This is a genomic window from Bacillus cereus group sp. N11 (assembly GCF_016483605.1).
GTDB classification, from domain to species: domain Bacteria; phylum Bacillota; class Bacilli; order Bacillales; family Bacillaceae_G; genus Bacillus_A; species Bacillus_A toyonensis.
On record NZ_JAEHBN010000006.1, the window covers coordinates 1 to 230,686 of the forward strand.

The following is a 230,686-nucleotide window of genomic DNA, read 5'->3' on the forward strand; positions in this document are numbered from 1 at the left end:
CGTGTTACTCACCCGTCCGCCGCTAACTTCTTGAGAGCAAGCTCTCAATCCATTCGCTCGACTTGCATGTATTAGGCACGCCGCCAGCGTTCATCCTGAGCCAGGATCAAACTCTCCAATAAAGTTAGTTTGTCTAGCATCTAAAAATAAAAATTGACGTTTCACGTTGTTTGTTTCGTTCAGTTTTCAAAGTTCAATATCGCGTTTCAGCGACTTTTATAATATATCATAGTATATTATTTTCGTCAACAAGTTTTTCAAGATAACTTGTATCCCTCATTTGCTGACTCTGCCTATTATATATAGTTTCTTATTGCTATGCAAGTATTATTATAAAAAAATAAAGAGAAGGGAGAATCCCCTCTCTTATTCTTCAGAAGAAACCTCTTCACTAGTTTCTTCTTCTTCATCCTTTTGCGCTTTTGCTACTGTTGCTACCTCTTGCTCATCCTCTAATCGAATTAGACGAACACCTTGTGTATTACGTCCCATTTGAGAGATTTGATCAACCGGCATACGAATAATAACACCCGCGGCTGTAATTAACATAATGTCTTCTTCACCTGTTACAGATTTAACTGCTACTAATTTACCGTTCTTATCTGTAATGTTACAAGTTTTCAGACCTTTACCACCACGACTTTGTAGTCGATACTCTTCAACTGGAGTACGCTTACCGTACCCGTTTTTCGTTACAATTAAAACATTCGTATCTTCTTCAACAATTTCCATACCTACTACTTGGTCCTCTTCGCCTAGTGTAATAGCTTTTACACCAGCTGCATTACGGCCCATAGAACGCACATCTTGTTCATTGAAGCGAATTAACATACCGTTGCTTGTCCCTACGATAATATCTTTATCGCCAGAGGTTAAACGTACAGAAATCACTTCATCTTCTTCACGAAGCGAAATTGCAATTAAACCGTTCGTACGTATATTTGCAAATGATGAAAGTGGCGTTCTCTTAGAAATACCTTGTTTCGTTGTAAAGAATAGGAACTGGTCATCACCAAACTCACGAATTGGAATAATGGCATTGATCCACTCACCCTTATCTACCCCTAATAGGTTAATAATCGGTAGCCCTTTCGCAGTACGACTATACTCTGGAATTTCATATCCTTTCGTACGGTATACTTTACCCTTGTTTGTAAAGAATAAAATATGATCATGGGTGGACGTTGTTAATAAATGTTCAACAAAGTCATCATCATTCGTACCCATTCCTTGTACACCACGTCCCCCACGGTTCTGTGTTTTGTACGTAGAAGCTGGCAACCTCTTAATATAACCGTTATGAGTTAACGTAATCGCAATGTTTTGCTCAGGAATTAAATCTTCATCTTCAATAAATTCCATACCGCCAATTGTAATTTCTGTTCGTCTCTTATCATTGAAACGTTCTTTTACTTCTGTTAATTCTTCACGAATAATCTCAAGAACTTTCTCTTCATCTGCTAAAATCGCTTTTAATTCAGCAATTAACTGCATTAAGTCTTGATACTCTTGCTCGATTTTTTCACGTTCTAATCCAGTTAAGCGTTGCAGACGCATGTCTAAAATCGCTTGCGCTTGTTTCTCACTTAAACCGAAACGTTCCATTAAGCCCTGCTTTGCAATATCTGCCGTTTTTGAACTACGAATTAACGTAATAACTTCATCAAGATGATCTAAAGCAATTCGTAATCCTTCTAAAATATGAGCACGTGCCTCTGCTTTTTCTAATTCATAAGCAGTACGTCTACGGATTACTACCTTCTGGTGCTCCAAATAATGATATAAGTTTTGTTTTAAATTTAGTACTTGAGGCTCTCCATTTACAAGAGATAACATATTAATACCAAAACTTGTTTGAAGCGCTGTATGTTTATATAAATTATTTAATAGTACATTAGCATTAGCATCACGACGTACTTCCATAACGATACGCATACCATTACGATCTGATTCATCACGTAAATCTGTAATGCCTTCAATTTTCTTATCGCGAACTAATTCTGCAATTTTTTCAATTAATCGTGCCTTATTAACTTGATAAGGTAGTTCCGTTACGATAATAGATTGTTTACCGTTTGACTTCTCTTCAATTTCAACCTTAGCACGAAGCATAATAGAACCGCGACCTGTTTCGTAAGCTCTTCGAATTCCACTTCGCCCTAAAATTAAACCTGCCGTCGGAAAGTCTGGCCCAGGAATATATTCCATCAATTCCGCGATAGTAATATCAGGGTTATGACTTAATGCCAGCACACCATCAATTACTTCGCCAAGCTGATGCGGCGGGATATTTGTTGCCATACCAACAGCAATACCTGTCGTACCGTTTACTAATAAATTAGGGAAACGCGCTGGTAATACAATCGGCTCTCTTTCCGAACCATCGTAGTTATCTTGATAATCAATTGTATTTTTTGAAATATCACGTATTAATTCCATAGAAATCTTAGACATTCTTGCCTCTGTATAACGCATTGCCGCTGCTGAATCTCCATCTACAGAACCGAAGTTACCATGCCCATCAACAAGCATATAACGTTGACTGAAATCTTGCGCCATACGTACCATCGTTTCATAAACAGCTGAATCACCGTGGGGGTGATACTTACCAATTACTTCACCAACAATACGTGCTGATTTCTTATACGCTTTATCAGCTGTAATTCCTAAATCATTCATCGCATATAAAACCCTACGATGCACAGGTTTTAATCCATCACGAACATCTGGTAATGCACGAGATACGATAACACTCATTGCGTAATCTAAAAATGAGGTACGCATTTCATGACTAATATTAATTTCTCGAATTCGTGCTTGTTGTTGATTGTCTGACATCAACGAGCACCTCCTCTTACATTTCCGTTACACATACATTGATTTATATGTAGAAGACAGGAATACTTAGATTCCTGTCATTACTCATTTAAATATCAAGGTTTTTCACGTATTTTGCATTCTCTTGGATAAAGTTACGACGTGGTTCCACTTTATCACCCATTAAAATTTCAAACGTTTCGTCTGCTTCTATTGCATCTTGAAGAGAAACTTGAAGTAACGAACGTACTTCTGGATCCATTGTCGTCTCCCATAGCTGAGTTGGATTCATTTCTCCAAGACCTTTATAACGTTGGATTCCTGGTTTCGGCTGGGCTGGTAGCTCAGCTAATATCTTTTCAAGTTCTTTATCGTTATAAGCATATTGAATTTTTTTACCTTGTTGTACTTTAAACAAAGGTGGCTGCGCAATATATATATAGCCACACTCAATGATTTGACGCATATAACGATAGAAGAACGTTAATAATAGGGTACGAATATGCGCACCATCAACATCGGCATCGGTCATAATAATAACTTTATGATAGCGTGCTTTTTCAATATCGAAGTCTCCACCGATATTTGTACCGATCGCCGTAATAATTGTACGAACTTCATCATTTGATAAAATTTTATCTAAGCGTGCTTTTTCAACATTAATAATTTTACCCTTCAGCGGTAAAATCGCTTGGAAATGACGATCGCGTCCTTGTTTTGCAGATCCACCCGCAGAGTCACCCTCTACGATATAAATTTCACTAATTGCTGGATCTTTAGAAGAACAGTCTGCCAATTTCCCTGGTAAACTTGAAACTTCTAAAGCACTCTTTCGGCGAGTTAGCTCACGAGCCTTTTTAGCTGCTACACGCGCACGCGCTGCCATCGTTCCTTTATCTACAACTTTACGTGCAACATTGGGATTTTCCAGTAAGAACTTTTCAAAAGCCTCTGAGAATACTGACTCCGTAATCGTTCTCGCTTCACTATTTCCAAGTTTCGTCTTCGTTTGCCCTTCGAATTGTGGATTTGGATGTTTAATTGACACGATTGCTGTTAAACCTTCACGAACATCTTCACCAGTTAAATTACTATCCGCATCTTTTAAAATGTTATTTTTACGGCCATAATCGTTAATCACACGTGTTAGGGCAGTTTTAAATCCTACCTCATGTGTACCACCTTCATACGTATGAATATTATTTGTAAATGAGTAAATATGATTTGTATATCCTTCGTTATATTGAAGCGCAACTTCAACTTGAATACCATCTTTTGAACCCTCTACATATACAGGCTCTTCATGAATTGGTTGTTTTGAACGATTTAAATGTTCAACATATGATTTAATTCCACCTTCATAGTGGAACTCTTTCTTTTGTTTATGTTCACGTTTATCTTCAATTGTTAATTTAATATTACGATTTAAAAACGCCAACTCACGCATACGAGTCGCTAGCGTATCAAATTCATATTCTGTCGTCTCTTTAAAAATTTCTGGATCCGGTTTAAAGCGAGTTATTGTTCCAGTTTTATCTGTATCACCGATGACTTTTAAATCTGCAACCGGAATACCTCTTTCGTATTTTTGGTAATGAATTTTACCGTCACGATGTACAAATACTTCTAGTTCTGTTGACAAGGCATTTACAACAGATGCACCAACACCATGCAAACCACCAGAAACCTTATAACCGCCACCGCCAAATTTACCACCAGCGTGGAGGACAGTCATAATAACCTCAACTGCAGGACGTCCCATTTTTTCTTGTATACCAACTGGGATACCACGGCCATTATCCGTTACAAGAATACTATTATCTTCTTCAATACTAACGTTAATTTCATCGCAATATCCTGCTAATGCTTCATCGATACTATTATCAACAATTTCCCATACAAGGTGGTGAAGTCCTTTCCCACTCGTAGATCCAATATACATACCTGGACGTTTCCGAACTGCCTCTAGTCCTTCAAGTACCTGTATCTGACTTTCATCATATGCATTTTCTTGCATTTGTTTTTGTTCCATTGACACAAAGATCACCTACTTTTCCATTTAAACAGGGGTTTATGCCCTATCTATTTCACAATCTACCGTGCCGTTCGTTACATGAATTGTTTTCGCGTCTTTCAATGTTTCGTGTTCAATTCCGTCGACACTCGTCGTTGTAACAAATGTTTGCACCTTTCCTTGAATTGTATTTAACAGATGTGATTGACGATAATCGTCTAATTCTGATAAAACATCATCCAGCAAAAGGATTGGATATTCTTTAACCTCTGAATAAATCAATTCAATTTCAGCTAATTTTAGGGATAGTGCAGTCGTTCGTTGTTGTCCTTGCGAACCAAAGACTTGAACATTTTTACTATTAACGAAGAATTGTAAATCATCACGATGAGGACCAATTAAAGTCGTACCACGGAAAATTTCACGTTGTTTCACAGATTGAAAACTTTCATAGTATACTTCTTTTATTTTCGACAAATCCATTGATTCTGATACATCTACACTCGGTTTATAAATAATTTCTAATTCTTCTAATCCACGGCTTATACCACGATGAATTGGGGCTGCCCATTCTTGCAGTAAATGTAAAAAATCAAAACGTTTTTGCAATATTTTTGCACCGTGTTCAATCAGTTGCAGTGTAAATACATCCAACATCGTTTCCTCATTTTTACTATTCCCTTGCATTTTTTTTAGCAAGTGGTTTCGTTGCGTGAGCACTTTTTGATATTGACTTAATTCATACAAATAAACAGGAGCTATTTGTCCTAATTCCATATCTAAAAAGCGTCTTCTTACTTGAGGGCTTCCTTTTACAAGATTTAAATCTTCTGGGGCAAACATGACAACATTCATTTCGCCAATATATTGACTCAACTTTTGTTGTTCAAGTTGATTTAATTTTGCCTTTTTACCTTTTTTCGAAATATTTAATTCTAAAGACAAAGAATTATTTCTCTTTTGTAATTTCCCTTTAATTTGACCAAAATCTTCATCCCAACGGATAAGCTCGCGGTCATTGGAGGTTCTATGAGATTTCGCCATCGCTAACACATAAATAGCTTCCATCAAATTTGTTTTCCCTTGCGCATTTTCACCGATAATTACATTCACTTTATCTTCAAAGGAAAGCTCTAATTTTTCATAATTGCGATAGTTTTTTAATTGTATTTCTGAAATAAACAAAGGGCTCCCCCTTTATGCCTGAACTTGGAAAGTTCCGCTACCCGGAATTTCAATAATATCGTTCGCATATAACTTGCGACCTCTTCTGTTTTCAAGTTCTTGATTCACGTACACTTCATATTCTTGTAAAAACCATTTTACAGCGCCACCTGTATCGATTACATCAGCTAACTTTAAAAATTGTCCTAGTGTAATATACTCTGTTGAAATTTTAATACGTTTCATAAAATCGCTCACTTTCTCAAAGTGTTCATTCTTTCATTGTACTAAATAAACTAGCATTAGGAAAGTAATACCCCAAAATCAAATAAGGGCTACTAGCATCTTTAAACTAGCAACCCTTATTTTCTATCTAGTAAGTACGAACTGGTAAAATTAATTGAGTAATTGAATCATCATTTACTGTACGAATTAAGAATGGTCTCATTGCCCCAGTAAAGCTAATCTTAATCTCTGTACTATCTAAAGCTTTTAATGCATCCATCATATATTTTGCACTAAAAGATATTTTTAATTCTTCCCCATCTACGTTTTCACATTGAACTTCTTCCACTACTTTTCCGATTTCCGGAGAATTAGAAGAGATTTCTAACATTTTTTGTTCTAACGTTGATAATTTTACAACATTATTTCGGCCGTCTCTTGCTAATAGTGAAGCACGATCAATAGCCTGTAGAAATTCTTTTGTATTCACAAAAATATCCGTCTTACTCTCTGCTGGAATTAGACGTGTTGTATCAGGATAATTTCCTTCTAACAATCTTGAGAAGAATAATAAATGTTTTGTACGGAATAATACTTGATACTCCGTAATAACGATATCTACCATTTCTTCCGACTCATCTAAAATTTTACTTAATTCATTTAGGCTCTTACCTGGAATTACAACATTTGCTTGAAACTCATCTGCAATATTATATCCTTCGATCTTTGCTTTTCGAAGTGCTAGTCTGTGACTATCTGTTGCAATACAAATTAATTCGCTGTTATATACCTTCCAGTTTACACCTGTCAAGATCGGTCTTGTTTCCGAAGTAGAAACTGCAAATACAGTTTGTCTAATCATATGTTTAAGTAAGTCTGTTGGAATCTTAAAAACATGATGTTCTTCAATCTGTGGTAATAATGGATATTCAGCAGAATCTAAACCATTTAAGTTGAACTCTGATTTTCCAGATTTTATTTTTGTCATAAAATGATTTTCTACAGAAATTTCGACAGTGTCTTTAGGTAATTTTTTTACGATCTCACTAAAATATTTTGCTTGTAAAACAATACTTCCTGATTGTCCGATTTCTACAATCTCTTTTCCGTCCTCTTCGACTGGAATAAACGATTCAATAGAGATGTTTGCATCGCTTCCTGTTAATGTAACCCCTTCTTCAGTAGCGACAACTTTAATTCCTGTAAGAATTGGAATTGTTGTACGAGAAGAAACAGCCTTCATTACATCCTGTACACTTCTTACAAGATAGTCTTTTTGTATTGTAAAACGCATAAAGAAAAACCTCCGGTAAGTATAAGATTTTATTTAATTAATAAAGATAAAAAAATAGTAGTAATAGTAATAGGGCTTGTGGATATGTGGATAACTCAGTTGAAAGATGTAAAAACAGTCTATCTACATGTGGATAGACTGTGCGTAAAACAAGGAGAGTTATTCACACTATTCAGCTACTACTTTAAAATATCATTAATTTCTTCGACTTGTTTTTGCAATTGCGTATCCGTTTTTAGTAGCTTAGAAATTTTTTCATGGGCATGGATAACGGTTGTATGGTCACGTCCACCAAATTCTTCACCTATTTTAGGTAAAGAGGAATCTGTAAGTTCGCGTGATAAATACATTGCAATTTGACGAGGAAACGCAACTGATTTTGTACGCTTTTTCGCTTTAAAATCTTCTAATTTTACTTGGTAAACGCCCCCGACAGCTTTTTGGATATCATAAATAGAAATAATTTTTGGTTTAGAATTTGGAATAATATCTTTAAGTGCTTCAGCTGCTAAATCAGCATTAATATCTTTGTTAATTAAAGATGAATAAGCTACAACTCGGATGAGCGCACCTTCTAATTCACGAATGTTTGAATCGATTTGATTTGCGATATACAGCATAACCTCGTTTGGTATATCAAGTCCTTCAGCTTTTGCTTTTTTACGTAAAATCGCAATTCGCGTCTCTAAATCTGGTGGCGTAATGTCCGTAATGAGTCCCCATTCAAAGCGAGAACGAAGACGATCTTCTAAAGTTGGAATTTCTTTTGGTGGCCGATCACTTGAAATTACAATTTGTTTGCTTTCTTCGTGTAATGCATTAAATGTATGGAAAAACTCTTCTTGAGTTTGTTCTTTTCCAGCAAGAAATTGAATATCATCTATCAATAAAACATCTACATTGCGATATTTATTACGAAAATCGACTGCTTTATTATCACGAATAGAGTTAATGAATTCATTTGTAAATTTTTCGGATGATAAATATACAACTTTCGCGTTTGGATTGTGTTCAATTACATAATGACCGATCGCATGCATTAAATGCGTCTTTCCAAGCCCAACGCCCCCGTAAATAAAGAGAGGATTATATGCTTTAGCTGGAGCCTCGGCTACAGCTAATGAAGCAGCATGGGCAAAACGGTTACCAGAGCCAATAACAAATGTATCAAATGTATATTTTGGATTTAGCATGCTCTGTGGTAAATGAGTAGAATCATCTTGTGCTCGATTTTTTTTAATAGGAGGAAGATCGATATCCTCTTCAGCTTGACTTTGGGGAATAATAAAGCGAATAGCCAATTTTGCCCCTGTTAAATCATAAAGTGTTTCCGAAATGAGTTCTGAGTAATGAGATTCTAGCCAATCACGAGCAAATTCATTTGGAGCTGTAATCGTTAATACGTCTTTCTTTAAGTTATGTGCTGTTGTTGACTTCAACCACGTTTCATAACTAGGTTTACTGACCTTTTTTTCAAGTTCTTTTAAGGCACTATTCCATAAATCAGAGATGTTTTCCAAAGGTGTCCCTCCTTTACTAAGATGGTAAAAGAATAAGGTTGCGCAACAAATGTACAACCCAATAAATAGTAAATGTATATTTATACGAAACGTCTTTTAAAACCTAAAAACGTCGTTTGTATATGAAATAGGGTTTTCGACAAAAAAAGCAAATGTGGACAACTATTTACCCACATGTGATTAAAACTGTCCACATGTTATACACAAATTGTGGATAAAATAAACATGTGGGAAACTTATTCAAAGTGAAAACACAACTATAATATCAAAAAAAAGTAGCTATAGCAATGAAATTAAGAAAGTTATCCACAAAATCAATACCTTGTGGAATAAACTTGTCCACAATACGATATACTGTGTAAAAGTAAGAAAAAAGTTTGTGGATATAAAAAACAGAAAAAAACATTTATCCACAAGGAAATATAAGAACTGTGAAAAAGAATGTGAACAGGTTCAAAATGAATATTTGATGAAAATTTCGAGAACCATTGACATTTTCCTAGTTGATTAACTATAATTTATAAGACTGTCTTTAACAGATATTCCTCAGGGAGGTGTCATATAATGAAAAGAACTTACCAACCAAATAAACGTAAGCGCAGCAAAGTACATGGTTTCCGCAGCCGTATGAGCACAGCGAACGGACGTAAAGTGCTAGCAGCTCGTCGTCGTAAAGGAAGAAAAGTATTATCTGCGTAGACCACTGATCGTTCAGTGGTCTTTTTTTCTAATAATAGTGAATTTCCGCTGATGAAATACAGGAGTGTCAATTGATATGAAGAAAAAAAATCGTATAAAGAAGAATGATGAATTCCAGGAGGTTTTTCAAAAAGGAAAATCAAATGCGAACCGTCAGTTTGTTGTATACCAACTAAATAAAGAAGAACAGCCAAATTTTCGCATCGGCCTTTCTGTTAGCAAGAAGATAGGAAACGCAGTAGTTCGTAATCGAATTAAGCGTATGATCCGTCAGTCCATTACAGAATTGAAAGATGAGATAGATTCTGGAAAAGATTTTGTTATAATAGCAAGGAAGCCTTGTGCAGAGATGACATATGAAGAAGTAAAGAAAAGCTTAATTCATGTCTTTAAACGCTCTGGTATGAAAAGAATAAAAAAGTAGCGTAAGGAAATGAATTACACTATATACATACCGAAACAAGGAGGAGCAGGCTTTGAAAAAGAAAATAGGTTTACTGGCCATGGTTATTACATTAATGGCAATTGCTACCGGCTGTAGTGAAACGGGTCAGCCAATTACATCGAAGAGCACTGGGATTTGGAATGAATATTTCGTATACCCGCTTTCTCAGTTAATCACGTATTTTGCGACATGGCTTGGTGATAATTACGGTTTAGCGATCGTTATTACGACCCTTATTATTCGTTTTACATTATTACCATTAATGATTAAGCAAACGAAGAGTACGAAAGCTATGCAGGCGTTACAACCAGAAATGGTAAAGTTAAAAGAGAAATATAGCTCGAAAGACCAAGCAACACAGCAAAAATTACAACAAGAAATGATGCAGTTATATCAAAAAAATGGTGTAAATCCATTAGCCGGTTGTTTACCAATATTTGTTCAGATGCCTATTTTATTCGCATTTTATCATGCGATTATGAGAACATCAGAAATTAGTAAACATACATTTTTATGGTTCGATTTAGGACAGGCAGACCCTTACTATATCTTACCGGTTGTTGCAGCGATTACGACATTTATTCAGCAAAAGCTTGCAATGGCAGGAACTGCTGGTCAAAATCCACAAATGGCAATGATGATTTGGCTTATGCCGATTATGATTTTAATCTTTGCAATTAACTTCCCAGCGGCATTATCACTTTACTGGGTTGTTGGTAATATCTTTGGTATCGCTCAAATGTACTTTATCAAAGGGCCAGAAATTAAGGCTAGTAAGGCTGGAGGATCAGGTAAGTGAGTGTAATTACTGCTAAAGGACAAACAGTCGAGCTGGCAGTAGAAGATGCTTTAAGGCAATTAAACACTTCAAAAGATCAAGTTGATATAAATATTATCGATGAGGGTAAAAGGGGATTCCTAGGCTTATTTGGGAATCGTCCTGCAGTAGTAGAAGTTGTATTGAAGAAAGAGCCCATTCAAGAATGTGAAGAGTATTTAAAAAATGTTATTCGCAACATGGGTGTGGAAGTCGAGATTAGTAAAATTGTAAAGGGACGCGAAGTTGAATTTACAATTTCTGGTGATGATGTAGGTGTTTTAATTGGAAAAAGAGGTAATACGTTGAACTCTTTACAGTATTTGACAAAACTTGTCGCGAATCGCCATACGAAACAGTATATTGGTATCACACTAGATGCTGAAAATTATCGTAGTAAAAGAAAAAGTACGTTAGAATCGCTTTCTTATCGATTAGCAAAACAAGTGTCTAAAACGAAAAAAAGAGTTGTTTTAGAGCCGATGCCATCTTTTGAACGAAAAATTATCCATCAAGCATTATCTAATCATCAAGATATCAATACAACTTCTGAAGGAAATGAACCACATCGGCATGTTGTAATATCTTCCAAATGACCGGTTACTCAAATGAGTGCCGGTTTTTTTGAGGGGAAAACAGATGTGGATAACTAAAAACACTAAACTTATCCACTGTGAATAAGTTTAGTGTTTTTTACATGAGGACATAATAAAATGAGTTATTATTCTTTTGTAGATAGGTTCGTTATGGTATTCTAATAATTTAGTGAAGAAAATAATCGTGTTGAAATAGAGATAAATAAGCAAGTGAGGTGAAAGGACATGGAATTTGATACAATTGCTGCGATTTCCACAGCGCTTGGAGAGGGCGCAATTGCCATTGTTCGAGTAAGTGGGGATGATGCGGTTGAAAAAGTTAATCGTATTTTTAAAGGGAAGGACTTAACAGAGGTTCCTTCTCACACAATTCATTATGGCCATATTGTTGATTTAGATACAAATCAAGTTATTGAAGAAGTTATGGTGTCTATTATGCGTGCGCCAAGAACTTTTACACGCGAAAATATAGTAGAAATTAACTGCCACGGTGGACTTGTTTCGGTAAATAAAGTATTGCAGCTTATTTTAGCGCAAGGAGTACGATTAGCAGAGCCTGGTGAATTTACAAAACGTGCTTTTTTAAATGGTCGTATTGATTTATCACAAGCAGAAGCTGTCATGGACTTAATCCGTGCAAAAACAGATCGTGCAATGAACGTAGCGATTAATCAAATGGAGGGGCGATTATCTAAATTAATTGGCCGCCTGCGTCAGGATATATTAGAAACGCTAGCTCATGTTGAGGTAAACATAGATTACCCAGAATATGATGATGTAGAAGAGATGACACATAATATTTTAATTGAGAAAGCGACACATGTTCGTGCTGAAATTGCAAAAATATTAGAAACATCGAAGCAAGGGAAGATTTTACGTGAAGGTATTGCTACTGCAATCATCGGTAGACCTAACGTTGGGAAGTCATCGCTATTAAATAGTCTCGTTCAAGAGAAAAAGGCAATTGTAACTGATATTGCAGGAACAACTCGTGATGTTATTGAAGAGTACGTTAATGTGCGTGGTGTACCACTTAAACTTATAGACACAGCCGGGATTCGTGAAACGGAAGATGTTGTTGAACGAATTGGTGTAGAGCGTTCGAAAGAAATGATGAGCCAAGCTGATTTAGTGTTAGTTGTCGTTAATTATAGCGAAGCTTTAACGAATGAGGATGAAGAGCTATTCCGTGCCGTACAAGGAAAAGATTTCATTGTTATTGTAAATAAGACAGATTTACCGCAAGTAATTGATATGGAACGTGTTACAGAATTGGCAGCGGGAAATCGTGTTATTACGACGTCGTTAATTGAGGAACAAGGAATAGATGAGCTTGAAAAGGCGATAGCGGACTTATTCTTTGAAGGAGCAATTGATTCTGCTGATGTGACATATGTTTCTAACGCGAGACATATTGGATTATTAACACAAGCAGGAAAAACAATTGGAGATGCAATTGAGGCGATAGAAAATGGTGTTCCAATTGATATGGTGCAAATTGATTTAACAAGAACGTGGGAAATACTTGGTGAAATTACTGGTGATACCGTCCATGAAAGCTTAATTGACCAGTTGTTCTCTCAATTTTGTTTAGGAAAATAATATAGTGATGCTTTAGAAAGATAGAGATTATTAGGAGGAATAAACAATGGGATACAATGCCGGTTCATACGATGTCATAGTAATCGGTGCAGGTCATGCAGGATGCGAAGCTGGTCTTGCGGCAGCACGAATGGGCTCCAAAACATTAATGTTAACAATTAATTTAGATATGGTAGCGTTTATGCCATGTAACCCTTCTGTTGGTGGACCAGCAAAAGGGATTGTTGTTCGTGAAATTGATGCATTAGGCGGAGAAATGGGACGCAATATTGATAAAACGTATATTCAAATGCGTATGTTAAATACAGGTAAAGGACCAGCTGTACGCGCACTTCGAGCACAAGCAGATAAGTTCTCTTACCAACATGAATTAAAGAAAACAATTGAAGAAACACCAAATTTAACGTTGTTCCAAGGAATGGTAGAGCGTTTAATTGTTGAAGATGGCGAATGTAAAGGGGTAATTACGCAAGCTGGTGCTGAATATACAGCGAAAACAGTCGTAATTACGACTGGAACGTTTTTACGCGGTGAGATTATTATGGGAGATTTAAAATATTCGAGCGGTCCGAATAATCAACAACCATCTATTACTTTATCAGAACATTTAGAGGAACTTGGATTTGATCTTGTTAGATTTAAAACAGGTACACCTCCGCGTGTAAATAGTAATACAATCGATTACAGCAAAACAGAAATTCAGCCAGGTGATGATAAACCACGAGCTTTCTCTTTTGAAACGACAAAATTTATTATGGATCAAATTCCATGTTGGTTGACGTATACAAGTACGGAAACACATCGTTTAATAGATGAAAACCTGCATCGCTCAGCTATGTATTCTGGTATGATTAAGGGAACAGGACCTAGATATTGTCCTTCAATTGAAGACAAAGTAGTAAGGTTTAATGATAAACCACGTCATCAAATTTTCTTAGAGCCAGAAGGACGTAATACACAAGAAGTGTATGTACAAGGTTTATCAACAAGCTTACCAGAAGATGTGCAGCGTGATATGCTTAGAACAATCCCTGGTCTAGAAAACGTTGAAATGATGCGTACAGGTTATGCGATTGAATATGATGCGATTGTGCCAACACAACTATGGCCAACACTTGAAACGAAAAAAATTAAAAATTTATATACAGCAGGACAGATTAACGGAACTTCTGGTTACGAAGAGGCGGCAGGACAAGGGCTTATGGCTGGGATTAATGCAGCATGTCGTTCTTTAGGTGAAAAAGAAGTTATTTTAGGTCGCGAGGATGCTTATATTGGTGTCTTAATTGATGATCTTGTAACGAAAGGTACAAATGAACCATATCGTTTATTAACGTCTCGTGCAGAATATCGTCTATTATTACGCCATGATAATGCTGATCTTCGTTTAACTGAAGTTGGTCGTGAAATTGGATTAATTAAAGAAGAGCGCTATGAGCGATTTACAAATAAAAAATTACAAATTGAACAGGAAAAGGAACGTTTAAGCAGCATCATTATTAAGCCACGTCCTGAAGTTCAAGAATTAATTCGTAGCATTGGTGGAAGTGAATTGAAAGATGGAATACGTGCAAGTGACTTATTACGTCGTCCAGAGATGACATATGAGCATATTCATCTTTTAGTACCAAGTGAAGTAGAACTAAGTGATGAAGTGACAGAACAAGTTGAAATCCAGATTAAGTACGAAGGATATATTGAAAAATCTTTACAGCAAGTAGAGCGTATGAAGAAAATGGAAAATAAAAAAATACCTGTGGATATTGATTATGATGCAATTTCTAGCCTTGCTTCAGAAGCTAGACAGAAATTGAAAGATGTTCGTCCACTTTCAATGGGGCAAGCTTCACGTATTTCTGGTGTAAATCCAGCGGATATTTCCATTTTACTTGTGTATATTGAACAAGGAAAAATTGCGCGCGTATCGAACCAATAAATAGTAAGGAGATATTGTTAGATGAACATAGAACAATTTCAATCTATGCTAGAAGAGAAGGGGATCACTCTCTCTTCTAGACAGTTAGAGCAGTTCGAAATCTACTTCGAAACATTAGTAGAGTGGAATGAAAAAATGAATTTAACGGCTATTACGGAGAAAGAAGAAGTATATTTAAAACACTTTTTTGATTCGATTACAGCTGCTTTTTATTATGATTTTTCAAAACCATTCTCAATTTGTGATGTTGGTGCAGGAGCTGGATTCCCAAGTATTCCTTTAAAAATCTGTTTCCCGCATTTAAAAGTGACAATTGTAGACTCATTGCAAAAACGCATTAATTTCTTAAATCATTTAGCACAAAAGTTGGAATTAAGTGACGTTGCGTTTTGTCATGATCGTGCTGAAACATTTGGGAAAAAAGAAGGTGTACGTGAATCGTACGATATTGTAATGGCACGTGCAGTTGCGCGTCTTTCTGTATTAAGCGAGCTATGTTTACCACTTGTAAAAGTTGGAGGAACATTCATTGCTATGAAAGGTGCCGCGGCAAACGAAGAAATTGAAAATGGCAAGTATGCTTTAGAGGTGCTAGGCGGGGATCTAAAAGAAATGTCTACGTTCCAATTACCGTTTGAAGAAAGTGAACGTAATATTTTATTAATCGAGAAAAAGCGCAAGACACCAAAGAAATATCCACGCAAACCGGGAACACCCAATAAATTACCTATTGAAAAATAAATCTTATTAGACGTAAGATTAAATTATATAAATGAAAACGTAAATGTTTCATAGGAAACATTTTATGTAGAATAGTCAATAGGCCTAAAAGGTGGTGGAATATGTATGAAAAATACGTTTTCTCGTTTATTTGGCTTTGGAGATAAAGAGAGCGAATTCGAATTACAAGACGAAAGCCATGAAGAAATAGATAAAAAGGTATATGAAGAAATACAAGAAATTCCGATCGTAAATATTACTCCTAATCGTTATCAACCACGAACGGTTTTTGACGATGCACGTATCGACGAGTTGGCATTAACGATTCGTACACACGGGCTCATTCAGCCGATTGTTGTGAGGCAGTATGAGGATGATAAGTACGAGATTATTGCTGGAGAAAGACGTTTTCGCGCAGCAACGAAGTTAGGCTGGGAAAAGGTCCCTGCGATCATAAAGAACTTAAATGATACAGAGACAGCTTCTGTAGCGTTAATTGAAAATTTGCAACGTGAGGAATTAACAGCAATCGAGGAAGCTGTCGCATATCAAAAGCTGATTGAGTTACATAATTTAACGCAAGAAGCATTGGCACAACGACTTGGAAAAGGACAATCTACAATCGCAAATAAGTTGCGATTGTTAAAGTTGCCTGAAGAAATAAAAAGTGCATTGTTAGAAAAAAGTATTACAGAACGTCATGCTCGTGCTCTCATTCCTTTAAAAAATAAGGAATTACAACTGAAAGTTTTACAAGAAATTGTGGAAAAACAACTCAATGTAAAACAAACAGAGGAACGAATCGCGAAATTACTAGAAGAAGTAAAACCGAAGCGCAAGGCGAAGCAAAAAGCAGTAAGCCGAGACGCGAGAATTGCTATGAATACAATTAGGCAATCATTACAAATGGTGGCTGACAGTGGTTTAAATGTTAATTCTGAGGAAGAAGAATTTGATGAGTACTATCAAATTACGATTAAAGTTCCGAAGAAAAAATAATAATGATGTGTTAGAGACCTTATCCCACTGGAGAGGTCTCTTTTGCTATATTTTCTTGTTAATGAAGAAGGAGTTTAGAAATAAATTTTGAAGTTTAATAAGGACGGAAAAGAAAAACTTTTATTTCATGTTACAATAAACATAATTGTTACTAGAATAAGATAGAAAGGTTGAAAGTAGGTGACATCATGGGAAAAATCATTGCTATTGCTAATCAAAAAGGCGGTGTTGGAAAAACAACAACATCTGTTAATTTAGGGGCTGGATTGGCGCAAGTAGGTAAGAAAGTCCTTCTCGTAGATATTGATGCTCAAGGAAATGCAACGACTGGTGTGGGAATTGAAAAGTCAGAATTAGACCAATGTATTTACAATGTTCTTGTGGAAGATGCAGATGTTCAGGGAGTTATACGGAAAACCGCAACTGAAAACTTAGATGTTCTACCCGCTACAATTCAATTGGCTGGTGCTGAAATTGAATTGGTACCGACTATTTCCCGGGAAGTACGTTTGCAAAGGGCATTACAGCCAGTTCGTGATGAATATGATTACATTATTATCGACTGTCCCCCGTCTTTAGGGTTATTAACGATTAATGCATTAACAGCAGCAGATTCTGTTATTATTCCTGTTCAGTGTGAATATTACGCACTCGAAGGATTAAGTCAGCTATTAAACACAGTTCGACTTGTACAAAAACATTTAAATAAAGATCTAGCAATTCAAGGTGTATTGTTAACAATGCTAGATGCCCGTACAAATTTAGGGATTCAAGTTATAGATGAAGTGAAGAAATACTTTAGGGATAAAGTATACCGTTCCATTATTCCACGTAATGTTCGCTTAAGTGAGGCACCAAGTCATGGGAAACCGATTATGCAGTATGACGCTAAATCAAGAGGGGCAGAAGTATATATAGATTTAGCAGAGGAAGTGATTGCAGGTGGCTAAAGGTTTAGGAAGAGGGATTAATGTGTTTTTTCCTGATTTAGATGTGAAAGAAGAAGAAACGATTCAGGAGATTATCGTAACTGAATTAAGGCCGAATCCATACCAACCGCGTAAGCACTTTAATAAAGCTGCGATTGAGGAATTAGCGGCTTCTATTAAAGAACACGGCATATTACAACCGTTAATTGCTAGAAAGAGTATTAAAGGATATGAAATTGTTGCAGGTGAAAGAAGATATCGTGCTGCCAAAGAGGCTGGACTTGAAAAGGTACCTGCCGTTGTAAGGCAATTAAACGAGCAGCAAATGATGGAATTTGCTTTGTTAGAAAACTTACAACGAGAAGATTTAAATCCGATGGAAGAGGCAATGGCATACCAGATGTTAATGAATGAGCTAAATGTAACGCAAGAACAATTAGCGAAACGTCTTGGTAAAAGTAGACCTTACATTGCAAACTATACTCGGTTATTAAGCCTCCCTTCTTTCGTACAAGATATGATTGCAAATGGTCAACTTTCAATGGCTCATGGGAGAACTTTACTTACAATCAAAGATGAAGAACAATTGAAGTCCTTATTGAAACGCATTGAAAAAGAAGGATTAAATGTTCGTCAATTAGAGAAAATCGTCCAAGAGATTAATCAACACGTTTCACGTGAAACAAAACAAGTGAAAAAAGAGCGAAATATATTTTTCGTAGAACGTGAAACGTTCTTAAGAGAAAAGTTTGGTACAGATGTGAAAATTAAAGAGACGAAAAAAGAAAAAGGTAAAATCGAAATTGAATTTTTTAATAAAGAAGATTTAAATCGTATTTTAGAATTATTATCACATAAAAATTAAAAAGCAAACCATCTTATTATTTATAGATGGTTTGCTTTTTTTAATGCAGATAATTTTTGATCCGTCTCTTTTATACTTTGTGCGATTACATCGGCCATTTTCATCACTAAACTTAATCTCGTATTTTGAAGAACAAAAAACTCCATAAAACCATTTAAATTGACGATGCCGTGTATATGCAAATCACCAACTGCAGGTAATTTCTTATTCATCGCAGCACCAGGTTTACTAGGTCCTTTTCCAGTAGTAATTGAACCGATATTTTGAGACTTTCCTAAACATGCATCAACGGCAATTATAAAGGAAGTAGGATTTTCTTTCTGTATATTTTGAATTTTCTCTTCTAGATTCAGTGCATGCACTGGTTCATCTAGTGTGCCGAACACTTGGAAGTTTTTGATTTCTACTTGTTCTAGCTTAGTGCCAACTAATGGGCCGAGTGCATCACCGGTGGAACGATCTGTTCCGATACAAACGAGAATAAGTGGTATATTAGTTTGAATAGGAATATGGGAAAGCAAGAAGTTACTGATTGTCTCGGAGGCTTCTAAGTCTTGGTGCATAACATTTTGAGTTTCTTTTTCGAAAAAAGGTAAGCGAAAACTTCCAATATTCATGAAGCACCCATCCTTTTAATAAATTTTCAAAATATGTTATATGGCGAATAAAATGGAAAACTATAAGTGCGTACTTTTTGCAAAATGTAAATGAAAACGGAAATAATAGTACTAGTATATATATATTCGTTCCATTTTATACCTGGATAGAAGTTAACAAATGCAATTAAAGTTATAAATTTTTTCAGCAATCAGAGAGACTTCTGATACAATAAGAAGAATAACTAAAAAGAAATTTTGGCTGGAGAGGTAGAGATACATGGATTTATTAACGAAGTGGTTTAATTCTACGAAACAGTATTTATTGGATGCTGATCGTTGGGCTCATATTGGAGTTGCGACATTAAAAATATGTATTATTTTAACAATTGGTGCAGTTGTTGTGCGAGTTGCAAGAGCGGTTGTACGAAATGCGTTTCGCATGGGGAGCCGTTCTCCAATCCAAATTTCAGAACGTCGTACAGTTACGGTAGCGAAATTACTTGAAAATATTGTAGCATACGTTGTTATGTTCATTATGCTAATTGCGATTTTAGGTGTGTTTGATATTAATGCATCAGGTTTATTAGCGGGTGCCGGGGTAATTGGTTTAGCAGTCGGATTTGGTGCTCAAAGTTTAGTGAAAGACGTTATTACAGGTTTATTTATTTTGCTAGAAGATCAGTTTTCAGTTGGCGATTATGTTAAAATCGGTCAATTTGAAGGAGTCGTTTTAGAAATTGGACTTCGTACAACGAAAGTAAAGAGTTGGACAGGTGAAATTCATACTTTACCAAACGGAAGTATTGTTCAAGTTACTAACTACTCAGTTAGTAATAGTGTAGCATTTGTTGATGTATCTATTTCATATGAGGCTGACATTGCGAAAGCAGAGCAAGTTATTGAGGATTTATTAGTAGAGTTACCTGCACAATACGAAAAAATGGTAACGACGCCTCAATTATTAGGTGTGCAAACATTAGCTGCATCAGAAGTTATATTACGCGTTATTGCTGAAGTAGAACCGATGCAACATGCAGTTATTGCAAGAGCACTTCGTAAAGAGATTAAAAATCGTCTAGATTTACATGGAATTGAAATTCCATATCCACGTATGGTTTTATATAATCGTGAAGAACTGGTTAGTGGAAAAGCACTTTAGTATCGAGAGGGGTTTGGAGAGTGGAGCAAAAGGAATATAACTTGTACGACGTTGTGGAAATGAAGAAAGCCCACCCATGTGGTGAGAATCGTTGGAAAATTATTCGTATGGGAATGGATATCCGCATTAAGTGCGAGGGATGTGACCATTCAGTAATGATTCCTCGAAGAGAGTTTGATCGTAAGGTGAAAAAAATACTTGTGAAGCACGAAGAATAGAGAAAAAGTAACAGTTGCAGTAGGTGGCTGTTGCTTTTTTCATTTGGAGGAAACTTGTCATTTTTTTCGTTACTATCTATAATGATGAAAGATTGAGACATAGGAGTGAAAAATATGGGATTAACGGCTGGGATTGTTGGATTACCTAACGTAGGGAAGTCCACTTTATTTAATGCAATTACACAAGCAGGAGCAGAATCTGCGAACTATCCATTCTGTACAATTGATCCAAACGTAGGAATTGTAGAAGTACCAGATGAGCGTTTAAATAAATTAACGGAATTAGTAGAACCGAAAAAGACTGTTCCGACTGTATTTGAGTTTACTGATATTGCAGGTATCGTAAAAGGTGCAAGTAAGGGCGAAGGGTTAGGAAATAAATTCTTATCTCACATTCGCCAAGTAGATGCAATTTGCCAAGTTGTTCGTTGTTTTGAAGACGAAAATATTACGCACGTTTCAGGAAAAGTAGATCCAATTGATGATATTGAAACAATCAACTTAGAGCTAATCTTAGCAGACTTAGAGTCTGTTGATAAACGTATCGAGCGTGTTGCGAAATTAGCAAGACAAAAAGATAAAGAAGCAGTATATGAGCATGAAATTTTAGTGCGTTTAAAAGAAGCTTTCGAAGAGGGGAAACCAGCTCGTACTGTTGAATTTACAGAAGAGCAAATGAAGATTGTTAAAGGCCTTCATTTACTTACAACGAAAGAAATGCTATACGTAGCAAACGTAAGTGAAGATGATATTATGGATCCTTCTGAAAATAAATACGTACAAATGGTAAAAGAATTTGCAGCAAATGAAAATTCACAAGTAATTGTTGTATGTGCAAAAATTGAATCAGAAATCGCTGAGTTAGATGAGGAAGAGAAAAAAGTATTCCTGGAAGAACTAGGCATTGAAGAATCTGGTTTAGATCAGTTAATCCGTGCTGCATATGACTTATTAGGACTTGCTACTTACTTCACAGCTGGTGTGCAAGAAGTGCGTGCATGGACGTTTAAACAAGGTATGAAAGCACCACAATGTGCGGGCGTAATTCATACAGATTTTGAGCGTGGATTTATTCGCGCAGAAACAGTTTCTTATGATGATTTAATGACAAACGGTTCTATGACAGCTGCAAAAGAAGCTGGAAAAGTACGTTTAGAAGGAAAAGAGTATATCGTAAAAGACGGAGATGTTATGCACTTCCGTTTTAACGTTTAATTTAATATTTCCTAGGAAAAATAAAGATATGAACTTGGCAAATATATTATGTGTTTGCCAAGTTTTTTACGTATTGGTGAGTTGATTCATATAACTTACTATGATATAATCTAAACTCGTGAGTAATTACTATAAATTAATTGCTCCTTGCCCATTATGGGCCGTTTAGACCAAAAGGAGGTGAAAGTGTAATGAGAAAGTACGAAATTATGTACATCATTCGTCCTGGCGTTGAAGAAGAAGCTCAAAAAGCTTTAGTTGAACGTTTTGCAGGTGTTTTAACAAACAATGGTGCAGAAATCATTAACACGAAAGAGTGGGGTAAGCGTCGTTTAGCTTACGAAATCAACGACTTACGTGAAGGTTTCTACATGATCTTAAACGTGAACTCTAACGCAGAAGCGATTAACGAATTCGACCGTTTAGCTAAGATCAACGAAGATATCCTTCGTCATATCGTTGTTAAAGAAGAAGAAAAATAATTGATATATAAGGGAGAGTGGTTCGATTGATGAATCGTGTTATCCTCGTTGGTCGTTTAACTAAGGACCCTGACTTACGTTACACGCCCAATGGTGTTGCAGTAGCTACTTTTACGTTAGCTGTGAATCGCGCATTTGCGAATCAACAAGGTGAGCGTGAAGCTGACTTTATTAATTGTGTAATATGGCGTAAACAAGCAGAAAACGTGGCAAATTATTTGAAAAAAGGTAGCTTAGCAGGCGTAGACGGACGTCTTCAAACTCGTAATTACGATGGACAAGATGGTAAACGTGTATATGTAACAGAAGTTCTTGCGGAGAGCGTACAATTTTTAGAGCCGCGTAATGGCGGTGGGGAGCAACGTGGTTCATTCAATCAGCAACCATCAGGAGCTGGTTTCGGTAACCAAAGCTCTAACCCATTTGGTCAATCTAGTAATTCAGGCAACTCAGGTAACACTGGAAACTCTGGATTTACGAAGAATGACGATCCATTTTCGAATGTTGGTCAACCGATTGACATTTCGGACGACGATTTACCATTTTAATGGTATGAATCGGCTATTTTTAACAAAGAATGGAGGGAATAGACATGGCAGGACGCAAAGGTGGACGTGCGAAACGTCGTAAGGTGTGTTTCTTCACATCTAACGGCATCACTCGCATTGACTATAAAGATGTTGATTTATTAAAACGTTTCGTTTCTGAACGTGGTAAAATTTTACCTCGTCGTGTAACAGGAACAAGCGCAAAATACCAACGCAAACTTACAGTTGCAATTAAACGTGCTCGTCAAATGGCACTTTTACCATATGTTGGTGAATAATAGCGTATGAAATGCACAGTAGAGTCGGACTCTACTGTGCATTTTGCTATGCTTTTCTTTTTTGAAAGAGAGGTTAAATCATGAAACAAACAAAATTTATTACTGAAGGCGCAGCGTTATTAGCTATATACGCGATATTATTGCTTGTGTCTTTATACGTTCCGGTTTTAGGTACAGTTGTAACTTTCGCATTACCATTACCGTTTATATTGTTTACGATAAAATATAGGTTATCCAATGCTTTTATAATTTTTACAGCTGCGCTTTTTATTACCGTTATTGTGAGCCAGCCCTTGAATCTAGTGAAGACAATAATGTTTGGATTGATAGGGATTGTTTTAGGATCCATGTATAAAAAAAGAAAAAAGCCAATAGAGATCTTGATGGCAGGAACCCTTGCATATTTAATTGGTTTTGTGCTCATTTATGTTGCAAGTATAAAGTTTTTTAACATAGATTTAATGAAGCAAATACAAAATATGTTTAATGAAGGTATGGCGCAAAGTGAAAAGATGGTAAGCGCTGCAGGTATGCCAATTAGTAAAGAACAAAAAGAGTTATTTGGACAATTCAATGAGATATTACAAACACTATTCCCGAGTTTACTTGTAATGGTTTCTGTTTGTTTTTCTTGGATTACAGTGCTCCTATCGGGTAGTGTCTTGAGGAAGTTAAAGTATGACGTTATATCTTGGCCTAAATTTAAAGATATACAATTGCCAAAGAGCATTGTCTGGTATTACGTTATATTTATTTTGTTAGCAACTTTTATAAAGGTAGAACCAGCATCATATTTATATATGGTATTTTCCAACCTATATGTCATATTTGCACTATTGCTCGTACTGCAAGGTCTGACATTTATCACCTTTTTAGCGCATAGAAAAGGATTTACTAAAGGTGTTCCTATTATTAGTTTTATTGTATGCATGTTTATTCCGATGATGTTTCCTCTTGTAACAATCTTAGGTATAATTGACTTAGGGATTTCATTGCGTTCTAAAATAGGGGGATAAAATAATATTCCTTATACTATTTTAATCTGTAAAACTAACTGGAAAGTGAGTTAGTTTTACTTTATAGGAGTTGTATACATGCCTGAATTTTATAAGAAACAGTGGTTTTTATATCCTGTTTATGTATTGGCATTTTTTGTATTTGTGCTAATTTCACTCCTCTGTTACTTTCATTTAATTATGGGAATATCAGCCTTTTTTATCTTTTGTATTGTACTTTTTGTCGTTATACGATTCGAACTTACTTTCCAAAGAAATTTTGAAAAACATACGACAGATATGATTACAAGGGTAAAGAAAGTGAGTAATGAAGCATTTAACCAAATGCCAATTGGTATTTTGTTATACAATAAGGATTATGGGATTGATTGGGCAAATCCTTATTTATCATCATGTTTGGGACAGCATGCATTAGCCGGTTGGCACCTTTACGATGTATCAGAAACATTACTCCTTTTTATTAAGGGGGAAACTTCTGACGATATAGTTTCTTTAAATAATCGAAAGTTCCGTGTTTTTGTAAGGAAAGAAGAAAAGCTAATTTATTTCTTTGATGTAACGGAACAAACAGAAATTGAAAAGATGTATGAAGATCAACGCACTGTTTTAGCTGTTATTTATTTAGATAACTATGATGAAGTTACACAAGGATTAGATGATCAATTACGTACGAATATAACAAGTCTTGTGACGTCACGTCTAAATGAATGGGCTGTTAAGTATGGCGCTTATTTAAAACGTGCATCTTCAGAGAGGTTCTTCGTTGTACTAAATGAAAGTATTTTAGCACAAATGGAGAAAGGCAAGTTTAACATTTTAGATCAAGTGCGTGAAGAAACATCTAAAAGGAATATACCACTTACGTTAAGTGTGGGTGTCGGATCAGGTGATATGCCTTTATCAGAGCTTGGAGCAATGGCTCAATCTGGTTTAGACCTTGCGCTTGGACGTGGTGGGGATCAAGTAGCTATTAAACAAGCGACAGGTAAAGTTAAATTTTACGGCGGTAAAACAAATCCAGTTGAAAAGCGTACTCGTGTACGTGCTAGAGTTATTTCGCATGCATTGAAGGATTTAGTATTAGAAAGTAGTAATGTCATTATAATGGGACATAGGGCCCCTGATATGGATGCAATTGGTGCTGCGATTGGTATTTTAAAGGTAGCTCAATTAAATGAGCGCAAAGGATATATTGTGTTAGATGAAAATGATTCCGATAAGGGAATTAAACGTCTGATGGATAAAGTGAAACAAAATGAAGAACTATGGTCTCATTTTATTACCCCAGATCAAGCGATGGAATTTGCAAATGATGAGTCCTTACTTGTTGTTGTGGATACACATAAGCCTTCTATGGTGATGGAGGAAAAACTGGTTCGTAAAATTGAAAATGTAGTGGTGATTGACCATCATCGTCGTGGAGAAGATTTTATTGAAGATCCATTACTTGTTTACATGGAACCATATGCTTCTTCGACGGCAGAACTTGTTACAGAATTACTTGAGTATCAACCGAAAAATTTAAAGATGACAATGTTAGAAGCGACGGCATTGTTAGCTGGTATTATTGTTGATACGAAAAGTTTTACGTTCCGGACGGGTGCTCGTACGTTTGATGCAGCTTCTTATTTACGCTCGCATGGTGCAGATACTGTACTTGTACAAGAATTGTTAAAAGAAGATATGAATCAGTATTTACGAGTTGCAAAAGCTATTAAAAATGCGTACATTTATAAAAATGGAATTGCTATTGCAAAAGTTGATAGTGATGACTATTACGATCAAGTGCTTATTGCACAATCAGCGGACACGCTATTAACGATGACGGGTATTATTGCATCATTTGTTATAGCGAAACGTGGGGAGAATTTCATTGGAATTAGCGGCAGGTCTTTAGGTGAAGTGAATGTGCAGCTAATTATGGAGAATCTAGGAGGTGGCGGGCATTTGACGAATGCAGCCACACAAATGAAAAATGTTACAGTAGATGAAGCTGAGGAGAAGCTTCGATTTGTTATTGATGACTATTTACAGGGAGGCACACAATCATGAAAGTAATTTTTCTAAAAGACGTAAAAGGTAAAGGTAAAAAAGGAGAAATAAAAAACGTACCAGATGGTTATGCAAATAACTTTTTACTAAAACAAGGATTAGCTGCTGAAGCGACAAACAGCAGTATGAAAACTTTAGAAGCTCAAAAGCGTAAAGAAGAAAAAGATGCAGCAGCAGAGCTTGAGAATGCAAAAGAGCTGAAAGAAACTTTAGAGAAATTAACTGTGGAACTGAAGGCGAAATCTGGAGAAGGTGGCCGTTTATTTGGTTCTATCACAAGCAAACAAATCGTAGACGCAATGCAAAAATCACATAAAATCAAACTTGATAAACGTAAATTTGAAATGGATGATGCAATTCGTGCATTAGGTTATACAAATGTGACTGTAAAATTGCATCCGCAAGTAACAGCAAAAGTAAAAGTTCATGTTAGTGAACAATAAAAATAAATTAAACAAGGAGGATTGCGTATGAGTGATGTAATGGCTGATCGTACCCCTCCGCATAATATAGAAGCTGAGCAGGCAGTCTTAGGTGCCATATTGATTGATCAAGATGCGTTAACGTCAGCATCAGAACTATTGGTACCTGACTCATTTTATCGAACGAAACATCAAAAGATCTTTGAAGTGATGCTTGGCTTGTCTGATAAGGGAGAGCCAATTGACTTAGTAATGATGACGTCAGCGATGGCTGATCAAGGATTACTAGAAGAAGTTGGTGGGGTTTCTTACTTAGCAGAGTTAGCAGAGATTGTTCCAACTGCTGCTAACGTAGAGTATTATGCACGAATCATCGCTGAAAAGGCGCTTTTACGTCGTTTAATTCGAACGGCGACTCATATCGTGTCTGATGGATATGAGAGAGAAGATGATGTGGACGGCCTTTTAAATGAGGCTGAGAAAAAAATATTAGAAGTATCTCATCAAACGAACGCTAAAGCATTCCAGAATATTAAAGACGTTCTTGTGGATGCTTACGATAAAATCGAACTTTTGCATAATCAAAAAGGTGAAGTTACAGGAATACCAACTGGATTTACTGAATTAGATAAGATGACCGCAGGTTTCCAACGAAATGATTTAATCATAGTAGCGGCGCGTCCGTCAGTAGGGAAAACTGCATTTTCATTAAATATCGCACAAAACGTAGCGACGAAAACGGATGAAAATGTAGCGATCTTTAGTTTGGAGATGGGCTCTGATCAGCTTGTTATGCGTATGCTTTGTGCAGAAGGTAATATTGATGCGCAAAGACTTCGTACTGGGTCATTAACTTCTGATGATTGGGCGAAGTTAACAATGGCGATGGGAAGCCTTTCAAATGCCGGTATATATATTGATGATACACCAGGGATTAAGGTAAATGAGATTCGAGCAAAATGCCGTAGATTAAAGCAGGAACAAGGTCTTGGGATGGTTTTAATTGACTATTTACAGCTTATTCAGGGAAGTGGGAAGTCGGGCGAGAACCGTCAGCAGGAAGTATCTGAGATTTCGCGTACATTAAAAGGGATTGCGCGTGAATTACAAGTACCTGTTATTGCCCTTTCACAGTTATCCCGTGGTGTTGAATCTCGTCAAGATAAACGCCCTATGATGTCTGATATTCGTGAATCGGGGAGTATTGAGCAGGATGCTGATATTGTAGCATTCTTGTATCGTGAAGATTACTATGACCGTGAAACGGAAAATAAAAATACGATTGAAATTATCATCGCAAAACAACGTAATGGTCCGGTAGGTTCAGTAGAGCTTGCGTTTGTTAAAGAATTTAATAAGTTCGTTAACTTAGAACGACGCTTTGAGGATGGGGCATAAAGGCAGTATAAAAAAGAAACACATTTCTTATAATAAGATGTGTTTCTTTTTTTATAGAGTAAAGATAAGGCTTTCATAAGGTGAAAATATAATTCTTACGAACGAAAATGATTTTTAATAAAAAAATGTTCGCTTTTTTGGTTGACTTCTTTTTCGGTTTTGGTACAATTATATTGTTTGAATAGATCGTTTGAAAATTGCGGAGGTGCTTTAATAATGTCTTCAGTAGTAGTTGTAGGAACACAATGGGGCGACGAAGGAAAAGGTAAAATCACTGATTTTCTTTCTGAGCATGCGGAAGTAGTTGCAAGATATCAAGGTGGAAATAACGCGGGACATACAATTGTTTTCGGCGGAGTTAAATATAAGTTACACTTAATTCCATCTGGTATTTTCTATAAAGAGAAAATTTGTGTAATCGGAAATGGCTTAGTAGTAGATCCAAAAGCATTACTTGAAGAGTTAAAATACTTACACGACCGTGGTGTAAGTACTGATAATTTACGTGTAAGTAACCGTGCACACGTTATTTTACCTTATCATTTAAAACAAGATGAGTTAGAAGAGGCTAGTAAAGGTGATAACAAAATCGGTACAACGAAAAAAGGTATCGGTCCTGCATATATGGATAAAGCTGCTCGTATTGGTATCCGTATGGCTGATCTTTTAGACCGTGAAGCATTTAAAGAGAAGCTTGAGCGCAATTTAGTAGAGAAAAATCGTTTATTTGAAAAAATGTACGATACAGAAGGTTTCAGCGTAGAAGAAATCTTTGAAGAGTACTTCGAATATGGACAACAAATCGCACAATATGTATGCGACACATCTGTTGTATTAAATGATGCACTAGATAACAATCACCGTGTATTATTTGAAGGTGCACAAGGTGTTATGCTTGATATTGACCACGGTACGTACCCATTTGTTACATCTTCTAACCCGATTGCTGGTGGTGTAACAGTTGGAACTGGAGTTGGTCCGGCGAAAGTTACTCGCGTTGTAGGTGTATGTAAAGCATATACAAGCCGTGTTGGTGATGGTCCATTCCCTACTGAACTTAATGATGAAATTGGTCATCAAATTCGTGAAGTTGGTCGTGAATACGGAACAACAACTGGTCGCCCACGCCGTGTAGGTTGGTTCGATAGCGTTGTTGTAAGACATGCGCGTCGTGTTAGTGGTTTAACGGATTTATCATTAAACTCTATTGATGTATTAACAGGTATTCCAACTCTTAAAATCTGTGTTGCTTACAAATATAACGGAGAAGTTATAGATGAAGTTCCAGCAAACTTAAACATTTTAGCGAAATGTGAGCCTGTATATGAAGAGCTTCCAGGTTGGGAAGAAGATATTACTGGTGTGAAATCATTAGATGAGCTTCCTGAAAATGCAAGAAAATACGTAGAGCGTGTTTCTGAATTAACAGGAATCCAATTATCTATGTTCTCAGTTGGACCAGATCGTAACCAAACGAATATCGTTCGTAACGTATACGAAGTTTAATTGATATTTTTAAGAAAAACTCATGTCCGCATGAGTTTTTTCTTATCTTTTATAAAAAAACAAAAAAAGTATTGCAAAAGTGAAAGATGATATGTTATGATACATCTTGTCGTCACGAAAATATGACGTTGGTGAGTATGAGCCATTAGCTCAGTTGGTAGAGCATCTGACTTTTAATCAGAGGGTCGAAGGTTCGAATCCTTCATGGCTCACCATTTTATTTTTCGTGGCCCGTTGGTCAAGTGGTTAAGACACCGCCCTTTCACGGCGGTAACACGGGTTCGAATCCCGTACGGGTCATGTTTTTTTATGTTTATTTTTGGTCCCGTGGTGTAGTGGTTAACATGCCTGCCTGTCACGCAGGAGATCGCCGGTTCGACCCCGGTCGGGACCGCCACTTTTGTTTATACCACCATTAGTGGTTTTATATATAGTTTTGGCTCGGTAGCTCAGTCGGTAGAGCAGAGGACTGAAAATCCTCGTGTCGGCGGTTCGATTCCGTCCCGAGCCACTCTCAGGATATTAAGTGGGCCCACTTAATATCCTTTTTATTTTGTGTAGTTTTACAAATGTGGGTAGTTATTTTACAATAGGATGAGGAGCCTCTAGCAGTTGAAGCTAGAGGTTTTTCTGTAGATCGTATAGGATTCCGTGTAAAGGTGGATCATACATGAGTCTATGAGAATAGAGGAGAGAACACTTAAATAAAGGTTGCTGTCATATAGGGATATACTATAGAAACATCAATATATTTAAGAATCATTGACCATATTTTTATGAGGAGGAAATAGACGATGATGGGAAAGAAAATTTTAGTAGTTGATGATGAAAAGCCGATTGCAGACATTTTGAAGTTCAACCTAGAAAAAGAGGGTTTTGAAATTGTAATGGCACATGATGGTGATGAAGCAATTGAGAAAGCTAATGAAGAACAGCCAGATATGGTTTTATTAGATATTATGCTACCAGGAAAAGATGGTTTAGAGGTTTGTCGTGAAATACGTAAAAACTCAGAAATGCCGATTATTATGCTTACAGCGAAGGACTCTGAAATTGATAAGGTATTAGGGCTTGAGCTTGGAGCAGATGATTATGTAACGAAGCCATTTAGTACGAGGGAATTACTTGCTCGTGTGAAGGCGAATTTACGCCGCCATCAACAAGGTGGTGCAGCAGAAAAAGAAGAAAATACTGAAATGGTTATTGGACCAATTATTATTAATCCAAATGCTTATAGTGTAACAAAGCGTGAGGAAAATATTGAGCTTACACATCGTGAATTTGAATTGCTACATTATTTAGCAAAACATTTAGGACAAGTTATGACACGTGAACATTTATTGCAAACAGTTTGGGGTTATGATTATTTTGGAGATGTGCGTACAGTGGATGTAACAGTACGTCGTTTACGTGAAAAAATTGAAGATAATCCAAGTCATCCTACTTTAATTGTAACTAGACGTGGGGTAGGGTATTACTTGCGTGACCCAGAGCAGGAATAATATATGAAAAAGGTTGGTTTTTTTCAATCCATTCATTTAAAGTTTGTGCTCATATATATGCTATTAATATTAATAGCGATGCAAGTAATCGGTGTATATTTTGTAAGAGAATTAGAAAAAAGTCTTGTACAAGGCTTTAAGGATTCTCTGACACAACAAACGAATTTACTATCGTATAATTTAAAGCAAGAATTTACAAAAAGTCGTGAAAAAACAGATCCAGAATCATTAGATGACGCTATAAAAAATTCGATTCAAAAGTTTGCATCGGATCGTAAGAAAGATATTCAAGAAGTAAGTGTATTTGATTCTAATAGAAAATTAATGGCGATTTCAGACACGGCTAAGCAAAATAAGATAGGCAGAACATCGACAGATATAGCTGTTCAACGGGTAATTGTACAAAATAAACTAGAATCAAAAATTGAGAAAGATGGAGGAACTGGCCATCGAGTTCAAGTGATGATTACTCCTATTCAAAGCGATAAAGCTGGGGAGGTACTTGGTGTCATTCGTATTGTTGCATCTATGGAAGATGTATACAAACAAATGAAGGATATAAATCAAATTTTTGCTACCGGAACAGTGATTGCTTTGTTAGTAACGGCTGTACTTGGGATTTTACTAGCTCAAACAATTACAAGACCAATTTCAGATATGCGAAGGCAAGCAATTGAAATGGCAAAAGGAAATTATTCGAGAAAAGTAAAGGTCCATAGTCATGATGAAATTGGCCAATTAGCATTATCTTTCAATAATTTATCAAAAAAGCTACAACAAGCTCGTTCTTCAACAGAAAGCGAAAGACGTAAATTATCATCTGTTTTATCACATATGACAGATGGAGTAATTGCTACTGACCGAAAAGGGGATATTATTTTATTAAATGACCCTGCGGAAAAGATGCTAAATGTTTCGCGTGAAACGGCGCTGGATCAATCGGTTTTAGAAGTATTGGGGATACAGGAAGAATTTACGCTCGATCATTTATACGAAGAGCCTGATTCTGTTTTATTAGATTTTAGTACGAGAAATGAACCATACATTTTACGTGCTAGTTTCTCTGTTATTCAAAAAGAGACGGGGAAGGCAAATGGTTTAATTGCTGTATTATACGATGTAACGGAGCAGGAGCGTATAGAAGGGGAACGCCGCGAGTTTGTGGCGAACGTCTCTCATGAATTAAGAACACCATTAACAACGATGCGTAGTTACTTAGAAGCGCTGACAGATGGTGCATGGCAAGATCCAAATATTGCACCGCAATTTTTAACAGTTACACAAGAGGAAACAGAAAGAATGATAAGGCTTGTAAATGCGCTGTTGCAACTATCTAAGCTTGATAGTACAGAACATCGTTTGATGAAAGAGTGGGTCGACTTTACTGACTTCTTTAATAATGTTATTGATCGCTTTGAAATGTCTAAAGAGCAAAATGTAAGTTTCAAACGATCTTTCTCTAAAAAATCTAGATTTATTGATATGGATACGGACAAAATTACACAAGTGTTGTATAACATTATTTCTAACGCATTAAAGTATTCGCCAGAAGGTGGAACAGTAACATATCGCTTACGTGATCGAGGGGAGTTATTAGAGATTAGTGTAAGTGACCAAGGTATGGGTATTCCGAAAGAAAACGTAGATAAAATCTTCGAACGTTTTTATCGTGTGGATAAAGCCCGTTCAAGACAAATGGGTGGTACAGGTCTTGGATTAGCTATTGCAAAAGAAATGATTGAGGCACATGGTGGTTCTATTTGGGCGAAGAGTGAGGAAGGAAAAGGAACGACGATTTATTTCACACTGCCACTGGCACCAGATGAAGAGGACGATTGGGAATGAGTATGGAAAACTTTAAAACGATAGTTCTAATTAATTTAGTTGTTATTAGTCTATTTTTAACTTTTAATTTATGGACATATGTTCCCGATTCCACTTCTGTGCAAAATACAAAATTTGTTCAAGGTAATGAAGAGATAAATCCGATAAAGATTTCAGGAGTTGTTCGCCCATCCTCTGTTATTGTTCATAAAGAAAAAAATCATTACGTAAGTGAGAATACGAACAACGTGAACTCACTTTATAAAATTCTTGAAAATGGAGAATTACATGATTTTAGGGAAATAACAGGCACAGTTCCTAAAGGGGATTTTCTTTCTTATGTACACGGAGAAGAAAAGATTGAATTTGTTTTTCCTACAAATGTGCCACTTGAGACGATTAAAGACATGTTCAATATTAAAGATAAAAATTTAGAATCTAATAGAAGTTTTAATCGCATTGTAATCGATCCTTCTCGAAGCAAGGACCAAGAAATTAAAGTTAATTTTATTTCTTATGATAATCCTCGTAGAATATATCAAGCGATGTTGAGTGGTGCTTATGTAAAGGATGTTATAAACGACCAAAATCGATTTATTACATTAGCAAAACCATATTTTGAATATCAAGTAAATGATACGAAAAAACTGTTTTTACCAGATGGAATTACGGAATTAAATCAGATAGAGTATTTTGTGTCTGGGTTAGATGTGGATTCATTTAAAAATGTTTTATTTAGTGATCCGCGTTATTTAAGTCCTATTACCGAGAAATCAAAGGAAACATTTACAGATGGTATTCGATCTATGGAAATTGATAAGTTGAATTTAATGTTGAAATATAAAAATTCCGCAGTATATAGTGATAAAGTTACAGATAATGCGATGCTTTTGAAGAAAAGCTTCGACTTTGTAAGTGGGCACAGTGGTAACTTAAATTCTTATCGTCTTGATTATATTAATAAGGGGAAAACCTCATTCCGTTTATACGAGGGCGGTTTACCTGTATTTAATGCAGATGGAATGGCTGAATTAAAACAAGCATGGGGTTCAGGCGAAATCATGCAGTATGAGAGATCTCTTTTTGATTTCAATATTCCTTTACCTAGTACACCCACTTCTCTTGCATCAGGTCGTACAGTGATGACATCATTAGAGAATAATCCGGAAATTGACAAAAATTCAATTCAGGATGTTGGTATTGGTTATAAAATGTCATTGAAATCTTCCGTGAACGGAGGTCCTGTGAACGGAGGAGAGATCAGTATTTTACAGCCGATATGGTATGTAAAATGTGATGAAGAGGGTAAACAAAAAATATATGAGTGGAGTGAGGGAGGACTAAATGGATTGGGATCGAATTAAAACGATATTTATTGTGACCTTTTTTGTTTTAGACCTCTTTCTTATCTTTCAGTTCATTCAAAAGCAAGATAGTAATCAGTTGGAAATTGTGACAGAAACAAAAATTGATCAACAATTAAAAGAATCTAAAATTACTATGGGGAGTTTTCCTAAAGAGCCGAAAAAAGAGTCATTTATTATGGCGAAAAATAAAAACTTTAAAGAAGAAGATGTGCAATCTTTAAAAAATCAAACAGCGCATCTGCAAAATGAATATACAATAGAAGGTAAGTTGAAAGAGCCATTTTTAAATGCAAAATCATTATCTAAGGATAAATATAATGATTTCTTAAAAAACAGTGTCCTTGATGGGCAGAAATACGAATTTGGAGCAATGAAAGACTCTAAAATTTATTTCTTCCAAAAGTATAAGGATAAGCCGATTTTCCACAATAATCATGCAATGATTGTTGTGGATTTAAATGAAAAAAACGAGCTTGTTTCGTATACACAAACAATGTTAACGGATTTGAAGGAAATGGGCGAAAGTGAAAAAACGAAAGAACAAGAAATTATCACTGCTCAAACAGCTTTGGAAAATATATATTTAAAAAATAAAATTGCAGAAAATACGCACGTGAAAGAGGCGCAGATTGGATATGCGGCTCTAGCTGAATCATCTTCTAATATACAAGTGCTAGCTCCAACTTGGAACTTAAAGACAGAGCAGAAAAAGGACTTTTTTGTGAATGCAATTGAAGGACAAGTTATGGAATTAGGGGAAACTCAAGTGCCGGAAGAACATAATGGAGTGAGAAAGAATGAGTATGCATTTTAGTGTGCTTGCAAGTGGAAGTACAGGGAATATGCTATATGTAGGAACGGATGAAAAAAAATTACTCGTCGATGCAGGTTTAAGTGGTAAAGCAACAGAGGCTTTATTTAAACAAGCAGAACTGAATATAAATGATGTATCAGGTATTCTTGTCACACATGAGCATAGTGACCATATTAAAGGATTAGGTGTATTGGCGCGTAAATATGATTTACCAGTTTATGCGAACGAGAAAACATGGAATGCAATGGAACATTTAATAGGAAATATCCCAACTGAGCAAAAGTTCATTTTCTCAGTTGGGGATGTGAAAACATTCGGTGATATTGAGGTCGAGTCATTTGGAGTTTCCCATGATGCGGCAGAGCCGATGTTTTATGCTTTTCATAACAATAATAGAAAATTAGCCCTTATTACAGATACAGGATACGTGAGTGACCGTATGAAAGGTGTTATTAAGGGAGCTAATGCTTTCGTATTTGAAAGTAATCATGATGTGGAAATGCTTCGTATGGGACGTTATCCGTGGAGCATTAAAAGACGTATTTTAAGCGACGTTGGTCACGTTTGTAATGAGGATGCTGCGTTAGCGATGGTAGATGTAATTACAGATGAGACAAAACATATTTATTTAGCACATTTAAGCTTAGATAACAATATGAAAGAACTAGCGCGTATGTCAGTATCGCAAGTGTTAGAGGAAAAAGGATTTGGAGTGGGAGAATCCTTTGAAATTCATGATACAGATCCAAAAATGCCTACGAAAATTCAATACGTATAATTCTTCATTTTAGTAAACAATAAAGGTGAATATAGTTGTTTTCAGGAAGATAGGTGAACAAATATGTCCTTTATTGATGAAGAAAAGTATCGTATAAAACGTGCAGGTAAAAAGAAGCATAAAGGTATTGTCATTTCTAGCATAGCAGGAACAATTGTAGGGGCTTCATTATTTGCATTTGGGGCGCCTTTATTTTCGAATCATGCTGGCGCGCTTCCGCAAGCTGAAGCAAGTGGAAGTAACATGGCTGAAGCTCAAGGGATTAAACAGGTTAGCTTTGTAGACGCTGTTGATCGCGCTTCTGAAGCTGTTGTTGGTATTATTAATATTCAACGAGACAATTTTTCAGAGGCAGATTCAGAAGCCGGTACAGGATCTGGTGTCATTTATAAAAAGACAGATGGACAAGCTTACATTGTAACAAATAACCATGTCGTTGCTGGAGCAAATCGTATTGAAGTAAGTCTAAGTGACGGTAAGAAGGTCCCAGGGAAAGTATTAGGAACCGATGTAGTCACAGATTTAGCTGTACTAGAAATAGATGCGAAGCATGTGAAAAAAATAATTGAGATTGGCGATTCTAATAAAGTTCGTCGAGGAGAACCGGTCATTGCGATTGGAAATCCACTCGGACTGCAATTTTCGGGGACCGTTACACAAGGCATTATTTCAGCTAACGAGCGTATTGTTCCTGTAGACTTAGACCAAGATGGTCATTACGATTGGCAAGTAGAAGTATTACAAACAGATGCAGCGATTAATCCAGGTAATAGTGGTGGTGCACTTGTAAATGCGGCAGGACAATTAGTTGGTATTAACTCAATGAAAATTGCTGCAAAAGAAGTGGAAGGAATCGGATTAGCTATTCCGGTTACTAGAGCCGTTCCGATTATGAATGAACTTGAGAAGTACGGGAAAGTAAGAAGACCTTATGTTGGAATTGAACTTAGATCATTAAATGAGATTCCGAATTATTATTGGTCCAAAACATTACATTTACCAGGCAATGTAGCAGAGGGAGTTTGCATTTTAGATGTGAAAAGTCCTTCACCAGGCGCGGATGCTGGTTTGCGAGAACATGATGTTATTGTAGCGGTAGATGGAAAACCAGTAAACGATATTATTGGGTTCCGTACGGCCTTATATGATAAAAAAATTAATGATAAAATGACTCTTACGTTTTATCGTGGTACAAAAAGAGCAACAACAACGGTGAAATTAGGCATTCAAAAATATTAAAAACAGGAGGGCCTACCTCCTGTTTTCTATTGTAGAAAAGTGAGGTGAAGAATATGAATTTACCTTGTTGTTTAGAACATGTTGAATTAGCGTTAGATATTATTGTTGATGAATGTGAAGTTGCACCGGTTATCAACAATGTGGATAACTCAGAAAAAGAGAAAAAAACATGTGAATTTTGTCAAAATGAGGCGACATATGTTGTATCGAACACAGATTCTCACACAATATGTGGGTAACATTTGTGGATATGTGGATAAGTTATGTGGATAACATGTTTGTAAGGTGGGGAATAAATGTGAATATCTCGATTATTTCAATCGGAAAATTAAAGGAAAAGTATTTAAAACAAGGTATAGCAGAATATTTAAAACGATTATCTGCGTACGCAAAAGTAGAAGTAATTGAATTGCCAGATGAAAAAGCACCAGAAAATTTAAGTGAAGCAGAAATGTTAATTGTAAAAGAAAAAGAAGGTATACGTATACTGGATAAAATTTCTGATGATACGCACGTGATCGCATTAGCGATAGAAGGAAAACAAAAGTCATCAGAAGAATTTGCAGTAAGCCTAGATCGTCTTGCTACATATGGAAAGAGTAAAGTTGCCTTTGTAATTGGTGGATCACTTGGACTAAGTTCAGAAGTAATGAAGCGTTCCAATGAATCTCTTTCTTTTTCAAAAATGACATTACCACACCAATTAATGCGATTAGTATTGCTTGAGCAAGTGTATAGAGCGTTTCGTATTAATCGTGGTGAACCATATCATAAGTAAATTTCCATTTGTATATAAAAAGAGTAAAAAAGACCATTGGATAAAAATCACCGATGGTCTTTTAAACATTAATAGGTGGTATGCAGATTTCCTAAAATAAGTATGTTTCTATTTCTAAAAAAGTATGCTGTAATATGAAGAGGAAAAAATTATAAGTAGTCAGAGAAGTGAGGAATTAAAGGTGAAGAAGTTTAAGAAGTTTTACTTAGAGATTACAAGTGTATGTAATCTTGCGTGCAGCTTTTGTCCGCCGACGGAAAGGCAGAAGCAATTCATTTCTGTGGAGGATTTTGCTAAAAGATTAGACCAAATTAAACCTCACACAGACTACATTTATTTGCACGTGAAGGGTGAGCCGTTGCTCCATCCAAAAATAGATCAACTGCTAGATTTAAGCCATGAAAAAGGATTTAAAGTTAATATTACAACGAACGGAACGTTAATTAATAAGAGAAGGCATAGACTGTTAAATAAGCCTGCTCTAAGACAAATGAACTTTTCCCTGCACAGTTTTGATGGACATCCAGGTTCGCAAGATAAAGAGGGCTATGTAAGAAGTATACTTGCCTTCATTAGGGAAGCAACAAGTCAATCAGATTTAATTGTTTCGCTAAGGTTATGGAATTTAACTCAGGATAATAAGACAAATGCTGAAATCCAGAAAAATAGAGAGCTATTATCCATAATTGAAAATGAGTTTGATCTGCCTTATCAAATTGAAGAGAAGCTTACACCAGGAAAAGGTATAAAAATTGCGGAACGTGTCTTTATTAATCAAGATTATGAATTTCAATGGCCGGCATTGCATGAAGAAGAGGATGATGGAAAAGGATTCTGTCATGGTCTTCGAAATCAAGCGGGTATTTTAGCAAATGGAACGGTTATTCCTTGCTGTTTAGACGGTGAAGGGATTATTAATCTTGGGAATATTAATAATGATTCATTTTCTAACATTATAGAAGGTGAAAGAGCAACAAACATTGTCGATGGATTTTCGAAAAGAGTTGCAGTCGAAGAGTTATGTAGGAAATGTGGATACCGTAAAAGGTTTGGAAAGTAAATATGAAATAAGCCCTCATAAAGAAGCGAGGGCTTATTTTTTTATCCCGCATTAACGGGCAGTAAGATCCCCACCTCAAAATTCAGCGGAAGCAAAGAAGTTAGGTAGGGAATCAACTGCCCGTAAAAGCCCGATTGGTTCAACTAATAATCAGTGGGGGATGGACACCCCCCACTGATTAAAGTTTCACTTTATTCTTGATAAGAACGCTCTAATTCATCAATTAAGGAGCCAACGTAAGAAACAGCTTTACGGATTGCATCTGGTTTTGCCATATCTACTCCGGCATGTTTCATTAATTCAAGTGGTTTCATTGTACCACCAGCGCGAAGTACATCTAACCAGCGATCAACGGAGGGCTGCCCTTCTTCTTTAATCATTTGGGCTACTGCGGTAGATGCAGTTAGACCTGCGGAATACGTGTAAGAATATAAGCCCATGTAATAATGAGGTTGGCGCATCCAAGTTAAGCCGGCACCTTCATCGATTTCTACAGAATCCCCCCAGAATGTAGAAAGGACATTTGTTTTTATTTCGGTTAAACTTTTAGCTGTAAGTGCTTGTCCTTCTTCTGCTAGAGTATATACTCTTCGTTGGTATTCGCCCTCAAGTAAGTGAGTAACAAAGTTATGATAATATGTGCCAAGTAGTTGTAGAATGACCCATCTGCGCATTCTCTTATCGTTAGTTGTTGCAAGTAAATGTTGGGCTAGTAATAATTCATTCATTGTTGATGGTGCTTCAACAAAGTACATAGATGGACGTACATTCATAATGCGCTGGTTTTTATTTGCTAAATAAAAATGCCCAGCATGACCAAATTCATGTGCTAATGTGAAGCATCCGCGCATCGTATTTTGCCATGTAATTAAAATATATGGATGAGAACCATATGGACTTGAACAAAATGCTCCTGTTGATTTGCCTACATTATCTGCAAGATCTACCCATCTTTCTTTGAAGCCTTTTTCGATAATGGAACTATATTCATCTCCTAATACTTTTAAAGAATCTTGAATGAGTTTGCCTGCTTCTTCGTAAGTAATTGCTGGATTAAATTCAGGATCTAAAGGTGCATGTAAGTCGCAGAAAAGCATTTGATCGAGTCCTAATACTTTCTTTTTTAAATCTGCAAAACGGCGCATATGAGGCGCTAATTCTTTATAAATAATATCAAGTTGATTGTTATACATTTCAAGTGGAACTTTTTGCGGCTCTAAAAGCATATGAGTAACGGATTCATATTTGCGTAAACGAGAAAGTGTCACTTGTTTTTTTACTTCAGTAGCATATGTTGTGGCAACTGTATTTTTATATCGCTTCAAAGTGGAAACAAACGATTCATATGCTTTTCTACGTATGTATGCGCTTGGAGAGAATTCATAATTGCTTTCAAATAATGCAAATGACAAAGGGAATTCGTTTCCTTGTTCGTCTTGTATAGGATTGAAACCCATATCGGCCAATTTAGTCATGCCGTAAATTTTGTATGGAGAACTATGAACTTCGCCAAGTGCAGCAAGTGCTTCTTCTGTTTCAGGTGAAAGAGTGTGCTGCCTTTTGCTCAGCACTTCTAGTAATGATTTACGAAAAGGGTTGAGTTTTATCTCCTCAATTAAATATTTTTCAATCGTGCCTTCTTCAAATGAGAGAATTTCATTATGAATAAAGGCTAGTGCTGTATGTACTTTCGTTCCTAGAGCAGAAACTTTGGAAGAGTTCGCTTGAATAACTGGATCTGTCCGATCAGCAGATTCTTTTAGATTTGCATATGAGCTCAGTTTTGTTAATTTCATTAAAAGCTCTTCCTCTATAAGTAAGCAATTTAGTAAAGTAGTGGAGCTAGTATGCAAGCGTCCTTTAAATGCATCAAGTTTCTGTATATCATTTTCTAATACGTTTAATGCAGCGTGCCACTCGGCATCAGATTTATACAAATCAGAAAGATCCCATGTTAGTTCAGTAGGAACTTCTGCGCGAATAAGGCGATTTTCAATTACATTTTTCATTTATTATAGCCCCCTTATTTTAAGTATTTAAAAATATGATACTAGAAAATTCAGTAAAATAAAAATATTTAACGGTTTTATACATAAAAAAGAAGGACAGGCATACACATGCTTGTCCTTCGAGCTGAATATAAGAATTAATATACTTTATCACCGTTGAAAATAGAGTTTTTCACGACAACATAATCTACAGTACGAATAGCATCTAATTTTGTTCCACCAGCGTAAGAGATAGAAGATTGAAGATCTTGTTCCATTTCGATTAAAGTGTCTTCTAAAGAACCTTTATGCTCCACGAACATTTTCTTACCTTCAACGTTTTTCTTCTCACCTTTTTGGAATTCAGAAGCTGAACCGAAGTATTCTTTATAAAGCTTTCCATCTTTTTCGATTGTTTCCCCTGGAGACTCTTCATGACCAGCGAATAGAGAACCGACCATAACCATAGTTGCCCCAAATCGAATAGATTTAGCTACATCACCGTGTGTACGAATACCACCGTCAGCAATAATCGGCTTACTTGCAGCTTTTGCACACCAGCGAAGTGCAGCTAACTGCCAACCACCAGTTCCAAAGCCTGTTTTAATTTTAGTAATACAAACTTTACCGGGTCCAATACCAACTTTTGTTGCGTCAGCGCCAGCGTGTTCTAATTCTCTTACCGCTTCTGGAGTTCCAACGTTTCCAGCGATAACAAAGCTTTCTGGTAAATGTTTTTTAATATGTTGAATCATGTTGATCACAGCATTAGAGTGACCGTGTGCGATATCGATTGTAATGTATTCAGGTGAAAGTTGCTCAGCGGCTAATTGTTGTACGAATTCGTATTCGTCTTCTTTAACACCAACGCTGATTGAAGCAATTAATCCACGTGATTGCATATCTCTAATGAATGAGATTCGTTTCTCTGGCTGGAAACGATGCATGATATAGAAGTAATTATTTTCAGCTAAATAAGTTGCGATTCTTTCATCTATAATCGTTTGCATATTTGCAGGTACGACAGGTAATTTAAATTTATGTTTTCCTAAAGTGACAGTTGTATCACATTCAGATCGACTGTTTACAATACATTTTGCAGGAATTAATTGAATATCTTCATAGTCAAATACGTTTTCCATCGTTTACACCCCTAAAATACGAATATTTTATTTGTTTCGTTCGAAAATGTTCGTCCAAAGGATAATTTACATTATTTTCACTAATAAGTCAAAGGTTTTAATGTTTATATAAAAAAATTAAGTTGATTTAAGTCTACTGTAGGTTTATATCGTCAAAATTTGTTTTAACATAACATGATTTAATGTAAAATTATGTGTGGTATAGGAAAAATCAAATATGTAAATTTAGGAGAGCTATTAATGAAACGATTAGTGTATATGGACTGGTTGCGTGTGTTAGCGACAATCGCAGTAGTTACAATTCATGTCTCCGCTGGTTATGTTTCCACATTGGATGCAAATAACGTTTCGCGTTGGTTGTCTGGGAATCTTTTTGAGTCACTTTCACGCGCTAGCGTTCCAATCTTTGTGATGATTAGTGGAGCTTTATTATTAAAGGGTACGAAAGATATTTCTATTGGAGAATTTATACAGAAACGTGCAAGTAAGGTAATTATACCTTTTGTAGCTTGGAGTGTTTTATTTTATTTATACGGAGCTTATGCAGGATATTTCCCACGTTCTATAAAACAGGGGATAAAATATTTTCTAACAGATAGTATTGGTGGACATTTATGGTTCATGTACATGATTGTAGGGATATACTTAATTACACCTTTACTGAAAATTTTTGTGAAGAATGCTCAAAAGAAAGAGATAGAGTATTTTTTAATTTTATGGTTATATGCATCTGTTGTCGTTAATTTGGCAAAATATTATTATCCTATCAACTTTAATATTGAATTATTTTACGTTACAAATTATGTAGGCTATTTCCTGCTTGGTTATTATTTATCCAATTATGATATTGTGAAAAAGTGGAGGAATTTTGCTTACATTGGAGGAATTGTAGGATTTATTATTACATTCTTTGTTACATATTATTATACAGTTCAGGCAAACGGACAATTGGATCAGTTTTGGTATGGATACTTTTCTCCAGGTGTTGTACTTATGGCAATTAGCTTATTTGTATTTTTTAAATATTCTTTCGGAAATTCAGAAAAAAAATTACCATTTGTATTACGCGGTATAAATCAAGCGAGCCTTGGTATTTATATCCTTCACTTTTTCTTATTAAATAACTATCTGTACAGAGTATTTCCAAAGGTGAATGAACATGCACATGCAATATTGGCAATACCTATTAATGTAACAATCACAATTGTTCTTAGTATGGTAATTACTTTAGTATTGCAAAGAATACCAGTTGTAAAAAAATTAGTTCCATAAAAGATGAATACAATTTAGAGGGGCAGACTTATAATTAAGGCTGTCCTTTATTATTTAAGAATTATACGTAGATAAATTGAAACTTAAATGAATTGAAAACATTAATTTAATATAGTATCTTGGTATAACTTGACGTTAGATATGGAGAGTATAGTTATTTAAATATAAAATTCAAATGAGGTTAGTATATGAGTAAAAAAGAATTTAGTAATTATGCATTAAGTAAAGAAATAATACGAGCACTTACTGGTTTAGGATATGAACATCCAACAGAAGTGCAAGGAGAGGTTATTCCAGTTGCATTGAAAAAGAAGGATCTTGTTGTAAAATCGCAAACTGGAAGTGGAAAAACAGCTTCATTCGGTATTCCACTTTGTGAAATGGTGGAATGGGAAGAGAATAAGCCACAAGCATTAGTTTTGACGCCGACGAGAGAACTTGCTGTTCAAGTGAAAGAAGATATTACGAATATAGGCCGCTTCAAAAGAATTAAGGCTGCGGCCGTTTATGGTAAGTCTCCATTTGCACGTCAAAAATTAGAGTTAAAACAAAAGACACATATCGTAGTGGGGACTCCTGGCCGTGTGTTAGATCATATTGAAAAAGGTACCCTTTCTTTAGAATGTCTGAAGTATTTAGTCATTGATGAAGCAGATGAAATGCTAAATATGGGCTTTATTGATCAAGTAGAGGCAATTATTGATGAATTACCTACACAGCGAATGACAATGCTATTTTCGGCAACACTTCCAGAAGATGTTGAAAAGTTATCCCGTACGTATATGGATTCGCCAACGCATATTGAAATTAAGGCTGCCGGGATTACCACAGAAAAAATTGAACATACACTTTTTGAGACGAGAGAAGAGGAGAAGCTTTCACTTCTTAAAGATGTAACAACAATTGAGAATCCAGATAGTTGTATTATTTTTTGCCGTACACAAGAAAATGTAGATCACGTATTTAGACAGTTAAACCGTGTTAACTATCCTTGTGACAAAATACATGGTGGTATGGTGCAAGAAGATCGTTTTGAAGTTATGGACGATTTTAGAAAAGGAAAGTTCCGTTATTTAGTAGCAACAGACGTAGCTGCTAGAGGAATTGATATTGATAATATTACACATGTTATTAACTATGATATTCCGTTAGAAAAAGAAAGTTATGTACATCGTACGGGAAGAACGGGACGAGCTGGCAATAAAGGAAAAGCTATTACATTCATAACTCCGTATGAAAATAGATTTTTAGAAGAAATTGAGGCGTACATCGGCTTTGAAATTCCAAAGGCATATGCACCTTCAAAAGAAGAGGTTATGAAAGGGAAGGCAGTATTTGAGGAAAAAATACATGCTAAACCAATTATAAAGAAAGATAAAAGTGCAGACTTAAATAAAGGGATTATGAAGCTGTACTTTAATGGTGGGAAGAAAAAGAAAATTAGAGCGGTAGATTTTGTTGGCACAATTGCTAAAATTAAAGGTGTTACAGCAGAAGATATAGGAATTATTACGATACAGGACAATGTTTCTTACGTTGAAATATTAAATGGAAAAGGACCAATTGTTTTAAAGACCATGAAAACTACAACGATTAAAGGGAAACAATTAAAAGTCCATGAAGCAATTAAGTAAATAAAAAAACTATCCACTGTAACAGGTGGATAGTTTTTTTATTTACGATTCTTTTAAATCGTCCACTAACTTCTCTGCCAATCGTCTGTACATATTACTCATCGTCACGAAGGATGTTAGTAATAAAAACTTTTCTAGCTTTTGATCTTCTAAGGAGGAAATCTCATTTACTTCCCTAATACGGTTATTTACGTCCTGGTTAAAGGTTTCCACATTGGTTTCAGTAAGAGCAAGATAATCTTTATAGAGAGTATTTAATTCGAATGTATCATCGTTTAGTAAAGGTACATTTATATTTTCTAAGGAGCTTTTTATGTCATTAATGGAAAGGGCTCCTTTTAATTGGTAAATTAAGCTAATTAAAATCATATGCTCTTTTGAATACTTTTTATTTTTAATAGGGATGAATAGTTTCCCTTTTGCGTAATTGTTAATCATTGTTTTTGTTAATACTTTTTCATCATCAGTTCTTGTTGTATCCGCATAAGTATTCTCAAATAGTTGAACAACTTGGTCTACATATAAGTCGACATTTGGGATATCCTCAAGTTTAATATTTTTTTCTAAATGTAATGATTCAAGTAATTTATTTATATTTTCCACGTAAAACCCCTCACTTTTATAACTTAGTGGAACTGAATGTTTAGTATATCTTTAAATATGGTATTACGAAACAAGTGAATTGTAAATGTTGACTAGTATAAATAATACGTATATAATTACATGTAGTTATTAAAACTACATGTAATTATATGAGGGGTGTTTATATGAATGCTTATGTAAGAGAACCGGTTAATGCATTTACTCACTTAGGAGGAGCTGTATTAGCATTTATTGCATTATTAGCTATGCTTGTGAAAGTTTCTGTTAAGATGCCATCTTTTGCTGCAATTACAGCTGTTATTTTATTCGGTATTGGGATGATGGTCCTTTATATGGCATCAGCTGTGTATCATAGTGTTGTAGCCAGTGAACGTGTTATTTATTTCTTTAGGAAGTTAGATCATTCTATGATTTTTATATTAATTGCAGGTACATATGCACCCTTTTGCTTAATTACATTAAGTTCGGCAAATGGTTTACTACTATTTTGTTTGGTTTATGCAACTGCGATTTGTGGTATTGTTTTTAAAATGTTTTGGTTTAATTGCCCAAGATGGTTATCGACAGGAATTTATCTTCTGATGGGTTGGTTAATTGTTCTATTCTTTGTACCGCTAGCTGAGAATTTAAGTACAGGAGGTATCCTTTTCTTAATACTTGGAGGTATTTTTTATACAATTGGTGGGTTTATTTATGGTGCTAAGCCAAAATGGTTGGAGTTTAAATATATGGGACACCATGAAATTTTTCATGTTTTCGTATTATTAGGAAGCCTGGCACACTTTTTAAGTGTATATTGTTACGTAATTTAACAAATCAGAACGTTTGGATAGCTTTTACTAAAATTTTTGGGTAATAAAAAATGATATAGAAAAATATAGATGTTGAAGAGCTACATAACTTAAAGGTTATGTAGCTTTTTATATAAAAGAAAATTTAAAATATTTAGAATTTATATCTTGGAATATGATAGGATAGATGTGTATTGAGATTATAAAATTTTATAATTGATGATAAGTGGGGGACTATATATATGGCGATACTTATAACGGGTGGAGCAGGATATATTGGTAGTCATACGTGTATAGAATTATTAAATAATAATTATAAAATTATAGTCGTAGATAATCTTTCAAATAGTTCAATAGAGTCTTTAAACCGAGTAAAAGAAATAACAGGGAAACAATTTAAATTTTATAATGAAAGTGTTTTAAATCGTGAAAAAATGAATGAGATTTTTTTGGGAAATAACATTGAAGCAGTTATTCATTTTGCTGGCTTCAAAGCAGTTGGGGAATCTACTACAATTCCGCTTACATATTATTATAATAATATTATAAGTACGATTATATTATGTGATGTAATGCAAAAACATAATGTGAAAAAATTTATTTTTAGTTCGTCTGCAACTGTATATGGAATTCCAAAAACATCACCAATTACGGAAGAATTTCCATTAAGCGTGACAAATCCATATGGGCAAACAAAGTTAATGATAGAGCAAATTATGCGTGATGTTGCAAAAGCTGATGGTGAATGGAGTATCGCGTTACTTCGTTATTTCAACCCATTTGGGGCGCATCAAAGTGGTCGTATTGGAGAAGATCCAAATGGGATTCCTAATAATTTAATGCCATATGTAACACAAGTAGCAGTAGGGAAGTTAAAGGAATTAAATATATTTGGAAATGACTATCCAACAAAAGACGGGACAGGTGTTCGTGATTATATTCACGTTGTTGACCTTGCAAAAGGACATGTAAAGGCACTTGAGAAAGTGCTTGAAACTACAGGAATAGATGCATATAACCTTGGTACAGGGAAAGGGTATAGTGTATTGGAGATGGTTAATGCTTTTGAGAAGGTTTCGGGCAAAAAAATACCTTATAAAATTATCGGGCGTCGTCCTGGGGACGTAGCGATATGTTTTGCTGATGTATCTAAAGCGAAGCGAGAATTAGGATGGGAAGCGGAATATGGATTAGAAGAAATGTGTTTAGATTCTTGGAGATGGCAGGTAAATAATAAAAATGGCTATCAAATGATTTAAGGAGGATACTTTATTTTTATTGTATTTATGTATAATAAAGGAACCAAAGGTCAGTAATAGTTTTCGTTGAGGAAAAGAAAATGAAAGAGAGTATTACTGACCATAGCACTTCAATAGGAATTTAATCTATTGAATGCTTTTATAAATTGGTGATTTGGAAAGAGAACTTAATGAATTCGAACAAGTTGTTTATGATATACGGTATTACCTTCTTGGCTTGCGTATGGCGGTATGCTTCGTCCAAAACAATTTGCGATAATATGGGAGTGGCTAGGATAAGAAATACGAATTTCATACAAGTCAACAGCGTCACCTAAATTAGCATAAAAAACTGCTAAGTTGTTCCCTTGTAAAATATATGGAAATACTACTTCCGCATTTTCACCAATTAGTACAGGTAATTTTACAGGATTAGAATAGTTAGACCAATCCCAAACCTCTATACTTACATAGTGTGCGTAAAATGCATCTAAATTTACAATGTTTACTACTGCTGAAACAGTTGCAGGCTCTCTTGTTAATACACCTGTGGAGTGAAAAACAGGTTGATTTGGATAATGAAGAGGCATAAATATCAAACCTTCCTTAAAATGATATGATTGTACTATATTTTATGCTAGGCATTAGTAGAATGAGATAGGGAAAATGTATCATTCTATTCATTTTTTATAGAAATTAAAAACGTATGATTGAAAAGTATTCCAACACTTGTATCCTTGTTAGAGTCCGTTTATAATCAAGGAATCCTATTGCATATTTTGATAGGTTTATTTATTATTGAAAGCGTTTTAAGTTTGCTCTTTTTTAAGGTAGGAAGTCTGACTTATTCAGATGAAAAACTATGTATGTAGTTTTAAATGGGAAGAAAAATAATATAGGTATCACTTTAAAGTGTGGGGAGGTTAAAAGTGTGAAAAGATAAGATTTTCACACGAATATATATGGGTTATGTAGGATTATTACTTTCAGGTGCAGCTTTATTTTTAAATAGTCTTGTTATATTAGGAAAAGCAGAGATGAAAAGCGCAGGTGTTTTTAATTTATTTGTGGGGGCATTACAAATTATCATTCCGTTCTATTTGATTATGATTTCTGATCAAAGTAATTGGACGGTATATTCATATGCAGCTACCTTTTTATTTGGATTAACTTATTTATATGTAGGTGTTACTTTTATAAAGGGAATGGATAGTAGTGGTCTAGGATGGTTCTGTATTTGGGTAGCGATTATTGCTTTATTCTATATGGTCGTTTCATTTGTTCAATTCAACGATGTTGTTAATGCGTTAACATGGTTTATGTGGGCATTACTTTGGTATTTATTCTTTGTATTAAATACACAAAAAAAGAATATCAATCAATATCTTGGAAGAATTGCTTTCGTACAATCATGGGTAACATTGACACTGCCTTCACTCTTTTATTTTATGGGAGTTTGGGGAGAGGGATTTGTATATGAACTATGGGTTTATGTATCAGTAATTTCTATTTTATATTTCTGTTATTGTATTTTTAAATATCGAGTACGTTAATGCGTCATATGTAGAAAAAACATGGAATCGTTAAACTGATTCCATGTTTTTTTATTTTAGCATTTATAATAAGGGAGGTAGTATTTTACAATTTATGAAAACGGGGATGATGAAGGTGAAAAAAGTATTGGTACTAGGGGGAACAAGATTTTTTGGTAAACATTTAGTAGAAGTACTGTTGCAAGTTGGACATGATGTAACGATTGCGACGAGGGGAGTTACTAAAGATTCCTTTGGAAGTGCAGTAAAAAGAATCATCGTAGATAGAGAAGACGAAAAAGAACTAGCAAAGCGTTTAGAAGGTAAAAGTTATGATATTGTATACGATAATTTATGCTATAGCTCAAATGCAGCGAAGAGAGCATGTGAAGTGTTAAAAGGAAAAACTAAGAAGTATATTATGACATCTTCAATGGCTGTCTATGAGCCTGCGCTAGGTCTGTTAGAAGAGGACTTTAATCCATATGAGTATGCAATCACGTATGGAGATAGGAATGATTTTAATTATAGTGAAGGTAAGAGATTAGCTGAGGCAGTTGTATTTCAACATGCAGCATTCCCAGTTGTTGCAGTGCGTTTTCCAGTTGTTATTGGAGAAAATGATTATACGAAAAGATTACAATTTTACGTTGAACATGTTGTGAAACAAGAGCCTATCGTTGTGGATCATGTAGATGGAGATTTGGCATTTATACATGAGAAAGAAGCAGGAGAGTTTTTAGCTTGGTGTGGGATGAAAAACATAGAAGGGCCGATTAATGCTTGTAGCAACGGGGTAGTTTCTACCAGAGAAGTTATTCGTTTCATAGAAGAAAATACGGGGATAAAAGCTCTCATTCAAGAAGTAGGAGATAATAAAGCGCCTTATAATGAAGTAATTAATTGTACGTTACATAATGAAAAGGCTCGTGAATTGGGATTTCCATTCCGAGAGTTGAAACTAGAAATGAAAAATATTTTACGCCATTACATAAATACAATGAAGTAATCATAAATCCCCCGGTGGCAATCCGGGGGATTCTGGAGGATTTCGACAATACTGATTTTACATTACCAAATTTACCTTATACGCACGACTAATGTTTTTGTGATTGAATTGCTTGTAAATATTTCTCGTTTACCCGGTCCCAGTTCACTGTATGCCACCAGTTGGTAACAAACTCTGGGCGCCGATTTTGATACTTTAAATAATAGGCATGTTCCCATACATCAATGACGAGTAACGGGATCTTCCCTTCTTGCAAAGGTGTATCTTGATTCGGTGTACTCATAACAGAAAGTTCTTCACCGTCAAGAACAAGCCATCCATATCCACTTCCAAAACGACTAATGGCCGCTTTGGACAGTTGGTCTTTTAAGTTGTCAAAGGTATTGAAATAATAATCAATTCCTTTTGCAACGTCTCCATTAGGCTCGCCGCCACCTCGAGGGCTCATCACTTCCCAAAAAAGACTATGACAATAATGACCACCACCGTTATTTCTAACTGCTGTAATAATTTCCATTGGTAAATCATCCAAATTACATAGTAACTCTTCTAAAGATTTATTATGTAATTCAGTATAGTTTTCTAAAGCAGCATTTAAATTGTTTACATATGTCGCATGGTGCTTTCCGTGATGAATAGAAAGTGTATTGCTATCAATATATGGCTCTAATTCATCATAGTCATATGAAAGCTTTGGCAATTGAAATGAAGACATAATATTACCTCCTTTCTAGTTTAAAAGTTGGTCTAGGTAAAAATATTTTACCTGAGTCAAAAATACACTTATTTTTCATAGAAGTCAAGAGAGATTTCTATAATTTTCTGAAAATATTACAATAAAAGTAACACTTTCACTTTCGTTTGTGACTATTATCCTTTTTGCTTATACTGTAAATTAGTAGCGTTTGTTGAAATAGAAGGAGATTGTTTATGAGTAAAACGAAACAATTAATAGAGGAAGCGAGTAATTTTATTACTACTTGCTATAAAGAGCTTAATAAAGAGCAATTCATAGAAGAGCGTATAAAAGAAATTCACATGGAAATAGAGAGAACGGGAACGTATGAGCATACATTTGAAGAACTTGTTCATGGTTCGCGAATGGCATGGCGTAATAGTAATAGATGTATTGGAAGGTTATTCTGGAGTAAGATGCACATATTAGATGCACGTGAAGTGAATGATGAAGAAGGTGTATATAATGCGTTAATTCATCACATTAAATATGCAACGAACGACGGGAAAGTTAAACCGACAATTACAATTTTTAAGCAATATGAAAGTGAAGAAAATAATATACGAATTTATAATCATCAATTAATTCGATATGCAGGATATAAAACAGAAATGGGAGTAATCGGTGATTCTCATTCCGCTACATTTACGGATTTTTGTCAGGAACTTGGCTGGCAAGGAGAAGGTACGAATTTTGATGTATTACCGCTTGTATTTTCTGTTGATGGAAAAGAGCCTATATATAAAGAAATTCCAAAAGAAGAAGTAAAAGAAGTACCAATTGAGCATCCAGATTACCCAATCTCATCTTTAGAAGTGAAATGGTATGGAGTGCCGATGATTTCAGATATGCGTTTAGAGATTGGTGGTATTTCTTATACGGCAGCTCCGTTTAATGGATGGTATATGGGGACGGAAATTGGAGCTCGGAACTTAGCTGATCAGGATCGTTATAATTTACTTCCAGCAGTTGCAGAAATGATGAATTTAGATACATCAAGAAATAGCACGTTATGGAAAGACAAGGCATTAATTGAGTTGAACATTGCTGTATTATATTCATTTAAAAAACAAGGAATTAGTATTGTTGACCACCATACTGCTGCACAACAATTTCAGCAATTTGAGAAGCAAGAAGCTGCCTGTGGTCGCGTTGTAACAGGAAATTGGGTATGGTTAATACCGCCATTATCGCCAGCTGCCACTCATATTTATCATAAACCGTATCCGAATGATATTTTGAAGCCAAATTTCTTTCATAAATAATATTTAGTATAGGGGGATTTCCTGTAAAATATAAAATTTTTTTAATTACTGTTATGTAGCAAATGGAAGCCTTTACTCTCGGTTATTTTTGGCAGGAGCTTTTTGAACCAGGGAGTTCCTTATGTTATAATCAAATTTCTGTTTCGAAGACCTTATAGACATATAAGGTCTTTTGTTTTGCTTTTTTATGTAAGAGGAATAGAATGTTTCTTTTAAATAAGGGATTTAGCATATTTTTAGGGACAACATAAGTATGTGGAAAATTGATGAATTATTATATTTATATAGTAATTGTGTTTTGGATTTAAACAAGAAAACATAATAAAGTTGTTTTTTTAGATTGCTGAGGAAGGAGGATGTGTAAATGAGGATGAAGAATCAAAAAACAGATTGGCCTGTATTTCTTATTAGTGGTGGTTCGCTTTTATTATTTGTAATCGCAGTTTTCTTAAATAAAGGTTATGTAGAGGGAGCTATTAATCGCAGTTTTGCATTTTCAATTAAGTACTTCGGGGCTTTTTGGCAGATTTTATTGTTAGGTACATTTATTGTTGCGATGTGTATGGCATTCTCGAAATATGGGAAGGTCAAACTAGGTAATTTAGAAAAACCTGAGATTAGTACGGCGAAGTGGCTTGCTATTATTATGTCTACACTACTTGCCGGAGGTGGCGTTTTTTGGGCAGCGGCAGAGCCAATGTACCATTTGATGACGGTGCCACCGATACATGAAGGTATATCTGCTGGAACGAAAGAAGCAGTCATGCCTGCTTTAGCACAAAGTTATATGCATTGGGGATTTTTAGCTTGGACGATTTTAGGTACAATTAGTGCGGTAGTTATGATGTATGGACATTATCATAAAGGTATGCCGTTAAAACCTCGTACGCTTTTATATCCTATTTTTGGAGAGAAATTGCGAAAGAGTTTGCTTGGAACGATGATTGATGCATTTGCAATTATTGCAGTAGCTGCAGGAACAATTGGTCCGATCGGATTTTTAGGCTTACAAGCAAGTTATGGCTTACAAGCATTATTCGGAATTTCCGACGTGTTTACTACTCAATTAGCAATTATTATTTGTGTGGTAGCTGTTTCTACTATATCTGCGGTAACGGGTATTGATAAAGGGATTCAAATAATAAGTGATTTAAATGTTAAACTAGCGATTTTATTGATGGTGTTTGTGTTATTCTTTGGACCAGGTGGATTTATTATTGATTCATTTGTTTCTTCGTTTGGGTTTTATATAAATGAGTTTATACCAATGAGCACATACCGTGGGGATACAGGTTGGTTAGGATCTTGGACAATCTTTTTCTGGGGATGGTTTATTGGATATGGACCAATGATGGCAATTTTAGTGAGTCGAATTTCAAGAGGAAGAACGATTCGCGAAATCATCGTTGCAATTGGAATTATTGCACCTATTATTACAACGTTCTGGTTCACTATATTGGGGGGATCGGGTGTATTTTATGAATTAATGAAGCCTGGATCTATATCGAACGCTTTAAGTGAATCTGGTATGCCAGCAGCTATGATTGCAATTACAGAGCAACTGCCACTATCTAATATTATTGGACCGGCATTTCTTTTATTAACAATTTTATTTGTAGTAACAACAGGAGATTCAATGGCTTATTCCATTTCAATGGCAGTGACTGGAGATGGAGATCCTAGAATTAGCTTGCGAATTTTTTGGTCGCTTATTATGGGAGCAGTTGCAGCAATTCTTTTATATATGGGAGAAGGAAGCATTAATGCATTACAATCTTTCATTGTAGTGACAGCTGTTCCGGTATCAATTTTGTTATTCCCGATGCTGTGGCTGGCACCTAAAGTTGCAGGAGAATTAGCATTGAAGCAAGGCATTGTACAAGAAAAAGATAAAACTGCTTTCTTATTCCAGAAAGCTAGTAAATCAAAATAAATGATAAATAAACACTGAAAAGAGGAAGCATTTTAAATGAGATGCTTCCTCTTTTTCGTTTAGTCTAATACTTTTCCCTTTGTTTCTGGCACACATAATAACATTGTAATTAATCCGATTGGATAGATGATGAAAATTAAGGATAATGCTCCAAGTAAATTTCCGCCTGTAGCGAGTAAACCGATAATAACAGGGCCAAATCCAGCTAAACCACGTCCTGTACCGAAAATAAAGTTTTCCGCTGTAGAGCGAGCTTCGGCGGGATAGTTTTCAGCTAAAATGGCTCCGAATCCGCCCATCATTCCATTTGCAAAGAATCCGAGCAATGCACTTCCCCATAATAATAATGTTGAATCTGTGAATAGGAAGAAGTAAATAAGACAGTATATAGTACCACCGATATAATAGATTGCAAAAGTTTTACGACGACCAATTTTATCAGCCAGAATACCAAAGGTTGCAATTCCAATGAGCATGCCAATCGTAGAGATGAACATCCAACCGCTCGCCTTTGCTAATGTATAGTTATATTTATTTGCTAAAATAGTTGGCATCCATGTGAAAATCCCATAATATCCGAAGTTCTGGATAAACGACATAATAATAAGACCAATTGTTGTTATTGTTACTTTTTTATTTGCAAATAACTTTTTAAGTGGGAATTTTTTTATTTGTTTTAGATGTTCTGCTTCAGTAGTTGTTAAAATACCATCAGCTTCTTTTTGTAACAATTCCTTTTTGTATCGTTGTTTTTGCTCCCATATTTTCGGTTCACTTAAACTTTTACGTACATAAACAGCTAGTAAAGCTGGAATTAGTCCGAATAAGAAAACAGCTCTCCATCCAAAATGCGGGACAATAAATGCTGGAAGAAGTGAAGCTACTAAAACACCAAATTGCCATCCAAGTGCAACGACCGATGTTGCCTTAGCACGCATTTCTTTTGACCATGTTTCAGTTACGATGGCCATTCCAATTCCGAATTCACCACCAACTCCCATTCCAACTAAAAAGCGAAGAATTAATAATTGCCAGTAATCTGTTGCGAAATAAATGAGTGCTGTTGCTAGTGAAAATAGTAAGATGGTGAAGGCCATTGTACGGATACGACCAAATAAATCAGCGATAAACCCAAATAAATAAGAACCAATTAGCATACCAATTGTCGTAGCTAATGTTAAGTTCCCACCTTCAACAGGGCTTAAATGAAACTCTTTTAAAATATAGACGAGTACGAAAGATAAGAGCAGCATATCTAAACCTTCTGCGGCGTATCCTAGTGCAGAACCAAACAGTGTTTTATATCTTTTCTCTTTCGTCTCCTCTGTTGTTTGTACATCAGTGGTGATGTTCATTATTATTCCTCCTTATTTTCTTCTACAGTCGCTATGGAAGAATAACAAAAGGCCTTCTCACCTGATATGATGAGAAGGCCCAAAAAGCATACGTATCTCTAAAAAAGAACATACGTATATAGTATTCCGACTTCCTTCTCAACCTCACGGGGTTGGGTTAAAGGACTGTATGATATTACTTTATTTTTAGCACTCTTCTATTACATTGTCAAATAAAGAGGAGATTTCCATGTGTAAAATATTTCAAAAAACATTTCATTCTTCTTGACGCCTACTTCGTTATTTTCCCATAATAAAACTAACTAAATAAAAAGGAATGAATCAAAGATGTTAAATTTAGTACTCATGATGATTGAACGCGTCGGACTTATCGTTATTTTAGGATTTTTACTCTCTCATATTAAAACGTTTAGGCGCCTTCTCCATAGGCAGGACGGATATGTAGATAAGCTTAAGCTTATTTGTATTTTTTCTGTGTTTACAATTGTAAGCAATTACACTGGTATTGAAATAGCAGGAAATACGATTATGAATGAAAATTGGCTACAAGGTGTTTCTTCATCAAGTACCATTGCGAATACACGTATTATGGGTGTGGGTATTAGTGGTTTACTTGGTGGACCAATCGTAGGAGTTGGGGTAGGAGTTATCGCTGGTATTCATCGTTATATGCTCGGTGGTACGACAGCGCTAAGTTGTGCAATTTCTTCTATTTTAGCAGGGATTATAACAGGGTATATCGGATACATTTTCAAAAAATATAACCGTACAATTACACCTAAGTTTTCAGCAATTTTAAGTGTTGTTATCGTTTCTTTAGAAATGATTATGATCCTATTAATTGTAGAGGATGGAATTAGTATTGTGAAAACAATTGCGATACCAATGATCCTTGTAAATAGTTTTGGAAGTTTTATTTTACTTTCTATGATACAAGCTATTTTGCGTCAGGAAGAGAACGCAAAGGCACTTCAGACCCATAAGGTATTACGTATTGCTGATAAAACGTTACCGTATTTTCGCCAAGGCTTAACAGAAGAATCGTGTAAGCATGTGGCACAAATTATTCACCGCTTTACAGGAACAGATGCGGTATCCTTAACAGATACAGAGAAAATATTAGCTCATGTTGGATTAGCATCAGATCACCATATTCCTTCACATAGTTTAATAACTGGTTTATCGAAAGAAGTGTTAAACACAGGGAAAATAATGAAAGCAAAATCACGTGAGGTTATTAATTGTCAACATGAAGGTTGTCCCTTGCAAGCGGCGATCGTTATTCCACTCACTTCACATGGAAATACGATAGGGACATTAAAACTGTATTTCAAAAATCCTAACCAATTAAGTCGTGTGGAAGAGGAATTAGCAGAAGGGTTGGCAAAAATATTCTCTACACAACTTGAATTAGGTGAAGCTGAATTGCAAAGCAAATTATTGCAAGATGCGGAGATAAAAGCATTACAAGCACAAATTAACCCGCACTTTTTATTTAATGCGATTAATACAGTATCAGCTTTATGCCGAACCGATGTAGAAAAAGCAAGGAAGTTATTATTACAGCTTAGTGTGTATTTCCGCTGTAATTTGCAAGGGGCACGTCAGTTATTGATTCCACTAGAACAAGAATTAAACCATGTACAGGCATACTTATCACTAGAACAAGCAAGGTTCCCAAATAAGTATGGAGTAAAGCTGTATATTGAGGAAGAGCTAAAGACAACTCTAGTACCACCATTTGTTCTTCAATTATTGGTTGAAAATGCATTGCGGCACGCTTTTCCAAAGAAACAACCAGTATGCGAAGTAGAAGTGCATGTGTTTGAAAGAGAAGGTATGGTTCACTTTGAAGTGAAGGATAATGGGCAGGGAATTGAGATAGAACGTTTAGAACAATTAGGGAAAATGGTAGTTTCATCAAAGAAAGGGACTGGAACAGCTTTATATAATATTAATGAACGTCTAGTCGGTTTATTTGGGAAAGACACGATGCTTCATATTCAAAGTGAATTAAATAAGGGGACGGAGGTTACCTTTATAATTCCAAAAAAAGTAGGGGAGGAAGAACGGGTTGTTAAAAGTATTAGTAGTTGATGATGAGATGTTAGCACGTGATGAGCTAAAATATTTATTAGAAAGAACGAAAGAAGTTGAGATAATTGGTGAGGCTGATTGTGTGGAAGACGCATTAGAGGAACTAATGAACCATAAACCAGATATTGTATTTCTGGATATTCAATTATCCGATGATAATGGATTTGAAATCGCAAATATATTAAAAAAGATGAAAAATCCTCCTGCGATTGTATTTGCAACGGCCTATGATCAATACGCATTACAAGCATTTGAAGTAGATGCGTTAGATTATATTTTAAAACCATTCGATGAAGAACGCATTGTACAGACATTGAAGAAATATAAAAAGCAAAAACAAGCGAAAATAGAAACGAAGCAAGAAATAAAGGGGACAGATGTAACAGCAGAGATGCATAAATTAGCACTGCCAATTGAGGAATCAATCGTACTTGTAAATATTGAAGATATTATATATGTAGGACTCGTAGATGGAAAAGTAACAGTAAAAACAATGAGAGAAACATATGTAACACACGATACACTTGTAATTTTGGAAAAGAAGTTACCACAAACAAGTTTTATGCGTGTTCATCGTAGTTTTATTGCAAATATTAATCATATTACAGAAGTGCAGCCGTGGTTCAATTCTACTTATAATTTAATTATGAAAGAAGGATCAAAAGTACCTGTTAGCCGTACATATGCAAAAGAACTTAAAAAGCTGCTTCGTATTTAAGAAGCAGCTTTTGTATTTCATCCTCTTATTTTTGTAACTGATTCTGTATATGTGACGCTCTGTTTTGTAAACGCTTACTAAAACGTGTACATCTTATACAATAAAGGTACCAAATCGAAAGAGGTGGCCAAAATGAGTAAGAAAAAAGTATATAGTTTTTTATCACAAGCATTCATATTCTCAGCTATTATGTTAATTTCTAATATTATTGCAACACATTTACCAATTCCGATGCCTTCATCGGTAATCGGGTTAGTCATTTTATTTAGTCTATTATGCTTAAAAGTTATTAAATTAGAGCAGGTTGAATCACTCGGAACAGCTTTAACAGGTATTATCGGATTCCTTTTCGTCCCATCAGGTATTTCAGTTATTAATTCTCTTGGTGTAATGGGACAATATTTTGTACAAATACTAACTGTAATTGTTGTCGCAACAATTATTTTACTCGCTGTAACAGGGTTATTTGCACAATTTATTTTAGGAAAAGATGACAAAGAAACAAAAGATACAAAAGAATTGAAAGTAGTCAATAAAGGACGCAAGCACGGAAAAGTTGCGTAACCATTTTAGTATATATTGTTAGGGGGGAATGAACATGGCAAGTACAATGACTCCATATTTCGGAATCGTCGTTTCATTAATCGCATACGGAATCGGCACATTATTATTTAAGCACTCAAAAGGATTCTTCTTATTTACACCGTTATTCGTGGCAATGGTATTAGGGATTGTCTTTCTAAAGGTAGGTAATTTTACTTTTGAAGAATATAATACTGGCGGAAAAATGATTAGTTTCTTCTTAGAGCCAGCAACAATCGCATTTGCCATTCCATTATATAAACAAGTTGATAAGTTAAAAAAATATTGGTGGCAAATTTTATCGGCTATCGTGGTTGGATCTATTTGTTCAGTAATTGTCGTATTCATTGTAGCAAAGGCAATTGGTTTAGATACAGCAGTAATGAATTCAATGTTACCACAGGCAGCAACAACAGCGATTGCATTACCAATCTCTGAAAGTATTGGTGGTATTCCAGCCATAACATCGTTTGCAGTTATTTTTAACGCAGTTATCGTATACGCATTAGGAGCATTATTTTTAAAAACATTTAGAGTGAAACATCCAATTGCGAAAGGTCTAGCACTTGGAACAGCAGGTCATGCATTAGGTGTTGCGGTAGGAATTGAAATGGGTGAAGTAGAGGCAGCTATGGCAAGTATTGCTGTAACAGTAGTTGGGGTTGTAACAGTTGTCGTCATACCGATGTTCATGCCATTCATTGGATAGTAAAACTTACTTAAAAAATGAGAAAAGCAAGCTATTTGTAGGACACATTCCTACTGATGGCTTGCTTTTTATGTTACAGTAGTGGTAAGACCTATTGTTAGCAAAATGCAAGTTTCCTTAAATCTTCATTAATACTGTGTAGAATACGTTTTGAATTAGGTCATTGTATTGTAAAATAAGAAGTAAGCTACTGTATGGTTTTAGGAATTATATGATAGCTCATCTTCATATGAATGAATAAATTATAGGTAGAAAATAGAGAGAAATCTACTTATTAACGTTTTACTTTATAGGACAGGAGAGAGTACTCGTCGATTATGCAAATAAAAAACCTGTTTCAAAGCAAAGGATTTCAGAGGTTACTCGTATTAGTAATACTTGCTCTCGTGTTATATGGGTTGCAAAGTATGTTGAATTTAATATTAATTACGTTTATTCTTACGTATTTAATGGATCGATTCCAAAAGTTTATTTCTCACAAATTAGATAATTTTATGCCCATTAATCGAAAACTCATTATAGCATTTCTATACGTAATGTTAATTGGTGGAATTGCTATTACACTATTTAAATATTTACCAGTATTAACGATACAAATTTCACAATTGATTTATCAATTTAACGTATTTTTAAGAAATCCACCGGATAGTGAATTGATTAAGTATGCGGTTAATGCTGTCAATCATATGGAACTTTCGAAATATGTAGGACAAGGCGTAGACATTTTGTATAAATCTATTACGAATGTTGGGAAGTTCGGTCTTCAAGTTTTACTTTCTTTAATTTTAAGTTTATTTTTCTTGTTGGAAAAGGCCCGTATCGTTGCTTTTACTGCAAAGTTTAAAGAAAGCAGGCTTGCAATTTTCTATCATGAAATTGAGTACTTCGGAAAGAAATTTGCACGTTCATTTGGAAAAGTAATTGAAGCACAATTTTTAATTGCGGTTGTTAACTGTGTTTTATCTGTTATTGCATTATGGATATTAGGATTTCCACAATTATTAGGTTTAGCGTTAATGATCTTCTTACTTGGTTTAATTCCAGTAGCTGGGGTTATTATTTCGTTATTCCCGCTTTGTATGATTGCTTACAATATCGGCGGTATTATGTACGTTGTTTATATTTTAGTTATCGTAACAGTTATTCATGCACTTGAAAGTTACGTATTGAATCCGAAGTTTATGTCCCAAAAAACAAATTTACCGATTTTTTATACGTTTATGGTATTAATTTTCTCAGAGCACTTTTTAGGTGTGTGGGGACTTATTATCGGTATTCCGATCTTCATTTTCTTATTAGATGTTTTAGATGTAACGAGTGATGAAATGGAGAGGGATATTGAAAAAAATAGAGTGAAGTAAAGAAAAAGTATCGATATTCGATGCTTTTTCTTTTATAACATTATGTTTCTTATGCCATACTGTAAGAAGAATATAGAATAGGGGTGAAATAATGGCTGTAAATGAAAAGATAGAATTGGCTACATTTGCTGGCGGGTGCTTCTGGTGCATGGTTTCGCCATTTGAAGAGATGGAAGGTATTATAAAGGTCGTTTCTGGCTATACAGGTGGTCATAAAGAAGATCCAACCTATAAAGAAGTTTGTTCAGAAACGACGGGACATTATGAAGCGGTACAAATTACATTTGATGCAAATAAAATGCCGTATGAAGAGTTGCTTCAAATATATTGGAGACAGATTGATCCAACTGACGTCGGCGGACAATTCCACGACCGTGGACAGTCTTATGAAACGGTGATTTTTTATCATAATGAAGAACAACAGAAAAAGGCAGAGGCTTCAAAAGAAGAACTTGCGAAGAGTGAGCGATTTTCAAAGCCAATTGCGACAAAAATATTGCCAGCTGCTACATTTTATCCAGCTGAAGAATATCATCAAGGATATCATAAGAAAAATACATTCCGCTATGAGTTATATCGTAAAGGATCGGGACGAGATGCTTTTATTAAGCAACATTGGCCAAAGGATAAAACTCATTTAAAAGAAAAACTCAATGAGATGCAGTTTCATGTAACACAGGAAAACGGTACAGAACCACCATTCCGAAATGAGTATTGGAACCATAAAGAAGAAGGTCTTTATGTAGATATCGTTTCAGGCGAGCCATTGTTTACTTCTATAGATAAATTTGATAGTGGATGTGGCTGGCCGAGCTTTACGAAACCGGTGATGTCAGCTAGTGTGAAAGAAAAAATGGATGTTAGTCATAATATGACGCGCACGGAAGTGAGAAGTAAGGAAGGAGATTCACATATTGGGCATGTATTTCCAGACGGCCCAGGACCAAATGGCCTTCGTTATTGTATAAATTCAGCAGCTCTTCGATTTATCCCAAAAGGGGAGTTAGAGAAAGAGGGATATGGAGATTGCCTAATCTTGTTTGGAGATAAAAAATAACCTCGCTAATTGCGAGGTTATTTTTTTATTATTTTACTTTTTTCTTTTTAAACTTGCTTAATACTTCATAAACGATTGGAACGATAAGAAGTGTTAATAACGTTGAACTCGTTAATCCACCAATTACAGTTACACCAAGTCCTTTAGAAATTAAGCCGCTGCCTTCAAATCCTAATGCAAGCGGGATAAGAGCCCCGATTGTTGCAATTGCAGTCATTAAAATTGGACGAAGGCGTGTAGCACCAGCTTCTAGTAATGCTTCACGTGTGGATAAACCTTCATTTTCTTTATGAATAACACGGTCAATAAGCACGATTGCGTTTGTTACAACGATACCGATTAACATAAGCGCACCAATCATTGCAGATACACTTAACGTTTCACCAGAGATTAGTAAGGCAACGAGTGCACCAATGATTGTGAATGGTAGCGAGAATAAGATCGCAAATGGTGCAAGGGCACCACCAAATGTAACGACAAGAACGAAGTATACAATGGCAATCGCAGCTAACATCGCTAAGCCAAGTTGTTTGAATGATTCTTGAATATCCTTTGTAACGCCTCCCATAGAAACGTCTACACCAGAAGGAAGATCCATTTTATCTACTTCTTTTTGAACTGCAGCAGATGCTTTTGAAACGTCATCCGATGTTAATTTCGCACTAACTTCTGCATAAACGCGACCATCGCGATGTTTTACTGTGTTAGAAGTTTCACCTTCTTTTACAGTCATCACATCTTTAACAGCAATTTCATTGCCAAGTGGTGTTGTAATTTTTCGATTTGTTAAATCATCGATTGTATCATAATTTTGTTTTTCAGCTTCTACATATACATTTACATCTTTACCGTCTTTTTTAATTGTTGTTAAAATAGGGCGATCATGTTGATTAGAAAGACCCATTCCAATTTGAGCGGCCGTTAGACCCATTTTACTTAGCTTTTCTTGATCTGCTACTAAAGTGTACTCTGCATATGTTTTTGCAATACTAGAGTCTATGTCTTTTAAATCTTTGTTTTTCTTCATGATATTTTGAAGATCTTTTACGACAGGCTTAATGTCTTCCGAGCTATCTCCGTAAACGTATAGTTTAATTTCATTACTACCGCCACTTGCTCCGAAATCTTGGTTTTTCCATTCGCCTTTTCCAGACATCTTTTGTAAATCTTTCACGACTTGTTCTTTTTCTTTTTCAAAGTTTTTCGTATCGTTATCATATTGAACGAAGAACATTGCTTGATTTGATTGACCAGGACTCATTGGGTTTTCGCCACCTAATGAGAATTGAATTGTTTTGACGTCTTTATTATTTTGGAAGTGCTTCTCAGCTTTCGTTGCAATTTTTTCAACGTCTTCTAATGTTTGACCTGGCTCTGGATTGTATGTTGTAATAATCATTTTTTCTTCTTCAGAAGGTAAGAAGCTTACACCGATAATCGGCACAAGTGCGAGACTACCAACTAATAGAAGGACAGCGATACTTGATGTAATGATTTTATGATTTAAAGCCCATGCAAGTATGCGTTTATAACCGTTTGCTAATTTACTTGGTTTCTCTTCATGATGTACTTCTTTTTCTCTCATGCTCTCTTTTTTAAATAAAGAATGAGCTAGCATTGGTACGATTGTAACTGCTACTAGTAACGATGCTAATAAAGCGAAGACGATAGTTAAGGCGAATGGTAAGAACATTTCACCAATCATACCTTTTACAAGTCCAAGAGGTAAGAATACAGCAATGGTTACAATAGTAGAAGACATAATTGGGACAAACATTTCCTTCGTAGCTTCACGAATTAAATCTTTTCCGCGTAGTTTCTCTTCTGATAACGACATACGTCGATAAATATTTTCAATAACAACAATTGAGTCATCGACAACGCGTCCGATAGCGACTGTCATTGCTCCAAGCGTCATAATGTTAAGCGTAATATCCATTTGCTTTATAACTAAAACAGCAATTAATAAAGAAAGTGGTATAGAAACGACAGAGATTAATGTTGTTCGGATATTTCGTAGGAACAACATAATAATAACAATCGCAAAGATAGCCCCGAAAATTGCTTTGCTAAGCATTGTTTCAACCGATTTCTCAATCGGTGCACCTTGGTCGAATGTTGAGATGATTTCTAAGTCTTTATATTTTTTCTCAAGGTCTTTTACTTTATCTTTCACTGCATTTACAACATCAACCGTATTTGCATCAGCAGCCTTCACAATTTGAATTCCAATGGCTTCTTTTCCATTCGTTCGAGAAATAGATTCTGCTTTCCCAACTTCTTTAATGTCAGCAATTTCGTCTAATGTAACTGTTGGAATTCCATTCATAGCGGCTGGATTCATTTGCGGCGTTTGTGCACCGGCTCCAGCATTTTGATTACCTTGAGTGCTAGGTGCTGAAGGTACAGCTGGGATTTTTAGCTCTTTTAATGCTTTAATTGTTGTAATATTTCCATCTACAATAACTGATTTTTCCGTGTCTTTAAATGTATATAAGCCAAGTGGTAAAGATACATCCGATCCTTTAATCACATTTTTTACAGTATCTTCACTTAAACCTAATTCTTTCATCTTATCTTTCTTGAAAACAAGTTGTACTTCATCTACTTGTTGACCTGAAATTTGAACAGATGCAACACCATCAAGTCCTTTTAATCCTGGAACAACATTTTTTTCTACATTTTCTGTTAACGTAGCTAAAGATTCATTTTTACTTGCTACACTTAACGAAATAACAGGAAAAGCATTAAAGTTTACTCGTGAAACTTTCGGATCTTTTACGCCTTCAGGAAGTTTCACATTCGTGAGAGCTTCTTTAATTTCTGTTTCGGCCTTTTCCATATTTTTATCAAAATCATACTCTACTTGAATAGAAGATGCGTTTTGAAAAGATGATGAACTCACAACGTTTACACCGCTTAAATTTTGCAATTGCTCTTCCATCGGTTTTGAAACTTTGTCAGCTACTTCTTCTGGTGTAGCACCAGGATAAACCGTAGTTACTGTTACAACAGGTGTTGTAATATCAGGAATTGTTTCCAGTTTCATATTAAGCCCAGAATATATCCCTGCAATGGTAACAATAATGGTTAGTAGCCAAACTGCGAACTTATTTTTTAATGAGAAATTGATGATTTTGTTCATGTTTGCGCTCCCTTTATATCGTATTGACCAACTGGTCAGTCTAATACATAATATAACTGACTGATTGGTCAGTAGTCAATGAAAAGAGATGGTATAATAAAATCAAATTCGAGTTTATAATATGATGCGAGATTAAACGTAGGAGAGAAGATATGAAAGAAAAAGAGCGCTTAATTATAGAGATGGCTATGAAGTTATTTGCGACTAAGGGTGTAAATGCGACATCAGTGCAGGAAATTGTGACAGCTTGTGGTATATCTAAGGGAGCTTTTTATTTATACTTTAAATCGAAAGATGAGCTTTTATTAGCAACACTTCGATATTATTATGACAAGATTCAAAATAAAATGATGGATATTGAAAAAGAATCACTATTACCGCGTGAAAAATTTGAAAAACAATTGTGCTGCCAGTTTAATGATATACAAAAGCATAAGGAATTTATTATTATGCATGCGAGGGAAAATGCTATTCCATTTAATAAAGAAGTAGAAGAATTTATGATGCGGATGAAATTGGAATCTCATGCATTTTATCGAAATAGTTTGTTGTCTATTTATGGTGACAAGGTTATGCCGTATTTATTAGATTTAGTAATTATGGTAGAAGGGATCTGCCGTGGATATTTAGAATTAATTATTTTACAAGCGCCAGAAATTGATTTGTCCTATGTATCGGCTTTTATTTTAAAAAGGGTGGATCATTTAGTAGATGGACTTATAGAATCTTCGGAAGAACCTGTTTTACATGAAGAAAGACTTGGAGAGTTTCTTTGTAAATCAGAGCTTATTAAAGAACAAGTTAAGGAGCATTTTTTAAAAGAAATAATTGTTTTTAAGCGTACATTAGCTGATCAATTAGAAGATGATGAATTACTTATTACGCTAGATGTTTTAGAGGCAGAAATGAGATTGCCAAATCCAAGGGTCCCAGTCATTCAAGGGATGTTGTCTAATTTAGATGTATACCCAAATTTAAAAGAGTTCCGTTTGAGACTTATGGGGTATTACAATATAAAAAGGTAACAATGATAGTTTTCATTGTTACCTTTTTTATTATGCATTCACTTTTTCTTTTTTCTGTGCAGCCTCTTCTTGTTCAATATTGATTGTTTCTTTCACGATATAAATCGGACGGTTTTTACTTTCGTCATAAATACGAGCAATATACTGACCGACGATTCCAAGACCAAGTAACTGAATACCGCTAAAGAATGTAATAGCAACCATAATGGATGCCCAACCTGTTTGAGTACCATCACCGATGATTTTCACAGTAATTGTATACAGCAAGACAATTATAGAAATGAGAACTGATAATAAGCCTAAAGACATAACAATTCGTAACGGTTTTGTCGAAAAGGCAATGATACCATCTGATGCAAATTTAATCATTTTCTTTAATGGATATTTTGTTTCACCAGCAAAACGCTCGTCACGTTCATATTCAACATACGTTTGGCGGAAGCCAACCCAAGACATCATACCGCGAATAAAGCGATTTCGTTCTGTCATTTGATTGAACACATCAGCAACTTTGCGATCGATGATTCGGAAATCACCTGTATCTTTTGGGATATCGATATCAGACATATAGTTTAAGAATTTATAGAAATATTTAGCAGTTAAAAGTTTAAACCAAGTTTCACCTTTACGTTGTTTACGTTTTGCATAAACAACTTCATATCCTTCTTCCCATTTGGCAATAAGCTCAGGAATAACTTCTGGTGGATCTTGTAAATCTGCATCTATAATTACAATAGCGTCACCTTTTGCAGCAGCAATACCCGCTGTAACAGCTACTTGGTGTCCGAAGTTACGTGCAAAATTAACAATTTTTGTACGGTAATCATTTGCTGCAATCTCAGATAAAATGTCCATTGTACGATCTGTACTGCCATCGTTTACAAAGACAAATTCATAATTAATATTATTTTGAAGCATAACGGACTTTAAACGATTATAACATTCCTGTGCTACTTCTTCCTCGAAGTACATAGGAACTACAACCGAAATTAATTTTTCCATGTTGTATCCTCCGTAGTTTTAATAAGTTGCTTAAGTTTAATTGGTAGCCTGTTCAGTTTGGTTGAATGTCCAAATTTTATTAAGGATAAAATTTATAACCATTCCAACACCAATTGCGAAGATTTGTGCAATAAATGCATTAAAGGTAAGTTTATCTACTAATATAAACAAACATAATGTATTAAAAGCCAATACAATTAAATTTACAGTTAGAAATTTAAAGAACATTGACGTGCTTTTATTATTAGGTTTAAACACCCAATTTTTATTCCAATAATAGCTATTGGCAACACCAATTAAATAGGCAATGGTATTCGCAACAAGATAGTTCATCCCGAGCTTTACCAATATCCCAAAACTAATAATTGTAATGAGTGTATTAAAGATTCCTACTAAACCAAACTTTAAGAGTTTTTCCATAATATTATCCTCATTTTTATAGAATATATAAATAAAATAGGTGAACAGCGTTATTGTTTATATTTCACAATTACCAATTATAACATAGTTTGTATTAAGGTGTTATATGTTTTAAATGGATGTTATTTTGAAATTATAGAATAGTTTTTCTAATAATTAAGGAATTTTTATTTATAATTTGAATACTGCGTAATATAAAATCAAATATGGAAATTATGATTATATTAAGGTATAGTAGCAGGTAGTGTAATTCAAATATATTTTTTGAATGTGCGTCATTAATCAAAGAGTATAGAATGGATAGGAATAGACACTATAAAATTATATTTTGGGAAAATATAATTTTTTTTTTTATAAATAGTTTAAGGAGTGAGTTTTGGTGGAAAGGTTTTCAACAGGGTTATCAACTTTTTCTACGCGTGCTGTATATGGCATTTATAGTTTTTTCGTTGCTATATTAATTTTCGATTATTTCTCAAATGCTGGAAAATATAATTATGTAATGATACTAGTCGGATTTTTATTTTTATGTACAATCGGAAACTTTATACTTAGAAAGGGATCGCTATATCTTGAAAGAGTAAACGAGAAAATATGTCTTTCGGCATTGTTAATTCTTTGTGTAATAGTTAAATCGGCATGGATTCTTACCTACAAGATTCATCCAATTGGTGATTATGCAACCTTTTTCTATACTGCAGAGGCGTTAGGACAAGATTTTGTTATTAGCAGTAGATATGTAGCGTTATTTCCACATATTTTTGGTTATGCTTCATTCTTAAGTGTTTTTCTAAAAATATTCGGGTCAAGCTATATGATTCCACCTATTATTAATGTTGTTTTAACTACAATATCAATGGGATTAATATATTTTATAGCTAGAAAAATTGGTGGAGTGAGAACAGCTATAACAGCGAGTGTTTTATGGATTCTCTTGCCATCGCAAACAATTTATAATATGTTTGCAATTTCAGAACCGTTTTATTGTACAATATTGTTATTAACTTGGGCAATTATGTTAGTTATTCATGAGAAATTCCAAAATATAACTATTAAAAAGATTGTTGTGTACTCAATTCTATTAGCTGTATTACTTGCTTTAATGAATATGGTAAGGCCAATTGCAGCAGTACCAATTATAGCTTTAGCAATATGGATGTTTATTATAGATACAAAACATATCGGTAATAAAAAGATGCTTATTAACAAGATAACATATGTAGGTGTTATCGTTATTACATACTTAATGCTCTCTTCGGCAATAAATCATTATATAACATTACGTTTAGGTGAAGATATAGCATCAGTACCAGGGTACAATATTCATGTAGGATTTAATAAGGCGGCTTCAGGATCATGGAACCAAGCCGATTCAGACCTACTATTTTATTACAGTGATAAACCAGGATGGAGCGCAGACGATGCTCAAAAACAAATGCTGGAAGAAGCTAAAAAGAGGATAAAAAACGATAATATAGATTTCGGGAAACTATTTTATGATAAATTTATTATCTTTTTAGGTAACGATAGTCAAGCTGTCTCATATGCAGGGCCAGGACTAGATCATGAAGTACGATATAATATAATAACGAATGTTTTTTATTACTTTTTACTAGCTACTTCATTGTTCGGAGCATTATTAGCTATAAAAAACAAAAATAAATCTTCACTTTTCATTATTTGTTTATATACAATTGGGCTAACAATGGCACAAATGATAGTAGAAGTGGCACCGAGATATCATTATTCAGCTACAATACCTATGATACTTCTAGCTGCTTTTGGTATTAATTATATATACAACAAAAAAGAGATGTAGATATAGTAAGAGGATAAATAAAAAAAGCAATTGTTTCAAAAGGGAGCATATGAAACCTTTTGGAAGCAATTGCTTTTTTATTTTTAAAATTTGAAGGATAAGAATTTACATGTGTTTGGAAGGACAGCTTATCGAGAAAAATAAATATCCCCTTGTATAATTGATATACCATGTAAGGGGATATTTATTAAGAATTAAGCTTTTTGCTGAGCCCATTCTTCTATATTCCAAACTTTTGTTACCCAATCTTCATAAAAGTCCGGTTCATGGCATACAAGAAGAATTGTTCCTTTATATGCTTTCATCGCCTTTTTTAGTTCCTCTTTTGCTGTAACATCAAGGTGGTTCGTCGGCTCGTCAAAGAGTAACCAGTTGCTGTCTTCTCCCATTAGCTTACATAAACGAACCTTTGCTTGTTCACCACCGCTTAATTGGTTCAGTGGACGAGAAATATGTTCATTTTTCAAACCGCATTTTGCTAGCATTGCACGTACTTGGTGTTGGTCCATGCTAGGGAATGTATTCCAAACATCATCAATTGGTGTTATATTATCAGCTTTTACTTCTTGTTCGAAGTATGATGGATTTAAGAAGTCACCAAGACTTGTTTTTCCGCTTAATGGTTTGATCTTACCTAAAATTGTCTTTAATAGTGTTGACTTACCGACCCCATTACATCCAACGATTGCAATTTTTTCACCACGTTCGATTGTCATCGTTAATTTTGGTAATAACGGATGTGTATATCCAATCTCTACATTTTCTCCTTCAAAGACGAATCGGCTACTTGCGCGACTCTCTTTAAATGAGAATTCAGGTTTAATTGCTGTTTCAGGACGATCGATACGTTCCATACGATCGAGTTGTTTTTGACGACTCTTTGCACGACCTGTCGTTGAGTAGCGAGCCTTATTTTTCGCAATAAAATCTTCTTGTTTTTTAATAAATTCTTTTTGTTTTTCGTAAGCATTAATATGTTGGTTTTTATTAATTTCCGCAAGTTCTAGGAATTTTTCATATGTCGCTGTATAACGCGTCATTTTTGTAAACTCTAGATGGAAAATAATATCGACACATTTATTCATAAATTCCGTATCATGGGAAATTAATAGGAATGCATGTGGATATTCTTTTAAATAATTTGTTAACCAATGAATATGTTCAACGTCTAGATAGTTGGTAGGTTCATCTAATAGTAATACTTCTGGTTGTTCAAGTAGTAATTTTGCAAGTAACACTTTTGTACGTTGTCCACCACTTAATGCGGCAACATCACGATCTAAACCAATTGCGTCAATTCCAAGACCACGCGCTGCTTCCTCAATTTTCATATCTAATAAATAGAAACCCCCTGCTTCAAGAGCATCTTGTATTTCTGCCATTTGCTCAAGAAGCTCTTCTAATTCTTCAGGTGTAGCAGTTCCCATTTTTTCTGTAACTTCATTTAAAGCTTTTTCTTGTTCAAATAAAGGTAAAAACGCATCTGCTAATATGTCACGAATTGTGCGGCCAGGTGTTAAAATTGTATGTTGGTCTAAGTAACCATAATTTGTACCAGGTGTCCATTCAACTCGGCCTTCATCATGGATAAGTTGACCAGTAATTATATTCATAAATGTTGATTTACCAACACCGTTTGCTCCAACTAATCCAACGTGTTCTCCTGCGAGTAAGCGCATGGATACATCTTTAAATAATGTACGATCACCAAATGTATGGCCTAATTTTTCAACAGTTAATAAGCTCATAATGTCCTCCGTTCAATTCTAAATAGTGTCTTGAATCATGATACTAAATTCTTCGATATAATGCTATCATTTCAAAAATGTATATTTTTTCAAATAAGTAGTTGCATTATTTTGGAAAAAATATATAATATAATTGAACAGTGGATAATTAAATCGTGAGGTATAAAAAATGTCGCCAAGAAGAGCAGTCAAACAAGAGTTAACAAGAGAAATGATTATGAACGTAGCAAGAAATTTATTTGTACAACAGGGATATCAGCACACTTCAATGCGTAAAATTGCGACGGAACTAGGGTATAGCCATGGTTCAATTTATTACCATTTTAAAAATAAAGCTGAACTTTTTTATGCGATGGTAGAACAAGACTTTCAATTGTTAAATGAAAAGTTAGATGAAATTAGTAAAAGAAACTTATCTCGAGAAGAGCAGTTAAAAGCAGTTTTATTTGGTTTTATAGAGTTTGGTTTGAAAAATCAAAGTCATTATGAAATTATGTTTTTAATTAAAAACGATGAGTTAAAGGAATGTTTGGCAGACGGCCCAAATGTTAGTTATGAAAAATTTGCAAAGGTTGTTTTTTCTTTATGTAATAAAAAAATAGATACAATGACGATATGGTCTGTCTTTTTATCATTACATGGGTTTGTCGCACATTATTGCGGAAGTGGGCAAACATTTGAAGAATTAAAGGGGCTTGCTCAAGTGCATGTAGAGTTTATTTCAAAATCGCTTCTAATGTAGGTGATTTTCTTTTTGTTATTAATTGAACAGTGGTTAATTAATTAGAGGGGGAACTTATGATGAGAAAAGCGTTAGTACTGGGAGCATCAGGAGCAATGGGATATGCGATTACAAAGGAGTTATGTAATAGAGGGATTGATGTAGTTGCCTTTGCAAGAAATAAGGAGAAGTTGGAGAATTTATTTCAAGGAGAGGAACATATACAAACAGTAGCAGGAGATGTATTTGTAAAAGAGGATATAATAGATGCGGCGAAAGGTGTAGATGTTATATTCCATGCTGTAAATATCCCATATTCAGATTGGGAAAAGAAGCAACATAAACTATTAAGAAACATATTGGAAGTAGCAAAAGAGAGTGATAGTAAGTTAGGGATCGTTGATAATATTTATGCATATGGAAGGCAAAATCAAAGGCTGGTTAAAGAAGATGCTGAAAAGAATCCTCATACGAAGAAGGGGAAAATACGATTACAACTTGAAGCGATGGCAAAGCAGAGTAGCGTCAAAATGTTTATTGCTCATTTTCCTGATTTTTACGGTCCAAATGCGGAAAGCACACTTGTTCATCATACTTTACATGGCGTACTTGCAAATAAAGTGTCTAGCTTTGTTGGAGATAAGAGAATTGCACGCGAGTATATTTTTACGCCAGATGGTGCAAAAGCGATGGTTGAATTAGCGTTATGTGAGGAGGCTTATGGACAACAGTGGAACATACCAGGTTGCGGTGTCATTACCGGAGAAGAGATGATGCAATATATACGCGAATTGACGGGATATACAAAACAAGTTATGACCGTAAAAAGAGGAATAATAAAGTTAATGGGTTTATTTGATAAGCAGATGAAAGAATATGTAGAAATGCTCTATTTGACAGAAAAACCGGTTGTATTAAGTGGAGAAAAATATGAAATGCTCATTGGGAAAGTACCTAAAACATCTTATCGCGAAGGATTAGAGGAAACAATCTTATCTATGCAAAAGAAATAAAAGGTGTAACCATTTCATAGAAATGGTTACACCTTTTTCATATGAGTTTATTTTAAATATCCACGAATAATCCCGCGTAAACGATTTGCATGGAATTTACGTTTATCATTAGAAATATTTTGTGTCATACGGAATGTGGCAGCAGCAATAGCACGTAAGAAATAAGGGAATCCATAATGTAAGCGAATCACTCTGCCAAAACCGCCAGCATAAGAAATGGCACGTTTTAATGATTGTTCATTTATAACTTCTTCTTTTACAGGATGGTATACGAACAGATCTTTTCTAAATAAACCAGTGTGGTCTTTTTTCATACCGCGTAGAACAAAGTCGGTTTCTTCACCAGCTCCATAAATCGTTCCAGAGCCAACACCTAAATCCTCGTCGAATGTACCTACATCTTGTACAAATTGTTTTGTAAAGAATAGTGTAAAAGATGGACCTAAAAATCCATATTTGTTATTAAGAATAATGTCTGTATTAGGTGCAAGTATTAAAGAACCAGTTCCTTCAACATTAGTAGTGTTTGTTGATATAAACTGAACATCGTTATTAGAGTTGAAAGTTTCTAATATACTTTCTAAAACATTTGTTTCATAAATACAATCGTCATCTGGAAAAGCGATGATATCGCCATCCGCTACTTTTAATCCAGTATTTCGAGCTCTAGATAACCCTTTAATAGGTGTATAAATGTAGTTAATAGAAAATTTTTCTTTATATTCATCAAAGAGATCCGAGATTGGAGTATCATTTTGATCTACTACGATGAGTTCAAAGTTTTGGTAAGTTTGTTTTTCAAGTGATTTTAGTAAGTCAAGAATATCATCACGTCTGCCACAAGTAGCCATGATTAAAGAGAATTTCAATTTTAACAGCTCCTTTAAGAATTACGTTTAAGCTTTTTTAAATCGTGCTTGTATTTTTTCTATTAGAGTAAAGAGAATTTCATCCTTTGTTAAGAAAAGGATAAGAGCATATGTTAATCCGCATGCTACCATGACTAGGAGAACTTGTAGTATTTGTCCAGATACGAACATACGAATAACGAATGCTATTGGTACAAATGTTAGTGAATAAAATAGATATTTAAGTTTTTGCATATCAAATAATGTATAATTCACTTTTAATTTCTTTTTAACATAAATATATTCAAGTACAATTAATAAACTGTTAGCAATTGTAGTTGTGAAAATTGCTGTCGCTGGTGTAAGCACATGGAAGAATATTAGTGCAATATTAGATGCTAGGTTAATAAACCCGCAAATGAATAAGAAGCGTACTAAAATACCTTCCTTCTTTTTAACATAAATAATTTGATTCGATAAAATCGATTCAATACCAACTGTAATCATATAGAAAGCGAACACAATTAATGTATTACCAGCCCCAGCAAATTCTGATCCACCATAAATGACAACAGCTCCGTGAGCAATGAGCATTAAACCAATTGCGGCGGGAAATAGGGTAATAAAATACACTTTTGAAATTTTGTTTAACAAAGATTCATACTCACTTTCAGATGCATTTCCTGATAAGTAAGAAAGCCGTGGAATCGTTACTTGTACAACGCTTAACATAAGTGTATTAATAATGGTCATAATTTGAAAAGCCATAACGTAGTAAGCGACCTCTGCTTTTCCGGCGTATTCACCTAACACAAGACGATCTAATTGTGTATATAAAATATTAGCATTTGAAAAAATGACGACTAATAGCAATGGTTTTAAATGCGGGATAATGGTTAAGTTAGAAAAATCAAACTTAACTTGGCGTTTCACATATACAAAGCTAATAGAATGATTTAAAAATGTTGATAGTGCTAATAAACCTGCGAATGTTTTATAATCATCCACTCCATGAACTAGGCAGAAAAGCAGTACAACATAAATTAGTCGAACAATAACTGTTTTTTTAGTGATGAAGTCATAATTTTCATACGCTTCATTGAACCATTCCACATAAAATAGATTGGAAATAAAATTGAAGCCAAAAATAAGAAGAACAGGAAATAAGCTTTCATTTCCATATCCAATATAACTAAAGGCTAAAAAAGCACATAAAGCTAAAAGGCTAGTTGTAACATTAATTACATAGAGACTTGTGAATAATTGAGAAACTTTCTTTTTATCATTTTTAATTAAGCTAACTTCACGTAAGCCATATTGATATACACCAAAAACCGCGAATATGAAAAAGTAATTAAAAATAGTTTCAGCAAAGTTAACAGTTCCCATTGAATTGGCTCCTAGCATGCGGTATGCGTATGGACCAACTAAGATGGGAAGTATAATGTTAAACGTATTGAGTAGTATTTTATAAAAAATATTTGAAACAATAGACTTTTGCATAGTTTCACCTTTCCATTAAAGTAATACAATTTAATTAAAATGCGTTTTATATTAAAGTTTTTAAGTAGGGATAATTACTTCAACTAAAATGAAATTGTTTTTCGCTGGTAAAGAATAATGATCGTTTTTTATTGTATTTTGATATAGTAAAAAACAAGGCGTTTTCTACACAACTTGCAAATTTTTAAATTAGTTTGCTGACCGCCCGTATAAGTGTACCTTACATAAACTTTGTAAAGCAACTATTCCTCGATTAGAAGCGAGTTATAAATAGAACTTTATACACTAGAAAAAGTTAATATTGAAATAGCCTAGCCAAGATATGTATAAAAATATTACATAGTATTTGTGAAAAGACGTAGAGATTGTATGAGAGACTTGAACTGTTTATAAAGAAATGAGCGAATACAATTTAGTTATCCGCTCAGAAGGTATTTTCGATATTGAAATTTTATACACTCCAAGGCTTATTTAAAGTTAATACCTCAGCCATTTCTTTGCTTTTTAAACGTCCTTTTTTTCGGGTCTCAGCACGTTCGGAACCAGTTTTATGCAACCAATGTTCTTCCTCAGTTTCTGGTAATACTTGAGGTACAGAAGAAGGTTTTCCATCTTGTAATGCTACGAATGTAATAAAGCAAGTAGCAGCGATACGGCGTTCTCCCTCTAATAAATTTTCTGCAATTATTTTTACGAAGACTTCCATAGATGATTTCCCAGTATAGCAAACAAATGCCTCATAACAAACAGAGTCAGCTTGATGAATAGGTGTTAAAAAATCAACAGAATCAATGGATGCTGTCACACAATGCTTGCGACTATGCCTTGCTGCTGCAATAGAAGCAATACTATCAATTTCAGCCAATAATTTGCCACCAAATAATGTTTGATGGTTGTTTAAATCATTTGGAAAAACACGTGTTGTTTTAATTGCTTTTGATTCTCTCATAAATTTCTTTTCCATATATTCAGCCCCTAGTGTACATTTTCAATCAGAGTGACATGTTCTTTATGACATAAAAGGAAGGTTAGTTCCTATTTGATTTTACCGGGTATTTAAACAAGTAAAATGTATGAGTAGAGGAGTAATAATACTTTTGAAAGTATATTCATGTAACTGAAAGAAAATTTATTTTGTCTAAAGTGTAGTGTAAAAGAGGATTCGCTTACATTGCAAGTGAAAAAGTAATGACTATATATTTGTCATAGAAATTCCCTATCAGCCGTGTACCTATTCATGATAGAATCGTTTTGTTATGAATGGAGATAGAGGTGCAATGGACATATGAATCATATACAAACAAATTTTTCGTCTTTTTTCAGTAAAATAATGATTGGTGCGATGCTCGCATTTTTTGTTTATAGTTGTTGGTCAGCGTTTGAAACAAGTAAGCAATTTTTTGGAGGAAGTACAACGAGTGTAACAATCGTATTGGCAATTTTCGTCATCCTCATATTGTTAGTGGCATCAATTTTACAATATCGTTTTACAGATAAACAATTTTTTATTTTTCTTATGAGCGTATCTATAGTTGTGAGAGTTAGTATGGTTTTATTTGTAGATGTTCCGATCATCGGTGATATGAAAGCGATGTATGAGTCTGCAAAGCAGATTGCAATTGGCAATAATATAGAGAATGTAACACAGTTACCCTTTATCATTTATGAATCGATAGTTATTCGTATATTTGGTGATACGGTATTTGTTTTACAGTTATTTAATATTTTGTTCTGTACAGGAACTGCATTTTTAATTTATCGTATTGCCGCTATGGTTTTTGGGGAAGAATGTGGTCGCATTGCGTCCGTATTTTACGCTTTATATATTCCAAATATATTTATGAGTTCCTTATTAGCGCCTGAGTCGCTCGCAATATGCTTATTTTATTTTGCTTGTTACATACTTTTATATAAAGGATTAGATCATCCTTATATGTGGGTGCTTTCAGCGACATTATTTGCATTTAGCAATATGCTGTTCCCAATGGGGTTATTTCTTCCTATTTTTATTGCGGTATATGTGTTGTTAATTGAATTGTTTCAATCCGCAACGAAACAAAAAATACTATTAAAGATGATAGGGATGCTTATTCTATTTTATAGTGTTCATTTTGGCGTGAGTTACGGAATTAAGACGATGGGAATGTCACAATATACGATTTCGAATGAGACGTATGTTCAATCGGTTTTAATCGGTAAAAATCAAAAAGAGGAAAAAATACCGGGAAATCAAACTGTAATAGAACATATTGATCAAAAGTTAAAAGAGATTGAGAGTGAAAGATTTAAACTGCTAAAACCAGTAATGAATCAGTTTTCAGATGAGGGGATAAATTCTATCCTATTCAAATGTGAAAAGCTGATATATATAGCAATAACATTATTCATGGCTATAGCTTTATTACATTTCCTTATTAAGAAACAAAAGAATGAAGGATACATGTTGTTCTTATTGTTGATTAGCGGATATGTATTGCTAAAAATCTTTCAAGTAGATATGGCATACTATAATATTATTATGCCAGCATTGTTTATTTTACAAAGCTTTGGTGTCTATATGAGTTATGTATATTGTCAAAAAATATTTTTTAGAAAATAAAAAGAATCCAAAATGGATTCTTTTTTTATTGTTAGATGATGAAAAATCGTTATTAATATAAGCTTGGCCTTATCGGTTTAGTTCTAGTTGTAGACTATCAGCTGTTAGAGCCATTTTTGAAGAATCGTCTTGAATGCCCTTCATTACTTGCGAAATAGCTTCTAATTCATTTTCAATTTTTTTATTCTGTTCTTTCGAATTAGACATATCTTTTACGATTTCATGGAAGTATTGATCTGTCGCGTACATACTATCAGTTCCTTCAGATACGAGAGAACTAATTTGTTTTACAGAAGAAGAAACATGAATAATCTGTTCATTTGTTTTTTCAACGAGTTTTGTAACGTTGGAGATCGATTCTTTCGTTTGCTCTGATAATTTTCGGATTTCTCCAGCTACAACAGAAAAACCTTTGCCAAACTCTCCAGCACGTGCAGATTCAATAGCAGCGTTTAGTGCTAGTAAATTTGTTTGCTCTGCAATTGATTTAACGATATCTATGATTTCGTTAATTTTGTTAGAAATATTGAGAAGTTCATGAGTATCTGTAATGATAGTTTCCATATTTGTTTGAATATATCCCATTCGTTTGTTTTGCTGATTTAATTGTTCTTTACCTTTATTAGCTTTTTCTTCTGATGTTGTTGCTAATGATGTACCGGTTTTGGCAATCTCTACAATAGTTTCGGATTTAGCAGTTAATTTTTGAATAGAAGAGCTTGTTTTTTCAGATACAGCTGCTAGTTCATTTGCAATATGTGTAATTGTCATAGCCGTTATTTCTTTTTCTTTTTCATGTTCTTTTTGAATTTGTTCATACTCAGATTCATAAGCTGCAAGAACAAGCTCTTGTTCAAGTGTGAATAATTTGTTTATTACATTTATAGAATATGAAAAATCATCGATTATTGTAATCTTTGTTTGTAAAATCTTTATGATGGAACGGAATAATTCTTGATAGGCAGCCGTATACCATTTTCTATGTAAGCCAATTTGAACATGTCTTTTGGCAATTCTGACACGTTGTTCAATAAAATCTTCGTGCATATCTCCACTGAATAATTCTTTAATATGTGTTTTTAAAGTTTGTTTTAGTTTTGGAATAGAGCTGTAACGTTCAATAATAGTAATTAAATTAGGTTGTTTTGTAATATTGGCATAGAATTTTTCTGTAATCCAATCTATTTCCTCATAAATTAAGGGCTGTAGTACTTTTACAATTTGTAAATCTTCCTTTGAAATATGTAGCATATCCATTTGAATCCTTAATTCGGAATTAGCAGGTACGTTAAAGGTTATTTGTTGTGCCTTACTTAATTCGATTATACTGGTGTTTGTTTTATGATTATGTTTTTTAAAAACCCCAAGCATCGTTCTTCCCCCTGTTTGTGAAGCGTTTTCATTTTTGTTTCTAATATAATTATATATTTTTATATTCAATTACTCTATATTTGTGTATAGAATAGTATATAAATTAAGAGAATTCTATGTAGAATTCTCTTAATGACCTTTATTAATTTTAGCATGTGTTTTAAAGAAAACAGGGAAATGTACATTATATATTACAGTGACGACACGAATAATGAATGTTACTAATAAACAAACATAGAAAGCTAATACGTGCGCCCCCATTGCATGTGTGATTAAGAAGCTAATTGCTCCTAATATAGAAGCGATTGCGTAAATTTCTTTTCGGAATACGTAAGGGATATCTTGGGCGCATATATCACGCAAAATACCGCCTCCAATCCCCGTAATGACTCCCATTGAAACAACTAAAAATGAGGCATCAACATGATGTGACATTGCCGCATTTGCACCAATGGCTGTAAAAACACCTAAGCCAACAGCATCAGAAAGCATAATAACGACTTGAAGTTTATTGATACGCTCAAAAAACATACAAGTAAATAGTGCTGATAATACGCTTACGAAAAAGTAAATAGGTTTTACAAATGCGACAGGAGGCAGGTTACCGATCATAATATCACGAATAATACCGCCGCCGAGCGCAGTAGCTACAGCTAAACAAAGGACACCGAATAAATCTAAATCTTTTTTTAAACCAACTAATGTACCAGAAATAGCAGCGGCGATAATGCCAAGAAACGTAAATATGTCGATTAATAACATGGCTGTAATCCCTTCCTCCTAAAGATGTTCCAGAGAAAAAATATACACTAAAGTTATGTAAATAACAATGCATTTTCGTTACATGTAGAAAAAAAGAAAAAATAAGGAAGGAAAGCGTTTGAAAATGCAAATTTACTTTTTTTATGAGGTAAGGTTGGATAGAAATGTGAGACGTTTAATTAAAAAATATATGTTATAATACATATTTGAGATGAGAAAAATAATAATAATTGTATAGAGTGAATTTAGGTATAAGTTATGGAGGTTCTAGATGTTAAGGGAAAATAGTACAAGTAATAAATTTGAAAATTTTCTATTAATCTTTATTTTGTTGCAACCCATTTTAGATTTGCTTACAGCATTCTGTATAATGGTTTTAAAAATTGATACGACTATTGGAGTTATTACACGTTTATTCGTTATGCTTCTAGGTGGAATATATATTTTAATTCAAACAAAGAAGAGAGAGAGTATAAAATATATATCGTATATAATTCTAGTTGGAATTATTTTCACTATTGGGTTAATAAATAATAAATTTACAAAGAACCCTATGGTGTTTACAGAAGAAGTTAAGTTTATAGCAAAAGCTTTATATCCGTTTGTTATGCTTACTTGTTATGTGTTTGTTTTTAAATCTTTAAAAGAAAAAAGACATTCAAAAATGCTTGAATATATTACGTATGCATCGTTAATCATAGGAATAGTAATGGTAGTTTCGATTGCAACGGGAACAGATTACAATAGTTATACGTGGTTGAAATTGGGGTCTCGTGGTTGGTTTTATGCAGGTAACGAGCTAGGATCTATTTTAGCCATCATGTGCCCAATTGTTATTTTATATTCAATTGAAAAAACAAAAAGTATAGGTAAAGTATATTATTGGATTCCTTCAGTTTTAGTTGTCTATTCACTATTTGCAATTGGAACGAAGGTTGGTGTAGGAGCCATCTTTGTGGCAATGGCTATTGCAGTTGTTATGTGCTTTATCCAGGCATATACACAGCGTAAAGATGGAAAGAAAAATGTCTATTTATTAAATGGTTTTATTGCAATGACTGTTTTTGTAGGCATAATGGCATATACACCTTTTTCGCCATTCATGAAAAACATGGGATTCCATTTCCAATTTATTGAACAGCAACAGAGTGCGAAAAATGAAGAGAGAAAGAAAGAGGAAGCGAAAGAGCATAAACCTCCAGTGACAGAGAAAGAAAAGGAACAAGAAAAAGAAAGAGAGAAAGAAAAAGAGAAAGAAAAAGTAGCTGAGAAAAAGGAAGAAACTCAAGCTATTATTTTTAGTGGACGTCAAATATTCGAGCAAATGTATAAAGATTTTTATAAGGAAGCCCCAATGTCTCAAAAATTATTAGGTATGGGTTATGCTGGTAACTATAAAGCAGATCCGAAATTAATTGAACGTGATTTTCATGATTGGTTCTATTCATTCGGAATTATAGGATTTATTTTACTGGTAGTTCCGTTCGTATACTTTGGTATTAAATTCATCGCATGTGTATTTACTAAGTTTAAACAAATATTTACAGTAAGGTACGCAATGGTAATTGCAGCAATCCTGTTAGGATTAGGTATCTCATTTATCGCGGGGCATATTTTAATGGCACCTGGAGTAAGTTTTTACTTAGTATTACTCATGGCATATTTAATAGTTGACTTGGAAATTGAATGATAGAAAAATAAAAGCTAGCATATGTTAGCTTTTATTTTTGTTATAGTAAATAAAAATAAAAATGGAGGATGTAAGAAATGAAAGTGTTGCATATTAATGCTGGTGCAGAAGAAGGTGGGGGGAAAACACATATTATTTCACTCTTATCTCAGTTTCCACAGAAAGAAGTGGAATTAATGGTATTTGAAGAAGGGGCGATTGCTAGAGAAGCGAGGAACCTTGGTATTCAAGTACATGTTTTTACTCAGTCATCTCGGTACGACCTATCAATTCTTTCAAAAATAAAATCATTTATTAATGAAAATCAATTTGACATTGTGCATACACATGGCGCACGAGCGAATTTCTACCTCTCCCTCTTGAAAAAAGGTATAAAAGCGAAATGGATAATGACCGTTCATAGTGATCCAACCTTAGATTTTATGAAGGGGGGATTAAAAGGATGGGTATTTACGAAATTAAATTTACGTTCTTTCAAGAAGGTAGATTTGTTTTTTGCAATTACGGAAAACTTTAAGGAAAATATAATAAAGCTTGGGGTATCAGAAGAGAAAATTTGTACAATTTATAATGGAATTGAGTATGATAATATTCCAGCAAAGGCTTATGATAAGAGTGAATTTGGTATCGATGAAGGAGTATTTACAGCGATCCAAGTAGCTCGTCTTCATCCTGTTAAAGGACATAGTATTTTATTTGAAGCGTTACAAAAAATTAAAATCCAAAATATAAAGATACTTTTGCTTGGTGATGGACCTATAGAAGCAGAATTAAAAGCGATGGTGAAACAAAAAAACTTAGAGGATAAGGTGATTTTTCTAGGTTTTCGTACAGATTCAAAAGAATTATATGCATCTGCACACATTAATTTGTTAACTTCTTATAGTGAAAGTTTCCCTCTTGTTTTATTAGAAGCAGCTAATCAACGCTTAACATCTATTGCAACAAATGTGGGGGATATGAGAAAGCTAATAGTTGATGATACATATGGATGGATTGTACCGATTGGTGATGCAGATTCGTTAGCAAAATCATTAGAAAATGCTTATGAAAAGTGGTTGAATGGGGAATTAGAAGAGATGGGAAATCGTTTATATGATTACGCATCTACTCATTTCTCGCTAAAGAATTTGTATGAAGATACTCGTAGTGCATATAAAAAACTTTTATTGAAATAGAGAGGATATTTAATTATGGCAGTACAAACAGTTGATATTCTAGGCGTTCCTTTCTCTACAATGACAATGGATGAAACAGTCCAATATTTAAAGGAACAACTAGAATCGGAGCAAAATGATACCTTTCAGGTAGTAACAGCGAATCCTGAAATTGTTATGTGTGCAAAAAAGGATGAAAAGTTCCATAAAACATTATTAAATACAGATTTAATTACACCTGATGGTATTGGGGTTGTAAAAGCAAGTGGTATGCTTGGTACACCTGTAAAAGAGCGTGTAGCAGGTTTTGATTTAATGTGTAATTTGTTTGCGAAGTTATCAGAAGAGAATAAACCAGTATCCGTTTTCTTATTAGGAGCAAAACCACATGTTGTACAAGCTGCAGCGGATCATTTAAAGAAGACATATTCAGCTGTATCTATTGTTGGTACGCAAGATGGGTATTTTAAGCAAGAAGAAGAAGAGAATATCGTTTCTCGTATTCAAGAAGCAAAACCAGATCTACTACTTGTTGCACTTGGTTTCCCAAGACAAGAGAACTTTATCCAAAACAATAAGCATCGTTTAGAAACGAAAATGGCTGTTGGAGTAGGTGGAAGTTTAGACGTATGGGCGGGAGAGGTAAAACGCGCACCAAAGTGGATTCAAGCGATTCATTTAGAGTGGTTTTACAGGTTATGTAGTAATCCAACACGCTGGCGTCGTCAGTTAGTATTAGCGGAATTTTTAAAAGAAGTAATGCGTTCAAAAAAGTAGCGAAATCTCGCTACTTTTTTTTGTTGATTTTTGATAAATATTTTAAATTTTGGGAATGATGAAGGAGAATTTTTTACACGAAAGTATTTTACTTATGTAATTCACACATGTAAAATGATGTGTAAAGACACCTGTGTGAGGAGGACTTCTTGTGGGCAAGGTAAAAGAAATTTCGAAGCGAAAGCTACTTGGCATAGCGGGGCTTGGATGGCTATTTGATGCAATGGATGTTGGAATGCTTTCATTTGTAATGGTGGCACTCCAAAAAGATTGGGGATTAAGTACGCAAGAAATGGGATGGATAGGTAGTATTAATTCAATTGGTATGGCAGTAGGAGCGCTCCTTTTTGGGATACTATCGGATAAAATAGGCCGAAAATCAGTCTTTATTATTACATTATTACTATTTTCTATCGGTAGTGGTTTAACTGCTTTAACGACGACACTCGCGATGTTCCTCGTTTTAAGATTTTTAATTGGTATGGGGCTTGGCGGTGAGCTTCCGGTTGCCTCCACACTAGTATCAGAGAGTGTTGAAGCACATGAACGAGGTAAAATAGTTGTGCTATTAGAAAGTTTTTGGGCAGGTGGCTGGCTAATTGCAGCTCTTATCTCATATTTCGTTATTCCGAAATATGGTTGGGAAGTTGCGATGGTGTTGAGTGCGGTTCCGGCACTATATGCTTTATATTTAAGATGGAATTTACCAGATTCTCCGAGATTTGAAAAGGTCGAAAAAAGACCGTCTGTTATCGAAAATATAAAGTCAGTTTGGTCTGGAGAATATCGTAAAGCTACAATTATGTTATGGATTTTATGGTTTTGTGTTGTCTTTTCCTATTATGGAATGTTCCTTTGGTTACCTAGTGTAATGGTATTAAAAGGATTTAGTTTAATAAAAAGTTTCCAGTACGTACTTATTATGACATTAGCTCAACTTCCAGGGTATTTCACAGCCGCTTGGTTTATTGAACGTCTTGGGCGAAAGTTTGTTTTAGTTACGTATTTAATCGGTACAGCGTGCAGTGCCTACTTGTTTGGAGTTGCAGATTCATTAACAGTTTTAATCGTGGCAGGCATGTTACTATCCTTCTTTAATTTAGGTGCTTGGGGGGCATTATACGCTTATACACCTGAACAGTATCCGACAGCTATTCGTGGTACAGGTGCAGGAATGGCGGCCGCATTTGGCCGTATTGGTGGTATTATTGGCCCGTTATTAGTAGGCTATTTAGTTGCTGCACAAGCTTCACTTTCGCTAATATTTACGATCTTCTGTGGATCAATTTTAATTGGAGCACTTGCTGTAGTTATACTTGGGCAAGAAACGAAGCAACGAGAATTAGTGTAAAAGGAGAGGGGGAACCGAGGTGGTTTCCTTTTTTCTGTTTTTTTAGATAAATAATGGTATAGTAAGAAAAAGGGATTGTTTCTTATTAAAGAGAATGTATACAACAGGACATACGGACAAAGGAATTAGGTGGTTGGATAAATGAAAATTTTACTTATCATGGAAGAGGCAGAAGAGCGAAGGAAATTAGTTGAGAACTTTACTGAGAATATTCGAAATATAGAATGTTTTGAAGCGAATACAGGAACAGAATCTTTGTTAATAATGAAAAAACATACACCAGATTTTGTTTTTTTAAGTTCGCAATTAATAGATGGTACTGGTTTTGAATATGCGAGTTTATTACGAGAAGTAAATTGCTATACGAAATTTATTTTTATGGGTGAGGATATAGAAGAATCCATTACAGCATTTCGTTTTCAAGCATTTTATTATTTATTACGACCATTTCGTGAAGAAGATTTACAATTTCTTTTATATAGAATGGGTAAAGAGCAAGGAGAGAGAGCAAAGAGTTATTTGCGAAAACTACCGATAGAAGGTCAAGAGGGAATTAGATATGTTTTCCCAGAAGATATTGTATATGTGAGTAAAAATAAGGAGAATAAGACGGTTTCAATTTATACAACAAATAATCAGTATATTTCAACATATACACTTCAGGAATTGGAAAATAAACTAAATGTATATGATTTTTTACGTGTGCATAAAAGCTATTTAATTAATATGTCATATGTACAAGAACTGAAACCATACTATAACGGCACGTATAATTTATATTTAGACAGGTATGATGAGCAACCGATTCCAGTCAGCCGTAATTATGTAAAGCGCCTTCGAAATAAAATTGAATTATAGTAGGTAATGAGAGTATTTTAACATGATAAACTAAAAATCCTTCATGATAAGGAGGATTCAACTTAAATATTCAGAAAATTTAGTACAATCTCCACTAAGAAGTAGTATTGGGGGGATTGTATGTGAAGACGTTGAAGTCGATTTTACTTTGGGGGGTTATTACGGCAGTAGGAGCAGGTGCTTTTGGTGTAATAGCTTTATCACAAGGTGAAACTATTAATGCTGTGTGGCTCTTAGTAGCTGCAGTATGTGTGTATGCAGTTGCTTATCGATTTTATAGTAGATTTATAGCGAGAAAGGTTTTTGATTTAGATAATAATCGGCAAACGCCAGCCCATACATTGAATGATGGAAAAGATTATGTTCCGACAAATAAGTGGGTATTATTCGGGCATCACTTTGCAGCAATTGCTGGGGCAGGGCCTTTAGTAGGACCTATTTTGGCAGCACAGATGGGATATTTACCAGGGACAATTTGGATTATTGTCGGGGTAGTAGTCGCTGGAGCTGTACAAGATTTTGTAATTTTATTTGCTTCGATGAGACGTAATGGTAAATCGTTAGGTGAAATGATTAAAGATGAGATAGGCCCTGTGACTGGGCTCATTGCCATGATAGGTATTTTAGGCATTATGATTATTTTATTAGCAGTATTAGCATTAGTTGTAGTAAAGGCACTTATCGGAAGCCCTTGGGGAATGTTTACGATAGCGGCAACGATTCCTATCGCTATTTTAATGGGAGTATACATGCGCTACATTAGACCTGGCCGGGTTGGTGAAGGATCGGTAATTGGTATTATTCTACTTATTCTATCTCTTATTGGAGGTCAGTATGTAGCTGAAAACCCAACGCTTGCAAGTATGTTTACGTTTAGTGGTGAAACAATTGCTATTATGCTTATCGTATATGGATTTATTGCATCGGCATTACCAGTTTGGATGCTTTTGGCACCGCGTGATTATTTAAGTACATTTTTAAAAGTAGGGACAATTGTTGGATTGGCAATCGGTATTTTAATTGTAGCACCAGATTTACAAATGCCAGCAGTTTCAAAATTTATCGATGGAACAGGCCCTGTTTTCTCAGGTAACTTATTCCCGTTCTTATTTATTACGATTGCCTGTGGGGCGGTGTCTGGATTCCATGCGCTTGTTTCATCTGGTACGACGCCAAAAATGATTGAGCAAGAGGGGCATGCACAGCCAATCGGTTATGGAGCAATGTTGATGGAGTCGTTTGTAGCAGCGATGGCTATGATTGCGGCTTGTGTATTAACACCAGGAACTTATTTTGCAATTAACAGTCCGGCAGCACTTATCGGTACGGATGTATCTCAGGCGGCCCAAGTTATTTCTTCATGGGGATTTGCTATTACACCAAATGAATTAAAAGATCTTGCTGTAAACGTTGGAGAACAAACGATTTTATCACGTACAGGTGGCGCACCAACGTTAGCGATAGGTATGGCATATATTTTCTCACAAGTAATAGGTGGGACCGCAATGATGGCATTTTGGTATCATTTTGCCATTCTTTTTGAAGCACTATTTATTTTAACAACGATTGATGCAGGAACGCGTGTCGGTCGCTTTATGATTCAAGATATTTTAGGACATGTATATAAGCCGTTTGCGAAAACAGATTCTACATTAGCGAATGTAATAGCTACAACGTTATGTGTATTAGGCTGGGGATATTTCTTATACCAAGGAGTAATAGATCCACTTGGTGGAATTAATACATTATGGCCGTTGTTCGGTATTGCAAACCAAATGTTAGCAGGTATTGCATTATTACTTGGGACGACAATTTTATTCAAAATGGGGAAAAAGGTATATGTTTGGGTGACACTTATCCCGACTGTCGGATTGTTAATTGTAACAATGACAGCTGGTTATCAAAAGCTATTTCATGAAAATCCAAAAATAGGATTTCTATCTCATGCAAAGGTGTTTCAGGGAGCATTAGATGAGGGGAAAGTGTTAGCTCCAGCTAAAAATGTCGCTCAAATGAAACAAATTATTTTTAATGATTATATCGATGCCGCACTTTGTGGGATTTTTATGATAGTTGTAATCGCCGTATTAATTTCTGCAATTCGAATTTGGATTCAAGTATTAAGAAATAAGCCGATGCCGTTAAAAGAGGCACCATATATTCCTAGGGATGAAAGTGAGTCGAGGAATTATGCTTAAAAAACTACGGCAAGTATGGGGCAAAAGGAAACACTTTATTAGTTTACTTGTAGGGGTACCAAGTTATGAAGCATATGTGGAGCATATGAAAAAGTATCATCCAGAAGAAGAGATTGTATGTCAGAAGCAATTTTTCGCTGAGGCGCAAGAAGCTAGATTTAATGCGAAAGGCGGCAAGATATCACGTTGTTGTTAATAAAAAAGGGACGAATCTTCGTCCTTTTTTATTTTTTTGCTGTTTCACGTGGAACAGCAAAAATAAATAAAAAGCTTTGGGAATTATAGGGAGTTCGTATACAATAAAGTAAGGAAAGGGATAGACGAAAAAGTAGGGAGATTATTTTATGTTAAGGGATTTATTTGTAAACACAACAATCATTCTTTCCTTTATCTTTATTGGAGGTCAGCTTTTAAGAGATAGTCCGTTAAAAGAAGGATTCTCTTTTTGGCAGAAATGCGTAGTAGGTATTTTTACTGGAATATTAGGTATATTACTAATGTATTTCGGTGTTCGTATTGGTACTATTCTATTGGATTTACGCTACTTAGCTGTCATTCTAGCTGTTATAATTGGAGGGCCAATAGCGAGTACTATAACAGTTGGTATGATTTTAGTAACTAGGCTATTATTTATGGATTATTCTTTAGCTTCTCAAGTGGCTATTTATACAATTATTGCGATAGGGATAGGTAGTATCTTTATTTCACGCATGAAGCTTTCTTTAGGAGAAAAGTGGGTATGGTTACATACGTATATTTTATCTATTCTAATCCCGGCGCTATATATATGGTTAATTAAAGATACCTACATTGTGGGGTTATATTTATTTTCTAGTATTCTTACAGGCTATATCACGTTTTTTAGTGCAAAATATGTATTGCAATCTAATCAATTATTCCAAACGATGAAACAGTATGCAACGATAGATGCTTTAACAGGACTTGGAAACGTAAGACATTTTGATTTAGAGATGAATCGTTACATCGGTAATAAGCATATGAAAAGTGGTTCACTTTGTTTATTACTTATAGATATTGATCACTTTAAGTATGTAAATGATACGTATGGGCATCCTGCAGGAGACGAAGTGTTAAAACAAATAGGGTGTATTTTAAGAGGAATTTCAACATTTCCGGATTTGGTTTTTCGAAAGGGTGGAGAGGAATTTGCACTTTTGATACCGCAGAGGGGACTAACTTATGGTATTCGTCTTGGGGAACAAATCCGTATAGCTGTTGAAAAACATTCATTTCAATTGTTAGATGGAACGAAAATAAAAATCACAGTGTCGGTAGGGATTTCAGAGTATAAAGGATCACAGGAACAGCTTATTCAAGCGGCTGATGACGCGTTATATTATTCAAAAAGAAATGGTAGAAATCAGGTCAATTCTGCATCTTAAAGGTAAGATGACCAGAAGATGTAAAATTTATTTAAAAAAACACCCACAGAGGCAACGTATTAGCTCTGCGGGTGTTTTTATTTATACGCTAGACAAGCTCTTTCGGTGCAACGAATTTACGATATGCACCATGATGAGTTGGTCCTACGTATTCGTTAATCTTGAATGAGTAACGAATAGCAGCTGTGATAAATTCTTTAGCAGTTTTTACTGCTTCTTTCACAGATTTTCCTTTTGCAAGTTCTGCTGTAATTGCAGCAGAATATGTACAACCAGCACCGTGTGTGTTTGTAGTATCAATTTTTTCTGATTCTAGAAGATCGAATGTTTCTCCGTCATATAGGACGTCGATTGCAGTTTCTGTACCTAGTTTGCTACCGCCTTTAATTAGGACGTATTTAGCACCTAAAGCGTGGATTTTCTTCGCTGCTTCTTTCATGTCCTCAAGAGAATTAATTTTCACGCCGCTTAATTGGTAAGCCTCAAATAAGTTTGGTGTTACAACTAATGCTTTTGGAACTAAAACGTCACGTAAGCAATCATTCGTTTCAGGATGTAATGCTTCATCTGCGCCTTTACATACCATAACAGGATCAACTACTACGTTTTTGAAATTATGCTTTTCAATTGTTTCTGCAACCATTTCAATAATTTCTACTGATCCAAGCATACCCGTTTTTAAAGCATCTACGCCAACACCTTCAATTGTTGTTTCTAATTGTGGTTTTAATGTAGAAGCTGGGATTGGGAATACGTTATGTGCCCAACCGTTATGTGGATCCATCGTTACGATCGTCGTAAGAGATGTCATTCCGTATACGCCAAGTTCTTGGAATGTTTTTAAATCTGCTTGTATACCAGCACCGCCACTTGTATCAGAACCAGCGATAGTAAGTGCTTTATTTAATGTCATTATGAAATCCCCCTCAAGTGATATAATGAAAACTATGTTTTCACCATTATATCAATGTTACGAATAAGTACAAAGTGAAAAGTAGATGATTTACTTTAGAGGCGATTTAAAATCTTGTATGTAGGAGATTGAGCATGTTTCGAGATAATCGTACAAATGAATTAGTTATATTAAAAGAAATTGCAGAAACACTAAATACATCAAATGATACATATCATGTATTGCAAGCGGTGCTAGAAAAATTGCTAAGTGTAACAGGTTTGACGACAGGATGGATTTTTCTTGCGGATGAAAATGGGAAGTATACGAAGTTGATCGATTACCAGTTACCAGAGGCACTGACATATGAAAACAAACGCCCGATGTGTGAAGGTGAATGTTGGTGTTTACGTGGATTTGTAGATGGGAAATTAGAACGAGCTGTTAACATTATTGAATGTAAAAGAATTAATAATGCAATTGAATACAATTGGGGAGATACAGAAGGAATTCTTCATCATGCTACAGTTCCTTTAAAAGCAGGAGGAGAAAAGTTTGGCTTATTAAATGTAGCGAGTCCAGGTAAAACACATTTTTCAGAAGAAGAATTAGTATTGCTCCAATCCGTTGCTTTCCAAATTGGGACGGCTTTAAAACGAACGAAATTATATGAAAATGAAAAACGAAGAGCACATTATTATGTGAAATTGGAACGTTTTATTCAAGATTTAAAAACAATTCATAGGTTTAATGTATTACCTGAAAAAGTTGTAAATCACGTAGGTGAAGTATTTCAATGGAATCAAGTGGCGTTTTTTATTAGAGAAGAAAAAGAATTATCTTTGCGAGCGTCTTTTAGTCAGGAAGAGTTACAAGAAGATGTAAAAGAAGCGGCAAAGAAGGCGCTAGTAAAAGGTGAATCGGTTCTTTTAAAACGTCAAATTGGTCATAATGTACATCTAAATGGAGCTGTTATTGCTACGCCAATACATATTCAAAGCCATGTATTTGGTGTTTTATGTGTAAGTTTAAATAATGGAGAATTTGATGTGAATACAATAGATGTAATCCAAGCGCTATCGAATCATATTTCGTTAATAATAGAGAATTTAAGATTAAACGAGCAGCGTCGTGAACTTGTACGAATGGAAGAAAGAAATCGATTAGCAAGAGATTTACATGATTCTGTTTCACAGAAATTATTTTCATTAACCTTTATGACAAAAGGTGCTGAGGCAGTCTTAAAAGGTCAAAACGAAAAAGTGGATCGATCTTTGCATGACATGCGTGAACTAGCGCAAGGGGCATTAAAAGAAATGAGGACATTAATTTGGCAGCTTCGTCCGGCAGGATTAGAAAAAGGATTATTACCTGCTCTAAAGCAGTACGGTGAAAACTTAGGATTGAAAATTAGGGAGCAAGTTACCGGTGTTCGTGACTTACCTCGTGTGGTAGAAGAGGCATTATGGCGCATTGGACAAGAAGCGTTAAACAATGTAAGTAAGTATGCAGGTGTAAAAGAAGCGACGGTTTATTTTACAGTGACTGAGAAAAATGTATCATTAGAAATAGTTGATCAAGGAAATGGCTTTGTAGAAAAAGATATAAAAGAGAAAAAATCACTCGGTATGACTACGATGCGTGAAAGAGTAGAATTAGTTAGTGGAACAATTAAAGTTGTAAGTAGCAAGAAACGAACGAGCGTAAAAGTAAATGTACCATTATGATGTGAAAATGAGGGAAGTTTGTGAAAATAAAAGTATTGTTAGTTGATGATCATACAGTCGTTTTAAAAGGGTTAGCATTTTTCTTGAGTACACAGGAAGATTTAGAGTTAGTTGGAGAAGCAAATAATGGGAAAGAAGCATTAGTGAAAGTAGGAGAAACAAATCCTGATGTTGTACTAATGGATTTATATATGCCTGAAATGGATGGCGTTGAGGCGACAGCTTGTATAAAAAATGAATATCCAGATGTGAAAGTAATCGTATTAACTAGCTTTTCTGATCAGGCACATGTTTTACCGGCATTAAAAGCAGGAGCAAGTGGTTATATTTTAAAAGATGTAGAACCGGATCAACTTGTTGAAGCTATTAGAAGCGCATATAAAGGTAATATTCAATTACATCCCGATATTGCGAGCACCCTTATCTCTCAAACATTGCCTCAAGAAGAGAGGGCAGAGGAACATTTCGTTCATGTAGATGTATTGACAGCAAGAGAAAACGAAGTGTTACAACTATTAGCAAAAGGGATGAGCAATAAAGAAATTGCCTCTGTTTTAGTTATTACAGAAAAAACGGTTAAAGCACATGTAAGTAGTATTTTGAGTAAATTAAACTTATCTGATCGCACGCAGGCAGCATTATATGCAGTGAAAAATGGGATTGTATAAGACGAAAGTCGTAAGACCTAGTTCGCCTTTAGGAGGTGGACTTTTTTTATGGAAAAATACGTCTATGTGAGGACGAAATTGTCTTGATATAAAGATAAAATATGTTTGTAAGCAACAAAACAACAATTACAAGGGATACCTTTTTTAAAAACATATAACAACGTAAGAGTGAGTATTAGGAGGAAGAAATAATGGCAACAGTTTTATTCGTAAAAGCAAACAATCGTCCAGCGGAACAAGCAGTTAGTGTGAAATTATATGAGGCATTTTTAGCAAACTATAAAGAAGCACATCCAAATGATACAGTAGTAGAACTTGATTTATATAAAGAAGAATTACCATATGTAGGCGTAGACATGATTAATGGTACATTCAAAGCAGGTAAAGGATTTGATTTAACGGAAGAGGAAGCAAAGGCAGTAGCAGTTGCTGATAAGTACTTAAATCAATTTTTAGAAGCTGATAAAGTTGTTTTCGGTTTCCCATTATGGAACTTAACGATTCCAGCAGTATTGCACACGTATATTGATTATTTAAACCGTGCTGGTAAAACGTTTAAATATACACCAGAAGGTCCAGTTGGACTTATTGGAGATAAAAAAATCGCATTATTAAACGCACGCGGTGGCGTATATTCTGAAGGTCCAGCGGCTGAAGTAGAAATGGCTGTTAAATATGTAGCAAGTATGATGGGCTTCTTCGGTGCAACAAACATGGAAACAGTGGTTATTGAAGGACATAACCAATTCCCAGATAAAGCAGAAGAAATCATTACTGCGGGTCTTGAAGAAGCAGCTAAAGTAGCAAGCAAATTTTAATTGAAATTATAATCGCCACTCAAAGAAACAGCATTAACATAAACGTTAATGCTGTTTCTTTATATTTTTAACTCATCAGCAAGTTTTTCTAATTGACTTCGATCTTGTATATAATATGTTCGGCCTTCTTTTTTTAAATAATTTTGCTGGCAAAACTGGTTTAATACGTATAAAAGGTGACGATAACTGACGCTTAAGTATTCTGAGGCTTCGGTATGTTTTTCGGTATAGCAATTATTTTGTTCTGTTAATAGAATAAACGCCGCTAATCGATTTTCGAACGGATAACTATTGTTTTTTGCATAACTTTCTGTTCGGGCAATTGTTTTTTCGCCAATGAATTTGCATAGTTTCTGTAAAAAGGTAGCATCTTGCAATAAAAGATGCTGACAATCTTTAAGAGGAAGTGCTAAGCAAATACAATCATCGATTACCTCAACTGCTTTAGTAAAGGATTCTACACCAATTAATCCTAATTCTCCAATGAACGAAGGTGCTTGAATAAAGTTAATTAATGAAACCTTTCCGTTTTTGTGACTCATATATATTTTTGCTTTCCCAGAAATTAAATAATAAAGATAAGGGAAATCAACCCCTTCAGTACATATCTTTTCTTTCTTTTGAAAGGAATGTAGCTCAGCATACGGTAAGACATCAAAAGAAAAAAGAGTGTGGAGATTGTAAGTTTGCATGTAATGAGAAATTTCTTCGTTGTTTTTGCTGACTTCCATATTTTCACCTCATATTTAGTATGAGATATCTCCTATTATTTTTACAAGAAAGAATGATACGATTTACTTAAATTTGTTTTTGTAGAAAAGAGAGTGTGAGAGGTTTATGAAAAAATATAAAACATTGTTGTTTGATGTAGATGATACACTGTTAGATTTCCAGAAGACGGAGAAAGTGGCATTACGTATGCTTTTTGAGGAGAAAGGGATTCCTCTAACTAGTGAGGTTGAAGCGCGTTATAAAAAAGTTAATAAAGGTCTTTGGGATGTTTTTGAAAAAGGCGAAATCAACCGCGATGAAGTTGTAAATACACGGTTTTCCATTTTATTCAAAGAGTACGGGGAAGAAGTAGATGGGATATTATTCGAAAATAATTACCGTAGCTACTTAGAAGAAGGAAATCAACTCATACAAGGTGCATTTGAATTTATAAATCAAATTCAAAATGAGTATGATTTATATATAGTGACAAACGGCGTTTCTAAGACGCAAGATAAACGTTTACGTAATGCAGGGTTACATTCATTGTTTAAAGGTATTTTTGTTTCTGAAGATACAGGTTTTCAAAAGCCGATGAAAGAGTATTTTGATTATGTTTTTGAACGGATTCCTAACTTTGCTTCTGAAGAAGGGCTTATTATTGGGGATTCATTAAGCGCCGATATTAAAGGTGGATATGTAGCGGGAATTGATACTTGTTGGTTTAATCCAGAAAAGAAATTAAATGATAGCGAGATTGTGCCAACATATGAAGTGCATAGTTTTGAAGATTTATACGCTCTATTGAAGCGGCATGTGTGACAAAAATAGGCAGTGGAATTTTTGTCCCTACTGCCTACTTTTATTAATTTGTAGTTTCGTTCCGTTTAGGAAGCGGAAATGCATTACCAATCGCTGCTGCCCCGAGCATTGGTAATAGTAAATTAAGCGGGAAAAACATAAGTAATAGCAAAGTTATAGCTATTGGCTTTCGTAACGCATAGCTCGAAATCGCTGTCGTTACGATGGCCACAGATGCTACTGGATCTATAGGAAGAATAGAAGCTATAGCGTATCCAATACTTGACCCTGAAAATATAATTGGGAAAATATGTCCACCCCGCCACCCCGTATTTAAACAAACGGCAGTAATGCATAGCTTTAAAACTCCTGAAAGAAGTAGTATCCAAAAGGATAAATGCCCCCATTCAACAACTAATTCTTTTAATTGATGTTCCCCTGAAAATAATGTGTACGGAAGAAAAGTGCCTACAATTCCTAATAAAATACCACCGATAATTCCAAGTGTAATTTTGTACTTTGTAAAAGGATGAATTAACTTCTCTAATATGAATTCTAATTTGAAATAAAAGAAACCAATTATAGCACCAATACTAGCAAGCGGGAGAAATGCGATCCATTCATTGAAAGAAAGTGAACCTTCTCCAAAATCAACAATAAAGGATCCTCGATTATCGAGTTTACTCAGTAGTAAATAAACAGAAAAACCTGCAAAAGTAGTAGTTAAGTATACAATTGCTTTTTTTCCTTTAGAAAATTCGTTAATTTGCTCACTCTCATTTTCATTTGGGGCCAAGTAACCGAATAATGGTGCATTAAAAATGACACTTAAAGTAGCACCAATTCCAACCTCTGTTAGTTCATTCATTCCCTTTAAAGCAAATTTAAAGCGATCACCAACCCATGTGCAAAGTCCGCCAATAATTCCAACAAGTGCGGCTTCTGGACCGAGACTAGCCCCAAATATTAAGACAATAATCGCAGTTAAAGTAGCTTGATGGACAAAACGGTATTCAATCCTACCTGTGTTTTTATATTCATCCATAACCTCTGGCATAAGACGTGGATATGTACCAAAGTATTTTTGTGATAAACCAACAAGAATCCCGCCGATTGTGGTTACGCAAAGGGTGTAATAAGGGGGGGAAGAGAAAACGCTAGGTAAATAACCCCAAATAAAATGGATTCCGATATTTATCGTAACTAAAAATAGCCAGACTGTAGCGCCTACTATGGATCCTAGAAGAATGCCATATAAGACGATTATATAATGCATGTCTTTTGTATTTGTCATGTTATACCTCCGTTATGCAAGTTTTAGTAGGAAAAGGTTGCAGATGTTAGTGTGAAATGGATTGAATATGTATAGTATCTTTTTGAGAGGATTGCTTATTCAACATGTAGGGCGATTTTTTGAATTTATAGTTTAAGTTACTTATTTAATTTTATAGATTGATTTGAGTTTTTTAAAGGTCTTTTTTGAAATAGAATGGAATATATTTCTTTTGTTGCTTTCTATAAAACTGTTAACATTTATTTTAGAACATTCGGAAAAATCGATTGACATTAGGAAATTATTGCTATAAAATCAACGGTAATTGCATAGTCTTATCAAGAAAAGGTGGAGGGACAGGCCCGATGAAACCTTGGCAACAGCCGTATAACGGAATTGTGCCAAATCCTGCAGGTGATAATCCTGAGAGATAAGAAAGAGCCTTTAGAGCGTGTTTTCAAACTGCTCCTTTCTTATTTTCAGGAAAGGGGCAGTTTTTTATTTTGTATAAAAGAAAGGAGAATGAGAGATGGGAGAATCATGGGGAAAAGGAACGATTTGTGTGCAAGGTGGCTATACACCAAAGAATGGTGAACCACGTGTTTTGCCGCTTTATCAAAGTACAACGTATAAGTACGATACGTCGGATGATTTAGCAGCACTATTTAATTTAGAGGCAGAAGGATATATATATACGCGTATTGGCAATCCTACTCTAGCTGCATTCGAGCAGAAGTTATCAGATTTAGAAGGCGGTGTAGGAGCGGTTGCAACAGCTTCTGGGCAGGCAGCCATTATGCTAGCAGTTTTAAATATTTGTAGTAGTGGAGATCATCTTCTTTGTTCTTCAACAGTTTACGGGGGGACGTTTAATTTATTTGGAGTAAGTTTACGTAAGCTTGGCATTGATGTTACGTTCTTTAATCCAAATTTATCAGCAGATGAAATTGTGGCACTTGCTAATGATAAGACGAAACTCATCTATGCAGAATCGTTAGGAAATCCAGCAATGAACGTTTTAAATTTCAAAGAATTTTCAGATGCAGCCAAGGAGCTGGAAGTACCTTTTATCGTTGATAACACATTAGCGACTCCTTATTTATGCCAAGCGTTCGAACATGGAGCAAATATTATTGTTCATTCTACGACGAAATATATTGATGGGCATGCAAGCTCTTTAGGTGGCATTGTAATTGACGGAGGAAATTTTGATTGGACAAAAGGGAAATATCCTGAGCTTGTTGAACCAGATCCAAGTTATCACGGCGTAAGCTATGTTCAAAACTTTGGGGCAGCAGCTTATATTGTGAAAGCACGTGTTCAGCTGTTAAGAGACTATGGAAATTGTATGAGCCCATTCAATGCGTATATTAGCAATATTGGCTTAGAAACACTGCATTTACGAATGGAGCGTCATAGCGAAAATGCTCTCGCAGTTGCCAAGTGGCTTGCTAACCATGAACGTATTGAATGGGTGAGTTATCCGGGGTTAGATAGTAATGAAAATTACTCGTTAGCACAAAAGTATTTGAAAAAAGGTGCTAGTGGAGTTTTAACTTTCGGTATTAAAGGTGGATTAGAAGCAGCAAAAGAATTTATCGCAAATGTAAAACTAGCGACTCTCGTAACGCATGTAGCTGATGCAAGAACTTGTGTTATACATCCTGCTAGTACGACGCATAGACAATTAAGTGCTGAAGATCAGCGTTTAGCTGGTGTTACATCTGATTTAATTCGTTTATCGGTTGGTATAGAAGATGTTTCTGATATTATTGCAGATTTAGAAGCGGCATTAGTCGGAGGCAAACAACATGCCGATCATAATTGATAAAGACTTACCAGCTCGTAAAGTATTGCAAAAAGAAAATATTTTTGTAATGACGAAGGAACGAGCAGAAACACAAGATATTCGGGCATTGAAAATTGCTATATTAAATTTAATGCCAACGAAGCAAGACACAGAGGCACAATTACTTCGATTAATTGGAAATACACCGTTGCAATTAGATGTTCATTTGCTTCATATGGAATCACATCTGTCTCGTAATGTAGCGCAGGACCATTTAACAAGCTTTTATAAAACGTTTCGTGATATTGAAAATGAAAAATTTGATGGGCTCATTATTACAGGAGCACCAGTTGAAACTCTTTCTTTTGAAGAAGTAGATTATTGGGAAGAGCTTAAACGTATTATGGAGTATTCAAAAACGAATGTAACATCCACGCTTCATATTTGCTGGGGGGCACAGGCTGGTTTGTATCATCATTACGGCGTTCCGAAGTATCCCCTTAAGGAAAAAATGTTCGGCGTATTTGAACATGAAGTCTGTGAGCAACATGTGAAACTGTTACAGGGGTTTGATGAGTTGTTTTTTGCCCCGCATTCCCGTCATACAGAAGTACGAGAGAGTGATATTAGAGGGGTGAAAGAATTAACGTTGTTAGCAAACTCTGAAGAAGCTGGTGTTCATCTTGTTATTGGGCAAGAAGGAAGGCAAGTTTTCGCCCTCGGACATAGTGAATATAGTTGTGAGACGTTAAAACAAGAATATGAACGAGATCGTGACAAAGGGTTAAATATTGACGTGCCAAAAAATTATTTTAAACATAATAATCCAGATGAAAAGCCGCTTGTTAGGTGGAGGAGTCATGGGAATTTATTATTCTCTAATTGGTTGAATTATTACGTGTATCAAGAAACCCCTTATGTATTGTAAAAAAAGATTGTGTAACACGTGGCAACGTTTTCTTTGTAAGGATTACTCTTTATTTTTCCGAATCTTCAAAATACATTGTTTTTCAGACTTTTTACTCATATAATTTCATCTAAACACAATTTTTGAGGGGTGGACAGTATTATGAAAGAAATTCAGGTTGGTCTATTAGGTCTTGGGACAGTTGGTAGCGGTGTAGTTCGTATTATTACAGATCATCAAGAGCGACTTATACACCAAGTAGGTTGTCCAGTGAAGGTAACGAAAGTATTGGTGCAAAACATTGAGAAAGAGAGAGAGGTAGAGGTACCTTCTACTCTATTAACACAAAATGCAAATGAAATTTTAGATAATCCAAATATTGATGTTGTCATCGAAGTGATGGGTGGCATTGATGATGCAAAGGCATATATTTTACAAGCTTTACAAAGTGGGAAGCACGTTGTGACTGCAAATAAAGATTTAATGGCGTTACACGGAGCGGAACTATTAGCGGTAGCAAAGGATAATAAGGCTGATTTGTTTTATGAAGCAAGTGTAGCTGGAGGAATCCCGATTTTGCGAAGCATCGTAGAAGGACTTTCTTCAGATCTTATTACGAAAGTAATGGGAATTGTAAATGGAACGACAAATTTTATTTTGACGAAAATGTCAGATGAAGGGAGAGCATATAACGACGTGTTAAAAGAAGCCCAACAACTTGGATTTGCAGAAGCAGATCCAACATCAGATGTAGAAGGTTTAGACGCGGCAAGAAAAATGACGATTTTAGCTACTCTCGGTTTCTCTACAAACGTAGAGCTTGGAGATGTGAAAGTAAAAGGAATTACTTCTATTACAGAAGAAGATATTGAATATAGTAAGAGCTTAGGTTATACAATTAAATTAATTGGTCTTGCAAAGAGAGATGGCGAAAAATTAGAGGTTACAGTTGAACCGACTTTACTTCCCAATACACATCCTCTTGCGGCGGTGCAAAATGAATATAATGCTGTGTATGTGTACGGTGAAGCGGTAGGAGAAACGATGTTTTATGGGCCGGGAGCAGGAAGCTTACCGACAGCAACAGCGGTTGTTTCGGATTTGGTTGCTGTGATGCAAAATATTAGACTAGGGGTAACAGGAAATAGTGCTGTAGTCCCGCAATATCAAAAGGTATTAAAGGAGCCAGACGAAATTGTCGTGAAAAAGTTTTTAAGACTTCATGTAAAAGACGAAATTGGTGTATTTGCAAAAATTACATCATTGTTCTCTGAGCGTGGTGTTAGCTTTGAGAAAATTATTCAAATGCCGCTTGAAGAGAAAGGAAAGGCTGAAATTGTGATTGTAACGCATCGTGCGTCTCTTGCTGATTATGATTATATTCTACATACGTTGCAAGGGTATGAAGAAATAGATTGTTTGAAAGCGAACTATCGAATTGAAGGGGATGCTAAGTAGTATCTCTTACCATAAAACAGAAAGAGCCTATTAAGCAGCTTGCTTAATAGGCTCTTTTTTATTTAAAATCTGCGTACCAATTTGAATAAATGCTTGAATGATCCAACCTGTTGTAAAGGATAAGATAATTGTTCCAAAATAGATGGGTCCATCTAATAAGAAGCTTAATGTTAAAAATAGAAAAGCCAATGAAATCTCTGTTTTTCTAAACGTCCATTTTCTCTTCTCAGCAACTGTTAAAACGAAAGCTTCTTGAGGTGCTGCGCAAAGGTTTGTTGAGACATAAAGGCCAATGCCAGCTCCGACAAATAGATTTCCACAAATAAGTGTTATATATTTTGGAAGAGAGCGGATAGCGTCCATAATAATTGTAATGGAACCAATCCAGTCAACAAAAAGAGAAATAAGAATCATCGTTACAATTGTGCCAATTGTAATTTGTTTTTTATTCCAAAAGAGTACGATAAGTGTAAAAGCAAAGTTAATCATGAAAATCCAAAAACCAATACTTATCCCGAAATTCTGATATAGTGCAATAAAGAAGGAATCGTAAGGGCTAAGTCCAAAGGAAGTAATTGTCGTCATCATATTAATACCGATGGCGAGAATGAGTAAACCGCCAATAAAAAATATATATTCTAACTTGAATCGAAGCATAGTTGCATATCCTTTCTAAATGTATTTGCTAGGAAAGGATATATTGTGGAAAGCTTACCAGGTCAAGTGAGAATTTTTGAGGGGAAGGGGAAAATGAGATGACGAATATAAGAAAGATTGCTGAACTTGCCGAAGTATCGGTTTCAACCGTTTCACGTGTACTAAATAATCATCCATACGTGAATGAACAGAAACGAAAAGAAATTTTAGCGATTATAGAGGAATTGAATTATACGCAAAATGTGAACGCGATTCATTTAGTGAAAGGAAAAACGAATGTAATTGGCGTTTTATTGCCACACGTAAATGATCAATATTATAGTGCTATTATTGAGGGGATATCAAAAGAAACGGCAAAGAATAATTATAATATGATGCTTTGCCAGACAAATTACAGCGAAGAAAGAGAACTAGAAATTTTACATATGTTAAAAATGAAAAAGCTTGATGGGGTTATTATATGTTCCCGTGCCAATAGTAAGGAGAAACTTGAAGAATATACGAAATTCGGCCCGATTGTTATGTGTGAAGAAATAGATTCGAAGTGCATTTCAAGTGTGCATATTGATTACTACAAAGTATTTTCGCATGGGATGAAAAGCTTAATAGATGTCGGTCATACACGTATTGGATATTGCATTGGAAGAAGTAATAGCATTAATAGCCAAAGACGAAAAAAGGCGTATGCAGATTCGCTTCAACAGAGTACCGTAACACCGTTAGAGACTTGGAAATTTGAAGAGTGTTTTACGGTGGAAGATGGACGTAACGTAATCAGAGAATGGGCTCGTATGCCTGTAAAACCGACGGCGTTTCTTGTATCTTGTAATCATATTGCAGCGGGAATGGTAACAGAAGCAAAAAAACAAGGAATTCGAATTCCAGAAGATATGACGATTATCGGATGTGACGATCAAGAGGTAGCAGATATATTAGGTATAACAACAATTTCCCATCCTAGTAAAAATGTCGGGATAAAAGCGTTTGAATTATTATATGAAAAGATTAATGCAGAGAAATTAGATGTGAAACATATAGAGTTATTACCAAAGTTAGTAAATAGAGAAACGACGTGATAGGGAAGGTGTGAAAATCGCTTTTCAAAATTTCGTTTGGTATAATTATGGACAATCTAAGAGGGCTAAAAGGGGTTTTGACATGAGATCAAAAGTAGTAAAAGTAATCCTACTCATTACAATTGCATCTTTTTGTTTATTTGCATATGGCTTTGTTTCAGGTGTAAATGATGTATTAAATCCGAAAGCTTCAAGTTTAATTAAGAAAACGGATGTAGTAGCAAAAGAGAAAAAGAAAACGGGAACATTGCAAGTCGTTAGTTTAGGTGATTCGTTAACGCGCGGCGTCGGTGATAAAGAAGGCATTGGCTATATTGGACGAATGAAAGAAGATTTACAAAAAGATTATAAGCAAAAGGTTGCACTAACTAACTTGGCAGTGAGTGGTGCGAAAATGCCCGATTTATTAAAACAAATTGAAAGCAGCGGTGCTCAATATTCAATTAAGCAAGCAGATGTGATCGTTTTAACAATTGGCGGAAATGATTTATTTCCAGGCTGGGAATCGCTTGGAAAGATAGATTTAGAAACATACCGTCCTGATACGGAAACGTTCCAAAATGAAGCTAAGAAAATTATAGAACAAATTCGTAAGTTAAATACAGATAGCCCTATTTTTTGGCTAGGTTTATATAATCCTTTTGAAGATGTAGAAGATTTAAAAGGGTCTTCAAACATTGTTGTGGATTGGAACGCTTCTTTAGAGAAGTTAGCGTTAAATGATAAAAATGTATATATTACACCGACATTTGATTTATTCCAAAACCGTGGAAAAGATTTATTATACTCTGATCATTTTCACCCGAATGAAGTAGGGTACACATATATGGCAGAACGATTAGTTCAAAATGTTGTGAGTAAGTTAAAACTAGAACAAGGAGGGGTAAAATGACGACGATACTTTCCGTGCGAGACTTGAAGAAGGTAATTGGAAAGAAGACTCTTGTAGAGAATATTTCCTTTGATGTAAAGCAAGGAGAAGTGTTCGGGTTCCTAGGACCGAATGGTGCTGGAAAGACGACTACCATTCGAATGTTAGTCGGATTGATTAAGGCGACAGAAGGTACGATTTCTATCGGTGGTTATTCAATTAAGGAAAATTTCAGAGAAGCGATGCGTCAAATTGGGAGTATCGTTGAAAACCCAGAACTGTATACATATTTAACAGGATGGGAAAATTTAAAGCAATTTGCTCGTATGTTAGGTGATATATCAGATGAACGTATTATTGAAATTGCTCAAATGGTTCATTTGGATGAAAGAATTCATGACAAGGTAAAAACGTACTCACTCGGTATGAAACAGCGCCTTGGAATTGCGCAGGCGCTCCTTGGGAATCCGAAGTTGCTCATATTAGATGAGCCAACGAATGGTTTAGATCCAGCCGGGATTAGAGAACTTAGAGAATTTATACATACGCTTGTGAAAGAAGAAAATATGAGCGTGTTTATTTCAAGTCACTTGCTAAGTGAAGTACAAATGATATGTGATCGTGTCGCAATTATTCATAAAGGAAAAATGATAACAGTTGCCAAGGTTGAAGAGTTAATTAAAACAGCAAGTGATCGTGTAGAATGGATTGTTACACCAATTTCTAAGGCGAAAGATATGCTAGAAGCGGCCGAGGAAGTAAGAGAAGTGAGTGTAGAAGGCGAGCGATTACTATGCCGCATGGATATTGCATCTATAAGTAGTTGGAATAAACACTTTGTAGAAAATGAGATAGATGTGCATAGCGTTAAGGAGCTTGTATTTACGCTAGAAGATTTATTTATTGAACTCACAAGGGGTGAGCAGCATGCGTGAATTTGCGAATCTAGTTTTAAATGAATCAGAAAAGATTTACCGTAAGAAACGTATTTTTGTTGTCATGCTTATTTTAGCAATATTGATCCCGCTTTTTGTGTATGCGCAGTATCGTGAAATAGAAACGACACAAAAAAGACTCGGTACAACGGATTGGAAAGTTTCATTGCAACAGCAAATTGTTGATTCTCAGAACCGGTTGAACAATTCTAGGTTGCCAGAAGAATGGCGTGATTGGTTAAAAGTAAGAGTTGAGCAACAACAATATTATTTAGATCATGATATTAACCCGATGGCGCCGGGCGCACCGACTTTTGTCAGAGCATTTATTGAACAAGGGATTACATTGTTTATTCCGCTTCTCGTGATGATTGTCGCTATTGATATCGTTTCAGGAGAACGAAGTGATGGGACGATGAAGATGTTACTTACGCGGCCGATTCGGCGCTGGAAAATACTACTTAGTAAATACGTGACGATGTTATTTTTCATTTCGCTCATACTGCTTCTTGTAGGTTTGTTTGCTTACATATTATCAGGGCTTGTATTTGGGTACTCGGGATGGAATTTACCTGTTTTAACTGGATTTGTCATTGATAAGGAAACGTTAAATACGAATTTTGTACATCTTATTCCGCAGTGGCAATATATTTTAATGGCGTACGGATTAGCTTGGTTTGTTGCTATCGTTGTCGGAACTATATCGTTTATGGTTTCTGTTTTAATTCGCAATACACCAGCTGGTATGGGTGTTATGTTAGCTGCATTAATTGCAGGTGGTATTTTAAGTTCATTTGCAACGTCTTGGGAAGGCGCAAAATATATTTTTAGTGTGAACCTATCATTAACGGATTATTTATCAGGAAAATTACCTGCATTACAAGGTTTATCGATGGGATTTTCTTTGATGAATTTAACTGTTTGGGCAGTTGTTTCCCTTATTATTTCGTTCATAGTATTTACAAAACAGGATATGTTGAATTAATTAGACAGGAAGTGACAGTATGGAAAATGTTTTAAAAAATGATTGGGGGCCGTTATTGGCACCAGAATTTGAGAAAGAATATTATCGCGAATTGACTAATTTTTTGAAAGAAGAATACAGTACACATGTTGTTTATCCAAAGATAGAAGATATTTTTAACGCTCTAGAGTATACAAGTTATGAAAATACAAAGGTCGTTATTTTAGGACAAGATCCATACCATGGACCGGATCAAGCGCATGGTTTAAGCTTTTCTGTGCAACCCGGTATTAAAACGCCACCGTCGTTGTTAAATATGTATAAAGAACTTCGAGATGAATATGGGTATGGCATTCCAAATAACGGTTATTTAGTAAAGTGGGCAGAGCAAGGAGTTTTATTATTAAATACTGTATTAACAGTTCGGCAAGGTGAAGCAAATTCTCATAAAGGAAAAGGATGGGAGCATTTCACTGATCGTGTAATTGAGCTATTAAATGAACGTGAAAAACCAATTATTTTCATATTGTGGGGACGCCATGCACAGGCGAAGAAGAAGTTAATTACGAATCCAAATCATCATATTATCGAATCTGTACATCCAAGCCCATTGTCAGCAAGACGTGGTTTCTTTGGAAGTAAGCCGTACTCTAAAGTAAATACGATTTTAGCTAATATGGATGAGAGAGAAATTGATTGGGAAATTCCAAATTTGTAAAGTGAAACTTTAATCAGTGGGGGTTTTGTTCACCCCCTACTGATTATCAGCCCTCACCAATCGGGGTAAATAGAAAAGGTAGTTAACAGTCGTTAACTACCTTTTTATTATCATTGTTGCTCGTTCTTTAATTTTGCATCTAGTACAAAAGTACCAAATGGGATAACTGATGAAACGAATGCCCCAAGTGCCCATAAAATTGATTTACGGTGTACGATTGTTACTTGAATGACTGCAAAGATGAATAGAATAAATAGAACACCATGAGCCATGCCTGTAATTTTAACAGCTGTTGCAAATCCTGCGAAGTATTTCAATGGCATTGCTACAAATAATAGTAATAGGAAAGAAATCCCCTCAACTAGTCCAATTGCTCTTAATCGTCCGATTGGTGTAGATAACATGTAAAGTAGCCTCCTTTAACGTATGCTTGTTTATAGTAAATTTGTATTCTTTTTCAAAATAAAATAGTCTATTTTGTTTCATTATATACAAAAAGAAAGTTTACACTACGAGAATAGTGCAAAGTTCAAAATATAGTCACAAAAGCACGAGAATTTAAATAAAAACCTATTTGAAGTGTTTGACTTCAAATAGGTTTTATGAATGAAAATATTAAACAAGTACTTCTGTTTTTAAAACGAATTTCTCTACAACTTTTGCAACGCCATCGTTCATATTTGTATCTGTTACATAGTTTGCAATTTCTTTAATATCATCTGGTGCATTACCCATTGCAACGCCAAGACCTGCGAATTCAATCATCGCTTGGTCGTTATAGCTATCGCCCATTGCGATAACTTCTTCGCGTTTAATACCAAGTTTTTGGATGAGTTGGTTTAGGCTTGTTCCTTTTGTAACACCATATTCAGTAAATTCTAAGAAGAATGGTTTTGAACGCATCACGCTTAATTGGCCTTCTAGTTGTTTTTGTAGTTTCTTTTCTACTTCAACAAGGCGTTCAGCTTCTTTGTTCATTAATACTTTTACTACAGGCTCTGTTACAGCGGCTTTAAAATCATCTACTACAACGATTGGCATACCAGTAATGTCGCCCTCAATTTCAGTATACGGATTATTTTCTTCTGTTACGATATCATCGCCAATGTAAGTATGGATCCATACATCTTCAGTTTTACTAATTTCAAATAGGTTGTGAACGATTTCAGGAGATAGTGTGCTACTAAAGATTTCTTCATTTGTTTTACAGTTAATAATTTTTGCTCCGTTAAAGGATAGAATGAAGCTACCGTATTCTTCTAATCGAAGTTCTTTTGCAACATTGCGCATACCAAACGTTGGGCGCCCAGAAGCAAGTACAACTTTAACGCCGCGCTCCTGTGCAGTCATTAAAGCTTCTTTCGTACGAGGTGAAATAGTATGGTCATCACGTAATAAAGTATCATCTAAATCTAAAACAATCATTTTATAAGTCATATAGAAAATTCCTTTCTTTAATTGAAATCAAAATACATGTTCATGAAGATGTTGAGGAATAATAGTAAGACATCAAACCTCTTTGAAAAGAAGTAGATAAATTATTATGAGTGTGTTGCTCATAATATTGGTTAATAATCATTGGGGATGAATAAAACCCCAATGATTAAAGTTTAATTTTATCGTAACAACTCTAAAGGTAGAGTGCAATAATGGAAGTTTTCCAATTTAAGATATTTGTTTTGCCGTGGAACGAGAAAATAGTATTTCTAGCAAGATTGCCATTACAGATCCAAGAACGAGACCGTTACTTAAAAAAGATGCTAGAAATGGTGGAAGTGTGGAATATGCTCCTGCTGGAACAAACATAACCCCGACTCCTGTAAAGATGGAAAGACCGGCTACTTTAAATAATCGTTCTTTATCCTGGACAGTTTCGTATTCTCGAAAGGCGAGGCCAATCATGCTTGCGAATACAGGATAAATAGCGGCATAACCAACTGCAACTGGGATTGCTGCAAAGAATGAAGTGATTTTTGGGAATATACTAACGGCAATAATAAAGCTTGATCCTAATATAAATGGAAGGCGTTTATAAATATTAGTCGTTGCAATAAATCCTGCTGATCCAGAAATGGCAACAGGTCCAATAGCTGAAAATAGACCGCCTAGCAATTGATTTATTCCCGTTATAATGCCAGCTTGTTTAAATCGATCTGGAGCTGCATCTGTTTCGTACTTAGAAACAACCTTTTGTACAACACGAATACTTGCTAACATATTTGTTAGAAGTAATAGTGTAACGAAAATGACTGTGATTGCCATGTTCCATTCAACGCGAGGCATTCCGAAAACGAATAGAGATGGAAGACGAATTATATCTGTTACAGGTGTTACAGGATTAGATAATCCGAAGCATGCAAATAAAATCCAGCCGCAGACAATACTGAAGAGAACGGAATATTGTCCAATAATAGGTAGCTTCATAATGAAAAAGGATAGTAAAATAACAATGAGTGAAAGAATAAATACTTTTGGTTGTACTTCTGTATGTTGTCCATCAAGACCAAACATTCCTTTTAAGAAGGAGCCACTGAGTTGCGTGACAAGAAGAAATAAATATGTTCCAATAACTGTCGGTGTAAAGTAGCGAACTAGTTTATCAATGAGTCCAAAAACGCTAAGAATAATGCAAATAATACCGCTTAATAAAAAAGCATATTGAAGAACTTTAAGTGTCTCATTGCTTGATCCAAATAATATGACACCTAAACTTGCGTAAAGGGAGAAAATTCCCCACCAAAGGCCAGCAGGACCTTCTTGAATAGGAAGTTTATGCCCAAATATAGCTTGCAAGAGACCAGCAAAGCCTAGAACAAATAATGTTCTTTGTACGAATGCGATAGCTTCAGCGCCATCAAGACCATAACTAGTTGCGACACTAATTGGTACAATAAGGCTTCCCGCTAAAATAAATAGTGCCCATTGTAAGGCGGAAAGAAATGTCTTCATTATATCAACCTCTTTCATAGATTCCGTATCTAGTATATACGTATTTTATTTCCACTGGCAAAGATTGTAGATAGAGAAAAGAGTTGAAACACGATATGAATGCACGTAAGCAATTATGGATAGCTGTTGTATGTATGACCTTTGTTGTAATTTTAGGAACACTAGGATTTATGACAATTGAAGAGATTAGTTTGTTTCAAGCATTTTGGATGACGATGATTACTGTATTGACTGTTGGATACGGAGATGCCGTTCCTGTAACGCAAGCAGGGAAAGTATTTGCGCTCCTTATTATTCCTGTTGGTGTTGGTATTGTTACATATGCAATTGGAGTAGTGGCAGCTATAATTATTGAAGGGAATTTATTTCATGCAGTGCGGAGGAAGAAGATGGATAAACAAATAGCACAGTTACAAAATCACATTATAGTATGTGGTTGCGGTAGAGTGGGGCTTCAAGTTGTACATGAATTGCAAGAAAAGAAAATTCCATTTGTTGTTGTCGATAAAGATGAAAGCATATTAGAGAAGGAAAAGCTTTTGTATATACATGGAGATGCGACGGAGGATCAAGTTTTACATCATGCTGGGATTTCAAAAGCGGCTGGTTTAGTTGCTATTGTTGCAAATGATGCTGAAAATGTATTTATTACATTAACGGCAAGAGGATTAAACGATGCAATTAAAATTGTAGCAAGAGCGGAAAAGCAAGAAACCGAAGAAAAATTAAGGCGTGCTGGTGCAAATAAGGTTATTAATCCATCTAGTATGGCAGGAATTCATATTGCAAAAGGTATTGCGAATCCGCTAACAGTTCATTATATTGATACAGTACTGTATGGAATAGAGCAATCATTTGTAATTGAAGAAATTTCAGTCGGAAACGATTCTATCTTAGTCAATAAATCGTTACTAGAGAGTGATGTGAGAAATCAATTTGATGTAACAATTTTAGCGATTTTGAGAAGTGGAGATATTATACATAATCCGACGGGGCAGGAAAAATTGCAAGAACATGATATGATAATAGTATTTGGTTCAGTAGAGAAGCTGGGGCAATTTGAGAAAGAACTACAAAGTACGAGGTGATAAGGAATGCAAATATCGAGCGATAAGATTTTAAATAAAATGGCGAATGAAATTGCAAAGGCAAAAAGTAGTGAAGGACAAAAATCAAAAGATCATTTATTAGTTGTGCGTGCTTTATGCGATTTACTATTAGATGAACAGGTTGAATCTTCTACGTATAGAGAGCCGCAAATTCAATCGCAAGTAATTGGATCGCAGCCTATAACAACAGTTCAACCAGTCCAACCAGTTATACCGGTTTCTGGAGAACCTGTGTATATAAAAGAAGAAGGTGCAAATGGTAATTCTTTATTTGATTTTTAAGGATTAAATCGTTTGGCTTATATGAAAAAATTGCTTATGATAAAAGTAAAAAAGGGGAATTAAGATGAAAATTTTCTTTTTACTAGGTTGTATTGCAGCGGGGCTATCTGTTGCGTTAGGAGCCTTTGGGGCACATGGTTTAGAAAATAAAATTTCTGCGAAAATGTTAGAAGTTTGGAAAACAGGCGTTACATATCAAATGTTTCATGCAGGTGGACTATTCGTAGTTGCTCTATTGATGGATAAGATTCAATCATCACTTTTAACTACTGCTGGTTGGCTTATGGTAGCTGGGATTATTATGTTCTCAGGTAGTCTTTACGCACTAAGTACGACAGGTATTAAGTTCTTTGGTCCAATTACACCTCTTGGTGGTGTAGCGTTTATTGTGGCGTGGATTTTAGTAGGAACTGCAGTAGTAAAAGGGTTATAAAAAAACAAAAGCTGGCATTTGCCAGCTTTTTTTTATGGTCTCGGAGCATAAGTTGCTTGTTGACTAGGTAAATACGTAATCTCTTCTGGGAATTCTACATAATCTAAGTAGATCATTAATAGTAAAAAACGTTTCCCTGATTGTGGTTCACTAATAACGATATGATCACGTCCGGCCGCTTCGATAATCCCTGTATAAGATTGTGTACCGAGCGAGCTACCACGCTCATAAGTCATTACAACTGTAGCTTGCTTTCCTTTATTTAAGCGAAGAATGTTTTCAATGTATGATTGCTCGAGCGGTAACATCCCTTGAGAAACTGCAAGTTGAGCCTGAGCAGCTTGTTGTTGCATTGCTTGCTGTTGTTGCTGTTGCTGCGCGGTCATTTGTTGTGGTTGTACGTAAGTGCCTGATGGTTGATAAAAACCTGTTCCATAGTACGGGTTTTGTTGCTGTGCCATTCAAAAATCCCTCCTCATTTTCATTGCCTAATATACGCTTGGACAGTCTCCGGCAGATGGCTGGAAGAAGCAGTGCTTTTTAAAGCGACCAGAATTTTGTTGGTCATACCAAGTTGGCGGACAAGGACCTTCAGGCCTAAAAAACCATAAGGCAAAGTTAGCGGGCCAAAAACGTTGTCCTTGAATGGTCCGTCTTGCTAATGCGATATCTTGCTCCCTCGCTCGCTGATAAAAATATCCTTTTTGAGTTGCCTCAAAACCACCAGGATTTTGATAAACCATTTGACGTAAATTACGTATCTTTTTAAAATCTAAACAATTTCCACGGACACGATTTACCCCAACGTTTCCGACCATTAGCATTCCTTGTTGCCCTTCTCCTTCGGCTTCAGCACGCATCAGTCTAGCTAATAACTTTACATCTTCTTCGTTATAAGCAATAACACCCATTATGTGTCACCTCTCTTTGTGGAATACCTTTTGGAAAGAGGTTTATCCCGCTTTAATGGGCAGTAAGACTCCCACCTTAAAATTTGGCTGGAGCAAAGAAGGTGGGTCGGAGATCAAACTGCCCCTAAACGCCCGATTGGTGAAGGCTAATAATCAGTGGGGGATGAACAAAACCCCCACTGATTAAAGTTTCACTTTATCTCTAGATGAAGTGTGGAACAATTACTAGTTCATACGTATGAGGAAAAGGACTCAGATATGACAACCAAACGAAGTTTTACATTGAGAGAGGAAAATAAAAAAGCTAGCGTGTGCTAGCTTTTTATCATTAAAATATTTTGGACCATAAGTTTGAGAAGAAATCACCAACGGAACGCATTGTTAATACGAACCAATTTGCTTTTTCTACTTCTTCTGTCGTTTTTGCAGCAACCTTCATGCTCTTATTTCCATCTAAGAAACCATATTTATCAGTTGATTCTAAAACGATGGAACCCACCTTTGTACCTTTCTTAATAGGAGCAATTAAATGTCCATCTTCAGCGAGTGACTTATCTGCTTCAGTAGAAATTTTGTAAGGTGATTTGTCACCCTTTTTCGCAATTACTGTTATTTCTTTTTCAGGTGCAACAGTTACTTGATCTGCTTTCCCTTTTACTACAGAGATTGTATTATTTTTATCAATTTTCAGCTTTTGTTTTTCGAAGCTATTAAATCCATATTCAATTAATGCACGAGATTCTGTGAAACGCTCGTCCATTGATTTTGTCTTAATAATAACGGAAATAAGACGTAAATCACCACGTTTTGCTGTAATAGTGAATCCATATCCAGCCGTATCAGAACTTCCTGTTTTCAAACCATCTGACCCTTCATAAGCGAAAGCAGCACCTGGTAGCATCCAGTTCCAGTTTTCCATACGAATTGGCTTCGGATGATTATCCGGGAAGTTTCTAAATCTTTGTTTTGTATCCTCTAGCATTTCTGGATACTTTGTAATAATTGTTTTTGAAAGAATACCCATATCGCGAGCTGACATGGAGTTTTCTCCATTCGGATCAGTTCCTTCAGGATGTTTCCCTTTTAAATCAGCGTTATTTAACCCAGTAGCGTTTACAAATTTATATTTCTTTAACCCTAGTTTTTTTGCATGGTCATTTGCAAGATTTAAGAAGTTTTTTTCGCTTCCTGCAAGAAGTTCTGCTAAAGCAATACTAGATCCATTCGCAGAGAAGATAACGATAGAATGATATAATTCTTTTACAGTATATTGACGTCCTTTTTCAAACGGTACGTTAGAGAATTCGTTATTACGAGAGACTTCATAAGCATAATCAGAAATATTTACTTTTGTATCCCAAGTAATTTTCCCTTCTTTAATTGCCTCTAAAACAGCATAAACAACAATTAATTTTGACATACTAGCGATAGCTAGTAATTCATCTGGATTTTGCTCATGCAGTATTTTTCCTGTATCTGCATCAAATAGAAGTGCAGCGGCTGCCTCAATATGTATTTTTTCTTCCGCATGGGATGTTGTTACTTCTAAGGAAGAAATTGACAATACGAGCAATAGTAAAATAGACAAGATTTTCTTCATATAGATTATCACCTTCGCATCGTTATTTAGCATATAGCTCGTATCATTTTAGCATAATTTTATATATAAAAAGGTTACAATTTTACAAGAAATTTGAAAAGAATTTGTCGATTTTTGTTCAAATTTGCGGAGAAAAGGAGTTTTTTGAGGAGAAATATAGAGGGAAATAAAAAAAGGAACGAATTTCGTTCCTTTTTTACTATTTATCCAGCTATTGGCCAGGCAGCCCGATTGATGAGGGCTGATTAAAGTTTCACTTTATATGTGTAAAAATTTCTCTATTTTTTCGTTCGGTAAAATGTTTCCAACGAAAAATGTTCCGAATTCACCATAACGAGCACTTACTTCATCGAAGCGCATTTCATATATAAGTTTCTTAAATTGAAGAACATCATCAGCGAATAATGTTACGCCCCACTCGAAATCGTCGAATCCGACTGATCCTGAAATAACTTGGCGTACTTTACCTGCGTACTGGCGCCCAATTTTACTATGACTGTACATCATTTTTTTACGTTCTTCCATAGGAAGCATGTACCAGTTGTCATCACCTTGGCGACGCTTGTCCATTGGATAGAAGCAAATGTGATTTGCCTTTGGTAGGTCTGGATATAAGCGAGCTAAGATTTGTGGGTTTTGGTATGGATCTTCATCAGCTGGAAGATAGTTGCTTAGTTCAACAACAGATACGTAAGAATATGCAGGAACCATATATTCAGCTAATGTTGTTTTATTTAATTCTGTTTCAATTTCATTTAATTCTTCCATTGTTGGACGTAAAATCATAAGCATAATATCAGCTTTTTGACCAACAACTGTATACATTGCGTGACTACCTTTTTTTGCAGTAGCTACTTCGTTCCATTTTTCAACGACATTTAAAAATTCAGACACAGCTTGTCCGCGTTCGTCGCTAGATAATGTTTTCCATGCAGCCCAATCAATAGAACGTAAATCATGTAGACAATACCAGCCATCTAACGTTGTTGTTGCTTCACTCATTCTATTCACCTCAGTTAATGATAGTTTTACACGTTAACTATAGCATATATAGTTTTAAAATCATCTATATAAAGTTTCGGCACATAAAATTGTCACATTTATATTTATTAGAAAACGGGAGAAAATAAGGCTTAAGTAGGACATATTTTTAGGCTGAATTTTATGAAAATATAATCATTTTCATTTTATCTATTTTTTGGGAGCTATAAGTTTAAAATATAGAGGAAAAGCAGTATTCTTAAAGATAGAGTTTTTTTAACATATGTAGGAGGGTTTATTCGTGAGCAACTTATTTACAACAGTAAAAGAAAAAGTTCAAGGAAAAGGCATTTCTATCGTACTTCCTGAAGGAACTGATGAAAGAATTTTAGGCGCTGCAGAGCGTTTAGCAAAAGAAGAGTTAGTAAAACCAATTTTAGTTGGTAATAAAGAAGAAATTAGCGCAAAAGCTGCTAGCATGAATTTAACATTAGCAGGCGTTGATATTTATGACCCAGCTACATACGAAGAAATGGATGCAATGGTAGCATCTTTCGTTGAACGCCGTAAAGGTAAAGCAACTGAAGAAGACGCTCGTAAAATCCTTAAAGACGAAAACTACTTCGGTACAATGCTTGTATACATGGGCAAAGCACATGGTTTAGTAAGTGGTGCAGCTCACTCTACAGCTGATACAGTTCGTCCAGCACTTCAAATTATTAAAACAAAACCAGGCGTTACAAAAACTTCTGGCGTATTCATCATGGTACGCGAAGAAGAGAAATATGTATTCGCTGATTGCGCAATTAACATTGCACCAAACAGTCAAGATTTAGCTGAAATTGGTATTGAAAGTGCGAAAACTGCTGAACTATTTGGCATTGACCCACGAGTTGCTATGTTAAGCTTCTCTACAAAAGGTTCTGCAAAATCTCCAGAAACAGAAAAAGTTGTAGAAGCAACTCGCATTGCAAAAGAAATGGCTCCAGAATTAACTTTAGATGGAGAATTCCAATTCGATGCTGCATTCGTACCATCTGTAGCTGAGAAAAAAGCTCCAGGTTCTACAATTAAAGGTGATGCTAACGTATTCGTATTCCCAAGCTTAGAAGCTGGTAATATTGGCTACAAAATCGCTCAACGCTTAGGTAACTTCGAAGCAGTAGGACCGATCTTACAAGGTTTAAACATGCCTGTAAATGATCTATCTCGTGGATGTAACGAAGAAGAAGTGTACAAGTTAGCTTTAATTACAGCAGCTCAAGCACTTTAATTCTATAATGAATTGCTATGAAAAACGACCACCCTTAGGGTGGTCGTTTTTATTTTTCTAAGCCAAGTGCTTTATTATTACGATCAATAATACGCTGTAAACTCGTCTCATATAAAGGAACTTCATCTACTGTTAATTGAGATGGTGTTAACTTTGGAGCGAATTGCTGTAATGTTTTTAAAAGACGCATCATTAAATCTTGTACTGTAATTGTTTCACCAAGTAATTCTGAGAGTGAGGCCATTGTACTCGGTACAATTTCAGGATACGTGAAGCGTGTTTCTTCTCCTTGAATTGCTACATTGTAAAAGTCGCGAACAAGCGCAGCGCGTTCCGATCCGCTTCCTGTAGCACATAAGTAAATTTGTACAGCAACCCCACCGCGAATACGGCGCTGAGAAATACCTGCGAATTTTTGGTCGCGAATACTTAAATCATAGCTACCAGGACAATAAGAACCAACAATTTCTTTTGCCTCGATTGTAACGTCGTAATCTTTTAACATTTCCTTAATTAAATGCCACATTGTATCGTATCCCAGATCAATATCGATACCTTTTTCTGTTTCTTGGAATAAAAGTGATACGTTTAACACACCTTCATCAAGTACGACCGCAAGTCCACCGGAATTACGAACGATAACATTGAAGTTGTTTTCTTTTAAAAAGGAAATACCTTCTTCTAAGTGTGGTAGGCGTGAATCTTGAATGCCGAGAACGATTGTATTGTGATGAACCCAAGAACGCATTGTTGCAGCGGATGCGCCATTCCCAATACTTGTGCATAATGTGTCATCCATTGCGAATGATTGCAAGGCATGGAATGTCGGTCCTAAACTAGACTGATCTACAATACGCCACTCTGGCTGAGATAAAATTGAACGGGAATTGCTCATATAACTAACCCCTTATCTTTAAAATGACAATCTCTATTATAGCAAAAAATGATGAAAGGAGTTTTCCCATATATAAAGAGAGATTTTAAAGTAAAAGAAGCATGTGTGCTTGAAGTGAAATAATAAAAAGGATGCATTGCATGCATCCTTTTTATTCTGCAATTTTTTCTAAATTACCGTTTCGATCCATTCGGAAAGAAGTTTGTGAACGTTCCTCATCATCCATTACTGCTAATTTACGAGCGCGGTTCATAATATTCATAAGTGTTTCGTAATCCTCTTGTACAGTATGAGATTGTTGTTCTAATTTTTCTAGTTTCTTTTCTAGTTCTTCATTTCGCAAGATTTGTGATTTAATTTCTTGTTTCAATCTCGTATTCTCGTTTTCAAGACCGGTTAATTTAATATTTGAAGATCCAACGGTTTGTAAAAAGTAAATAACATCTTGCATTGTGATAGAGCTTTTTACAGCAGGGATAGTAGGCTCTTGATATAGACTAGCTTCTTTATACTGTACAGTTGTTTCCTCTTGTACTAGTTCTTCATAATCAGCTATCGCTCCTGAAGCTGGTGGTGTATAAAGTAAACGTTTTTTCGCTTGTTCACCGCTCGCAGCACGCATTTTATCTTTACGATGTTTTTTTGCTAGTTGAAGAGCCTGCTCATAACTATAGCGAACAACGGCATTCCAGCGGAAACCACAAGCAGCGGATGTGCGATTTAACTGATCTCCTACCTCCTCAAATGCATTTAATTGCGTACTTCCTTCTCTAACATGGCGAAGTACCGTTTCAGCAAGTAATAAATCATCCTCGTCTGTCCAAGCATCTTGTCTTACTTTCATAGATTCAACTCCCTTTCTTTTTATGAACTTCCTATTTTTATAATGGGCAAAAAAATGTGCTTTTATACAAAGCTTTTAAAAATATGGTAGATTTCGATGAAAGGAATAAAGTGAAACTTTAATCAGTGAAAGTTTTTTCCGTCTCCCGCTGATTATTAGGGGTTTTTACGGGCAGTGGATTTTCTACCTAACTCTCTCACATTCGCCGAATTTTAAGGCGGAAGTCTTACTGCCCGCAAACAGCGGGATAAATTTTGCCAAGAATGATGGAAGCTTCTGTAGGAGAGCATAAAAATATGTAGCTTTATATGAAGGAAAGAGCGTCGCAAGGAAACTTGCAACGAGCTTAAAAGAGCGGTAAAATACCATTTAGTGTTTATTTTTAAATGTACTTGAGAAAAGTTTAAAATAGAGGAAGTGTTATATAATGGGAAACGAATTTCGTGTGTGCGATGATTGTCAGGCAACGAACGTTAAAACGTTAATTCCGAAGTTAAAAAAAGTAGATTCATGTGCAACGATTGAAGTTGCATGCCAGTCTTACTGTGGTCCTGGTCGTAAAAAATCATTCGCATTTGTAAATAATCGTCCAGTTGCAGCTCCAACAGAAGATGAATTAATTGTAAAAATTGAAGCAAAGTTAAATAAGTAAGAAAAAGAAGAGTGAACAGATTACTCTTCTTTTTTTATACCCATAAGAGGAATGAGTTATTCTACGGAAGCTTAATTGGTTATTACTGATAGTCAGTGACAGATGAACATCAACTGTTCATTACATTGTCAATTTATATGAATTTGTATTTCAAAATAATGGTTGACAGCCTTTTGAAGCGGTGGGTAGAATAGAAAGTGTCTGATTCTGATAATCATTATCAAGAATAAGCCAATTCACCTAATTTTTTTATTACTATTTGAGAATAAATTTCATTTTATTAAATATATGTTTTTGGTTAGGATGGTTGAGGGATGGAAGCGAGCGCAAGGAGTATAGAACAACAAGAAGAGAGTGTTAAAGAGATTAAGAGCAGGCCGCTCATCGCTTCTATCATTTTAGTAGCGGGTACAATTTTATTAGCTTTAAGCATGGCAGTTTCTATTTCGTTTGGCGCGGCAGATATTAGTTTAAAGACCGTATGGCAAGCTGTGTTTCAGTTTGATGGTTCTATTACGCATCATAACGTAATTCAAGAACTTCGCATGCCTAGAGCAATAGGGGGCGTAGTTGCAGGTGCCTTTTTAGCGGTATCAGGAGCAATTATGCAAGGTATGACGCGAAATCCACTTGCATCACCATCGTTAATGGGGATTACAGATGGCGCTGTATTCGGGATTGCAATTATGTATGCATTCTTCCCTAATTCACCTTATTTAATGTTTGTTATCGCATCTTTTATTGGAGCTGCGTTTGGCGCAAGTATTGTATATGGAATTGGGTCTTCTTCACCAGGTGGATTAACACCTGTGAAATTAGCTTTAGCAGGTGCAGCAATTAGTGCTTTATTAGGGGCAATTTCATCTGGAATTGCGCTGTATTTCAATCTTGCCCAAGAGGTGAGTATGTGGAATGCAGGCGGAGTTGCTGGAGTGAAATGGCAAAGTATTAATATGTTAGTGCCAATTGGTCTAGTTTGTCTCTTTATTGCAATTATGATGTCGAGGTATATTACAATTTTGAGCTTCGGTGAAGAAATTGCGATTGGACTTGGTCAAAATACGACATTAATTAAATTTATCGGAACAGTACTTGTTCTTGTGTTAACAGGTTCTGCAGTTTCTATGGCAGGGTCAGTTGGGTTTGTTGGTCTTGTAATTCCACATATGACTCGTTTCCTAGTAGGCTCAGACTATAGATGGGTTATTCCATGTTCTGCAGTCTTAGGTGGATTGTTAATTGAGTGTGCAGATATGTTATCTCGCGTTATTAATCCACCATTTGAAACACCAATTGGAGCAATTACAGCGCTAATTGGGGTTCCATTCTTCCTCTACTTAGCACGTAACGAAGGGAGAGGAAAAATGTGAGGACGAGTATTTTAACAAAAAAGAACGTTTCTGTTTTAACAGTTTTAGTAGGATTAATCATTTCTATATTTCTTATTAGTTTAAATACAGGAACTTTTAAAATACCACCAATGGATGTATTAAAGTCATTGGTTGGACTCGGGGCTGAAGATCAGTCAGTTATTTTATTTGAATTTCGTATGCCGCGTATGGTTATCGCTATATTAGTAGGATCTGCGTTAGCCATGTCAGGTGCAATTCTGCAAGGGCTATCAAGAAATCCACTTGCTGATCCAGGTATTATAGGTATTAACGCTGGAGCGGGATTAACGGTTGTTATATTCGTCTACTTTTTCTTTGGAAAAGTTGGGACGGGTACATTTTTATCTGTATTTATCCTTCCATTTTTCGCCCTAGTTGGTGCGATATTAGCGGCAGTTATTATTTACTTATTAGCATGGAAAGACGGCGTTTCATCGACTCGATTAATACTTGTTGGTATTGCTGTTGCGGCTGGATTTGGTGCTGTTAGTTTAATTTTCTCTATGAAGATGACATCTAACGATTTTCGTTTTGCTACGATTTGGTTAGCAGGAAGTCTCTGGGGTACAGATTGGAAATTCGTATTAAGTGTACTTCCATGGATGGTTATTTTCTTACCGCTTGCTATTAGTAAAGCACACATATTAAATGTAATGAATTTAGGCGACTCTACAGCTGTTGGCCTTGGTGTAAACGTAGAAAAAGAAAGACGTAAATTATTATTTATTGCAGTTTGTTTAGCTGGTGCATCTGTTGCGGTGGCAGGCGGAATAGGTTTTATCGGTTTAATGGCTCCTCATTTAGCGAGACGCCTTGTTGGTGGTAAACATCAAATCATGTTACCAACTGCAGCATTAATAGGAACGTTCTTGCTTTTATTTGCAGATGTAATTTCAAGAAGTGTGTTGCCAACTTCAGAAATACCGGTCGGTCTTGTTATTTCTGTAATTGGTGCACCATATTTCATATATTTACTTATGAGGACAAAATAAAGGGAGGCTTTTTGTATGGCAACTTTAGCAGTTGATTCGGTATCTGTTGGCTATAATGAAGGATTAATTATTGATGGATTAACAGTTGAAATTCCGGAAGGAAAAATTACAACGATTATTGGACCAAATGGTTGTGGGAAATCCACATTATTAAAAACGGCTTCTCGTATTTTGAAGGCGAAAAAAGGTACTGTTTATCTTGATGGAAAAGCAATTGAGAAACAGCCAACGAAAGAAATCGCAAAGAAAATGGCGATCTTACCACAAACTGCAGAAGTGCCAACAGGCCTTACTGTGTTTGAACTTGTTTCATATGGACGTTTTCCTCATCAAAAAGGATTTGGAACATTGAAAGAAGAAGACTATCGCTACATTCATTGGGCACTTGAAGTGACGGGAATGACAGAGTTCGCAAATCGTTCAGCAGAAGCCTTATCAGGTGGTCAACGTCAAAGGGTATGGATTGCGATGGCTCTTGCACAAGGAACAGATTTACTTGTATTAGATGAACCAACGACATATTTAGATATGGCACATCAACTTGAAGTATTAAACTTACTGAAGAAATTGAACCAAGAAGAAGGTAGGACAATTGTGATGGTTATTCACGATTTAAATCATGCTTCTCGTTTCTCTGATCATATGATTGCATTAAAAGCAGGTAAGTTAATGAAACAAGGAACGCCAGATGAGGTTATGACAAGTGAAACACTTCGTAACGTGTTTGAGATTGAAGCGCAAATCGTTCCATGTCCAGTAAACTGTAAACCGATTTGTTTAACATATGATTTAGCGATGATTAGTAATCAATTGCGTAAAAAAGCATAAGTAGAACCCCCTCGTAAAGAGGGGGACTTCTAATGGACGTTGAGCTTCTTACTTATAAATGGGAAGTTGAACGCCCGTTAGAATGGGTCATTAACAACGATTAATAAATATATATTGATTAATTGTTATTTTTGTTTCTTATAGTTCATCCTAAATTATAAGATAAATACAGCCAGAAGGAGTGGGAACATGAAGAATTTTAAAATGGCACTATTAGCAATGGTACTAGTGGTTACTTCTGTACTATTTGCAGCTTGTTCTAACAAAGAAGAAGAAAAGAAAGCAGATGCGAAGACTGAAGAGCGCACTGTAAAACATGCAAAAGGGGAAATTAAAATCCCTGCAAATCCAAAGAAAATTGCTGACCTTAGTGGTTCAACAGAAGAATTATTAATCTTTGGTATGAAACCAATTATTACAGCTAATACATCTCAAGAAAAAATTGATGCACATATTGCAAATAAATTAAAAGACGTTAAACCAGTTGGTTCTGCTTGGGGCGATAAAATTAACATCGAAGCAGTAGCTGCTGCAAAACCAGACTTAATTCTTGTAAATAATCGTCAAGAAAAGATTTACGATCAATTATCTAAAATTGCACCAACAGTTATGTTAAACACTCCATTAGATCAATGGCATCCAAAGTTTGAAGAAGTAGGCCAAATTCTTGGTAAAGAGAAAGAAACAAAAGAATGGTTTAAAAAGTATGATGAAAAAGCAAGCAAATTACATGATAAAATTATCGCTAAAACTGGTGATGCAACATTCATGAAAATGGCTGCATATCCAAATGCATTCCGTGTATATGGTGACTACGGTTACGGTAGCGTAATCTTTAATGATTTAAAATTACCAGCAGTTAAAGGTACACCAACTGATAAACCATTAGTACAAGTACAAAAAGAAGCTTTAATCGATTACAACCCAGATTACTTATTTGTATTTACAACGGGTGACGGTTCTCAGCGTCTAAAAGAATTCCAAGAAGAATCAATTTGGAAAAACATGAATGCTGTTAAAAATAACCACGTATTTACAATTAAAAATGAAGATCTAAACAAAGGTTACTTCCCACTAGGAAAAGAAATGATCTTAGATGAAGTCGCTGAGTTCGTTTTAGGAAAATAATGTATAAAAAGAAATCACTTTTACTTCGGTAAAGGTGATTTTTTCTTTATATAAGGGCAATTAATACAGTCTTTCATTTCTTTCTGTTTCCTATTTCGTTTATAATATATAGTAAGAATGCAGTAAAGAAAGGGGGATGTCGAAAAGTGGTATATTTAAACGACAAACTCAGCGAAACAAAAGTGTTTAAAGACCCAGTACATAAATATGTGCACGTGCGTGATCGTGTTATTTGGGATTTAATCGGAACGAAAGAATTTCAACGCTTGCGCCGTATTAAGCAGCTTGGAACAACATTTTTTACATTTCACGGTGCAGAGCATAGTCGCTTTACTCATTCGTTAGGTGTATATGAAATTATTCGTCGTATGATTGATGATGTGTTTGATGGCAGACCGAACTGGAATGCTGAAGATAGATTGTTATGTTTATGTGCGGCATTACTTCATGATGTCGGTCACGGCCCATTTTCTCATTCGTTTGAAAAAGTATTTTCATTAGATCATGAGAAATTTACGCAAAAGATTATCGTAGGAGATACGGAAATTAATCGTGTATTAAGTCGTGTGGATAAGGACTTCCCGCAAAAAGTGGCAGATGTAATTGCGAAAACATCCACTAATAAATTAGCGATTAGTATGATTTCAAGTCAAATTGATGCAGATCGTATGGATTATTTATTAAGAGATGCTTATTTTACAGGTGTAAAGTACGGGAACTTTGATATGGAACGTATATTGCGTGTCATGCGTCCGTATGGGAATCAAGTAGTTATTAAAAATAGTGGTATGCATGCTGTTGAGCATTATATTATGAGCCGTTATCAAATGTATTGGCAAGTATATTTCCATCCGGTAACGCGCAGTGCAGAAGTTATTTTAACGAAGATTTTACACCGTGCTAAATCATTGCATGAGAAGTATTATGCGTTTAAAAATCATCCTGTTCATTTTTATTCTTTGTTTGAAGAAGAAGTGACAGTAGAGGATTATTTAAAGCTAGACGAGAACGTAATGTATTATTACTTCCAAGTATGGCAAGACGAAGAAGATCCAATTTTAAGTGACTTATGCCGTCGTTTTATGAATCGAAATCTATTTAAATATGTAGAGTTTACAGATAAGCACGGTTTAGATAATTGGATGGAGCTAAGCAGCTTATTTAAAAAGATTGGACTAGATCCAGAGTATTATTTAGTTGTTGATTCAACATCGGATTTACCATATGACTTTTATCGCGCAGGAGAAGAGGAAGAGCGTCTGCCAATCTTACTCCTTATGCCGAACGGGGAACTTAGAGAGCTTTCACGTGAATCGGATATTGTTGAGGCGATTACGGGGAAGAAGAGAACGGACCAAAAGTTATTCTATCCGCATGATTTAATCTATGAAGATGGAAGAAAAGGAAAATATAAAGAGAGAATTATCGAGTTGTTAGAAGGCAAGAAATAAGAAGCAGCTAATGGCTGCTTCTTATGAAAGAACTTGAAATTATTTGTCGCTTAAGCGTTTTCCGCCAACTGCATAATGGTTTTTAGACATTTCTTCGATGAAAACAACGATGTTTTCTTCAGGAGCACCAGTTGTTTCGCTTACTGCTGCTGTTACTTTCTCAGCAAGAGCTTTCTTTTGTTCCTCTGTGCGTCCTTCTAGCATTTTCACTGTTACGTATGGCATGTACAATCGCTCCTTTTATGTAAGTTACACTCTTATTATAGCGGATTATGGGGAAGAACAATCGAAAAAACAAATAATTTCTTTTTTGACATATTGAAGAGGAGATGAAGTATGGATCAGTTATTTAGATATCCATTGCACGAAATTCCGTTAGTAGCAATGGCGATTATTATTGCACTATCCGTTCATGAATTTGCACATGCATATGTGGCATATAAATTTGGGGACGATACAGCGAAAAAACAAGGGCGTTTAACGTTATCACCGATGGCCCATTTAGATCCTATCGGAATGATTGCAGTATTAATTCTTGGATTCGGTTGGGCAAGACCGGTGCCTGTTAACCCGTATAACTTTAAAAGACCACGTCTTGCAGGGATATTAGTTTCTATTGCAGGACCGATTAGTAACTTAATTTTAAGTGCGATTGGTTTAATTATTTGGTATAGCTTATTAACATTTGGCGTACTAGACTCAATTCCATTTGCAGTAGCAGATACATTAGGTCGATTCTTCCAAATTTTTATTATGCTTAATATCGTTTTACTTGTATTTAACTTATTACCGATTCCGCCACTTGATGGATATCGCGTTGTGGAAGATTTAGCACCAGCAAATATTCGTGCGAAAATGACACAGTATGAAAAATATGGAGCAATTGCGTTATTAATTCTTGTTATTACACCGCTTAGCAATTACACAATTCAACCTATTTTCAATGTTGTCATTCCGTATGTATTCGTATTTTTACAAAGTATCATTGCGCCTATTTTTGGGCTTTTATAATTTTTAAGTGAGGAGGAAGTTACATATGACAGAGAAAAAGAAGAAAATCGGTTTTAATATCGTGAAAAATGATTCAACAGATGGACATGGTGGATTTGGTGTTGGGGCATTAAGCTTAGAAAACATTTCACCTGTATTTGTTGATGTACTAGAGAAAACTGCATTCGTTGATATCGGTGCGATGCATGCGCGTAGTACAGTAGAAAAAGGAATTAAGTTTTTAACAAATAAAGATGACGTTCCAAACGGAAAACCATTTTGGCTTGTTTGGGTAACAATTGAAAGAACACCGAACGGTGCTTATTACGCAGGGGTAACAGCTTGTGAAATGACAGTAGACCGTGAAATTCGCCGCGGATATAAATCACTTCCAGAGCATGTAAACAAAATGGATAAATCATTGAAGCGTCACATTATGGTTGAACATATGGATGAATCTTCTAAAAAAGTACTTGGTACGTTCTTGAAAGAACATAATGAAGCGATTTGGAACGAGTCTAGTGAAGAATTGCGTCATGCATTATTAAGTGAATAAAAAATAGCTGACGGATGTCCGTCAGCTATTTTTTTACCAAGGAAGATATTTTTTCCACCAACTTGTTTTTTTCTTTTCTTCACTTGTTTTTTCAAATTCCTCTTTATCATCGACATGATCCATACAATATTCAGTAGGCTCGGTACCTTTGGCGAAATACATTTTAACTGAAATTGGACAGTTCTTTGTAGCAATCTTGCCGTTTTCTGGGTTAATATTAACGGCTACGACATCACTTGGTTGTTTAAAATCCTTTTTAGGTTGTCCATCTAAGCCTTTCTCCATCGTATCGGTCCATATTTTTTTCGCATATCCTTGTTCTGCTACGTTTGAAATAGATTTAGGTTGATCGTATCCAACCCATACACCAGTTACAATTTGCGGAGTGAATCCAATCATCCAACTATCGGTTTCAGTAGAACCAGATTTTCCGGCATATGTTCTTGATAGTTTTGATAACATAGATTGACCAGTTACAGCGGCATAACTGCTTAGTTTTTTATTAAACATACCAGTCATCATTTCTTCCATCACAAACGCTTTGCTCTTATCGAGAACTTGTTTGCTCTCCAAATGAGCATCGTATAACATGTTCCCTTCATGATCCATAATACGGCGAATAAAGATAGGTTTTACTTCTTTTCCACCGTTTGCGAACATACTATAAGCATTCACCATTTCAATTGGTTTTACAGGAGACGTGCCGAGAGCTAGGGAAGGCACATCTTTTAATGCACTCTTAATTCCGAATTGCTTCGCTGTTTTTGCGAGCGTGTCATCACCTAAAAATAAATTTGTTTTCACAGCGTATATGTTATCAGAGACTGCGAGAGCTTGTGCCATCGTTACGAAATCATCTGCGTAATAATCTTTATAGTTTTTCGGTTTATACTTTGAAACACCGTCACCTAAAGTGAATACAGTGTATTCGCTTTTTAAGCGCGTAGCAGGGGTGAATCCTCGTTCCAAAGCTGCGTAATATAGAAAGGGTTTAAATGTAGATCCAGGCTGACGGACGGCTTGTGTAGCCCTGTTAAATTGACTCGTATTATAATCAGTTCCTCCAACAAGAGCAGCCACTTCACCTGTTTTTGGATTCATAGAGACGAGGGCAGTTTGTATGTTTGCTGTTTCAGGTATATGATCTTTGACAGCTTGTTCTGCTACAGATTGTAACTTAGGATCTAAAGTTGTATAAATACGTAAGCCACCTCGTTGTAAGGCTTGCTCATCCAGTCCGATATCCCGAAGAAGAGAAGCTTGTACAGCATCTTGGAAATAAGGCGCAACCTCTGCTACTTTTTTCGTATCAAGTGAGGCAAAAGTTAGCGGTTCCTTTTTTGCAGAAGCTGCTTGCTGCTTCGTAATATAACCTTGTTCTACCATTTCATCTAATATGAGAGATTGACGTCCTTTAGCACGTTCTTCTTTTAAAAAGGGAGAGTAGACACTAGGTCCTTTCGGGATTCCTGCAAGCATACTGGCTTCTGCTAATGTTAATTCTTTTGCTGTTTTATCGAAATATAGACGAGACGCAGCTTCGATGCCATAAGCACCATGTCCGTAATAAATTGTATTTAAATAACCTTCTAAAATATGATTTTTATTATAATTCACTTCAAGGCGGACAGTATACATTGCCTCTAATAGTTTCCGTTTCCACGTTTTATCATGATCTAAATATAGATTACGTGCGTATTGTTGTGTAATCGTACTAGCACCTTGTACTTTTGCCATCGCTTTTAAATCAGCAACAATTGCACCTGCAATACGTTTCATATCGAAGCCATGATGCTTATAAAATCTTTGGTCTTCAATAGAAAGTGTCGCTTCTTTTACATAGAGAGAAATTTCATTTAGAGAGACATTGTAACGCTTTTGTATTTCGTTACTTTGTCCAATAACTGTATCATCATTCGCGTAAAAGACGCTTGTTTGCGGGACTGCGACAGGAGGTGGTCCCATAATTTTTGCAACTATAATAATAACAAAAAAGGAAAAAACGAAAAAAAGAACACAAGAAAACATTACGGTGAAGAAAAGACGTTTATATTTTTTAAGTTTTGGATTCATAGTTTGATTCATCTTTTTCAGCCCCTCATTAATACAAACATTATTGTATTAGTATTGAGGATTTTCATTTATTTTAAACAATGAAATTTTGAAAACAAAAAAGCTCCTTCAATTAAGAAAGGAGCTCAAAGGCACGTGCTGGCCAATCGGTGATGATGACATCTACACCATAATCAATCATCGTTTGTAAATCTTTGTATTCGTTAATTGTATAAGGGCGGAAAACGTACCCTTGTTTTTGTGCTAACTGTACGAATTCTTTAGTTAGTAGCTGAAAGTTTGGATGTAAACCAGTTGCTTCTCTAATTTTTGCTTCAGCAATAGGATCAGCAAGTGGCGTATCATATAAAATTGCCCTTGGGATTTCAGGAGCTATTTCTGCTAATAATGAAACAGAGTCATGGTTAAATGATGAGAATACAATTTGATTAGAAAGATGATATTCACGAACAAGTGCAACAACTTTCTCTTCAATATTCGGGTAGTGAATCACATCTGTTTTTAATTCGATATTTAGTTGTAAGTTCGTTGTGGAAAGCCAGATGAAAACTTCGCGTAACGTTGGGATTTTTGCTTCATGGAAAGAAGGGTCTTTATGGCTACCAGCGTCCAATGATTGTAGTTCCTCTACTGTTTTTTCAGAAACAATCCCTACGCCATTTGTTGTGCGATCCACTGTTTCATCGTGGATTACGACAAGTTCGCCATCTTTTGATAGATGAACATCAAGTTCAATCCCATGAGCGCCAATGCGTTCAGCTTCTTGGAAGGCGATCATCGTATTTTCTGGATGTGTTCCTTTTACCCCGCGGTGAGCGAAAATAAGTGGTTTATTCATGTGAAAATCTCCTTATCATCTCTTTTCCTTCATTATGAAACCGCTATGAGAAAAATACAATTTATATGAAAAAAATTTACAAAAGTCTAACAGTTGCACAAAAGTTAACGTTAACGTAAAATGTAATAATTGAGTGAAGGGAGGAATAAACATGTATAAAATTGATGAAGTAACAAAGCAAGTTGGTTTAACAAAGCGTACACTTCGTTATTATGAGGAAATTGGTTTAATTCATCCCCCGGAGCGTAGTGAGGGGAACATTCGGCTTTATACGGATGAGGATATTGCAAGAATTAAAAGGATCGTGGAAGCGAAAGAAGTATTAGGAATCACGCTTCAAGAAATGCAACATTTCTTATCGTTAAAAGAAAGAATGGAACAAAGAAGAAATAGCGAGAATCCTCGCGACCGCGAAGTGATTCAAGAAATTAAAGATATGCTTGAGAAACAAGTGCAAACGTTGGATGAAAAAATGGAGCAAATGCAGCGTGTAAAGGCAGAACTTGAAGATAGTTTACATCGTGCAGTGACATTTTTAGAGAGCATAAAAGGAGAATGATTGAAATGGAGAGCAAACAAAAACTAGGGAGATTGATTACAGTGGTGGCTACTTTCCTTGCCTTTTCTGGTATAGGGGTAGTCGATCCAATCTTGCCAATTATTGCTGAGAAAATTGGTGCAACGCATTGGCAAGTTGAAATGTTATTTACCGCATATATTTTAACGATGGCAATTATGATGTTACCAGCTGGTATATTCGCATCAAGATTTGGTGATAAGCGCATGATGACAATCGGTCTTGCAATTGTAACTGTATTTGCGTTTATATGCGGTATATCGCAAACGATTGCTCAATTATCTCTTTTCCGTGCTGGATGGGGATTAGGAAATGCGATGTTTTTTGCTACAGCAATGACACTTTTAATAGCATTAAGTAAGGAGGTTCATGAAGCAGTAGGATTATATGAAGCAGCTATCGGTTTAGGAATGGCAGGTGGCCCATTGTTAGGTGGTATATTAGGTGGACATTCTTGGCGTTACCCATTTTTCGCAACGAGTATTTTAATTTTCTTAGCATTTATTTTAGTATTCTTTTTTGTAAAAGAACCGGAGCGAAAAGTGAAGCGTAAAGCAGCGGGCGTAGGTGAATTACTTAACTTGGTGAAATATAAACCGTTTATGCAAGGTGCGATTTCAGGGATGTTATACTACTACGGATTTTTCGTCGTGCTAGCATATTCACCACTTATTATGCATTTATCAGCTATTCAATTAGGTTTTGTATTTTGTGGATGGGGATTAGCGTTAGCTTACGGTTCCGCAATTTTAGCACATAGGCTAGAAGGAAAATATGAACCGAAAACATTGTTAAAAGGTAGTTTACTCGTATTTGCGATTTTCTTAATTGCATTATTCTTTGTGAAAATTATGTGGTTACAAATCGTATTAATTGTCCTATCAGGATTAGCATCTGGTTTAAATAATGCATTATATACAAGCTATGTAATGGATATTTCACCTTATGAAAGATCTGTTACGTCAGGTGTTTATAACTTCGTTCGTTGGTTAGGAGGAGCGATTGCTCCCATTTTATCAGGAGTTATCGGACACACTGTTTCACCACAAAGTCCATTTTTAGTCGGTGGAGTTGTTGTATTAGTTGGTTGCGTTATGATCTTAATTCCGATTCGTAAACCGGTAGAAATAGAGACAAAAGCCCTTTCTTAAGAAAGGGTTTTCTTTCCTATTACAAGGCAAACCCTTTCCACATATATGTTAGAACCCTCTGACTAAAATATATTTTCGGTATTTTTGTACTTTTAACTATACATTTTGGATGTTTTGTTTTATTTTTGTTAGGGGACATTAATGATGTCCCTATTATAAATTTGCATTGAAAGGCGTGATTGTACGATGGAACTATGGTTCACTGAAAAACAAACAAAACATTTTGGGATTACGGCACGTATTAACCGCACATTACATACGGAGCAAACAGAATTCCAAAAACTTGATATGGTTGAAACGGAAGAGTTCGGAAACATGCTTATTTTAGATGGCATGGTTATGACAACAGAAAAAGATGAGTTCGTTTATCATGAAATGGTAGCGCACGTACCTTTATTTACACATCCAAACCCTGAAAACGTATTAGTTGTCGGTGGTGGTGATGGCGGTGTTATTCGTGAAGTGTTAAAACACCCAAGCGTAAAAAAAGCAACTCTTGTTGAAATTGATGGAAAAGTAATTGAGTACTCTAAACAGTACTTACCATCAATTGCAGGGGCATTAGATGATGAGCGTGTAGAGGTGAAAGTAGGAGACGGTTTCCTACACATCGCAGAAAGCGAAAATGAATATGACGTAATTATGGTAGATTCTACTGAGCCGGTAGGACCAGCAGTAAACTTATTTACGAAAGGTTTCTACGCTGGAATCTCTAAAGCGTTAAAAGAAGATGGTATTTTCGTTGCACAAACGGACAACCCTTGGTTCACACCAGAACTAATTACAACTGTGTTTAAAGACGTAAAAGAGATCTTCCCAATTACTCGTTTATACACAGCAAACATTCCAACGTATCCAAGTGGACTTTGGACATTCACAATCGGATCTAAAAAACATGATCCACTAGAAGTAAGTGAAGAGCGTTTCCACGAAATCGAAACGAAATACTACACAAAAGAATTACACAATGCAGCATTCGCATTACCGAAATTTGTTGGCGATTTAATTAAGTAAGAGCGTTAAATTGAAATAAATAAAGTGTAAGTAACTCATTTAAGGTGTTTGTCTAGAAGGCTTGAACATGCTAGTTACTTACACTGCTACAAATGAAGTAGTCTTCTTGTGATAACAAGAAGGCCCAGGTAAATCGAGAAAGAGGAGCAGTACGCTCCAAATTTGAGAAATAATGAAAGGTTGGGATACCTTAAGTTCCACATAAGGAGGAAAAGAATATGCGTTTTGATGAAGCTTATTCAGGTAAAGTATTTATTAAAAGTCATCCAAGTTTTGAAGAGTCAAAGGCGGTTATTTATGGGATGCCTATGGATTGGACAGTAAGTTTCCGTCCAGGATCTCGCTTTGGCCCTGCACGTATTCGTGAAGTATCAATCGGTCTTGAAGAATATAGTCCGTATTTAGATCGTGAACTAGAAGAGGTAAAATATTTTGATGCGGGTGATATCCCATTACCATTCGGAAATGCACAACGCAGCTTAGACATGATTGAAGAGTATGTATCAAAACTTTTAGATGCCGGTAAGTTTCCACTAGGTCTCGGCGGTGAGCACTTAGTGTCTTGGCCAATTTTTAAGGCAATGGCAAAAAAATATCCGGATTTAGCAATCATCCACATGGATGCTCATACTGATTTACGTGAATCGTATGAAGGGGAGCCTTTATCCCACTCTACACCAATTCGTAAAGTGTGTGATTTAATTGGTCCGGAAAACGTATATTCTTTCGGAATTCGTTCTGGAATGAAGGAAGAATTTGAATGGGCGAAAGAAGTAGGTATGAACTTATACAAATTTGACGTATTAGAGCCGTTAAAAGAAGTATTACCGAAACTTGCAGGACGTCCAGTCTATGTCACAATCGACATTGATGTATTAGACCCAGCTCATGCTCCTGGAACAGGAACGTTAGAGGCTGGAGGTATCACATCTAAAGAACTATTAGATTCCATCATGGCAATTGCAAATTCAAATATAAATGTAGTTGGAGCAGACTTAGTAGAAGTAGCTCCTGTCTACGACCATAGTGATCAAACACCAGTCGCAGCAAGCAAATTCGTGCGGGAAATGCTGCTCGGTTGGGTAAAGTAAAAGTGAAGCCGACTGTTTAGACCCGGTGACTAAGGTTCTTTCCTGCAAAAGGTGCTTTTTACCTTTTGGCAGGGAAGGTTCTTAGACGCAAGGGGCTAGGAGGCGTAACTGGATAGAAATAAAAGTGGAAGCGGCTCGCTCAGAATGTGAGGAGGATGGAGCTTCAGACGTAGAGGCGCTTTTTGCTTCGAAGGAAGAAGCGAAGCCACCGACCATTCTAGCCGCTGTAGCTGGATAAAGTAAGAGTCCCCTATGAATAGGGGCTTTTATTTTATCCGTTATGTGTCGGTAAGTCGATATATTAAAAAAATCGTCGATATAATCCCATTTACCATAGCAAGACATGAAAAAAAGAGTTATTCTCAAAAGGTGAGAATAACTCTTTTTCTTATGCAACCTTTTCTTCTGAAGCAATGCCGCGAATTTCATCAGCAGAGCGGATCGGATATTTGCGGAACACAATAGATCCGATGTATCCGACAATAGTGGTAACGATTCCACATAGTACAGCAGCGATCGTTACTTTTATAACGTCATTAAATCCAAACAAGACGAGAAGCCCTGGAATTGGTGATGCTGTTCCTGGCGCATTATTAACGAGCTGGAATAGCGATGTAATAATACCGGCAAGCGCGCCGCCAACGAAGTTTGTCATATAGATAGGAATTGGATTTGCTGAGACAACATCGGCTTGTGTTAAAGGCTCGATTGCTACAGCAATTGTATCTTTCTTTGAACAAATTTTTAGTCGTTTAAAGAAAATAAAGTTCATCGGGGCTGAGGCCGCAACGGCAAGACTGCCAATTGCCATTGGTAAACCTGTTAATCCAAGCATTGCAGTTAATGCCATAGAACTTAATGGAGAGGTAGAAATAACTGTTATTAATCCACCAAGCATAATACCCATAATGATAGGACTTTCTGTAGTTGCAACTGAAATCATAGAACCGATTTTACCAAGTGTTGCGTTAACGAGTGGATCCATAAGCATGGCCATTCCACGTGAGATTGGTGCAGCAATAAATAGGATTGCTAAAAACTCTACACCAGCTGGTAATTTCTTTTCGAGAAATTTCACGACGAAGGCACAAACGTATCCAGCAAAAAATCCTGGTAAAATACCGAATCCACTAGTAGCGATACCGATTAAAACAGCGTATACGGGTGAAACGCCGATTGCTAATGCTACTAAAATTGCTGCTGCAACACCGCTCATACTACCAGAAGCTTCTCCTACTGATTGTAAAAAGTCATTATGAAACATTTCTCCACCTATATAACGGTGAAATGCTTCAATAAGAAAACTTGCGATTGCTGCATTAGCTAAAGCACCCATCGCCTTCATTCCGTAAGGCGCACGGTAACTGAAAAGTGTAAATAGACAAAGTACAACAAGTAATAGTGCTAAACCTTGCAAGATAGCCATTTGAAAACTGTCTCCTTTGATTTTTGTAATAAAAATTTGTATCATTCAATAATAATATAAAAGTTTGTGAAACGGAAAAATTTTTTATTGGGAAATTGCTGTAAGGTGAAAAACCCTTACAATAATGTAAGGAAAGTGTAAGGCATTTCGATAGAGTATAGTATGCTTTTTTTCGTATAATACAGGTATAGACATACGGTTAGTGAGAAAGTAGTGCAAACAGGAGGCGCATTTATGAAATTGGTAATTAAAGTTTTAGCTGTGTTCGCCATTATTTTAGGAGGAACAGCATATTATTTAAACACGAAAACAGAAGGTGTGCATGCTTTTGTAGACAACTTCTTTTCAAATAAAGAAATACAAGATTATTATGCTGTTATAGATAAAAGCGAGAAAAAAGACGATGAATATTTGTATACATTTAAAGGATATACAGAAGATGGAAAGTTACAAGTTATTAAAAGAATGGTGAACCGTGAATTGCATACGGGTGCTTTTATAAAAATTTATGCAAAAGGTATGCAGGGAAAAGGATGGGCTGAAATCCCGAAAGAATCAATCCCACAAAAAGCGTTGCAAAAAATAGAAAAACCATAAAAGGAGCGAAACGTTCGCTCCTTTTTTAGTGCGTTAAAATGGTGATAGCTGAACTTTCTTTATTAGAAATGATTTTTGCACGTCCGCCAATTGGGAAAGTGAAGATCGGAGTTGTATGTCCGAAACTTGCATTCGCAATAATAGGGATATGTGCAAGTTCAGGCTTTGAAGTAATCATTTCTTGAATGTCCTCTATCATACATTCTGCTCCTTTTTGCATTCTTCCTATAACGATACCTTTTACGTATTCAAAATCAGTTTGTTGCATAAGAGAATGTAAGTATCGATCGAAAGTTTTAAGTGTAGCTTTTCCCGTTAAACTATCTTCTTCAAGAAATAAAACTTTATCTCGTAAGCTTGGCATATACGGTGTACCTTGTAGTAAATGTAAAGTGCTCATATTTCCGCCGATAATATCCCCTGTAGCTTCTCCTTCTTGAATCGAAATATATCCTTCATTTTTAATAAATTCTCGATTTTCCTGATCTATATACCAAGAATCATCACTCCACGTTTCAGATGGTAGGATTTCAATAGAATCATTAGAAGTTAAGCATTTAAAAAAGTAATCGGTTGTATACGCGAGACCTTTCTCCATTCCAAATGAAGAGAAGTGAGGACCTGAATATGTAACAAGACCTGTTTTTGTATAAAGTGCGTTATGTAAAGCAGTAATGTCAGAATAGCCGCAGAAAAACTTTGGATTTTCGCGAATTAAATCGTAATCGAGATGTTTCAATAAGCCGTTAGAGTTATATCCGCCAAGTGTCGTCAAAATTGCTTTTACATTAGGGTCTCTAAATGCTTCATGGAGGTCTTGAACACGTAAAGAAATAGAAGAGGAAGCGAATCGATCTATCTCATCAGCATATTTTGAGAATGTAACTTGAAAGCCCATGTCGGTTAATCTTTTTATAGCAAGGTTTCTGTTTTCATTTGAGACAATACTTAAACTACAAGATGGTGAAATAACTCTTATTTCATCCCCTTTTTTTAATTTTGTTGGTATCACGACATTCACCCCTTTAATTAAAAGAATATTTAGATTAAAAAAATATTTTATCATATGAAATAAAGTGAGGGTGAATTATTTTTTGAAAAGGAGTTTTCCTGATTTTTCAGCAGACAGACAGCATCTTTTTTTGATATGATAGGAAAAGTGATTTATTATAAGTAGTATTTAATATCTATAACATTTGAAAGGTGTGCAAGACGTGAAGAAACAACTTGCAGGCTTGCCGGTACACGTTCATTTCGTAACAGAAATCCGTGAAGGGGCGAGGAAGGAAACCGTTGCTTTTGAAGCAAATGGTCAATACTATGTAAAAGGTCAAGGTACATACGTAACATTCCAAGAGCCGAACGAACAAGGCGAAGTGAAGACAATTATAAAAATTCAAGATGAACAAGTTCTCATTATGCGTTCAGGTGCTATTTCTATGCGTCAGACGCATGTGAAAGGTGAATGGACAACTGGTACGTACACGAGTGAACTTGGTACGTTTGCACTGCAAACGAAAACTGATAACGTTCTTTTTAAATGGTCGGATGAAAAGAAAAAAGGACAACTCTTCTTAACGTACGCATTGCTTCTAAGTGAACAAGAAGCTGGCAGATATACAATTACAATTAACTTGAAGGAGGCAAAATAATGAATTCTTTAGAACAGGTAAAAGGATTGATTAAACAAGAAATTCAAGCTGCTGTATTAAAGGCAGAATTAGCAAAAGAAGAACAAATTCCAAACGTTGTATTAGAATCTCCAAAAGATAAAACAAATGGTGATTTCTCTACAAATATGGCAATGCAACTTGCACGTGTTGCGAAAAAAGCACCTCGTATGATTGCAGAAGAATTAGTTGCAAACTTTGATAAAGCAAAAGCTTCTATTGAAAAAATTGAAATCGCTGGTCCTGGTTTTATTAACTTCTATATGGATAATAGTTACTTAACAGACTTAATTCCAACAATCGTTAATGCTGGTGAAGCTTACGGTGAAACGAACACTGGTAAAGGTGAAAAAGTACAAATTGAGTTCGTATCTGCGAATCCAACAGGTGACCTTCACTTAGGACATGCACGCGGTGCTGCGGTAGGCGACACTTTATGTAACGTATTAGCAAAAGCAGGATACGATGTATCTCGTGAGTACTACATTAATGACGCGGGTAACCAAATTCATAATTTAGCTCTTTCTGTTGAAGCTCGTTACATGCAAGCGTTAGGTTTAGATAAAGAAATGCCAGAAGACGGTTACCACGGTGCAGATATTATCGGTATCGGTAAACGTTTAGCTGAAGAGTTTGGCGATCGTTATGCGAAAGCTGATGCAGAAGAAAGCTATGAGTTCTATCGTTCATACGGTTTGAAATATGAGTTAGCAAAACTTCAAAAAGACTTAGAGAGCTTCCGTGTTAAATTCGATGTATGGTTCTCAGAAACATCATTATACAAAAACGGAAAAATTGATCAGGCTCTTGCTGTATTAAAAGAGCGTGACGAAATCTTTGAAGAAGGCGGCGCAACTTGGTTCCGTTCAATGACTTACGGTGACGACAAAAACCGTGTATTAATTAAAAACGACGGTTCTTACACATACTTAACGCCAGATATCGCTTACCATCGCGACAAATTAGAGCGTGGTTTCGATAAATTAATCAACATTTGGGGTGCTGACCACCACGGTTACATTCCTCGTATGAAAGCTGCGATACAAGCACTTGGTTACGATAAAGACACATTAGAAGTAGAAATCATCCAAATGGTACAACTATACCAAAACGGTGAAAAAATGAAGATGAGTAAGCGTACGGGTAAAGCAGTTACACTTCGTGAGCTTATGGAAGAAGTAGGCGTGGACGCAATGCGTTACTTCTTTGCAATGCGTAGCGGTGATTCTCATTTAGACTTCGATATGGACTTAGCTGTATCAAAATCTAATGAAAATCCAGTATACTATGCGCAATATGCACATGCTCGTGTATGCAGTATCCTTCGTCAAGGTGAAGAGTTAGGATTAGCTACAGGCGGAGACGTGAACTATAAACTTGTTACTTCTGAGAAAGAAGTAGAATTACTGAAAAAACTTGGTGAATTCCCAGCTGTAGTTGCGGATGCAGCGCAAAAACGTCTGCCACACCGCATTACAAACTATGCATTTGAATTAGCTGCAGCGCTACACAGCTTCTACAATGCAGAGAAAGTATTAAACCAAGATAACTTAGAGTTAAGTAAAGCTCGTTACGAATTAATGAAAGCAGTACGCACTACACTTCAAAACGCACTAGCAATCGTAGGAGTATCTGCACCAGAAAAAATGTAATGAAGAAAAGCGGAAGCGGCTCGTTTAGAATAGGAGGGGGATGGAGCTCCTGACAGAGAGGCGTACTTTGCCTCGGAGGAAGGCGCGAAGCCACCGAGTATTCTAGCCGCTGGAGCTGGACAATGAAGAAAAGCGGAAGCGGACTTTCGCTTTAAGTAAAAGGCAATCACACGATGGTGTGGTTGCCTTTTTGTATGGAGATAATAAAAAAATATAATTTTTATCAAACAAATATATGAAAGAGTTCGCTAATCCATTTGTGATATTTGAGGTGGCAGGAGTTACAATGTTTTTTGCTTTTATAGCACTTTTAGTATGTATAGCATCATGGGTATATACAGATGCAAAAACGCATGGAATAAGTAAGTGGTGGAGTGTGGTATCGATTCTATTACCATTCTTTATTGGAGTTTTGTTATATATGATGCGAAGAAGTAAAAAGAGAGTAGAAGGAGAACATATGATGAAGGGTATGAAAAAACAAAAAATAACGTTAGTTGCCCTATTTGCAAGTGTAATGTTTGTATTACTCAGTGGCTTTGCTTTTGTCCAAACGTTAGATGATACGTGGAGAGCCGGAGATATATATTTAGAAAGCGAGAAGCAAGGAGAGGCAAGTTACGAGGCCAAGTTCTCATCATGGGATACTGCGGGGAAAGACATTGAGCTTGAGTACGAAAAAGATACAGAAGTAACATTTTTTTATGAAACAGATGCAAGACGTGGTAACTTATGCTTTAGTTTGTATGAAAGACAAGCGGAAAGTATTAAAGAGTTAAAAGAAATCTGTGAATCAAAAAAAGGTAATTTTACAGTTACATTGAAGGCAAACGAAAAGTACGTATTTAATATAAGTGGTTTCATGGTGAAAGATGGATTTGTAAAAGTGAATTGGAAAGAGCAATAAGAGAGGCCCTATAAAGGGCCTCTTTTTTATTGAATTGTATAAGTAACAGAAAAACTAACAGGACTATAGTACACGTAAGGTGCATGAAATTGGACATACATATTTCCATCTGTTTTTGCAGAGAAAATTCTGCCGTAACCATCAGAATAACGCCCAATAAGGTTATGATTTGAGTCATAAACACTGTAACTAGGAGTTTTGCTGTTAGGATGAATTGTTAGTTCTTGTCCCTTTTGAAGGAAAATAGGTTCTTGTTCGGAACTACTTCCAGTTTGCAAAGAATAAAATTTTGTAAAGCTTTGTTCTTGAGCGGCGGCAGCCTTTGTTTCTGGAATAAAGGCGGTAGCTCCAGTAATTCCTGCTAAAGTTAACGCACCTGCTAAAATCATTTTTTTCATAGTAGAAAAAGCCTCCTTATTAGTTGTAATCATTTTTGTTACAGTTAATATTGTATACGATAATACATAGGAGAAAATATGCTTTTATGCATATATGTTTTTTCTCAATAAAAGACCACCGATAAAATCAGTGGTCTTTTAAAGCATTAAGCAGCCTTCTGTTCAGTTTGAGTAACAGGTGTTTGAAGTGTATTATAAACCCCTGTCCCGATGACGTCTAATGCCATTTTCATACGTTCAGGCGAAATGTTTTCTAACACATTATCTTGAGGTGTATGGTATACCTTTTCAATATGATAGATTAATGGATTCCAGCTATCGACACCCATCCAAATAAATAGAGCGGCAGGAATACCAACTTCAGCAAACGGTACGTGATCACTAGAGCCGAATTTTCCTTGAAGAACGAGGTTATTATTTAATTGTTTACCTGCTTGCAGGGCTGCATCTGTTACAAGATTTGTAGAACCATCAGGTGTCATAGCGTATAAATTTTTTGCTTTATCATAATTTGTTGCAACCATATCAGCGTTAAAGACACCTAAAATACGGTCACGTTCTTTCTGAGATAGGCTATTTACATAATGGTCTGAACCAAGTAATCCAGTTTCCTCGGAGCCGAAAGTAATAAAACGAATTTCTTTATCAGTTTCTACATTTTGCAAAGCACGAGCTAATTCTAATACCAATCCAGTCCCAGAAGCATTATCGTTGGCACCAGGTGCTCCAACGACGCTATCATAGTGTGAACTTATAACGGCAGCTTTTTCATTACCTGTACTATTTTTTGGTTTCTTTTTCGCAATAACATTTAGAGAAGTTAAATTAGATTCATGTCTAGCTTTTAAAGAAAGGATTATCGTTCCTTTTTTCGCAATTTCTTCTTTAAATGCATTTCCTTGAGCGTAAGCAAGACCAAATACAGGAACAGACTGTTTTTTCATTAAGCGGGGATTGAAAGTTTGTCCGTAGTTTCCACGCCCCCCAATTAAACTGTATAAAAGAACGCCTTTTGCCCCTTTACTAACAGCATTTTCAACTTGTTTATTATAGTCTGCTACCGTTGTTCCTCTTTCGAATAGAACAATTTTACCATTAACTTCATTTGGAATATCCGCTAATTTTGTTCCACCTTTAACAAAGATAAGAGGGGCTGTAACAGCCTCTGTAGAAATTAGTGCATTAGGAGCAGCACCGGCTTGCCAATTACGTTTTGTGGATAATGGCGATTCGATAAATCCAACGTACTGATCCGGCACTTGAAATGGCTGATATTCAACTTCATAGCCCATCGATTTAAGCTGCATACCAATATAGCGAGAAGCCCATTCTTCAGACTTTGTTCCACCAGGGCGAGGACCAATTGTTTCGGATAAGAAACGGATATGTTCGATGGCACGGTTTGCATCAATTTGTTTTGTAATAGATGGAGTCTGTGTAATTTCTGAGGTGGAATCAGCTTTTGCTTGTCCGATTGGAGCTAAACCGACAGCAAGTGATACAGCAAGTAAAGAGCTTACCATTTTTTGTTTCAACGATTTTATCATTTTTTCCTCTCCCATTCTTCTATTCTCTCTGACTGACAAAAGAAGACGGATAACGACTTTATTTTACCTGTGCACCACTTATTTTTCAATATTCTGACATTGAGAAATAAAAATGCTATATGCATATTTGCATATTTTTGGTGGAGATATGTATGCTATCATCTTAAATGAAGGTTAGCTTTCTGCTTGGAAAGCTCCTACATTGCATGAATCTAGTGTACCCAAACTTTAGATTATGTAGAGAAAAGAATCCACTGTAGGGTTTCTTTTCTCATGTTTGAATCATATGATGATAAATATGTTTCCGCATTTCATAATTATCATCAGTGATATATGTAAGGCATCCATATGAAAATACGAGGCTGTTCAAAGGTTTTCCGTACTTTTGGACAGCCTCACCCCGTTAAAAAGACGATACTTTATGTATCGTCTTTTTTGTATAAAAAAACATCCAATCAATTGAGAGATTAATTGGATGTGAAAAAAATTAATAATGTTTTTTTCGTTTTGTAGCTAAAATACTTAACAATCCAGCGAGTAGAAGAACAATACCTACTGTTTGTGTAGGATCTTCTTTATGACCTGTATTTGGAAGGTGTTTATCCGTATTTCGATCATTTTGCGGTTTGTTATCTGTTTTATTCGATGTTTCTTCGGAAGTTCCGTTTTCGTGTTTCTCAGATGTTTCATTGCCTTTGTTTTCTTCTTTATTTGGAGGAGTAACTGGCTTGTCATCTCCACCTGAAGAAGATTCAATTTTTTTATTTGAAACTGTAATTTGTAGTGGCGTAGCTTGGGCTTTATCAATTGTAAAGTTTATTGGTGATGCATCTAATTGATAGCCTTCAGGAGCCTTTGTTTCTACTAATTGATAATTACCAGGTTTCAAATCATTTACGATTACTTTTCCGTGTTGATCTGTTTTTAAACCTTCTCGAATGACTTTTCCATCTTGGTCTAAAATATTGAAAATGGCACCTTCAAGTGTTCCATGGTGATCAATATCAACTTTAGTTAACTCAATTGAACCTGTTGTTAAACTATTTAAGGCTGTAACAGAGGTAACCTGAGATTGTCCTTTCATAATTGTGAAAGGAATTGGTTTAACGTTTAAATCATAGCCAGTTGGAGCTTTCGTTTCAATGAATTGATAATCTCCTGGACGTAAATCAGAAACAGAAATCTTCCCATCTTTATCAGTAGTTAAATCAGAACGAACATCCTTGCCGTCCATATCTACAATTTTAAAGATAGCCCCTTCAAGAGTAGTACCGTCGATGTCATCAACCTTAGTTAATTCAACTGCACCCTTAGTTAAGCTATTTGTAGCAGTAACAGAAGCTTTAGCGGTTTGACTCTTTTCAACAGTAAACTTGATAGGATTTTGATTTAAGTCGTAATGCTTAGGAGCTTTCGTTTCAATGAACTGATAATCTCCCGGACGTAAATCAGAAACAATAATTTTCCCGTTGTTATCGGTAGTTAAGTTAGTATGAACATCATTGTTTTTGTCATCGACGATTTTAAACATAGCGCCCTCAAGAGCAGAACCATCGATATCATCCACTTTAGAAAGTTCGACAGCGCCTTTTGTTAAGCTGTTAGTAGCGGTAACAGAAGCGATTTTTTCTTGACCTTTTTTAACTGTGAACTTAATCGGTGTTTCGTTTAAGTCATAGTGTTCAGGAGCTCTCGTTTCGATAAACTCATAGTCTCCCGGTGGTAAGTTATCAACGACTAAACGGCCATTTTTATCAGTAGTTAAATCGGTACGGACGTCATGCCCATCCTTGTTAACAATTTTAAATACTGCACCTTCAAGTGTTGTGTTTTGCTTGACATCATCAACTTTAATTAACTCCACACTACCTTTCGTTAAGCTATTAATAGCTGTAACGAAGACATGTTTTGTTTGACTTTTTTCGATTGTGAATTTAATTGGTTCTTCATTTAAGTCGTAATGTTTAGGAGCTTTTGTTTCAATAAATTGATAGTCTCCTGGTTGTAGGTCTTTCGCGATGATTTTCCCATCTTTATTTGTAACTAAATTCGTACGAATGTCGTTACCATTCATATCAGTAATTTTAAATACCGCACCTTCAAGTTTTTCTTTCGTATTTACAGAGTCAATTTTTGTTAATTCCACGCCGCCTTTTGTTAGGCCGTTTTTAGCGGTAACAGAAACGTGAGCTAGTTGGCTTTTCTCGATAGTGAAACTGATCGGTGTTTTATTTAAATCGTAATCTTTCGGAGCCTTTGTTTCAATAAACTGATAGTCTCCTGGGCGTAAATGAGAAACAGAAATTTTACCTTCTTGGTTAGTAGTTAAATCAGTGCGAACAACGTTACCTTTCGCATCAATTATGTTAAATACAGCACCAGAAAGTGTTATATCTTGATTTACATCATCTACTTTAATTAATTCTACAGCACCTTTAGTTAAGCTGTTAGTAGCAGTAACTTGCAGTGTTTCTTTTTGGCTTTTCTTAACTGTAAATTTAATTGGTGTTTCGTTTAAGTTATAGTGTTCAGGAGCCTTTGTTTCAATAAACTGATAGTCTCCCGGACGTAAATGAGAAACAGAAATTTTTCCGTGTGCATTTGTTGTAAGATCAGTGTGAACATCGTTACCGTTCATATCAACGATTTTAAATATTGCACCTTTAAGAGCATTGCCATCAACGTCATCCAATTTAGAAAGCTCTACAGCGCCTTTTGTTAAGCCATTGGTAGCTGTAACAGAGATAGGGTCTGCTTGGCTCTTTGTGATTGTGAATGGAATTGGCTCTTTGTTTAAATCATAGTGTTTCGGAGCCGTTGTCTCGATGAATTGATAATCACCAGGACGTAGGTCAGAAACGCTAATTTTACCTTGTTGATTCGTAACAAGATTTTTGTGAATTACAGTGCCATTCATATCCACAATTTTAAATACTGCGCCTTCAAGAGTAGTGCCATCGACGTCATCCACTTTAGAAAGTTCCACGCCGCCTTTTGTTAAACTATTTTTCATAGTAACGGTAGCAATATCTTTTTGGCTTTTTTCAATTGTAAATATAATTGGTTTTTTGTCTAAATCATAGTGTTCAGGAGCCGTTATTTCAACGAATTGATACGTACCAGGGCGTAAGTTTTCGATAACGATTTTACCTTCACTGTTTGTTTTTAAATCTGTTTTAAGTACTTTGCCATCTTGATCTAGTAAATTAAATACCGCATCGGCAAGTTTTGTTTGAGTGTTTAAATCATCAACTTTAAGTAATTCGATACTACCTTGTTTTAAGCTATTTGTAGCAGTTAACGAAATAGCTTTGTTCTGTCCTTTTTCAATAGTGAATTTGATTGGTGTTTCATCTAAAACATAATGCTTAGGAGCTTTCGTTTCGATGAATTGGTAATCACCAGGACGTAGGTCGTTAATTTCGATTATTCCTTGTTCATTTGTAACAAGGTCTTTATGAACTACATCACCGTTCATATTAACAATTTTAAATGCTGCATCTTTAAGAACAGTGCCATCAACATCATCTACTTTAGAAAGTTTAACTGCACCCTTTGTTAAAGTATTTGTAGCAGTGACATGAAGAGTTTCAGTTTGGCTCTTTTTAATTGTAAATACGATAGGTTTTTTATTTAAATCGTAATGCTTTGGAGCTGTCATCTCAACGAATTGATACGTACCAGGACGAAGGTTTTCAACAACAATTTTACCTTCATCATTTGTTTTTAAGCCTTCTTCAACTAGCTCTCCGTCTGCATCTAATAAATTAAATACGGCGTTAGCAAGTTTTGTATTTATATCAATATCGTCAATCTTTGTTAGTTCAACGCTACCTTTTTTCAAAGCATTTTTGCCTGTAACATTGATCTCTTTCGTTTGACTTCTTTCAATTGTAAATGGAATCGTTGTTTCATCTAATACATAGTGCTCAGGAGCTTTTGTTTCAATGAACTGATAGTCTCCAGGGCGTAAATCAGAAACAGAAATTTTTCCGTTTTTATCTGTAACAAGATTCGTATGAACTTCCTTACCATTCATATCAACAATCTTAAAGATTGCACCTTCGAGCATCGTACGATCGATGTCATCGATTTTTGTTAATGTTACTGCACCTTTCTTTAAACTGTTAGTAGCAGTAACAGTAATATTCTCTTTTTGACTTTTTTCGATAGTGAATGGAATAGGGTCTTTGCTTAAGATATAGTCTTTTGGAGCTTTTACTTCAATAAATTGATAATCTCCAGGACGTAAATCAGAAGCAGTAACTTTACCTTGTTTATCAGTCGTTAAACCTGTACGAATTACCTTTGTAGTATCATGAGCGTCAACAATTATAAATTCTGCACCTTCAAGAGTAGTGCCATCAACATCATCAACTTTAGTTAAAGTGACGCCACCTGTAAGTAAACTATTTTTTACAGTAACAGGGATAGGAAGATTTTCTTTGCTACCTTTTTTAATTGTGAACTTAATAGGTTTTTTGTCTAACTTATAATGTTCAGGAGCTTCTGTTTCAATAAATTGGTAATCACCTGGTGCTAAATCTGGAATAACTAGTACTCCATAATCATCTGTTTTTAAATCTTTCATAATTTCGTTGCCAGTTGCGTCTTGTAATGTGAATACCGCGCCAGCAAGAGCTATACTGCTTTCCACATCATCTTCTTTAATTAGTTTAACTTTCCCTTTCGTCAAACTATTTTTAAATATAAGTGGAATTAGCTTTTGTTGCCCTTTTTCGATTGTAAATTCAATTGGTTCTACATTTACATCGTAATAAGTAGGGGCCTTTGTTTCGATTAGTTTATAGTTACCAGGGCGTAAGTCGTCCACCACTAACTTTCCATCACTATTCGTAACAAGGTCTTTATGAATTACCTTTGTATCATCATTTGCATCTACAATTTTAAATACTGCACCTTCGAGTGTTTCCTTTTCATCTGCAGCGTTAACTTTTGTTAGCTCGATACCGCCTTTTGTTAAGCTGTTTTTAGCAGTAACGTTAATAGCAGTTGCTTGGCTTTCCTTAATTGTAAATTCAATCGGTTTTTTATTTAAGTCGTAATGCTCAGGAGCTTTCGTTTCGATAAATTTATAGTTACCTGGACGTAAACCAGTAGCAATAATTTTACCTTCTTGATTCGTAACTAATTCTGTACGGACATCTTCATTTTTGTTATTAACAATTTTGAAAACGGCACCTGTAAGTGCAGTGCCATCAACATCATCGACTTTTGTTAGTTCAACATCGCCTGGTAATAGACTATTTTCAGCTGTAATAACAATCGATGTTTTTTGACCTTTTTCAATTGTAAATTCAATTGGTGTTGATCGCAGTTCATAATGTTCAGGAGCTTTCGTTTCAATAAATTTATATTTGCCTGGACGTAAGTCAGAAGCTTTAATAGTTCCGTTTGTATCGGTAGTTAAATCCATACGAACGTCTTCATTCTTTTCATTAACAATTTTGAACATAGCTCCAGCAAGAGGAGTCTTTTTATCAAATTCGTCGACTTTTACTAACTCAACGGCACCAGTTGTTAAACTGTTTTTAGCAGTAATTGGAATGATACTTGTTTGACTTTTCTCGATTGTAAACGGAATTGGTTCTTTATTTAAGTCATAGTATTTAGGTGGTGTTGTTTCAATAAATCGATACTCACCAGGCTCTAAATCTTTAATGGATAAGGTTCCATCTTTTTCCGTTTTTAAGTTTGTACGCACGTCTTCGTTTTTGTCGTTTACAATTTTGAATACCGCACCTTCAAGGGTAGTACCATCAACATCATCAATTTTTGTTAAAGTCACGCCACCTTTAATTAAAGTGTTTTTTGCTTTAACAGAAGCTGCTGTAGTTTGGCTTTTTTCTATTTCAAATAGGATAGGTGTTTTGTCTAATTCATAATGCTCAGGAGCTTTTGTTTCGACAAATTGGTATTTACCAGGACGTAAATCTTTTGCTTCGATTTGTCCATGTTCATTTGTTGTTAATTTCTCATATCCAGTAATATTTTTTCCGTTGCGATCTTGAACAGTAAACTCTGCCCCTGCTAAAGTTTTATTATGATTATCAACTTTTGTTAAAAGAGCAGATCCTTTAGTTAAACTATTTGTCGCAGTTCGGTTTACTATTGTTGTTTGATCTTCAGAGATAGTAAAGCGAATTAGTTTGCTATCTAGTTGATAATGCTCAGGAGCCTTCGTTTCTTGTAAGTAGTAAGTTCCTGGCTTTAGTTTATCTACAATAATTTGTCCGTTATTATTTGTTGTTAATTCTTTGTGTTCTGAAATTACTTTTTTGTCTTTATCAAGTAGTGTGAAAACGGCACCTTGCAGTGTTACGTTTTTATTCAGGTCATCAGATTTTGTTAAAACTACTTTCCCGACAAATTTCTTATTTGCAAGTGTATATGTTGTAGTCTCTTGTGTACCAAGTTCAACGATTTTCCCTTGTTTTAAATCCCAGCTAATTACATAGCCTTCAGGAGCTTTTGTTTCTTTTAATAAATATTTATCGCGTTTTAAGTTATTAAATTTAGCAATCCCGTCTTTGTCTGTTGTGATTTTACGGATAACAGTTTTCCCTGTACGATCGTATAAAGTAAATTCTGCCCCGGCCAATGGTGCGTTCTTATTGTCATTATCTACCTTTATAATTTCAAGGTTCCCACGACCTTTAGTAGCAGATCCTCCGCCCGAACCAGAAGACATTCGTACTTCAATCGTTTCGGTAGTTTCTGTATTTGTTACTGTTAACTTATTGCCTGCGATTTTCGCTTTATTACTTACTTTTTCTTTATCGTCTGCATTAATAAGTGAACGATATTCTAAAATATAAGCTCGATCAATTTTTTTCAAGAAGGCAATTTCGAAATGTTGCTTTCCTGTATTATTGTCTGTTGTGATCTTTAACTTATAGTCTGTTCCTTGTTTTAATTCATTTGCTGTATCTTTTGTTAAATTTCCATATGGATCGACAGTTGTAGGATATAAGTGGAATGAATCGTCCACAAGTACCTGATTGTCTGTTGGATCGTCTGTTACAACTGCGTCTGCAATGGTTGATTGGCTTTCGTTAATTGCAATACTCCAATTAATATAGTTGTCATCTTGTACAGCTTTTTTTGTGACAAAGCTATCACCTTTATTTACTTGAGCATCACCTTTAAGAGTGTTAACAATTTTAGAGCCATCTTTTAACTCTGCCTCGTTTTTGTAGGTACCTTGGATAAGCTCACCATCAAGACTTGTTTTAAAGATAATATAATAAGGTGAATTAATTGATTGTTTGAAATGAACCTTTAGGGTGTTTTTATTTTTATCTGTAGGCTCTTCAAGTTCATATTGCTCAGTCGGTACAGCATTACCAGGTTTTGCGTTATCCGGACTTCCATTTAAAATCATGTCGCGCACTTCGATGGATCCTGGTACTAACTTTTGTTTATCTTGTATTACGTCTATAACATAAGGATCTTTAATCTCAACGTTATTATAATTAAAGCCTATTATCCAAGTGATTTCTTTTGTTTGAGCGTTATAAGAACCGTATTTATACCCATTCGCCTTTGTGAAAGCATCAGGATCAAAATTAGCTGCATCTTTATTTGATTGTTTGTTGGAATCTGCATCTATCCAAGATATGTTACCTGTATTTTTAAAGGAAGTTTTACCACTTTCCAATTTTGTATAGTCAAAGTCTGTTGTATATTTTACAACTAATGTCTTTGTCATATTAGACTGATATGTACCTATAAGGGTAATGTTGAAACCTTTATCCGTCACATCTAAAACATAGTCAGTCCCAGCTTGAAGAGTATAATCTCCGTCTTTAATTTCTAATTTCTTATCTTTTAATTGCAATCCACCATGATCAAAGGTATCCGTAATGATCGCGTTGTTTAATGGATAGTTGTTATTATTTACTATAATTGTCCAAGTTGTTGTTTTGTCTTTATAGTTTGTTTCAGCTTTATTATTAGATTTAATAATATTTTGCTGCTTGAAGCCGGCTTCATTTTCTTTACTTGAACCATTATCAGCTGTAACTGTATTTTTTACTTTTCCATCTGTTATGACGTTACCAGTTGGCTTTGTTTTATAGGTAATTACATAAGCACTATTAATATCCTCATTAAACTGTAGGTCGAATCCATTTTTCTTTTTACTTACAGTGTAATTAGTAACAGCGTCTCCTGTTACAAGCTTTCCTTTATCATCATATGAAGCATTTTTCACGACAATAGAATTTTCATCTAGTACATGTGCAGCGTCAAAAACATCTTTTAAAATTGCATCTGTTTTTTTGATATCTCTTTGATCACCATTGTAAGTAATTGTCCATTCAATCATTTGCGTCTTTGGATCATATTTACTCGTTTTGTTTAAATGTGTACCACGAGAAACCGTTACAGTAGAGCTTGCGTTTTGTTGCTTTTGATTATCACTCGTTATCGTAACGTTATTTTGGAAATTTTCAACATTTTCATCAGTAATTTTTGTGGTATATTCGATTTGGTATGCTTTATCGATGTTATCTTTAAAAGCAATCTCTAATTTTGAACCATCTGATGAAGTGATTTTGTAATCTGCTGGATCAGCTTCTGCACCACGTGTTGCGTTCCCATTAACATCAACTTCTAAATAATAAACTTTAATAGAATCTTTATTTAAGCTTGTACCTTGTGGGATGTTATCTTTAAAAATAGCGTTTTTAAGCTTATCTTTCGTTTTATTCATCTCTACTGTCCAATTAATTTCATTTGTATTAATTGGCCTATCAGGTAACCCTTTTTTATTCGTAGCTGTTTGGACATTAGGCTTAAAGTCAACTGTAATAGAAACATCTTTATCTTTAATTGGGAAAGGAATTTCTTGTGTTGTTGTACCTTTAATTTCAGCTTTATTAAATTCTGTCTTTAATTGTAGGTTACCGACAAGATCTGGATGTTCTTCAACATAATCGTTGAATGTCATTGTGACCTTTCCCTCTTTTGTAACAGTAAAGTTCCCAATTGTGTTACTTTCGCTATCGTATAAAGGACTGTTAATTGTATTGTAAATCTTAAAATGTTTAGGAAGATCAAAAATATAGTAATCTCCACTTTTGACATTCATTGATTTTAAAAGTTCCCATGTAAACTCAATGTTGGCAGGGGAATCTGTACTTGGACGGTTATCCTCTGTAAATGGTTTTCCGTCTTTGTCCGTTAACTTTACACCTGTTAAAATGTTTGTTGTTATTTGCTTTGGACCTGAATTTGTATTCTCAGCAGGGTTGCTTGCTAGTTTTTGTTCTGGGTTGTCAGTGGCTTGCGTAGCTGCTGGATTTTGTTCCGGATTGTCAGTAACAGGTTTAGTTGCTGGATCTTGCTCCGGATTGTCAGTAACAGGTTTAGCTGCTGGATTTTGTTCCGGATTGTCAGTAACAGGTTTAGTTGCTGGATTTTGCTCTGGATTGTCAGTAACAGGTTTAGCTGTTGGATTTTGCTCCGGATTACCAGTAACAGGTTTAGCTACTGGATCTTGCGCTTGTTTATTAGTATCCTGTTTGGTTACATCTTCTTTAGAATCTTCTACTTGAACAGGAACTGAAATAGGATGAAGCATTGTTCCTAGAGGAAAAGCAATTTGAACTGATTTTTCTCCAGTTGTTAAAGTTGGGTTAAATACAGTATCAAGTTTAATTTTTCCTTTAGCACCTTTTGAAGTTTCTACTTGATCATTAAATAGTAGCTTTAATTTATTATCTTTAGCTGTTATAAAATATTGACCAATATTTTTTTGGTCTGCTACTAAATCCCCTTGCAAATCTTTAGATACTTTCAATGCAAGTGGTATTTGAAGTACTGCTGTCTCGTTTGCATGTACAACTTGTTTATCTTTTATTGACCAAGCGTATTCAACTTGAATGGTTGATCCTATCTTTATTAAGTTGTTAGGATTTTTTGCTTCGTCAATAATATGATTAGTTGCATCTTTCATTTCAACAGTGTCAAATAATGAATCCCCTGTTAAGGTTTCCGCTCTTACTTGATTGTATGGAAAACTAGCAAGCTGCGAAAATAGTACGAATACAGTTAAACATATATTGAAAAGTTTTTTCATTGTTCCTCCTCTGTACATTCCTTTGTCCATTGGGGACTTATTCCACATGAACAAATGGAATATTAAAAGTATTTGTTATAAGCGATTTGTTTTTGCTATCCCTCCATTTCTATACGCGTTCTCCGACAAAAAAGATGAATTCAATGTAGTGTTATTTAACGTAAAACAAAATGTATATTTACGCATTTCTATGGAAATATACACAATTCGACAAAAAATGTCGAAAAAAATACTGATATAAAAATGATATCAGACCTTTATAGGTGAGAGTTTTCATGTGAATCTAATAAAAAGAATGGTTATAAAGGTAAGTTTTACGATACATGCTAACCAAAGTAATGTATCCCTTTGTGAAGGCTTGCTTTTGCCTTAAGTTTATGTGGAAATAAAAATCTAGATAGGGTTGATTTTGGTCAGAATGAAGAAAATATATACTTTGAAAATAGTCATCTATTTTGCCTAAAAAGAGTTTTACGATTAGTGGACCGAAGTGGAAATTCGATTGTTTCTTACATTGTTAGAGGAATATAAGGATTACATAATATTCGACTAATCCGTTACTGCGGTCATTTTTGAAACTGTTTTAAATAATAAAAAAGAAGGTACGTTACTTCTTAGCGACAATATCTTTTTAGTAAAGATAAGCCTAAATAACCTCCGCTAAAGATTATATACTTAAATGATAAAGAGTTCAACAATACTTCATATATTTTCCAAAAATGAAAAAACGACTGTTTTATGTAGAATCAATCTACAAAACAGTCGTTTTTTCGTATTATATTTCTGTTAAAATTATCGGCTCACCACGTGTTACGACAACTGTATGTTCACATTGTGCAACAAGGCTTTTGTCAGGAGTAACGAATGTCCAACCGTCATCACCGCGTTCGATAATATGATCAGCTTTCATAGAGATAAATGGCTCTACAGCGATAACAAGACCGTCTTTTAGAAGCGCACTATCCATTGGATCATAATAGCTTAAAATGTGGTTTGGTGCTTCATGTAAACTAAGACCGATACCATGACCAGTTAAGTTTTGAATAACATTGTATCCACTTTTATGTGCGAAGTTTGAAACCGCACGACCAATTTGATTTTGTTTTGAACCAGCTTTAACTTTTTTCATTGCTGCCCAAAATGCGTCAACAGCTGCTTGGCAAAGTTTTTCTTTTTCTTCGTCTTTCCCAAGTACAAATGAGATACCCGTATCTGCATAATAACCATCAAGTGCGGCAGATACGTCGACGTTTACTAAGTCGCCTTCTTTTAATACACGATCTCCTGGAATGCCGTGAGCAACTTCTTCATTTACACTAATGCAAGTTACACCAGGGAAAGCATATTCTTTTTCAGGTGCAGAAATAGCACCATGCTCATCTAATACTTTTTTACCGATCAAATCAAGCTCTTTCGTTGTCATACCTGGCTTCGCTTCTTTTTTCATTTCTTCACGTGCAAGCGCAACGATGCGGCCGATTTTTCGTAAGCTTTCTAAATCCTGTTCATTACGAATAATCATGAAAACCACTGTCCTTCCTCGAATATATATCTTACCCGATTGTATCATGTTTATTTTCGTCCTGCTACTCGCTTGCGGTATGCGGGTTGATTCCTCACACAAAGAATACATGACAATTGTCATATCGATGTCATGACGCATCATACTGTTTCCTAACTTTTCCAAGGAATACAATGTAAATATAAGAAACAGCGGGGGTGGAGAGATGGAAAAGGTTATTGAGATAAATGGTGTTTCTAAAACATTTAAACATAAAAACGCAGTAAGTAACGTTTCATTTCACGTGGATAAAGGGGAAATAGTAGCATTACTTGGACCAAATGGTGCGGGGAAGACGACGATGATTTCGATGATGCTTGGATTAAAAGATCCTACAGAAGGGACAGTTTCTATATTTGGAAAGAGTCCAAAGCATAGAGGCGTTCGTAATAGCCTTGGGGCAATGTTACAAGAAGTAAGTGTGATTGATAGCATTACAGTGGAAGAGGCAATTGAGCTATTCCGCAGTTATTATACAAACCCGGTAGCGAAAGAAACATTACTACAGTTATCAAATTTGGAATCAGAGCGAAAGCAAAGATGTGAAAAGTTATCAGGTGGGCAAAAAAGAAGATTAAATTTTGCACTCGCACTTGCGGGAAATCCAGATTTGTTATTTTTAGATGAGCCGACAGTTGGAATGGATATTACGTCTCGAAGAACGTTTTGGGAAACGATTAAAAAGTTAGCAAGTGAAGGGAAAACGATTATTTTAACAACACATTATTTAGAGGAAGCAGATGCGTTGGCGAATCGTATTTTATTGTTTGCGAACGGAAAGATTATCGCAGATGGCACACCGGATGAGATGAAAGCGACGATTTCTCGAAAAACCATCTCGTTTTATTCTAAAGAAAAAATCCCTAAGAGTTTACTAAAGGAATTACCGCATGTAACAGAAGTACAGTCAAATGAAGGGCGCTTCACTTTAACGACGGAAGATACAGATGCCACTCTACAAGCAATTTATCAGAAGAATCTACCTGTAACAAATGTTTCTGTTGAACGTGGAAGTCTCGATGAAGCATTTGAACAGTTTGTCGCAAATCAAAAGGGGGAAATTGCATGAAAGCTTTATGGGTGCAATGCAAAATAGAAATTTTACGTACGTTCCGTAATAAATTATTTATCTTTTTCTCATTATTAATGCCAGTTATGTTTTACTACATTTTCACAAATGTTGTGCAAGTGCCACAAAACGGAGATGCGTGGAAAGCACATTATTTAATTTCTATGGCGACTTTTAGTATTGTAGGGACTGCACTTTTTAGTTTTGGTGTGAGACTTTCTCAGGAAAGAGGGCAAGGTTGGACACATCTTCTAAAAATTACACCGCTTCCTGAAGGGGCGTATTTAACAGCAAAAATTATCGCTCAAACAGTAGTAAATGCTTTTTCAATCTTAGTTATTTTTATGGCAGGGATATTAATTAATCATGTTGAGTTAACGGTAGGACAATGGATTGGTGCTGGATTATGGTTATTGTTAGGTGTGACACCATTTTTAGCACTCGGAACAGTAATAGGTTCCATTAAGAAGGCGGATGCAGCTGCTGGTCTAGCAAATATTTTAAATATGAGTTTAGCTGTAATTGGCGGGTTATGGATGCCGATTGAAGTATTCCCGAAAATATTAAGAACGATTGGTGAATGGACACCGACATATCATTTTGGAAGCGGTGCGTGGGATATTGTAGCTGGAAAATCAATTGGATGGGAAAATATCGCGGTATTAGGAGGTTATTTCCTTATATTTGTTGTAGTATCAATATATATAAGAAAAAGACAGGAAGCGGTATAAATGATAGAGAAGAAGAGGATTGAGGTTTTTCCGAAACATATGGGATTTTTTCCGTATATGTGGCTCGTATATTTGTTATTTCCAATTTATAATTTAACACAAGTATCAGGATGGAAACTTGTAATGGGGATCGGTATGTTGATAGTCTTCATTATCACATACCGTCAACTTTATTTTGTTCAGAAGACGTTTGTTTTGTGGGCGTTTATTCAAATGATATTAACCTTTTTATTTGCCATATTTTATAATCCTTTCATGATATTCTTTGGCTTTTTCACGGCAAGTGCGATGGGCTTTGCGCCAAGTAAGAAAGCATTTCGAGTGCTACTATGTCTGTTAGTTGTAATGCTCGGAGCATTTGTATTTGTAAATATGAATCAACTAACACCGGCAAATTTAGTAAATATCGTTCCGATGTTTATTTTAATGCTTCTTACGCCATTTGGTATGCGTAATTTTAATCAGAAAAAGATGTTAAAGAACCAATTAAACGAAGCGAATGAGCAAATTAAAGATTTAGTAAAACGTGAGGAACGGCAGCGAATTGCACGGGATCTTCATGACACGTTAGGTCATACGTTATCTCTTATTACGTTAAAAAGCCAGCTTGTTGAGAAGTTAATCGTAAAAAATCCAGAGCGTGCAAGTGTGGAAGCAAAGGAAATTACACAAACATCTCGTACCGCTTTAAAACAGCTGAGGGAATTAATTTCTGATATGCGCATGATTACAGTAGAAGAAGAGCTTGAGCAAATAAAAGCGATCTTACAAGCTGCTAATATTGAATTAGAAATAGAACAAGAAGCGAGTGCAAGTTCGTTATCACCGATTGAACAAAATATTTTAGGAATGTGTTTACGTGAGGCTGTGACGAATGTTGTAAAACATAGTAAGGCGACGCAGTGTACAGTTTCTGTATTAGAATCACAAGGTGAGCTGATTTTGAAAGTAGAAGATAACGGAATTGGTTTAGAGGATCAAAGCAATGATGGAAATGGTATTCGCGGTATGAAAGAGCGAATTGCTCTTATTGATGGATTTGTTGAACTAAATACGATACATCCAGGGACGCTATTAAAAGTAAAAGTACCAGTTGTCATTAGAACAGGAAAAGATGAGGTGAGGGTATGATTCGAATTATTATTGCGGAAGATCAACGGATGCTTCGTGGTGCATTAGGAGCCCTACTTGATTTAGAAGATGATATGGAAGTGATTGGGCAAGCTGCGAACGGGGAAGAGGCGTTAAAATTAATTGAATCGTTAAAGCCAGATGTAAGTATTATGGATATTGAAATGCCGATTCAAAGTGGATTGGATGTCGCTGAGACTTTAAAGAAAGAAAAATCATCATGCAAAGTAATGATTTTAACAACATTTGCAAGACCTGGTTATTTTGAACGAGCAATGAAAGCTGGTGTGCACGGATATTTGTTAAAAGATAGCCCAAGTGAAGATTTAGCCGCAGCGATTCGTAATGTAATGAAGGGAAAACGAGAAGTTTCTCAAGATTTAATGTTTGGTTTATGGCAGGAGCAAAATCCGTTGTCAGATCGTGAAAAAGAAGTATTGTTACTTGCTAAAGAAGGAAAGACTGCAAATGAAATTGCGAAAACACTTTATCTTTCACCGGGCACAGTACGTAATTATATTTCTGAAGTGTTAACGAAGCTCGACGCGAAAAATAGAATTGAGGCAATTACAATTGCGGAAGAAAAGGGATGGATATGAAAAGAAGTTTACCGTTCGTAGGTAAACTTCTTTTTTATTATTATACTTCTATTACTCTATTTATTTTTTGTAATGGTTTATAACCATGTGCTTCAAATGCTTTTGCAAATTCATTTGATACGGCATTTCCGTATAAATCTTTTGCAGCTTGTACGATGTGGGATTGGAGTGATTCAAAATCTTCAGCTGAAGTTGCGTAATTTTGCAATGTACGCATAACAACTTTACTTACTTTTTCGTTGCCTTGTTTTTGAACAGCAACATTGTTATATGTTTTACCTTCAGCTAATTGATATAATACGTGGCTGATGATACCAGAATTTACGTGAGACTCTTGATCATTTCCATCGTTATAAAAATCTTGTAAGTTTGTATATAATTTATGACCACCGTCACCAATTTCTCCCGGGATGTCACGGATTGTTAGGCCACCTAGTGTATCACCCATAATCCAGTTTCCCTTATCTTTCTTTACATAATATTCGATTTGCGTGCCCCAAAAATCTGCTAATCCCTCGTTTAACGCAGATGTTTCAGCGCTTGGATATCTCACAATTTTATTCTTTGTCGTACCGCTGAATACAGCATGTCCAAATTCATGGGCTGTTACATCAAGGGCTGAAGTGAGCTTTCCGTTTAAACCATCACCAAATACCATTTGATTCCAAGCAGGGTGCCAAAATGCATTTACATAATCTTCTTTTACACCATCACTAACTTCAGTAGAATCAAAACCGTGTACACTAGCAATAACTTTTGAATCTTTATTATCGTAACTTTTTAGATTATGCTCTTTTTTGAAGTAGTCATAAATATCACTCATATTCTTCATAGCACCCGCTGCTTCTTTATCTGCAAAGTTAGGAGTGCTACTTGAAACTAGTGTCCCTGGATAACCAGCTTGACTATATCCGCCGAGAGAGTCCGCATAGTTTGCATTATAAATATATATGCCAGTTCCGCGTGATAGATCAGCTAAATAAAATTTTCCGTCAGTCCCTTTGGCGATATTGAAAGAGATGCTTTCTTGAAGTGCATTTTTCCCGGTTCCTTGCTCATTTGTGGGGGATAGTCTAGGTGATGTTACTTGATTTATAGTTTTATTCTCTTTATTTTTAATGAATTTTTCTTGGAAGAGTACCTCGCCAGTTTTTAAATCAAGGATTGCATTACCGTTTATAATTTGTTCATTATTTTCGTAAGTAAAGGTAATAACAGTTGCAAATGTGTAATATCCATCTTTTTTCTTATAAACAACGGTTTCGTTGGAGAATTCTGTCTCAGTCGCATCGTTTGGAATTTGAAGTATATCGCGTAATTTAGATTTTACTTCATTTTTCGACAAAAAATTTGTTATAGTAAGATTAGGTTGTTGGTCTAAATTTTGGACAACTTTACCACTAACAGTTGTAATTACTCCATTTTTATCTACGTTTACAATAAGATCTTGGCCATATACTTTATATTTTTTGTAAGTTTGTGCAAGGCGAACTTCGGTTTGATTTTCTTTTGTTTCTTTATTTGTAGGTTGAAAATCAACATTTTTTTCAGTTGTAACTTGCTCTTGTTGAGCTTTAGCCCCGTTTACCTCACCTTTTAAATATTTTTTAGCAATATTCTCTTTCGTATCATTTTGAGGTTCTGTTAATTTTCCGATTGTTAAACCAGGCTGAGCAATTTCAACTTTCACTTCATTTTTGTTTAATTCTTGGGCACGAATAGCTTCTGTGGATAAAGGACAAAGGAGACCGAATGTAACGAATGCACTAGCAAGTTTTCTATAATTCATCTATAACACTCCTAATCTATTGTATGTGAGATGAATTGTATGAAACATTTGCCAGATTTTATATATATTATGCATTATTTCATATCAAAAATTGTCGAATTCACATTATTGTAGTGGTATGACAACTCAAAAAATTAGATTGTTATAATGGGATGGTGAGTAAGTATGCACGCAGAAAAATTAGGAATTGAAATTAAGAAAATTAGGGCGATGAGAGGATTAACACAAAAACAGTTATCCGAGAACATATGTCATCAATCAGAAGTGAGTAGAATTGAATCGGGTGCGGTATACCCAAGTATGGATATATTGCAAGGTATAGCAGCAAAATTACAAGTTCCCATTATTCATTTTTATGAGGTACTCATTTATTCTGATATTGAGAGGAATAAGCAGTTAAAAGATCGAATTATTATGCTTTGTAAGCAAAAAAAATATAAAGAAATTTATAATAGGGTATGGAATGAACTGAAAAAGGAAGAATATCATCCCGAGCTTCAGCAATTTCTTCAATGGCAATATCATGTAGCAGCTTACGTATTGAAAAAAATTGATTACGAATATTGTATTTTAGAATTAAAGAAATTGCTCAATCAACAATTGGCAGGAATAGATGTATATCAGAATCTTTATATTGAAAACGCAATTGCAAACATTTATGCTGAAAATGGCTATTTGAAGAAGGCTATTGAGTTATTTGAAAATATATTAAAACAGTTAGAGACATTGCATGATAATAAAGAATTTGATGTAAAGGTGAGACATAATCATGCAAAAGCATTATACTCAGATAATCAATACGAAGAAGCGCTTTGCCACGCAAATAAAGCTATTGAACTATCGTGTCAAATTAATAGTATGACATTGATTGGACAGCTATACTTTCGAAAAGGTGAATGCCTAGCAAAGCTAGGATGTGATAGAGCAGAAATTGAAGATGCTTACGAAAAAGCATGCTTCTTTTTTGATATGTTAGGAAACCATGCATTAAAAGAATCACTTATAAAAAAAATGAAAAAATAAAAAAGACCTAAAAAACAAATATGCATAATTGCATAAAATGTGGATAAATTTTCATGATATATTTAAAGAAAAAATGCAGGTGATGGAATATGAAGAAACTGCTTATTGGTAGTCTATTAACGTTAGCGATGGCATGGGGTATTTCATTAGGAGATATAGCATTAGAGGAAAGCCAAATAATTTCTCATAATGATCAAGAGGTACAATTAGCTCAAGAGGTACCTTATGAGTACTAAAAAACAACCGTCTTACTTAGGCGGTTGTTTTTTTATGGAGTAACATCCAAACGTCTTTACTAGAAACAGGTTTGCTAATAAAGAATCCTTGAATGTGGTCACAGTTTTGTTCATATAGAAATTTCCATTGTTCTTCTGTTTCTACACCTTCTGCAATAACTTCTAAATTTAATTCTTTTGATAGTGTAATAATGGAAGAGATAATTGCTTCCTCTAAAGGACTTGTTGTAATTCCACAAATAAATTCTCGAGCAATTTTTAATGTGTTGATTGGGTATTTTGTTAAATAAGCTAAAGAACTATAACCAGTTCCAAAGTCATCTATTGAAATTTGAATACCGAGATTTTGAAGCTGTTCTAGCTTTGCAATTACAGATTGATTTTGATTAATAGCGATACTTTCCGTAATTTCAATATCTAGTGCTTCTGGTTTTAACTGTGTTTCTTCTAACACTTTTGAAATAGTTGAGATTAAATTTGCATGGTTAAATTGAACAACAGATAAATTCACACCAACTTTTAAGTGGGAAAATCCTTGTTTATGCCACTTTCTTGCTTCCAAGCAAGCTGTGCGTAAAATCCAATTGCCTAGTTCAATAATAAAACCTGTTTCCTCTGCTAGAGGGATAAATTGGGCAGGAGATACGATGCCTAGTTTTGGATGCTTCCAACGAATTAACGCTTCAAAACCGATAATTTGTTTTGTTTTTGTGCTTACTTGTGGTTGGTATTCAAGGAAAAATTCATTTTGTTGTAATGCTTTTGAAAGTTCGCCTTCTAAGAATTGAATCTCATTTTGCGCAATACTTATTTCTTTTGAGAAGAAAACAAATCGATTTTTTCCATTTGCTTTCGCGCGATACATAGCCATATCAGCATTTTTCATTAATTCGGTTACATCATTTCCATAATCAGGATACATTGCGATGCCGATGCTTGGTGTAATAGATAGTTCTTCATCTTTAATGAAGAATGGCTTGTTTAAGATGGTTAAAATCTGTTCAGCTATAAAAGTAGCACTTTTTTCTGAGTACATATCTGGTAATAGGATTGTAAATTCATCTCCGCCTTGACGGGCAACGATATCCTTTGAACGCAAACATCCGCGTAATCTTTTTGCTACTTCAATTAATAATAAATCTCCGACATCATGACCGAGTCGATCGTTAATTTTTTTAAATCGATCTAAGTCGAGGAACATGACGGCAATATCATTTGCACTAGTTTGAGCTGTATTTAAAATAGCCTTTAAATCTTTTTCGAATTTGCGGCGATTTGGTAATCCAGTAAGTGCATCATGAAAAGCCAAATGTTCTACTTGTTTTTGTTTTTCATATAAAGTTGTAATATCACGCGCTATCCCAAACATCCCAACAACTTCTTTATTTATAAAGGTAGGGATGAGTGTAATGTGAAGGTAATAGTAATAGCCTTCTTTTTCTTTCGTACGAACCTCTAAAGTTTGTGGCCTACCTTCTTTTGTTATTTGTAACGCCCTTTTTAGTAAATCATGATCTTTTGGATCAATAAAGTGCAGAAGGGAATAGCTTGCTACTTCACAATAGTAAGCAGTAAATAAGCTTTCACAAGCTGTATTAGATTGCTGAAAAATACCATGCATATTTAAAGAGAAAACGGCATCAGGATGATCTTCAAATAAAGATTTATAACGTTGTTCACTTTTTGATAACGCAGAAGCACCTTCTTCAACTTCACCCTCTAGTTGTGTAGTCAACTGTTCGTACGTATCAATTAATGCTTGATTATCTTTCCACATGTAAAGTTGTCGCAAGAATAACAAGATGAGTGATAATACGAGACCAATTAACATGAATTTATCGTCCCAAGGTTGAATGATAATAAAGGAAAAAGTAATGATTATACTAAAATAAGGTAATATAAAGCGTACATAATCAAATCGATAATATTTCGTTTTTGTTTCATGTTGTATTGGTTTATCTAAAATATATAGTATAGAAGATAAACCGATTAATAAAATTGAAGCGGTATGTATTAAATAAGAGACTTCAGAAGAAGTTTCCATTCCTTTGTTTAACTGGAACAGGTGTATATATCCATACACGAGTATGATAGTAAAGCCGATAATTAATGAGATTCTACTAGAAGAATATTGTTCTCTTCTATATAAGCTAATAACGGCATAAATTACTAATGATTGTGCAATAAAGTAGCTAATTAAAATCCACGTATCCGTTGTTAGCATGCGGAAACTTGAAATGTCCAAAATAAAGGTTAAGGTAAAATAAATATTCATAATAATGATAAAGATGCTATCGAATGAAAACTGTGCAAGGCCCCTAATAGAGTAATGTTTTATGAACTTTATAGCAAAGCCAGAAAAGAGCAAAACATATTGTATGATAAAAAAGGGTAATGCTCTATATGAGAATATAACTTGTTCATATATAGAAAGTGAATGAAGAAATAAAGTTATCTCCATAGTCAATCCACATAGGCAAGTGCACAGTATTAAAACCCAAAATAGTTTGTCACCGCGCTTCATCTTCTTAATTGCTTTATATAAGCAATTACAAGAAAAGAATGTAGCAAAACAAAATAAGAAGAGAATTCCAATTTCTTTTATATGTAAGTCCTTAGGAATAAGGAATATCCAAAGAGAAAATACAATTATATACATCATGACAAATTGTACATATTTTTTTTGATTAATCATATGATGACTCCGTTTCAATAAAGTTGAATCGCAGGATGAAAATGCTAATTTAAATAATATCATATAAAATAGGAACTTTTTTACTATAAGAATTACTTTTTGAAAAAAACAACGCAACATGACAATTTACCATTGTAATGTTGCGCCATTTATTCTTTTGATTCCTTTTATAGAAGAAAGCTCACTTATTAATTGTAACATTGCTAAATCTTTCTGTTTACTTTCAATCATAATATCAAAATTATAATTAATTTTTTTTGCAATGTGTAAAAAGGGCTTAATAAATTCTAAATTAATATAATCTGCATGAGCCCTAAATTCTTTTTCTGATTTAGGAGAGGAAATATGAACTTTAGGTGGGATATTTGTATGTGACCAAGTTTCAAAAATTGCAGGAAGTAATTCTTCTAGTGATTCTTCGCAAAGATTAGCCATGTGATGATGATAATCAAATACGAAAGGGATCTTTTCTTTTTGGCAAATTGATAAAGTTTCAGCAGTTGTATATGTTTTATCATCATTTTCTAGAGTCATTTGTTTTTTTATATGTGCAGGAAGTTTTTTTATGTTTTCATGGAAGCGTCCAACTGCTGCTTCTTTATTTCCGTAGGCACCACCTACATGAATGTTAATGTAAGAAGAATCTGCAATTCCTATCGCATGTAATACTTTATAATGATAGGTCATATCCGTAACTGCATTAGTTGTAATATGCGGCTTATCGCTTGTGAATAATGTAAATTGATTTGGGTGAAAACTTACTCGTAAATTGTGCTCTTGAATTAACGACCCTATTTTACGCCAAAGCGGCATGAATGCTCCAATATAATCAAATTCAACTTCAGGGTGTGTTGCAAGTGGAACGATGGAAGAAGAAAGACGATATAATGGGATTTCATGTGCGATATTGTAATGAAGGATACGTATTGTATGTTCTAAATTTTGCCTTGTAACATCGTATAGTTTATCCTCTCGCTCTTGTTTATTGAGTTTTTTAAAAGTTGTAAATGTCATCGTTTTAGCAGGAGAACAGTCCCACAATGCCATTGCATGTGAGACGTATCCAAACCGCATAATCATAAGGAATACACCTCTTTTATTCATCACCTTTCTTATAAGAAGAAAGCAAGTATCGTTCCTATCCATTCCTTTCCTCTATCTATAAGGGAAAGCGGGCTGACATCGTCATAGGAAAGTAATGACGCATTTTTTAAATCTTCATGGAATTTATTTTTTACCACCTGTATGAAGTGCCTATCATATAAGAGGCAGTTGATTTCATGGTTACTATATAAACTTCTCATATCAAAGTTTGCAGTTCCAACATCGCAAATATCATCGTCCACTATAATAACTTTAGCGTGAAAAAAACCTTGTTGAAATGCGTAAATATTGCAACCAGCCCGTATTAACTTTCGGCAGTACGGGAATTTCGCTTCTCGAACGAGGGCATGATCAGCCTTTTCTGGAACGAGAATTGTTATTTGGACCCCTCTTTCTCGTGCTTTTAATAGAGCGTTCATAATTTTTTTGCCAGGAATGAAATATGGTGTACCGATAAAAAGTTCCTTTTTCGCACTTTTAATTAAATGTAAAAAGGTATGTTGTAAATAGGCACCATCGGTTGGAATGAATTGATGTAGGATGGTACCAGGTTCCTGTTTCGGAAAATAAAGAGGAGCATCCAATAAATTTTGGTTCGTATCATCCAACCAGTCATGTAAAAATTGTTTTTGTAAATCTTGAACGCCTTCTCCTGTAAGACGTAAATGATAGTCTCGCCATAATCCTAATTGCTCATTATGTCCCAAATATTCCTCGCCGATATTAAATCCCCCAATATAACTAATTTTCCCGTCAATCACTGTAATTTTTCTATGATTGCGTTGATTGGCAGAAAAGAAAGGGAAAGGGAATCTGACTTTATGACAAAAAGAAAAAGAGACACCATGTTTTTGTAGGGAACGAATTGCTTCATTTGATAAATAATGGCTACCAAATCGATCAAGTAACAGTCTTACTTCAATGCCTTCTTTTGCCTTATCAATAAGTAACTTTAAAAATTCACGACTGATCTTATCATTTTTTACAATGAAGAATAAAACGTGAATGTGGTGCTGGGCTTGTTTTATATCAGTAAATAAAGCATCGTATAAATCTTTCCCATATGTATAAAGGTGAAAATCACTTTGACGTAAAGGGAAAGTACGGGAACGCACACGTTTTAAATGAAGAAGTCTCCCATATGAAAGGTCAATTGTGATCCAAAGAGTAACGCATATGAATAAGAGAGAGAAATAGAACATGAGTGAAGTCCCTCCTTTGCATTCTTTTCACCTTCAGTGTGTTACAAATGATATGGGGAGTAAGAATGCTACCAAAAATTTAACTAGAAGATAGCACGGTTTGTTCATTAAAGTTTCACTTTATCCCGCTTCAACGGGCAGTAAGACAATCGCCTTAAAATCCGCTGAATACGAGGAAGCTAGGTTGAAATCAACTGCCCGTAAAAGCCCGATTGATTTAACTAATAATTAGTGGGGGATGGACAGTCCCCACTGACTAAAGTTTCACTTTATAGTTTCACCCAAATAAACAGGTTTATTAAAAAATATGTTGTTGTATAACAAAAAACTGTTGACTGAATGCTCACTCATTATATAATGAAGGTAGGGGATAAAATTCAGAAAATTATATGTTTTTGAAGATTCTAAAAAAGAAAGAAGGCTTACAAAGAGAGGGGTAGCATAAAAATGAATAGCTTACTGATCATGAATTGGCTGGCTGCCATTGCTGTTATTGCTTATGCGGGATATTTGTTTGTATATCTTATACGAACGAGAATGGCCTACATACAATTAGGAAAAAAGATTGAATTTGACCGTCGCTTCAAAGAACGTTGGGATCTTCTTAAGGTCAATGTTTTCGGTCAGAAAAAGCTGCTGAAAGATAAAAAGAGCGGCATTATTCACGTTATGTTTTTTTACGGATTTATTCTTGTCCAATTTGGAGCAATTGACTTCGTTTGGAAAGGACTCGCACCAGGATCGCATCTTCCACTTGGACCACTATACCCTGCATTTACATTCTTCCAGGAAATTGTCACACTCGTTATATTAATCGCAGTCTTTTGGGCTTTTCATAGACGTTATGTTGAGAAGCTAGTTCGTTTGAAACGTAATTTTAAATCAGGTCTTGTTCTTATCTTTATCGGTGGTTTAATGATTTCTGTACTACTTGGTAATGGGATGGGAATTATATGGCACGGCGAGGAACTTTCATTGAGTGAACCGATCGCTTCTGCAATCGCTTACGTTTTCTCGGGAATAAATGAAACCGTAGCCATTTCAGTGTTCTATTTTTCTTGGTGGGTGCATCTACTAATTTTGTTAACATTTTTAGTCTATGTTCCACAATCAAAACATGCACATTTAATTGCTGGACCAGCTAACGTTTTCTTCGGTCGTCTCTCAAATCCAGGGAAGCTTGAAAAGATTGATTTTGAAGATGAAACGCAAGAAACATTTGGTGTTGGTAAAATTGAAGACTTTAGACAAAATCAGCTTATTGATTTATACGCTTGCGTAGAGTGTGGGCGCTGTACAAATATGTGTCCGGCAACAGGAACAGGAAAAATGTTATCACCGATGGATTTAATTTTAAAACTTCGGGATCATTTAACTGATAAAGGAGCGGCGGTAACATCGAAAGCACCTTGGGTTCCAGTAGTTGCTTTTAATAATACACAAGGAAATCAATTAGCGATGATGGCAGCTGGAAAAGGGCAGCAAGAATCAGCAGCTACAGCGCTAGCTTACGATCCGAGTTTAATCGGAGATGTTATTACAGAAGAAGAAATTTGGGCTTGTACAACGTGCCGTAACTGTGAAGATCAGTGTCCGGTTATGAATGAGCATGTTGACAAAATTATTGATTTACGCCGCTATCTTGTTTTAACAGAAGGAAAGATGGATGCGGAAGCGCAGCGTGCGATGACGAATATCGAGCGTCAAGGGAATCCATGGGGTCTGAACCGTAAAGAGCGTGAAACATGGCGCCAAGGTGATGATGAAGTAACAGTTCCGACTGTAAAAGAAAAATCAAAAGCTGGCGAGGAGTTCGAATATTTATTCTGGGTAGGTTCGATGGGATCATATGACAATCGTAGTCAGAAGATTGCGATATCGTTTGCGAAGTTAATGAACGAAGCAGGCGTCTCATTCGCGATTCTTGGTAATAAAGAAAAGAACTCTGGAGATACACCGCGCCGCCTTGGAAATGAGTTCGTATTCCAAGAGATGGCAACAAAGAATATCGAAGAATTTGAAAAAGCAGGAGTGAAGAAAATCGTTACGATTGATCCTCATGCTTATAACACATTCAAAAATGAGTATCCAGACTTTGGCTTACAAGCAGAAGTCTATCATCATACAGAATTGTTAGCTCAGTGGGTGAAGGAAGGACTCTTAAAACCTGTTCACGCTATTGAGGAGACAGTTACGTACCATGATTCCTGTTATTTAGGACGATACAACGAAGTGTACGAAGCACCGCGCGATATTTTGAAAGCAATTCCTGGTGTGAATCTTGTAGAAATGGCACGTAACCGTGAAACAGGAATGTGCTGTGGCGCAGGTGGTGGCTTAATGTGGATGGAGGAGACAACGGGTTCTCGTATTAACGTTGCTCGTACAGAACAAGCACTAGCTGTGCAACCATCCATTATCGGTACAGGTTGTCCGTATTGCTTAACGATGATTAGTGATGGGACGAAAGCGAAGGAAGTAGAAGAGAAAGTTCAAACACTTGATGTAACAGAGATTTTAGAACGATCTGTTATCGGACAGAAGAAAGAAGCAATGTAGTTTGTAAGCATGTATACAACTTTAGAAAGAGGTGCAATTATTGCACCTCTTCTCAACGCAAGGATACCGAGCGAGCGCTCGGTACTAAAAAAGAAACGGGGGAAAGAAACATGAATAAGACAGTTATTTTAAGTGCTGCAAGAACACCGGTTGGAAAATTTGGAGGATCTTTAAAAGATGTGAAGGCAACAGAACTTGGAGGAATTGCAATTAAAGCAGCGCTTGAAAGAGCAGATGTTTCTGCTAGTGATGTTGAAGAAGTTATATTTGGAACGGTTATTCAAGGTGGACAGGGGCAAATTCCATCTCGTCAAGCTGCGAGAGCTGCTGGAATCCCTTGGGAAGTGCAGACGGAAACAGTAAATAAAGTTTGTGCATCGGGACTTCGTGCGGTTACGTTAGCAGATCAAATTATTCGTACTGGTGATCAATCACTTATTGTAGCTGGTGGAATGGAATCGATGAGTAACAGTCCTTACATTTTACGAGGTGCAAGATGGGGATACAGAATGGGTAACAACGAAGTTATCGATTTAAATGTTGCAGATGGTTTAACATGCGCATTTTCAGGCATACACATGGGCGTTTATGGCGGCGAAGTTGCGAAGGAAGACGGAATCTCTCGCGAAGCCCAAGATGAATGGGCATATCGTAGTCATCAGCGTGCGGTTTCAGCGCATAAAGAAGGGCGCTTTGAAGAGGAAATTGTACCAGTAACAATTCCGCAAAGAAAAGGCGATCCTATTGTTGTTGCTAAAGATGAGGCGCCGCGTGAAGATACAACAATTGAAAAGTTAGCGAAATTAAAACCTGTATTTGATAAGACATCGTCAGTAACAGCTGGTAACGCTCCAGGACTGAATGATGGCGGTGCTGCACTTGTATTAATGAGCGAGGACAGAGCGAAGCAAGAAGGAAGAAAGCCTTTGGCGACGATTTTAGCACATACGGCAATCGCGGTAGAATCAAAAGATTTCCCAAGAACGCCAGGTTATGCAATTAACGAATTATTGAAAAAGACCGGCAAGACAATTGAAGACATCGATTTATTCGAGATTAATGAAGCGTTTGCGGCAGTAGCAATTGCGAGTACAGAGATTGCAGGTATTGACCCAGAAAAATTGAATGTAAATGGCGGCGCGGTTGCAATGGGACACCCAATTGGAGCAAGCGGAGCGCGTATTATCGTTACACTTATCCATGCACTGAAGCAGCGCGGCGGCGGAATTGGAATTGCTTCGATTTGTAGCGGTGGCGGTCAAGGTGATGCAGTGATGATTGAGGTTCATTAATTTACGGCGAGAAAACGATTCATTTATTACAGACTTATATTAAGGGGGAAGAAAGAATGGGTGTACAAAAAATAGTTGTAATTGGTGCGGGACAAATGGGATCGGGAATTGCGCAAGTATGTGCAATGGCAGGATATGATGTGAAGATTCAAGATTTAAAACAAGAGCAATTAGATAGAGGGTTAGCTATCATTACGAAAAACTTAGTGCGTCAAGTAGAAAAAGGACGCATGAAGGAAGAAGAGAAAGAGGAAACGTTAAATCGTCTTACAGTAACGCTTGATTTAGATTGTGTGAAAGAAGCTGATCTTGTTATTGAAGCAGCTGTTGAGAAAATGGATATTAAAAAGAAAATATTTGCGAATTTAGATGAAATTGCTCCAGATCATACAATTTTAGCAACGAATACGTCATCTCTTCCAATTACTGAAATTGCAGCGGTAACGAAACGCCCAGAAAAAGTAATCGGTATGCACTTTATGAATCCAGTTCCCGTTATGAAGCTTGTTGAAATTATTCGTGGATTGGCTACAGATGATGCGGTATATGAAACGATTGAAGATATTACGAAGAAAATTGGGAAAGTACCAGTTGAAGTAAATGATTTCCCAGGGTTTGTATCGAACCGTATTTTATTACCGATGATTAACGAAGCAATCTATACGTTATATGAAGGTGTAGCGACGAAAGAAGCGATTGATGAAGTAATGAAACTTGGCATGAATCATCCGATGGGCCCTTTAACGCTCGCTGATTTTATCGGTTTAGATACGTGTTTATACATTATGGAAGTGTTGCATGAAGGATTAGGAGATAGTAAATATCGCCCATGTCCATTACTACGTAAGTACGTAAATGCAGGGTGGTTAGGGCGTAAAACGGGCCGTGGTTTCTACGTTTATGAGTAAATCCCTCCTTGTATAGAGTAGTGGTCTTACCAACTTGTTAAAAGATATATAGCAAATGGAGGCGGAGTATATGAACTTTCGTTTTAATGAAGAGCAACAGATGATGAGGAAAATGGTTCGGGATTTTGCACAGAAGGAAATAGCACCCTTTGTTCCTAGCATGGAACAAGGGGTGTTCCCGACAGAGATTTTGCAAAAGATGGGTGAGCTTGGATTAATGGGTATTCCAGCGCCTGCAAAATACGGCGGCGCAGAAATGAATTTTATTTCTTACATTTTAGCAATTGAGGAAATCTCAAAAGTAAGCGCAACGGTTGGTGTAATTTTAGCTGTACATACGTCAGTTGGAATGAACCCGATTTTATACTTTGGAACAGAAGAGCAGAAGCAGAAGTATGTTTCTAAGCTTGCGGCTGGTGAATATTTAGGTGCATTCGCCTTAACTGAGCCAAATGCTGGATCAGATGCAGGGAGTTTGAAATCACGAGCTGTCAAGAAAGGTGATAATTACATCATTAATGGATCGAAAGTATTTATTACAAATGGCGGCGAAGCAAGTACATACATCGTTTTCGCTTCTACAAATCCAGATGCAGGAAAAAGTGGTATTTCTGCATTTATTGTAGAGAAAGATACGCCAGGCTTAATTATCGGAAAAGATGAACATAAGATGGGACTTCTCGGTTCTCGTACAGTTCAACTTACGTTCGAAGATATGATAGTGCCGGCTGAGAATTTACTCGGTGAAGAGGGACAAGGATTCAAGGTAGCGATGGCGAATTTAGATGTTGGACGAATTGGAATCGGGGCGCAGGCGTTAGGGATCGCGGAAGCGGCGCTCGCATGTGCGATAGATTATGCAAAGGAACGAGAGCAATTCGGGAAGCCGATTGCGGCGCAGCAAGGGATTGGCTTCAAACTTGCAGATATGGCGACAAGTGTGGAGGCGGCGCGATTACTTGTATATAGAGCTGCATCGCTTAGAGCACAAGGATTACCATGCGGTAAAGAAGCGTCTATTGCGAAGTTATTTGCTTCTAAGACAGCAGTTGAAGTTGCAATTGAAGCGGTACAAGTATTTGGCGGTTACGGTTATACGAAAGATTATCCGGTAGAGAGATTTTTCCGTGATGCGAAGATTACGCAAATTTATGAAGGAACGAGTGAGATACAAAAACTTGTTATTAGCCGTGCTTTATAAAGGGAAGAGGGGGAGACGGAAATGCATTTTAAATTATCAGAAGAACATGAAATGATAAGAAAAATGGTTCGGGATTTTGCTAAGAACGAAGTAGCACCAACGGCAGCTGAGCGTGATGAGGAAGAGAGATTTGACCGCGAGCTATTTGATCATATGGCTGAGCTTGGTTTGACAGGTATTCCATGGCCTGAAGAGTATGGTGGAATTGGAAGCGATTACTTAGCGTACGTAATTGCGATCGAAGAATTATCACGCGTTTGTGCTTCTACAGGTGTAACGCTGTCCGCGCATACTTCACTTGCTGGGTGGCCGATTTTTAAATTCGGAACGGAGGAGCAAAAGCAAAAGTTTTTGCGACCGATGGCTGAAGGGAAGAAAATTGGTGCATACGGTTTAACAGAACCGAGTTCTGGATCAGATGCTGGTGGAATGAAGACAATCGCCAAAAGAGATGGAGACCATTACATATTAAATGGATCGAAAATTTTCATTACAAATGGCGGTATTGCTGACATTTATGTTGTTTTTGCGTTAACAGATCCTGAATCGAAGCAGCGCGGCACGAGCGCATTTATTGTGGAAAGCGACACGCTAGGATTTTCGGTTGGGAAGAAGGAAAGTAAACTAGGGATTCGCTCTTCGCCAACGACTGAAATTATGTTTGAAGATTGCCGTATTCCTGTAGAAAATCTACTAGGAGAAGAAGGGCAAGGATTTAAGATTGCAATGCAAACGTTAGATGGCGGTCGTAACGGTATTGCTGCACAAGCAGTTGGTATTGCACAAGGGGCTTTAGATGCTTCTGTAGAATATGCAAGAGAGCGCCATCAATTTGGAAAGCCGATTGCGGCGCAGCAAGGGATTGGCTTTAAACTTGCGGATATGGCAACGGATGTAGAGGCTGCGCGCCTTTTAACATATCAAGCTGCGTGGCTTGAATCGGAAGGGCTTCCATATGGGAAAGAGTCAGCGATGTCAAAAGTATTTGCAGGTGATACAGCGATGAAGGTGACGACTGAAGCTGTGCAAGTATTTGGTGGTTACGGTTATACGAAAGATTATCCAGTAGAGCGTTATATGCGAGATGCAAAGATTACACAGATTTATGAAGGAACACAAGAAATTCAAAGGCTCGTAATTTCTCGTATGTTAACGAAGTAGGGGCAAAGGCGTAGGTATTTTCCTACGCTTTTTCCTTCCAAAAAATAATAGAGAGAGGTGAAGGGGATGGTTAAACATAATGTGCATGCGTCAGTAAAAGATGAAAAATTAGTTGCGTTAAGGCGTGAACAAATGATTAAAGGTGCGGTGCAACTGTTTAAGCAAAAAGGATTCCCGCGTACAACAACGAGAGAGATTGCAAAAGCGGCCGGATTTAGTATCGGAACACTATATGAATACATTCGTACGAAAGATGACGTGTTATATTTAGTTTGTGATAGTATTTATGAACATGTAAAAGAACGATTAGAGGAAGTAGTATGCACGGAGAAAGGAAGTATAGACAGTTTAAAAATAGCGATAACAAATTACTTTAAAGTGATGGACGAATTGCAAGAAGAAGTATTAATCATGTATCAAGAAGTACGGTTTTTACCGAAAGAATCACTCCCATACGTACTAGAGAAAGAGTTTCAAATGGTAGGAATGTTTGAGAATATTTTAGAACAATGTACAGAAAATGGAACATTTATATTAAATAAAAAAGAAATACAGCTTCTTGCACATAACATTTTCATACAAGGACAGATGTGGGGATTTAGACGTTGGGCGCTGCAAAAACTGTATACGCTCGAAGAATATACAGAAATGCAAATTAGGTATGTGTTGCAAGGGGCGCATATGCTTCCGAAGTAAGGAATGGAAAAATTATAATTTTATTACTATATAAAGTGAGGGTGTTCATCCAAAGCTGATTAGTAGCCTTCACAAATCAGGCGTTTACAGGTAGCGGGGCTTCCGCCTAACTTCTTTGCTCCAGCCGAATGTTGAGGCGGGAGTTTTACTGCTCGCAAATAGCGGGATAAAAGTTTCCCGTTTTTTTTGTAGCATATTTGTGCGACTTTTGTTTATAATGAATAGTATGGATTTTTTTAAGCAGACCGTTATATATAAGGTTATATTTGATGAAAGGAAGTGCCGCATAAGTGAATTTTAAGCAATATTCACCAGAAGAGCTAAAAGAATGTTCAATGATTGAAGTTGTACATAGCGTTTTAGGGGATAAAAGACAAGCAACGACATTCAACGAGTTGGTTAAAGAAATCGCTCAAGTGCTGGGACTATCTCAAGAGCAAGTTAATGCGAAACTCGCACAATTTTATACAGATTTAAACATCGATGGACGCTTCATTAATTTAGGAGAAAATCGTTGGGGACTACGTAGCTGGTACCCATATGAGCAAATCGATGAAGAAATTCTGCCTCAGCCAAAACCGAAGAAGAAACGTAAAGTTGAAGAGGACGGTTTTGACGACTACATGGAAGACGAAGATGACTTCGACGATGCAGACGGAAATGTAGAGGAAGAAGAAGTAGAAGATTTGGACAAGGTTCTTGAAGAAGAAGACGGAGATGACGATGATCTTGATGATTTAGATGAAGATGATGAAGATGACTTCGCTGAAGAAGAACTTGAGTATGATGAAACTGAAGAAGAAGAGGAAGAACTGTAGTTCTTGACTTTTCATTATCGTCCATGTAGAATCATTTTTGGGCTCTTTAAAAAAGGACGATAATACTTTTAAAGTGTAAATATAAAAGAAAATTGCTCCCTACTTGTTACTTTTTGTGATGAGGGGAGCAATTTTCTTTTTTGTTTTTTGTTTAGAATACAAAAAGAGTCTAACAATAAGATAGATACAGTGTTATCTACATACGTTGCGCTTTGCAACGGTGATTATATAACAACAAGGTAGAAGGGAGCTTTTTCATGACTAAGTATATTTTTGTAACAGGCGGTGTAGTATCGTCTTTAGGTAAAGGTATTACAGCAGCATCTCTTGGAAGACTTTTAAAAAATCGTGGTTTAAACGTAACGATTCAAAAGTTTGATCCGTACATTAACGTAGACCCAGGGACTATGAGCCCATACCAACACGGTGAGGTATTCGTAACAGATGATGGTGCAGAAACGGACTTAGACCTTGGTCACTATGAACGTTTTATCGACATCAACTTAAACAAATACAGCAACGTAACAACAGGTAAAATTTACTCTTCAGTTCTTCAAAAAGAGCGTCGTGGTGAATATCTAGGAGGAACAGTTCAAGTTATTCCTCACATTACTAACGAAATTAAAGAACGTGTATATCGTTCTGGTCGCGAAACAAATGCGGACGTTGTTATTACAGAAATCGGTGGAACTGTTGGTGATATCGAGTCTCTACCATTCTTAGAAGCAATCCGTCAAATTAAGAGCGACATCGGTCGTGACAATGTAATGTACATTCACTGTACGTTAATCCCGTACTTAAAAGCAGCGGGTGAAATGAAAACAAAACCAACGCAACATAGCGTTAAAGAGCTTCGTAGCTTAGGTATTCAACCAAATATTATCGTTGTTCGTACAGAACTGCCTGTTTCTCAAGATATGAAAGACAAGCTTGCATTATTCTGTGACATCGATACAAAAGCAGTTATCGAAGCACGCGATGCAGATACTTTATACGCGGTTCCATTATCTCTTCAAGAGCAAAACATGGACCAAATCGTTTGCGATCACTTAAAATTAGACAATCCAGCTGCAGATATGACAGAGTGGACTGCGCTAGTTGATAAAGTACGTAACCTTTCTAAGAAAACAAAAATCGCTCTTGTTGGTAAATACGTAGAGCTTCAAGATGCATATATTTCTGTTGTAGAAGCACTTCGTCATGCAGGTTATTCATTCGACACAGATGTAGAAGTGAAATGGGTAAACGCTGAGCACGTAACAGCAGAGAACGTAAAAGAATTAGTTGGTGACACAGATGGTATTCTTGTGCCAGGTGGTTTTGGAGATCGTGGTGTAGAAGGTAAAATCGTTGCAATTCAATATGCTCGTGAAAACAAAGTTCCATTCTTAGGAATTTGCTTAGGTATGCAACTTGCATCAATCGAATTTGCACGTAACGTATTAGGATTAGAAGGAGCTAACTCTTCTGAAATTAATCCTGACACACCTTATGCAATCATCGACTTATTACCAGAGCAAAAAGATGTAGAAGACTTAGGTGGTACACTTCGTCTTGGTCTATACCCATGTAAGCTTTCTGAAGAAACGAATGCTTATAGAGCTTACAGTGAGCCGGTTGTATATGAGCGTCATCGTCATCGTTATGAGTTCAACAATCAATTCCGTCCGGATATGGAAAAAGCAGGATTTGTATTCTCTGGTACAAGCCCAGACGGTCGCCTAGTTGAAATCATTGAATTAAAAGATCACCCTTGGTTCGTGGCAGCACAGTTCCACCCAGAACTTGTATCTCGTCCAAACCGTCCACAACCATTGTTCCATGATTTCGTAAGTGCTTCTATTACGAATAAAGAGAGCAAGTAATAAAAAAGCGCCTGAAATAGGGCGCTTTTTTTAATATTCGTTTAACATTTCATCAATTGTAAATTTCAATCCGTGATAAGCAAATAAGGCTATCATTAAACTTGGGAATCCGTAGCGATTACCTTCATCGTCTGGAATAAGACCTTTTAACAGTTTTGTATCAATATGTACATCTGTATATTGTTCCAGTGATTCAATACCTTCTTGAATAGCAGAGATTCCAACGATAGAGTGGCCTTCTTCTTGAAGTTTTTTTGCAATACTTACCGCTTCTTCATCTGTTGAAAAACGGCTAATAAGAAGTACACGGTCTGCAGAAGTTACTTCTGCTTCTTTATCATTTTCAAATAAACGTTTCGCTTGCTGCATTGGTTCAGCACCGAATAGTGCTTCAGCAACAACACCATCCATTTCATTTGTACCATGTAAATAAATGAAGCCATCGCCAACTAATGCTTGAGCAAGTAGACGAGCGCTATCTTCTATATTCATTTCCTCTTTTTGAGAAACTCTGGAGAAATAACCACTTAATTGAGTCGAAAAAATTTTTAACATAATGTTACTCCCTTCGTACGTGTTCGCCGGCTTTCATTATAGTGTATTTTTTTAGAAAGGTGAAATCGTAGGGTAGCATAACAAAAAAGGAAACGGTAAAATAAGAAAGAATAGGAAGGAATTTGCCAAAGAATAGCGAAAATAAATCGTTAAGATATAAGAAGCTTTAAATCTTGTATTTATACAGAAAGGTTGGGAGTTATGGAAGGGAAAATTTTAATCGTTGATGATCAATATGGCATTCGTGTGTTATTACATGAAGTGTTCCAAAAAGAAGGTTATCAGACGTTCCAAGCAGCGAATGGATTTCAAGCTTTAGATATCGTGAAAAAAGATAATCCAGATTTAGTTGTGTTAGATATGAAAATTCCAGGTATGGATGGTATAGAGATTTTAAAGCATGTAAAAGAAATTGATGAGAGTATTAAAGTAATTTTAATGACTGCTTATGGAGAGCTTGATATGATCCAAGAGGCAAAAGATTTAGGAGCTTTAATGCACTTTGCTAAACCATTTGATATTGATGAAATTCGTCAAGCGGTGAGAAATGAGCTTGCTGTAGAGGCGTAAAAAATGAATTTTTTATAAAAAATATGGAAAAAAGCGTTTACATGGACTATTGAGCAGGTGAATACAGTTGAGTTTTTGAGTACAAGTTGTTATCCTATTGAGTGTAGAAAAAAGTCCGGTATGTAAATATACATATTTTACCTTATTCTGGTCATACTACCAGCGATAAGAATTTATCGGATACAAAAAACGTTTTTTAGGAGGATTCACCATGCCTTTAGTTTCTATGAAAGAAATGCTAAACAAAGCACTAGAAGGAAAATACGCAGTTGGTCAATTCAACATGAACAACTTAGAGTGGACTCAAGCTATCTTAGCTGCTGCGGAAGAAGAAAAATCTCCTGTAATCCTAGGTGTATCTGAGGGTGCAGCTCGTCATATGACTGGTTTCAAAACAGTTGTAGCTATGGTTAAAGCTTTAATCGAAGAAATGAACATTACTGTTCCTGTAGCGATTCACCTTGACCATGGTTCAAGCTTCGAAAAATGTAAAGAAGCAATCGATGCAGGTTTCACATCTGTAATGATTGACGCTTCTCACCACCCATTCGAAGAAAACGTTGAAACTACTAAAAAAGTGGTAGAATACGCACACGCTCGTAACGTATCTGTTGAAGCTGAGCTTGGAACAGTTGGCGGACAAGAAGATGATATCATCGCTGAAGGCGTAATTTACGCTGATCCTGCAGAGTGTAAGCACCTTGTTGAAGCAACTGGCATCGACTGCCTAGCTCCAGCTTTAGGTTCTGTACACGGTCCTTACAAAGGTGAGCCTAACTTAGGATTCGCAGAAATGGAGCAAGTTCGCGACTTCACTGGCGTACCTTTAGTATTACACGGTGGTACTGGTATCCCAACTGCTGATATCGTAAAAGCTATTTCTTTAGGTACTTCAAAAATTAACGTAAACACTGAGAACCAAATTGAGTTTACAAAAGCTGTTCGTGAAGCATTAAACAAAGATCAAGAAGTTTACGATCCTCGTAAATATATTGGACCTGGCCGCGAAGCTATCAAAGCAACTGTTGCTGGTAAAATTCGCGAATTCGGTTCTAACGGTAAAGCGTAAGAATAAAATTCCGTTTTGGAAACCGTCTAGTCTTTTAGACGGTTTCCTTTCGTTGTATAATGAAAGCGTGAACAAGTCTAAAGATTTTTATCATTTCGTTTTTGAAATAGAAAATAATGTGCATAGTCCTATTAATAAATGTGATAACGTATCTAAATTGATAAATTTTGCTCGATGAATAGTTAATCTTTATCTATTCGGAATATAGGAGAAATGGAGATAATGGTTTCCTATTTATTGAGTTTTGGGATGGAAAGAGTGATTGAGATTGTTAAGGGGAATCTTCTAATTCTTTTTATAAAGAATTTAGAAGGTAAATACATTCACAAGAAGGGAGCTCAATATGGAAAAATTGCTAATTGAAGGCGGAAGAGCTTTAAATGGAACAATTCGAGTGAGTGGTGCGAAAAACAGCGCTGTTGCACTAATTCCAGCGACAATTTTAGCAGATACTCCAGTAACCATTGGTGGAGTTCCTAATATTTCGGACGTGAAAATGTTAGGAGACTTACTAGAGGAAATTGGAGGGAAAGTAACATATGGGCAGGAGGAAGAGATGGTAGTCGATCCTTCTAACATGGTTGCGATGCCTTTACCAAATGGAAAAGTGAAAAAGTTGCGTGCTTCTTATTATTTAATGGGTGCGATGCTTGGTCGTTTTAAAAAAGCTGTTATTGGGCTTCCAGGTGGATGTCATTTAGGACCGAGGCCGATTGATCAGCATATTAAAGGGTTTGAAGCGTTAGGTGCACATGTTACGAATGAACAAGGTGCTATCTATTTAAGAGCAGATGAATTGCGCGGGGCACGTATTTATTTAGACGTTGTTAGTGTAGGGGCTACGATTAATATTATGCTAGCAGCTGTCCGAGCGAAAGGTAGAACTGTTATTGAAAATGCAGCGAAAGAACCCGAGATTATTGATGTAGCTACATTGTTAACAAGCATGGGAGCACGCATTAAAGGTGCTGGTACAGATGTAATCCGAATTGATGGTGTGGACTCACTGCATGGTTGTCACCATACTATCATTCCAGATCGTATTGAGGCTGGTACGTATATGATTTTAGGAGCGGCATCAGGAGGAGAAGTAACAGTTGATAATGTTATTCCTCAGCATTTAGAGTCAGTTACTGCAAAGCTAAGAGAAGCTGGTGTTCAAGTTGAAACGAACGATGATCAAATTACAGTGAACGGTAATAGAAGGTTAAAAGTAGTTGATATAAAAACGCTTGTATATCCAGGTTTCGCAACAGATTTACAACAGCCGTTTACGACGCTTTTAACAAAGGCGCACGGGACGGGAGTTGTAACGGATACAATTTACGGCGCTCGTTTCAAACATATTGATGAATTACGTCGTATGAATGCACAAATTAAAGTAGAAGGTCGTTCGGCAATTGTAACTGGTCCTGTTTTATTACAAGGTGCAAAAGTAAAGGCGAGTGACTTACGAGCTGGGGCTTCGCTTGTTATTGCAGGATTAATGGCGGATGGAATTACAGAAGTAACCGGACTTGAGCATATTGATCGAGGTTATGAAAATATAGTAGACAAGCTTAAAGGGCTTGGTGCAAACATTTGGCGAGAACAAATGACAGAGCAAGAAATTGAAGAGATGAAGAACGCATAAGTGATACTTCCGCAAGTGGGGAGCGAAGTATCACTATTTGCGGAAGTACACTTTATAGAAAAATAAAGTTCACAAAATACGGCAGAAATATAAAGGCTTAAAGGAGAGGGATTATCGTGGAAAGAAGTTTATCTATGGAGTTAGTACGTGTAACAGAGGCTGCAGCATTATCATCAGCGCGTTGGATGGGACGCGGGAAAAAGGATGAAGCAGACGGTGCAGCAACGTCTGCTATGCGTGATGTATTTGATACAATTCCGATGAAAGGTACAGTTGTAATTGGTGAAGGTGAGATGGATGAAGCGCCAATGCTGTATATCGGAGAGAAATTAGGTACAGGGTATGGCCCGCGCGTAGACGTTGCAGTTGATCCTTTAGAAGGGACAAACATTGTAGCAGCTGGCGGATGGAATGCACTTGCCGTTATTGCAATTGCAGATCATGGTAATTTGTTACATGCTCCTGACATGTACATGGATAAAATCGCGGTTGGTCCAGAAGCAGTTGGAGCCGTTGATATTGATGCCCCTATTATTGATAACTTACGTGCAGTTGCGAAAGCAAAAAACAAGGATATTGAAGATGTTGTAGCAACAGTTTTAAACCGTCCACGTCATCAAGCAATTATCGAAGAAATTCGTAAAGCTGGTGCTCGTATTAAATTGATTAACGATGGAGATGTAGCTGGAGCAATCAATACAGCATTTGACCGTACAGGTGTAGATATTTTATTCGGTTCTGGTGGGGCTCCTGAAGGAGTATTAGCAGCTGTCGCATTAAAATGTTTAGGTGGAGAAATCCACGGAAAGCTTCTTCCTCAAAATGAAGCTGAATTAGCTCGTTGTAAAAAAATGGGTATTGAAGATATAAATCGTATCCTTCGTATGGAAGACTTAGTAAAGGGTGACGATGCAATCTTTGCAGCAACAGGTGTAACAGACGGAGAATTGTTACGAGGCGTTCAATTTAAAGGTAGCGTTGGAACAACACAATCTCTTGTTATGCGTGCAAAATCAGGTACAGTACGTTTCGTAGACGGACGCCATAGTTTAAATAAAAAACCGAACTTGGTTATTAAATAAAAAGTGCAAGCGGCTCGTTCAGAATGGAAGAAGCAAAGCTACCGACCATTCTAGTTGTTAAAACTAGATTAAATAATAAGCGAAGACAAATTTTCTTGTCTTCGCTTATTGTATTTGTGTCCCAACGTATTGATTAAAACTAGATAAAAGGGTTACAATAGTGAATATTACCCTACTTGAACTTATTGCCTTTCATTATTAATTATTTGCCTTCCGTATTTTTTCCCTTTACCCATGTGAAAAGAGAATAACGTTAAAGTGTGGTGTCTGAATGAATTTGTCAATTGCAGCATTAGAAAACATGAAATTAAAAGAGTTATACGAGCTTGCGAAAGAATTTAAGATTTCGTATTATAGCAAATTAACGAAAAAAGAATTAATCTTCGCCATTTTAAAAGCTCGAGCAGAAAAAGAAGGTTTCTTTTTCATGGAAGGCGTATTAGAAATTATTCAATCAGAAGGATTTGGATTCCTACGTCCTATCAACTATTCTCCAAGCTCAGAAGATATTTATATCTCAGCTTCGCAAATTCGTCGTTTCGATTTACGTAATGGAGATAAGGTTTCTGGTAAAGTACGACCTCCGAAAGAAAATGAACGCTATTTTGGATTATTACAAGTTGAAGCTGTAAACGGAGATGATCCAGAGTCAGCAAAAGAGCGTGTGCATTTCCCTGCATTAACACCATTATACCCAGATCGCCAAATGAAATTGGAAACGGAACCGAAAAAGTTACCGACACGCATCATGGATTTAATCGCACCAGTTGGATTTGGACAACGTGGTTTAATTGTTGCGCCTCCAAAGGCGGGTAAAACAAGTCTATTAAAAGAAATTGCACACAGCGTTACAACAAATCATCCAGAAGCAGAATTAATTGTGCTTCTAATTGATGAGCGTCCAGAGGAAGTAACAGACATTGAACGTTCTGTTAAGGGCGATGTTGTAAGTTCTACTTTTGATGAAGTACCAGAAAATCATATTAAAGTAGCTGAACTTGTGTTAGAACGTGCAATGCGTCTTGTAGAGCACAAAAAAGACGTTATCATTTTAATGGATAGTATTACCCGTTTAGCGCGAGCTTACAACCTCGTTATTCCGCCAAGTGGTAGAACATTATCGGGTGGTATCGACCCAGCGGCTTTCCATAGACCGAAGCGTTTCTTTGGGGCTGCGCGTAATATTGAAGAGGGCGGTAGCTTAACGATTTTAGCAACAGCGCTCGTTGATACAGGGTCTCGTATGGACGATGTAATTTACGAGGAATTTAAAGGAACTGGAAATATGGAACTTCACTTAGATCGCTCATTAGCTGAGCGTCGTATCTTCCCAGCGATTGATATTCGTCGCTCTGGTACGCGTAAAGAAGATCTATTAATTCCGAAAGAGCATTTAGACAAGTTGTGGGGTATTCGTAAAACAATGCGTGATACACCAGACTTCGTTGAAGGTTTCTTACGTAAACTTCGTCAAACAAAGACAAATGAAGAATTTTTACAAAACATTGTTGCAGACTCGAAAAGGTATGTAACAACTAAGTAAAGGGAAAAGATTGGGACTCGCTTATTTCGTAGTAAGCGAGTTTTTTTATGTTTTTTAGGTGATGTTAAAGGGAGAAGTAAGTGGGAGAACCTTAGCCAGTCAGAGCTGAACGAGCCGCTTGCGCTTTTAAATTGTATCCAGTTCTGGCGGCTAGCTCTTCGCATCTAAGAACCTTCCGCCCGAAAGGTAAAAAGCACCTTTAGGGCGAAAGAACCTTAGCCAGAGCTAAGCAAGCCACCTCCACTTTAAGATAATATCCAGCTCCAGCGGCTAGAATCTCCGGTCATTTCACTCTCTCGAAGCAAAAGGCGCTTCAAGGTCGAGAGTTTGAAGTGTCCTGGATTCTGAACGAGCCGCTTATGCTTTTAAATTGTATCTAGTTCCGACGGCTAGCTCTTCGTGTCTAAGAACCTCCCGCACTAAAGGTAAAGAGCACCTTTTGTGCGAGAGAACCTTAGCCAGTCAGAGCTGAACGAGCCGTCTCCACTTTTAATTTAAAAAGACAAAAACAGGTAGTTGCAAAATGAAGTTAGCCTTGTTATAATTTCATCATATGTGTTTCATCAATATAGTTGTGTATGCAGCTGAAGATGAAAAACTCTGTTTCGAAAATGATTCAGGGCGGAAGGAGATGAAAAGAATGAAAGCAGGAATTCACCCAGATTACAAGAAAGTTGTATTCATGGACACAAACACAGGCTTCAAATTCTTAAGCGGGTCTACTAAAGGCTCTAGCGAAACTGTTGAGTGGGAAGATGGTAACACTTATCCATTACTAAAAGTTGAGATCAGTTCTGATTCTCACCCATTCTACACTGGACGTCAGAAGTTTGCTACTGCAGACGGACGCGTTGATCGCTTCAATAAGAAATACGGTATCAAGTAATAAAAACATAAAACAGGCAAGTGTATGTATTCGCTTGTCTGTTTTTTTTGCGAAAATATTATACCTTTACCCTACTTTTAACTAAAAAGTAGATGAAAGGAGAGCTTCATGTACTTAATAAATCAAAATGGCTGGATTGAAGTGATTTGTGGTAGTATGTTTTCTGGTAAATCAGAAGAGCTAATCCGCCGTGTGCGCCGCACGCAATTTGCGAAACAACATGCAATTGTATTTAAACCATGTATTGATAATCGTTATAGTGAAGAAGATGTTGTATCACATAACGGATTAAAGGTAAAAGCAGTTCCTGTTTCAGCTTCAAAGGATATATTTGAACATATTACAGAAGAGTTGGATGTTATTGCAATCGATGAGGTGCAATTTTTTGATGGGGACATTGTGGAAGTGGTGCAAGTATTGGCAAATCGTGGCTATCGTGTCATTGTAGCTGGTTTAGACCAAGATTTCCGTGGTCTACCATTTGGACAAGTTCCTCAGCTGATGGCGATTGCTGAACACGTAACAAAACTGCAAGCAGTATGTTCTGCATGTGGATCTCCGGCAAGTCGTACACAACGATTAATTGATGGAGAGCCGGCGGCATTTAATGATCCGATTATTTTAGTTGGAGCTTCAGAATCGTACGAACCACGTTGTCGTCATTGTCATGCAGTTCCTGCAAACAAAAATAAGTAAAACTCGCTTTGTAGGGCGGGTTTTTTTCAAAATAGAGAGAATGAGTGGTGCAAGCCGCTTGCGCTTTTAAATATAATTTGCGTTTTTTTGAGTAAGTACCATATACTATTTGTATTAGATACTAGGATGTAGAGGTGAATGATGTGTTAGATCGTTTGCAAGCTGTAGAAGATCGTTATGAGAAGTTAAATGAATTGTTAAGTGACCCAGAGGTTATTAGCGATACAAATAAGCTTCGTGAGTATTCAAAAGAACAATCTGATATGCAAGAAACGGTAGAGGTGTACCGTGAGTATAAAGATGTTCGTGAGCAATTACGAGATGCAAAAGCAATGTTAGAAGATAAGTTAGACGCTGATATGCGTGAAATGGTTAAGGAAGAAGTCTCTGAATTAGAAGGACAAGAGAAAACATTATCAGAACGTCTGAAAATTTTACTTGTTCCAAAAGACCCTAATGATGATAAAAACGTTATCGTGGAGGTTCGTGGTGCTGCTGGTGGTGATGAGGCAGCTTTATTTGCTGGTGATTTATATCGTATGTATAGCCGTTATGCTGAGGTGCAAGGTTGGAAAACTGAAATTATCGAAGCGAGCTATACAGAGTTAGGTGGATATAAAGAGATTATCTTTATGATTAACGGTAAAGGTGCTTTCGCGAAGCTGAAATTCGAGAATGGTGCTCACCGTGTACAACGTGTTCCTGAAACGGAATCTGGTGGACGTATTCATACATCTACAGCAACTGTAGCTGTATTACCAGAGGCAGAAGAAGTAGAAATTACTATTCATGAAAAAGATGTTCGTGTTGATACATTTGCTTCTAGTGGTCCTGGTGGACAGAGCGTTAATACAACGATGTCAGCGGTACGTTTAACGCATTTACCGACTGGTGTAGTTGTATCTTGTCAGGATGAGAAATCACAGATTAAGAATAAAGAAAAAGCAATGAAAGTATTACGTGCACGTGTTTATGATAAATTCAGACAAGAAGCGCAAGCTGAGTACGATCAAAACCGTAAACAAGCTGTTGGTACGGGAGACCGTTCAGAGCGTATTCGTACGTATAACTTCCCGCAAAACCGTGTAACTGACCATCGAATCGGCTTAACGATTCAAAAGCTAGATCAAATCCTACAAGGTAAGTTAGATGATTTCATCAATGCCTTAGTGATGGAAGATCAGGCGCAAAAGATGGAGGCAGCTGAGTAATGCGTGTCTATGAAGCCCTGAAATGGGCTTCTTCTTTTTTACAGGAAAATGGACGAGATGAAAATGCGGGAGAACTTGTCCTTTGTCATGTATTAAAGACGAACAGAACAGGAATGCTCATGAATATGCGTGAAGAGATAACCGCGGAACAAGAGAAAAGTTTTGCAGAATTTATCCACAAGCACGTGGAAGGTATTCCAATCCAATATATGCTCGGTTATGAAATGTTTTATGGACGCTCGTTTTTTGTGAATGAAGAGGTATTAATACCAAGGCCTGAAACGGAAGAGCTTATAGTAGGAGTGCTAGAGCGAATTGAGCGTCATTTTGGTAATGAGAAACTTCATGTAGCGGATATTGGTACAGGTAGTGGAGCAATTTCTATTACGCTCGCTTTAGAAAATAAAAATCTTCATGTGTATACGGTAGATATTGCACGAGAATCGATTGAAGTTGCAAAAGAAAATGCAAAATCTTTGGGTGCAGAAGTAACGTTCTATCACGGTGATTTATTGTCACCATTTTATAAAATAGATCAAAAGTTAGATGTTGTCGTTTCAAACCCTCCATATATACCAGAAGAGGATTGGCGTGGTCTTTCTCCTGTTGTGAAAGAGCATGAACCAAAGAGAGCACTTGTTGGCGGTGAAGATGGATTAGATTTCTATCGCCGTTTTATGGAAGAATTGCCGAACGTGTTGCAGAAGAAAGCAATTGTGGCATTTGAAATTGGAGTAGGGCAAGGTGAGGATGTAAAGGAATTGTTACAACAAGCCTTTCCGCATGCTCATGTTGAAGTTGTTTTTGATATTAACGGAAAAGATCGTATGGTATTTGCAGAGATGGAGTAAGGTTCACACCTTACTCTATTTTTTTGTGGGGAAAATTCATATAGATTTTGAATTTAATAGTTTAGAAAGATGAAAGTCTGTCCACACTGTTTGTAGAGGGGACGGTGGAGGAAATGAAAAAACAAGTTATTGCTTATCTTCTTCTATTATTAATTGGTGCACAGTTACTTGTGCAGTTTGGATATATGAAAGCTGATGCGAAAGGGCCTTCTGTTATTCCGAAAGAGGCCGTTCGATTACGAATTTTAGCAAATAGTGATTCAGATAAAGATCAGGCGTTAAAGCGTAAAGTACGCGATGAAGTAAAAGCGCAAATTGATGGATGGGTAGCAGATTTAACGTCATTTGAAGAGGCGCGAAAGGTAATTCAAAGTCATATTCCAGAAATCGAAAAAACAGTGAAAAACACGCTAAAAAAGGAAGGCAGTACAGAGTCATTCCAAGTGAAATTTGGTAAGAATGTAAAGTTTCCTACAAAGGTATATGGGAATTTTATTTATCCAGCAGGAGAATATGAAGCGGTACTCATTACAATTGGAAAAGGTGAAGGGGCGAATTGGTGGTGTGTGTTATTTCCTCCAATGTGTTTCTTAGATTTTTCAAGTGGTACAGCTGTAAGAAAAGAAGAGCATGTTGTGAAGGCTGAATCTCCTGAAGAAGATCAAGTGGAACAAGCTGAAGGGGATATAGTCGATTCACCAAAGATAGAAGAGGATAAGGTGAAGGAAAAGAAAGTTGTAAAACAGGAAGTAGCAAAAAAGGTAACAGCTTCTGAAAAGAAAGTAGTAAAAAGTGAAATAAAAGTAGAAGAACAGCCTGTAAGTAAAGAAGAAACAAAAACAGTGGAAAAAGTGGAGAATCCTGTGGAGAAAAAGCAAGAAAAACAAAATGAGTATGTACAAGTGGAAGAGGAAGAAAAAAAGCCAGAAGTTAAATTATTTATTGTAGAAGCTTTTACATCTTTATTTTCTAAATAGTACTATTAACAAGTCCCTTCTCATATATAAAGATGAGGAGGGATTTATTATGAAGAAAGTGTATTTTGCTACGAAAGAGGATGTAGAAAGATTACATTCTTTTTTCGGACAAGCTAATAAAAAAGATGATAAAATAAATGAGTTATACGCACAATTTATGATTTTGGAAGAGGCGGAAGAAATACGAGCTGTAATTGGATATGAACAAAGTGAAGAAAATGCACTTATTCGTTCTTGTTTATTCACACCTCATGTGGATAAACAGACTTTCTTATATTTTTTTGAAATGTTTTTGCAGTATATGAAAGAAAAAAATATTCGACAATTGTACTTACTAACAAATCATCCACAATCTATAACAATCTTTCAGTTTTTTGACTTTGTCACTATAGAGAGAGAGAAAGTGCCAGAGGGAATTCGACAGCTAGAACACTTTTGTAAAAATATAAAAGAGCCGAATGCAATAATACTAAATTGTCAGCTATTCACAAAGTTATCCACGGATTAATTAGGTTTATCCACATTTTGTGGATAAACCTTGTTTGTCTTTTGGATAAATCTCATAGTAAACTAAAAATAGACAAGTATTTCAGGGTAGAAAAGGACGTGGAAAAAAATGCACACAAATATGTGGGTTGTGGATAATGTTGTGGAAAGAAAAAAATATTATCCACAGTTACAAGAAGCAGCAAGACTATTAAGAGAAAACGAAGCGGTTGCCTTCCCTACGGAAACGGTATATGGGCTAGGTGCAAACGCGATGAATGATGAAGCAATTGCGAAAATTTTTGAAGCAAAAGGGAGACCAAGTGATAATCCACTTATTGTTCACATAGGTACAAAATCTCAGTTAGATGGGATTGTAAATGAAATTCCACCGGTTGCGGAGAAGTTAATGGAACACTTTTGGCCAGGACCATTAACGATTATTTTGCCAAGAAAAGAAGGTATTTCTGAGAAGGTGACGGCAGGTCTTAATACGGTTGGAGTAAGAATGCCGGATCATCCAGTAGCGCTCGCTCTTATTGAGGAGGCGAATGTACCGGTTGCAGCACCGAGTGCGAATCGTTCAGGGCGTCCAAGCCCGACGTTAGCTTCTCACGTATATGAAGATTTGAATGGAAAGATTGCAGGTATTGTTGATGGTGGGGCAACGGGAGTAGGCGTTGAATCAACTGTAATCGATTGTACAAGTGAGATTCCAACAATTTTACGTCCAGGCGGGATTACGAAAGAACAATTGGAAGCAGTAATAGGTACTGTTTCTTTAGATCCAGCTTTAAAGGATGAGAAGGAAAAACCGAAATCACCTGGAATGAAATATACACATTATGCACCGAAAGCGCCACTTAGTATTGTTGAAGGATCACGTGAGTTTATTCAGCGTCTTGTGGATAAGAAGAAGGAAGAAGGATTTAAAGTAGGTGTATTAACGACAGAAGAGTATCAGCATGTATATAGTGCAGATGTCGTATTATCTTGTGGTATGCGAAGTGATTTAGCTAGCGTTGCGACCAAATTATATGATGTACTTAGAACGTTTGATGCAAGTGAAGTGGATGTTATTTTTAGTGAGTCGTTCCCGAATGACGGAATAGGGAATGCAATTATGAATCGCTTAACAAAAGCGGCAGGACATCATATTATTACTGAATGATAAGGTACGATTAGCAAACAGAATATTTCTCCTCGGATAAGCATATTTTGAAGTAGCACGTCCGAGGAGGGACATGAATGACGTTTGAACAGCTAATACCTTTAATAATTATGGCATTCGCCTTAGGGATGGATGCGTTCTCGGTGAGTCTTGGTATGGGGATGATGACCTTAAAGTTAAGACAAATCCTGTATATCGGTATGACGATAGGGATTTTTCATATTATCATGCCATTTATAGGAATGGTATTAGGTCGTTTTTTATCAGAGAAGTATGGGGACATTGCACATTTTGCAGGTGCTATTTTATTAATTGGTCTAGGGTTTTATATCGTATATTCGTCTATTTTAGAAAACGAAGAGACTAGAACTGCTCCTATTGGAATTAGTTTATTTGTATTTGCATTTGGCGTCAGTATAGATAGCTTTTCGGTAGGCCTTAGTCTTGGTATTTACGGAGCACAGACGATTATTACAATATTACTTTTTGGATTTATTAGTATGTTATTAGCGTGGTTTGGTTTATTAATTGGTAGACATGCGAAAAGTATACTCGGTACATATGGTGAGATAGTAGGTGGTATCATTCTGGTTGGATTTGGATTATATATCCTTTTTCCTATATAATTTTATGTAGGAGGGAATTATGAACACGCTATTGGAATGGTATGTTAAGTTTTTAACCTTCTTTCCTCGATGGCTAAGAAGACTTATAATTTGGGGTATTATTTTGCAAATTTCGATGTTAGGTTGGATTAAGTTAATTCGTGAATGGTGAGATGGTTCCTTTCTGTGCATATTTTGTTTGTACTATATTTATTGCACTAAAAATTACAGATATAGAAAGGATGAGATGAATGACGAGATTGAAGCAAGTTTTTGGTATTATTATTAGTTTTTTTGTTTTTTGGTTTAGTATGCTCGGTGTACAAATGTTTGCTGAGTTTTTAGATATTGAGTCATTGAAGTTTGTTGCCGGAAAGACTGAGGCAGCGCGTACTTTTTATTCTCCATACCCGTTTTTAATTGTTTTTCTTATTACATTGCTTTCCCTATATTTCTTAGTAATTAAGCTTGGGAAACCGAAAAAAGAGAAATTGCCTACTTTAGAGGAAAAGAAGGAAGAATTACAATGATAAAATCCCCCGCTTCTTAGCGGGGGATTTTATTTTTGAGTGATGGAAGTAATTAAGTTACCTTCGCTTTAAAATATATCCAGCTCCAGCGGCTAGAATGGTCGGTGGCTTCGCGTCTTCCTACGAGGCAAAAAGCGCCTCTACGTCAGAAGCTCCATCCCCCTCCCATTCTGAACGAGCCGCTTCCACTTTAAAATATATCCAGCTCCAGCGGCTAGAATCTCCGGTCATTTCGCTCTCTCGCATGAAGCAAAAAGCGCTTCAAGGTCGAGAGCTCCAATGCTCTGCGATTCTGAATGAGCCGCCTCCGCTTTTAAAATATTATCCAGTTCCAGCGGCTAGAATGGTCGGTGGCTTCGCGTCTTCCTGCGAGGCAAAAAGCGCCTCTACGTCAGAAGCTCCATCCCCCTCCCATTCTGAGCGAGCCGCTTCCACTTTTAAATTGGCCTAACCAATTCAAATTGTTCTCCTAATTTTGCATAGTTGTGTCCTGCTAGACGGCTTACTGGTTTTAGTCCTTCTGCGTGAATGCGGCCTTTTTCGTATAGGTGTTCTGCGATGTGGAAACGAACGATGCGTCCGATTAGTAGATCGCAAGCTGGTGAGTCTTCCGTTCCGCCAAGAGGGATTGCGCGTTCTAGTACGCATTCCATTCGAATGTTCGCTTCTTTCACACCTGGAACAGAGATGACGTCACTTTTAATTGGTGTTAGTTTTGCTAGTTCGATTTCACTCTCGTTTGGCGGAAGGTTAGCTGCTGTTTCGTTAATCGCTTCTATGTAAGATTCGTCAGAAATATGTACAACAAACTCTCCTTGTTCCATTGCGTTTCGGGAAGTATCTTTCGGTGTTCCTGCTTTTCGTTGTACAGAAACTGAAATAAGTGGTGGATTAGCAGCAACAATATTGAAATAACTATAAGGCGCTCCATTTAATACACCGTCTTTTGTTATAGAAGTAACGAATGCGACGGGACGTGGAATAATGCTGCCCGTTAATAATTTGTAATTCTCTTTTTCCGTTTGTTCATTTGGATTAATTGATAACATGTTTAAAATCTCCCTTCTGAATATGACGACTTATTGTTTGTTTACAAGATGTTAGTGGGAAACTCCTGCTGGAAATAATATTTTTTTAATGATGTAAAAAAGAGATTACCTCAATTATACTGAAGTAATCTCTTTTTAAGTAAACATCTTGAAATTGAGATAAATATTAAAGTAAAACGTATGCGCCAGGCCCGATTAAAGCGACACCAACAGCGACAGCGATTAACATTAAATTATATTCAAATCCGTCTTGTGTTACCCAGTAACCATTTTTTCCGTGAACAGTGAAGATTGCCATTAACATTGTTCCAACGATAAATAATGAACCAATTACAGTGAAAATACCTGATGCGAATAAGAAACCACCTAGTAATTCAGTTGCACCAGCCATAAATGCCATAAATACACCAGGGCGTAAACCGATTGATTCCATCCAACCGCCTGTTCCTTTTAAGCCATAACCACCGAACCAACCGAATAATTTTTGAGCACCATGACCCATGAATGTAATTCCTATAATAAGACGAATAATAAGAAGACCGAAATCCATCATTTTTGAAAACCTCCTGAAAGTTTATTAACTTACCTTATGTAAGTAATAATAAAATAGTTACTTACTTTAGTCAAGTGAATTTCGAAAAAAGTTTGAATTAAATTTTACAAATTAACGACAAAAAATAAAATGTAGTAAAGACCTCTAGACAAGTTGGTCGAAAAAAGAGAAAATATAAGTAGAAGTTAACTTCTTATTGTTATTCAGACAATCAGAATTGACTGGAATTTTGTGAAGCGCTACAATAAGAGTCTATTAGTAATGACGTAATTTATTTCGAAAGCGTTTTTACAGTATAATATTCGAAGTATGAAGTCTTACATGTATCCCGAGCTTTACTAGGGATTGCCCTATAAACTTTTAGGTAAATTATAAGGAGGACTATCCTATGTTTAAAAAATTATTCGGTCTTGGTTCAAAAACAAATGAAGAAACAATTGTAGCTCCATTAACTGGAGCAGTGAAAAATATTGAAGAAGTACCAGATCCAGTATTCGCTGGTCGTATGATGGGTGACGGTGTTGCAATCGATCCTACTGAAGGTGTAGTTGTATCTCCAGTTGATGGTGAAATCGTACAATTATTCCACACGAAACATGCTATCGGAATTAAAGCGAAAAACGGTACAGAAATTTTAATCCACGTTGGATTAGAAACTGTAAAAATGGAAGGCGAAGGTTTCGAAGCTCACGTTTCTGAAGGACAAGCTGTAAAAGCTGGAGATAAATTAATCTCATTCGACTTAGAATTAATCCGTGAAAAAGCGAAAAGCACAATTACTCCAATCGTTATTACAAACACAGATGCAGCTGATTCTATTAAGACAACTGTAGGTGTAACAGCTACAAAAGGTTCAACAGAAGTAATGAAAGTTACAATGAAATAATTGTTGTATAAAAGGAATCCGTTTCATATGAAATGGATTCCTTATTTTTTGTTGTATGTTTAGTAGGTATGTTAAAATACTCTAGGCACTTGGAAATAGGGTTTCACATATATGTGGATAGGCGCATTTTTCTTAGAAAAATGCGCCTTTTGTATATTCACATTTCTTTTGTTCCATCCTAATGTAAGCTATTATTAAAGGGAAAAGATACAATATAAGGGGTGGGTTTGGATGAAACGAGTGTTATTTGTTTGCACTGGCAATACATGTCGTAGTCCGATGGCTGAGGCGTTACTTCGTCATCATGGAGGAGATAAGTTTGAAGTGCAATCTGCTGGTGTTTTCGCCTATCCTGGAAGCGATGCATCGATATATGCGAAGGAAGCTTTAGCTGAAAAAGGAATTTCAATCGATCATGCCGCGCAGCAGGTAAATGAAGCTTTGCTTGATTGGGCTGATATTGTCGTAACGATGACAGAAAATCATAAGCAAATTGTACTTGGTCACTATCCGAGTGTTGAAAAGAAGTTGAATACATTATATGGACTAACTGAAGGTATAGGTAAAGACATTTCAGATCCTTTTGGAGGATCGCTTTCTATTTATAAAGAAACGTTAGATGAGATGGAAAAACTTGTACAAACTTTACTGAAAAAACATTCAGAGGGTTGATGTTTCGTGTATAATACGATATTGGAGATCACTTCGTCCTATTGAGGTAGCGAGTGTGAAATGAAGATAATTGGTTGAAACTTTGGAGGGGTAAAAATGAAAGTAGTAATAGCATCTGATCACGGCGGTATGAATATCCGTAAAGAACTTGTAAGTTTATTAGAAGAATTAAATATTGAATATATTGATTTAGGTTGTGAATGTGAAGCTGGTTCTGTTGATTACCCTGATTTTGCATTTCCAGCAGCGGAAATGGTAGCAAATGGTGAAGTGGATCGTGGTATTTTAGTTTGTGGGACAGGCATCGGTATGTCAATCGCGGCAAACAAAGTAAACGGTATTCGTTGTGCGTTAGTTCATGATACTTTCAGTGCGAAAGCAACGAGAGAGCATAATGACACTAACATGCTAGCGATGGGCGAGCGTGTAATTGGTGCTGGTCTAGCGCGTGATATCGCAAAAATTTGGTTAACAACTGACTATGAAGGTGGCCGTCACGAAAACCGCGTAGGAAAAATTAAAACATACGAAACAAAGTAATAGATTCTAACTATCAGTAGTGTGAAATATAATTTGGTGAACCAACCTGTGAAAGGAAGAGGCGTAATGACAGAAATCGTAAAGGTAAGAGAACAGCTACAAATATCGCTTTCTGATTTCCAAGAACAAGCTTCATTGCAAAGTGGTCAAATTTTTGTAGTGGGGTGTAGCACGAGCGAAGTGCTAGGAGAAAGAATTGGAACATCAGGAACGATGGAAGTAGCAGAGGCGATTTTTTCTGAGTTAAAACAATTTCAAGAGCAAACAGGTATTGAGTTAGCGTTCCAATGTTGTGAGCATTTAAACCGTGCTTTAGTAGTTGAGAGAGAAGTAGCGATAAAATATCAATTTGAAATTGTAACAGTTACGCCTGTTAGATCAGCAGGTGGTGCATTGGGGACATATGCGTATCACAATTTGAAAGATCCGGTAGTAGTTGAATTTATTAAAGCGGATGCTGGAATGGATATTGGTGATACATTTATTGGTATGCATTTAAAGCATGTAGCTGTTCCAGTTCGTACAAGTGTGAAGGAAATTGGAAATGCACATGTAACGATGGCGAAAACACGTGGAAAACTAATAGGTGGAGCACGTGCTGTTTATGCAGCGGAGGAAGAAACGATTACTTGCCGTTAAATGCGAAAAATGAGGAAGTCATATAGCAGCTTTTTATCATAGGATAAAAGGTATGTTGTCTGACTTTATAATAGAAGAAAGAAAAGACCGATTTTCGGTCTTTTTTTTCTTTTATGATATAGAAAGTCATGTTAGAATGTAGTTGAAAACATGAAGGTTCGAAAGAATTACAACCTGAATTTTCGTTTTTTCTGAATAAATAAGAAAAAACTGTTGGGAATTGATGTAATTCGTTCAGAAAAGGGGGATTTTGGTGGATCATTTAAAACGTCAAGATGAAAAGGTATTTGCTGCAATTGAGGCAGAACTAGGAAGACAGCGTTCAAAGATTGAGTTAATCGCTTCGGAGAACTTCGTAAGTGAAGCAGTAATGGAGGCGCAAGGTTCTGTTTTAACGAATAAGTATGCTGAAGGATATCCTGGAAAACGTTACTACGGTGGTTGTGAACACGTAGACGTAGTAGAAGATATCGCACGTGATCGCGTAAAAGAAATTTTCGGTGCAGAGCACGTAAATGTTCAACCACATTCTGGTGCACAAGCGAACATGGCAGTATATTTCACAATTCTAGAGCAAGGTGATACAGTACTTGGTATGAATTTATCTCATGGTGGTCACTTAACACACGGAAGCCCTGTTAACTTCAGTGGAGTACAATATAATTTCGTAGAATATGGCGTGGATGCTGACTCTCACCGTATTAATTACGATGATGTATTAGCAAAAGCGAAAGAACATAAACCAAAATTAATCGTAGCAGGTGCAAGTGCATACCCTCGTGTTATCGATTTCAAACGATTCCGTGAGATTGCGGATGAAGTGGGCGCATACTTAATGGTTGATATGGCACATATCGCTGGTTTAGTAGCTGCTGGTTTACATCCAAACCCAGTACCACATGCACATTTCGTTACAACAACAACACATAAAACATTACGTGGCCCGCGTGGTGGTATGATTTTATGTGAAGAGCAATTTGCAAAACAAATTGATAAATCAATCTTCCCTGGTATTCAAGGTGGCCCACTTATGCATGTAATCGCTGCAAAAGCTGTTGCATTTGGTGAGGTGCTTCAAGATGACTTTAAAACATATGCACAAAATATCATTAATAATGCGAACCGCTTAGCTGAAGGCCTTCAAAAAGAAGGACTTACACTTGTTTCTGGTGGAACAGACAATCACTTAATCTTGATTGATGTTCGTAACTTAGAAATCACAGGTAAAGTAGCAGAGCACGTATTAGATGAAGTTGGTATTACAGTGAACAAAAATACAATCCCATTTGAAACAGCAAGCCCATTTGTAACAAGTGGCGTACGTATCGGTACGGCAGCTGTAACATCTCGTGGTTTCGGTTTAGAAGACATGGATGAAATTGCTGCACTTATTGCTTATACATTAAAAAATCATGAAAATGAAGCTGCATTAGAAGAAGCACGTAAGCGTGTAGAAGCGTTAACGAGCAAATTCCCAATGTATACAGATCTATAATAGATTGAAAAAGACTGCTGAAACGTACTTGTTTTAGCAGTTTTTTTTGAGGACATATATTGTTTTTAAAGTATGTATACAAATGATGAATAAATTTTGGCGATATAATGAAGGATACAGCTTCCATTATTGGTAAAGATACTAGATAGATTCATCGTAAAATCATGATTTTGCCAAATTTGCCCTTGAATATTAGTAGCGTTTTCTTTACAATCGTAAATAGTGTAAAAAAGCGTGCAAACGCATGAATATCATCTAAAGGAGAGATTCACATGGGAAAACTGTATGTATTTGATCACCCGTTAATTCAACATAAGATTACATATATTCGCGATAAGAATACAGGTACGAAAGATTTTCGTGAATTAGTGGACGAAGTAGCAAGCTTAATGGCTTTCGAAATTACTCGCGACCTTCCACTTAAAGACATTGAAATTGAAACGCCTGTAAGTAAAGCGACAACAAAAGTGATCGCTGGTAAAAAACTTGGTTTAATTCCGATTTTACGTGCAGGTTTAGGAATGGTTGATGGAATTCTGAAATTAATTCCAGCAGCAAAAGTAGGACACGTTGGTTTATACCGTGACCCTGAAACATTGCAACCGGTAGAATACTATGTGAAACTTCCAACGGATGTAGAAGAGCGTGACTTTATCGTACTAGATCCGATGCTAGCAACAGGTGGTTCTGCAGCTGAAGCAATTAACTCTCTGAAAAAACGCGGTGCGAAACAAATTAAATTAATGTGTATCGTAGCTGCTCCAGAAGGAGTAAAAGTAGTACAAGAAGAGCATCCTGATGTTGATATTTATGTAGCAGCATTAGATGAAAAGTTAAATGACCACGGTTATGTAGTGCCAGGTCTTGGTGATGCTGGTGACCGTTTATTCGGAACGAAGTAAGACAACTGACGAGAGGGGATTCCCTACTCGTCTTTTTTTGTCCCGGGTATGCAGGTAGGGGAGGGGGATAAATATGCAACGTGTATACAACATAAGTTGCATACACAACACATATAATATAGAAGTCTTACGTCTAAGGAGCACTATATTATGGAAGGAAAGCGTTATATCTTAAAAATATAATAGTGACAAACTTGTGAACATTTCCTTCTATTATAAAGAGAAAACTGTTAGAAATTGCATATCTCTAACCAGTATTTAGAAGGGGAACGTTTTCATTTTTGGGAGGAAATGCCTAATACTCAAATTTTTTGATTTTTTACGATTTCTCGTTGACACTGTTAATACCCTATTGTATGCTAACAACGGGGATAGATGGTAGGGCTTTCAGTGACAAAAATACATCTATTCCGTGACGAAAATGTAAACTTTTTATTTTGTATAGGATTTATGCAAAAAAATGAGTTATTATTAACACATCGTGAATGAGGGTTACATATTGGAGGGATGAATCCTTGCAAAAAAACGACCGCAGCCATATAAAAGCTTATGCTTTAATGTCAGGAATTCTTGCTCAATTAGTCGGTTCTATTCTTATTGGAATCTTTGGTGGGCAGTGGATTGATAATAAGGTTGGAACGTTTCCATTGTTTCTTATTATAGGTTTATTACTAGGATTAGGAACAGGGGTATACGCAATGATTCGACTCATTCGACATTACTATTCGGGAGAGCAATGATGATAGACGTACATGGACTTGTCCAAAGACAAAAGAAATATATGTACTACTTGCTTGCGCTTCTAGTGCTAGGATGGGGATTCACCTCTTACAAGGATGTATTTCTTGGGCTGATTATCGGAACGATTTTCAGTTTTCTTAGTTTGCGCATCATTGCACGTAGAACAGACAAGCTGTTAGATCGCGTAACGAATGGAGAAAACGTGAAGTTTAAGGCAACAGCGGTAAGTACATATTCGAGATTCGCGACGATTGGGTTATTAATTTTATTTGCAGCCAAATATCAAGAGTTAATTGCGATGTGGGGCTTAGGTGTAGGATTGCTGACAGGATATCTTGTCATGATCATAGATTTTCTTTATTTAGAGTATAAGAGCAGGGAAGAGAGGTGAATTACTAGTGGAACACGGTAAATTAGTTGAATTTCTAGGTTTAACGTTCGATTTGTCATCAGTTATGATGGTTACTGTAGCAGCAGTTATTGTTTTCTTAATCGCAGTTATAGGAACTCGCAGCTTAGCTCTTCGCCCAACAGGAATGCAAAATTTCATGGAATGGGTGTTTGACTTCGTGAAAGGGATTATCAATAGTACGATGGACTGGAAAACAGGTGGACGTTTCTTAACGCTTGGCGTTACGCTTATCATGTTTATCATCGTATCGAACTTCCTTGGTTTACCATTCATGTATTCAACAGTTGAGGCTGGCGAACATATTGCATGGTGGAGATCACCAACGTCTGATCCAGCAGTTACATTAACATTAGCCGTGATGGTAGTTACCCTCACCCATTATTATGGAATTAAGATGAAGGGTACGAAAGAATACGTTAAAGGTTATTTCCAACCTATGAAATTCTTATTCCCATTAAAGGTTATTGAGGAGTTTGCTAACACATTAACGTTAGGTCTTCGTTTGTTCGGTAACATTTATGCAGGTGAAATCCTGTTAGGATTACTTGCTAAGTTAGGCGGAGCATCAGTTCTTGGAGCATTAGGTGCGCTTGTACCGATGTTAGCATGGATGGGATTCAGTGTATTCGTTGGATCAATCCAGTCATTTATTTTCGTTATGTTAACGATGGTTTATATGGCTCATAAAGTAAGCCATGACCATTAATATAATTTAAGTAAGAAAAAATTTATTTTTTTATAATACAAAGGAGGACAAATTAAATGAGTTTAGGTGTAATCGCAGCTGCAATTGCAATTGGTTTATCAGCATTAGGTGCAGGTATTGGTAACGGTCTTATCGTATCACGTACAATCGAAGGTGTTGCTCGTCAACCAGAATTAAAAGGCGCACTTCAAACAATTATGTTCATCGGGGTTGCTTTAGTTGAGGCACTTCCAATCATCGGTGTAGTTATTGCTTTCATCGTAATGAACAAATAAGGGAGACTCCCCTTACATAGATGGCGAAGAGTGTTTTTTGAACTTTCTTCGCCATTGCTTTATGAACGAAACGTATGTCTTTTTTTTTCATATGATCAATTTAGATATTTTGAAGGGAGTGAATCCTTGTGCCAACTTTATTATTAGGGGCTGCCATTCCATTTGGAACGATTGCTTATACATTGTTCATTTTCTTACTTCTATTAGTAATGCTACGCAAATTTGCGTGGGGTCCTTTAATGGGAATTATGAAAGAACGTGAAGAGCATGTTACTAGTGAAATCGACGCTGCAGAAAGAAGTAACGCTGAAGCGAAGAAATTAGTAGAAGAACAACGTGAAATGTTAAAACAATCGCGTGTTGAAGCACAAGAGTTAATCGAAAGAGCGAAAAAACAAGCTGTAGATCAAAAAGATGTGATTGTTGCTGCTGCGAAAGAAGAAGCAGAATCAATTAAAGCATCTGCTGTACAAGAAATTCAACGCGAAAAAGAGCAAGCGATTGCTGCTTTACAAGAACAAGTCGCTTCTTTATCTGTTCAAATTGCTTCTAAAGTAATTGAAAAAGAGTTAAAAGAAGAAGATCAAGTGAAGTTAATTCGCGATTATATTAAAGAAGTAGGAGAAGCGCGATGAGCAATGGGATTGTAGCAAAACGTTATGCTGTCGCTCTTTTTAAAATTGCAAAAGAAAAACACGTATTAGAAATGTTTGAAGAGGAATTACGCCTTGTACAAAACGTTTATGTAAAGAACGGAGAACTACATAGCTTTTTAACGCAACCGAACATTTCAAAAGAGCAGAAGAAAACGTTTCTTGCAAACGTATTCGGATCTGTTTCTGAATCTATTTTAAATACGTTATATATTTTAATTGATAACAAGCGCATTGAAATCTTACCTGAAATTGCAGATGAATATGTTGTTCTTGCTAATGAAGAACGTAACGTAGCGGATGCAACTGTGTATTCTACTCGTCTTCTATCTGAAGAAGAGAAGCTTAACGTTGCAGAAGCATTTGCAAAGAGAACGGGAAAAGATGCAATTCGCGTGAAAAATGTTGTAGATGAAGATTTACTAGGCGGCATTAAAGTACGTATTGGAAATCGCATTTATGATGGAAGTTTACAAGGAAAATTAGCACGTATTCAACGTGAATTAATGAAGAATAGATAGGGGTGAAGCACATGAGCATCAGAGCTGAAGAAATTAGCGCACTGATAAAGCAACAAATCGAGAACTATCAGTCTGAAATCGAAGTTAGTGATGTTGGTACAGTTATCCAAGTTGGTGACGGTATCGCGCGTGCTCATGGTCTTGATAACGTTATGGCTGGTGAACTTGTAGAGTTCTCTAACGGCGTTATGGGGCTAGCACAAAACTTAGAAGAAAACAATGTAGGTATCATTATTTTAGGACCTTACACAGAAATCCGTGAAGGTGACGAAGTTCGTCGTACTGGTCGCATCATGCAAGTACCAGTAGGGAAAGAACTAATCGGTCGTGTTGTAAACCCATTAGGTCAACCAGTTGATGGTTTAGGCCCAATCAATACAACAAACACTCGTCCAATCGAAAGTCCAGCACCAGGTGTAATGGATCGTAAATCTGTTCATGAGCCACTTCAAACAGGTATTAAAGCGATTGATGCTCTTGTACCAATTGGCCGTGGTCAACGTGAGTTAATCATCGGTGACCGTCAAACAGGTAAAACAGCAGTTGCACTTGATACAATCATTAATCAAAAAGATGAAGATATGATTTGTATCTATGTAGCTATCGGACAAAAAGAATCAACTGTACGTAACGTAGTAGAAACACTACGTAAGCACGGTGCATTAGATTACACAATCGTTGTAACTGCATCAGCTTCTCAACCAGCTCCATTATTATACTTAGCTCCTTACGCTGGTGTAACAATGGGTGAAGAGTTCATGTACAATGGTAAACACGTATTAGTAGTATATGATGACTTATCAAAACAAGCAGCGGCTTACCGTGAGCTTTCATTACTATTACGTCGTCCTCCAGGTCGTGAAGCATATCCAGGGGATGTATTCTACTTACATTCTCGCTTATTAGAGCGTGCAGCAAAATTAAGTGATGCAAGAGGCGGCGGTTCTTTAACTGCACTACCTTTCATCGAAACACAAGCAGGGGACGTATCAGCTTACATCCCAACAAACGTAATCTCGATTACGGATGGACAAATCTTCTTACAATCTGACCTATTCTTCTCTGGCGTACGTCCAGCGATCGATGCGGGTACTTCTGTATCACGTGTAGGTGGATCTGCTCAGATTAAAGCAATGAGTAAAGTATCAGGTACACTTCGTCTTGACCTTGCATCTTACCGTGAGTTAGAAGCGTTCGCTCAGTTCGGTTCTGACCTTGATAAAGCAACACAAGCGAAACTAAACCGTGGTGCTCGTACAGTTGAGGTATTAAAACAAGGATTACACAAACCGTTACGTGTAGAGAAACAAGTTATCATTCTTTACGCTTTAACACGTGGATTCCTAGATGATATCCCAGTAGTCGATATCACTCGTTTCGAAGAAGAATTCCATGCTTGGTTAGATTCAAATGCAGCTGACTTATTAAGCGAAATCCGCACAACTAAGAAACTTGCGGATGACGACAAATTTGCAGCAGCAATTAACGGATTTAAAAAAGTATTCGTAGCTTCTGAGTAATTAATAAAAGCGGAAGCGGCTCGATTTGAATGTGAAGTGAAGCCACCGAGCATTCAAGCCGCTGGAGCTAGATAGTATATATAAAAGGCATCTCAGGTTCTGAGATTGCTGACGGTTATGTAGAGGAAAAGAGTAGGTGCACCTATTCTTTTCCTTCAATCATGAGCAAGAATATCTTGCAACGTAGATTAGGAAGAGGATTCTTACTAATCGTGCCAACTTCCGGAAAAAAGGTGGTGAAAACCTGTGGCATCTTTACGCGATATAAAAGCGAAGATTACCTCGACAAAGAAAACGAGTCAAATTACGAAAGCGATGGAGATGGTATCTGCATCTAAGTTAAACCGTGCAGAGCAAAATGCTAAATCCTTCGTTCCGTATATGGAAAAGATTCAAGAAGTAGTAGCGAGCATTGCGCAAGGAAGTAAAGGAATTAATCATCCAATGCTAAATGCGCGTCCTGTAAAGCGTACAGGATACATCGTTATTACATCTGATCGCGGACTAGCAGGTGGTTATAACAGTAACGTATTACGTACAGTTAGTAACGTGATTCGTGAACGTCATAATATGGATTCAAACCAATATTCAATTATTGTGCTTGGCCGACTAGGACGTGATTATTTAAAACGTCGCGGATTTAACATCATTGATGAAGTAGTTGGATTATCTGACCACCCATCATTTACTGATATTAAAGATCTTGCTTCTCGAGCAATTGCGATGTTCGCAGATGGTGCTTATGATGAGCTGTATATTTACTACAACCATTACGTAAGTAAAATTTCACAAGAAGTAACGGAAAATAAAATTTTACCGCTTACTGATGTGGCGTCTGACAAACCGACGACAGCTTATGAATTCGAACCTTCTGAAGAAGAAATTTTAAAAGTATTATTGCCACAATACGCAGAAAGCTTAGTGTACGGTGCATTACTAGACGGTAAAGCAAGTGAGCACGCGGCGCGTATGACAGCAATGAAGAGTGCTACAGACAACGCAATGGAAGTTATCGATTCACTTACACTTTCATTCAACCGTGCACGTCAAGCAGCGATTACGCAAGAAATTACGGAAATCGTTGGTGGAGCAGCAGCGTTAGAATAGTAATAAAAAGTGGAAGCGGCTCGTCCAGAACAGGAGGGCATTGGAGCTCCTGACGAAGAGGCGTAGTTTGCCTCGCAGGAAGGCGCGAAATGACCGACTGTTCTAGCCGCTGGAACTAGATTCAATAAAAAGTGGAAGCGGCTCTGTCAAAAGAGTCGCATAAGCTATAAACTAATAAAAAATTAAAAGCCGACTTCTCTTAGAAAGCTGGCTAATTAAAAGAAAGCTAGGAGGGAACCCGATGAATAAAGGGCGCGTTACGCAAATCATGGGTCCGGTTGTAGACGTTAAGTTTGATGGCGGAAAGCTACCAGAAATCTACAACGCCCTTACGGTAAAACAAAGCAACGAAAACGGAGCAAACATTAACTTAACATTTGAAGTTGCACTTCATTTAGGTGATGACACAGTTCGTACAGTTGCAATGTCTTCCACAGATGGACTTGTTCGTGGCACAGAAGTAGAAGATACTGGTAAAGCAATCTCTGTACCAGTTGGTGATGCAACACTTGGTCGTGTATTTAACGTATTAGGTGATGCAATTGACTTAGATGGTGATGTTCCTGCGGATGTACGTCGTGATCCAATTCACCGTCAAGCACCTGCATTCGAAGAGTTATCTACTAAAGTAGAAATTCTTGAAACTGGTATTAAAGTAGTAGACTTACTTGCTCCTTACATTAAGGGTGGTAAGATCGGTCTATTCGGTGGTGCCGGCGTAGGTAAAACAGTATTAATTCAGGAATTAATTAACAACATCGCACAAGAGCACGGTGGTATCTCTGTATTCGCTGGTGTAGGTGAGCGTACTCGTGAGGGTAATGACTTATACCACGAAATGAGCGATTCTGGCGTAATCAAGAAAACTGCGATGGTATTTGGACAAATGAACGAGCCACCTGGAGCACGTCAACGTGTTGCATTAACAGGTTTAACAATGGCTGAGCATTTCCGTGATGAGCAAGGACAAGACGTACTATTGTTCATCGATAACATCTTCCGTTTCACGCAAGCGGGTTCTGAAGTATCTGCCCTTCTTGGTCGTATGCCATCTGCGGTAGGTTACCAACCAACACTTGCAACAGAAATGGGTCAATTACAAGAGCGTATTACATCTACAAATAAAGGGTCTATCACGTCTATCCAAGCGGTATATGTACCAGCCGATGACTATACTGACCCAGCACCAGCTACAACGTTCGCTCACTTAGATGCAACAACAAACTTAGAGCGTCGTTTAACGCAAATGGGTATTTACCCAGCCGTAGATCCATTAGCATCTACATCTCGTGCACTTTCTCCAGAAATCGTAGGAGAAGAGCATTATGAAGTAGCTCGTCAAGTACAGCAAACTTTACAACGTTATAAAGAGCTTCAAGACATCATCGCTATCTTAGGTATGGATGAGTTATCTGAAGAAGATAAGTTAGTTGTACATCGTGCTCGTCGTATTCAATTCTTCTTATCTCAAAACTTCCACGTAGCTGAGCAGTTTACAGGTCAAAAAGGTTCTTATGTACCTGTAAAAAATACAGTTAGTGGTTTCAAAGAAATTCTAGAAGGAAAATATGATGACCTTCCAGAAGATGCATTCCGCCTTGTTGGTGGCATTGAAGAAGTTATTGAAAACGCGAAGAAAATGATGGCGTAAGGCCTTAGGAGGGACGAAGTATGAAGACATTTCCAGTCAGTATTGTAACTCCTGATGGACCGGTTTACGAAAAAGAAGTAGAGATGGTAAGTGTAAAAGCAGAGAGTGGGGAAATGGGGATCTTACCAGGTCACATTCCAACTGTTGCACCATTAAAAATTAGTGCAGTTCGTCTGAAAAATGGTGGACACACTGATTATGTAGCAGTTAGCGGTGGCTTTATCGAAGTTCGTCCAGATAAAGTAACTGTATTATCATCATCTGCTGAAGAAGCAAACCATATCGATATCCATCGTGCAAATGAAGCGAAGCGTCGCGCTGAGCAACGTATGCAAGACAAACAAGCACATGTTGACTTTAAACGTGCAGAAATGGCATTACAACGTGCTGTGAACCGTTTAAACGTTTCCGATATGAAATAAAAAAATCCGTAAAGGTAAAGCCTTTACGGATTTTTTTATTGTATTTTATGGATAATTTTACAAAAATGGTATAATTGCATTGATGGTTGTATAAGTAGAGAATGTACAACAATTTATATTTCATAAAGGGGATGAATCAATGATCGGTGAAATGAAACGAGAAGCGTTGCACTCTTTAAAGGGGAATTGGGGACTAGGTGTTGGATCAACGATTTTATATTTTATTTTAAGTTATGTTGTTTCAATGGCTGCAATGCTTATACTTTTAATTCCAGGACTTATTCTATTTTTTTTAATTGTTAGCTTCGCTGGTTCAATTGAAAGGGAAACAATATCAATTGGAGCAGCTATTACATTTGGGGTATTTTATTGTATCATGATAATTTTGAGTAACGCATCGTATGGTATTACATCATACGGTTATACGAATGTATGTCTACAGATTAGTAAACGAGAAGGTGCTAAAGTAGATCATTTATTCGAAGGATTTCGTGGTTTTAAAAGAATGATGAAAACAATGTGGGCAATGCTTGCGATTTTGTTATATACAGTTACATGGATTCCGATGTTGTTAATAGGCTTATTTGCATTGTTAGGTGAAGAAGGGAATACGTCATTTGCAATTGCTTTCTTCGTACTATTAGCTATTTCAATCGTTGGCATGATTGTGATGTATTTTTCTTATGCAATGACGTACTATGTAATGATTGAAAATCCAGAATATAGTGTGTCACAAGCAATGAAAGAAAGTAAGAGTCTTATGAAGGGACATAAGTTAGATTTGTTTCTTTTATGGCTTAGTTTTATAGGATGGAGTATTTTAGCAATTTTGACATTTGGAATAGGTTTTCTTTGGCTTAGTCCGTATATGGGTACAACGACATCTCATTTTTATCGCTATATTTCAAAAGATGAATTGCGGTAAGAACATGCTATACTAATAGAATTGTTACGTATAGGAGGCTAATTATGATTAGTGATTTAAAAGGAGAAGCGTTAGACTCTCTAGAAGGAAAATGGGGCTTAGCTGTTGGGGCAACATTATTAATTTCAATTCTTATCACGATGTTTAGTTTTAGTGTTAAGTGGGGATTTTCTTCAACTTTCGGTTGGCAAGATACAACTGGTTCATTTTCGATAGATATTCTTACACTTTTTGTTACCGGACCGTTAACTTTAGGGGGGTATTATCTGGCTTTAAATATCATTCGTGAAAAACAAGCTAGTATCGGCAATGTATTTGTTTGGTTTACAGAGGGGAAAAGATTTTTAAAATCATTTTTAGTATATTTACTAGTGAATCTTTATCTTCTTTTATGGACTTTACTTTTCATTATTCCAGGCATTATTAAATCATTTTCTTATGCAATGACATATTTTATTTTAAATGACCATCCCGAGTACTCATTGAATCAAGCTATTACGGAGAGTCGTCGTATGATGGATGGGCATAAAATGGAGTATTTCATTTTATGTTTAAGTTTTATTGGTTGGTTTATATTAAGTTGTATTACATTAGGGATTGGATTCCTCTGGTTAATTCCATATTTCTATACGACAGCTGCAGCTTTTTACGAAGAGGTTGCAGAAGAATATTACGAGAAAAAACCCCCAACAATATAAAGTGAAACTGTTGTCATTGGGGCTTTATTCATCCCAAAATGATAACGAACTTTCACTCTCGCAAATAGCAGGATAAAAACACCCAGTGTGAATTAATTGTTCATACTGGGTGTTTTTTGTAGAAATTTTATAAACTGTTTACTTGTTAAAGGTTTACTGAAATAGTAACCTTGCATATATTTACAGTTGTTTTTTTGTAGAAACTTAAGTTGTTTTTCCGTTTCAATTCCTTCAGCAATGACAGAGAGATTTAAAGTATTTGCAAGAGAAAGGATAGTGGAAAAGATGGCTCTTTCTTCAGGGCGATGATCGGCTAGTTGTGTAAATTCTCTTGGTACCTTTAATGTATCGATAGGGAAAATTGATAAATAAGCGAGAGAAGAATAGCCAGTACCGAAGTCATCAATTGCCGTTCGAATGCCATATTCTTTTAATTGCTTCAGTCTCGATAGTGTTTCTTTTTCATTAATCATCGCAATTCGTTCTGTTAACTCAAGTGTGACATGTTTTGGATCAACCTGCACGTCGTTTAATATTTTTGAAATGTTTTCGATTAATTGATTTTGTTGGAACTCTTTTGCTGATAAATTAACGCTTATTTTTAAATTTTGATAGCCAAAGGTATGCCATATTTTTAATTGGAGACAGGCTTCTTTTAATACCCAATGTCCAAGTGGAACGACTTGTGGCGTTTCTTCTACAATTGGAATGAACTCACATGGTGAAATGTCACCTAATAGTGGATGTTTCCAACGTATTAATGCTTCAGCACCGATAATTTTATTTGTTGTCGTATCAATTTGTGGTTGATAGACGAGATAAAATTCCTTGTTTACTAAAGCGAGTGGCAAATCCTTTTCGATTCGAGCTTTTCGTTCTATTTTCTTATATAGTTCTTTCGTATAAAGAGAGCTACGATTTTTTCCTTTATTTTTTGCTTCGTACATGGCCATATCGGCATGTTGTAAAATAGAAAGTGGGTCTTCGCCCGCTTCAGGGTATATTGCAATCCCGATACTCGGTGAGATTCGTAAATGCTGATTTTCGATTTCGAATGGTTTGTTCATGGCCGCTACAATCATATCAGCTATTTTTTTTACATCTGTCCTTTTTTTATAATTTTCGATGAGGATTGTGAACTCATCTCCAGCTAGTCGAGCAAGTTTCATATGCTGTGTTGATAATCGTTCAAGCCTTTTGGCTACTGCAATTAATAGGAGGTCTCCCACCCGATGCCCGAGAGTATCATTAATAACCTTAAAGCGGTCTAAATCGAGAAACATAACAGCAAAGGAGCTTTTCGATATTTTTGCACGTGCAATCGCCTTTTCTAAATATTGATGAAATGCACGGCGATTTGCAAGTTCAGTTAAAGTATCATGATATGCTAGGAAATTAATTTGTTCTTGTTGTTGTTTGCTTTCCGTAATATCTTTAATCATTAAATAGACCCCTGAAATATGATCCTTTAAAAAGATGGGAACAGCTGTAACATGCAAGTAGTAAATATCTCTGTTTTTGTGATACGCTCGTATTTCTAAAGAGATAGAATTCCCCTTTTTTACGCGATGAAAGGCGTTAATAATTTCTTCTAAATCTTCTTCGTATATGAGTGAGTAGTAAGGTTGATTTAATAATTCATTCGTTTGATACCCTAGTAAAGTAGTACCAGCGTTATTAACTTTAAGAAAATTGCCGTACAAATCTAATGTGAAGATTGGATCTGGATGGTGCTCGTATAAAGATTTAAACATTTGTTGGTTATGATAGAGCTCATTTTTTTGTTCTACTAAATCTTCTGTACGTAGTTCAATTTGTTTCTCGAGTTCCAAGTTGAATTGCATTTGGGCTAGTAATAATATTTTATTTTGTTTTCGAACTAAACTATGGCGTATGAGAACGAAAGTGAAAGTTATTATAAGCCCGATTACTACAATGGGGGCAAAAACATATTCGGCCAATATAAAAATAATAAGCATTACTACAGAAATATAAGGTAATGATAATCGGATTGATTCACCGAATTTAGGTGTTAATAGTACCTGCTCTTGTTTTTCAGGCTCTTTCGTATGAAGAATACAGGCGATTGCTGCTAGCACTAAAACCACTTGATAGAACGGAGTAACTGTAAACATAGAATACGCTGGTGTGAAATATTTTATATAAGCATAAATAGCATCTGTAGTAGCATACAAAATTAAAGCACTACCAAGAAGTGCACCAACTTGTTTTGGTAATAAGGATAATGGTCTGAATAAAAGGTTGATTCCAATTAAAAGAAAGAGTAAATCAGCCATTGGATAGGTAAGTTGAACAAATATATCGATATAGGATGTTGTAAAAACGTGAATGGTTTGCTCAATAAGTAAGTAGTAACTTAAAGTAAATTGGGCTGTAACGATAATACAAATATCACATATCATAAAAAGCTTTTCTAATAAGTCCCGGTTATAAATGATCTCGTATAGAAAGGCAAGTGCAAAGCTAATTAAAAAAAGTAGGTAAAAAAAGTCAGACGGATCAACAAACGTATAGTAGTCCTTTAAAATTAAACGTTGATAGGAAACAACTATATCACCAATGAAATAAGAGAGAGCCCCAACAGATAATATGATCCAAAATAAACGGGATAGCCCTTGTTTCGTATTTGTAAAATAAAATATATAACTACAAGCGATAATATCAATTAATAAGGTACTCATTCCGATTAATATTTGAAAGGGAAATGAGTATTCATATAGAAAGAGCATGGCTACGTAATGAATTGCGATAGAAAACAATAAAACGCTTATAAGAATACTTACATGTGTATGTTTTTTCATTTATATCACCTACGGTATATACATATAAACTTCCTTTTTATTTTTTGCGATTGCCTAAAAAATATATATAAATTCTATACTTATTTTGCACAGGTATAGCGAGTTATAAAAATAGATTTTAATAATTCTTGTTTCTGTCCTCAACATATCGACATAGGAATTTGAAGTTTGCTATAATAAATAAAATAGTTTAATTATTTAGAAAAATTTAAAAATAATATTTGTCGCAACTGGGACATATTGTTTACTAAGTGAACTTGTTCTTAATTTAGGGGGGAGGGTTTCACAATGGCAAGTGTATATGAAAATAGTTATATGATCGTTTTGATTTTCTTGCTAGTAGGCATATTACTGCCGGTAGTGGCTCTTACATTAGGAAGGATGCTGCGCCCAAACAAACCAAGTGCAGCAAAAGCGACGACGTATGAGAGTGGAATTGAGCCTTTTCATGATGCAAATATTCGGTTTCATGCTCGTTACTATATTTTCGCTTTATTGTTTGTCATCTTTGATGTAGAAACTTTATTTCTATATCCATGGGCTGTTGCATATGACAAGCTAGGTTTATTTGCATTAATTGAAATGCTCATCTTTGTTGTAATGTTGCTAGTTGGATTAGCTTATGCTTGGAAAAAGAAGGTGTTACAATGGTTATAAATTTTGAGGCACTACATCCAAATGAGCGAGCGGAATTAGAGAGAAATATCTTTTTTTCTACATTGGAGCAGTTAAAAGGGTGGGCGAGGAGTAATTCTTTATGGCCGATGACATTCGGACTGGCATGCTGTGCGATTGAAATGATGGGAGTAGGTTCATCACATTACGATTTAGATCGATTTGGGTCATTTTTTCGGACTTCACCAAGGCAATCAGATGTCATGATTGTGTCGGGAACGGTAACGAAGAAGATGGCTCCTATTGTTAGGCGTTTATATGATCAAATGCCTGAACCGAAATGGGTTATTGCGATGGGATCTTGTGCGACTGCTGGTGGTCCGTATGTGAATTCGTACGCTGTTGTGAAAGGTGTAGATCAAATTGTACCAGTTGATGTGTATATTCCTGGATGCCCACCAAACCCTGCAGCTTTAATTTATGGAATTAATAAGTTGAAAGAGAAAATTCGTTACGAGGCAAAGACAGGGAAGCAGGTGACGAATAAATGAGTAATCCAAATAAAGATTTAGAGGATCTGAAAAGAGAAGCTGCTAGGCGCGCGAAAGAGGAAGCGAGAAAACGTCTTGTTGCGAAACATGATGCGGAAATAAGTAAGCTTGAGGGAGAAAATCAAGAAAAAGAGAAAGCGCTACCAAAAATTGATGGAATGACTGTAGAAGAAGTAAAACAACGTGCAGCAGCTGCTGCGAAAGCAAAAGCAGCGGCGCTAGCGAAGCAAAAAAGAGAAGGAACAGAAGAGGTAACGGAAGAAGAAAAGGCCAAAGCGAAGGCGAAGGCCGTGGCAGCTGCGAAAGCAAAAGTAGCTGCGCTCGCGAAGCAGAAAAGAGAAGGGACAGAAGAAGTAACGGAAGAAAAGGCCAAAGCGAAGGCGAAGGCAGCCGCAGCTGCGAAAGCAAAAGCGGCGGCGCTAGCGAAGCAAAAAAGAGAAGGAACAGAAGAGGTAACGGAAGAAGAAAAGGCTAAAGCGAAGGCGAAGGCCGTGGCAGCTGCGAAAGCAAAAGCAGCGGCGCTAGCGAAACAGAAAGCTTCGCAAGGTGATGGGAATTTGGGAGATGAAAAGGCGAAGGCAATTGCAGCAGCGAAGGCGAAAGCGGCTGCGGCGGCAAGGGCGAAGACGAAGGGTGCTGAAAGTGAAAAGGAAGATGTACCGAAGCAAGAAGAGTCGTCCGTTAATCAGCCGTATCTCAATCAGTATGTTGAGGTTATTAGGGGTAAATTAGGAGGTAGCACATTAGTAGATTCCTATATTAATAAACTTTCAAAAGATGTACCAACTCTTGTGGTGGATCCTTCAAAATATTATGAGGTGATGGAGTTACTACGATTCCATGAGGGACTTGCTTTTGATTATATGTCAGAGCTACATGCGACAGATTTTGTGACTCATATGGAAGTGTATGTTCATTTATTTTCATATGGAAAGAAACAGTCTGTAGCGGTGAAGGTAAAGCTGGATAGAGAAGTGCCGCAAGTTGAATCGGTAACAGCGCTGTGGAAAGGGGCTGACTGGCCGGAGCGAGAAGCGTATGATTTGCTCGGCATTGTATTTAAAGGGCATCCGAATTTAACGCGTATTTTAATGCCAGATGATTGGGTAGGATATCCGCTTAGAAAAGACTATGAACCGTATGATGTGGAGGTGTAGCTATGATCCGCACGGAAGAGATGCTTTTGAATGTAGGACCTCAGCATCCGAGTACACACGGTGTGTTCAGGCTCGTAATTAAGATTGACGGGGAAATTATTAAAGAAGCTACACCGGTTATTGGGTATTTGCATCGCGGGACTGAAAAGATCGCTGAGAGCTTACAGTATACACAAATTATCCCTTATACAGATCGAATGGACTATTTATCAGCAATGACGAATAATTACGTCATTTGCCATGCTGTAGAGACGATGATGGGACTTGAAATTCCGGAGCGTGCCGAATACTTGCGAGTACTTGCGATGGAGCTGGGAAGAATTGCGAGCCATCTCGTTTGGTGGGGTACAAATCTTCTTGATATAGGAGCGGTCAGCCCGTTTTTGTACGCGTTTCGTGAACGAGAGATGATTATAAATTTATTAAATGAATTATGCGGGGCACGGCTTACTTTTAACTATATGAGAGTTGGCGGTGTGAAGTGGGATGCGCCGGATGGTTGGATTGAAAAAGTGGAAGAGTTTGTTCCATACATGAGAGAGCAATTGGCAGGTTATCACGACCTTGTTAGTGGTAATGAGATTTTCTTGAATCGCGTGAAGGGCGTTGGCATATATAGCGCGGAAGAAGCAATTTCGTATTCTTTAAGCGGAGCGAACTTGCGGTGCACCGGAGTAAACTGGGATCTTCGCAAAGAAGAGCCGTATTCGGTTTATGATCGTTTTAAATTTGATATTCCTGTTGGGAGCGTGGGAGATGCTTGGGATCGCTACGTTTGCCGAATGGAGGAAATTGAAGAGTCGTTAAAAATTGTAGAGCAAGCAGTCCAGCAGTTTCCAAAGGACGGAGCCGTACTGGCGAAAGTGCCGAAAATTATTAAGGCGCCTAAGGGGGAAGCGTTTGTCCGTATAGAATCACCACGCGGGGAGATTGGTTGCTATATCGCTAGTGACGGAAAGAAAGAGCCATATCGTCTGAAATTCCGCAGACCTTCTTTTTATAACTTGCAAATTTTACCGAAGCTATTGAAGGGTGAAAACATCGCCAATTTAATTACGATTTTAGGTGGAGTCGATATTGTACTTGGGGAGGTCGATGGCTAATGATTGAGACGCTCTTACAATCACCTTCAAGCTGGACGAATTTCTTCATTTTTTTCGGATTAGCAGTGCTTCTACTATTTGCAGTCCTTGGCTTCGTTACATATGGTATTTTGGCAGAACGGAAAGTGATGGGATTTATGCAAGGGCGGATTGGACCAAACCAAGTTGGAGGGCGGTTCGGTTTACTGCAAACGGTAGCTGATGTTTTGAAACTATTATTGAAAGAAGATAGTATTCCGAAAGCTGCAGATAAACCGTTGTTCATATTAGCACCTGTCATTGCATTTGCGCCAGCATTTATGGTACTTGCGGTTATCCCGTTTACCGATAAATTTCAGTTCGCGGATATTGGTGTCGGATTGCTGTATTACATTGCTGTTTCTGGGATTACGACAATTGGTGTCGTAACTGGGGGATGGGCATCAAATAATAAATATTCCCTTTTAGGAGGGATGCGCGCGGCGGCGCAAATGATTTCTTATGAAATTCCGCTTGTAATGAGCGTAATTGGTATCGTTTTGCTAGCTGGTAGCTTGAATCTAAATGAAATTGTAGCGGCGCAGGAGAAAGTTTGGTACATTTTCGTACAGCCAATTGGATTCGTCGTTTTCTTAATCGCAGCAGTAGCAGAGTTAAATAGGACGCCGTTTGATTTACCAGAAGCGGAGTCAGAACTTGTTTCTGGATATCATACGGAATACTCAGGTTTTCGCTGGGCGTTTTTCATGCTTTCAGAGTATGTATATTTCTTCGGAATGGCCTCTTTAATTACAGTACTTTTTTTAGGCGGCTGGAATCCAGTCATGTTTCTTGGATTTATCCCAGGTGCCGTATGGTTTGCTTTGAAATTTAGCAGTGTAGTCTTTCTATTAATTTGGTTCCGCGTTACGTTCCCGCGTATAAGGGGTGACCAGTTAATGGAGTTTGGCTGGAAAGTATTATTACCAATCGCACTTGCAAATATTTTCTTAACGGCATTGATTAAGGAGCTATTCTTCTAATCTATGAAGGGGGTGCCAGTAAGAGATGAAAGGGTTATTTAAAGGTTTAAAATATACGCTGAGTAATTTGAGTAAGAAAAAGGTGACGTATGATTATCCAAATCAGCCGTTGCCGTTGCCAGATCGCTTTAGAGGGATTCAAAAATTTTATCCAGAGAAATGTATTGTTTGTAATCAGTGTTCTAACATTTGTCCGACAGATTGCATTCAATTGACGGGAAAGAAACATCCTGACCCTGCGAAAAAAGGGAAAATTATTGATACGTATGATATTAATTTTGAAATTTGTATACTTTGCGATTTATGTACAGAAGTTTGCCCGACAGAGGCAATTGTTATGACAAATAACTTTGAACTCGCAGCATATTCACGTGATGATTTATTTAAAAATTTGCAGTGGCTCGACGAAAACGATGAAAACGTCAGGAAGGAGAATAAAGCATGAATGGCGAGTTTATAGCATTCTTTATACTATCCTTGTCTGCAATTATCGGTGGTGTTCTCATGTTGAACTTAACGAAAGTAATGCATATGATGCTAGCTCTCGTTCTGACATTTCTTAGCATTGCAGGTTTGTACTTTCTTTTATCGGCCGAGTTTATCGGAGTTGCACAAATTTTACTTTACTCTGGTGCAATCACAATTATTATGATTTTTGGCATTATGTTAACGAAACATAATGCAGAAAATGAATCACGTCTTACTCTTCGAAAATGGATTATCTTCTTTGCAGTTGTAGCATTTGGGGCAGTTATGTATTTCGCTGTTAATAGTATCGATTTTTCAAATGAAAGCACACAAGGAAGTTTACCTCTCCATGAAAAAAACACACTTCAAATCGGTACACTTCTCTATTCGAAATACATTATTCCATTTGAGTTAACCTCGGTTATTTTACTTGTAGCACTTGTTGGCGCGATTATACTTGCGAAGAAGGATGAGAAAGAGGAGGATTCCAATGAGTAGCGTTCCAGCTTCTGCGTATTTAACACTTGCGATTATTTTGTTTTGCATAGGTTTATTTGGAGCTTTAACGAAGCGAAACACAGTAATCGTATTAGTTTGTATCGAATTAATGCTAAATGCTGCCAATTTAAATTTAGTGGCGTTTAGTAAATTAGGTTTGTTCCCGAATTTAACAGGGCAAATCTTCTCGCTGTTTACGATGGCTGTAGCGGCAGCGGAGGCGGCGGTAGGGCTCGCCATTTTAATTGCTTTGTATCGTAATCGCACGACAGTTCATGTAGATGAAATGGATACGCTTAAAGGATAGCATTGTGACCGAAAAGGGGGAAGGAAACAATGATCGATTATGCATGGCTCATACCGCTTTTCCCGCTTGTTTCGTTTTTTTTACTTATTATGTTCGGGAAGAAAATTAGAGAAGGAAGCAGCGTACTTAGTATTTTCTTCGTCTCTCTCTCCTTTATACTCGCGGTACTTGTATTAATAGAAAGATTTTCGAAGGTCACAGTGAAGCATAAATGGGTATGGCTTAGAACTGGAGATATTGATATATCATTTGGCTTTGAAGTGACTGCATTAGGGGCTTTAATGTTATTTATCGTTACACTTGTGAGCTTACTTGTACATGTGTATTCAAAAGGTTATATGAAAGGTGACGCAAGATTACCAACTTTTTATGCATATTTAGGACTCTTTACATTTGCGATGCTTGGGCTTGTTATATCGACGAATTTGTTACAGCTTTATATATTTTGGGAGTTAGTAGGCCTTGGTTCATTTTTACTCATCGGTTTTTATTTCTTTAAGGAAGAAGCGAAGGCTGCTGCGAAAAAGGCTTTTATTATGACTCGTATTGGAGATGTTGGTTTATTTATTGGGATGATTTTAATCTTCTGGCATGCAGGTAGTTTTGAGTATGACGCAATTTTTAGAGCGATTCATACAGGCGATCTGTCCCCGACTATGATAACGATAACGGCGATATTAATTTTTATCGGGGCGATGGGGAAATCAGGTCAATTTCCGCTTCATACGTGGTTGCCTGATGCGATGGAGGGGCCAACGCCTGTTTCGGCACTTATTCATGCGGCGACGATGGTCGCAGCCGGTGTATATTTAGTAGCAACGATGTTCCCGCTATTTTCGGCAAGTACGGTGGCAATGCAGACGGTGGCAATTGTTGGTGCTTTCACCGCAATATTTGCGGCCTCTATCGGTCTTGTACAGACGGATATAAAGAGGGTACTTGCTTATTCTACAGTTAGCCAGCTCGGGTATATGATGCTCGCCTTAGGTTCTGCTGGTTATGTAGCGGGTATATTCCATCTAACGACACATGCCTTTTTTAAAGCGTTACTATTCTTGGCAGCAGGAAGTGTAATTCATGCTGTGCATACGCAAAACATTAATAAAATGGGCGGTTTACAGAAGAAGATGAAAGTAACGGGTACGTTATTTTTAATAGGTACACTTGCAATTAGTGGAGTTCCGCTTCTTTCGGGTTTTTTTAGTAAAGATGAAATTTTGGCAGCAACTTGGATGAGTGGCAACTACTTTCTATTTGTTCTAGCAGTCTTTGCGGCATTCCTAACAGCATTCTACATGTTCCGCCTATACTTTCTTGTCTTTACTGGGGAAGCGAAGACGAAGGAAGACGTGCATGACTCGCCGCGTATTATGACGTATCCGATGATTGTTCTCGGCGTTCTCGCGGTAGTAGCAGGATATATAAATACACCGTGGTTTGGAACGTTTCTCGGAGATTGGCTGACGAAGGATATACAATTTAAAGTGGAAGAAGCACATGGACCAATTTGGATCATGATTGTTGCGACGCTCGTTTCATTTGGGGGGATTGCCCTTGCGTATTTCATATATGGAAAGAAAACTATCTCAAAAAATTGGGCAGGAGGAGAAAGGTCATTTCTTCATAAGCTCTTGAAAGAAAAATATTATGTGGATGAACTATACAATATGACAGTGATTCCTATTACGAAGGGAATCGCTCATGTGCTTCGTTTATTTGAAGTATATGTCGTGGAAGGGATTGCTGTTTTAATCGCAAGTTTCGTTAAAGGGGTAAGTGGCACCTTGTCGAGGCTTCAAAACGGGAATGTACAAGTGTACGGCACTGTAACAGCAGTTTCGCTCGCGGTCCTCGTCATTATTTTGCTATATACGGGAGGGGATTTACGATGAATGATTTGTTGTTGACGTTCTTCATTTTCTCCCCACTTTTAGGGATTCTATTACTTGTATTAACACCGAAAAAAGAATCGCGTACAGTACGAGCGCTCGGTTTATTTGGGACGGCGCTTCCATTTGGGATAGCTACCGTCCTCGCTTGTACATATGCTTCTGGAAAGAGTCTATCGCTATTTGATGAAAAAGTGAAATGGATTAAATTTGGTGATTTTGCAGCGGTGGATAAAAGATGGTTTTCTATTTATTACGAGCTTGGAATTGATGGTTTGTCACTTGTAATGATGGTGCTGACAGCCCTTCTAGCGATGCTTGCAGCAATTGCAGCGTTTTCCATTAAAAGAAATTTAAAAGCATTTTATATGCTATTGCTCATGCTAGAAATAGGGATGCTCGGTGTCTTCGCTGCTAAAAATTTAATGTTGTTCTTTATTTTCTTTGAAATTACACTGCCACCAATGTTTTTATTAATTGGCAAGTGGGGGAAATTGTCGAGTGAAAAGGCTGCATATAGTTATTTAATATATAACGGCATTGGATCAGCTATTTTGCTCATCGTTTTCTCGATTTTGTTCGCGAAAACAGGTACGACAAATATTGTGGAATTGAAAGAGATATTAACAGGTGTAAGTGCTGGGGGAGGACAGATCGTCCCGAGTAGCTTACAGCTTGGTGTATTTATTGCTATAATGATTGCCTTTGCAATTAAACTACCTATTTTCCCGTTGCATCGCTGGATGGTCAATGTGCATATTGAAGCGCACCCTGCTGTAGTTATGCTTCATGCGGGCGTTTTGCTAAAGATTGGAGCGTACGGGATGATTCGCTTCGGGAAGGGGTTATTCCCGGAATACTTTCGCGAGTTTGCCACGCTAATTGCGGTTTTAGGAGTAATCAACTTATTGTACGGCGCCTTTTTAGCACTCATCCAAACGGATTTTAGGAAGGTACTCGCCTACTCTAGTATTTCGCATATGGGAATTGTTTTAATGGGGCTTGCGGCACTTAATGCGCCAGGTACACAAGGGGCGCTATTCCAAGTTGTTTCGCACGGTTTAATTGCAGCCTTGCTCTTCTTCTTGCTTGGTGTTATAGAACAGCGTTTTGGCACGTCGGATATTAAAGCGCTTGGTGGACTCGCAAAAAGTGTCCCAATACTTAGCGGCTTCTTCCTAGCAGGAGGAATGGCATCGCTTGGACTGCCGGGGATGTCTGGATTTGTGAGTGAGTTTCTTGCCTTTCTCGGCTTATTCCAAGGGGAGCCAGTCATTGCTGCAGTCGGTGTACTTGGGATTATTTTAACCGCTGTGTACGTATTAAGAGCGACACTCCAAGTAACATTTGGTAAGAAAGAGTGGGAAGCGAAAACTGATATACACGGATGGGAGTACGTCCCGGTCCTATTGCTTATCTTCTGTATTATTGCCATTGGAGTAATGCCAGAAATACTAGGGGATCCGCTTCAAAATACATTGAAAACATTGGGGGTGAAGTAGGATGGATATGGATACGTTACTGAGCTTATCATGGCATCTAATGTTGCCAGAATTCATTATTCTCGGGTTTGCCATCCTTCTTTCCATATGTGATTTGTTTTTTAAGCTGAACCATAGATATGTGGCGCTTAGTGCAATCGCTGCTGTCATATTAGCAATTGTGTCATTAATTACGCTATACGGCGAACCAGCAGGAGATATTTTAAATGGATCGTTTGTGTTAGATGGATTTTCAAAAGGGTTTAAAACGTTGTTATTAGGCGGAGCGGCCCTCATCTTATGCACCGCAATGAGCGATGACAAGAAAAATCCAATTGAAGATAAGGGAGAATATTATTACTTATTTTTAATGGCCCTTCTTGGGGCGATGTTCATGGCTTCTAGTGTTGATTTTATTACACTTTTCGTAGGTTTAGAGCTACTATCACTTTCTTCCTATGTTTTAGTAGGAATACGAAAAAGGAACCGTGCATCAAATGAAGCGGCAATGAAATATGTCATTAATGGAGGAATTGGAACGGCGATTACGCTCTTTGGAATGAGTTATTTATACGGTATTACAGGCTCAACCAATATTGTGGATATGCAAAAAGTATTCACCGGGGAGCTAACTAGTGGTATTCAGTTATTGTTAGCTCTCGCATTTCTACTATTGCTCGTTGGGCTCTCGTTTAAAATTGCAACAGTACCGTTTCATATGTGGGCACCCGATGTGTATGAAGGGGCGGCTACACCTGTTACTGCTTTCCTTGGAACGATTTCTAAAATTGCTGGGTTCCTACTCATTATTCGTCTGTTCCTTATGATTTTTGCAAGTGTATCGGTGCAAGGAGACATGCAATCTTTATACGGGCGTATGAGTATATATATTGCGGTTCTAGCAAGTATTACGATGATTATCGGAAATGTAGTCGCACTAAAGCAATATAACGTAAAACGCCTATTTGCTTATTCAGGAATCGCGCATGCGGGGTATTTACTCGTTCCACTTGTGGCATTATCACCATTTACGATGGATAGCATGTGGTTTTACATGCTTGCCTATATGCTTATGAATATAGGCGCATTTGCAATTATCCACGGCTTAATCTTACAAAGCGACAAAGAAAATATTACTATTTTCACCGGATTATATAAAAGGTCGCCATTTACAGCGATAGTAATGACGATTTTTATTTTATCGTTGGCCGGGATACCAGGAACAGCTGGTTTCATCGGGAAAATTAACATCTTTTTAGGTGCATTTCATGTAGAGCCAGCTCATTACGTACTAGCTTCTATTATGATGGGTACGACAGTCATTTCATTCGTATATTATTTCCGTATTTTACAGCAAATGTTTTTCCGGACGGGAGAAGTAGAAGAGAAAATTCGGTTGCCATTAAATATAAAGGTTGTTATGAGTCTTTGTGCAATTTCGATTGTAATACTAGGGATTATGCCGATGATTGGATACAATTTCTTTTATGAATATTTTCCATTAATGAAAGATTTCTTCTTCTTGGGGAACGTGGTACAATAGTGAAAATAAAAGGTGTGGAGTCGGTACTCTACGCTTTTTATTTTGTGTTAGCCACAAATGAAAATGCATATAGGTATACGTTTTTTCGAGAGAAGTTTACGATGTAAAATGTAAGATGCTTATTTGCATTTGAAAAAGTGTGGCTCCTACTTATTATGGTATCGTTTTTATTTTCTTTCGTAAGTAGTAGCCAAGTAAAAAGGGGTCGATTTTTTGGCACAACTTTTAGGGCAACAAGCACTGATTGCCATCGTTTCGCATTTATTGTTTATTACCATTACGTGGTGGGCTTTACAAGGTATTCACATCGAGCGTTTAATGAAAGCTGGAAAAGTGTTACAGACGAGGGTATTACTCATCCTAATTACAATTACAATTGGGACATCTGTAAGTAACTTTTTCCTTGATTATTTAGGCTATTCGAAGAGTTTAACGTATTTAGTAAAGTAAGTGTATAGAACCTCATATCTCCGTTAACAATGGGGATAGGAGGGGATGAAATTGAAGCTTAAAGCCATTCTTATTGTTGCCTTGAGTGTTGTTTTCTTTTTGGTTGGATATAGAGAGATGAAACCGATAAGCGATGAACAGAAAATGGAGAACATGATTAAGGCTTTAGAGAAAAATGATGCTAAAGTGGAAAAATGGTCATGGTTAGCGCGAGAAACAAAAACAATTTCTAACATACATACGTTTCAAAAATTGTTAAACGATGTGAAGGGGAAGGCAAATATTCAAAAATGGGACTTAGAGCAATCTCCAGATGGATATAAAGCTACATCCTATAAAAAGTTTGCTTCATATGAAGAACGAGTAGTAGTAACTTGGAGTAAGGAAAATACTAAAGAAAACACTTTCATTATTTTTGAAGTAAGTGGGGCGAAATGGGACCCGAAGCATGTTCAGAAAATGAATAAAATTTTTAATGAAAAACCTATAATTTACACTTGTGTTCAAGGTGTACTGAATGATAAGATTGAAGGTGTTTTGCAAAATAAAACCAATCAGGTTTTGAAAGATCTTTCAGCAAGAGCGATCGAACAAGTAGAAGAAAGAGCATTTGTGTCAGTCTCCGCATACAATAAAAAGTGGGATGACGCTCTTTCAACAAATAGAGAGAAAATAAATGTGCAAATAGCAATACGTTCTACAAACAACAAAGATACAATTGTGGTTGGCACACCGATCATAACTTCTGAGTATTGAGTGAATAGATACTGAAAAAAGGACACGGAGGGGAATAATTTGGAAAAGATCATCGTCCGTGGCGGAAAGCGGTTAAACGGCACAGTGCGTGTTGAGGGCGCAAAAAATGCTGTATTACCTATAATCGCTGCAGCCCTATTAGCGAGTGATGGAAAGAATGTACTATCTGAAGTACCAGTTTTGTCTGATGTATACACAATTAATGAGGTATTACGTCATTTAAATGCTGAAGTCGTATTTGAAAATAACCAAGTAACAATCGATGCTTCTAAAGAACTAAACATTGAAGCACCATTTGAATATGTACGTAAAATGCGTGCATCTGTTCAAGTAATGGGACCATTATTAGCACGTAACGGTCGTGCTCGTATTGCACTTCCAGGTGGATGTGCAATTGGTTCACGTCCAATTGACCAACATTTAAAAGGCTTCGAAGCAATGGGAGCAAAAGTACAGGTTGGTAACGGTTTTGTTGAGGCATACGTTGAGGGAGAACTAAAAGGAGCTAAAATTTATTTAGACTTCCCAAGCGTGGGCGCGACAGAAAACATTATGTCTGCAGCTACATTAGCAAAAGGGACAACAATCCTTGAAAACGCAGCGAAAGAACCAGAAATCGTTGACTTAGCTAACTTCTTAAATGCGATGGGAGCGAAAGTACGCGGAGCTGGAACTGGAACAATTCGTATCGAAGGCGTTGATAAATTATATGGTGGAAACCATTCTATTATTCCTGACCGTATTGAAGCGGGAACATTCATGGTTGCAGCAGCAATTACTGGTGGAGACATCTTAATTGAAAATGCTGTTCCTGAACATTTACGCTCAATTACAGCGAAGATGGAAGAAATGGGTGTTAAAATTATTGAGGAAAATGAAGGTGTACGTGTTATCGGCCCAGATAAGTTAAAAGCGGTTGATATTAAAACTATGCCTCACCCAGGTTTCCCAACAGACATGCAATCACAAATGATGGCATTATTACTACAAGCTGATGGAACAAGTATGATTACAGAAACGGTATTCGAAAACCGCTTTATGCACGTTGAAGAATTCCGTCGTATGAATGCTGATATTAAAATCGAAGGTCGTTCTGTTATTATGAACGGTCCAAACAGCTTACAAGGTGCTGAAGTAGGTGCAACTGATTTACGTGCAGCTGCAGCATTAATCTTAGCTGGTTTAGTATCAGAAGGTTACACTCGTGTAACTGAATTAAAGCATCTTGACCGTGGTTATGTAGACTTCCATAAGAAATTAGCTGCATTAGGTGCAACTATTGAACGTGTAAACGAAAAAGTAGAAGAAGTGAAAGAACAAGAAGTTTCTGATCTTCACGCTTAATTGAAGTAGTCTCTATGTCTTTTGATATAGAGGCTATTTTTTTTTGGGTTATTACTGTTATAGTCAATAAACTCTATACTTATGCACGTACCAGTAAAAATATTTAGAAAATTTTCGTTTTATCTCGCATTAACGGGCAGTAAGTCTCTAGCGCATTAAAACTTCAGTCTATACCGATACCCCCAAGTATGTTCTAAAAAATTCCGTAGTTCCATAAGAATGAAAGGAAGCCAACTTTATATTGGGGGAATAGGATGAAATTTTCAAAGCCATTTTTCATTATAGTAGTGCTTTTAATAGCGCTCGTTATCATTGTACCTGCTGCTCTTGTAATTCCGTTTGCGAAAGCAAAAATAGGAGAAGAAGCAGCTTCTAAAACTCCTCCAGCGATAGAAAGTATACCAGCTCCAGGGAAAGTGGATACAGCAGTTCAAGTTGCTGTATATCGCGACCAACAGAAGAAGGTAGAAACATTACCTGTGGAGGAATATGTGACCGGTGTAGTAGCTTCTGAGATGAATGCCAGTTTTGAAATAGAGGCGCTAAAGGCACAGGCATTAGCAGCAAGAACATTCGTGGTGCAGCGTATGCTAAGTGGAGAAAAGAAAAACAATGCAGATGTGGTAGATACGGTGAAAGATCAAGTGTACAAAAGCAAAGAGGAATTGAAAAAACAATGGGGTAATAACTACGAAAACAATTTAAAGAAAATCGAGGAAGCCGTTTCTAAAACCGCAGGACAAGTTTTAACGTATGAGGGAAAACCGATTTCAGCGTCTTTCTTCTCAACGAGTAACGGCCGAACAGAGAATGCAGCTGATTATTGGGGAAATGATTATCCGTATTTGAAAAGTGTAGATAGCCCGTGGGATCAAGCCTCTCCAAAGTTTACAAGCGAGCAAACGTTCACAGTAGCTGATTTTCAAAAACGTCTCGGTGTGAAAGTGCTGACGGATGGAAAGGTTGGAAATATTAAAGATCTTACGGAGGGTAAAAGAGTAAAGGATGTAGCGTTCCAAGGGAAAACATTAACAGGAAAACAAGTTCGTGAAAAGTTAGATTTGCGCTCTTCTGATTTTACATGGAAACAAGAGGGCAATAAAATCATTGTCACGACGAAAGGCTTCGGTCATGGTGTTGGTATGAGTCAATACGGTGCGAATGGTATGGCAGCGGAAGGTAAGAAATATACAGATATCGTCGCTCATTATTATAAAGGCGTTGAAATAAAAACGATGAATGATTATGAGGGAAAACTGATGGTGAAGAAGTAGAACGTGAAAGGAGCTAATTAAGATTAGCTCCTTTTTTCATTATTTGTAGGTAAGTTTTTAAAAAGAGCACTTCGTGATTCACTCAAAACTTATATGGTAGAACAAAAATAGAGAATAAGGCTATCCGTTCATTTGGATAGCCTTCTTTTGATATGTTTCATAAAAATATCAAAATTTTCCATTAATTGTTTGGTATAATAGGATAAAAAGCATTTGGGGGAGACGAAATGGCGCTACTGGAGTTGAAACAATTAGGGAAGACGAACCAGTTACCAGTAATTGAGCTAGAGGTTGAGAAAGGACAATGTGTTGTTTTGCAATGTAATAACCATACAGCTAAAGTGTTGCATCGCATCATTATTGGTGAGGAAGAAGCTTCAACTGGCAATGTGCTATTTGGAGGCGAAGCGATTGGAAAGAAAAATTATTCCAGCATTGGTTTTTGTTTTTTGAAAGATGAAGCATATGATCGTTTGAAGGTGAAGGAATATTTTAAATTTTTGTTAGGGCTTTATGAATCAAAGATAAGTATAGAAGAAGTTGTACAATGTGTTGGTCTCCTAGATAAGTTAAACGTGAAAGTAGAAAAATTGTCATTTTCAGAGAAACGCCGACTTCATATTGGACGAGTTATGATTCATAATCCGGATTTAGTTATTTTGGAAGAACCGGAGCAAAATGTAGATACAGAAAGTACAATTATCATTCGAAAAGCAATTATGAAAATGAAAGAGAAAGGAAAGGCGATCTTTATTACGTCCTCTTTCCTATCAGACGCTCTTTCGTTAACAGAAGATGTATACATATTAAACAACGATGGTGTGAAAAAGGTCGAAATCGAGCAAGAAGAGGTGGAAGAAGTCGATGAAGAAAAAGTCGTTCAAATGATTCCGCAGATGAAATTAGAAAGAATACCAGCGAAAGTGAACGATAAAATCATTTTACTTGATCCGATGGAAATTCATTTCATTGAAACGCAAAACGGAGTGACACATATTCATGTACGCGAAGGTGATTTCGTATGTGCATTAACATTAAGTGAATTAGAAACGAGATTAACAGGATTCGGTTTTTTTAGATGTCATCGTTCGTACCTCGTTAATCTACAACGAGTACGAGAAGTTATTACGTGGACACGGAATAGTTTTAGTTTAATTTTGGATGATGAAAGAAAAAGTTCAATTCCGCTTTCAAAAGGACGAATGGATGAATTAAAAGGTGTAATTGGGCTATAAAAAGTGCTCCAATAGGATCGAAATATGATTCATTCACCGGTAAAAATACTCCTTTTACCGGTATTTTACTGCGCCTACCCTTTGTTTTTCATATGATTGAGTCAAGAAAAGCGAAACATACAAACGAAAAGCGCTAAAGCGACTTTCATCTATAAAAGAAAAACAAAGGGGATGACGAAATGACATTGGCAATTGAAATGAAAGATGTAATGAAAAGTTTCAATGAAAAAACGGCACTTCGAAATGTAAATATTGAGGTGAAACAAGGAGAAATTTTTGGATTCCTCGGACCGAGTGGATCTGGTAAAACAACAACAGTAAAAATATTAACTTCTCAATTACTTCATAGTGTTGGAACAGTAAGAGTATTAGGGAAAGACATTACAGGACCAAGTAGCATCGATTATAAACGAATTGGTATTTTAACAGACAACAGCGGTTTATATGAAAGACTTAGCATTTATGATAACTTACTATTATTTTGCGACTTATACGATTGCAAAAAAGAAAGAATCGATGAAGTGCTAGCACAAGTGAATCTATTAGATGATAAAAAAACATTAGTAAAGAAACTGTCAAAGGGAATGAAGCAGCGCGTCACACTAGCAAGAGCGATCCTTCATAAACCAGATATCCTCTTCTTAGACGAACCAACATCCGCACTCGATCCAGTTAACGTACAAAACATTCATAAAATCTTAAAAGACTTAAACAAAGAAGGAACGACGATTTTCTTAACGACGCACAATATGGAAGAGGCAGAAACGCTTTGTAACCGTATCGCCTTTCTATGCGGCGGAGAAATTGTAGCGCTTGATACACCAGAAAACCTTCGCTTACAATACGCGAAAGATCAAATACAAGTCGTATTAAAAGATAAGCAAAAAGAAGTCGTGCAAAAAGATGAATTAGGTGCAAAACGTATTTCAGAATGGATGAAAAAAGGTGAATTACTATCTATTCATTCACACGAGCCAACATTAGGCGATATCTTTATTGAAGTTACTGGGAGGGGATTATAATGACATTTTCAATGAGACGTGTATCAGCTATTTTTAGAAAAGAAGTACAAGATTTTAAGACAAATTCACAAGTGTTATTAATGGCATCTTTACCAATTATATTTGCATTTATATTTAGCAGATTTGGAGAAGGGCGCATGGGGGTTGGCATTATTACTTTAATGGCCTTTCTATTTGTTGCAGGGTTTGTTCAATCAATGGTAATAGCAGAAGAAAAAGAAAAACATACGTTACGTGTGCTAATGCTATCACCAGCTTCTTCTGTTGAAGTTCTTCTTGGGAAAAGTATATTAACAGCATGTTTGACGTTGGGCATTTGTATTGTGAACTTATTCATTTTGGATCAATTCGGTGGAAATCTTTTATTACTAGGATTTATTTTCTTATGTGGAACAATTCTATTTATTGTGATTGGAACAATGATTGGATTGTTAGCTGAGTCAGTACCGCAAACATCACTCATTGGAATGCCGATATTAATGACGATGTATTTAGCTGTACAATTTGAGCCAATGGTTGAAAATAAAGTAATTAAGACGATGATCGAGTATCTTCCAACATCTCATATTGCCAAAGCGATTAACAGCTTAGTAGAGGGAGCGGGATTTAGTAGTATTAGCGGACATGTCTTGAATGTTGGAGTGTGGCTTATTCTTTCCCTTATTGCATGTTTAATCGTATACAAAAAGAAACAAATGGACTAAAAACTGAGCTGAAAATGCTCAGTTTTTTCTTTTTTCATCATTTCCTCGGAAATTTTACAATTTCTATACATATTTTTACATAATTTGTCGAAAAGTAATTAGTTATACGTTGTATAGGATACATGAATATTGTTCAAAATGATTGCTGAGGTGATGATGGAATGCGAGGAAGAAATAATAAAAAGTCGCAAAAGGTAGTACATTTATTTCAAAAAAGATGGGTGTTTCCGGCACTATACATTGCTTGTGCAGCGGTAATCCTAGTGGTTGCGCTATGGTTCCAAGGAGCTAATCCGAAGAAGACTCCGAACCACGATCAAGCAACACCGTATACACAATCGGAAGATCCAGCAGTACCAGTAACGAAATCTTCAGAAGTAGTGAAAATGCCAGCAGCCGCGAGTGTGGAAGTAGTCGTACAGAAGAAATTCTATGAAGATGCAGCAACTGAGGCGGAACAAGAAAAAGCACTTGTCTTTTATAACAACACATATTCCCCGAATAAAGGAATTGACATTGCTGCGAAAAATGGAAAAGAGTTCAATGTTGCTGCTGCTTTAAGTGGCACAGTAACAAAAGCTGAAAAAGATTCACTTCTTGGTTATGTTGTAACAGTTGATAGTGGAAATGGTGTAGCAGTTTCTTATCAAAGCTTAGGCAGTGTGAAAGTAGAAAAAGGTGCAAGAGTTGCACAAGGTGAAGTATTAGGAAAATCCGGTCTAAGTGCAATGAATAAAGAAGCAGGTTCTCACGTTCACTTTGAAGTACGTAAAGACAATGTGGCTGTGAACCCTGAGCGCTACTTAAATAAATCAGTAGCAGAAATTAAAGCTGATGCAGGTGCTACAAAAGCAACGAATGCTTCTGGTAAAAAAGCTGATGACAAATCTCAAAAAGAAGAGAAGTCAACGAGCACGAAACCAGAAAGTAAAACAGAAGATAAGTCTCAAAAAGAAGAGAAATCAACAAGCGGTTCGACTAGTGACAAAAAAGAAGAAACGAAGAAAGAAGAAAAATCAACAAATGGTTCTACAGAATCATCTAACGGTTCTTCTTCGCAAGAATAAGAAAGTGAAAAAATCAGTTCTCATTAGGAGAACTGATTTTTTTTATTTTTATCCTGCTATTTGCGGGCGGTAAGACCCCGATCTCAAAATTCAGCGAAAGCAAAGAAGTGAGGGAGGATTAACTGCCCGTAAAAGTCCAATTATTAGTTGAGCTATATATAAAAATAATCAATTTCGAGAAAAAAATTGCAATAACAAGGAAAAATGACGAGATTCTCGAATATATATTACAAAAGGGAGGGGATACTGTGTCGTTTTTGTTTGTTCTGTCGATTGCTATTATATTATTGTTTGTTTTATTTACTTTGTATTATTATATTGCCGGTAAGAAGGAAGTTCCCCACCATCAATTGTTAGAAGAAGAATATGATCGAGAAGAATGACACCTTGTTTAAAAGGTGTCATTTTTTTGCCAAAATAGTCATTGTTAACGTATTTCTCACAAAAAAACGTAATTTTTCTTAACTTAGTCCGCAAAAATAGTGAACATGTAGCATATATCAGTAGTGCGGGCAATACAATGGTATAAACCAAAGCAAAGAGAGTGTTTGAGGTGAGAAATCGTGAATCATTTCATTATAAATCCAAGAATGTTTAACGCTTACAAACAGCACTCACACTTACTTCTTAGTCGTATGCAGCGAGGCTCATTTCACACTTCTCACATCCAATTTAGGGAGGCGAGTGGTGTGCACGATTACATCAAAGAGAGAACTATCAAGATTGGTAAGTATATCGTGGAGACAAGAAAGACAGTGCGTGTAATTGCAAAGGAATTTGGGGTATCAAAGAGTACAGTCCATAAAGATTTAACAGAACGTCTGCCAGAAATTAACCCAGAGCTCGCAAATGAAGTGAAAGAAATTCTTGATTATCATAAGTCTATTCGTCATTTAAGAGGCGGAGAAGCAACAAAGCAAAAATATAGAAAAGAAGATGTAGAAAAGCCTGTACGTCAATAAAGTGAAACTTTAATCAGTGGGGCATGCCTCACTGATTATTAGTCTTCAGTAATCGGGCGTTTGCAGGCTTTTGGTCTTTCGCTCAACTCTTCTAAACTCGTTTGAGATGAGAGTCTTACCTTCCGTTAATATAAGATAAATATACGTTAGCAAACATTCCGCGTGCATTCGGTAATATTTTTCAGAAGAATTCTTTTTGCGAATATTACGTTTCTGTTAAATTTATGATAAAATCAGAAATTAGGTGTAAAAGAATTCGGGTGTAACCTGATTTTGAATATCGAGGAGGAAAAGACGGGAATGTTTGCGCGAGATATCGGAATTGACCTAGGTACGGCTAATGTATTAATTCATGTTAAAGGTAAGGGTATTGTATTAAATGAGCCATCTGTTGTGGCAATTGATCGTAATACAGGTAAAGTATTAGCAGTAGGTGAAGAAGCAAGAAGTATGGTGGGACGTACGCCTGGTAATATTGTAGCAATTCGTCCACTTAAAGATGGTGTAATCGCAGATTTCGAAATTACAGAAGCGATGTTAAAGTATTTCATTAACAAGTTGGACGTAAAGAGCTTCTTTTCAAAACCTCGCATTTTAATTTGTTGTCCAACAAATATCACATCAGTAGAACAAAAGGCAATTCGTGAAGCTGCTGAACGTTCAGGTGGTAAAACAGTATTTTTAGAAGAAGAACCAAAAGTAGCCGCAGTTGGTGCGGGTATGGAAATCTTCCAACCAAGCGGTAACATGGTTGTTGATATTGGTGGAGGTACAACAGATATCGCTGTACTATCTATGGGTGATATTGTTACCTCTTCTTCTATCAAAATGGCTGGCGATAAGTTTGATATGGAGATCTTAAACTACGTTAAACGTAAGTATAAGCTATTAATTGGAGAACGTACTTCAGAAAATATTAAAATTAAAGTCGGTACAGTATTCCCAGGTGCACGTAGTGAAGAGCTTGAAATTCGCGGACGTGACATGGTAACAGGTTTACCACGTACAATTACAGTATGCTCTGAAGAAATTACAGAAGCACTAAAAGAAGATGCGGCTATCATTGTACAAGCTGCAAAAGGCGTACTAGAGCGCACACCACCAGAACTATCTGCGGACATTATCGACCGTGGTGTTATCCTAACAGGCGGCGGAGCTTTACTACACGGTATCGACATGCTTCTAGCAGAAGAATTAAAGGTACCAGTATTAATTGCTGAAAACCCAATGCAATGTGTTGCGGTTGGTACAGGTATTATGTTAGAGAATATCGACAAATTACCACGTCGTGCTTTGAAATAAAGTGAAACTTTCATCAGTGGGGCACCCAACTGATTATTATTTCAAAAATAGCTGGATAAAGTAGAAAGAACTAAGGTGTAAACCTTAGTTCTTTTTTTATTTTTCTATTTTTTTATTTCGTTTTTTTGTGAAAATGAGAGGAAAATAAAGAAAAACGGAGGAAACAGGCAAAATATTCATATATATGGTTAAATTTAATATTTCCTTATTTGAAAACGTTTATAATATAATGAGTCGAATACGACATTAAGGCAAATAATGTTTCAATACATATTGCCTTTCCCTAATCTGGGCATACACTCTTTTCTACCTCCGTGTCAGTTGCAGGAATGTGCAACTATTTTAAGGGAATAGAGTGTGTGCATTTTTTTATATTGAGAAGTAAGTATACTAAATATAAAAATTCACTTTGTAATGACAAACGATAAACAAAATGGGATAATAACAATATGTCCAAGTGGTAAGACCAATATTGCAAAAGGGGCGATCATTACATGCTAAATATAGAACAAATTAAAGAAATCATTCCTCACCGCTATCCATTTTTACTTGTTGATAAAATATTAGAAGTAGATGAAGGCAAAAGAGCGGTTGGAATTAAAAATGTATCTGCAAACGAAGAATTCTTTAATGGACACTTCCCTGACTATGCAGTTATGCCTGGCGTACTTATTGTAGAAGCGTTAGCGCAAGTCGGAGCGGTTGCTGTATTAAAGAAAGAAGAAAACCGCGGAAGACTTGCTTTCTTCGCAGGTATCGACAATTGTCGTTTCAAAAAACAAGTACGCCCTGGTGATCAACTTCGCCTAGAAGTTGAAATGACACGTGTACGTGGCCCGATCGGAAAAGGAAAAGCAATTGCGACAGTAGATGGTGAAGTTGCATGTGAAGCTGAAATCACATTTGCAATTGGTGATAAAAAAGAATAGAGAAAAAAATAAAAAAATCTCCTTGTGAACGTACAAGGAGATTTTTTTATTTATGTTATATAACGATAAAATGATAATATGCAAACTAATCAGAAAATTACTTGTCAATAGATGGTAATTACCATATAATTACTTTATCATTTATTTAGAAAATAGGATAAGTGATAAAGGTAATGAAGAAGTAAGGGCATTGTCATATTGTTAAGGCACTTATATAAGACAAAGTAGAATGTTATTGATTATGATGAGATGTGGGGAAATTAGCAATACAAAATATTAATTAGACGTATGAAATCGAGCATAAGAGAGAGAAAAGGGAAATGTCGCATTTCACAAAAGGAGATTATGAATATGTTCGGGAGAAAGAAAAGAAAATCATTACGACAATTAATTACACATAAAGAGCCTAAATCGCGTATTACAGAACAATATCGTAACATTCGTACAAACATTGAATTTACATCTGTAGATAATCATGTTCGGTCTATTATCGTTACCTCGGCAGATCCAGGTGATGGGAAAACAACGACAATCGCAAACTTAGCAGTTGTTTTCGGCCAACAAGGAAAGAAAGTTTTATTAATTGGAGCTGACTTGCGTAAGCCGACGATACAAAACTTATTTGCCATTCATAATTCAAATGGGTTAACGAACTTATTATCAGGACAAGCAAAGCTTATGCAATGCATTCAAAAAACAGATATAGAGAACGTATATTTAATGGCAGCAGGTCCAATCCCGCCCAACCCAGCAGAATTACTAGGAAGCCGGGCGATGGACGAAGCGCTGCTAGAAGCATATAACATGTTTGATATTATTTTAATCGACACACCACCTGTCCTTGCGGTTACGGATGCACAAATACTAGCGAATAAATGCGATGGAATCGTACTCGTTGTACGCAGTGAAAAGACAGAAAAAGATAAAATCGTAAAAGCGAAACAAATATTAGATAAAGCATCAGGAAAACTACTAGGTGTTGTTTTAAACGATAAAAGAGAAGAAAAAGAGCAATATGGTTATTACTAAAACATAAAAAGCCAACAAAATTTTTTGTTGGCTTTTTATTGTTTTCTGAAAATTATTTATCAAGTTATACACTATAAAAAACATGATATGATAAAATTTTTGGGAAATGATTGGAATGTGTTGTCATATTTAAGATTATTTTGTAAGATTAAACTTGTTTCTTGTGAACAAATATAGAACTGAATGATTAAAAATAAAAAATGTAAGATTTATATGTTATAATTTTTCCTATGTGTAAATTTTAGAAAGTTGGAGGAACCTATGGAAGAAACAATTAATCTAAAAGAGTTATTTCATATCTTAAAAAAACGTTTAGCAATGATCCTCGTAATCACATTTGGTGCAGCTATTGTAAGTGCTATCATTAGCTTCTACTTTATGACACCAATCTATCAAACTTCGACGCAAATTCTTGTTAATCAGAAGAAGCAAGAGGGTGCTGCAATTCAATACAATGAGGTACAAACAAATATTCAATTAACAAATACATACAAGGTTATTATTAAAAGTCCTGTTATTTTGGATCAAGTGAAAGAAAAATTAGGTTTAAATATAACAGTGCAAGAGCTAAACAAGAAAATTGAAGTAGCTAATGAGAAAGACTCACAAGTAGTAGCGGTAACTGCGCAAGATAAAGATCCAAAACTAGCTCGTGATATTGCTAACACAACTGCAGAAGTGTTTCAAGGTGAAGTTGCTAAAATTATGAGTGTAGATAACGTAACGGTATTATCAAAAGCAGAAGTTGCAGAAAATCAATCTCCAATTAATCCACGTCCAATGTTAAATGTAGCAATTGCATTCGTTGTTGGTTTAATGGCTTCAGTTGGTCTTGCATTCTTACTAGAATACTTAGATAACACAGTGAAAAAAGAAGAAGATGTAGAAAGCTTACTTGGCCTACCAGTGTTAGGTATTGTTGCCCGTATGGATGAAGAAACATTGAACGTGAGATCACACGCTCCATCATCAAGAAAAGTGAGGGGACAAACAATTGGCTCTTAATTTATTTAAAAAGAAAAAAAATCATCGACAACGTCGTCAATTAATTGCTCATCAACAACCGAAATCACCGGTTTCAGAGCAATATCGTAATATTCGAACGAATATCGAATTTGCAGCTATTGATACAAACTTGCATTCGTTAATGGTAACATCTGCAAATCCAAGTGAAGGGAAAACGACAACGACAGCTAATATGGCAGTTGTGTTTGCACAACAAGGAAAGAAAGTATTATTAATTGATGCAGATATGCGTAAACCAGCGATGCATCAAATGTTTCAAGTTGATAATATTTTTGGGCTAACGAACGTATTAACACATAGTGAACGTTTAGAGAAATGTGTACAACCGACATCTGTAGATAACCTAAGCTTTTTAGCATGTGGTCCAATTCCAC

Annotated in this window: 214 protein-coding genes, 4 tRNA genes, 1 rRNA gene, 2 pseudogenes and 1 riboswitch (1 of these 222 cut by a window edge); of the genes and pseudogenes, 167 read left to right on the forward strand and 54 right to left on the reverse strand. The window is 36.2% G+C overall.

The window, feature by feature from the left end:
* From JDS98_RS11365 to dnaA, 7 genes are all read right to left on the reverse strand, one after another.
* Window positions 1-122: ribosomal RNA gene (locus tag JDS98_RS11365) — 16S ribosomal RNA — on the reverse strand; the annotation flags it as partial.
* Between the two features lie 244 nt (window positions 123-366).
* Window positions 367-2,838 (reverse strand): DNA gyrase subunit A, encoded by a 2,472-nt coding sequence (gyrA, locus tag JDS98_RS11370; RefSeq protein ID WP_097958138.1) that lies wholly within the window; start codon window positions 2,836-2,838, stop codon window positions 367-369.
* 88 nt (window positions 2,839-2,926) lie between these two features.
* Entirely contained in the window at window positions 2,927-4,849 is a 1,923-nt protein-coding gene (gene gyrB, locus JDS98_RS11375; RefSeq protein WP_000435980.1) for a DNA topoisomerase (ATP-hydrolyzing) subunit B, read from the reverse strand.
* A 39-nt stretch (window positions 4,850-4,888) separates the two neighbouring features.
* Entirely contained in the window at window positions 4,889-6,016 is a 1,128-nt protein-coding gene (gene recF, locus JDS98_RS11380; protein WP_087969756.1) for a DNA replication/repair protein RecF, read from the reverse strand.
* Between the two features lie 12 nt (window positions 6,017-6,028).
* Window positions 6,029-6,241: a S4 domain-containing protein YaaA gene (yaaA, locus tag JDS98_RS11385; RefSeq protein WP_000821369.1), complete on the reverse strand. Its 213-nt coding sequence runs from the start codon at window positions 6,239-6,241 to the stop codon at window positions 6,029-6,031.
* Window positions 6,242-6,368: 127 nt separating this feature from the next.
* Window positions 6,369-7,514 carry a DNA polymerase III subunit beta gene (gene dnaN, locus JDS98_RS11390; protein WP_001212898.1) on the reverse strand — a complete coding sequence of 382 codons (1,146 nt, stop codon included), beginning with the start codon at window positions 7,512-7,514 and terminating at the stop codon, window positions 6,369-6,371.
* A gap of 179 nt (window positions 7,515-7,693) precedes the next feature.
* Window positions 7,694-9,034, reverse strand: a complete 1,341-nt coding sequence (gene dnaA, locus JDS98_RS11395) for a chromosomal replication initiator protein DnaA (protein WP_000428014.1) — start codon at window positions 9,032-9,034, stop codon at window positions 7,694-7,696.
* Window positions 9,035-9,598: 564 nt separating this feature from the next.
* Here dnaA and rpmH point away from each other — a divergent pair.
* The 10 genes from rpmH (at window position 9,599) to spo0J (ending at window position 18,642) form a co-directional block, all read left to right on the forward strand.
* The gene (rpmH, locus tag JDS98_RS11400) at window positions 9,599-9,733 is read left to right on the forward strand and encodes a 50S ribosomal protein L34 (RefSeq protein ID WP_000831901.1); all 135 of its coding nucleotides are present in this window, start codon (window positions 9,599-9,601) and stop codon (window positions 9,731-9,733) included.
* A gap of 76 nt (window positions 9,734-9,809) precedes the next feature.
* Entirely contained in the window at window positions 9,810-10,157 is a 348-nt protein-coding gene (gene rnpA, locus JDS98_RS11405; protein WP_000728892.1) for a ribonuclease P protein component, read from the forward strand.
* 52 nt (window positions 10,158-10,209) lie between these two features.
* A complete protein-coding gene (spoIIIJ, locus tag JDS98_RS11410; protein ID WP_199633895.1) occupies window positions 10,210-10,977 on the forward strand; it encodes a YidC family membrane integrase SpoIIIJ in 768 nt (255 codons plus the stop codon).
* Window positions 10,974-11,591, forward strand: a complete 618-nt coding sequence (gene jag / locus JDS98_RS11415) for an RNA-binding cell elongation regulator Jag/EloR (RefSeq protein WP_087969755.1) — start codon at window positions 10,974-10,976, stop codon at window positions 11,589-11,591. The genes spoIIIJ and jag overlap by 4 nt, the downstream gene beginning before the upstream one ends.
* A 225-nt stretch (window positions 11,592-11,816) precedes the next feature.
* A complete protein-coding gene (gene mnmE / locus JDS98_RS11420) occupies window positions 11,817-13,193 on the forward strand; it encodes a tRNA uridine-5-carboxymethylaminomethyl(34) synthesis GTPase MnmE (RefSeq protein WP_085450915.1) in 1,377 nt (458 codons plus the stop codon).
* A 46-nt stretch (window positions 13,194-13,239) separates the two neighbouring features.
* Window positions 13,240-15,129, forward strand: a complete 1,890-nt coding sequence (mnmG, locus tag JDS98_RS11425) for a tRNA uridine-5-carboxymethylaminomethyl(34) synthesis enzyme MnmG (RefSeq protein WP_085450916.1) — start codon at window positions 13,240-13,242, stop codon at window positions 15,127-15,129.
* A 21-nt stretch (window positions 15,130-15,150) separates the two neighbouring features.
* Window positions 15,151-15,870 (forward strand): 16S rRNA (guanine(527)-N(7))-methyltransferase RsmG, encoded by a 720-nt coding sequence (rsmG, locus tag JDS98_RS11430; RefSeq protein WP_001019622.1) that lies wholly within the window; start codon window positions 15,151-15,153, stop codon window positions 15,868-15,870.
* Between the two features lie 105 nt (window positions 15,871-15,975).
* Window positions 15,976-16,848, forward strand: coding sequence for a nucleoid occlusion protein (gene noc / locus JDS98_RS11435; RefSeq protein ID WP_000799021.1), 873 nt, complete (start codon window positions 15,976-15,978; stop codon window positions 16,846-16,848).
* 188 nt (window positions 16,849-17,036) lie between these two features.
* Window positions 17,037-17,798, forward strand: coding sequence for a sporulation initiation inhibitor protein Soj (soj, locus tag JDS98_RS11440; RefSeq protein WP_000516116.1), 762 nt, complete (start codon window positions 17,037-17,039; stop codon window positions 17,796-17,798).
* Window positions 17,791-18,642 carry a stage 0 sporulation protein Spo0J gene (gene spo0J / locus JDS98_RS11445; RefSeq protein ID WP_001051819.1) on the forward strand — a complete coding sequence of 284 codons (852 nt, stop codon included), beginning with the start codon at window positions 17,791-17,793 and terminating at the stop codon, window positions 18,640-18,642. Before soj ends, spo0J begins: the two co-directional genes overlap by 8 nt.
* Window positions 18,643-18,662: 20 nt before the next feature.
* Here the strand turns inward: spo0J and yyaC are convergent, their stop codons facing one another.
* Entirely contained in the window at window positions 18,663-19,259 is a 597-nt protein-coding gene (gene yyaC, locus JDS98_RS11450) for a spore protease YyaC (RefSeq protein WP_001020736.1), read from the reverse strand.
* A 259-nt stretch (window positions 19,260-19,518) separates the two neighbouring features.
* Between yyaC and JDS98_RS11455 the strand changes: the two genes are divergently transcribed.
* The 24 genes from JDS98_RS11455 (at window position 19,519) to JDS98_RS11570 (ending at window position 38,897) form a co-directional block, all read left to right on the forward strand.
* Window positions 19,519-20,400, forward strand: a complete 882-nt coding sequence (locus JDS98_RS11455; protein WP_000365116.1) for a mechanosensitive ion channel family protein — start codon at window positions 19,519-19,521, stop codon at window positions 20,398-20,400.
* A 20-nt stretch (window positions 20,401-20,420) separates the two neighbouring features.
* Window positions 20,421-20,618, forward strand: coding sequence for a DUF951 domain-containing protein (locus JDS98_RS11460; protein WP_000435485.1), 198 nt, complete (start codon window positions 20,421-20,423; stop codon window positions 20,616-20,618).
* Window positions 20,619-20,732: 114 nt separating this feature from the next.
* Entirely contained in the window at window positions 20,733-21,833 is a 1,101-nt protein-coding gene (ychF, locus tag JDS98_RS11465) for a redox-regulated ATPase YchF (RefSeq protein ID WP_000524664.1), read from the forward strand.
* 191 nt (window positions 21,834-22,024) lie between these two features.
* Entirely contained in the window at window positions 22,025-22,315 is a 291-nt protein-coding gene (gene rpsF / locus JDS98_RS11470; protein ID WP_001233781.1) for a 30S ribosomal protein S6, read from the forward strand.
* 26 nt (window positions 22,316-22,341) lie between these two features.
* Window positions 22,342-22,863 (forward strand): single-stranded DNA-binding protein, encoded by a 522-nt coding sequence (ssb, locus tag JDS98_RS11475; protein WP_000981965.1) that lies wholly within the window; start codon window positions 22,342-22,344, stop codon window positions 22,861-22,863.
* A gap of 44 nt (window positions 22,864-22,907) precedes the next feature.
* On the forward strand, window positions 22,908-23,141 hold the full coding sequence (gene rpsR / locus JDS98_RS11480; RefSeq protein ID WP_000918874.1) for a 30S ribosomal protein S18: 234 nt from the start codon (window positions 22,908-22,910) through the stop codon (window positions 23,139-23,141).
* A gap of 80 nt (window positions 23,142-23,221) precedes the next feature.
* Window positions 23,222-24,157, forward strand: coding sequence for a YybS family protein (locus JDS98_RS11485; protein ID WP_000814849.1), 936 nt, complete (start codon window positions 23,222-23,224; stop codon window positions 24,155-24,157).
* 78 nt (window positions 24,158-24,235) lie between these two features.
* The gene (locus JDS98_RS11490) at window positions 24,236-26,209 is read left to right on the forward strand and encodes a DHH family phosphoesterase (RefSeq protein ID WP_001113905.1); all 1,974 of its coding nucleotides are present in this window, start codon (window positions 24,236-24,238) and stop codon (window positions 26,207-26,209) included.
* Entirely contained in the window at window positions 26,206-26,652 is a 447-nt protein-coding gene (gene rplI, locus JDS98_RS11495) for a 50S ribosomal protein L9 (RefSeq protein WP_000864222.1), read from the forward strand. The genes JDS98_RS11490 and rplI overlap by 4 nt, the downstream gene beginning before the upstream one ends.
* Window positions 26,653-26,679: 27 nt before the next feature.
* The gene (gene dnaB, locus JDS98_RS11500; protein WP_001286243.1) at window positions 26,680-28,029 is read left to right on the forward strand and encodes a replicative DNA helicase; all 1,350 of its coding nucleotides are present in this window, start codon (window positions 26,680-26,682) and stop codon (window positions 28,027-28,029) included.
* Window positions 28,030-28,245: 216 nt separating this feature from the next.
* Entirely contained in the window at window positions 28,246-29,535 is a 1,290-nt protein-coding gene (locus JDS98_RS11505; RefSeq protein WP_000100232.1) for an adenylosuccinate synthase, read from the forward strand.
* A gap of 139 nt (window positions 29,536-29,674) precedes the next feature.
* Window positions 29,675-29,750: transfer RNA gene (locus tag JDS98_RS11510), tRNA-Lys, on the forward strand.
* Between the two features lie 13 nt (window positions 29,751-29,763).
* Window positions 29,764-29,835, forward strand: a tRNA-Glu gene (locus tag JDS98_RS11515).
* A 21-nt stretch (window positions 29,836-29,856) separates the two neighbouring features.
* Window positions 29,857-29,932 (forward strand) — tRNA-Asp (locus tag JDS98_RS11520).
* Between the two features lie 41 nt (window positions 29,933-29,973).
* A tRNA-Phe gene (locus JDS98_RS11525) sits at window positions 29,974-30,046 on the forward strand.
* 283 nt (window positions 30,047-30,329) lie between these two features.
* Window positions 30,330-31,037, forward strand: coding sequence for a cell wall metabolism DNA-binding response regulator WalR (gene walR / locus JDS98_RS11530; protein WP_000971864.1), 708 nt, complete (start codon window positions 30,330-30,332; stop codon window positions 31,035-31,037).
* Window positions 31,038-31,040: 3 nt separating this feature from the next.
* Window positions 31,041-32,882, forward strand: coding sequence for a cell wall metabolism sensor histidine kinase WalK (gene walK / locus JDS98_RS11535; protein ID WP_000755358.1), 1,842 nt, complete (start codon window positions 31,041-31,043; stop codon window positions 32,880-32,882).
* Window positions 32,879-34,225 carry a YycH family regulatory protein gene (locus tag JDS98_RS11540; protein ID WP_000061574.1) on the forward strand — a complete coding sequence of 449 codons (1,347 nt, stop codon included), beginning with the start codon at window positions 32,879-32,881 and terminating at the stop codon, window positions 34,223-34,225. The genes walK and JDS98_RS11540 overlap by 4 nt, the downstream gene beginning before the upstream one ends.
* Window positions 34,206-35,042 (forward strand): two-component system regulatory protein YycI, encoded by an 837-nt coding sequence (locus JDS98_RS11545; protein WP_000383715.1) that lies wholly within the window; start codon window positions 34,206-34,208, stop codon window positions 35,040-35,042. Before JDS98_RS11540 ends, JDS98_RS11545 begins: the two co-directional genes overlap by 20 nt.
* Complete coding sequence (locus JDS98_RS11550) at window positions 35,026-35,820, forward strand: MBL fold metallo-hydrolase (RefSeq protein WP_097958149.1); 795 nt, start codon at window positions 35,026-35,028, stop codon at window positions 35,818-35,820. The genes JDS98_RS11545 and JDS98_RS11550 overlap by 17 nt, the downstream gene beginning before the upstream one ends.
* A 63-nt stretch (window positions 35,821-35,883) precedes the next feature.
* Window positions 35,884-37,059: a S1C family serine protease gene (locus JDS98_RS11555; protein ID WP_000008023.1), complete on the forward strand. Its 1,176-nt coding sequence runs from the start codon at window positions 35,884-35,886 to the stop codon at window positions 37,057-37,059.
* A 53-nt stretch (window positions 37,060-37,112) separates the two neighbouring features.
* Window positions 37,113-37,298, forward strand: coding sequence for a CxxH/CxxC protein (locus JDS98_RS11560; protein ID WP_001052827.1), 186 nt, complete (start codon window positions 37,113-37,115; stop codon window positions 37,296-37,298).
* A 59-nt stretch (window positions 37,299-37,357) separates the two neighbouring features.
* On the forward strand, window positions 37,358-37,837 hold the full coding sequence (gene rlmH / locus JDS98_RS11565; protein WP_001027003.1) for a 23S rRNA (pseudouridine(1915)-N(3))-methyltransferase RlmH: 480 nt from the start codon (window positions 37,358-37,360) through the stop codon (window positions 37,835-37,837).
* A 181-nt stretch (window positions 37,838-38,018) separates the two neighbouring features.
* Window positions 38,019-38,897 (forward strand): radical SAM/SPASM domain-containing protein, encoded by an 879-nt coding sequence (locus tag JDS98_RS11570; RefSeq protein ID WP_000713626.1) that lies wholly within the window; start codon window positions 38,019-38,021, stop codon window positions 38,895-38,897.
* Between the two features lie 191 nt (window positions 38,898-39,088).
* Here JDS98_RS11570 and pepF read toward each other — a convergent pair whose 3' ends face one another.
* Both pepF and guaC read right to left on the reverse strand, forming a co-directional pair.
* Window positions 39,089-40,906 carry an oligoendopeptidase F gene (pepF, locus tag JDS98_RS11575; protein WP_199633896.1) on the reverse strand — a complete coding sequence of 606 codons (1,818 nt, stop codon included), beginning with the start codon at window positions 40,904-40,906 and terminating at the stop codon, window positions 39,089-39,091.
* A 137-nt stretch (window positions 40,907-41,043) separates the two neighbouring features.
* The gene (gene guaC / locus JDS98_RS11580) at window positions 41,044-42,027 is read right to left on the reverse strand and encodes a GMP reductase (protein ID WP_000432439.1); all 984 of its coding nucleotides are present in this window, start codon (window positions 42,025-42,027) and stop codon (window positions 41,044-41,046) included.
* Window positions 42,028-42,267: 240 nt separating this feature from the next.
* Between guaC and JDS98_RS11585 the strand changes: the two genes are divergently transcribed.
* Complete coding sequence (locus JDS98_RS11585; RefSeq protein WP_000827024.1) at window positions 42,268-43,299, forward strand: acyltransferase; 1,032 nt, start codon at window positions 42,268-42,270, stop codon at window positions 43,297-43,299.
* A gap of 188 nt (window positions 43,300-43,487) precedes the next feature.
* A complete protein-coding gene (locus JDS98_RS11590; protein ID WP_097958152.1) occupies window positions 43,488-44,933 on the forward strand; it encodes a DEAD/DEAH box helicase in 1,446 nt (481 codons plus the stop codon).
* 42 nt (window positions 44,934-44,975) lie between these two features.
* Here JDS98_RS11590 and JDS98_RS11595 read toward each other — a convergent pair whose 3' ends face one another.
* A complete protein-coding gene (locus tag JDS98_RS11595) occupies window positions 44,976-45,536 on the reverse strand; it encodes a DUF1836 domain-containing protein (RefSeq protein ID WP_000427895.1) in 561 nt (186 codons plus the stop codon).
* Between the two features lie 164 nt (window positions 45,537-45,700).
* Between JDS98_RS11595 and trhA the strand changes: the two genes are divergently transcribed.
* The gene (trhA, locus tag JDS98_RS11600) at window positions 45,701-46,348 is read left to right on the forward strand and encodes a PAQR family membrane homeostasis protein TrhA (protein WP_000995372.1); all 648 of its coding nucleotides are present in this window, start codon (window positions 45,701-45,703) and stop codon (window positions 46,346-46,348) included.
* Window positions 46,349-46,569: 221 nt separating this feature from the next.
* A complete protein-coding gene (galE, locus tag JDS98_RS11605) occupies window positions 46,570-47,586 on the forward strand; it encodes a UDP-glucose 4-epimerase GalE (RefSeq protein WP_000996156.1) in 1,017 nt (338 codons plus the stop codon).
* 167 nt (window positions 47,587-47,753) lie between these two features.
* Here galE and JDS98_RS11610 read toward each other — a convergent pair whose 3' ends face one another.
* Complete coding sequence (locus tag JDS98_RS11610) at window positions 47,754-48,155, reverse strand: hypothetical protein (RefSeq protein ID WP_087969750.1); 402 nt, start codon at window positions 48,153-48,155, stop codon at window positions 47,754-47,756.
* Window positions 48,156-48,527: 372 nt separating this feature from the next.
* Here JDS98_RS11610 and JDS98_RS11615 point away from each other — a divergent pair, with 372 nt between their 5' ends.
* Window positions 48,528-49,118: an AmiS/UreI family transporter gene (locus JDS98_RS11615; protein ID WP_000542573.1), complete on the forward strand. Its 591-nt coding sequence runs from the start codon at window positions 48,528-48,530 to the stop codon at window positions 49,116-49,118.
* A gap of 94 nt (window positions 49,119-49,212) precedes the next feature.
* Window positions 49,213-50,106: an NAD-dependent epimerase/dehydratase family protein gene (locus JDS98_RS11620; RefSeq protein ID WP_106080654.1), complete on the forward strand. Its 894-nt coding sequence runs from the start codon at window positions 49,213-49,215 to the stop codon at window positions 50,104-50,106.
* Between the two features lie 88 nt (window positions 50,107-50,194).
* Here JDS98_RS11620 and sodA read toward each other — a convergent pair whose 3' ends face one another.
* Window positions 50,195-50,821, reverse strand: a complete 627-nt coding sequence (gene sodA, locus JDS98_RS11625) for a superoxide dismutase [Mn] (protein ID WP_000094052.1) — start codon at window positions 50,819-50,821, stop codon at window positions 50,195-50,197.
* A 215-nt stretch (window positions 50,822-51,036) separates the two neighbouring features.
* Between sodA and JDS98_RS11630 the strand changes: the two genes are divergently transcribed.
* Both JDS98_RS11630 and JDS98_RS11635 read left to right on the forward strand, forming a co-directional pair.
* Window positions 51,037-52,107, forward strand: coding sequence for a nitric oxide synthase oxygenase (locus tag JDS98_RS11630; protein WP_000047638.1), 1,071 nt, complete (start codon window positions 51,037-51,039; stop codon window positions 52,105-52,107).
* Between the two features lie 364 nt (window positions 52,108-52,471).
* Window positions 52,472-54,040, forward strand: a complete 1,569-nt coding sequence (locus JDS98_RS11635; RefSeq protein ID WP_001242400.1) for a BCCT family transporter — start codon at window positions 52,472-52,474, stop codon at window positions 54,038-54,040.
* A gap of 59 nt (window positions 54,041-54,099) precedes the next feature.
* On the opposite strand, the gene JDS98_RS11640 is transcribed toward JDS98_RS11635, so the two are convergent.
* The gene (locus JDS98_RS11640) at window positions 54,100-55,395 is read right to left on the reverse strand and encodes an MFS transporter (RefSeq protein ID WP_001028013.1); all 1,296 of its coding nucleotides are present in this window, start codon (window positions 55,393-55,395) and stop codon (window positions 54,100-54,102) included.
* 327 nt (window positions 55,396-55,722) lie between these two features.
* On the opposite strand from JDS98_RS11640, the gene lytS reads away from it, so the two are divergent.
* From lytS to msrB, 6 genes are all read left to right on the forward strand, one after another.
* Window positions 55,723-57,492, forward strand: coding sequence for a two-component system sensor histidine kinase LytS (gene lytS / locus JDS98_RS11645; RefSeq protein ID WP_000933602.1), 1,770 nt, complete (start codon window positions 55,723-55,725; stop codon window positions 57,490-57,492).
* Window positions 57,470-58,210 (forward strand): LytR/AlgR family response regulator transcription factor, encoded by a 741-nt coding sequence (locus JDS98_RS11650; protein ID WP_000921837.1) that lies wholly within the window; start codon window positions 57,470-57,472, stop codon window positions 58,208-58,210. Before lytS ends, JDS98_RS11650 begins: the two co-directional genes overlap by 23 nt.
* Window positions 58,211-58,342: 132 nt before the next feature.
* Window positions 58,343-58,774 carry an antiholin-like murein hydrolase modulator LrgA gene (gene lrgA, locus JDS98_RS11655; RefSeq protein ID WP_087969748.1) on the forward strand — a complete coding sequence of 144 codons (432 nt, stop codon included), beginning with the start codon at window positions 58,343-58,345 and terminating at the stop codon, window positions 58,772-58,774.
* A gap of 34 nt (window positions 58,775-58,808) precedes the next feature.
* A complete protein-coding gene (lrgB, locus tag JDS98_RS11660) occupies window positions 58,809-59,501 on the forward strand; it encodes an antiholin-like protein LrgB (RefSeq protein WP_000168869.1) in 693 nt (230 codons plus the stop codon).
* A gap of 317 nt (window positions 59,502-59,818) precedes the next feature.
* Window positions 59,819-60,862, forward strand: a complete 1,044-nt coding sequence (locus JDS98_RS11665) for an AI-2E family transporter (RefSeq protein WP_001166005.1) — start codon at window positions 59,819-59,821, stop codon at window positions 60,860-60,862.
* A 91-nt stretch (window positions 60,863-60,953) separates the two neighbouring features.
* Window positions 60,954-61,919, forward strand: a complete 966-nt coding sequence (msrB, locus tag JDS98_RS11670; protein ID WP_199633897.1) for a peptide-methionine (R)-S-oxide reductase MsrB — start codon at window positions 60,954-60,956, stop codon at window positions 61,917-61,919.
* Between the two features lie 28 nt (window positions 61,920-61,947).
* Here the strand turns inward: msrB and JDS98_RS11675 are convergent, their stop codons facing one another.
* Window positions 61,948-65,064 (reverse strand): efflux RND transporter permease subunit, encoded by a 3,117-nt coding sequence (locus tag JDS98_RS11675; protein ID WP_199633898.1) that lies wholly within the window; start codon window positions 65,062-65,064, stop codon window positions 61,948-61,950.
* 152 nt (window positions 65,065-65,216) lie between these two features.
* Here JDS98_RS11675 and JDS98_RS11680 point away from each other — a divergent pair, with 152 nt between their 5' ends.
* Window positions 65,217-66,089 carry a TetR/AcrR family transcriptional regulator gene (locus JDS98_RS11680; RefSeq protein ID WP_000659604.1) on the forward strand — a complete coding sequence of 291 codons (873 nt, stop codon included), beginning with the start codon at window positions 65,217-65,219 and terminating at the stop codon, window positions 66,087-66,089.
* Between the two features lie 30 nt (window positions 66,090-66,119).
* On the opposite strand, the gene JDS98_RS11685 is transcribed toward JDS98_RS11680, so the two are convergent.
* Entirely contained in the window at window positions 66,120-67,091 is a 972-nt protein-coding gene (locus tag JDS98_RS11685; protein WP_000413116.1) for a glycosyltransferase family 2 protein, read from the reverse strand.
* Between the two features lie 36 nt (window positions 67,092-67,127).
* Window positions 67,128-67,511: a GtrA family protein gene (locus tag JDS98_RS11690; RefSeq protein ID WP_000413274.1), complete on the reverse strand. Its 384-nt coding sequence runs from the start codon at window positions 67,509-67,511 to the stop codon at window positions 67,128-67,130.
* A 379-nt stretch (window positions 67,512-67,890) separates the two neighbouring features.
* Here JDS98_RS11690 and JDS98_RS11695 point away from each other — a divergent pair, with 379 nt between their 5' ends.
* Window positions 67,891-69,330 carry a glycosyltransferase family 39 protein gene (locus JDS98_RS11695; RefSeq protein ID WP_199633899.1) on the forward strand — a complete coding sequence of 480 codons (1,440 nt, stop codon included), beginning with the start codon at window positions 67,891-67,893 and terminating at the stop codon, window positions 69,328-69,330.
* Between the two features lie 194 nt (window positions 69,331-69,524).
* Here JDS98_RS11695 and JDS98_RS11700 read toward each other — a convergent pair whose 3' ends face one another.
* The gene (locus tag JDS98_RS11700; RefSeq protein WP_000055387.1) at window positions 69,525-71,078 is read right to left on the reverse strand and encodes an ABC-F family ATP-binding cassette domain-containing protein; all 1,554 of its coding nucleotides are present in this window, start codon (window positions 71,076-71,078) and stop codon (window positions 69,525-69,527) included.
* A gap of 169 nt (window positions 71,079-71,247) precedes the next feature.
* Between JDS98_RS11700 and JDS98_RS11705 the strand changes: the two genes are divergently transcribed.
* On the forward strand, window positions 71,248-71,820 hold the full coding sequence (locus tag JDS98_RS11705; protein ID WP_016107332.1) for a TetR/AcrR family transcriptional regulator: 573 nt from the start codon (window positions 71,248-71,250) through the stop codon (window positions 71,818-71,820).
* A 56-nt stretch (window positions 71,821-71,876) separates the two neighbouring features.
* Complete coding sequence (locus tag JDS98_RS11710; protein ID WP_002046064.1) at window positions 71,877-72,812, forward strand: SDR family NAD(P)-dependent oxidoreductase; 936 nt, start codon at window positions 71,877-71,879, stop codon at window positions 72,810-72,812.
* A gap of 47 nt (window positions 72,813-72,859) precedes the next feature.
* Here JDS98_RS11710 and JDS98_RS11715 read toward each other — a convergent pair whose 3' ends face one another.
* The 3 genes from JDS98_RS11715 to JDS98_RS11725 all read right to left on the reverse strand — a co-directional run bounded on the left by JDS98_RS11715 (window position 72,860) and on the right by JDS98_RS11725 (window position 76,127).
* Window positions 72,860-73,681, reverse strand: coding sequence for a glycosyltransferase family 2 protein (locus JDS98_RS11715; RefSeq protein ID WP_098710709.1), 822 nt, complete (start codon window positions 73,679-73,681; stop codon window positions 72,860-72,862).
* Window positions 73,682-73,708: 27 nt separating this feature from the next.
* A complete protein-coding gene (locus tag JDS98_RS11720; protein WP_016107330.1) occupies window positions 73,709-75,163 on the reverse strand; it encodes an oligosaccharide flippase family protein in 1,455 nt (484 codons plus the stop codon).
* Window positions 75,164-75,614: 451 nt separating this feature from the next.
* Window positions 75,615-76,127, reverse strand: a complete 513-nt coding sequence (locus JDS98_RS11725; RefSeq protein WP_000412115.1) for an acyl-CoA thioesterase — start codon at window positions 76,125-76,127, stop codon at window positions 75,615-75,617.
* 321 nt (window positions 76,128-76,448) lie between these two features.
* Between JDS98_RS11725 and JDS98_RS11730 the strand changes: the two genes are divergently transcribed.
* A complete protein-coding gene (locus JDS98_RS11730) occupies window positions 76,449-77,762 on the forward strand; it encodes an ArnT family glycosyltransferase (RefSeq protein ID WP_098710711.1) in 1,314 nt (437 codons plus the stop codon).
* A 69-nt stretch (window positions 77,763-77,831) separates the two neighbouring features.
* On the opposite strand, the gene JDS98_RS30735 is transcribed toward JDS98_RS11730, so the two are convergent.
* From JDS98_RS30735 to JDS98_RS11740, 3 genes and pseudogenes are all read right to left on the reverse strand, one after another.
* Window positions 77,832-78,533 (reverse strand): methyl-accepting chemotaxis protein, encoded by a 702-nt coding sequence (locus JDS98_RS30735; RefSeq protein ID WP_370115450.1) that lies wholly within the window; start codon window positions 78,531-78,533, stop codon window positions 77,832-77,834.
* 102 nt (window positions 78,534-78,635) lie between these two features.
* Window positions 78,636-79,133, reverse strand: a pseudogene (locus JDS98_RS30740) (protoglobin family protein); the annotation flags it as partial.
* A 129-nt stretch (window positions 79,134-79,262) separates the two neighbouring features.
* Window positions 79,263-79,895: a trimeric intracellular cation channel family protein gene (locus JDS98_RS11740; RefSeq protein WP_000924369.1), complete on the reverse strand. Its 633-nt coding sequence runs from the start codon at window positions 79,893-79,895 to the stop codon at window positions 79,263-79,265.
* Window positions 79,896-80,166: 271 nt separating this feature from the next.
* On the opposite strand from JDS98_RS11740, the gene JDS98_RS11745 reads away from it, so the two are divergent.
* The 8 genes from JDS98_RS11745 (at window position 80,167) to JDS98_RS11780 (ending at window position 89,329) form a co-directional block, all read left to right on the forward strand.
* The gene (locus JDS98_RS11745; protein WP_097958167.1) at window positions 80,167-81,585 is read left to right on the forward strand and encodes an O-antigen ligase family protein; all 1,419 of its coding nucleotides are present in this window, start codon (window positions 80,167-80,169) and stop codon (window positions 81,583-81,585) included.
* A gap of 77 nt (window positions 81,586-81,662) precedes the next feature.
* Entirely contained in the window at window positions 81,663-82,763 is a 1,101-nt protein-coding gene (locus JDS98_RS11750; RefSeq protein WP_000865928.1) for a glycosyltransferase family 4 protein, read from the forward strand.
* 15 nt (window positions 82,764-82,778) lie between these two features.
* Window positions 82,779-83,519, forward strand: a complete 741-nt coding sequence (locus tag JDS98_RS11755; RefSeq protein ID WP_000290755.1) for a WecB/TagA/CpsF family glycosyltransferase — start codon at window positions 82,779-82,781, stop codon at window positions 83,517-83,519.
* Window positions 83,520-83,670: 151 nt separating this feature from the next.
* Window positions 83,671-84,870, forward strand: coding sequence for an MFS transporter (locus JDS98_RS11760; protein WP_000521086.1), 1,200 nt, complete (start codon window positions 83,671-83,673; stop codon window positions 84,868-84,870).
* 141 nt (window positions 84,871-85,011) lie between these two features.
* Window positions 85,012-85,728: a LytR/AlgR family response regulator transcription factor gene (locus JDS98_RS11765; RefSeq protein WP_000698261.1), complete on the forward strand. Its 717-nt coding sequence runs from the start codon at window positions 85,012-85,014 to the stop codon at window positions 85,726-85,728.
* Window positions 85,729-85,850: 122 nt separating this feature from the next.
* Complete coding sequence (gene cstA, locus JDS98_RS11770; protein WP_000854304.1) at window positions 85,851-87,926, forward strand: carbon starvation protein CstA; 2,076 nt, start codon at window positions 85,851-85,853, stop codon at window positions 87,924-87,926.
* The gene (locus JDS98_RS11775) at window positions 87,919-88,122 is read left to right on the forward strand and encodes a YbdD/YjiX family protein (protein WP_199633901.1); all 204 of its coding nucleotides are present in this window, start codon (window positions 87,919-87,921) and stop codon (window positions 88,120-88,122) included. The genes cstA and JDS98_RS11775 overlap by 8 nt, the downstream gene beginning before the upstream one ends.
* Window positions 88,123-88,270: 148 nt before the next feature.
* Window positions 88,271-89,329 (forward strand): GGDEF domain-containing protein, encoded by a 1,059-nt coding sequence (locus JDS98_RS11780; RefSeq protein WP_097958169.1) that lies wholly within the window; start codon window positions 88,271-88,273, stop codon window positions 89,327-89,329.
* Between the two features lie 88 nt (window positions 89,330-89,417).
* On the opposite strand, the gene pdxK is transcribed toward JDS98_RS11780, so the two are convergent.
* Complete coding sequence (gene pdxK / locus JDS98_RS11785) at window positions 89,418-90,242, reverse strand: pyridoxine/pyridoxal/pyridoxamine kinase (RefSeq protein ID WP_000174255.1); 825 nt, start codon at window positions 90,240-90,242, stop codon at window positions 89,418-89,420.
* A gap of 134 nt (window positions 90,243-90,376) precedes the next feature.
* Between pdxK and JDS98_RS11790 the strand changes: the two genes are divergently transcribed.
* The 3 genes from JDS98_RS11790 (at window position 90,377) to JDS98_RS11800 (ending at window position 93,434) form a co-directional block, all read left to right on the forward strand.
* The gene (locus JDS98_RS11790; RefSeq protein WP_199633902.1) at window positions 90,377-91,948 is read left to right on the forward strand and encodes a GAF domain-containing sensor histidine kinase; all 1,572 of its coding nucleotides are present in this window, start codon (window positions 90,377-90,379) and stop codon (window positions 91,946-91,948) included.
* A gap of 20 nt (window positions 91,949-91,968) precedes the next feature.
* Entirely contained in the window at window positions 91,969-92,616 is a 648-nt protein-coding gene (locus JDS98_RS11795) for a response regulator (RefSeq protein ID WP_000695810.1), read from the forward strand.
* 191 nt (window positions 92,617-92,807) lie between these two features.
* Window positions 92,808-93,434, forward strand: a complete 627-nt coding sequence (locus tag JDS98_RS11800) for an FMN-dependent NADH-azoreductase (RefSeq protein ID WP_000246726.1) — start codon at window positions 92,808-92,810, stop codon at window positions 93,432-93,434.
* Window positions 93,435-93,493: 59 nt separating this feature from the next.
* On the opposite strand, the gene JDS98_RS11805 is transcribed toward JDS98_RS11800, so the two are convergent.
* Complete coding sequence (locus JDS98_RS11805; RefSeq protein ID WP_097958170.1) at window positions 93,494-94,165, reverse strand: transcriptional regulator YeiL; 672 nt, start codon at window positions 94,163-94,165, stop codon at window positions 93,494-93,496.
* 106 nt (window positions 94,166-94,271) lie between these two features.
* On the opposite strand from JDS98_RS11805, the gene JDS98_RS11810 reads away from it, so the two are divergent.
* Window positions 94,272-94,967, forward strand: a complete 696-nt coding sequence (locus JDS98_RS11810; protein ID WP_000760209.1) for a YjjG family noncanonical pyrimidine nucleotidase — start codon at window positions 94,272-94,274, stop codon at window positions 94,965-94,967.
* A gap of 43 nt (window positions 94,968-95,010) precedes the next feature.
* Here the strand turns inward: JDS98_RS11810 and JDS98_RS11815 are convergent, their stop codons facing one another.
* Entirely contained in the window at window positions 95,011-96,240 is a 1,230-nt protein-coding gene (locus tag JDS98_RS11815) for a chloride channel protein (protein WP_098911318.1), read from the reverse strand.
* A gap of 311 nt (window positions 96,241-96,551) precedes the next feature.
* Window positions 96,552-96,656: riboswitch (SAM riboswitch) on the forward strand.
* Window positions 96,657-96,748: 92 nt separating this feature from the next.
* Here JDS98_RS11815 and JDS98_RS11820 point away from each other — a divergent pair.
* From JDS98_RS11820 to JDS98_RS11830, 3 genes are all read left to right on the forward strand, one after another.
* Window positions 96,749-98,047 carry a bifunctional O-acetylhomoserine aminocarboxypropyltransferase/cysteine synthase gene (locus JDS98_RS11820; protein WP_097958174.1) on the forward strand — a complete coding sequence of 433 codons (1,299 nt, stop codon included), beginning with the start codon at window positions 96,749-96,751 and terminating at the stop codon, window positions 98,045-98,047.
* The gene (metA, locus tag JDS98_RS11825; RefSeq protein ID WP_001121528.1) at window positions 98,031-98,936 is read left to right on the forward strand and encodes a homoserine O-acetyltransferase MetA; all 906 of its coding nucleotides are present in this window, start codon (window positions 98,031-98,033) and stop codon (window positions 98,934-98,936) included. Before JDS98_RS11820 ends, metA begins: the two co-directional genes overlap by 17 nt.
* Before the next feature lie 141 nt (window positions 98,937-99,077).
* Entirely contained in the window at window positions 99,078-100,373 is a 1,296-nt protein-coding gene (locus JDS98_RS11830) for a homoserine dehydrogenase (protein ID WP_000659112.1), read from the forward strand.
* Window positions 100,374-100,403: 30 nt separating this feature from the next.
* Here JDS98_RS11830 and JDS98_RS11835 read toward each other — a convergent pair whose 3' ends face one another.
* Window positions 100,404-101,030, reverse strand: a complete 627-nt coding sequence (locus JDS98_RS11835) for a YczE/YyaS/YitT family protein (protein WP_000943407.1) — start codon at window positions 101,028-101,030, stop codon at window positions 100,404-100,406.
* Between the two features lie 98 nt (window positions 101,031-101,128).
* On the opposite strand from JDS98_RS11835, the gene JDS98_RS11840 reads away from it, so the two are divergent.
* From JDS98_RS11840 to JDS98_RS11860, 5 genes are read left to right on the forward strand one after another with little or no spacing between them, the layout of a single operon-like run.
* Complete coding sequence (locus JDS98_RS11840) at window positions 101,129-102,106, forward strand: LacI family DNA-binding transcriptional regulator (protein ID WP_199633903.1); 978 nt, start codon at window positions 101,129-101,131, stop codon at window positions 102,104-102,106.
* Between the two features lie 10 nt (window positions 102,107-102,116).
* Window positions 102,117-102,998, forward strand: coding sequence for an SGNH/GDSL hydrolase family protein (locus JDS98_RS11845; protein ID WP_002092964.1), 882 nt, complete (start codon window positions 102,117-102,119; stop codon window positions 102,996-102,998).
* Complete coding sequence (locus JDS98_RS11850; RefSeq protein ID WP_000207726.1) at window positions 102,995-103,912, forward strand: ABC transporter ATP-binding protein; 918 nt, start codon at window positions 102,995-102,997, stop codon at window positions 103,910-103,912. Before JDS98_RS11845 ends, JDS98_RS11850 begins: the two co-directional genes overlap by 4 nt.
* Entirely contained in the window at window positions 103,905-104,897 is a 993-nt protein-coding gene (locus JDS98_RS11855; RefSeq protein ID WP_087968790.1) for an ABC transporter permease subunit, read from the forward strand. Before JDS98_RS11850 ends, JDS98_RS11855 begins: the two co-directional genes overlap by 8 nt.
* Window positions 104,898-104,916: 19 nt before the next feature.
* Window positions 104,917-105,594, forward strand: a complete 678-nt coding sequence (locus JDS98_RS11860; RefSeq protein ID WP_097958179.1) for a uracil-DNA glycosylase — start codon at window positions 104,917-104,919, stop codon at window positions 105,592-105,594.
* A gap of 110 nt (window positions 105,595-105,704) precedes the next feature.
* Here JDS98_RS11860 and JDS98_RS11865 read toward each other — a convergent pair whose 3' ends face one another.
* The 3 genes from JDS98_RS11865 to JDS98_RS11875 all read right to left on the reverse strand — a co-directional run bounded on the left by JDS98_RS11865 (window position 105,705) and on the right by JDS98_RS11875 (window position 108,543).
* Window positions 105,705-105,998, reverse strand: coding sequence for a DUF3817 domain-containing protein (locus JDS98_RS11865; RefSeq protein WP_000953396.1), 294 nt, complete (start codon window positions 105,996-105,998; stop codon window positions 105,705-105,707).
* Window positions 105,999-106,209: 211 nt separating this feature from the next.
* Window positions 106,210-107,031: a Cof-type HAD-IIB family hydrolase gene (locus JDS98_RS11870; protein WP_000221403.1), complete on the reverse strand. Its 822-nt coding sequence runs from the start codon at window positions 107,029-107,031 to the stop codon at window positions 106,210-106,212.
* Window positions 107,032-107,259: 228 nt separating this feature from the next.
* Window positions 107,260-108,543: a purine/pyrimidine permease gene (locus JDS98_RS11875; RefSeq protein WP_000847019.1), complete on the reverse strand. Its 1,284-nt coding sequence runs from the start codon at window positions 108,541-108,543 to the stop codon at window positions 107,260-107,262.
* A gap of 95 nt (window positions 108,544-108,638) precedes the next feature.
* Between JDS98_RS11875 and JDS98_RS11880 the strand changes: the two genes are divergently transcribed.
* The 3 genes from JDS98_RS11880 (at window position 108,639) to JDS98_RS11890 (ending at window position 110,367) form a co-directional block, all read left to right on the forward strand.
* Window positions 108,639-109,631, forward strand: coding sequence for a potassium channel family protein (locus JDS98_RS11880; RefSeq protein ID WP_000994012.1), 993 nt, complete (start codon window positions 108,639-108,641; stop codon window positions 109,629-109,631).
* 6 nt (window positions 109,632-109,637) lie between these two features.
* A complete protein-coding gene (locus JDS98_RS11885; RefSeq protein WP_001167340.1) occupies window positions 109,638-109,934 on the forward strand; it encodes a YwdI family protein in 297 nt (98 codons plus the stop codon).
* Window positions 109,935-109,998: 64 nt separating this feature from the next.
* Window positions 109,999-110,367, forward strand: a complete 369-nt coding sequence (locus JDS98_RS11890; RefSeq protein WP_000688311.1) for a DUF423 domain-containing protein — start codon at window positions 109,999-110,001, stop codon at window positions 110,365-110,367.
* A 32-nt stretch (window positions 110,368-110,399) separates the two neighbouring features.
* Here the strand turns inward: JDS98_RS11890 and gerQ are convergent, their stop codons facing one another.
* From gerQ to hemQ, 4 genes are all read right to left on the reverse strand, one after another.
* Window positions 110,400-110,828, reverse strand: coding sequence for a spore coat protein GerQ (gene gerQ, locus JDS98_RS11895; protein ID WP_000068641.1), 429 nt, complete (start codon window positions 110,826-110,828; stop codon window positions 110,400-110,402).
* A 27-nt stretch (window positions 110,829-110,855) separates the two neighbouring features.
* Complete coding sequence (gene cwlJ / locus JDS98_RS11900; RefSeq protein WP_000538157.1) at window positions 110,856-111,278, reverse strand: cell wall hydrolase CwlJ; 423 nt, start codon at window positions 111,276-111,278, stop codon at window positions 110,856-110,858.
* 328 nt (window positions 111,279-111,606) lie between these two features.
* Entirely contained in the window at window positions 111,607-112,878 is a 1,272-nt protein-coding gene (locus JDS98_RS11905; protein ID WP_199633904.1) for a serine hydrolase, read from the reverse strand.
* 258 nt (window positions 112,879-113,136) lie between these two features.
* Window positions 113,137-113,880, reverse strand: a complete 744-nt coding sequence (gene hemQ / locus JDS98_RS11910) for a hydrogen peroxide-dependent heme synthase (RefSeq protein ID WP_097958182.1) — start codon at window positions 113,878-113,880, stop codon at window positions 113,137-113,139.
* A 280-nt stretch (window positions 113,881-114,160) separates the two neighbouring features.
* Here hemQ and pta point away from each other — a divergent pair, with 280 nt between their 5' ends.
* Entirely contained in the window at window positions 114,161-115,132 is a 972-nt protein-coding gene (gene pta, locus JDS98_RS11915; RefSeq protein WP_000067215.1) for a phosphate acetyltransferase, read from the forward strand.
* Window positions 115,133-115,181: 49 nt separating this feature from the next.
* On the opposite strand, the gene lipL is transcribed toward pta, so the two are convergent.
* Together lipL and JDS98_RS11925 are read right to left on the reverse strand one after the other, a co-directional pair.
* The gene (lipL, locus tag JDS98_RS11920) at window positions 115,182-116,027 is read right to left on the reverse strand and encodes an octanoyl-[GcvH]:protein N-octanoyltransferase (protein ID WP_097958183.1); all 846 of its coding nucleotides are present in this window, start codon (window positions 116,025-116,027) and stop codon (window positions 115,182-115,184) included.
* Window positions 116,028-116,178: 151 nt separating this feature from the next.
* Entirely contained in the window at window positions 116,179-116,871 is a 693-nt protein-coding gene (locus tag JDS98_RS11925; RefSeq protein WP_097958185.1) for an RsfA family transcriptional regulator, read from the reverse strand.
* A gap of 427 nt (window positions 116,872-117,298) precedes the next feature.
* Here JDS98_RS11925 and JDS98_RS11930 point away from each other — a divergent pair, with 427 nt between their 5' ends.
* From JDS98_RS11930 to JDS98_RS11955, 6 genes are all read left to right on the forward strand, one after another.
* On the forward strand, window positions 117,299-117,523 hold the full coding sequence (locus JDS98_RS11930; RefSeq protein ID WP_000526075.1) for a YuzB family protein: 225 nt from the start codon (window positions 117,299-117,301) through the stop codon (window positions 117,521-117,523).
* A 314-nt stretch (window positions 117,524-117,837) separates the two neighbouring features.
* Complete coding sequence (locus JDS98_RS11935) at window positions 117,838-118,893, forward strand: FecCD family ABC transporter permease (protein WP_000388286.1); 1,056 nt, start codon at window positions 117,838-117,840, stop codon at window positions 118,891-118,893.
* Window positions 118,890-119,906: a FecCD family ABC transporter permease gene (locus JDS98_RS11940; protein WP_087950815.1), complete on the forward strand. Its 1,017-nt coding sequence runs from the start codon at window positions 118,890-118,892 to the stop codon at window positions 119,904-119,906. The genes JDS98_RS11935 and JDS98_RS11940 overlap by 4 nt, the downstream gene beginning before the upstream one ends.
* Window positions 119,907-119,921: 15 nt before the next feature.
* A complete protein-coding gene (locus JDS98_RS11945) occupies window positions 119,922-120,734 on the forward strand; it encodes an ABC transporter ATP-binding protein (RefSeq protein ID WP_000212075.1) in 813 nt (270 codons plus the stop codon).
* A 189-nt stretch (window positions 120,735-120,923) separates the two neighbouring features.
* Window positions 120,924-121,862 carry an ABC transporter substrate-binding protein gene (locus JDS98_RS11950; protein ID WP_199633905.1) on the forward strand — a complete coding sequence of 313 codons (939 nt, stop codon included), beginning with the start codon at window positions 120,924-120,926 and terminating at the stop codon, window positions 121,860-121,862.
* A 146-nt stretch (window positions 121,863-122,008) separates the two neighbouring features.
* Window positions 122,009-123,313 carry an HD domain-containing protein gene (locus tag JDS98_RS11955; RefSeq protein ID WP_000262735.1) on the forward strand — a complete coding sequence of 435 codons (1,305 nt, stop codon included), beginning with the start codon at window positions 122,009-122,011 and terminating at the stop codon, window positions 123,311-123,313.
* Between the two features lie 39 nt (window positions 123,314-123,352).
* On the opposite strand, the gene JDS98_RS11960 is transcribed toward JDS98_RS11955, so the two are convergent.
* Complete coding sequence (locus JDS98_RS11960; RefSeq protein ID WP_001147171.1) at window positions 123,353-123,538, reverse strand: 2-hydroxymuconate tautomerase; 186 nt, start codon at window positions 123,536-123,538, stop codon at window positions 123,353-123,355.
* Between the two features lie 111 nt (window positions 123,539-123,649).
* Here JDS98_RS11960 and JDS98_RS11965 point away from each other — a divergent pair, with 111 nt between their 5' ends.
* Both JDS98_RS11965 and JDS98_RS11970 read left to right on the forward strand, forming a co-directional pair.
* Complete coding sequence (locus tag JDS98_RS11965; protein ID WP_000372440.1) at window positions 123,650-124,324, forward strand: site-2 protease family protein; 675 nt, start codon at window positions 123,650-123,652, stop codon at window positions 124,322-124,324.
* 25 nt (window positions 124,325-124,349) lie between these two features.
* Window positions 124,350-124,859 carry a YwhD family protein gene (locus JDS98_RS11970; RefSeq protein ID WP_000136676.1) on the forward strand — a complete coding sequence of 170 codons (510 nt, stop codon included), beginning with the start codon at window positions 124,350-124,352 and terminating at the stop codon, window positions 124,857-124,859.
* Window positions 124,860-124,892: 33 nt separating this feature from the next.
* On the opposite strand, the gene JDS98_RS11975 is transcribed toward JDS98_RS11970, so the two are convergent.
* Both JDS98_RS11975 and JDS98_RS11980 read right to left on the reverse strand, forming a co-directional pair.
* Entirely contained in the window at window positions 124,893-126,944 is a 2,052-nt protein-coding gene (locus tag JDS98_RS11975) for a transglycosylase domain-containing protein (RefSeq protein ID WP_199633906.1), read from the reverse strand.
* 100 nt (window positions 126,945-127,044) lie between these two features.
* Window positions 127,045-127,770: a glycerophosphodiester phosphodiesterase gene (locus tag JDS98_RS11980; protein WP_001039761.1), complete on the reverse strand. Its 726-nt coding sequence runs from the start codon at window positions 127,768-127,770 to the stop codon at window positions 127,045-127,047.
* A 151-nt stretch (window positions 127,771-127,921) separates the two neighbouring features.
* On the opposite strand from JDS98_RS11980, the gene JDS98_RS11985 reads away from it, so the two are divergent.
* The 4 genes from JDS98_RS11985 (at window position 127,922) to speB (ending at window position 131,603) form a co-directional block, all read left to right on the forward strand.
* Window positions 127,922-128,329, forward strand: a complete 408-nt coding sequence (locus JDS98_RS11985) for a MerR family transcriptional regulator (protein ID WP_000276559.1) — start codon at window positions 127,922-127,924, stop codon at window positions 128,327-128,329.
* A 5-nt stretch (window positions 128,330-128,334) separates the two neighbouring features.
* Window positions 128,335-129,498: an MFS transporter gene (locus JDS98_RS11990; protein WP_000444237.1), complete on the forward strand. Its 1,164-nt coding sequence runs from the start codon at window positions 128,335-128,337 to the stop codon at window positions 129,496-129,498.
* Window positions 129,499-129,684: 186 nt separating this feature from the next.
* Entirely contained in the window at window positions 129,685-130,512 is an 828-nt protein-coding gene (gene speE, locus JDS98_RS11995; protein ID WP_000424693.1) for a polyamine aminopropyltransferase, read from the forward strand.
* Between the two features lie 218 nt (window positions 130,513-130,730).
* Window positions 130,731-131,603 (forward strand): agmatinase, encoded by an 873-nt coding sequence (speB, locus tag JDS98_RS12000; protein ID WP_001209829.1) that lies wholly within the window; start codon window positions 130,731-130,733, stop codon window positions 131,601-131,603.
* 388 nt (window positions 131,604-131,991) lie between these two features.
* On the opposite strand, the gene JDS98_RS12005 is transcribed toward speB, so the two are convergent.
* Complete coding sequence (locus JDS98_RS12005; RefSeq protein ID WP_000996326.1) at window positions 131,992-133,029, reverse strand: PTS sugar transporter subunit IIC; 1,038 nt, start codon at window positions 133,027-133,029, stop codon at window positions 131,992-131,994.
* Window positions 133,030-133,263: 234 nt separating this feature from the next.
* Here JDS98_RS12005 and JDS98_RS12010 point away from each other — a divergent pair, with 234 nt between their 5' ends.
* Window positions 133,264-133,626 (forward strand): YxeA family protein, encoded by a 363-nt coding sequence (locus tag JDS98_RS12010; RefSeq protein ID WP_000779925.1) that lies wholly within the window; start codon window positions 133,264-133,266, stop codon window positions 133,624-133,626.
* 25 nt (window positions 133,627-133,651) lie between these two features.
* Here the strand turns inward: JDS98_RS12010 and JDS98_RS12015 are convergent, their stop codons facing one another.
* Window positions 133,652-134,692: a S66 family peptidase gene (locus JDS98_RS12015; RefSeq protein ID WP_199633907.1), complete on the reverse strand. Its 1,041-nt coding sequence runs from the start codon at window positions 134,690-134,692 to the stop codon at window positions 133,652-133,654.
* Window positions 134,693-134,840: 148 nt separating this feature from the next.
* Here JDS98_RS12015 and JDS98_RS12020 point away from each other — a divergent pair, with 148 nt between their 5' ends.
* The 3 genes from JDS98_RS12020 (at window position 134,841) to JDS98_RS12030 (ending at window position 137,855) form a co-directional block, all read left to right on the forward strand.
* Complete coding sequence (locus JDS98_RS12020; protein ID WP_000744343.1) at window positions 134,841-135,278, forward strand: YwiB family protein; 438 nt, start codon at window positions 134,841-134,843, stop codon at window positions 135,276-135,278.
* The gene (gene argS, locus JDS98_RS12025) at window positions 135,278-136,948 is read left to right on the forward strand and encodes an arginine--tRNA ligase (RefSeq protein ID WP_199633908.1); all 1,671 of its coding nucleotides are present in this window, start codon (window positions 135,278-135,280) and stop codon (window positions 136,946-136,948) included. Before JDS98_RS12020 ends, argS begins: the two co-directional genes overlap by 1 nt.
* 235 nt (window positions 136,949-137,183) lie before the next feature.
* Window positions 137,184-137,855, forward strand: a complete 672-nt coding sequence (locus JDS98_RS12030) for an anti-sigma factor (RefSeq protein ID WP_199633909.1) — start codon at window positions 137,184-137,186, stop codon at window positions 137,853-137,855.
* A 26-nt stretch (window positions 137,856-137,881) separates the two neighbouring features.
* Here JDS98_RS12030 and JDS98_RS12035 read toward each other — a convergent pair whose 3' ends face one another.
* From JDS98_RS12035 to map, 4 genes are all read right to left on the reverse strand, one after another.
* On the reverse strand, window positions 137,882-138,253 hold the full coding sequence (locus JDS98_RS12035; protein WP_098911994.1) for a hypothetical protein: 372 nt from the start codon (window positions 138,251-138,253) through the stop codon (window positions 137,882-137,884).
* Between the two features lie 146 nt (window positions 138,254-138,399).
* Window positions 138,400-139,800, reverse strand: coding sequence for a M28 family metallopeptidase (locus JDS98_RS12040; RefSeq protein WP_199633910.1), 1,401 nt, complete (start codon window positions 139,798-139,800; stop codon window positions 138,400-138,402).
* A 487-nt stretch (window positions 139,801-140,287) separates the two neighbouring features.
* Window positions 140,288-149,905 carry a SpaA isopeptide-forming pilin-related protein gene (locus JDS98_RS12045; protein WP_199633911.1) on the reverse strand — a complete coding sequence of 3,206 codons (9,618 nt, stop codon included), beginning with the start codon at window positions 149,903-149,905 and terminating at the stop codon, window positions 140,288-140,290.
* Window positions 149,906-150,680: 775 nt separating this feature from the next.
* Window positions 150,681-151,475 carry a type I methionyl aminopeptidase gene (gene map, locus JDS98_RS12050; protein ID WP_199633912.1) on the reverse strand — a complete coding sequence of 265 codons (795 nt, stop codon included), beginning with the start codon at window positions 151,473-151,475 and terminating at the stop codon, window positions 150,681-150,683.
* Window positions 151,476-151,632: 157 nt separating this feature from the next.
* Here map and JDS98_RS12055 point away from each other — a divergent pair, with 157 nt between their 5' ends.
* The 4 genes from JDS98_RS12055 to JDS98_RS12070 are packed head-to-tail and all read left to right on the forward strand — an operon-like array spanning window position 151,633 to window position 154,996.
* Window positions 151,633-152,535: an ABC transporter ATP-binding protein gene (locus tag JDS98_RS12055; protein ID WP_097958198.1), complete on the forward strand. Its 903-nt coding sequence runs from the start codon at window positions 151,633-151,635 to the stop codon at window positions 152,533-152,535.
* Window positions 152,532-153,266, forward strand: a complete 735-nt coding sequence (locus JDS98_RS12060) for an ABC transporter permease (RefSeq protein ID WP_199633913.1) — start codon at window positions 152,532-152,534, stop codon at window positions 153,264-153,266. The genes JDS98_RS12055 and JDS98_RS12060 overlap by 4 nt, the downstream gene beginning before the upstream one ends.
* Window positions 153,267-154,397: a sensor histidine kinase gene (locus JDS98_RS12065; protein WP_097958199.1), complete on the forward strand. Its 1,131-nt coding sequence runs from the start codon at window positions 153,267-153,269 to the stop codon at window positions 154,395-154,397. It begins immediately after the preceding gene.
* Entirely contained in the window at window positions 154,394-154,996 is a 603-nt protein-coding gene (locus JDS98_RS12070) for a response regulator transcription factor (protein ID WP_000619274.1), read from the forward strand. The genes JDS98_RS12065 and JDS98_RS12070 overlap by 4 nt, the downstream gene beginning before the upstream one ends.
* Window positions 154,997-155,036: 40 nt before the next feature.
* Here the strand turns inward: JDS98_RS12070 and JDS98_RS12075 are convergent, their stop codons facing one another.
* Window positions 155,037-156,785, reverse strand: a complete 1,749-nt coding sequence (locus JDS98_RS12075; protein ID WP_199633914.1) for a M4 family metallopeptidase — start codon at window positions 156,783-156,785, stop codon at window positions 155,037-155,039.
* A 165-nt stretch (window positions 156,786-156,950) separates the two neighbouring features.
* Between JDS98_RS12075 and JDS98_RS12080 the strand changes: the two genes are divergently transcribed.
* Together JDS98_RS12080 and papR are read left to right on the forward strand one after the other, a co-directional pair.
* Window positions 156,951-157,808, forward strand: a complete 858-nt coding sequence (locus JDS98_RS12080) for a helix-turn-helix domain-containing protein (protein WP_097958203.1) — start codon at window positions 156,951-156,953, stop codon at window positions 157,806-157,808.
* Between the two features lie 89 nt (window positions 157,809-157,897).
* The gene (papR, locus tag JDS98_RS12085) at window positions 157,898-158,044 is read left to right on the forward strand and encodes a quorum-sensing peptide PapR (RefSeq protein WP_087971147.1); all 147 of its coding nucleotides are present in this window, start codon (window positions 157,898-157,900) and stop codon (window positions 158,042-158,044) included.
* 16 nt (window positions 158,045-158,060) lie between these two features.
* Here the strand turns inward: papR and JDS98_RS12090 are convergent, their stop codons facing one another.
* The 3 genes from JDS98_RS12090 to cls form a co-directional block, all read right to left on the reverse strand.
* On the reverse strand, window positions 158,061-160,739 hold the full coding sequence (locus JDS98_RS12090; protein ID WP_097958204.1) for a DUF4084 domain-containing protein: 2,679 nt from the start codon (window positions 160,737-160,739) through the stop codon (window positions 158,061-158,063).
* Between the two features lie 126 nt (window positions 160,740-160,865).
* Window positions 160,866-161,819, reverse strand: coding sequence for a UV DNA damage repair endonuclease UvsE (uvsE, locus tag JDS98_RS12095; RefSeq protein ID WP_140154198.1), 954 nt, complete (start codon window positions 161,817-161,819; stop codon window positions 160,866-160,868).
* A 32-nt stretch (window positions 161,820-161,851) separates the two neighbouring features.
* Entirely contained in the window at window positions 161,852-163,045 is a 1,194-nt protein-coding gene (gene cls / locus JDS98_RS12100; RefSeq protein ID WP_000499186.1) for a cardiolipin synthase, read from the reverse strand.
* 447 nt (window positions 163,046-163,492) lie between these two features.
* Between cls and JDS98_RS12105 the strand changes: the two genes are divergently transcribed.
* The 8 genes and pseudogenes from JDS98_RS12105 to pyrG all read left to right on the forward strand — a co-directional run bounded on the left by JDS98_RS12105 (window position 163,493) and on the right by pyrG (window position 173,545).
* The gene (locus tag JDS98_RS12105) at window positions 163,493-165,604 is read left to right on the forward strand and encodes a (Fe-S)-binding protein (protein WP_199633915.1); all 2,112 of its coding nucleotides are present in this window, start codon (window positions 163,493-163,495) and stop codon (window positions 165,602-165,604) included.
* Window positions 165,605-165,613: 9 nt separating this feature from the next.
* Window positions 165,614-166,896, forward strand: a pseudogene (locus JDS98_RS12110) (acetyl-CoA C-acetyltransferase).
* A 56-nt stretch (window positions 166,897-166,952) separates the two neighbouring features.
* The gene (locus JDS98_RS12115; RefSeq protein ID WP_000538854.1) at window positions 166,953-167,804 is read left to right on the forward strand and encodes a 3-hydroxybutyryl-CoA dehydrogenase; all 852 of its coding nucleotides are present in this window, start codon (window positions 166,953-166,955) and stop codon (window positions 167,802-167,804) included.
* A gap of 70 nt (window positions 167,805-167,874) precedes the next feature.
* The gene (locus JDS98_RS12120) at window positions 167,875-169,005 is read left to right on the forward strand and encodes an acyl-CoA dehydrogenase (RefSeq protein WP_199633916.1); all 1,131 of its coding nucleotides are present in this window, start codon (window positions 167,875-167,877) and stop codon (window positions 169,003-169,005) included.
* 21 nt (window positions 169,006-169,026) lie between these two features.
* Window positions 169,027-170,166: an acyl-CoA dehydrogenase AcdA gene (acdA, locus tag JDS98_RS12125; RefSeq protein WP_000545536.1), complete on the forward strand. Its 1,140-nt coding sequence runs from the start codon at window positions 169,027-169,029 to the stop codon at window positions 170,164-170,166.
* 66 nt (window positions 170,167-170,232) lie between these two features.
* Window positions 170,233-170,862, forward strand: a complete 630-nt coding sequence (locus tag JDS98_RS12130; protein WP_000238592.1) for a TetR/AcrR family transcriptional regulator — start codon at window positions 170,233-170,235, stop codon at window positions 170,860-170,862.
* 290 nt (window positions 170,863-171,152) lie between these two features.
* Window positions 171,153-171,680, forward strand: a complete 528-nt coding sequence (gene rpoE, locus JDS98_RS12135) for a DNA-directed RNA polymerase subunit delta (protein ID WP_061529768.1) — start codon at window positions 171,153-171,155, stop codon at window positions 171,678-171,680.
* Window positions 171,681-171,937: 257 nt separating this feature from the next.
* The gene (pyrG, locus tag JDS98_RS12140; protein WP_000170441.1) at window positions 171,938-173,545 is read left to right on the forward strand and encodes a CTP synthase; all 1,608 of its coding nucleotides are present in this window, start codon (window positions 171,938-171,940) and stop codon (window positions 173,543-173,545) included.
* Window positions 173,546-173,575: 30 nt separating this feature from the next.
* On the opposite strand, the gene JDS98_RS12145 is transcribed toward pyrG, so the two are convergent.
* Window positions 173,576-174,100 (reverse strand): DUF2529 domain-containing protein, encoded by a 525-nt coding sequence (locus JDS98_RS12145; protein ID WP_000912396.1) that lies wholly within the window; start codon window positions 174,098-174,100, stop codon window positions 173,576-173,578.
* 201 nt (window positions 174,101-174,301) lie between these two features.
* Between JDS98_RS12145 and spo0F the strand changes: the two genes are divergently transcribed.
* From spo0F to JDS98_RS12215, 15 genes are all read left to right on the forward strand, one after another.
* On the forward strand, window positions 174,302-174,670 hold the full coding sequence (gene spo0F, locus JDS98_RS12150; protein WP_000398594.1) for a sporulation initiation phosphotransferase Spo0F: 369 nt from the start codon (window positions 174,302-174,304) through the stop codon (window positions 174,668-174,670).
* A 211-nt stretch (window positions 174,671-174,881) separates the two neighbouring features.
* On the forward strand, window positions 174,882-175,739 hold the full coding sequence (locus tag JDS98_RS12155) for a class II fructose-bisphosphate aldolase (protein ID WP_001131849.1): 858 nt from the start codon (window positions 174,882-174,884) through the stop codon (window positions 175,737-175,739).
* Window positions 175,740-176,082: 343 nt separating this feature from the next.
* On the forward strand, window positions 176,083-177,372 hold the full coding sequence (gene murA / locus JDS98_RS12160) for a UDP-N-acetylglucosamine 1-carboxyvinyltransferase (protein WP_000413255.1): 1,290 nt from the start codon (window positions 176,083-176,085) through the stop codon (window positions 177,370-177,372).
* Between the two features lie 116 nt (window positions 177,373-177,488).
* Complete coding sequence (gene glpX / locus JDS98_RS12165) at window positions 177,489-178,454, forward strand: class II fructose-bisphosphatase (RefSeq protein ID WP_000442336.1); 966 nt, start codon at window positions 177,489-177,491, stop codon at window positions 178,452-178,454.
* Window positions 178,455-178,725: 271 nt separating this feature from the next.
* Window positions 178,726-179,997, forward strand: a complete 1,272-nt coding sequence (gene rho, locus JDS98_RS12170) for a transcription termination factor Rho (protein WP_001053898.1) — start codon at window positions 178,726-178,728, stop codon at window positions 179,995-179,997.
* Window positions 179,998-180,637: 640 nt separating this feature from the next.
* The gene (locus tag JDS98_RS12175; RefSeq protein ID WP_000643435.1) at window positions 180,638-180,883 is read left to right on the forward strand and encodes a type B 50S ribosomal protein L31; all 246 of its coding nucleotides are present in this window, start codon (window positions 180,638-180,640) and stop codon (window positions 180,881-180,883) included.
* A 108-nt stretch (window positions 180,884-180,991) separates the two neighbouring features.
* Window positions 180,992-181,579, forward strand: coding sequence for a thymidine kinase (locus tag JDS98_RS12180; RefSeq protein WP_000280853.1), 588 nt, complete (start codon window positions 180,992-180,994; stop codon window positions 181,577-181,579).
* Window positions 181,580-181,722: 143 nt separating this feature from the next.
* A complete protein-coding gene (gene prfA / locus JDS98_RS12185; protein WP_000887062.1) occupies window positions 181,723-182,790 on the forward strand; it encodes a peptide chain release factor 1 in 1,068 nt (355 codons plus the stop codon).
* The gene (gene prmC, locus JDS98_RS12190; protein WP_001267071.1) at window positions 182,790-183,641 is read left to right on the forward strand and encodes a peptide chain release factor N(5)-glutamine methyltransferase; all 852 of its coding nucleotides are present in this window, start codon (window positions 182,790-182,792) and stop codon (window positions 183,639-183,641) included. Before prfA ends, prmC begins: the two co-directional genes overlap by 1 nt.
* A gap of 113 nt (window positions 183,642-183,754) precedes the next feature.
* Window positions 183,755-184,618 carry a stage II sporulation protein R gene (spoIIR, locus tag JDS98_RS12195; protein WP_000745083.1) on the forward strand — a complete coding sequence of 288 codons (864 nt, stop codon included), beginning with the start codon at window positions 183,755-183,757 and terminating at the stop codon, window positions 184,616-184,618.
* Window positions 184,619-184,667: 49 nt separating this feature from the next.
* Window positions 184,668-185,126, forward strand: a complete 459-nt coding sequence (locus tag JDS98_RS12200) for a GNAT family N-acetyltransferase (RefSeq protein ID WP_000758449.1) — start codon at window positions 184,668-184,670, stop codon at window positions 185,124-185,126.
* A gap of 108 nt (window positions 185,127-185,234) precedes the next feature.
* Entirely contained in the window at window positions 185,235-186,275 is a 1,041-nt protein-coding gene (locus JDS98_RS12205) for an L-threonylcarbamoyladenylate synthase (protein WP_016107303.1), read from the forward strand.
* A 77-nt stretch (window positions 186,276-186,352) separates the two neighbouring features.
* Window positions 186,353-186,901, forward strand: a complete 549-nt coding sequence (locus tag JDS98_RS12210; protein ID WP_097999790.1) for a manganese efflux pump MntP — start codon at window positions 186,353-186,355, stop codon at window positions 186,899-186,901.
* 19 nt (window positions 186,902-186,920) lie between these two features.
* A complete protein-coding gene (locus tag JDS98_RS30470; protein ID WP_001094286.1) occupies window positions 186,921-187,052 on the forward strand; it encodes a hypothetical protein in 132 nt (43 codons plus the stop codon).
* A gap of 79 nt (window positions 187,053-187,131) precedes the next feature.
* Complete coding sequence (locus JDS98_RS12215) at window positions 187,132-187,410, forward strand: DUF3935 domain-containing protein (RefSeq protein WP_097854372.1); 279 nt, start codon at window positions 187,132-187,134, stop codon at window positions 187,408-187,410.
* A 437-nt stretch (window positions 187,411-187,847) separates the two neighbouring features.
* On the opposite strand, the gene JDS98_RS12220 is transcribed toward JDS98_RS12215, so the two are convergent.
* Both JDS98_RS12220 and JDS98_RS12225 read right to left on the reverse strand, forming a co-directional pair.
* Window positions 187,848-188,459 (reverse strand): flavin reductase family protein, encoded by a 612-nt coding sequence (locus tag JDS98_RS12220; RefSeq protein ID WP_098912000.1) that lies wholly within the window; start codon window positions 188,457-188,459, stop codon window positions 187,848-187,850.
* A gap of 166 nt (window positions 188,460-188,625) precedes the next feature.
* Entirely contained in the window at window positions 188,626-189,012 is a 387-nt protein-coding gene (locus JDS98_RS12225) for a DoxX family protein (protein WP_000968621.1), read from the reverse strand.
* A gap of 388 nt (window positions 189,013-189,400) precedes the next feature.
* Between JDS98_RS12225 and JDS98_RS12230 the strand changes: the two genes are divergently transcribed.
* The 19 genes from JDS98_RS12230 (at window position 189,401) to JDS98_RS12320 (ending at window position 203,777) form a co-directional block, all read left to right on the forward strand.
* Window positions 189,401-189,898, forward strand: a complete 498-nt coding sequence (locus JDS98_RS12230) for a PTS sugar transporter subunit IIA (RefSeq protein WP_063222518.1) — start codon at window positions 189,401-189,403, stop codon at window positions 189,896-189,898.
* Window positions 189,899-190,129: 231 nt separating this feature from the next.
* Window positions 190,130-190,570 (forward strand): low molecular weight protein arginine phosphatase, encoded by a 441-nt coding sequence (locus JDS98_RS12235; RefSeq protein ID WP_000832365.1) that lies wholly within the window; start codon window positions 190,130-190,132, stop codon window positions 190,568-190,570.
* Window positions 190,571-190,666: 96 nt separating this feature from the next.
* Entirely contained in the window at window positions 190,667-191,110 is a 444-nt protein-coding gene (gene rpiB, locus JDS98_RS12240; RefSeq protein WP_000869542.1) for a ribose 5-phosphate isomerase B, read from the forward strand.
* Window positions 191,111-191,158: 48 nt separating this feature from the next.
* On the forward strand, window positions 191,159-191,749 hold the full coding sequence (locus JDS98_RS12245; protein ID WP_002045951.1) for a TIGR01440 family protein: 591 nt from the start codon (window positions 191,159-191,161) through the stop codon (window positions 191,747-191,749).
* A 253-nt stretch (window positions 191,750-192,002) separates the two neighbouring features.
* On the forward strand, window positions 192,003-193,244 hold the full coding sequence (gene glyA, locus JDS98_RS12250; protein ID WP_000349812.1) for a serine hydroxymethyltransferase: 1,242 nt from the start codon (window positions 192,003-192,005) through the stop codon (window positions 193,242-193,244).
* Window positions 193,245-193,516: 272 nt separating this feature from the next.
* Window positions 193,517-194,146 (forward strand): uracil phosphoribosyltransferase, encoded by a 630-nt coding sequence (gene upp / locus JDS98_RS12255; RefSeq protein ID WP_000517536.1) that lies wholly within the window; start codon window positions 193,517-193,519, stop codon window positions 194,144-194,146.
* Between the two features lie 375 nt (window positions 194,147-194,521).
* Window positions 194,522-194,635: a DUF4024 domain-containing protein gene (locus JDS98_RS12260; protein WP_000232961.1), complete on the forward strand. Its 114-nt coding sequence runs from the start codon at window positions 194,522-194,524 to the stop codon at window positions 194,633-194,635.
* Between the two features lie 26 nt (window positions 194,636-194,661).
* Window positions 194,662-194,886 carry an AtpZ/AtpI family protein gene (locus JDS98_RS12265; RefSeq protein WP_001171219.1) on the forward strand — a complete coding sequence of 75 codons (225 nt, stop codon included), beginning with the start codon at window positions 194,662-194,664 and terminating at the stop codon, window positions 194,884-194,886.
* Entirely contained in the window at window positions 194,886-195,278 is a 393-nt protein-coding gene (locus JDS98_RS12270) for an ATP synthase subunit I (protein WP_000567600.1), read from the forward strand. The genes JDS98_RS12265 and JDS98_RS12270 overlap by 1 nt, the downstream gene beginning before the upstream one ends.
* Window positions 195,279-195,285: 7 nt before the next feature.
* Window positions 195,286-196,005, forward strand: coding sequence for a F0F1 ATP synthase subunit A (atpB, locus tag JDS98_RS12275; protein WP_000399876.1), 720 nt, complete (start codon window positions 195,286-195,288; stop codon window positions 196,003-196,005).
* Window positions 196,006-196,061: 56 nt separating this feature from the next.
* Entirely contained in the window at window positions 196,062-196,280 is a 219-nt protein-coding gene (gene atpE / locus JDS98_RS12280; protein ID WP_000052064.1) for a F0F1 ATP synthase subunit C, read from the forward strand.
* 128 nt (window positions 196,281-196,408) lie between these two features.
* The gene (atpF, locus tag JDS98_RS12285; protein WP_001142619.1) at window positions 196,409-196,915 is read left to right on the forward strand and encodes a F0F1 ATP synthase subunit B; all 507 of its coding nucleotides are present in this window, start codon (window positions 196,409-196,411) and stop codon (window positions 196,913-196,915) included.
* Window positions 196,912-197,454, forward strand: a complete 543-nt coding sequence (atpH, locus tag JDS98_RS12290) for a F0F1 ATP synthase subunit delta (RefSeq protein ID WP_000064687.1) — start codon at window positions 196,912-196,914, stop codon at window positions 197,452-197,454. The genes atpF and atpH overlap by 4 nt, the downstream gene beginning before the upstream one ends.
* Before the next feature lie 11 nt (window positions 197,455-197,465).
* Window positions 197,466-198,974 (forward strand): F0F1 ATP synthase subunit alpha, encoded by a 1,509-nt coding sequence (gene atpA, locus JDS98_RS12295; protein WP_000027515.1) that lies wholly within the window; start codon window positions 197,466-197,468, stop codon window positions 198,972-198,974.
* A gap of 246 nt (window positions 198,975-199,220) precedes the next feature.
* Window positions 199,221-200,081, forward strand: coding sequence for a F0F1 ATP synthase subunit gamma (gene atpG / locus JDS98_RS12300; RefSeq protein ID WP_000157703.1), 861 nt, complete (start codon window positions 199,221-199,223; stop codon window positions 200,079-200,081).
* Window positions 200,082-200,322: 241 nt separating this feature from the next.
* Window positions 200,323-201,732: a F0F1 ATP synthase subunit beta gene (gene atpD / locus JDS98_RS12305; RefSeq protein ID WP_001032587.1), complete on the forward strand. Its 1,410-nt coding sequence runs from the start codon at window positions 200,323-200,325 to the stop codon at window positions 201,730-201,732.
* A gap of 20 nt (window positions 201,733-201,752) precedes the next feature.
* Complete coding sequence (atpC, locus tag JDS98_RS12310) at window positions 201,753-202,154, forward strand: F0F1 ATP synthase subunit epsilon (RefSeq protein ID WP_000847214.1); 402 nt, start codon at window positions 201,753-201,755, stop codon at window positions 202,152-202,154.
* Between the two features lie 139 nt (window positions 202,155-202,293).
* Window positions 202,294-203,079 carry a DUF975 family protein gene (locus JDS98_RS12315; RefSeq protein ID WP_199633917.1) on the forward strand — a complete coding sequence of 262 codons (786 nt, stop codon included), beginning with the start codon at window positions 202,294-202,296 and terminating at the stop codon, window positions 203,077-203,079.
* Window positions 203,080-203,123: 44 nt separating this feature from the next.
* On the forward strand, window positions 203,124-203,777 hold the full coding sequence (locus JDS98_RS12320; protein WP_097958208.1) for a DUF975 family protein: 654 nt from the start codon (window positions 203,124-203,126) through the stop codon (window positions 203,775-203,777).
* Window positions 203,778-203,869: 92 nt separating this feature from the next.
* Here JDS98_RS12320 and JDS98_RS12325 read toward each other — a convergent pair whose 3' ends face one another.
* Window positions 203,870-206,599: an EAL domain-containing protein gene (locus JDS98_RS12325; RefSeq protein WP_097958210.1), complete on the reverse strand. Its 2,730-nt coding sequence runs from the start codon at window positions 206,597-206,599 to the stop codon at window positions 203,870-203,872.
* A gap of 288 nt (window positions 206,600-206,887) precedes the next feature.
* Here JDS98_RS12325 and nuoA point away from each other — a divergent pair, with 288 nt between their 5' ends.
* The 26 genes from nuoA to JDS98_RS12455 all read left to right on the forward strand — a co-directional run.
* Window positions 206,888-207,256: an NADH-quinone oxidoreductase subunit NuoA gene (gene nuoA / locus JDS98_RS12330; protein ID WP_000179277.1), complete on the forward strand. Its 369-nt coding sequence runs from the start codon at window positions 206,888-206,890 to the stop codon at window positions 207,254-207,256.
* Complete coding sequence (nuoB, locus tag JDS98_RS12335) at window positions 207,247-207,765, forward strand: NADH-quinone oxidoreductase subunit NuoB (protein ID WP_000236327.1); 519 nt, start codon at window positions 207,247-207,249, stop codon at window positions 207,763-207,765. Before nuoA ends, nuoB begins: the two co-directional genes overlap by 10 nt.
* Window positions 207,762-208,922: an NADH-quinone oxidoreductase subunit C gene (locus JDS98_RS12340; protein WP_199633918.1), complete on the forward strand. Its 1,161-nt coding sequence runs from the start codon at window positions 207,762-207,764 to the stop codon at window positions 208,920-208,922. The genes nuoB and JDS98_RS12340 overlap by 4 nt, the downstream gene beginning before the upstream one ends.
* Before the next feature lie 2 nt (window positions 208,923-208,924).
* Entirely contained in the window at window positions 208,925-210,025 is a 1,101-nt protein-coding gene (gene nuoD / locus JDS98_RS12345; RefSeq protein WP_097958215.1) for an NADH-quinone oxidoreductase subunit NuoD, read from the forward strand.
* Entirely contained in the window at window positions 210,025-211,026 is a 1,002-nt protein-coding gene (nuoH, locus tag JDS98_RS12350; protein WP_000573426.1) for an NADH-quinone oxidoreductase subunit NuoH, read from the forward strand. The genes nuoD and nuoH overlap by 1 nt, the downstream gene beginning before the upstream one ends.
* A gap of 25 nt (window positions 211,027-211,051) precedes the next feature.
* Window positions 211,052-211,471 (forward strand): NADH-quinone oxidoreductase subunit NuoI, encoded by a 420-nt coding sequence (nuoI, locus tag JDS98_RS12355; protein ID WP_000677188.1) that lies wholly within the window; start codon window positions 211,052-211,054, stop codon window positions 211,469-211,471.
* Window positions 211,468-211,992, forward strand: coding sequence for an NADH-quinone oxidoreductase subunit J (locus JDS98_RS12360; RefSeq protein ID WP_087971158.1), 525 nt, complete (start codon window positions 211,468-211,470; stop codon window positions 211,990-211,992). Before nuoI ends, JDS98_RS12360 begins: the two co-directional genes overlap by 4 nt.
* A complete protein-coding gene (gene nuoK, locus JDS98_RS12365) occupies window positions 211,985-212,299 on the forward strand; it encodes an NADH-quinone oxidoreductase subunit NuoK (protein ID WP_000100078.1) in 315 nt (104 codons plus the stop codon). The genes JDS98_RS12360 and nuoK overlap by 8 nt, the downstream gene beginning before the upstream one ends.
* Before the next feature lie 29 nt (window positions 212,300-212,328).
* Entirely contained in the window at window positions 212,329-214,191 is a 1,863-nt protein-coding gene (nuoL, locus tag JDS98_RS12370) for an NADH-quinone oxidoreductase subunit L (RefSeq protein ID WP_199633919.1), read from the forward strand.
* Window positions 214,188-215,690 carry an NADH-quinone oxidoreductase subunit M gene (locus tag JDS98_RS12375; protein ID WP_199633920.1) on the forward strand — a complete coding sequence of 501 codons (1,503 nt, stop codon included), beginning with the start codon at window positions 214,188-214,190 and terminating at the stop codon, window positions 215,688-215,690. Before nuoL ends, JDS98_RS12375 begins: the two co-directional genes overlap by 4 nt.
* 7 nt (window positions 215,691-215,697) lie before the next feature.
* Window positions 215,698-217,212: an NADH-quinone oxidoreductase subunit NuoN gene (gene nuoN / locus JDS98_RS12380; RefSeq protein ID WP_374191402.1), complete on the forward strand. Its 1,515-nt coding sequence runs from the start codon at window positions 215,698-215,700 to the stop codon at window positions 217,210-217,212.
* Window positions 217,213-217,425: 213 nt separating this feature from the next.
* Window positions 217,426-217,662: a DUF1146 family protein gene (locus tag JDS98_RS12385; protein ID WP_098912430.1), complete on the forward strand. Its 237-nt coding sequence runs from the start codon at window positions 217,426-217,428 to the stop codon at window positions 217,660-217,662.
* A gap of 51 nt (window positions 217,663-217,713) precedes the next feature.
* Window positions 217,714-218,418, forward strand: coding sequence for a YwmB family TATA-box binding protein (locus tag JDS98_RS12390; RefSeq protein ID WP_000767897.1), 705 nt, complete (start codon window positions 217,714-217,716; stop codon window positions 218,416-218,418).
* Window positions 218,419-218,457: 39 nt separating this feature from the next.
* Window positions 218,458-219,762, forward strand: a complete 1,305-nt coding sequence (gene murA / locus JDS98_RS12395) for a UDP-N-acetylglucosamine 1-carboxyvinyltransferase (protein WP_000411268.1) — start codon at window positions 218,458-218,460, stop codon at window positions 219,760-219,762.
* Window positions 219,763-220,016: 254 nt separating this feature from the next.
* Entirely contained in the window at window positions 220,017-221,036 is a 1,020-nt protein-coding gene (gene spoIID / locus JDS98_RS12400; RefSeq protein ID WP_098710726.1) for a stage II sporulation protein D, read from the forward strand.
* A gap of 227 nt (window positions 221,037-221,263) precedes the next feature.
* Complete coding sequence (locus JDS98_RS12405) at window positions 221,264-222,271, forward strand: LytTR family transcriptional regulator DNA-binding domain-containing protein (RefSeq protein ID WP_001185967.1); 1,008 nt, start codon at window positions 221,264-221,266, stop codon at window positions 222,269-222,271.
* 179 nt (window positions 222,272-222,450) lie between these two features.
* The gene (locus JDS98_RS12410; RefSeq protein ID WP_000170852.1) at window positions 222,451-223,293 is read left to right on the forward strand and encodes an ABC transporter ATP-binding protein; all 843 of its coding nucleotides are present in this window, start codon (window positions 222,451-222,453) and stop codon (window positions 223,291-223,293) included.
* Window positions 223,293-223,997: an ABC transporter permease gene (locus tag JDS98_RS12415; RefSeq protein WP_000144457.1), complete on the forward strand. Its 705-nt coding sequence runs from the start codon at window positions 223,293-223,295 to the stop codon at window positions 223,995-223,997. Before JDS98_RS12410 ends, JDS98_RS12415 begins: the two co-directional genes overlap by 1 nt.
* A gap of 161 nt (window positions 223,998-224,158) precedes the next feature.
* Entirely contained in the window at window positions 224,159-225,064 is a 906-nt protein-coding gene (locus JDS98_RS12420; protein WP_199633922.1) for a stage II sporulation protein SpoIIQ, read from the forward strand.
* Window positions 225,065-225,312: 248 nt separating this feature from the next.
* Complete coding sequence (locus JDS98_RS12425; protein WP_000008898.1) at window positions 225,313-225,447, forward strand: hypothetical protein; 135 nt, start codon at window positions 225,313-225,315, stop codon at window positions 225,445-225,447.
* Between the two features lie 306 nt (window positions 225,448-225,753).
* Complete coding sequence (gene spoIIID, locus JDS98_RS12430) at window positions 225,754-226,026, forward strand: sporulation transcriptional regulator SpoIIID (protein ID WP_000544012.1); 273 nt, start codon at window positions 225,754-225,756, stop codon at window positions 226,024-226,026.
* 300 nt (window positions 226,027-226,326) lie between these two features.
* Window positions 226,327-227,328, forward strand: coding sequence for a rod shape-determining protein (mreB, locus tag JDS98_RS12435; RefSeq protein ID WP_000457991.1), 1,002 nt, complete (start codon window positions 226,327-226,329; stop codon window positions 227,326-227,328).
* A gap of 494 nt (window positions 227,329-227,822) precedes the next feature.
* Window positions 227,823-228,257, forward strand: a complete 435-nt coding sequence (fabZ, locus tag JDS98_RS12440; RefSeq protein ID WP_000931959.1) for a 3-hydroxyacyl-ACP dehydratase FabZ — start codon at window positions 227,823-227,825, stop codon at window positions 228,255-228,257.
* A gap of 351 nt (window positions 228,258-228,608) precedes the next feature.
* Window positions 228,609-229,286 carry a CpsD/CapB family tyrosine-protein kinase gene (locus JDS98_RS12445; protein WP_199633923.1) on the forward strand — a complete coding sequence of 226 codons (678 nt, stop codon included), beginning with the start codon at window positions 228,609-228,611 and terminating at the stop codon, window positions 229,284-229,286.
* Between the two features lie 261 nt (window positions 229,287-229,547).
* Window positions 229,548-230,291: a YveK family protein gene (locus tag JDS98_RS12450; protein ID WP_199633924.1), complete on the forward strand. Its 744-nt coding sequence runs from the start codon at window positions 229,548-229,550 to the stop codon at window positions 230,289-230,291.
* Window positions 230,281-230,686, forward strand: the 5' portion of a protein-coding gene (locus JDS98_RS12455) for a CpsD/CapB family tyrosine-protein kinase (protein ID WP_199633925.1). It continues 296 nt past the right edge of the window; only the first 406 of its 702 coding nucleotides appear in the window; its start codon is at window positions 230,281-230,283; the stop codon falls past the right edge of the window. The genes JDS98_RS12450 and JDS98_RS12455 overlap by 11 nt, the downstream gene beginning before the upstream one ends.

Bases quoted from the DNA above. Each gene is read 5' to 3' on its own strand.
- JDS98_RS11485 (WP_000814849.1), top strand. From the start codon at position 23,222: ATGAAACAAACAAAATTTATTACTGAAGGCGCAGCGTTATTAGCTATA.
- atpH (WP_000064687.1), top strand. From the start codon at position 196,912: ATGAGCAATGGGATTGTAGCAAAACGTTATGCTGTCGCTCTTTTTAAA.
- rsmG (WP_001019622.1), top strand. From the start codon at position 15,151: ATGAACATAGAACAATTTCAATCTATGCTAGAAGAGAAGGGGATCACT.
- gyrB (WP_000435980.1), bottom strand. From the start codon at position 4,849: ATGGAACAAAAACAAATGCAAGAAAATGCATATGATGAAAGTCAGATA.
- JDS98_RS12360 (WP_087971158.1), top strand. From the start codon at position 211,468: ATGAATGGCGAGTTTATAGCATTCTTTATACTATCCTTGTCTGCAATT.
- JDS98_RS30735 (WP_370115450.1), bottom strand. From the start codon at position 78,533: ATGACAATTACACATATTGCAAATGAACTAGCAGCTGTATCTGAAAAA.
- mnmE (WP_085450915.1), top strand. From the start codon at position 11,817: ATGGAATTTGATACAATTGCTGCGATTTCCACAGCGCTTGGAGAGGGC.
- JDS98_RS11750 (WP_000865928.1), top strand. From the start codon at position 81,663: ATGAAAGTGTTGCATATTAATGCTGGTGCAGAAGAAGGTGGGGGGAAA.
- JDS98_RS12155 (WP_001131849.1), top strand. From the start codon at position 174,882: ATGCCTTTAGTTTCTATGAAAGAAATGCTAAACAAAGCACTAGAAGGA.
- JDS98_RS11935 (WP_000388286.1), top strand. From the start codon at position 117,838: ATGGAAGCGAGCGCAAGGAGTATAGAACAACAAGAAGAGAGTGTTAAA.
- JDS98_RS12205 (WP_016107303.1), top strand. From the start codon at position 185,235: ATGCACACAAATATGTGGGTTGTGGATAATGTTGTGGAAAGAAAAAAA.
- spoIID (WP_098710726.1), top strand. From the start codon at position 220,017: ATGAAATTTTCAAAGCCATTTTTCATTATAGTAGTGCTTTTAATAGCG.
- JDS98_RS11840 (WP_199633903.1), top strand. From the start codon at position 101,129: ATGACGAATATAAGAAAGATTGCTGAACTTGCCGAAGTATCGGTTTCA.
- JDS98_RS12075 (WP_199633914.1), bottom strand. From the start codon at position 156,785: ATGAATTATAGAAAACTTGCTAGTGCATTCGTTACATTCGGTCTCCTT.
- murA (WP_000413255.1), top strand. From the start codon at position 176,083: ATGGAAAAATTGCTAATTGAAGGCGGAAGAGCTTTAAATGGAACAATT.
- JDS98_RS11640 (WP_001028013.1), bottom strand. From the start codon at position 55,395: ATGAACATCACCACTGATGTACAAACAACAGAGGAGACGAAAGAGAAA.
- rpsR (WP_000918874.1), top strand. From the start codon at position 22,908: ATGGCAGGACGCAAAGGTGGACGTGCGAAACGTCGTAAGGTGTGTTTC.
- JDS98_RS11835 (WP_000943407.1), bottom strand. From the start codon at position 101,030: ATGCTTCGATTCAAGTTAGAATATATATTTTTTATTGGCGGTTTACTC.
- prmC (WP_001267071.1), top strand. From the start codon at position 182,790: ATGCGTGTCTATGAAGCCCTGAAATGGGCTTCTTCTTTTTTACAGGAA.
- JDS98_RS12405 (WP_001185967.1), top strand. From the start codon at position 221,264: ATGGCGCTACTGGAGTTGAAACAATTAGGGAAGACGAACCAGTTACCA.
- rho (WP_001053898.1), top strand. From the start codon at position 178,726: ATGAATTTGTCAATTGCAGCATTAGAAAACATGAAATTAAAAGAGTTA.
- JDS98_RS12030 (WP_199633909.1), top strand. From the start codon at position 137,184: ATGAAAGAGTTCGCTAATCCATTTGTGATATTTGAGGTGGCAGGAGTT.
- speE (WP_000424693.1), top strand. From the start codon at position 129,685: ATGGAACTATGGTTCACTGAAAAACAAACAAAACATTTTGGGATTACG.
- JDS98_RS11945 (WP_000212075.1), top strand. From the start codon at position 119,922: ATGGCAACTTTAGCAGTTGATTCGGTATCTGTTGGCTATAATGAAGGA.
- mreB (WP_000457991.1), top strand. From the start codon at position 226,327: ATGTTTGCGCGAGATATCGGAATTGACCTAGGTACGGCTAATGTATTA.
- JDS98_RS11680 (WP_000659604.1), top strand. From the start codon at position 65,217: ATGAAAGAAAAAGAGCGCTTAATTATAGAGATGGCTATGAAGTTATTT.
- JDS98_RS11710 (WP_002046064.1), top strand. From the start codon at position 71,877: ATGATGAGAAAAGCGTTAGTACTGGGAGCATCAGGAGCAATGGGATAT.
- JDS98_RS12035 (WP_098911994.1), bottom strand. From the start codon at position 138,253: ATGAAAAAAATGATTTTAGCAGGTGCGTTAACTTTAGCAGGAATTACT.
- guaC (WP_000432439.1), bottom strand. From the start codon at position 42,027: ATGGAAAACGTATTTGACTATGAAGATATTCAATTAATTCCTGCAAAA.
- JDS98_RS11545 (WP_000383715.1), top strand. From the start codon at position 34,206: ATGGATTGGGATCGAATTAAAACGATATTTATTGTGACCTTTTTTGTT.
- JDS98_RS12180 (WP_000280853.1), top strand. From the start codon at position 180,992: ATGTACTTAATAAATCAAAATGGCTGGATTGAAGTGATTTGTGGTAGT.
- sodA (WP_000094052.1), bottom strand. From the start codon at position 50,821: ATGTCTTCATTTCAATTGCCAAAGCTTTCATATGACTATGATGAATTA.
- JDS98_RS12105 (WP_199633915.1), top strand. From the start codon at position 163,493: ATGAATAGCTTACTGATCATGAATTGGCTGGCTGCCATTGCTGTTATT.
- JDS98_RS12040 (WP_199633910.1), bottom strand. From the start codon at position 139,800: ATGATAAAATCGTTGAAACAAAAAATGGTAAGCTCTTTACTTGCTGTA.
- JDS98_RS11550 (WP_097958149.1), top strand. From the start codon at position 35,026: ATGAGTATGCATTTTAGTGTGCTTGCAAGTGGAAGTACAGGGAATATG.
- JDS98_RS11815 (WP_098911318.1), bottom strand. From the start codon at position 96,240: ATGACAAATACAAAAGACATGCATTATATAATCGTCTTATATGGCATT.
- JDS98_RS12055 (WP_097958198.1), top strand. From the start codon at position 151,633: ATGGAAAAGGTTATTGAGATAAATGGTGTTTCTAAAACATTTAAACAT.
- JDS98_RS11745 (WP_097958167.1), top strand. From the start codon at position 80,167: ATGTTAAGGGAAAATAGTACAAGTAATAAATTTGAAAATTTTCTATTA.
- JDS98_RS11875 (WP_000847019.1), bottom strand. From the start codon at position 108,543: ATGAAGACATTTCTTTCCGCCTTACAATGGGCACTATTTATTTTAGCG.
- rplI (WP_000864222.1), top strand. From the start codon at position 26,206: ATGAAAGTAATTTTTCTAAAAGACGTAAAAGGTAAAGGTAAAAAAGGA.
- JDS98_RS11630 (WP_000047638.1), top strand. From the start codon at position 51,037: ATGAGTAAAACGAAACAATTAATAGAGGAAGCGAGTAATTTTATTACT.
- JDS98_RS11890 (WP_000688311.1), top strand. From the start codon at position 109,999: ATGAAAATTTTCTTTTTACTAGGTTGTATTGCAGCGGGGCTATCTGTT.
- JDS98_RS12015 (WP_199633907.1), bottom strand. From the start codon at position 134,692: ATGATAAAATATTTTTTTAATCTAAATATTCTTTTAATTAAAGGGGTG.
- JDS98_RS12200 (WP_000758449.1), top strand. From the start codon at position 184,668: ATGAAGAAAGTGTATTTTGCTACGAAAGAGGATGTAGAAAGATTACAT.
- JDS98_RS12220 (WP_098912000.1), bottom strand. From the start codon at position 188,459: ATGTTATCAATTAATCCAAATGAACAAACGGAAAAAGAGAATTACAAA.
- JDS98_RS11665 (WP_001166005.1), top strand. From the start codon at position 59,819: ATGCAAATAAAAAACCTGTTTCAAAGCAAAGGATTTCAGAGGTTACTC.
- JDS98_RS11850 (WP_000207726.1), top strand. From the start codon at position 102,995: ATGACGACGATACTTTCCGTGCGAGACTTGAAGAAGGTAATTGGAAAG.
- atpE (WP_000052064.1), top strand. From the start codon at position 196,062: ATGAGTTTAGGTGTAATCGCAGCTGCAATTGCAATTGGTTTATCAGCA.
- nuoD (WP_097958215.1), top strand. From the start codon at position 208,925: ATGATCCGCACGGAAGAGATGCTTTTGAATGTAGGACCTCAGCATCCG.
- nuoI (WP_000677188.1), top strand. From the start codon at position 211,052: ATGAAAGGGTTATTTAAAGGTTTAAAATATACGCTGAGTAATTTGAGT.
- JDS98_RS11765 (WP_000698261.1), top strand. From the start codon at position 85,012: ATGAAAATTTTACTTATCATGGAAGAGGCAGAAGAGCGAAGGAAATTA.
- gerQ (WP_000068641.1), bottom strand. From the start codon at position 110,828: ATGGCACAGCAACAAAACCCGTACTATGGAACAGGTTTTTATCAACCA.
- JDS98_RS12130 (WP_000238592.1), top strand. From the start codon at position 170,233: ATGGTTAAACATAATGTGCATGCGTCAGTAAAAGATGAAAAATTAGTT.
- msrB (WP_199633897.1), top strand. From the start codon at position 60,954: ATGGCTGTAAATGAAAAGATAGAATTGGCTACATTTGCTGGCGGGTGC.
- dnaN (WP_001212898.1), bottom strand. From the start codon at position 7,514: ATGCGTTTTACAATACAAAAAGACTATCTTGTAAGAAGTGTACAGGAT.
- lrgB (WP_000168869.1), top strand. From the start codon at position 58,809: ATGGCAAGTACAATGACTCCATATTTCGGAATCGTCGTTTCATTAATC.
- JDS98_RS11830 (WP_000659112.1), top strand. From the start codon at position 99,078: ATGAAAGAAATTCAGGTTGGTCTATTAGGTCTTGGGACAGTTGGTAGC.
- pepF (WP_199633896.1), bottom strand. From the start codon at position 40,906: ATGAAAAATGTAATTGAAAATCGCCTTATTCGCGCAGAAGTTCCTACT.
- atpD (WP_001032587.1), top strand. From the start codon at position 200,323: ATGAATAAAGGGCGCGTTACGCAAATCATGGGTCCGGTTGTAGACGTT.
- JDS98_RS11585 (WP_000827024.1), top strand. From the start codon at position 42,268: ATGAAACGATTAGTGTATATGGACTGGTTGCGTGTGTTAGCGACAATC.
- fabZ (WP_000931959.1), top strand. From the start codon at position 227,823: ATGCTAAATATAGAACAAATTAAAGAAATCATTCCTCACCGCTATCCA.
- galE (WP_000996156.1), top strand. From the start codon at position 46,570: ATGGCGATACTTATAACGGGTGGAGCAGGATATATTGGTAGTCATACG.
- yaaA (WP_000821369.1), bottom strand. From the start codon at position 6,241: ATGAAACGTATTAAAATTTCAACAGAGTATATTACACTAGGACAATTT.
- JDS98_RS11780 (WP_097958169.1), top strand. From the start codon at position 88,271: ATGTTAAGGGATTTATTTGTAAACACAACAATCATTCTTTCCTTTATC.
- JDS98_RS11615 (WP_000542573.1), top strand. From the start codon at position 48,528: ATGGGTTATGTAGGATTATTACTTTCAGGTGCAGCTTTATTTTTAAAT.
- JDS98_RS11635 (WP_001242400.1), top strand. From the start codon at position 52,472: ATGAGGATGAAGAATCAAAAAACAGATTGGCCTGTATTTCTTATTAGT.
- rpsF (WP_001233781.1), top strand. From the start codon at position 22,025: ATGAGAAAGTACGAAATTATGTACATCATTCGTCCTGGCGTTGAAGAA.
- JDS98_RS12415 (WP_000144457.1), top strand. From the start codon at position 223,293: ATGACATTTTCAATGAGACGTGTATCAGCTATTTTTAGAAAAGAAGTA.
- pyrG (WP_000170441.1), top strand. From the start codon at position 171,938: ATGACTAAGTATATTTTTGTAACAGGCGGTGTAGTATCGTCTTTAGGT.
- JDS98_RS11555 (WP_000008023.1), top strand. From the start codon at position 35,884: ATGTCCTTTATTGATGAAGAAAAGTATCGTATAAAACGTGCAGGTAAA.
- JDS98_RS11810 (WP_000760209.1), top strand. From the start codon at position 94,272: ATGAAAAAATATAAAACATTGTTGTTTGATGTAGATGATACACTGTTA.
- JDS98_RS11490 (WP_001113905.1), top strand. From the start codon at position 24,236: ATGCCTGAATTTTATAAGAAACAGTGGTTTTTATATCCTGTTTATGTA.
- JDS98_RS11885 (WP_001167340.1), top strand. From the start codon at position 109,638: ATGCAAATATCGAGCGATAAGATTTTAAATAAAATGGCGAATGAAATT.
- JDS98_RS11860 (WP_097958179.1), top strand. From the start codon at position 104,917: ATGGAAAATGTTTTAAAAAATGATTGGGGGCCGTTATTGGCACCAGAA.
- rpiB (WP_000869542.1), top strand. From the start codon at position 190,667: ATGAAAGTAGTAATAGCATCTGATCACGGCGGTATGAATATCCGTAAA.
- hemQ (WP_097958182.1), bottom strand. From the start codon at position 113,880: ATGAGTGAAGCAACAACAACGTTAGATGGCTGGTATTGTCTACATGAT.
- JDS98_RS11610 (WP_087969750.1), bottom strand. From the start codon at position 48,155: ATGCCTCTTCATTATCCAAATCAACCTGTTTTTCACTCCACAGGTGTA.
- trhA (WP_000995372.1), top strand. From the start codon at position 45,701: ATGAATGCTTATGTAAGAGAACCGGTTAATGCATTTACTCACTTAGGA.
- spo0F (WP_000398594.1), top strand. From the start codon at position 174,302: ATGGAAGGGAAAATTTTAATCGTTGATGATCAATATGGCATTCGTGTG.
- argS (WP_199633908.1), top strand. From the start codon at position 135,278: ATGAATTCTTTAGAACAGGTAAAAGGATTGATTAAACAAGAAATTCAA.
- JDS98_RS11820 (WP_097958174.1), top strand. From the start codon at position 96,749: ATGGGAGAATCATGGGGAAAAGGAACGATTTGTGTGCAAGGTGGCTAT.
- JDS98_RS12145 (WP_000912396.1), bottom strand. From the start codon at position 174,100: ATGTTAAAAATTTTTTCGACTCAATTAAGTGGTTATTTCTCCAGAGTT.
- JDS98_RS30470 (WP_001094286.1), top strand. From the start codon at position 186,921: ATGAACACGCTATTGGAATGGTATGTTAAGTTTTTAACCTTCTTTCCT.
- walR (WP_000971864.1), top strand. From the start codon at position 30,330: ATGATGGGAAAGAAAATTTTAGTAGTTGATGATGAAAAGCCGATTGCA.
- JDS98_RS11990 (WP_000444237.1), top strand. From the start codon at position 128,335: ATGGAGAGCAAACAAAAACTAGGGAGATTGATTACAGTGGTGGCTACT.
- JDS98_RS11675 (WP_199633898.1), bottom strand. From the start codon at position 65,064: ATGAACAAAATCATCAATTTCTCATTAAAAAATAAGTTCGCAGTTTGG.
- speB (WP_001209829.1), top strand. From the start codon at position 130,731: ATGCGTTTTGATGAAGCTTATTCAGGTAAAGTATTTATTAAAAGTCAT.
- atpC (WP_000847214.1), top strand. From the start codon at position 201,753: ATGAAGACATTTCCAGTCAGTATTGTAACTCCTGATGGACCGGTTTAC.
- JDS98_RS12115 (WP_000538854.1), top strand. From the start codon at position 166,953: ATGGGTGTACAAAAAATAGTTGTAATTGGTGCGGGACAAATGGGATCG.
- JDS98_RS11930 (WP_000526075.1), top strand. From the start codon at position 117,299: ATGGGAAACGAATTTCGTGTGTGCGATGATTGTCAGGCAACGAACGTT.
- JDS98_RS11980 (WP_001039761.1), bottom strand. From the start codon at position 127,770: ATGAATAAACCACTTATTTTCGCTCACCGCGGGGTAAAAGGAACACAT.
- JDS98_RS12215 (WP_097854372.1), top strand. From the start codon at position 187,132: ATGACGAGATTGAAGCAAGTTTTTGGTATTATTATTAGTTTTTTTGTT.
- noc (WP_000799021.1), top strand. From the start codon at position 15,976: ATGAAAAATACGTTTTCTCGTTTATTTGGCTTTGGAGATAAAGAGAGC.
- JDS98_RS12315 (WP_199633917.1), top strand. From the start codon at position 202,294: ATGATCGGTGAAATGAAACGAGAAGCGTTGCACTCTTTAAAGGGGAAT.
- pdxK (WP_000174255.1), bottom strand. From the start codon at position 90,242: ATGACATTAAATAAAGCACTTACTATCGCTGGTTCTGATACAAGTGGC.
- lytS (WP_000933602.1), top strand. From the start codon at position 55,723: ATGTTAAATTTAGTACTCATGATGATTGAACGCGTCGGACTTATCGTT.
- JDS98_RS11720 (WP_016107330.1), bottom strand. From the start codon at position 75,163: ATGCAAAAGTCTATTGTTTCAAATATTTTTTATAAAATACTACTCAAT.
- gyrA (WP_097958138.1), bottom strand. From the start codon at position 2,838: ATGTCAGACAATCAACAACAAGCACGAATTCGAGAAATTAATATTAGT.
- uvsE (WP_140154198.1), bottom strand. From the start codon at position 161,819: ATGATTATGCGGTTTGGATACGTCTCACATGCAATGGCATTGTGGGAC.
- lrgA (WP_087969748.1), top strand. From the start codon at position 58,343: ATGAGTAAGAAAAAAGTATATAGTTTTTTATCACAAGCATTCATATTC.
- JDS98_RS12175 (WP_000643435.1), top strand. From the start codon at position 180,638: ATGAAAGCAGGAATTCACCCAGATTACAAGAAAGTTGTATTCATGGAC.
- JDS98_RS11505 (WP_000100232.1), top strand. From the start codon at position 28,246: ATGTCTTCAGTAGTAGTTGTAGGAACACAATGGGGCGACGAAGGAAAA.
- nuoB (WP_000236327.1), top strand. From the start codon at position 207,247: ATGGTTATAAATTTTGAGGCACTACATCCAAATGAGCGAGCGGAATTA.
- rpmH (WP_000831901.1), top strand. From the start codon at position 9,599: ATGAAAAGAACTTACCAACCAAATAAACGTAAGCGCAGCAAAGTACAT.
- map (WP_199633912.1), bottom strand. From the start codon at position 151,475: ATGATACAATCGGGTAAGATATATATTCGAGGAAGGACAGTGGTTTTC.
- JDS98_RS12445 (WP_199633923.1), top strand. From the start codon at position 228,609: ATGTTCGGGAGAAAGAAAAGAAAATCATTACGACAATTAATTACACAT.
- JDS98_RS12410 (WP_000170852.1), top strand. From the start codon at position 222,451: ATGACATTGGCAATTGAAATGAAAGATGTAATGAAAAGTTTCAATGAA.
- papR (WP_087971147.1), top strand. From the start codon at position 157,898: ATGAAGAAACTGCTTATTGGTAGTCTATTAACGTTAGCGATGGCATGG.
- JDS98_RS11690 (WP_000413274.1), bottom strand. From the start codon at position 67,511: ATGGAAAAACTCTTAAAGTTTGGTTTAGTAGGAATCTTTAATACACTC.
- JDS98_RS11800 (WP_000246726.1), top strand. From the start codon at position 92,808: ATGGCAACAGTTTTATTCGTAAAAGCAAACAATCGTCCAGCGGAACAA.
- nuoK (WP_000100078.1), top strand. From the start codon at position 211,985: ATGAGTAGCGTTCCAGCTTCTGCGTATTTAACACTTGCGATTATTTTG.
- JDS98_RS12420 (WP_199633922.1), top strand. From the start codon at position 224,159: ATGCGAGGAAGAAATAATAAAAAGTCGCAAAAGGTAGTACATTTATTT.
- nuoH (WP_000573426.1), top strand. From the start codon at position 210,025: ATGATTGAGACGCTCTTACAATCACCTTCAAGCTGGACGAATTTCTTC.
- JDS98_RS11705 (WP_016107332.1), top strand. From the start codon at position 71,248: ATGTCGCCAAGAAGAGCAGTCAAACAAGAGTTAACAAGAGAAATGATT.
- JDS98_RS12065 (WP_097958199.1), top strand. From the start codon at position 153,267: ATGATAGAGAAGAAGAGGATTGAGGTTTTTCCGAAACATATGGGATTT.
- acdA (WP_000545536.1), top strand. From the start codon at position 169,027: ATGCATTTTAAATTATCAGAAGAACATGAAATGATAAGAAAAATGGTT.
- JDS98_RS12045 (WP_199633911.1), bottom strand. From the start codon at position 149,905: ATGAAAAAACTTTTCAATATATGTTTAACTGTATTCGTACTATTTTCG.
- JDS98_RS11975 (WP_199633906.1), bottom strand. From the start codon at position 126,944: ATGAATCAAACTATGAATCCAAAACTTAAAAAATATAAACGTCTTTTC.
- JDS98_RS12090 (WP_097958204.1), bottom strand. From the start codon at position 160,739: ATGATTAATCAAAAAAAATATGTACAATTTGTCATGATGTATATAATT.
- JDS98_RS11455 (WP_000365116.1), top strand. From the start codon at position 19,519: ATGGATTTATTAACGAAGTGGTTTAATTCTACGAAACAGTATTTATTG.
- JDS98_RS11960 (WP_001147171.1), bottom strand. From the start codon at position 123,538: ATGCCATACGTAACAGTGAAAATGCTAGAAGGACGCACAGAGGAACAA.
- cls (WP_000499186.1), bottom strand. From the start codon at position 163,045: ATGTTCTATTTCTCTCTCTTATTCATATGCGTTACTCTTTGGATCACA.
- JDS98_RS11590 (WP_097958152.1), top strand. From the start codon at position 43,488: ATGAGTAAAAAAGAATTTAGTAATTATGCATTAAGTAAAGAAATAATA.
- JDS98_RS11755 (WP_000290755.1), top strand. From the start codon at position 82,779: ATGGCAGTACAAACAGTTGATATTCTAGGCGTTCCTTTCTCTACAATG.
- lipL (WP_097958183.1), bottom strand. From the start codon at position 116,027: ATGAGCAATTCCCGTTCAATTTTATCTCAGCCAGAGTGGCGTATTGTA.
- JDS98_RS11560 (WP_001052827.1), top strand. From the start codon at position 37,113: ATGAATTTACCTTGTTGTTTAGAACATGTTGAATTAGCGTTAGATATT.
- JDS98_RS11730 (WP_098710711.1), top strand. From the start codon at position 76,449: ATGAATCATATACAAACAAATTTTTCGTCTTTTTTCAGTAAAATAATG.
- JDS98_RS12235 (WP_000832365.1), top strand. From the start codon at position 190,130: ATGAAACGAGTGTTATTTGTTTGCACTGGCAATACATGTCGTAGTCCG.
- JDS98_RS12320 (WP_097958208.1), top strand. From the start codon at position 203,124: ATGATTAGTGATTTAAAAGGAGAAGCGTTAGACTCTCTAGAAGGAAAA.
- JDS98_RS11775 (WP_199633901.1), top strand. From the start codon at position 87,919: ATGCTTAAAAAACTACGGCAAGTATGGGGCAAAAGGAAACACTTTATT.
- JDS98_RS11985 (WP_000276559.1), top strand. From the start codon at position 127,922: ATGTATAAAATTGATGAAGTAACAAAGCAAGTTGGTTTAACAAAGCGT.
- JDS98_RS12260 (WP_000232961.1), top strand. From the start codon at position 194,522: ATGGTAGGGCTTTCAGTGACAAAAATACATCTATTCCGTGACGAAAAT.
- JDS98_RS12120 (WP_199633916.1), top strand. From the start codon at position 167,875: ATGAACTTTCGTTTTAATGAAGAGCAACAGATGATGAGGAAAATGGTT.
- JDS98_RS11685 (WP_000413116.1), bottom strand. From the start codon at position 67,091: ATGGAAAAATTAATTTCGGTTGTAGTTCCTATGTACTTCGAGGAAGAA.
- JDS98_RS11970 (WP_000136676.1), top strand. From the start codon at position 124,350: ATGACAGAGAAAAAGAAGAAAATCGGTTTTAATATCGTGAAAAATGAT.
- JDS98_RS12210 (WP_097999790.1), top strand. From the start codon at position 186,353: ATGACGTTTGAACAGCTAATACCTTTAATAATTATGGCATTCGCCTTA.
- JDS98_RS11865 (WP_000953396.1), bottom strand. From the start codon at position 105,998: ATGTTATCTACACCAATCGGACGATTAAGAGCAATTGGACTAGTTGAG.
- JDS98_RS11725 (WP_000412115.1), bottom strand. From the start codon at position 76,127: ATGGAAAAGAAATTTATGAGAGAATCAAAAGCAATTAAAACAACACGT.
- mnmG (WP_085450916.1), top strand. From the start codon at position 13,240: ATGGGATACAATGCCGGTTCATACGATGTCATAGTAATCGGTGCAGGT.
- JDS98_RS11805 (WP_097958170.1), bottom strand. From the start codon at position 94,165: ATGGAAGTCAGCAAAAACAACGAAGAAATTTCTCATTACATGCAAACT.
- JDS98_RS11540 (WP_000061574.1), top strand. From the start codon at position 32,879: ATGAGTATGGAAAACTTTAAAACGATAGTTCTAATTAATTTAGTTGTT.
- ychF (WP_000524664.1), top strand. From the start codon at position 20,733: ATGGGATTAACGGCTGGGATTGTTGGATTACCTAACGTAGGGAAGTCC.
- JDS98_RS12010 (WP_000779925.1), top strand. From the start codon at position 133,264: ATGAAATTGGTAATTAAAGTTTTAGCTGTGTTCGCCATTATTTTAGGA.
- JDS98_RS12270 (WP_000567600.1), top strand. From the start codon at position 194,886: ATGATAGACGTACATGGACTTGTCCAAAGACAAAAGAAATATATGTAC.
- JDS98_RS11855 (WP_087968790.1), top strand. From the start codon at position 103,905: ATGCGTGAATTTGCGAATCTAGTTTTAAATGAATCAGAAAAGATTTAC.
- metA (WP_001121528.1), top strand. From the start codon at position 98,031: ATGCCGATCATAATTGATAAAGACTTACCAGCTCGTAAAGTATTGCAA.
- nuoN (WP_374191402.1), top strand. From the start codon at position 215,698: ATGGATACGTTACTGAGCTTATCATGGCATCTAATGTTGCCAGAATTC.
- JDS98_RS11965 (WP_000372440.1), top strand. From the start codon at position 123,650: ATGGATCAGTTATTTAGATATCCATTGCACGAAATTCCGTTAGTAGCA.
- JDS98_RS12070 (WP_000619274.1), top strand. From the start codon at position 154,394: ATGATTCGAATTATTATTGCGGAAGATCAACGGATGCTTCGTGGTGCA.
- JDS98_RS11740 (WP_000924369.1), bottom strand. From the start codon at position 79,895: ATGTTATTAATCGACATATTTACGTTTCTTGGCATTATCGCCGCTGCT.
- cwlJ (WP_000538157.1), bottom strand. From the start codon at position 111,278: ATGGGTGTTATTGCTTATAACGAAGAAGATGTAAAGTTATTAGCTAGA.
- JDS98_RS12005 (WP_000996326.1), bottom strand. From the start codon at position 133,029: ATGGCTATCTTGCAAGGTTTAGCACTATTACTTGTTGTACTTTGTCTA.
- nuoA (WP_000179277.1), top strand. From the start codon at position 206,888: ATGGCAAGTGTATATGAAAATAGTTATATGATCGTTTTGATTTTCTTG.
- JDS98_RS12340 (WP_199633918.1), top strand. From the start codon at position 207,762: ATGAGTAATCCAAATAAAGATTTAGAGGATCTGAAAAGAGAAGCTGCT.
- atpA (WP_000027515.1), top strand. From the start codon at position 197,466: ATGAGCATCAGAGCTGAAGAAATTAGCGCACTGATAAAGCAACAAATC.
- dnaB (WP_001286243.1), top strand. From the start codon at position 26,680: ATGAGTGATGTAATGGCTGATCGTACCCCTCCGCATAATATAGAAGCT.
- JDS98_RS11905 (WP_199633904.1), bottom strand. From the start codon at position 112,878: ATGAAGAAAATCTTGTCTATTTTACTATTGCTCGTATTGTCAATTTCT.
- JDS98_RS11620 (WP_106080654.1), top strand. From the start codon at position 49,213: ATGAAAACGGGGATGATGAAGGTGAAAAAAGTATTGGTACTAGGGGGA.
- JDS98_RS11790 (WP_199633902.1), top strand. From the start codon at position 90,377: ATGTTTCGAGATAATCGTACAAATGAATTAGTTATATTAAAAGAAATT.
- soj (WP_000516116.1), top strand. From the start codon at position 17,037: ATGGGAAAAATCATTGCTATTGCTAATCAAAAAGGCGGTGTTGGAAAA.
- JDS98_RS11880 (WP_000994012.1), top strand. From the start codon at position 108,639: ATGAATGCACGTAAGCAATTATGGATAGCTGTTGTATGTATGACCTTT.
- JDS98_RS11700 (WP_000055387.1), bottom strand. From the start codon at position 71,078: ATGAGCTTATTAACTGTTGAAAAATTAGGCCATACATTTGGTGATCGT.
- upp (WP_000517536.1), top strand. From the start codon at position 193,517: ATGGGAAAACTGTATGTATTTGATCACCCGTTAATTCAACATAAGATT.
- JDS98_RS11950 (WP_199633905.1), top strand. From the start codon at position 120,924: ATGAAGAATTTTAAAATGGCACTATTAGCAATGGTACTAGTGGTTACT.
- spoIIR (WP_000745083.1), top strand. From the start codon at position 183,755: ATGAAAAAACAAGTTATTGCTTATCTTCTTCTATTATTAATTGGTGCA.
- yyaC (WP_001020736.1), bottom strand. From the start codon at position 19,259: ATGAATATTGGAAGTTTTCGCTTACCTTTTTTCGAAAAAGAAACTCAA.
- JDS98_RS12060 (WP_199633913.1), top strand. From the start codon at position 152,532: ATGAAAGCTTTATGGGTGCAATGCAAAATAGAAATTTTACGTACGTTC.
- rnpA (WP_000728892.1), top strand. From the start codon at position 9,810: ATGAAGAAAAAAAATCGTATAAAGAAGAATGATGAATTCCAGGAGGTT.
- JDS98_RS11925 (WP_097958185.1), bottom strand. From the start codon at position 116,871: ATGAAAGTAAGACAAGATGCTTGGACAGACGAGGATGATTTATTACTT.
- JDS98_RS12230 (WP_063222518.1), top strand. From the start codon at position 189,401: ATGTTTAAAAAATTATTCGGTCTTGGTTCAAAAACAAATGAAGAAACA.
- nuoL (WP_199633919.1), top strand. From the start codon at position 212,329: ATGATCGATTATGCATGGCTCATACCGCTTTTCCCGCTTGTTTCGTTT.
- JDS98_RS12225 (WP_000968621.1), bottom strand. From the start codon at position 189,012: ATGATGGATTTCGGTCTTCTTATTATTCGTCTTATTATAGGAATTACA.
- JDS98_RS12375 (WP_199633920.1), top strand. From the start codon at position 214,188: ATGAATGATTTGTTGTTGACGTTCTTCATTTTCTCCCCACTTTTAGGG.
- JDS98_RS12325 (WP_097958210.1), bottom strand. From the start codon at position 206,599: ATGAAAAAACATACACATGTAAGTATTCTTATAAGCGTTTTATTGTTT.
- walK (WP_000755358.1), top strand. From the start codon at position 31,041: ATGAAAAAGGTTGGTTTTTTTCAATCCATTCATTTAAAGTTTGTGCTC.
- JDS98_RS12450 (WP_199633924.1), top strand. From the start codon at position 229,548: ATGGAAGAAACAATTAATCTAAAAGAGTTATTTCATATCTTAAAAAAA.
- JDS98_RS12080 (WP_097958203.1), top strand. From the start codon at position 156,951: ATGCACGCAGAAAAATTAGGAATTGAAATTAAGAAAATTAGGGCGATG.
- JDS98_RS11870 (WP_000221403.1), bottom strand. From the start codon at position 107,031: ATGACTTATAAAATGATTGTTTTAGATTTAGATGATACTTTATTACGT.